Source organism: Nguyenibacter vanlangensis (assembly GCF_038719015.1).
Lineage (GTDB): Bacteria > Pseudomonadota > Alphaproteobacteria > Acetobacterales > Acetobacteraceae > Gluconacetobacter > Gluconacetobacter vanlangensis.
The window spans coordinates 714,693-944,048 of the sequence record NZ_CP152276.1; the positions used below are offsets into that span (position 1 = coordinate 714,693).

Below are 229,356 nucleotides of genomic sequence, written 5' to 3' on the forward strand. Positions count from 1 at the left end.
GTGACCTTCCAGGCCAGGGTCACGCGCTGCGACAATCCGACCGCCAGGCCGATCAGGGCGACGCCGATCAGCGACAGCAGGTAGTCCCCCGCCACGCCCACCAGATGGTGCAGCCCGCCGGCACGGGTCCAGGAGGCGGGATCGAGAATGGTCAGCGCGATCAGCAGCGCGCCGCAGATCGATACCGCGCCCGTGGCCACGACGACCGAGAAATCGGCCTCGCTTTCACGGATGACGTGGCTGGGCCGGGCGTCGCGGGGGCCGCGCAACGGCTCGCGCGGCGCGCCGGCGCCCGGCCGGTCCTTGCGCGCCAGGACGGCGTCGCCGCGCAGGAACAGTTCGTGCCCGGCGAACATCAGCCCGGCCAGGAAGAGCGGGATGATGTAGTAGAACAGCCTGAAGACCAGGATCGTGCTGACGATCTGCGACGGCGGCAGATAGGGGCTGAGCGCCAGCATCATCGCCCCGTCGAACACGCCCAGGCCGCCGGGCACGCTGGCGACCAGCCCGGCCGTGTACGAGGCGATATAGATCGCCAGGAACACGCCATATCCCAGCCCGATCCCGCCCGGCAGGAAAATATAGGCGATGCCCGCCGTGGCCGCGACCTCGGTCGCGGCGACCAGGGTCTGGGCCAGGGCCATGCCCGGACGCGGCAGCGCGACGGTGTACCGCCACAGCCTGAGCCTGGCCAGGCGCAGCCCCAGCAGGATGTAGCCCACCACCCCGATCCACATCGCGACGCCGACGGCGGACAGCACCACATGCGGGATGCGGGCGCCGAGGACCGGGATCGCCCCGGGTTCCAGCACCAGGACCGCGCCGACCAGCGTGCCGGCGCCCAGCAGATAGGTGGCCGAGCAGAACGCGATGATCTGCGCGATGTCGAATGTCCCGAGGCCCCAGTTGCCGTAGAGTCGAAAACGCACCGCCGCCCCGGAAATCGCGGCGAATCCCAGATTGTGCGACAGGACGTAGGAACAGAACGAGGCGAAGGCGGTACGCCGGAAGGACATGCGCCGCCCCACCTGGACCACCGCCAGGCAGTCATAGAAGGACAGGATGAAATAGGAGAGCAGGGTGCAGCCGACGCCCAGCACCAGGGTGGTGGTGGGTATCGTGCGCAGGGCGGCGAGGATGTCGTCCCAGTGCAGGTCGCGGACCTGGTGCTGGACGACGAGGATGGCGGCGATCATCAGCCCCAGCCCGAGCGCATGGGGCAGATGCCGCAGCAGCCGTTGCCAGCCGGGCGGAATACGGGGCGTGCCTGACGTGTTCTGCCGCTTCAGGAACATTGCGAGTCGGGGGGCAGGTCCGGGAGCGTCATGACGGCGATGCCGCTGCTTCAGCCGGCGGCGTCGTCGGATGCGTCGGCGACCGCATCCGCGGCGGGGGCGCGGATCAGGGCCGTTTCGATCAGCGCCACGGTTTCCGACACGCCGTACAATCCGGTGAAGATCCCGAAGCGCGGCCCCTCTTTCTGGCCCAGCAGGACCTCGTACAGGCAGCCGAACCAGTCGCGCAGGGCGGCGAAGCCGTGGCGCTTGCCGATTTCGAAGACCAGGTTCTGCAGCGTGTCCGGGTCGGTGGGCGCGTCTTCGAGCCCGCGCAGGCTTTCGGCCAGGTCGGCCAGGGCGGTGCGTTCGTGCGGCGCGGGCGCGCGGTAGGTCTTCGCGGGGCGCACGAAATCGGCGTAGTAGACGACGGCATGTTCCACCAGCCGCGCCAGCATGGGGCAGGTCTCGGGCGATGCCGCGGCGTCGTAGCGGCGGATGAATTTCCACAGCACGTCGGCGGTTTCGGCATTCGCGACGCTGGCCAGGTTCAACAGCATGCCGAAGCTCAGCGGGCTGCCGTCATCGGCGCCGATGGCGCCGCCATGGATGAACCAGGCCGGATTGGCCAGCAGGGCCGCGTCGTCGGCCGGCGTTTCCCCGGCACGGGCGACATTGGCCAGGTATTCGTCCGCCGCCTTGGGGATGACGTCGAAGAACAGGCGCTTCGCCCGCTGCGGGGCGTTGAACATGTACTGACCCAGGCTTTCCGGCGGGGCATAGCGCAGCCATTCCTCGACCGAGATGCCGTTGCCCTTGGATTTGGAGATCTTCTGTCCGTTTTCGTCGAGGAAGAGTTCGTAGGTCAGGCCGGCGGGCGGTTCGCCGCCCAGGATACGGCAGATCCTGCCCGAGAGCTTGACGCTGTCGATCAGGTCCTTGCCGGACATTTCGTAATCGACGCCCAGCGCGTACCAGCGCATCGCCCAGTCGGCCTTCCACTGCATCTTGGCATGGCCGCCGGTCACCGGGGTTTCGAAGGTCTCGCCCGCATCGTCGGTCCAGCGGACTGTCCCGGCGGCCGCGTCGATCGCATCCATGCGAACCTGCATGACATGGCCGGTGCGCGGATGGATCGGCAGCACCGGGGAATAGGTCGCCCTGCGGTCCGGACCCAGGGTCGGCGCGATGACGGCGACGATTTCGTCATGCACTTCGAGCACCCGGCGCAGGGCGGCGTCGAAGCGGCCGCCGGTATAATAGTCGGTGGACGAGGCGAATTCGTAGGCGAAGCCGAACCCGTCGAGGAACGCGCGCAGCCGCGCATTATTGTGGGCGGCAAAGGATTCATGCGTGCCGAACGGATCGGGGATGCGCGACAGCGGCTTGCCCAGATGTCCGCGCAGCATGTCGCCGTTGGGCACGTTGTCCGGCACCTTGCGCAGCGCGTCCATGTCGTCCGAAAAGGCCAGCAGCCGGGTCGGGCGGCCGGTCAGCCTGGTATAGGCCTGGCGCACCCACGAGGTGCGCGCGACCTCGCCGAACGTGCCGATATGCGGCAGGCCGGACGGCCCGTATCCGGTTTCCAGCAGGGCCGGCGCGTCGGCCGGGGCGCCCTTTTTCTCGACATGGGCCGCCAGCTTCCGGGCCTCGTCGAACGGCCAGGCCTTGGGCAGGGAATTGGGGACGTTGCGGTTCTGTTCGGGCATGATGGGGCGGAAGCTAGGAACTGGAGCGGCACGGGTCAATCCAAACCATACACCAGATCGGCCGGCACCGATTCGCCAAATGCGCGCCGGGAGGGCGACAGCCGGCCGGTTGTCCCCTATATGTTCCTGTCATGGCCGCCGCTTTCCCCCCACCGGACATGCCGCCCGCGCTTGTGGCGCGTCACGGATCGTGCTCGCTGCTGACGCCAGACGGCGAGGTGCTGACCCTGCCGGCCGAGGACGCGCTGCGCGCCTTGCGCGACTGGGCGCCGCCGCTGGTGGTGCATGCGCCGCTGACCGCGCGGCGCATGCGCCTGCAATCCCCGTCACATTTGCCGCCGTGGCTGGACCTGCTGGAACTGTTCCTGTTCGTGCTGCCGGGCCGGACGATTCCGCCGACCGTGCGCGGCCTGGCCCTGGCGCTGGGGCTGGACGAGGCGCGGATCGGCGCCGGCGAAGCCGACCTGCTGCCCGAGCTGGCCGATATCCTGCTGGACCACGCGACCGCCCTGCGCGCCACGCCGTCCGGCGAGGAAATGGCCGCCCTGGCGGTCAGGATGGCACGCGCGGGATGGGCGTGGGGGGCGCCGGTGCTGCAGGCCCTGGGGGCGGCGCATCCCCTGCCGCCCGAAAGGCTGCAGCCGGGCGACGCCATCCGCGTGTGGCGCCGGCTGCCGAAATGGGAGGAGACCGCCCCCCGCCCCTCCCCGTCCAACCATCCGGTATCCGCCGCCGATGCGCGGCGCCGGCTGGCCGAGATGCTGGGGCCCCAGGCGGAAAGCCGTGCGGGACAGGCCGATTTCGCCGGGGCGGCCAGCGCGGCCTTCGCGCCCAGGATGGTGCGGGGCGATCCGCACATGGTGCTGGCCGAGGCCGGGACCGGCACGGGCAAGACGCTGGGCTATGTCGCGCCGGCCAGCCTGTGGGCGGAACGCAATGGCGGGACGGTGTGGATCAGCACCTATACCCGCCACCTGCAGCGGCAGATCGAGGGCGAGCTGGCGCGCCTGTATCCCGATCCGGCGGTGCGGCGGCGGCACGTGGTGCTGCGCAAGGGGCGCGAGAATTATCTGTGCCTGCTGAACATGGAAGAGGCGGTGAATATCGCCGCCAGCCGCCCCGGCGCGTCGGGCGCCACCGTCGCGCTGTCGATGATCGCGCGCTGGGCCGGGGCGACGGCGGATGGCGATCTGACGGGCGGTGACCTGCCCGGATGGTTCGGCGACCTGTTCGGGCGCGGCATGCTGGCCGGAATCGCCGACCGGCGGGGCGAGTGCATCCATGGCGCCTGCCCGCATTACCAGCGCTGTTTCGTCGAACATTCGATTCGGCGCGCGCGGGAGGCCGACCTGGTGATCGCCAACCATGCGCTGGTGATGGCCCAGGCCGCCTGGCATGCGATGGACGGCGACGGCGCGACGGACGAGGACAATGTTCCCACCCGCTATGTGTTCGACGAGGGACATCATGTGCTGGATGCCGCCGACGGTGCGTTTTCAGTCGAGCTGTCGGGGCTGGAGGCGGCCGAACTGCGCCGCTGGCTGCTGGGGGCGGAGGGCGCGCGGTCGCGCGCGCGGGGGCTGAAGCGCCGGCTGGACGACCTGGTCGTCGGGCTGCCGCGGCTGGAGGCGCCGCTGGAGGCGGTGCTGCAGGCGGCGCACGCGCTGCCGCCGCCGGGATGGTCCGCCAGGCTGTCGGCGGTTCTGGCGGCGGTTCCGCCGGCCGCGCATTGCGAACCGGACACCCTGCCGCCGGATGCCGTCCTGCCGGGCGCCGCCTTGCCGATGGCGGTCAAGGCCGAATCCGAGGCCGCGCTGCCCAATCCATGCGAGAGGCTGCTGCATGTGCTGGCATGCCAGGCATTGGCCCGGTCGGCCGGGAGTTGGGGCGGGGGCGCCGACGCGGGCGGGCACCGGCCGGGCGGGGCGATGCCCGGCGCGATCGAGTGCGACCTGCGTCCGCTGTCGGACGAAGCCGGCCCCGCGGCGGCCGCCCTGGCGCGCGCGCTGGACCGGCTGGCCGTCGCGCTGCGCACGCTGGTGGAGCGCTTGCTGGAGCGGCTGGAGGACGATGCGGGCGAACTGGATGCCCCGACGCGCGAGCGGATCGAGGCCGCCATTCGTACCCTACGCCGCCGCGCCCTGTCGCGGGTGGACGGATGGGTCGCCATGCTGCGCGCGCTGGAACAGACGGACGGCGAGGCGTCCGGCGGCACGCCGCAGCATGTCGATTTCATCCGGCTGGACCGGCGCGACGGCCAGCGCCCCGGCGAGCAGGATGTCGGGCTGCATCGCCACTGGCTGGACCCCACCGTACCGTTCGCCGCCGTGCTGGCCGCGCCTGCCCACGGCATCGTGATGACGTCGGCGACGCTGCGCGACCAGAATGGGCATGGCGAGGCCGGCCGGGACGAGCCCGAGGCGGCCGAACGGGCGTGGGAGGCGGCGGAGGCGCGTACCGGCGCCAGCCACCTGCCGTCGCCCGCGTTGCGGGCCGCCCTGGCCAGCCCGTTCGATTATCGCCAGCAGAGCCGCGCCTTTATCGTGACCGACGTGGCGCATGACGATATCGGGTCGCTGGCCGGGGCCTATCGGACCCTGTTCCTGGCGGCCGGCGGCGGGGCGCTGGGGTTGTTCACGGCGATTTCGCGGCTGCGCGCGGTGCATCAGCGCCTGTCGCAACCACTGGAGGATGCGGGCCTGCCGCTCTATGCCCAGCATGTCGACGGCATGGACAACGCGACCCTGGTCGACATCTTCCGCTCGGAAGCCAATTCCTGCCTGCTGGGCACGGATGCGATGCGTGACGGGGTGGACGTGCCGGGCCGGTCGCTGCGGCTGGTCGTCTTCGAACGGGTGCCCTGGCCCCGGCCGGATATCCTGCATCGCGAGCGGCGTACCCATCTTTCCGGCGGGGCGCCGGGCGAATATGACGACCGGATCGCGCGGCTGCGCCTGCGGCAGGCTTTCGGGCGGCTGATCCGCGCCGGCGGCGATCGTGGCGTGTTCGTCCTGCTGGACCGGCGGGCGCCGTCGCGCCTGATGTCGGCCTTTCCGGACGGCGTCGCGGTGCGGCGCGCCGGCCTGCGGGACGTAGCGCAGGAAATCGAGGCCTTCGTGCGCCGGCGCGATGGAAACCCCGATGCGCCGGCATCCTGATACACCGGCATGAAGATAGGGAGGACGTCATCCGTCCCCCCTGCCGTCTGGTCGTCGGCCCCTGTCCCTCGGTCGAGGGAAAGGGTCAGAGCGGCTTGATGTCGGACGCCGCCGCCTTGCCGCGCTCGGTCACGACTTCGTAGCTGACGCGCTGGTTTTCAGCCAGGCCGCGCAGGCCCGCCGCCTGGACGGCGGTAATGTGCACGAACACGTCCTTGCCGCCATCCTCGGGCATGATGAATCCGTAGCCCTTGGTCGCGTTGAACCACTTTACTGTTCCGGTCGCCATAGTCACGTTATCCTTGGCTTTTTCGGCCCCTTGGCCGCGTCGATCAATGCCTGTCCATCGCGCACGTCAGCAGGCCGGAAAGTTCCGGCCCGCTGTCCGTTGCGATGCAGTCCAGTTTATGGGCGCACGGATGGTCCCCGTTTGTCAAACCATGACAACCGCTGGACCCACTTAAAAAATAAGTAAAAAGAAGGCCGCCCGCGAACGGACGGCCTTCCTGTCTCCGGTTGGTCCGGCACTGGTCCGGGGCGGAAACCCGCCGCCGGACCGGCGATCATGGATCTTAGAAATCCATGTCGCCCATGCCGCCCATGCCGCCGGCCGGCGCGGCCGGGGCCTTCTTTTCCGGCTTCTCGGCCACCATGGCTTCGGTGGTGATCAGCAGGCTGGCGACGGACGCGGCGTCCTGCAGCGCGGTACGGACGACCTTGGTCGGGTCGATGATACCGGCCGCGACCAGATCCTTGTACTCGCCGACCTGGGCGTCGAAGCCGTAGTTGTAGTCGTTGGTTTCCAGGACCTTGCCGGCGATCACAGCACCGTCTTCGCCCGCATTGTGGGCGATCTGGCGCAGCGGCGACTGCAGCGCCTTGCGGATGATCTCCGCACCGACGCGCTGGTCGTCATTGGCCAGGCCCAGGTCGCCCAGGGCGGCCGAGGCGCGCGCCAGCGCGGTGCCGCCACCCGGAACGATGCCTTCCTCGACGGCGGCGCGAGTCGCATGCAGCGCGTCGTCGACGCGGTCCTTGCGCTCCTTCACCTCGACCTCGGTCGAGCCGCCGACGCGGATGACGGCAACGCCGCCCGCCAGCTTCGCCAGACGCTCCTGCAGCTTCTCGCGGTCGTAGTCCGAGGTGGTTTCCTCGATCTGCGCGCGGATCTGGGCGCAGCGGCCCTTGATGTCGTCGGACGCGCCGGCACCCTCGACGATCGTGGTGTTTTCCTTCTCGATGCGGACCTTCTTGGCACGGCCCAGCATCGCGAGCGTCACCGTCTCGAGCTTGATGCCCAGATCTTCGCTGATGACCTGGCCGCCGGTCAGGATCGCGATGTCTTCCAGCATCGCCTTGCGACGATCACCGAAGCCCGGCGCCTTGACGGCGGCGATCTTCAGCCCGCCGCGCAGCTTGTTGACGACCAGGGTCGCCAGCGCCTCGCCATCGACGTCTTCGGCGATGATCAGCAGCGGACGGCCGGACTGCACCACGCTCTCGAGCAGCGGCAGCATCGGCTGCAGCGACGACAGCTTCTTCTCGTGGATCAGGATGTAGGGGCTGTCCAGATCGGCAACCATCTTCTCGGCATTCGTGATGAAATACGGAGAGATATAGCCGCGGTCGAACTGCATGCCCTCGACGACGTCCAGCTCGGTATGCAGGCCCTTGGCCTCTTCCACCGTGATGACGCCCTCGCTGCCGACCTTCTGCATGGCCTGCGAGATCATCTCGCCGATTTCGGTCTCGCCGTTGGCCGAGATCGTGCCGACCTGGGCCGTTTCGGCCGGGGTCGTGATCTTCTTGGTGTTCTTCTTCAGCTCTTCGACGACCGCGATCACGGCCTTGTCGATGCCGCGCTTGAGGTCCATCGGGTTCATGCCCGCCGCGACGGCCTTGGCACCCTCGCGGACGATCGCCTGGGCGAGAACGGTCGCGGTCGTGGTGCCGTCACCGGCGACGTCGTTGGTCTTCGACGCCACTTCGCGCACCATCTGGGCGCCCATGTTCTCGAACTTGTCGGCCAGTTCGATTTCCTTGGCGACGGACACGCCGTCCTTGGTGATGCGCGGCGCGCCGAAGCTCTTGTCGAGCACGACGTTACGGCCCTTGGGGCCCAGGGTCACCTTTACCGCATCGGCCAGAATGTCCACGCCCCGCAGCATGCGCTGGCGTGCGTCACCGCCGAACTTTACGTCCTTGGCTGCCATGTCAGAATTCTCCTGTGGGAAACATATCGATCAGAAAGAAACGGAACCGCGATCTCAGCCGATCACGCCCATGATGTCGCTTTCCTTCATGATCAGCAGCTCCTCGCCATTGATCTTCACTTCGGTGCCCGACCACTTGCCGAACAGCACCTTGTCGCCCGCCTTGACGTCCAGGGCGACGATCTGTCCCTGCTCGTTCCGCGCGCCGGGGCCGACCGAGATGATCTCGCCTTCCATCGGCTTTTCCTTGGCGGTGTCGGGGATGATGATGCCGCCGGCCGTCTTCTCCTCGCCGGTCAGGCGACGGACGACCACGCGGTCATGCAGGGGACGAAAGTTCGTCATTATGGATCGCTCCACATCAAAAAAGGTAACGCCCTTGAATAAGCAACGCCACCGGTTTGGCGCGCGCGCCAGGCCGCATCGCTTTGGCACTCTCCGCATGAGAGTGCCAACGAACAGTTAGGATCAGCCCCGTTTCGTGTCAAGCTTTGGCAGCACTTTCTTTCGGTGACTGCCAAGATTTTGAAGATAAAGAATTTTTGTTGAATATCTCGAGACGGGTCTGGCAGGCTGGGTCGACCCGGACGAAGGGGGACGGGTCGTGAGGATACAAGGAGGCGCCCATGACCCTGCGGCTTCAGCTTCGCGATTATCGCCTGACCACTGCCGAGATTCTCTATCGCCTGCCGGACCACCCCGCCCTGCTCCAGACCTATATCTGGCAGAACATGGACATGGCCCCGTCCTTTCCGGAACTGCGCCGCTTCCTGGATTTCTGGACGCGGTCGCTGGATGGGCGGCTGCATTCGGTGCGGGTCGCCCAGCAGGCGCGCCTGGCCGTGCCGTCGGTGCGCCATGCCGGCGCGTGGCTGACCATTCATTGACGTCCCGACGATGTCCCGGCCGACGGCTTCGGGACGGATCAGTCCTGCCCGGGTGCGTCCGGCGCATCGTCGCGGCGCGCGCCGTCCAGCGTGCGCGCCAGGTGTTCGGCCTGCTGCCGCTGCAGGTCGCGCGCGCCGCGCGTGCGCCCGTGCAGGGCACGGTTTTCGGCCGCGACAGCCGCTTTCTGCTGCCGGTCCCGGCGTTTGCGTTCGCGCCGGAGGTTGACGACATTGCTCATGCGACACCTGTAACGCCGGACATCCGCGCCGGACGAAGGGAGATCAGGCCCGGGACAGGATCCGGCCGGCCACCGCGTCCAGCCGGGCCAGCAGGGCGGGGTCGCGCTTGTCGGGCGCGGTAATCAGCGCATGTTCCAGGGCACGGTCGCATCCTGCCCGGCAGGGGCCGCGCGGCTTGCCCAGCGCCGGAATGACGGATTTGACCAAAGCGCGGGCCTTGTCGGCGTTGGAGAGCATGACCTTGACGACCGCGTCGACCGTGACGCTGTCATGGTCGGGGTGCCAGCAATCGTAATCGGTCACCATCGCCACGGTCGCGTAGCAGATCTCGGCCTCGCGGGCCAGCTTGGCCTCGGGCATGTTGGTCATGCCGACCACCGAACAGCCCCAGGAGCGGTAGAGGTTGCTTTCGGCGCGGGTCGAGAATTGCGGGCCCTCCATGACCAGGTAGGTGCCGCCGCGCGTCACGTCCAGGCCGAGCGCGCGGGCCGTGTCCTCGAGCGTATCGCCGATGCGCGGGCAGAGCGGATCGGCCATCGAGACATGGGCGACGCAGCCCGTGTCGAAGAAGCTCTTTTCCCGGGCGAAGGAGCGGTCGATGAACTGGTCGATGATGACGAACCGGCCAGGGGGAAGGTCTTCCTTCAACGAGCCCACGGCCGACAGCGACACGATGTCGGTCACGCCCGACATCTTCAGCGCCGCGATGTTGGCGCGATAGTTCAGGCGCGACGGCGGGATCGGGTGCCCCCGCCCGTGGCGCGGCAGGAAGACGCAGCGCACCCCGTCCAGACGGCCGAACAGCAACTGGTCGGACGGCATGCCCCAGGGCGTTTCCACCGTGCGCCATTCCTTGTCCTCGAGCCCGTCGACATCGTACAGGCCCGAACCGCCGATCAGGCCGATCACGGGTTCGATCGTTTCGGCCGGTACGGTGCCGGAGGCGGGATTAATGGACATTGGACCAGATTCTCCGTTTCAGAACGAATGTCAGGACGGCCAGGAACAGCAGGTAGAGCGTGACCTGCACCCCCAGGCGATGGCGTTCGGCCAGGTGGGGATATGCCGCCCAGGCGAGGAAATTGGTGACGTCACGGGCTTCCTGCGCCGTGGTTGCGGCCGTGCCGTCGGTAAAGGCGACCTGCCCGTCATGCAAGGGCGGCGGCATGGAGATTTCCGCATTGGCGGCATAGGGGTTGTAGAACGCGCCGGGATGGCTGGGCCGGTAGCCGGCGGGCGGCTGCGCGCCATAGCCGGTCAGCAGCGCGTAGATCCGGTCGGGGCCGCCCGGATAGACCAGGGCCAGGCGCGACTGGTCGGGGGGGACGGCGCCGCCATTGGCCGCCGCCGCGGCCTGGGGACTGGCGAAGGGTGCACGGAAATGATCGGCCGCGGTGGCCGGGCGGGTGACCGGCCGCCCCTGGTCGTCGGTGCCGCCGGGCACGCGTTGGCCGGCCGCGATCTGCCGCACCTGTTCGTCCGTCAGGCCGAGCGCCGCGAGGTCGCCATAGGTCAGCGCGTTCATGGCGTGGCAGGCCGAGCAGACCTGGGCATAGACCGCATAGCCGCGCTGGACCGACGCCATGTCGAAATGCCCGAGTGGCCCCTCGAATCCCCAATGGAGGTGCCGGGGCGCGGCATAGGGCGCTGACTGGGCATGGACGGCGGCAGGGGACGCCAGGAACAGCAGCGCGGCGAGCCGCGCCGTCGGCCGCATCGTCACAGGTCGCGGTCCAGCGCGGCGGCGATGCCGTCCGGCAGGACGATCCGCCGTTCGGTCCGCGCCGACAATGGCAGAAGTACCAGGAAATGCGCGAAATAATAGACCACCGCCAGGCGCCCCACGACCATCCAGCCGCCTTCGGCATGGTGGCGGCCGACCAGGCCCAGAAGCACGAAGCACAGCACCAGCAGCCCCATGCAGACCCGGTAGAACGGACGGAAGCGCGCCGAGCGGATGGGGGACGTGTCCAGCCAGGGCACCAGGAACAGGACCAGGATGGACCCCATCGCCGCCAGCAGGCCGCCGAATTTCGAGGGAACGGATTGCAGCATCCCGTAGAAAGGCAGGAAATACCATGCGGGTTCGATGTCGGCGGGCGTATGCAGCGGGTTGGCCGGGCGGAAATTCTCGGCCTCGAACACCAGGCCGGGCATGAAGAAGATCAGGGCGGCGAACAGCACGCCGAACAGGACCAGGCCCAGCGCATCCTTGCTGGTATAGTACGGATGGAAGGGGACCGTCTCGTCCGGCGTCCTGGGTTCGATGCCCAGCGGGTTGTTCGAACCGGTGAAATGCAGCGCCGCGACATGCACCACGACCACGCCCAGCACGCCGAAGGCCACGACCATGTGCAGGATGAAGAACCGGTGCAGCGAGACGTCGCCCGGCGCATCGCCGCCCTGCAGGACATGTTCCAGCCCGGGCCCGATGAACGGGATCGCGTCCACCGCCTTGCCCGCCACATCGGCGCCCCAATAGGACATCTGGCCCCACGGGAGCACGTAGCCGGCAAAGGCGGCGACCATGACCATGAGCAGCAGCACCAGCCCCGTCAGCCACAGGATTTCACGCGGGCGCTTGTACGAGCCGTAATAGAGGCCCCGGAAGAGATGCACGTAGAGCGCCGCCAGGAACAGGCTGGCGCCCCCGGCGTGAACGGCGCGCAGCAGCCAGCCGCTGGGCAACTGGCGCTCGATCGCCTCGACCGACGCGAAGGCACCGGCCGCGGTCGGCGTGTAGTTCACGGCCAGGAAGATTCCCGTCGCCAGCATGATCAGCAGCATGACGGTCAGGATCGCGCCGAAATTCCATAATCCGTTGAGATTGATGGGCATCCGGTATTCGACATATTCCTTGCGGAAGCCCGAGACGACCGGCAGGCGGGCATCGAGCCAGGCGAGCACGCCGCCCTTGTCCCGCGCGTTCGCGGCGTCGCCGGACCCTGCGTCGCTCATGACCCTATCCTTGTCCTTCCAGTTCGCCGCCCAGTTCACTGCCCAGTTCGCCGCGCGGCACCGGTTCTGCCTGCCTTCCATACCGGCGAGCGAGGGTTCCTTGCAATCATTGGCGCAAACAGGCACCCGTATTGCCGCGCCCGACACGGCCCGCGACCGAGATGAGAGGCATTGGCTATGAACGAACCCCGCGCGTCCATTCCCCGCGACATGCTGGCCCATGACGCGCTCAAGGACCCGGCCCGCGCATGGTTCGAGGCATTGCGCGACCGGATCTGCGACGCGTTCGAGCAGATCGAGCGCGCGGCGGAGGACGTGCAGACCCTGCCCGGACGGACCGCGCCCGGCAGTTTCACGCGCACGCCCTGGGACCGGACGAACGAGGACGGATCGCCCGGCGGCGGCGGGGTGATGAGCCTGATGCGCGGGCGGGTGTTCGAGAAGGTGGGGGTCAACGTCTCGACCGTAACGGGCGTGTTCAGCCCGGAATTCCGCGGCACCATCCCGGGGGCGGCCGAGGATCCGCGCTTCTTTGCCACGGGGATCAGCCTGGTGGCGCATATGAGCAACCCGCTGGTGCCGGCGGCGCATTTCAACACGCGGCTGATCGTCACGACCGAGGGCTGGTTCGGCGGCGGCGGCGACATCACCCCGATGTTCCCCGACAGCCCCGCAGCGCAGGCGGATGCCGCGCGGTTCCATGCCGGGTTCCGCGCGGCGTGCGACCGGCACGACCCGGCCTATTACCCGCGCTTCAAGCAATGGTGCGACGAATATTTCTTCCTGCCGCATCGCGGCGAGCCGCGCGGCCTGGGCGGGATTTTCTATGACCGGCTGGACAGCGGCGACGCCGACGCCGACTTCGCCTTCACCCGCGACGTGGGGCTGGCGTTCCTGGAGACCTATCCCGCCCTTGTCCGCGACCGGATGGCGGCACGCTGGACCGCGGCGCAACGCGAGGCGCAACTGGTGCGGCGGGGCCGCTATGTGGAGTTCAACCTGATCCACGACCGCGGCACATTGTTCGGGTTGAAGACCGGCGGAAACACCGAAGCGATCCTGATGAGTCTTCCCCCCGAGGCCCGCTGGCCGTAATGTCCCGTCTTCGCCGCCGGAGGGGCGCCCCCAGCACCTGCCCCGGCACCTGCCATAGACTCGCCCCATTTCGGTGCCAGATGGTTGCTGGAATGGCGCTGGTGTCCCGCCCCGCGGAATTCATATGATGAATTTCGAGATCAGCAGGACATACGGTCGTTGATTTAACTAGTGTCCGCCATGACCGTGAAATCCCCGGGATTTCAGGTTCGGGGCACTAGGCATGGAGATGCCGATCTTGCCCCCAATTCGGCCCGTTTTCATTCAGTTTTCCCGATCCGGGCGGGCGTAGAGACGATGCGCCGGCGCCAGTTCCTCGCCACGGCGGGCCTTGCGATGCTCGGGACCATGGGGGCGGCCCGCGCGGCCGGCACGCTGCGGAATATCGCCGAGATCGTGCCCGCCGGCGGGGTGATCGCCGATCCCAGCCTGCTGGTGGCGGGCGGAGCCGAGAGCGAAGCGGGCAAATGGGGCGGCGTGCTGTCCGACGCGCTGGCCCGGGGCCTGGGCCAGCCGGCGCCCCTGCCGCGGCACCTGACCAGCGGCCAGGACGGGGTGACGGGCGCCAACCTGTTCGATACCCAGACCGTACCCGACGGCACCACGGCCCTGCTGGTGCCGGGGGCGGCGCTGACGGCCGCGCTGGCCGGCGACCCGCGGGCGCATTTCGATTTCGGCCGCTGGGTACCGCTGATGATGAGCCTGCTGTCGCCCGTGGTGGTGGGGCGGGTGGAGCTGCATCGCACCCTGCGCGACCTGGTGCGCGATCGTCCGGTGCGGGTGGCGGTGTCGGCCGCCAATTCCGGAATCGCGCTGGCGACGCTGCTGGCGATGAATGTGTTCGGCCTGCGCCCGGTGCCGGTGCCGGGCTTCGGCAGCCGGAACGATGCGCTGGCGGCCCTGGCAGACGGACGGGTGGACGTGGTGCAACTGTCCGACCCGATGCCGCCGCGCGACCAGGCCGCCCTGTTCGATGCGCTGGCCGGCGGCGGCGCGGTGCCGTTGTTCACCCTGTCGGACGCGGTGCCGGTCGCGGCGGGCGGCCATGCGGTGCCGACCATGGCGGCACGCTTCGCCCAGGAGCGGGGCCGCGCGCCGAGCGGGCTGCTGTATGAGGCGTGGAAGGTCGTGGCCGCCGCCGCGTCGCTGGACGTGGCGCTGGTCCTGCCGATGCTGACCCCGCCCGCGCAGGTCGCCGGCTGGCGCCATGCCGTGTCGATGGCGCAGGAGAGCGGCGCCGTGGCGGCCCTGACGGCCGGCAATGGCCGCAAGCTGGTCGCCGGGCCGGATTGCGGGCCCCGCCTGCGCGACATGACCGGCGAGATTTCCGCCGTCCTGACGCTGCGCCGCTGGCTGGCCGTCCATACGCCGGAATGGCGCCTGGGCTGAAGACCCGGCTCGGCCGGCATTCCGCCCTTATTCCACTCCGTCCACCACCACGTGGGGCCGCCCGCGCGAGCAATGTTCGATGCGCGCACGCACGCCATAGACCTGCCGCAGCACCGGAGCGGTGACGACCTGAATCGGCGGGCCGGCGCCTTGGATTTTACCATCGGACAGCATGACCGCGTAATCGGCCTGCTGCAGCGCGATATTCAGGTCATGCAGCACCACGACGGTGACCATGCCGCGCGTGCGCGTTTCCTGGCGGACCATATCCATGACCGAGAACTGGTGATGCAGGTCCAGCGCGCTGAGCGGCTCGTCCAGCAGCAGCACGTCCGGACGGCGCACCAGCGCCTGGGCCAGCCCGACCAGTTGGCGCTGCCCGCCCGACAGCGCGTCCATGTAGCGGAGCGCCAACTGGTCCACGCCCAGGCGGGCCAGGATCTCCAGCGATTCGGTCACCTCGTCGTCCTGCCATCCGCCCGCATGGGGGCCGGCGCGGCGGGCGGCGATGACGGATTCCAGCACCTGCAGATGCACGGGCGGCGGCAGGGCCTGCGGCAGATAGACGCAATGGCGCGCCCGTGCGGCCGGGCGCAGGCGCGACAGGTCGGTCGCGCCCAGCCGGACCTGGGCATCGGTGCGTTCCAGCCCGGCCAGGGCGCGCAGCAGGGTGGACTTGCCGCTGCCGTTGGGGCCGAGCAGGGCCGAAACGCGCCCGGCGGGCAGCGGGCCGAGCGACAGGTCTTGCAGCACCGTCCGCCGGCCATAGCGGACCGTGACATTGCGGGCGCACAGGTCGCCGGCCCGGTCGGGGCCGGTCACGACGCCACCTGCCGCCGCAGCACGATGGCCAGAAAGAAGGGAATGCCCACCAGGGCGGTGACGATGCCCACCGGCACCACCACGCCCGGCAGCACGTTGCGCGCGGCGATCGACGAGAGCGACATGATCAGGCACCCGACCAGGACGCTGCCCGGCAGGTAGAAGCGATGGTCCTCGCCCAGCAGGCGGCGGGCGATATGCGGGGCGATCAGCCCGACGAAGCCGATCGTGCCGACGAAGGAGACGGCCAGGGCCGACAGGACGCTGATGCGCAGCAGGGCGGCGACGCGCAGCCGGCGGACATCGACGCCGAAGCTGGCGGCCCGTTCCTCGCCCATGCGCAGGGCGGTCAGCGCCCATGCCGCGCGGAAGGACAGCGGCAGGATGACCGCGCAGGCGCCCGCCAGGATCGCGAGCTTGCCCCAGTTGGCGCGGGTCAGGCTGCCCATGGTCCAGAAGACCAGGTCCTGCAGCGCGTCCTCGCTGGCCACGAACTGCACCAGCGAGACCAAAGCGTGGAAGGTGAAGACCAGCGCGATGCCGAACAGCACCACCGTGCTGGTCGAGGCATCGCGCAGGCGCGAGACGAGGTCGAGCAGGAAGGCCGAGCCGACGGCGAAGGCGAAGGCGTCGGCCGAGACCACCCAGTCGGCCGGGACGCCCGGGATGCGCCATTGCAGGACGATGGCCAGCGACGCCCCGAACGCGGCGGCGGCCGAGACGCCCAGCGTGAAGGGACTGGCCAGCGGGTTGTTCAGGATCGTCTGCATTTCCGCCCCCGACAGACCGAGCGCGGCGCCGACGCAGACCGCCATCAGCGCATAGGGCAGACGGATCTGCCAGACGATCACGCTCTGCCCCACCGGTCCGTCATGCGGATGCAGCAGGATATGCAGCAGGGTCGCGGGCGGCAGGCCCGCCGGCCCGAGCGCGAAATCCAGCAGCATGGACAGCAGGATCAACCCCGCCAGGACCAGCAGCACCAGCCCCCGCCGGCGCAGCAGCCGGCGATAGGATTGCCGGACCAGCCCCGCCTGCCGCGCGGAGGACATGGCGGCGCCCACGGCCCGGCCAGCGTCCGGGCCGGCGTCCGTATCGGCCAGGGTGGCGTGGTCGGTCATGCCGCGCTCATGGCTTCGCGGTGGCCTGGGGCGTTTCCATGCCTCCAGGCGTTGCCGAGACCCAGTAGGTGCCGCTGTCGGCGACGGGCAGGAAGCGCCGGTAGAGTTCGGCGCGGGTCGCATCCGGGTCCAGGTCGCGGAACAGATCGGGATGGAACCATTTGGCCATGATTTCGACCGCCAGGATGTTGTACGGCGAATCGTAGAACGAATGCCACAGCCCGTAGGCATGGCCGTCCCGGACCGCCGCCAGGGTCGCGATGCCCGGCCGCTGCAGCACCTGCCGGACCGAGGCGCGGGCCGTCGCCGGGTCGATTTCCGCGCCCATGCGCACGCCCGGGCCGCGATAATCGGGCCCCTTGGTGCCGTCCACGAGGTAGAAATCGGGGTTGGCGGCGATCACCTGTTCCAGGTCGATGTCGCCGATATAGCCGGGCAGCAGCGGGGCGGCGATATTGCGGCCGCCCGCCGCATCGATGAAGGCGCCCATATTGCCCTTGCCCGCGGTATGGCAGCAGGATTCGCGGGTGCCGGCCAGCATTTCCAGGAACACGCTGGGGCGCGCCGAATCAGGCAGGGTCGCGAGCCGGGCGCGGATATGGTCGAGATGCGACTGGTAGAAGGCGATGAAATCCTCGGCTTCCCGGCGGCGATCGAGCACCGCGCCCAGGATCCGCATCGATCGGACGGTGTCGCGCAGCGGATCGGCGCGGAAATCCACGAAGACCACCGGGACATGCGCGCTTTGCAGTTGCGCGACCAGCTCGCTGGCCGCGCCGGGGCCGTGGCCGCTGACGGCCAGGACCGCCAGGTCGGGGCGCAGGTCCAGCACCTTCTCGGGACTGACCGTGTCGGCCGTGGTCTTGCCGATCAGCGCGACCTTGGCCGCCGCCGGGAACAACGCCGCATATTTGTCGTAGCTCTGGACGTCGGCCTCGCGGAATTCGCCCTGCCAGCCGACGATGCGATCGAACAGATGGGATTTTTCCAGGGGGGCGAGCGCATAGACCAGCCTGCCCTCCCCCAGGACGATCCGATGCACGTGGGCGGGGATGTCGACCTGCCGGCCCGCCAGGTCGGTGATGGTCTCGGCCCGGGCGTGGCCGCCGATTCCGATCGCGACGCCCCACAGCATCAATGCGGAGGCGGCCAGGCGCCGGATCGTCCGGGGGCGTTGTCCTGTCAAACTGCTTCTCCTGCTAGAGCAGATCCCGTTCAAACGGACTCGTTTGAACGGGTGAAGATGCGCGATAAAATAACAACATAGAGCATTTCCGCTGAACCGGTGTTCAGTGGAAATGCTCTAGATGCGAATTGTTCTTAGCTGCATTGACGGGAGATGAGAAGCATTCGCGAGCGGAATTCGCGCGGGCGCATGGCAGCCATGCCGGCGCTCCCGGCGGTCACTCAGCTTTTCCTGTGTGCGGCGCGGCGCAGCAGGATGCGGACCGATCCCTGGTTGGCGGCATGCGGATGGGTGACGGCCAGGATCAGCGGCCGCAGGTCGGGCCGCCCCAGCCAGAAGGGCAGTTCGCGCCGCAGGACTCCGCCCCGCTGGCCGGAGCCGAGGCCGGTAATGACCTCGACGCAGCGGAGATTGTCCGCCCTGGCCTGGATCAGGAACGCATGCAGCCGGGAAAAGGCCGCCTGCACGTTCTGGCCGTGCAGGTCGAGCGTGCGGGCGGGACGCAGCTTGCCGCTGACCAGGGCACGCCAGCTCGTATCGTCCAGGCCGGGACGGCGGCGGCCGATTTCGATTTCGGCCTGGGTGCGGACCAGCGTGTGGCCGGGCACGCGGGGCCCCGGCATGGCGGCGGCGGGGGACGGAGTTGACGGCTGGGTCGATGATCGGGCCGATGGCCGATCGGGATCGGTTGTCGGAGCGGGCGCCGGAACGGGTGCCGTCCCTGCCCCGCCTTCGGATGGCGGCCGGGGAGATTTGCGCGCAAGCGGCGTGATGTCGCGGACGAAGCTGCTCCAGAGCGCCTGTTCGTCTTCTCTGAGGATCCGCCGGCGGCGCACGACCCTGTCCTCCGCCCGCGTGGGGCGGCCCCGCGCCGCCGCCTTCCTGCGGATCGGAGTGTCTTAGAACAGAAAGCGTCCGGGGAACAGAAAGCGTCCGGGCCGAAGGCCCGAACGCGGTACCGGCCCGTCTTACGGCGTGGCGTTGGCCAGGGTCTTGCCCTGATACGTGCCGGTCAGGGTCTTGAGGAAGGCGACGATGTCGGCGACGTCGTGATCCGACAGGTCGTGATACGGCGTCTGGTAGCGCGCCATGTCCCGCACCGCCTGGTCCAGGGTCTTGACGCTGCCGTCATGGAAATAGGGCGCGGTCAGCGCGATGTTGCGCAGGTTCGGCACCTTGAAGCGTTCCGCGTCGGCATTGGCGTGGGTGACCATGTAGCGGCCGCGATCGGCGTCGGTCAGCTTGCCGCCGCGATCGGTGAAATAGTCGCCCTCCAGGCCCATGGCCTCGTAGGCCTGGCCGCCCAGCGCGACGCCGCTGTGGCAGCCCGAGCAGCCGATGCTCTTGAACAGGGCGTAGCCGTTCTTTTCCTGCGCGCTCAGCGCCTGCTCGTCGCCCTTCAGGTAGCGGTCGAAGCGGCTGTCCGGGGTGATCAGGGTCTTTTCATACTCGGCGATCGCGTCGGTGATCCGCTGCTTGTCGATGCCGTCGGACCCGAACGCCGCCTGGAAGGCGGAGACATAGGTCGGGTCCTGCCGCAGCTTGTCCGCGACGCCGTTCCAGTCATGCGCGCCCATTTCCAGCGGGTTCATCACCGGGCCGGCGGCCTGGTCGGCCAGGGTGGCGGCGCGGCCGTTCCAGAACTGGCTCATGTTGAAGGCCGAATCATAGACCGTCGGCACGTTGATCGGGCCGTGCTGGTTGTTGATGCCCAGGGCGGTGACCCGGCCATCGACGCCGCCATGGTCCAGCGCGTGGCAGCTTGCGCAACTGACGGTGCCGTTGCCGGAAAGCTGCTTGTCGAAGAACAGGCGCTGGCCCAGCGCGACCTTGCCGGCATCGACCGGGATCGTTTCGGGGACCGGCTGCACCGGTTCGGCGGCGAAGCGCGCGGCGACGCCCGGGGTCGCGTAATGGGCACGCCGCTCGGCCGCGATCCAGGACAGCAGCGCGTCACGCTGCGCCTGCGACAGATGGGCGTGCCAGTGCATCAGCAGGTAGAGCGTAGGCGGCATGCGGTTCTGGCGGATCACTTCCTCGATCCGCGACAATTGCTCCTCGGACGGCACGGTGCCGTTCTGGAAGGCGGCCAGCACCGGCTCGATGCGGAAATGGCGCAGGCCCTGGTCCAGATCGCGCTGCATCAACTGGTTCGCCACCGGCACGTGGAAATAGAACGGCAGGTCCGTGCTGCGGGCGTGGCAGTAATCGCACCGGGCCTCGCGAATCGCGGCGAAGGCCGCCGCGGCCGTCGGGTCCTTCAGCGTGGGAGAACTGACCGACAGGGTCGGCGCCGTTTCATGGTCGAAATGAGTCAAGTAACCGATCACGCCGCCATAGGCGGCCACACCCAATGCTGCGACGGATAGTACGATCTTGCGGACCGACACGGCAATTCTCCCCTGATGCGTTGGGGACGGTGTGCCAATCCATCAATTAACTGTCAAAATAATCTTTTCTATCAAAACCATCGAGTGAATCGATGATATTGGGCCGAGCGGCGTCATTTCATCGTGTCGTTCATCATCCGGGCCAGTCGCTCACGCGCTATATTCACATAGTCCGTATCGAGATCGATGCCGATCGCGCGCGCGCCTTCGGCATGGGCGGCGACCAGAGTGGTGCCGGTGCCCATGAACGGGTCGAGCACCACGGCGCCCGGACGGCCGTGCAGGCGGATGCACATGCGCGGCAACTGCACGGGAAACGTGCCCGGATGGTGGAATTTCTGCGCCTTGTCCTGCACGGTTTCATAGGGGATGAACCAGGTGTCCCCCCGGCAGCGCCGGTCCTGTTCGTGCCCGCGGCGCGCGATGTTGGATTTGTCCTTGTAGGGCACGCCGATGTCCAGGCGCCGCAATTCCACCGTCCCGCTGCGGGTCAGGTGAAACAGATGCTCGTGATTGCGATGCAGGTAGCGCGGGCTGTTGACCGGCTTGAAATGGCCGAACGTGTCCTCGTCCACCGAGACGGATTTGATCCAACTGATATGGTTCTGCAGGTGGAAGGTCGCGCGCAGGCGGGTCGCCAGTTCGAAGGGAATCCAGGGTTGCGAGGACGACCCGGCGATATTGAGAAAAAACGACCCGTCGGGGCGCAGGACGCGGTGCAGTTCGGCCGCGATCGCCACCATCCAGTCCAGGTATTGGGTTTCGGTCATCCGGTCGCTGTAGGTCCGGTAGCCCAGCCCGATATTGTAGGGTGGCGACGTCACGACGACATCGACCGATTCGGGGGCCATCCTGCGCAGCACGCGCAGACAATCGCCCCGGTACAGCACATGCGGATCGAGCGCATAGCGCAGCGTGCGCGGCACGGCCGCCGCCTTGGCCTTGGCGCCTGCCTTGCGCGGGGACGTCATGGCTCGGGTTCCTTCAGGGCTGCCGGGTGACGACGGGACGGGGTACGAAGACGACCATCCGGCCATCCTGGCGCATCGCGCCGGCGACCTGCTCGGCCTGGTCGCCCCAGCCCAGGAACAGGTCCGCCCGCCCCGGTCCCTGGATGTCGGTGCCGGTATCCTGCGCGAAGACCAGGCGCCGCCAGCTTGCATTCGCGGGCGCGGGCAGTGTCGTTTCGACCCAGATGGGCGCGCCCAGCGGAATCGCCCGCTGGTCCACCGCCGCGGTCCGGCCGGGCGCCAGCGGCACGCCCATCGCCCCCGGCGCCCCCTGGTCGGGATGGAGATTGTCCAGCATGTCGAAAAACACGTAGTCCGGATTTTCCTCCATCACCGCGCGGGCCCGGTCGGGATGGGCACTGAGCCAGGCGCGAATCGACTGCATGCTGACCGCGTCCTCGTCCATTTCGCCCTGCCGGACCAGCACGCGGCCCAGCGGCACGTAGTCCCGGCCGTTCTTGCCGCCATAGCCCAGGCGGACGACCTGTCCGCTGGGCAGGCGGACACGGCCCGATCCCTGGATCTGCAGGAAGAACAGGTCGGCCGGGTCGGCGACCCACAGCAATTCCAGGTTGCGCCCGGCCAGCGCGCCCGCATCGATCTGCGCGCGCGTCCAGTAGGGCACGAATTTTCCGTTCTCCCAGCGCCCGGTCACCATCCGCCCGTCGGTGGCCCGGGTGCGCACCAGGTCATCGGGCACCCGATAGACCGGGGTCTGGAAGATGCCGCCGCGCGACAGCGCGCCGCGGATCTCGGGTTCATAATAACCGGTGAACAGCGCCGACGGGGCCATGAGCGTCGGCTGGAACCAGGTTTCGAAGAATTGCCGCGCCGCCGGGCCGTCACCCACGGGAAGCGACGCGGCGGCGCGGCAGGACGGCAGCCAGTCGCCGACATGCGTGCCCAACCTGCCGCCCGGGCCGCCACTGGGGGCGTCGCCGGAGCCCTGGTCGCCGGTGCTCAGGCTGGTCCCCGGGCTGCTGGTCCCCAGGCTCGCTTCGACCGGCAGGCGCCCCAGATGGCGGCATTCGGCCAGGAAAGTCGGCAGCGCGGCCGCGGCTTCGTCCGCGCCCCAGCCCTGGAGGTCGGCGAAGGGGACGGGCCGGCCGCCGCCCGGGATGGTGGCGGCGCAGGCGGACAGCAGGGCGATCGCCGCAACAGCGGCTCCCCGCAGGGTCTTGGTCATGAATGGATAGGGCAAGGAAACAGCCAGATTGGGATGATGTGGACTGGAAGGACCTGCCGGGAGACCCCGGACAACAGCCGCCGGACGAATCAGGCGCTGCGGCTGGCGGCCAAGCGCCAGGCCGCGCCGCCGATCGGCACGCCGAGCAGCCGCTCGAACGTCCACAGGTCGGAAAATTCGGTCACGGCATCGGTGCCGGCGACAGGATGGCCGTCCTTGTCCAGGGTCAGGCTGACCTGGTCCGAGACGATGCGCACATCGATCCGGGCATGGGCGGCGCCGTCGCGCGGCTGGATCTCCGCATCGACGATCGACAGGCCGGCGATGGCGCGAACTTCGGATTTCTGGGTCTCGCCCGCCTGCTGGCGCGCGCGGATGGCGGCGTCGAACGCGGCGAAGGCATTCGCGGTCAGGCGATCGCGCAGCATGGCGGTATCGCCGGCGGCGAAGGCCTGCACGATCTGGCGGAACGATGTCTCCACCCCGCGCAGGAACTGCGCCGGCACGAAATCACGTTCCTGCCGGGCGATGGCGGCCAGGACCTGGCCGACCCGGGTTTCCGGCGCGGGCACGTCGTACTCGGCCACCGGGGCGGGCGGTTCGGCGCGGGCGTCGATCACCGGGCCGGGGCGGGGCGCAGCACCAGGTGGGGGCGCGGGTTCGACGCCCACGCGGGTCCCCAGGATACTGCGCAGGCGCAGCGCCAGGAACGCGGCGATCAGGCCGAACAGCACCAGGTCGAACGGAAAATGACTGAACGAGAAATCCATCACCAAGCCCATCAAGAGGCGGTCCGGCCCGGCCGGTCCGCGCCATCCCCCCTTCATCTGCCCCTACACATAAGCAAGCCCCTCCGGCGGCACAATGCGCCAGAGCGGCCAAAGGCGCGCCCAAGGGCGGCCGCATGAATTTCCGGACGGCCGCCCCGGCACGGTTGGCGAACGCCGCGCGGCGTGCTACCGCCGAGGCTCGGTCATCGCCGCCTTTCCGCCCACCTGCCTACAAGAAAGACTTCGTTCATGTCCGACACGACTCAGCCCCCCGCCGACGGCGCCCAGAGCATTCCGCCGGCGCTGCCGCTGACCATTAATGTCCAATATATCAAGGACCTGTCCTTCGAGGTTCCTTCGGGTGCGGAAATCTTCGCGACCTTGCGCGCGAATCCCCAGATCGCCGTGAACATCGACGTGCAGGCGAGCCGCCTGCAGGCCGACCAGCCGATCTTCGAAGTCGTGCTGGCGATCAAGGCCGAGGCGTCGGAAGCGCCGGAGACCGAGGGCGCCGCCCCGGGCCGCACCGTCTTCGTCGCCGAACTGGCCTATGCCGCCGTCGCGACCCTGACCAACGCGCCGGACGAGCTGGTCGAGCCGATCCTGCTGGTGGAAGTGCCGCGCCTGATCTTCCCGTATGTGCGCAACATCATCAGCGAAGTGACCCGCGATGGCGGTTTCCCGCCCGTCGTGCTGCAGCCGATCGATTTCGTGGCGCTGTGGCAGGCCAAGCGGCAGGCCAACAATTTTCCACAGACCGCCGGCAACGCCTGAGCACCTGCCCAGGACCCGGTGCCGAGCCCCGTGCCCGGTTGGAAAGGCCCGCCTCGTGCGGGCCTTTTTGTTTCCGGGGCGGATGGCGGGGCATAAATATTGATATTTTTATATTTGTACAGACAAAACGTGCAATAGTCATCCATTCCGACAATACTTATAAAAATACAATAATAATTTTTCAATAAATTAATATAATCATGTTTATTTATCATGTATTAATATTAAAATATCCATGACTTGCCATGAAATTTTGACGTTTTTTGATATTTTCTCTTCAAACTTTCGTATGTTTTCCATAACATGTCCATGCACACCCCAACAAAGATGGAGAAAAGCAGGAAAGGTAGAGATTTTTGACGTATCGGACTGAGAATCCCTTCGGGATTGCTTTCGATTCGACTGATTTTCCATATATGTTTCGTCACATATGTGTTTTTTACGGGACTTATTATCGCACAGAGCGATTTCGACCAGAACGTCCCGGAAAGAGACTGACGCTTCAGCGCCGTTGGCGCGCATCCCTACATGATGATTCGAAATGCGACATGCCGCGCATGCGATTTCGAACGCAGCTTGCATCGATGCTTCGTAATGAGGCGAAGCCCCTCACCGTTATGTTGGCTGCCTGTTAAAGAGGAGCATCTCCCCTTGACGCAGACAGAAATTCTGCCGCCCCGACCATCGATCGCCGAGCGGATCGGCATCCCGCGCCCGTTGCTATGGGGCTTTGTCGGCCTGCTTCTGTTCATGATCGGCGATGGGGTCGAGGCCGGCTATCTGGCCCCCTATCTTGAAAATCACGGCGTTTCCGCGCGTGCCGTGGCCTTGCTGTTCACCGTCTATGGTGTCGCGGTTTCCATCTCGTCCTGGCTGTCCGGGCCGCTGTCCGACCTTTGGGGACCGAAGCGCGTGATGTGGATCGGCCTTGGGATCTGGGCCGTCTTCGAAGTGCTGTTCCTGCTGCTGGGCGTTTCGACCGGCAGCTATCCGGCCATGCTGGTCGCCTATACGGTGCGCGGCCTGGGCTATCCGCTGTTCGCCTACGGGTTTCTTGTCTGGATCGCGGCCGCCACGCCGCCACGGCAATTGGGCTCCGCGGCAGGCTGGTTCTGGTTCGCCTTCTCCGGCGGATTGCCGACCCTGGGTTCGCTGTTCGCCAGCGTCGCCATTCCGGTGGTCGGCGAAGTGACGACGTTCTGGCTGTCGCTGGGCCTGGTGATCGCGGGCGGGCTGGTCGCGCTGCTGCTGACGCGCGAGCCGCGCGGCGCGGCGCGTCTGGCGGCCCGCGACGTGTCGGTGCGCGGGATCTTCTTCGGATCGATCTCGATCCTGTGGCGCGAGCCCAAGACGTTCGTCGCCATGATCGTGCGCACCATCGACACCGCGTCGGAATATGCGTTTCTGGTGATCATGCCGGCCTTCTTCACCCGGGTCGTGGGCTTCAGCCTGCCCCAGTGGCTGCAATTGCTGTCGATCGTGTTCCTGAGCAATATCCTGTTCAACCTGGCGTCCGGCATGCTGGCCGACCGGCTGGGCCATCGGACGGTCGTATCGATCGCCGGCTGCCTGGGGTCCGCGATCTCGGTGCCCGTGTTCTATTACGTGCCCCTGGCGCATCACGGCAATTTCCTGCTGGCGGCGCTGGCGGGCATCTTCTACGGCGCGACGGTCGCGGCGTTCGTGCCTCTTTCCGGCCTGGTTCCGCAGATCTGCCCGAAGGAGAAGGCGGCCGCCCTGTCGGCGCTGGGCCTGGGCGCGGGCGCCAGCACCTGGGTGGGGCCGGCGATCGTCACCTGGTTCGAGTCCTGGCGTGGGATCGAGGGGATCATCTGGATCTTCTCGGGCCTCTATGCCTTCGCCGGGCTGCTGACGCTGTATCTTTCGATCCCGACGCACGCGCGCGAACATACCCGCCGGGCGCGCGCCCGGGGCGAGGATCTGTACGAAGGCACCGCCGCCTTCCATTGACGCGCCGGTGACGCGCTCCGGCCGGGATCGTCCGGCCGGGCCTTTTCATGGGCCGGGTGGACCGGCGTCGCGCCGAGACGGCGCGGCGACCGGCCCCAGCCGGTCCAGCATCGCCGCCTGGTCGGGCGTCGCGGCGCGTTCGATGGCGCGCCACGGAATGGCATCGAGGATCTGGGCCGTGCCGTCCGAGATCGCGATGGCGCGCACGTCGCGCAGCCCATCGCGCAGGTCCCGCGGCAGGCGGCGCAGGAACTGGCGTGCGGTTTCGGCCGAAAAGAACAGGGCGGCCGCGATCCCGCCATCCTGAAGCAGCGCGCGCAGGGCGGCGGGGGGCGGCATTGCCGGCCGGACGCGGTAGACACGGCGCCGGATGACCCGAAAACCGTTCCGCCGCAGGCGATCCGCAAGCGCGTGCCCGTAGCCCGCGGCGGTCGCCAGCAGCAGCGCGCCGTCGCCGGCATGCCGTGCCGACAGCACCAGGTCGGCCAGCGCGTCGGCCGTGCCGCCGGCCGCCGTGACCCGGGTGAAGCCGGCGTCGCGTGCGCGCCGGGCCGTGGCGGCGCCCACCACAAGCATCGGCAGATCCGGCGGCAGCCGGCCGGCCAGCGCCGCGACCGCCTGGCCGCTGGTGACGAGGACGGCCTGCGCGCCGCGCGCCGCAAGCGGCCCCTGCCCCACCGGTTCGGCCCGCAGGGCCGGCAGGGCCACGGCCCGCCAGCCCAGCGCCGAGACGGCGTCCATGGTTTCGGTCAGGCCCGGTTCGGGCCGGGTAATCAGGACCGCCGGGCGCTGGCCGCCCGGACGAAGGCCGGCGGACGGAGGGTCAGGGGGCAAAGATGTCCGCCGGGCTGTCGGCCCGCAGGCTACGCCCGAGTTCGCGGCCCATTCGTTCGGCGTCGGCGGGGGCGCCGGTCACCACGCGGCGCAGCAGGAACGACCCGTCCTCACGCGCGACCAGGCCGGTCAGGCGCAGGACGGGGTCGTCCCCGTCCTGCGCCGGGATCAGGCGCGCATAGCCGCCGATCGGCGTGCGGCACGAGCCGTCCAGTTCGGCCAGGAGCGCGCGCTCGGCGGTGGCCACGGCGCGGGCTTCGTAATCCTCGATGGCGGCGAGCAGTTCGCGCAGTTCGACGTCGCTTTCGCGGACGGTCACGCCGACGATCCCCTGGCCGGCGGCGGGAACCATGATGTCGGGGTCCAGGACGATGTCGGCGCGGTCTTCCATGCCCAGGCGGCGCAGGCCCGCCAGGGCCAGCAGGGTGGCGTCGCATTGCCGTGCCGCCAGCTTGTCCAGGCGGGTCTGGACATTGCCGCGCAGCAGGCCGAACCGCAGGTCGGGCCGCACATGCAGCATCTGCGCCTGGCGCCGCACCGACGCGCAGCCCACCAGCGCGCCCCGCGGCAGGGCGGCGAAGGGCGCGTCGCCGTCCCTGGTTTCGGCCGCCAGGCCGGGCCCGAGGATCAGCACGTCGCGCGCGTCCTCGCGCCGCAGGGTGCAGGCCAGCACCAGGCCGGGCGGCAGCGTGGTTTCCAGGTCCTTCAGGCTGTGCACCGCGAAATCGACCCGCCCGTCGGCCAGCGCGTCATGGATTTCCTTGGCGAACAGGCCCTTGCCGCCGATTTCGGCCAGGCGGCGATTCTGCACCTGGTCGCCCGTCGTGCTGATCTGGTGCTCCTGGAACGCGCCCATGTCGCGCAGCACCGGACAGAAGCGGGTCAGCACCGTCAGGAAGGCCCGCGTCTGCACCAGCGCCAGCGGCGAGCCCCGGGTGCCGACGCGCAGCGGCAATTGCCGCCGGGCATGGCCCTGCGTCCGGGCCACGCCCTGGCGCTGGCGCGCGGCCGCCTGGGCCGCGATGTCCTGCAACGTGGCGGAGGGCGCGACCGAGGGGGCCGCGGAAGGCGCCGCGGGGGGTTCGGGGGCCGGTTCCGGGGCGGGAGAGCGAGCGAAATCCATGCGACGTGTCTATTACCGCGACGGCGCGAAGGAAAGATGACATAACGCCCGCCCGAGCTGTATTTTACGTGCTGTATTTTACGCAATGACCCTATCGTCCTCCCCTGCCCCCATCCTGGCAATCGAATCGTCGTGCGACGACACGGCCTGCGCCATTCTGGACGCCGACGGCACGGTGCTGGCCGACACCGTGCTGTCGCAGGCCGGCCATGTGCCGTTCGGCGGCGTGGTGCCCGAAATCGCGGCGCGGGCCCATCTGGCGGCGCTGCCGGCCCTGGTGCGCCGCACCCTGGACGATGCCGGGATGCGTGCGACGGATATCGGCGCGGTGGCGGCCAGCACCGGGCCCGGCCTGATCGGCGGACTGATCGTGGGGGCCGGCCTGGCCAAGGGGCTGGCCGTGGCGCTGGACCGGCCCTTCGTCGCCGTGAACCATATCGAGGCGCATGCCCTGACCGCCCGCCTGCCCGGCCTGGTGCCGGGGGGGGCGGCGTTTCCCTATCTGCTGCTGCTGGTCTCGGGCGGGCATTGCCAGTGCATCGCCGTCGAAGGAGTCGGACGCTATCGCAGGCTGGGCGGCACGATCGACGACGCGGCGGGCGAGGCGTTCGACAAGGTGGCGAAGATGCTGGGCCTGGGCTGGCCCGGCGGGCCGGCGGTCGAGGCGCTGGCGCGCGAGGGCGATCCGGCGCCCTGGCCGCTGCCCCGTCCGCTGCTGGGCCGGCCGGGCTGCGATTTTTCGTTCTCGGGGCTGAAGACGGCGGTGGCGCAGAAGCTGGCGCCGTTCGCCGGCGACGCCCTGCCCCGTGCCGCGGCGGCCGGCATCGCCGCCAGTTTCCAGGACGCGGTGGCCGATATCGTCGCCGACCGGGTGGCGCATGCGCTGGAGATGATGCCGCAGGCGACCCTGCTGGTGGCGGCCGGCGGCGTCGCGGCGAACGGGGCGCTGCGCGCGCGGCTGACCGCGCTGGCGGATGCGCATGGCCTGCCCTTCGCCGCGCCGCCGCTGCGCCTGTGCACCGACAATGCCGTCATGGTGGGCTGGGCCGCGATCGAGACGATCCGCGCCTGCCGGGCGCTGGGCCTGCCGGCCGGACAGGATTTGGACCTGCTGCCCCGGCCGCGCTGGCCGCTGGAGCAGATGGCCGAGCGGTTCGCCCCTCTTCATGGGCGTGCCCCGTCTTCATCGATGTGCCCCTCTTCGATGTGCCCCGATTCGATGTGAATCACCGCGCATGAACTACCGTCACGCCTTTCATGCCGGCAATTTCGCCGATTGCATGAAGCATGTCCTGCTGGTGCTGATCCTGCAGGCGCTGGCGCGCAAGCCGGCCGCGTTTTCGGTGCTGGATACCCATGCGGGGATCGGCAGCTACGACCTGACCGGTGATCAGGCCGGGCGCACCGGGGAGTGGCGCGCGGGGATCGGCCGCCTGCTGGAATCGGCCGCGCCGGGCGTGCCCGACGCCTATCTGGACCTGGTGCGCCGGACCGGGGCGCCCGCCGCCTATCCCGGATCGCCGCTGATCGCCGCGATGATGCTGCGCCCGCAGGACAGGCTGGTCTGCTGCGAGCTGCATCCCGAGGACAGTCGCGCGCTGCGCGCCGTCTTTGCCGGCAATCCGCAGGTTTCGGTCCATGCCCGCGACGGCTACCAGGCGCTGGGCGCGCTGCTGCCGCCGCGCGAGGCGAAGCGCGGGCTGGTGCTGATCGACCCGCCGTTCGAGCAGCCGGACGAATTCGCCCGGCTGGCGGCCGGGATCGCAACGGCGCATCGGCGATTCGCCACCGGCATCATCGCGGCATGGTATCCGATCAAGAATCGCGCGCCGGTGCGTGCCTTCCGCGATTCGCTGCGCGATTCGGGGATTCGCGACATCGTGGCGCTGGAACTGACCCTGCGGCCGCCGCTGGATCCGGCGCGGCTGAACGGCAGCGGGCTGGTAGTGGTCAATCCGCCCTATGGCTTTGTCGAACAGGGACTTTCGGCGCTGCGGGCCCTTGCCCACCTGTCCCCGGATGGGACAGGAGAGGCCGGCGCGACGCGGATCGCCCGGGAATAGGCCGGGAAACGGGGTCCAGAAAACGGGGCCCAGAAAACGGGGCAAGGGAGCAGGGTCATGAACGCGACACGCATAGCCGTCATCGGGGCCGGGGCCTGGGGCATCGCGCTGGCCGTCCAGGCCGCGCGGGCCGGCGCGCGGGTCCATCTGTGGGCGCGGCACCCCGAAAGCCTGACGCCCGGGCGTGCCTTGCCGCGCCTGCCGCAGGTCGTGCTGCCCGAATCGATCACCGTGACCGGCGAGATGCCGCGGGAGGCCGACGCGGTGCTGCTGGCCGTGCCGATGCAGCATCTGCGCGCGGTGCTGGCGCACGTGCCGGCGGCGGGGCCGATGATCGCCTGCTGCAAGGGGGTGGAACGCGACACGCTGGCGCTGCCGCTGGAGGTGATCGCCGAACGGTTCCCCGGCCTGCCGCGCGCCGTGCTGTCCGGGCCGAATTTCGCGCACGAGGTGGCGCAGGGCCTGCCGACGGCGGCGGTGCTGGCCGGCGGCGAACTGGCGCCGGCGCGGGACCTGGCGGACCATCTGACGACGCCGGAATTCCGGCTTTACGCCAGTGACGACGCGATCGGCGTGCAGGTCGGCGGGGCGGCGAAGAACGTGATCGCCATCGCCGCCGGCGCGACGATCGGCGCCGGGCTGGGCGAGAATGCCCGGGCGTCGCTGATCACCCGCGGACTGGCCGAGTTGGGGCGGCTGTCGCAGGGCCTGGGGGGCCGGGCCGCGACCCTGTCCGGGCTGGCGGGGGTCGGGGACCTGATCCTGACCTGCACCGGGGCGTCGTCGCGCAATTTCAGCCTGGGCCTGGCGCTGGGACAGGGTGAGAGCCTGGAGACGATCCTGCGCCACCGCACGACGGTGGCCGAGGGGGTGAGCACCGCGCCCGCGATCCTGGCGCTGGCGCGCCGGCACGATATCGCCGTGCCGGTGATCGAGACGGTGTCGCTGCTGCTGGCCGGGGATATCGGCATGGCGGAGGCGCGGGACAGGCTGCTGAGCCGGCCGGTCGGCACGGAATAGGCCGGCACGGAACAGGTCGGCGGGGAACAGGGGGGCTACCCCACGAACATGCCGGCGATCGTGGCGCTGGCGAAGTTGGACAGCGAGCCGGCCAGGACCGCGCGCAGGCCGATCCGGGCGATTTCGGACCGGCGTTCCGGGGCGACGCTGCCGAAGGCGGCGATCAGGATGCCCACCGAGGAGAGGTTGGAAAAGCCGCACAGCGCGAAGGAGGCGATGGCCAGGGTGCGCCCGTCGAGCGTGGCCTGGTGAAACAGTGGCGACAGCGTGACGTAGGCCACGAATTCGTTGAAGATCAGCTTCTGGCCCATGATGGCGCCGACGATGCCGCAGGCATGCCAGGGCACGCCGACCAGCCAGGCCAGCGGGGCGAAGACCACGCCGAAAATACGTTCGAGCGACAGATCGGCCACCCCGAACCAGGTGCCCATTCCATGGGTCAGCCCGTTGGCCAGGGCGATCAGGCCGATGAAGGCGATCAGCATGCTGCCCACCGCCACCGCGACGGCCACGCCGCTGGACGCGCCCACGGCGATGGCCTCGAACATGTTGGCGGGACGTTCGTGGCCGAAATCCAGGTCCAGGCGGGTGATGCGGGTTTCCTCGTCCGAGGGCATGATGATCTTGGCGAAGAGCAGGCCGCCGGGGATCGCCATCACCGAGGCCGCCAGCAGATATTCCATCGGCACGCCCAGGCCGGCATAGCCCGCGAGCACCGAGCCGGCGACCGAGGCCGTGCCGCTGGACATCACCGCGAACAGTTCGCCCCTGGTCAGCAGCGGGACATAGGGCCGGATGGCGACCGGCATCTCGCTCTGTCCCAGGAAGATGGTGGTGACGGCGGAGAAGGATTCGATCGTCGTGGTGCCGAGCGCCGCGCGGACCAGGCCGCCCAGGATTCGGGCCGTGCGCTGCATGACGCCGTAATGGTACAGGATGGCGATCAGCGCCGAGATATAGACGATCTGCGGCAGGATGCGGAACGCGAAGATGAAGCCGTCGTCCGGGAACAGGGTGAGCATGCGCGGATCGACCAGGCCGCCGAACAAAAACCGGATGCCCTCCGCGCCGTAGCCGAGCACCAGGTTGACCCCGTCGGACACGGCATGGAGCGCCCGGCGCCCCGGCGGCACGAACAGGACCAGCCCGCCCAGCGCCACCTGCATCGCCACGGCGGCCAGGACGATCCGGGGCCGGATGTTCCGGCGGTCGGTCGAAAACAGGATTGCCAGGCCGATCAGGCAGGCCAGTCCCAGGATACCGCGCAGAACCGCCATGCCGCCCCACCAATTGCAGAATGGCAACGACACTGTCCGCGCGGGCGGGCGCTGTCCAGACGGGACGGGGCAGGAAAGCGCGCGAATGGCCCGCCGCCGTGATAAATTACGCTATTTTATTGTTATATCGGGTATCTTCGCGCGATTGGCTCTTCGACGCGGGGGCGATCTGCTCTACTGTTTCCGTTCGGATAGAGTGCAACGGACAGAATCGGTTCCATGACCAGCGTCTATGATTTCACCCTGCCCGCCCTGGAGGGCGGCTCCATCAATCTGGGGGCCTTGCGGGGCAAGCCGCTGCTGATCGTCAATACCGCGTCGAAATGCGGCTTTACCCCGCAATATGAGGGGCTGCAGGCCATCTGGTCGTTCTATCGCGGCAGCGATCTGACGGTCATCGGCGTGCCGTCGAACGATTTCGGCGACCAGGAGCCCGGCAGCGACGCGGAGATCGCGACCTTCTGCAGCCGCAATTACAGCGTGACCTTTCCGATGGCCGCCCGCAGCCACGTGCGCGGCGACCAGACGCTGCCGCTGTTCCGCTGGCTGACGCAGGAGGGCGGATTTCTGTCCCGGCCGCGCTGGAATTTCTATAAATACCTGGTCGGGCGCGACGGCAGGCTGGCAAACTGGTTCGTCAGCCTGACATCGCCCGAATCCCGCCGCATGCGCCTGGCCATAGAACGGGCGATCCTGGACCACTGATCCGGCGGATTCCCGATGCGGAGCAAAAGGAGGTCCGGCGCGTGCTGAAGGGTTTTCTGACCGTCGGAGGCTGGACGATGCTCAGCCGCGTGCTGGGGCTGGTGCGCGACCAGCTTCTGGCCGCGTTCCTGGGCGCCGGACCGGTGCAGGACGCCTATCAGGTCGCGTTCCGCCTGCCGAACATGTTTCGCCGCCTGTTCGGCGAGGGGGCATTGAACGCGGCCTTCGTCCCGCTGTTTTCCGCCACCCTGACGACCGACGGCGAGGAGCATGCCCGCCGCTTCGCCAGCGAGACATTGAGCGTGCTGCTGGCCTGGCTGACGGTGATCGCGCTGCTGGGCGAAATCTTCATGCCGGTGGTGCTGCGGATCATCGCCCCGGGCTTCAGCCATGCCGGCAGCCGCTATGGGCTGGCGGTGAATTTGAGCCGTATCACCTTCCCCTACCTGGTGCTGATCTGCGGCGCGGCGCTGGTGTCGGGGGTGCTGAACGGGCTGCATCGCTTCGGGGTGGCGGCGGCGGCCTACGTCACCTTCAACATCGTGGGCATCGCCGCGATCTTCGTCCTGACGCCGCTGACCGGCGACGTGGCGCGCGCCGCCGCCTGGGGCATCACCGCGTCGGGCGTGGTGCAACTGGCCCTGCTGCTGGAGGCCGCGCGGCGCGCGGGGTTTCGGCTGTACCTGCCCGTCCCGCATCTGACCGCGCGCATCCGCACCCTGATCGGCCGCATGGCCATCGGGTGCCTGGGCAGCGGGATCACCCAGATAAACCTGCTGGTCGACACCATGATCGGCACCCTGCTGCCCGAAGGCAGCGTGTCGCTGATGTATTTCGCCGACCGGGTGAACCAGTTGCCGCTGGGCGTGCTGGGGGCCGCTGCGGGCACGACCCTTCTGCCGGTGCTCAGCCGCCATGTCTCGGCCCAGGACAGCGACAATGCGCACCTGACGCAGAACCGGGCGATCGAATATGCGCTGATCCTGACCGTGCCGTCGGCGCTGGCGCTGATGGTGCTGGCCCGGCCGGTCATGGCCACCCTGTTCGGCCATGGGGCGTTCAGTCCGCGCGACGCCATGCTGTCAGCGCAGTCGCTGCGGGCCTATGCGCTGGGACTGCCGGCCTTCGTGCTGATCAAGGTCCTCTCGCCCGGGTTCTTCGCGCGCGGCGACACCGCCACGCCGGTGCGGATCGGCCTGGCGACGCTGCTGCTGAATTTCGTGCTGAACCTGGTGCTGATGCGGCCGCTGGCCCATGTCGGGCCGCCGCTGGCCAGCAGCCTGGCGGCGATGGTCAATGTCGCGCTGCTGGGCGGGGTGCTGCACCGGCGCGGGGCGCTGCGCCTGGGGGCGGGCACGCTGTCGCGGGTCGGACGCATGGTCCTGGCGGCGCTGGGCATGGTGGTGGTGCTGGTGATGCTGGACCTGACGGTGCTGGGCCCGCTGGCGGTGCGGCCCAATCCGCTGCGCGTTCCGGCGATGGGGGTGCTGGTTCTGGCCGGCATGCTGGCCTACGGCGCCGGGCTGCAGCTTCTGGGTGTCGCGGAATTGCGCACGGTCGGGGCGATGGTGCGCGCGCGTCTGGCGCGCCGGCGGGGCCGCCCGGCATGAGCGACCGGCGCCGATTCGCGGCTGGCGCATCGCAGCCCGCGCCTGTACACAGGCGGGCATGACGCTTCCTTCGCCAGACGGCGCCACGCCCGCGATGGCGCAGTGGTTTTCACTGAAGGCCGAACATCCCGAAGCCCTGCTGTTCTTTCGCATGGGCGATTTCTACGAACTGTTCTTCTCGGACGCCGAGTCGGCGGCCGGGGCGCTGGACATCGCGCTGACGGCGCGGGGCACGCATGGCGACATGCCGATCCCGATGTGCGGGGTGCCGGTGGGCGCGGCGCCGTCCTATCTGGCGCGGCTGATTCGGCGCGGCTTCCGCGTGGCGGTGGCCGAGCAGACCGAACCGCCGCGCAAGCCCGGCAAGGGCGGCCCGAAGGGGCCGCTGGCGCGCGCCGTGGTCCGGCTTGTGACCCCCGGCACCCTGACCGAGGACGAGTTGCTGGAGGCCGGGCGGCAGAACCTGCTGGTCGCCGTGGCCCCGCGCGCCGGGCGGGGCGCCGCGTCGCATGGTTGGGGCGTGGCGTGGATTGATATTTCCACCGGTACGTTCGAGACCGCCTCGATCGGCGGCGAGCGGCTGGTGGACCTGCTGGGGCGGCTGGACCCGGCCGAAATCCTGGCGGCGGGCGAGATCGAGCTGGGCGATTTCGCGTCCCGCAGGGCGCCCGCGACCGTTACCCCGCAGGCGGCGACAGCCCGCAAGCGGGTGGCCGAGACCTTCCAGGCCGCCAGCCTGGATGCGTTCGGCACGTTTTCCGACGAGGAAGCCGTCGCGGCCGCCATGGCGCTGGATTATATCCGGCGCAGCCAGGCCGGGCGGATGCCGCGCCTGTCGCGCCCGCATCCGCACGAGGATGGCGGCATATTGGGCCTGGACCCCGCGACCCGGGCCAGCCTGGACCTGCTGCGCACCCGCGAGGGCGGCAGCGAGCATACTTTGCTGGCCAGCGTCGGCCGCACGGTGACGGCACCGGGCAGCCGCTTGCTGGCCGAATGGATCGCCGCCCCCCTGACGCGGGGCGCAGCGATCGCCGCCCGGCAGGATGGCTGGTGCTGGCTGGTGCAGGAAGGCGGCGTGCGCGCGGCGCTGCGCCAGGCGCTGCGTGGCGCCCCGGACATCGCGCGCGCGCTGGGCCGGCTGTCGCTGGGCCGCGGCCTGCCGCGCGACGCGGCATCGGTGCGCGACGGGCTGGCCATCGCGCGGCGGATCGCCCGGGCGCTGGCCGACGGACGCACCGCACCGCCGACGCTGGTCGCGGATGCGGCGTCGCATCTGGGCGAAGCCACGGCGCTGGAAGCCCGGCTGAACCAGGCGCTGGCCGAGGATCTGCCCGCGCGGCTGGAGGATGGGGGCGTGATCGCCCCGGGCTTCGACGGCGAACTGGACGCCGAGCGCGCCCTGCGCGACGACAGCCGGCGGATCATCGCCGGGCTGCAGAACGATTATGCCCAGAAATTCGGACTGGCCAGCCTGAAGATCCGGCATCACGCGCAGTTGGGCTATGTCATCGAGATCCCGGCGGCGGCGGCCGGACGCCTGCGCGAACGCAGCGACCTGATCCTGCGCCAGGGCACGGCCAGCGCCGCGCGTTTTTCGACCGACGAACTGGTCGGCCTGGACCGCCGCATCGCCGAGGCCGCCGAGCGGGCCGCGGCGCGCGAACGGTTGATCTTCGCGGCCCTGGTGCGCGAGATCCTGGACGATCCAGGGCCGCCGGCGATCGCGGGCGCGCTGGCGCGGCTGGACGTGCTGCAATCCTGCGCCGACCTGGCGGCGGGCGGGCTGTGGTGCCGGCCCGAGGTCACGGACGACGATGCCTTTACCCTGACCGCCTGCCGCCATCCGGTGGTCGAGGCCGCCCTGCCGCGCAGCGAGCGTTTCACGCCCAACGATTGCGTGCTGGAACCGGCGCAGCGCGTCATGCTGCTGACCGGGCCGAACATGGCCGGCAAATCGACCTTCCTGCGCCAGACGGCGCTGGCGGTCATCCTGGCGCAGGCGGGGCTGCCGGTGCCGGCCAAGGCGGCGCGCATCGGGGTCGTCGACCGCCTGTTCTCGCGCGTCGGCGCGTCGGACGACCTGGCGCGCGGCCGCTCGACCTTCATGGTCGAGATGACCGAGACCGCCGCCATCCTGAACCAGGCGGGCCCGCGTTCGCTGGTCGTGGTGGACGAGATCGGGCGCGGCACGGCGACCCTGGACGGGCTGGCCATCGCCTGGTCGGTGCTGGAAGCCATGCATTCGACATTGCGCTGCCGCTCGATTTTCGCAACGCACTTCCATGAACTGGCCGAGCTGGCCGAGAGCCTGCCGCGCCTGTCGCCGCATACGATGAGCGTACGGGAATGGAAGGGCCAGGTCGTGTTCCAGCACGAGGTCGTGCCCGGCAGCGCGCGCCGTAGCTGGGGCGTGCATGTCGCAAGGCTGGCCGGCGTGCCGGAACCCGTGGTCCGCCGCGCGGCCCGCCTGCTGGCCGGGCTGGAGAAGGACCGCGCGGTGGGGGCGCGGCCGCTGCCGCTGTTCAGCGCCGGTGAAGCCAGGGCAAACGACGTCGGAGCGAAAGAGGCCGGGGCGAAAGACGTCGAGACAACCCAATCCGGGCCGGACGACGCCGGGCTGCCCGACGCGGTGCGGGACATGCTGGATCGCATGAACCCCGACGAGCTGACGCCGCGTACCGCGCTGGACATGGTCTATGCGCTCAAGAAACTGATGCTTGAAGAATCCTGACTTCTGGACCACGGATAGAGGAAAGCCGGATTATAATCCGACACCAGCCCCCTGCAGGAAATCGAACAAGCCGCGATGCCGACCCCGTCTTCTTTGTCCCCGTCCGCCGGGGATCTGACCCGAAGCCTCGCGGCGTCGCTCCGCTCGGTCACGACCGGCGCGCCCGTCCCGCGCGAGGAGGCGATCGGGCTGTTCCGCCGGCACCTGGCGCGCTTCCAGGCATCGGTGCGCGAGGAATTCGAGGCCCATCGCCTGCATGGCGCGTCGGCCGCCAAGCAGTTGGCGCTGCATACCGACGGGATGATCCGCACGCTGGTGGATTTCACGCTGGATTGCGCGCTGGCGGATGCGATCGGACCCGGCGCGCGGCATCTGGCGGTGGCGGCCACCGGCGGGTACGGGCGCGGCATGCTGGCCCCGTTCAGCGACATCGACCTGCTGTTCCTGACCCAGGAGGAGCCATCGGCCGATATCAGCCTGGTCGTCGAATATATCCTGTATTTCCTGTGGGACCTGGGGCTGAAGGTGGGGCATGCCACGCGGTCGATTCCGCAATGCATCGCCGAGGCCGAGGCCGACACGACGGTGCGCACCACCCTGCTGGATGCGCGCCTGCTGGCCGGTGACGACGCGCTGTTCGCGATGTTCGAGGCCCGCTACATCGTCGCGTGCGTCGAGGCCGGGGCCGCGCGCTTCATCACCGACAAGCGCAAGGAGCGCACGGCGCGCCATCACCGTTTCGGCGACAGCCCATACCTGGTCGAGCCCAATGTCAAGGAAGGGCGCGGCGGCCTGCGGGACCTGCAGACGCTGTACTGGATGTGCCGCTACACGTTCGGCACGCGCCACGTGGCCGACCTGCTGTCGCCGGGGTTCGGGGCGCTGGGCCTGCTGACCGAGCAGGAAGCCAAGCGGGCGCGGCGGTCATGGAATTTCCTGTGGAGCGTGCGGCTGCATCTCCATTACATCTCGGGCCGGGCGGAAGAGCGCCTGACCTTCGACGTGCAGCCTGTGGTGGGCGCGCGCATGGGCTATACGCGCCATGGGCGGCAGGTCGGGGTCGAGCGCTTCATGCGCCATTATTTCCTGACGGTGCGCGAGGTCATGCGCCTGACCCATGTGCTGGAACCCGCGGTGATGCGCCAGGCCCTGGGGGCCGCCGCCAACGCGCCGCAGGCCGACGGCACGATGCGCGACGCGGGCTTTACCGTGCTGGACGGGCAGATCCTGCCCGCGCGCGGCACCGCCTTCGACGACGAGCCGATCCAGATGATGCGGCTGCTGGAGTTGGCGCGCGCGCGCAAGCTGCCGATCCATCCGCTGGCGATGCACGAACTGATCCGCTGGGAACGGCGGGCGGCCAGCCTGCGGGGTGATCCCGAGGCATCGCGGATCTTCCTGGAACTGCTGTGCGGCAGCCCGCCGGACCGGGCAGGCCGGGCGGCGCGGGGCGAAACCAGGGAAGACGCCGGCGACGAGGCGCCGAGCTTCCACGCCACGGCGCAGGACCGGCGCCAGGGCAATGCCTATTGGCTGCACATCCTGAACGAGACCGGGATCATGGGCCGGCTGCTGCCCGACTGGTCGCGCATCGTCGGGCAGATGCAGTTCGACACCTATCATGTCTTCACGGTCGACGAGCATACGATCGAGGCCATCCGCATCCTGGGCCGGATCGAGCACGGGGCCATGGCGGACGAGATTCCGCTGGCCTATGACCTGGCGCGCAACCTGCAGTCGCGCCGCGCGCTGTATGTCGCCGTGCTGCTGCACGACATCGCCAAGGGACGTGGCGGCGACCATTCCGAGCTGGGGTCCGAGATCGCGCTGGGTGTCTGCCCCGAGATGGGCCTGTCCGGCGAGGAGACCGAGACGGTGTCGTGGCTGGTGCTGCATCACCTGCTGCTGAGCCAGACCGCCTTCCAGCGCGATATCGACGACCCCAAGACGATCCTGGACCTGGCGGACACGATCCAGTCGCCCGAGCGGCTGCGCCTGCTGCTGCTGCTGACGATCGTGGATATGCGCGCCGTCAGCCCGCGCGTGTGGAACGCCTGGAAGGCCACGCTGCTGCACGAACTGTATATGCGGGTGGCCGAGGTGCTGGAAGGCGGGCTGGCGACGACCGAGCGCGACATCCGTGTCTCGCGCGCCAAGGAAGCCGTCGCCGCCATCCTGGAGGAGGACGGCGCCAGCCGCGAGGAGACCGACCATTTCCTGGGGCTGGGCTATGGCAGCTATTGGCTGTCCTTCGACCAGGAGACCCATGCGCGCCATGCCCGGCTGATCCGCGAATCCGAGGCGCGGGACGCGCTGCTGACGGTGGAGACGCAGCCCCTGCCGGCGCGCGGCGTCACCGAGGTCACGATCTATGCCGCCGACCATCCGGGCCTGTTCTCGCACATCGCCGGGGCGCTGGCGATCGCGGGCGCGTCGATCGTCGATGCGCGGATCCATACGCTGATCAACGGCATGGCGCTGGATACGTTCTGGATCCAGGATGGCGGCGGCGAGGCGTTCGAGGAGCCGCAGCAGCTTGCGCGGCTGTCCGCGCTGATCGAGCAGACCCTGTCGGGCCGGCTGGATATCGGCAAGGAAATCGCCTGTGTCGGGCGCATGCGCTATGGGCGGCGGATGCGCGCGATCCACGTGCCGCCACGCGTGGTCATCGACAACCGCGCGTCGAACACCCATACGGTGATCGAGATCAACGGCCGCGACCGGCCGGGCCTGCTGCATGACGTCACCCGCGCCATCAGCGAGCATAAATTGCAGATCGCCTCGGCCCATATCACGACCTATGGCGTGCGGGCGGTCGACGTGTTCTATGTCAAGGACCTGTTCGGCCTGAAGATCATGGACGAGAAGCGGCTGACCGAAATCCGCGAGGCGCTGCTGCAGGGCCTGCGCGAGGCCGAGGAAGCGGCGTCGGGCGAGGCCGGGCCGCCGCTGGAGACGCTGATCGCCTGAAGGTCGCCCCATCCGGCTCCGCCAGCCCATGGCGGCGCGCCAAGGAAGATGCCATGCCCGACACTGCGCCCGACACTGCGCCCGACGACCCGTCCCTGACCGCCTATGGGCAGCTTGCGCAGCATTTCGCGCGCATCGGCCGCATCCGCAATGCGCTGGGCATCCTGGGCTGGGACAAGGACGTGATGATGCCCGCCGGCGCCGGCGACAGCCGGGCCGAGAGCATCGCGACGCTGAACGTGCTGTGCCACGAGATGCTGACCGACCCGGCGGTCGAGACCCTGCTGGAACAGGCGCACGCCCCCGCCGGGTCATGGGAAGCCGCGAACCTGGCCGAGATGCGCCGGGCCTATCTGCATGCGGCCTCGGTGCCGGCGGACCTGGTCGAGGCCACGTCGCGCGCGGCCTCGCGCTGCGAGATGGCGTGGCGCGAGGCGCGGCGCGACAGCGATTTCGCCATGCTGCTGCCCTATCTGTCCGAGGTGCTGGACCGCACCCGCGAGCTGGCCCAGGCGAAGGGCGCGGCGCTGGGCCTGGCGCCGTACGACGCGCTGCTGGACCAGTACGATCCCGGCACGCGGCGCACGGACATCGACCCGGTCTTCGCCGAACTGCGCCGGGACCTGCCGGCGCTGATCGCCGATGCGCGGGCGCACCAGGCCGCCCTGCCCGCCTCCGCACTGCCGGCCGGCCCCTTTCCCATGCATCGTCAGGAAGCGGTGGGACGGCAGGTCATGCAGGCGCTGGGTTTCGACATGGCGCGGGGGCGGCTGGATGTCAGCATCCATCCGTTCTGCGGCGGCGCCGAGGACGATGTGCGCATCACCACCCGCTATGACGAGAACGACGTGCTGAACGCCCTGATGGGCGTGGTGCATGAAACGGGCCACGCGCTGTACGAGCAGGGCCTGCCGCCCGCCTGGCATACGCAGCCGGTCGGCCAGGCGCGCGGCATGAGCCTGCATGAAAGCCAGTCGCTGCTGATGGAGATGCAGGTCGCGCGGTCGCGCCCCTTCATCGACTGGCTGGCGCCGCTGCTGCGCAATGCGTTCGGCGGCGACGATTCGGACCCGGCCTGGTCGGCCGAGTCGCTGTACCATGCCGTGACCCGGGTGCGGCCAGGCTTCATCCGCGTGGACGCGGACGAAGTGACCTATCCCGCCCATGTGCTGGTCCGCTACCAGTTGGAAACCGCGCTGATCGACGGCAGCCTGGCGCTGCGCGACCTGCCGGAAGCGTTCAATGCCGGCATTTTCAACCTGCTGGGCCTGACGGTACCGAACGATCGGCTGGGCTGCCTGCAGGACATCCACTGGCCGTCTGGCGCGTGGGGATATTTCCCGACCTATACGATGGGGGCGATCCTGGCCGCGCAACTGCGCCAGGCGGCGTTCGATGCCGATCCGGCGATCGGGGCCGGCATCGCCCGGGGCGATTTCGCCCCGCTGCTGGACTGGCTGCGCACCCATGTCCACAGCCAGGCCAGCCGGCTGTCCACGCCCGAGATCATCCGCGCGGCCACCGGGGCGGCGCCGTCGACCGCTTCCTATCGCGCGCATCTGCGCCGGCGCTATTGCGGCGCGGCCTGAAACGGGACGCGCTGCAAACAGGAAGGGCCGCCATACGAATCCGGGCGGTTGCCATCGGCGGCCGATCGTGGCGACATGCCGCCGATGGCACGTTTCCTTCCGATCCCGCGCCCGGCCGGCCCGCGCCTGGCCGCCGGCGCGCTGACCCTTCTTCTCTCCTGCGGGGCCCCGGCGGCCTGGGCCGCCAAGCCCGCGCCGCCGCTCGACCCGTCCGCGCCGCTGGTGCCGGTCGCTCAAAGCGACGGGCGGGTGTGGAACGCGGTGGTCGTGCTGCCGGATGGACGCATGGTCCTGGATTATCCCGCCTGGGCGGGCGGCACGGGCCCGTCGCTGACCGTGCGCGACGCGGACGGCACGCAGCGCCCCTACCCGGACGCCGGATGGCACGACGCAACGCGCGATCCGGCGCGACGCTTCATCTCGGTCGAGGGACTGCATCTGACCGGCGATGGGGCGCTGTGGGTGGTGGATAGCGGCATCGGCGCGGATGGGCGCGCCGTGCCGGGCGGCGCCAAGCTGGCGCGGATCGACACCACGGACGGCACGGTGACGCGCATCGTGCCGATCGACCCGGCCGTGCTGCGGCCAGGCAGCCATCCGGCGGGCGTGCGCATCGCCCGCGGCCATGGCTTCGTCGGCGATTCGGGCGTCGCCGGGCTGATCGTGATCGACCTTGGCGACGGGCCGGGCCATGGCGGGCAGCGCCGCCTGCTGGATCATCACCCGTCCTTGACGGCGCAGCGGCCGATCATGACCGGCGGACGCGTGCTGCGGGGGGCGAACGGCCATGTCGCGGCCGTGAACGTGAACCATCTGGAAGTCAGCCCCGACGGTCAGTGGCTGTATTACCAGCCTCTGTGCGGGCCGCTCTACCGGATCGGCACCGACCTGCTGACCGATACCAGCGTCACCGGGGTCGAACTGGATGACGGAGCGACGCTTTGGTACAACACGCCGCCACTGGGCGGGATGACGGTGGACCGCGATGGCACGCTGTATTTCGACGACGTGTCCACCGGCAGCATTTTCCGCTTCACCGCCGGGCGGATCTATCAGCGGATCGTCGTCGACCCGCGCCTGCGCTGGCCGGCCGAGCCTTATGTTACCCCGGGGGGCCAGCTTTATGTCCCCGTGGCCCAACTGGACCGCACGCCGCGATTCGATGGCGGGCGGGCCGAAGTACGATGGCCGCTGGACCTGTATCGCGTCGATGTCGGGGCGCTGCCGCCGCCGAAATACTGAACCGCGCGGTTCCACGCGGGGTGAATTCATATCCATGGGCAAAATGGCTGACCGTCCTGCGGTCTCGTTTTCGGGGCTTTGCCCCGAGCCCCACCAAAGGCGTTGCCTTTGGAAACCGATTATTTATCAAAGATATGGGGCAAGGAGGCTGCGCCCTCTCGTGGGTTGAAGGCAGCCAGGCGCCCCCATAAACGCGAATTCAAGCGACCTGCGAGCCCGACTCGTTGCGGTTTTGAGACATGTTAGTGAGTGGCTGGCCTCGGGGTTTCATCTTCCAGAGCGCCATCTCCGTTCCGCCTCCATTACGATTAAATCGACGCAGTTGCCTGTCGATGCCGATGTCGTATCCACAACCATGTCATACTCAATCCCTGCGTGAACGCTTTCCGCCTGTAGACGCGCCATCCCTTTTTGCCGGTCGCCCCGCGCAAGCTCGCGCTGTTCCGCAACATTTGGAAGGCACATCACCCCGACCCACAAGATGTCCGAGCCACAGAGGTTTTCTTTCCACCGTTGTTGGGCTGTCGGACCGCTGATGAATACGTCCTCCAGAATCAGGCCGACTTGGCGCTCAGCGACAGCTTGGAGGCCGCACATCCACGCCTGCTCGTATGCCCGGAAAGCCCCGCCGACATCGACTTTTCCTGAAGGAGAAATCGTCAGTCCATCGCCATCGTTAAGATCGCGGTATGGCATCGCCTGTATGAGGTCGTCGATCCCGAAAGATAGCCACCTACCCTTCAAGCGTTCTTTCAGCAGGCGAGCGATGGAAGACTTTCCCGAACTCGAGCCTCCATTTAAAACTATGGCCCTAGATTGTGCGCTCAACTTTCGTCTCCGTCGATTCAGTCGCTCAGCACGCAAAGCGGATTAGAGAGATCTTTAGTCAATCGAGCCCCATTTCCCACGTTCGTGGAAAGCCCCAAAATACCACCTGTAAACGGGACTCCGTCCGCGATGTCTTAAATGGCCATGAATGCTCCTCCAGTGCTGACGTAGTCTCGCCAGACGCACGGAGAGTTCCGCGCCCCTCAACTCGGGCCAGGTCCCGCGGCCGATCCGTTCGCAAGACCCGCCATCGCCCCGATGCGATAGCCGCGCGGGGGTAAACGCGCCCCCTTCGCGGCGGGTCGGCTTGGCGGTATGATCGCGTCATGCGTTACGTCTCTACCCGGGGTCAGGCCCCTGTCCGCGATTTTTCCGAGGTCCTGCTGGCCGGCCTTGCCGAGGATGGCGGGCTGTATCTGCCCGAGACCTGGCCTGTCCTGAGCGCCGATGACTGGCGCGCGCTGCGCGGCCTGTCCTATCCCGAACTGGCGGCGCGGATCATCGGGCCCTTCGCCGCCGGCAGCATCGCCCCCGAGACGTTGCGGCGCCTGTGCCATGAGGCCTATGCCGGGTTCGACCATGCGGCGATCGTGCCGCTGGTGCAGGTGGAAGACGGGCTGTTCGTCCAGGAACTGTTCCACGGGCCGACCCTGGCCTTCAAGGACATGGCGATGCAGTTGCTGGGCCGGCTGTTCGACCATGTGCTGGCCGAACGGGACGCGCACGTGACCATCGTGGGCGCGACCTCGGGCGATACCGGGTCGGCGGCGATCGAGGCGTGCCGGGGCCGTACCCGGGTCAAGACCGTCATCCTGCATCCCGAGGGCCGCACCTCGGACGTGCAGCGGCGGCAGATGACCACCGTGCTGGAACCCAACGTGACCAATCTGGCGGTGCAGGGTACGTTCGACGACTGCCAGGACCTGGTGAAGGGGATGTTCGCCGACGCCCCCTTCCGGCAGGAGATGCGCCTGTCGGCGGTCAATTCCATCAACTGGGCCCGCATCGCGGCGCAGGTCCCGTACTATGTTTATGCCGCGCTGGCCCTGGGCGCACCGGACCGCGCGGTCGCCTTTGCCGTGCCGACCGGCAATTTCGGCAACATCCTGGCCGCCTGGGCGGCGCGGCGCATGGGGCTGCCGGTGCGGGCGCTGTGCGTGGGGTCGAACCGCAACGACATCCTGACCCGCTTCCTGCGCGGCAACGACATGAGCGTGCAGGGCGTGGTCCCCAGCCTGTCGCCGTCGATGGACATCCAGGTTTCGTCGAATTTCGAGCGGCTGCTGTTCGAGCTGCTGGACCGGGACGCCGCGTCCTGCGCACGGATCATGACCGATTTCCGCCGCACCGGCCGCATGGCGGTGCCCGACGCGACCTGGCGGCGGGCCGCCGAGCTGTTCCATGCCCTGGCCCTTGACGACGAGGCCACGAAGACCGAAATCCGCAAGCTGTATGCGCAAAGCGGCTACCTGGCCGACCCGCACAGCGCCATCGGGATCGCCGCCGGGCGGATGTTCCGCGAACCGGGCATTCCGATGGTGGCGATGGCGACCGCCCACCCGGCCAAGTTTCCCGACGCGATGGAGGCCGCCATCGGGATTCGCCCCGCCCTGCCGCCGCGGCTGGCGGATCTATTCGACCGGCCCGAACGTTACGAGGTGGTGGCCGCCCGGCTGGACGCGGTCGAAGACCGGGTGCGGGCCGCGGTGCTGAAGAACGCCTGAGCGATTTTTTTTCCATGACCCGGACGTCCGGCCCCGCCGGCCGGACCGTCACGCAGGACCCTGATGACAGAGCAGATCAACGTCACCCGCCTCCCTTCCGGCCTGACGGTCGTTACCGAACATATGGAACGCGTGGAGACCGTATCCTTCGGCGCCTATGTGGCCGCCGGTACGTGCCATGAGCACGCCGCGGAGAACGGCGTCTCGCACTTCCTGGAGCATATGGCCTTCAAGGGGACGGACAGCCGCAGCGCCGCCGGGATCGCCGAGGAGATCGAGAATGTGGGCGGGCACATCAACGCCTATACCGCGCGCGAGCACACGGCCTATTACGTCAAGCTGCTGAAGGAAGACCTGAAGCTGGGGGTCGACATCATCGGCGATATCCTGACCCACAGCACCTTCGCCCCCGACGAGGTCGAGCGCGAGCGCGGGGTCATCCTGCAGGAGATCGGCCAGGCGAACGACACGCCCGACGACATCATCTTCGACCATTTCCAGGAAACCGCGTTTCCCGGCCAGCCGATGGGCCGCCCGACCCTGGGCACCGAGCCCCTGATCCGCGAGATGAGCCGCGAGACGCTGATGCGCTATATGCGCACCCATTACACCACCGCGAACACGGTGATCGCGGCAGCGGGCAACTTGGCGCATGACGACGTGGTGGCGCTGGTCCAGCGGCATTTCGCCGACCTGCCGGCGCAGGCGGGTTCGGCCTCGTTCGAATCCCGCTATCTGGGCGGGGAGTTCCGCAAGGAGAAGGACCTGGACCAGGCCCATGTGGTGCTGGGCTTTCCGTCCGTCGGCTATGGCGATCCGGATTATTATCCGGTCCTGCTGCTGTCGACCCTGCTGGGGGGTGGCATGTCGTCGCGCCTGTTCCAGGAGATCCGCGAGAAGCGGGGGCTGGTCTATTCGGTCTATTCGTTCAACGCGCCGTTCCGCGACGGCGGGCTGTTCGGGATCTATGCCGGCACAGGTGGCGACCAGATCGAGGAACTGGTCCCCGTGACCCTGGAGGAACTGCGCAAGGTGCAGACCCGCATCGGCCAGGATGAGCTGAACCGGGCGCGGGCGCAGTTGAAGTCCTCGCTGCTGATGTCGCTGGAAAGCACCGGCAGCCGCTGCGAGCAACTGGCCCGGCAATTGCAGATATTCGGCCGGCTGATCCCGACCGCCGAGACCGTGGCGCGGATCGACGCGGTGGGCATCGGCGACGTGCAGCGCGTGGCCGCGCGGCTGTTCCGTGGCCGACCGACCCTGGCGTCGCTGGGGCCGGTAAGCCAGATGCCGGACGTCGCCGCCATCGCCGAGGCGCTTGCGGCATGACCGGCGATCCGCTGGACCTGATCGGCGGCCTGCTGGCCATGGCCCGCGCGGCCGGGGCCGATGCGGCCGACGCGCTGTACCTGGCGCGCACGACCCAGGGCGTGCAGGTCCGCAACGGCCGGACCGAGGACCTGGAACGATCCGAGACCCAGGACCTGGGCCTGCGGGTGTTCGTCGGGCGCCGGTCGTCCATCGTGTCGGCCACGGGGCTGGACCCCGAGCGGTTCGCGCCCCTGGTCGAGCAGGCGCTGGCCATGGCCCGCGTGGTGCCCGAGGACCCGCATGCCGGGCTGTCGCCCCTGGCGGAGACGGGGTTCGTGGACGGCACGGGCCTGGATCTGCTGGACATGGCGCGTCCGGACACCGCATCGCTGCTTGCGCGCGCGCGCGCGGCCGAGGATGCCGCGCTGTCGGTGGCCGGGGTGACCAACAGCAATGGCGGGTCGGCCACCGCCAGCCTGTCGGACATCGTGCTGATGAGTTCGGCCGGGTTTTCCGGCCGCTATGCGCGCAGCGGCCATTCGGTGTCGGCCAGCGTACTGGCCGGGCACGGCACGGGCATGCAGCGCGACTATGATTATCACAGCACGGTGCATCTGGCCGACCTGGACGATCCCGCCGCGATCGGACGCAGCGCCGGCGAGCGCACGGTCGCGCGGCTGAATCCCGGCCGGCCGCGCACCGGCAGGATGGCGGTGGTGTACGATCCGCGCGTGTCGGCCAGCCTGCTGGGGCATCTGGCCGGCGCGGTCAACGGCAACGCGATCGCGAGGGGCACGTCCTTCCTGAAGGACCGGATGGGCCAGCGAATCATGCCGGCCGGCCTCGACGTCCTGGACGACCCCACGCGACCGCGCGGCCTGGCGGCGCACCCGTTCGACGGCGAAGGCGTGCGGAGCGGCGTGCTGGAGATCGTGCGCGACGGGGTGCTGACGAACTGGGCGCTGGATTCGCGCAGCGCGCGGCAGATCGGGACCACCGGCAACGGCCGGGCCAGCCGTGGACCGTCCGCGCCGCCCGTCCCGTCGCTGGGCAGCCTGTACGCGCGCCCCGGCACGCTGACGCCGGCCGCGCTGATGCAGGACATCGCCGAGGGGATCTATGTCACCGAACTGATGGGATCGGCCATCAACGGCCTGACCGGCGATTACAGCCGCGGGGCTGCGGGATTCATGATCCGGGGCGGCGTGCTGGCCGAACCGGTCGCCGAACTGACCATCGCCGGCAACCTGAACGACATGTTCGCCCGGATGGTACTGGCCGACGACCTGGAATTCCGCCGGGCGACCAACGCGCCGACGATCCGGATCGACGACATGATGATCGCCGGGGCCTGAATACGGCCCCCGTCAGACAGGCCCCCGTCAGACAGGCCCAGCATCAGACAGGACAGGAACAGACCGCATGACCATTCCGACCCGTACCGTCCGGCCTCGCCTGGCGCGCCGTGCGGCGTTCCTGCTGCTGGGCACGGCCCTCGCGATCGCGCAGGGCGGCCTGGCATACCAGGCGGATGCCCGGCCGGGCGGCGGGATGTCGCTGGGCAGCCGGGGATCGCGGACCTATAGCGCCCCTGCCCCGACCACGACGGCGCCTTATGGCGCGGCACCGATGCAGCGTTCGATCACGCCGCAATCGCCATCGCCCCTGGGCGGATATTCCGGCAATCCCTCCGCCTTCCCGCGTTCGCCGTACGGAGCGCCTTATGGCGCGCCCTATGCGCGGCCGCATCCCTTTGCCGGCGGGTTTCTGGGCGGGCTGCTGGGGGCCGGCCTGTTCGGTGTGCTGTTCGGGCACGGGATTGCCGGAGGGCTGCATGGCGGGGGCAGTTTCTTCGGCTTCCTGATCCAGTTGCTGCTGCTGGGGCTGCTGGTCGGCTGGCTGGTCCGGCGGTTTTCGGGCGGCGCCGCGCGACGGATGAGCATGCCGGCGGCGCCCGGGGCCTATGGCCAGGGCCCGGCGCCCGACCAGTTGACCGTCACCCCGGACGATTACCGCGCATTCCAGCGGCTGCTGGTCGATATCCAGGCGGCCTGGAGCCAGCAGAACCTGCCGGCGCTGCAGCATATGGCGACGCCGGAAATGGTTGGGTATTTCAACGCGCAGCTTTCGGACCTGGCCAGCCGTGGGGCCCGCAACGTGGTCTCGGACGTCCGCTTCGAGCGGGGCGACCTGGCCGAAGCCTGGTCGGAAAACGGCTTCGACTATGCCACCGTCGCCATGCGTTATTCGATGGTGGACATCACCACCGACATGGTCGGCCACGTGATCGACGGCAGTTCGACCGAGCGGGTGACCACGACAGAACTCTGGACCTTCGTCCGGCCGTCGCGCGGCGGGGCGTGGCTGTTGTCGGCGATCCAGCAGGCACGGTGACCGGCCCTACAGCCTGACCAGCGCCAGCCCGTAGATGATCGCGGCCAGCGCCAGCAGCGTCATCGCGGCGCCGATGACGCGGCCGCGATGCCGGCGGGCATATTCCGCCGCCTGCGCCGCGGTGAGGGAAATCGGCTGTTCCGTCGGCATCGTCCCTTATCCTCCGATCAGGACATGATCGGCCAGCAGCCCGCAGAACAGCAGGAAGAGATAGGCCAGCGAAAAACGGAAGGCGTGGCGGGCGGGCTTGTCGCCGGTCAGGCTTGTGCCGTCCGCGTCCTGCCGGTCGCCCAATACCCGCACCGCGCAGAAGACGAAGCCCGCATCGAGCAGGATCGTGGTCGCGGCATAGAGCCAACCCGCCAGATGCAGGGCCGGGGGCACCAGCGAGACCGCGGACAGCGCCAGCGTGTACCACAGGATCTGCCAGCGCGTATGCCGCGCACCGCGCACCACCGGCAGCATGGGAATGCCGGCCCGGCCGTAATCCTTGCAGGCGTAGAGCGACAGCGACCAGAAATGCGGCGGGGTCCAGAGGAAGATGATCGCGAACATGACGACGGGCATCACGCCCAGCGAACCGGTGGCGGCCGCCCAGCCGATCATCGGCGGAAACGCGCCGGCGGCGCCCCCGATGACGATGTTCTGCGGCGTCGAACGCTTGAGCCACATCGTATAGACCACGGCATAGAAGAAAATCGAGAACCCCAGCACACAGGCCGCCAGCAGGTTGGTGGCCAGCCACATCAGCAGCACCGAGGCCACGGACAGGCCGATGCCGAAGCCCAGCGCGGCATCGGCGCGGATGCGGCCGTCGGGGATCGGGCGGCGGGCGGTGCGGGTCATGACCGCGTCGATATCGCGGTCGTACCACATATTGATCGCCCCGGCCGCGCCCGAGGCCATGCAGATGCACAGGATGGCGATGCAGGCGATCAGCGGGTTGATCCGGCCCGGCGCCATGGCCAGCCCGGCGGCCCCGGTGAACACCACCAGCGAGATCACCCTGGGCTTGAGCAGCGCGACCCAGTCCCTGGCCTCGGTCCCGACCAGGGCGGCGTCGAAGCGGGTCGCGTCCTCGGAAAGGGAGAGGCTCATGCGCCGGCTCCGCGATACGGGAAATCGGCGAAGGCGTCGCGCGGCGCCGGCGTGGCCAGGGTCCATTCAAGCGTACGTGCGCCGGGGCCCCAGTAATTGGCCGCGCGCACCCGCGCGCCGCCGCGCAGCGCCAGGCCGGCGGTGATGACGAAGGCCAGCATCGACAGGCCCAGCAGGATCACCCCCGCCAGCACGCAGGCCGGCCGGTGCGGGGCCAGGCACAGCAGCGTGCCTGCCGTCGCCAGCGCGACATGCAGCCGGCCCCCGCTCTCGGGGCACTGGTGGCCGGTCATCTTGCCGATCCAGTAATAGAACCCGCCGAAGGTCGCGAACAGGGCGGCCGGCAGCGCCACGGCATGGCCGGCCGGAACGCCGCCCAGCCAGGCCAGGACCGGCCCCGCCAGCAGCAGGGCGGCAAAGGCGCAGGCCCACAGCATCGGCACGCGCAAGACCGGCCGCCCGGCCCGCACCGTCGCGCCCCAGACCGCCAGCAGCACCAGCATCGGCAGGCCGGTCGCCGCCTGCTCGATCACGGGGCGGGCCGCCGGCTGGGCCGCCAGGCCGCCGGAAAACAGGTCATGCACCCAGATCGTGGCCCCGCCGACCGACAGCACCGCCATCGCGCCCAGGGCGGCGGCCCGGCGGCGGAGCGCCACGCCGGAGAAGGTTTCGACCAGTTGGCAGACGATTCCGGCGGCCGGCAGCAGCAGCAGGCCGATTTCGGGACCGGAGAAGGCGCGCAGGGCCGGAACGGCCTGTCCCGCGCCGTGCGGCGCGCCCGCGAGCAGGCCGCGCGTCAGCGACGCCGCCAGGACCGGCAGGGTCACCACCATCATCAGCGCCGTCAGCGCCTGGGCCCAGGCGAAGAGCGGCATCGCGCGCAGGTCCATGCCCGGACGGCGCATGTTCAGCACGGTGGCGGCCATGTTGATGGACCAGCCCAGCATCGCCGCGCACCACAGCAGCATGCCCAGCCCGACCTGCACGCCGGAGAGGACCAGGAGGAAGCTGACGGCAAGGCCGATCCAGGCCAGCAGGGAAGCCCGGCGGGAGGCCATGTCGGGCGCGCCCAGCAGCATCGGCACGAACCAGGTGCCGAACCCGCCCGTCAGGGCCGGCAAGGCGCAGAACAGCACCATCAGCGCGCCATGGTCGATCGCGGCCCGGGCCAGTCCGCCGCCGGAAGCGGCGCCCTGCCCGGCCTGGGCCAGTTGCAGCGGCAGCGCCAGCGCGCCGCCGGCCAGCCCGGCCAGGACGGCAAGCGCCAGATACAGCGTGCCGACATGCCTGTGACTGAAGACGCGACCGCGTCGCGCCGGAAAGCTGCCGGTTCCGACCGCTGCTGGAACCTGGCCCTCTGTCGGCATGCGCCCAACCTCCTGCGACAAGGGGCCGGACGGGCGGCCCTGCTCAATTCGCCGCGACTTTACCGGAGCGTGCGGGGAAAAACGAGCCCCGCCGGGCCCGAAGGGACGCCCCGGGGGGTGCACCAGGGATGTCCTGGGGGAATATCAGGCCCGCGTTTCGGCCGACGGCGCGGCCGGATCGCGCGGCAGGACCACCAGGGTGAACAGCCCCGCGGGCGGCACGGGGTGGATGCTGGCCCGCGCCAGGTCGGCCGGCGGCAGCAGCGATTCGATCGCGAAATCCGGATGCCAGCCCAGCGAACGCGAGGCACGGGCCATGCTGCGTTCCACCGCCAGGCGTACGCCGCCGGTGGCCAGGAAATGATTGACGAACAGGATATGGCCGCCGGGCCGGACCACGCGCTTCAGTTCGGCCAGCAGGCGGCGCGGATTGGGCACCACCGAGGCGACGAACATCGCCACGGCGACGTCGAACGAGCCGTCGGCGAAGCGCGTCTCCTCGGCATCCATTTCCAGCAGCGCGTCGACATGGCGCAGATTCATGCGCGCCACGCGCTGGCGCGCGCGGTCCAGCATGTCGCCGGACAGGTCGATGCCTGTAATGCGCTTGTCCGACCGGTAATGCGGCAGCGCCAGGCCGGTGCCCACCCCGACTTCGAGCACTGCGGTGCCGGGCAGGCTGTTGACCGCGGCGACCGCGCGCTTGCGGCCGAATGCCGACACGCCGCCGAACAGCGCGTCATAGACCCCCGCCCAACGGCGATAGGCGGCTTTCACGGCCTCGGCATCCAGGGCGGAACGCGGGGCGGGCGTATAGCCCCCGACGGCGGTCGCCGCCCCACTGGCCTCGGGCGAGGCATCTTGAAGAACTTCGCTCATCAGGAATCCTCTCTGCCCTGCCGGGCGATTGTCTTCAAGTGGCCACGGGCGCGCGTCACGCCGTCAGGCCACAAATCCGCCCGCGCCGTCGCCTGCGCCCTCCAGCCGGCGCAGGATGCAATCCCAGATCAGGCCGGCGGAATTGATGCCGTCGAAGCGGGCCATTTCCTGCAGCCCGGTCGGCGAGGTCACGTTGATTTCGGTCAGCCAGTCGCCGATCACGTCGATCCCGACGAAGATCAGCCCCTTCTCGCGCAGCATCGGGCCGATCGCCGCGCAGATCTCGCGGTCGCGGGGGGTCAGCGCGACCTGCACCGCCTTGCCGCCGACATGCATGTTCGACCGCGCCTCGCCCTCGGCCGGGACACGGTTGATCGCGCCGATCGGCTGCCCGTCGGCCAGGATGATCCGCTTGTCGCCGCGCCGCACCGCCGGTTCATAACGCTGGATCATCAGCGGCTCACGCGAGCGGGCGAAATGCATTTCCAGCAGGGCGTTCAGGTTTTCGTCGTCCTCGCGGATGCGGAACACCCCGGCGCCGCCATTGCCGAACAGCGGCTTGACGATGATGTCGCGCCATTCGGCGCGGAAATCGCGGATGGCCTGCTGGTCCCACGTCACCAGGGTCGGCGGCATCAGGTCGGGATAATGGGTGACCAGCAGCTTCTCGGGCGCGTTGCGCACCGACGCCGGGTCGTTGACCACCAGGGCGCGGTCCGGGCCGATGCCGTGGACATGCTCCAGCATATGGGTGGCGGTGATGTAGGCCATGTCGAAGGGCGGGTCCTGCCGCATCAGGATGACGTCCATCTGCGACAGGTCCAGGATCCGTTCCTCGCCCAGGGTCGCATGGTCGCCCCTGACGCGCCGGACGGCGGCCGGGCGGGCGCGGGCGGTCAGGCGCTCGGCGCGGACGGCGCCGTGGCGGCCCTCACGCAGGCTGAGTCCCTGGACGTGGTAGACGAACAGCTCGTACCCCCGCGCCTGGGCCTCGAGCATCAGGGCGAAGGTCGAATCGCCGTTTATGTCGATCCCGGCCAGGGGATCCATCTGCACGGCAACCTTCAGCGGGCGGGACATGGACGCAACCTCCGGACGCGATTCGAACCCCGAACGACGTCAAGGGTCGTCCGCCCCCGCTTCTTAGTCGAGTTCGGGGTATCGAAAAACCTCATAACACGCTGGCGGAAGCGGATTGCCGCGCGCCGTCCGGTTCGGGATAGGCGATCCGCAGGATTTCGATGATCTCGGCCCCGGCCGGCGTCATCAGCCGGACCTCGTCCCCGACCCGCCCGCCAAGCACGGCGCGCGCGACGGGCGAGGCCAGGCTGACCTGGCCCGCGGCGAGATCGGCCTCGTCCACCCCCAGGATGGTGACCGTGCGTTCCTCATCCGTCTCGGTCGCATAGGTCACGGTGGCGCCGAAGAAGACGCGGTCGCGCCGGGTCTGGGCGGCGGGATCGACGACGATCGCCTTCTCGATCCGGCGGGTCAGGAAACGCACCCGGCGATCGATCTCGCGCAGGCGCTTCTTGCCGTAGAGATAGTCGCCGTTTTCCGAGCGATCGCCGTTTCCGGCCGCCCAGGAGACGATTTCGACGATTCGCGGCCGCTCGTCGCGCAGCAGGGCGTTCAGCTCGCCGCGCATCGCGGCCAGGCCGGCCGCCGTCATGTAGCGCGACACCCCATCCGGCGCGCGGGGGCGGTCGTCGTCGTCGTCGTCATCGGTCATGGAGGCCATTTTGCCCGAGCGTCCCGAATCTGAAACCCTTCGGGTGGAAAAATCGTGGCGGAGTCGCATGACGGCAAGAACCGGGCGGACTCAGCACCCCGTGAGGGCAAGACGGATATGGCCTTCCAGCTTGCGGCCGGGGGCGAGGATTCGCAGGCCCCCGTCGGCCACGCCCGGGTGGTTCAGGGCATCGTTCATGTGGGTCACCGGTTCGACGGCGATGAAGGGCCGGCCGGGCGGGGTATAGAGAACCAGGTGGCGGAACGGGTCGTCGGCCGCGATCGTCAGCGCCAGATTGTCCTGCGGCCAGCGCAGAAAGGCCGCGCCGCTCCATTCCGCATAGCAATGATCGATCGCCTGCGCGCCGATGGGACGCATCTGCTCGAACGACCACTCGCCCGTGGCGGGCACGCGCAGCGCCGGCAGGTGGCGGTCGTCGTTGGTCCAGACTGTGCCGGCGGAAAATCCCAGATGCAGGGCGCCGCGCCGGGGAAAATAGGGATGGAATCCCAGGCCCGCCGGCTGCGGATGCTGATCGGTATTTTCGATCAGCATGCCGATCGACAGCCCGTCCTGCCGCAGGTCGAATCGCAGTTGCGCGCGATAGGCGAAGGGCCATTGCGGATTCGGATGACGGGGATCCAGGTGCGGATTCCAGGACAGGCCCAGGGTGGCGCTGTCGTCGGACAGCAATTCCAGCCGCCAGGCATGTTCCCAGCCATTGCCGTGGATGACATGGGGCTCGCCGGCGAAGTTCGGCCGCATCCGGTATGGCACGCCGTCGAACTGAAAGCAGCCATCCGCCACCCGGTTGGAAAACGGCACCAGCGGATAGGCGGCGACCGCGCGGCCCCGCTGGGCCAGCAGGTTGGGGTCCGCGACGGCATGCAGGATATCGAGCCCGCCGCTCGTCCAGTAGGCGACGGCTCCGCCCAGGCCGGGCAGCAATCCCAGCCGCGCCGAGCCCGCCGCCAGTTCGATCATGCGCTGCTCCGGCATATGCTGCCCTGGCATAAGCTGCTCTGGCATAGGCCACCCTGCCCTCTTGCTTTCGGCGCATCTTCACGCGGCCGGGCGATTCGGCCCAATCACGATCCCCAATCACGATCCATGTCGGGCGGGCCGCCCTATCGCGCGCCGCGACGCCGGGGGCCGCGCCCCTTGGACGGGTCGTAGCCGCCGCCGCCCGGCCCCAGCGGTTCGGGCACCTTGGCCCCCTTGCGGCGGGGCGGCCGGCCGGACGTGGCCGGCGTGCCGCCGGTCGAGACCGGGGCCGGGGCCGGTTCCAGCCCCAGTTCCAGCGCCTCGAGCCGCTTGATCTCGTCGCGCAACCGGGCCGCCGTCTCGAATTCCAGGTCGGCGGCGGCGGCGCGCATGCGCTTTTCCAGTTCGGCGATCGTGCTGCCCAGGTCCTTGCCGACGAATTCGCCGACCGTCTCGCCCTTGAGCGGCGAGACGGTGACGTAATCCTGCTCGAACACCGAGGACAGGGCCTCGCCGATCTGCTTGCGGACCGATTGCGGGGTGATGCCGTGCGCCGCGTTCCATGCCGACTGTTTTTCGCGCCGGCGGGCGGTCTCCTCGACCGCGTAGCGCAGGCTGTCGGTCATGGTGTCGGCATAGAGCAGCACGCGCCCGTCGACATTGCGCGCGGCGCGGCCGATCGTCTGGATCAGCGAGGTGCGCGAGCGCAGGAATCCTTCCTTGTCCGCGTCCAGGATCGCGACCAGCGAACATTCGGGAATGTCCAGCCCTTCGCGCAGCAGATTGATGCCGATCAGCACGTCGAAGGCGCCCAGCCGCAGGTCGCGGATGATCTCGATCCGCTCCAGCGTATCGACGTCGGAATGCAGATAGCGGACGCGGATCCCGGATTCGTTCATGTAATCGGTCAGGTCTTCGGCCATGCGCTTGGTCAGGGTGGTGACCAGCACCCGGCCGCCGGCCGCGATCGTCAGGCGGCATTCGGCCAGCAGGTCGTCGACCTGCCGCTCGACCGGACGGATATCGGTGACGGGATCAATCAGGCCGGTCGGGCGGATGACCTGCTCGGCGAACACGCCGCCCACCCGCTCCATCTCCCACGGTCCGGGGGTGGCGCTGACGAACAGGGTCTGGGGCCGGAACTTGTCCCATTCGGCGAATTTCAGCGGCCGGTTGTCCAGGCAGGACGGCAGGCGGAAGCCGAATTCGGACAGGATGGATTTGCGCGCATAGTCGCCGCGTTCCATGCCGCCGATCTGCGGCACGGTGACGTGGCTCTCATCGACGATCAGCAGCGCGTCCTCGGGCAGATATTCGAACAGGGTCGGCGGCGGCTCGCCCGGCTTGCGGCCGGACAGGTAGCGGGAATAATTCTCGATTCCCTTGCACACGCCGGTGGTCTCGATCATTTCGAGATCGAAGGTCGTGCGCTGCTGCAGCCGTTCGACCTCCAGCAGCTTGCCCTCATCGGCCAGTTCGGCCAGGCGCTGGCGCAGCTCGTGCTTGATGCCCACCACCGCCTGGTTCAGCGTGGGGCGCGGCGTCACATAGTGACTGTTGGCATAGACGCTGATGTCCTGCAGGTCGCCCGTCTTGTCGCCGGTCAGCGGATCGAACTCGATGATCGAATCGATCTCGTCGCCGAACAGCGAGACCCGCCAGGCCCGGTCCTCGTTCTGCACCGGAAAGATATCGATGCTCTCGCCGCGCACCCGGAAAGTGCCGCGCTGGAAGGCCGCGTCGTTGCGGCGATATTGCAGTTCGACCAGTGCCTTGACCAGCCGCTCGCGATCGATCTCGCCCCCCGTTTCCAGCCGCACCACCATGCGTGAATAGGTTTCGACCGAGCCGATGCCATAGATGCACGACACCGAGGCCACGATGATGACATCGTTGCGTTCCAGCAGCGCCTGGGTGGCGGCGTGGCGCATCCGGTCGATCTGCTCGTTGATCTGACTGTCTTTTTCGATATAGGTGTCCGAGCGCGGGACATAGGCCTCGGGCTGGTAGTAATCGTAGTAGCTGACGAAATATTCCACCGCGTTGTCGGGGAAGAACTGCTTCATCTCGCCATAGAGCTGAGCGGCCAGGGTCTTGTTCGGCGCCAGCACCAGGGTCGGCTTCTGCGTGGCCTCGATGATCTTGGCCATGGTGAAGGTCTTGCCCGAGCCGGTGACGCCCAGCAGCACCTGGTCGCGTTCGCCCGCCGCGATCCCCGCGACCAGTTCGGCGATCGCCTGGGGCTGGTCGCCCGCCGGTTCGTAGGGCGCGCTGATGGTCAGGCGCCGCGTCTTTTCCTTCGGCGGCTGCCGTTCGGGCTGGAAGGTCACGATTTCGGCGGACGGATCGGGACGGCGGGCTTTGGCGCGGGCGGGTGCGGGCATGGGGTGGACTGTGGGGACGGCGCGGGCCGGACGCAAGGGCCGAGCGGCATGCCCCCGGGGGCCCGATGGCGCCGTGCCGATGACGATCGGGGCTTGGCACCGTCCGGCACGCGCCTAGATTGAAGGACATGGATGGATTCCAACCGCCGCGACGCCCGGGTGAGCCGGCCCCCTTCGTGCGCGTCATCGACCTGGAGACCAGCGGCCGGGATGCGTCGGACGGCGGCGTCGTCGAGATCGGCTGGCAGGACGTGGTGCTGTGCGCAGATGGCGGCTGGGCGCTGGACGGCCCGCCCCGGGCCAGGCTGACCGATCCCGGCCGGCCGATCACGCCGGGCACCACCGCCATCCATCACATCACCGACGCGGATGTGCGCGGCGCGCCCGATTTCGCCGCGATCGCGCCCGCGATCCTGCGTCCGGACCGCCCGCCCGTGGCGCTGGCCGCCCATCGCGCCGCCTTCGAGCAAGGCTGGATCCGCGGCCTGCTGCCGCCGTCGGTGACCGTGGGGCTGCGCTGGATCTGCACCTACAAGGGCGCGCTGCGGGTGTGGCCCGACGAGCCGGGCCATTCCAACCAGGGTCTGCGCTATTCCCGCCGCCCCGACGGGCTGGACCGCGCGCTGGGCACGCCCGCGCATCGGGCCGGGCCGGATGCCTATGTGACGGCGCATCATCTGCGCGACATGCTGGCCGCGACGTCGGTCGAATCGCTGCTGCGCTGGTCGCGCGAGCCCGCGCTGCTGGCGCGCGTGCCGCACGGCCCGCTGCGGGGCCGGCGGATCGACAGCCTGGAGAACGCCGAATTGGACCGGCTGCTGGCCACGGACCGGCATCGCGGCCCGGACCTGGCCTTTACCTTGCGGACCGAGCAGGCCCGCCGGGCCGGCCGGGACGAGGCGCGGCCCGCGCAGCACGCCCTGCCATTCTGAAACTCACCCCTCGATCGGGGCCGGGACGCGGGCGGCCTGCCGCGCGTTCCCCTGCCGGGCGGCCAACTGGGCCGCGTCGAAATCGGCGATCAGTTCCTGGAACAGCCGGTACCAGTTCAACTGCGCGCCCAGGCGCAGGAACACGCTGCCCAGCCCGATCGCCGAGCGGTCGACCAGCACGAATTCGCGCGGCGGCCGCACGCCGCCGGTCCGTTTCAGCCCGGCATAGACCCGCTCGGCGACCGCGCGGCCAAATTGCGGATCGCCGCTTTCCTGGATCGGACGAACGCGGTCCTGCATCAGCGGTTCGTAGATGAAGCGGGCCCATTCATTCAGCACCCGCATCGTTTCGCGCGACATGTCGGTGAAGCCCCAAGCCTGATAGGCGTGATAGGCCAGATCCTCGTCATCGCGCTCGAGCGCCCGATAGAGGTCGATGATCCCCTGCACGAACCTGGCGTGGAAGATGCGAATCGCCCCCAGGTCCAGCAGGTTCAGCCCGTAATCGTCGCGCACGGTGAAATTGCCCATATGCGGGTCGCCATGGATGACCCCGTAGCGATAGAGCGGCACGTACCAGGCCTGGAACAGCGCCAGCGCCATGGCGTTGCGCTGCTCCAGCGTCGGGTTGGCGTCCAGCACCGTCTGCACGCCGCGCCCGTCCAGCCAGTCCATGGTCAGCAGCCGGCGCGTGGACAGGTCCTCGACCGGCGCGGGGACGCTGACCTTGGGATAATCCGCCAGCATCAGGCGATAGAGCCGCAGATTGGCGGCCTCACGCGTGTAATCCAGTTCCTCCTGCAGGCGGGCGGTCAGTTCCACCAGCACGTCGTCCTGCTTGATCGTGCTGTCGATGCGGTAATACAGCCCGACCGCCATGCGGAATTGCCGCAGGTCGGAATCCACCGTCGCCTGCATGTCGGGATATTGCAGCTTGCAGGCCACGCGGCGCCCGTCCGGCAGGATGGCGCGATGGACCTGCCCCAGGCTGGCGGCGGCGGCGGCCTCGTGCTCGAACCGCGCGAAGCGGCGTTCCCAGTCGCGGCCCAGTTCGGTCGCCATGCGCCGGCGCACGAAGCTCCAGCCCATCGGCGGAGCGTTCGACTGCAACTGCGCCAGTTCGACGGCATATTCCTCGGGCAACGCGCCGGGAATGGTCGAGAGAAGCTGCGCACCCTTCATCAGCGGCCCTTTCAGGCCGCCCAGCACCGATTTCAGGTCCCCGGCATGGGTGGCGAGGTCGGTGCGCAGGCCCATCCTGTGCCCCGCGATGCGGGCCGCGATCCCGCCCATCGCGCCCGATGTCCGGACCATCCGGCGGATTTCGCCGAACAGCCCGGTATTGTCGAGGTCCCGTTCATCCGCCACGTCAGGCACGCTCCAGCTCGTCGATAAATCCGGCGATCACGTCCAGTCCCTTGCGCCAGAAGCCCGGATCGGCCGCGTCCAGCCCGAAGGGCGCCAGCAATTCGCGATGCCGCCTGGTCCCGCCGGCCCGCAGCATGTCCAGATATTTGTCCTGGAAGCCGGGATGTCCGGACTGGAACACGCCATAGAGCGCGTTCACCAGGCAATCCCCGAACGCATAGGCATAGACGTAGAACGGAGAATGGACGAAATGCGGGACATAGGTCCAGTACACGTCGTATTCCGGCGTGAAATTGAAGGCCGGCCCCAGGCTTTCGGCCTGGACCTGCCGCCAGAGGGCGCCGATGCGCTCGGGCAGCAATTCGCCGGTCCTGCGCTCGTCATGCAGCAGGGTCTCGAACCGGTAGAACGCGATCTGGCGCACCACCGTGTTCAGCATGTCCTCGACCTTGCCGGCCAGCATGATGCGGCGGCGGACCGGATCGGTCTCGGCATCCAGCAGGGCGCGGAAGGTCAGCATCTCGCCGAACACGCTGGCGGTTTCCGCCAGAGTCAGCGGCGTGCCCGACATCAGATAGCCCTGCGGGGCGGCCAGCACCTGGTGCACGCCGTGCCCCAGCTCGTGCGCCAGGGTCATCACGTCGCGGGTGCGGCCGTGATAATTCAGCAGCAGATAGGGATGCGCCGACGGCACGGTGGGATGGGCGAAGGCGCCGGACGCCTTGCCGGGGGACGGCATCGCGTCGATCCAGGCATTGTCGAAGAAGCGGCGCGCCACGGCGCCCATGCGCGGATCGAAGGATTCGTAGGCGCCCAGGACCTGCCGCGAGGCTTCGTCCCAGGGGATCACCCTGTCGTCGGCCGATGGCAGGGGGGCGTTGCGGTCCCAATGTTCCAGCTTATCCAGTCCCAGCCATTTCGCCTTCAGCGCGTAATAGCGGTGCGACAGGCGCGGATAATCCGACGTCACGGCCTGGACCAGCGCGTCGACGACCGCGTCCTCGACCATGTTGCTGCGATTGCGGTACGAGCCGGGGCGCGGATAATGGCGCAGGCCGTCCGAGATCGCCTTGTCCTTGGCGAGCGTATTGGTGATCAGCGCGAACAGCCGGATATTGTCGCCGAACACCGTGCCGATCGCCGCGGCCGCCCGCGCGCGCAGGGCGCGGTCGGGATCGGACAGCCGGTTCAGTGCCTCGCCCACCGTCAGGTCATGCCCGTCCAGCGGGATGCGCAGGGCGGACATCGTCTCGTCGAACAGGCGGCACCAGGCCGTGGCCCCGGTCACCGATTTCTCGTGCAGGACCTGTTCGACCTCGTCGGACAATTGATGGGGGCGGAACACCCGCAGGTCGCGCAGGAAGGGCGTCCAGGGGGCCAGGGCCGGATCGGCCAGGCGATCCTGCATCTCCTGCTCGCCGATGCGGTTGAGTTCCAGGGTGAAGAACAGCAGGTGGGTCGAGATATCCGTCAGCCGTTCATTGACCGACTGCGAGAAACGGCCGTTCGCCGGATCGGACGAATCGGCGGCGAACAGCAATTGCGCATAGGACGCGGCACGGCCCAGGATTTCGTCGATCCGCTGATACTCGGCGATCGCGCGCGCCAGCTCGGCGGCCGGAACGTCGGCCAGGCGGCCACGCCAGGTCCGGGCGAAGGCTTCGGCGTCGGATCCGGCCTGGGCCAGGTCCTGGCGCAGGCGCTCGGAATCGCGATCGTCATACAGGTCGGACAGGTCCCACCGCGGCAGGTCGCCCATGGTGGCTGCCGCCACCGCCGATCCCCCGGCCGCGCGTAAGCCCAGCCGGTCGGACCATGCGGAAAGAAGCATCTGTATAGCCATCTTCGTTGCCATCCCCATGCAGGCGTCCCGCGTGCGCGGTGACCGTTCTGCCCTAATATCTAGTGCGGAATGCGTGCGGGCGCGACCCCGGCGCGCCAGAAGGCAAACGACGAACGGCAAACGATGAACGGCGAACGGCCGGGGATCTCCCCCGGCCGTCCACGATGCCAGTCACCGATATCGATCGCGCCCGCCGATCGCGCGCTCAGGCGCTGCGCGCGGTTTCCACGGCCGGCGTGTAGCCGATCACCCGCGCATATTCGCGCGGCACGACATGCCAGAAACGCGGCAGGGCGCGGTCCCATTCATGCAGCAGCAATTCCGCATAGCGGCTGCGGGTCTCGTGCGCGTGGGCCTCGACCAGCTTGCGCAGCGTGGCTTCCCATTTCGGGTCGGCGACGCGGTTCCACAGCAGCGTGTCGGGATTGACCCGCTGCTCGAACGTGTCATGCGCGTCATAGACGAAGGCCATGCCGCCCGTGAAGCCGGCACCGAAATTGTCGCCGATCTCGCCCAGGATCACCACGGTGCCGCCGGTCATGTATTCGCAGCCGTTCGAGCCGCAGCCCTCGACGACGGCGACCGCGCCGGAATTACGCACCGCGAAGCGCTCGCCCGCCTGCCCTGCCGCATAGAGCGCGCCGGCCGTCGCGCCATACAGCACGGTGTTGCCGATGATCGCGTTTTCGTTCGACACCAGGTTCGAGGACGGCGATTGCCGCACCACGATGGTGGCGCCCGACAGGCCCTTGCCGACATAGTCGTTGGCGTCGCCCAGCACTTCGAGCTTCAGCCCCTGGACCGCGAACGCGCCCAGCGACTGGCCGGCCGAGCCGCGCAGCCGCACCGTCAGGTGCCCGGGCGCCAGGCGATCCATGCCGAACTGCCGCACGATCAGCGAGGAAATGCGCGTGCCGATGGCGCGATGCGTGTTCTGCACGTTGTAGTGAAGCTGCATCTTCTCGCCATGGTCGAACAGCGGCCGCGCGTCGGCGATCATCTGCGCGTCCAGCGTCTCGGGCACCTCGTTGCGGCCTTCCAGCGTGCAATAGCGCGCATGCGGGCCGGGGTCGGCCTGGGCCAGCAGCGAGTTCAGGTCCAGATCGTCCAGGTAGTCTGCGCCGCGCGAGACCTGCTTGAGCAGGTCGGTACGGCCGATCACCTCGTTCAGGCTGGAGAAGCCCAGCGAAGCCAGGATGTTGCGCACGTCCTCGGCGATGAACGAGAACAGGTTGATGACCTTCTCGGGCGTGCCCTCGAACTTCTCGCGCAGGGCGTCGTCCTGGGTGCACACGCCGACCGGGCAGGTGTTGGAGTGGCATTGCCGGACCATGATGCAGCCCATGGCCACCAGGCTGGCGGTGCCGATGCCGAACTCCTCGGCCCCCAGCATGGCGGCGATCACCACGTCGCGCCCGGTCTTGAGCCCGCCGTCGGTGCGCAGCTTCACCCGGTGGCGCAGGCGGTTGAGCATCAGCACCTGGTGCGCCTCGGCCAGGCCCAGTTCCCACGGCAGGCCGGCATATTTGACCGAGCTTTGCGGGCTGGCGCCGGTGCCGCCGCTATGGCCGGAAATCAGGATCGCGTCGGCCTTGGCCTTGGCCACGCCGGCGGCGATCGTACCGATTCCCGAGCGCGCGACCAGCTTCACCGTCACGGTGGCCTCGGGGTTGATCTGCTTCAGGTCGTAGATCAACTGCGCCAGGTCTTCGATCGAATAGATGTCGTGATGCGGCGGCGGGCTGATCAGCGTGACCCCCGGCGTCGCATGGCGCAGCTTGGCGATCATCCCGGTGACCTTGAAGCCGGGCAACTGCCCGCCCTCGCCGGGCTTGGCGCCCTGGGCCACCTTGATTTCGATCTCGCGGCAATCATTCAGGTACTGCGCGGTGACGCCGAAACGGCCCGAGGCGATCTGCTTGATGGCCGAGGACGCGTTGTCGCCGTTGGGGCGCGGCCTGGCGCGGGACGGATCCTCGCCGCCCTCGCCCGAATCGGACTTGGCGCCGATCCGGTTCATGGCGATCGACAGGGTCTCGTGCGCTTCGGGGCTGAGCGCGCCCAGCGAGATGCCCGGCGCGATCAGGCGCTTGCGAAGCTGGGTGATGCTTTCCACCGCCTCGACAGGAATCGGGGTGCGGCCGCCCTTGAAATCCAGCAGGTCGCGCAACGCCACCGGCGGCATGCGCCGCACCGCGTCGGCATAGCGGCGATAGATCGAGAAATCGTCCGTCGCCACCGCCGTCTGCAGCATGTGGATCAGATTGCCGTCGAAGGCATGGACCTCGCCGTTGCGGCGCAGCTTGTACTGGCCGCCGACCGGCAGCGGGGTCACGGCGCGGTTCCACGCGGCCTGGTGGAAACTGAGCACGTTGGTCGAGATGCCCGACAGGCCGATGCCCGAGATGCGCGAGGGCATGCCGGGGAAGAATTCCGCCGTCAGCGCCCGCGACAGGCCGATCGCCTCGAAATTATAGCCGCCGCGATAGGCCGAGACGATCGAGATGCCCATCTTGGACATCACTTTCAGCAGGCCCTTGTCCACGGCCTTGCGATAGCGCTCGACCGCCTCGCGCAGCGACATCTCGCCGAACAGGCCGCGCGCGACGCGATCGGCGATGCTTTCCTGCGCCAGGTACGGATTGACGGTGGTGGCCCCCACCCCGATCGTCACCGCGACGGCATGCACGTCCAGCGCCTCGGCCGAGCGCACGTTCAGCGAGGTGAAGGTGCGCAGCGACTGGCGCACCAGATGCGTATGCACCGCCGCCGTCGCCAGGATCATCGGGATATAGGCGCGCTCGCCCGACTGGTCCTGATCGGTCAGGAACAGGTGGGTACAGCCTTCGCGCACCCGATCCTCGGCTTCCTGGCGGATGCGGGCGATGGCGTCGCGCAGCCCGGCCTCGCCCTGCGCCGCCGGGAAGGTGCAGTCGATGACGAACGCGCTGTCGCCGCAGAAGGCCAGCAGCGATTCATATTCGCCGCTGGTCAGCACCGGGCTGGGAAGCTGCAGCAGGTCGCACTGGTTTTCCGATTCTTCCAGGATGTTGCCCAGATTGCCCAGCCGGGTCACCAGGCTCATGACCCGGGTTTCGCGCAGGCTGTCGATCGGCGGGTTGGTGACCTGGCTGAACGCCTGGCGGAAATAATGGGCCAGGCCGCGATAGCGCGACGACAGCACCGCCAGCGGCGCGTCGTCGCCCATCGAGCCGACGGCCTCGGCGGCGGTTTCGACCATCGGGTGCAGGATGGTCTCCAGTTCCTCCAGCGTCGTGCCGACCGCGAGCTGGCGGCGGCGCAGCTCATCCCGGCCGAACAGGACGGGTTCGTGCACGTCGGCGCGCACGACCGAGCCGACCTTCTGGATATGCTTGACCCAGGCGCCGAAGTCCTGGCGCGCGGCCAGCAGGTCCAGCAGGGCCTCGTTGCCGTACAGCCTGGGTTCCTGCAGGTCCAGGCCGATCATCTGTCCCGGGCCCAGCCGGCCGCGACGGACGATGTCCGCTTCGGGCACCTTCACCATGCCGGTTTCCGAACCCACGATCAGCAGGTTGTTCGCCGTCACGGTATAGCGCAGGGGGCGCAGGCCGCTGCGGTCCAGGCCGGCCACGACCCAGCGCCCGTCGGTGGCGCACAGCGCCGCCGGCCCGTCCCACGGCTCCATCACCGCGTTGCAGTACGCGTACATGTCCTTGTGCTGCTGCGGCATCGCCGAGTTGCCGCCCACGCTGGCCGGCACCATCAGCGCCTTGACCATCGGCGCGTCGCGCCCGGCGAAGGTCAGCAGCTCGAACACGTTGTCCAGGATCGCCGTATCCGAGCCGCTGGCCTGCACCACCGGCTTCAGGTCGTCCATGTACGGGTCCAGCAGCGGGTCGGCCAGGCGCGTCTCGTGGCTCTTCATCCAGTTGGCGTTGCCCGAGATCGTGTTGATCTCGCCGTTATGCGCCAGGCGGCGGAAGGGCTGCGCCAGCTTCCAGGTCGGGAAGGTGTTGGTCGAATAGCGCTGGTGATAGATCGCAAAACGGCTGACGAAGCGCGGATCCAGCAGGTCGGGATAGAAATCCGTCAGATGCTCGGCCAGGAACATGCCCTTGTAGACCACCGACCGGCAGGACAGCGAGCAGACATACAGGTCGACCTGGTTGGCGATCGCGCTCTTCTCGATCCGGCGGCGGATGACGTACAGGTCGCGCTCGAACGTTTCTTCGTCCGTGCCGCGGGGGTTGCGGATCAGGATCTGTTCGATCTCGGGCCGGGTGGCGTTCGCCTTCTCGCCGATGCAGGCGGTGTTGATGGGCACCTGGCGCCAGCCATAGATCCCGTAGCCGAAGGCCAGGATCTCGGCCTCGATGATCTGGCGGCAGCGTTCCTGCGCCGCCAGGTCGGTCTTGGGCAGGAAGATCATGCCGACGGCGATCTGGCTGTCCACGCAGCCCTCGCCGCCGCTATGGATGGCGGCGGCGAAGAAATCCTGCGGGATTTCGACATGGATGCCGGCACCGTCGCCGGTCTTGCCGTCAGCGTCGACGGCGCCGCGATGCCAGACGGCCTTCAGCGCCGAAATCCCGGCCTCGACCACGTCGCGCCGCCTGCGGCCGTCCAGCGCGGCCACCAGTCCGACGCCGCACGCATCATGTTCCTGCGACGGGTCGTACAGCCCGGCGATGGCGCGGGCATTGTCATGCCAGTCGGCGACGAAGCGCTGGCCCTGATCCAGGTCCTGATCCCGGCCTTGGGGAAACTGGTCCATCTTCGTCACTCCGCCGCCTGGGCGGTCACCGCCGCCCGTTCTTCCAGCCAGCGATGCATCTGCGCCGCGGCATCCCGTCCATCGCGAATCGCCCAGACCACCAGGCTGGCCCCGCGCACAATGTCGCCCGCCGCGAAAACGCCCGGCAGGCTGGTCATGAAGCTTTCATGGTCGACCCGCAGCGTGCCCCAGCGCGACACGGCCAGGTCGGACTGCCCCCACAGGGTCGGCAGCGCCTCGGGGTCGAAGCCCAGCGCCTTGACCACCAGGTCGGCCTCCAGCACGAACGCGCTGCCCTCGACCGGCTCGACCGACTGCCGGCCCGAGGCATCGGGCAGGCCCAGCTTCATCCGCGTGGCGCGCACGGCGCCGACCCGCGCGTCGCCCAGGAACGCCTCGGGCGCGGCCAGCCAGACGAAATCGACGCCTTCTTCCTCGGCGTTCTTCACCTCGCGGATCGAGCCGGGCATGTTGGCGCGGTCGCGGCGATAGAGGCATTTGACCGATTTCGCGCCCTGGCGGACGGCGGTGCGCACGCAATCCATCGCCGTGTCGCCGCCGCCGATCACCACCACGGACTTGCCGGCGGCATTCAGTTCACCGCTCTCGAACGCCACGACATTGTCGCCCAGCGACGTCTTGTTGGACGCGGTCAGGTAATCCAGCGCCTTGACGATGCCGCGCAGGCCGGCGCCGGGGCCGCCGATATCGCGGGATTTATAGACACCGGTCGCGATCAGCACCGCGTCATGCCGGGCGCGCAGCGTGGCGAACGCGATCCGCCCCTCGCCGTCGCGGTCGGCGACGTCCACGCCCAGATGGAAGCGTACGCCGGATTCCTCGAGGTACAGGTGCCGGCGGGCGACGATGTCCTTCTCCAGCTTGAAGCCGGGAATGCCGTAGACCATCAGGCCGCCGACACGGTCATACCGGTCATAGACATGGACCTGATAGCCCAGTTCGCGCAGTTGCATCGCCGCGGCCAGGCCGCCGGGGCCGGCGCCGACGATGCCGATCGAGGCCGCGCGCTCGACGGGCGGGCTGATCGGCGCGACCCAGCCATTGGCGAAGGCGGTATCGGTGATGAAGCGTTCGACGGCGCCGATGGTGACGCTCTCGAAGCCCTTCTCGATCACGCAATTGCCCTCGCACAGCCGGTCCTGGGGGCAGATCCGGCCGCAGATCTCGGGGAAATTGTTCGTGGCCGAGGACAGGGCATAGGCTTCCTCCAGCCGTCCTTCGGCCGTCATTTTCAGCCAGTCGGGGATATTGTTGCCCAGCGGGCAATGGATCGAACAGAACGGCACCCCGCATTGCGAGCAGCGGCTTGCCTGGCGTTCGGCCTGGTCGACGGCGAAGGCGCGATAGATCTCGTCGAAATCCGCGTTGCGTTCGGACACCGACCGCTTGTCGGGCTGGCTTTGCGCCACGGTGACGAATTTGAGCATGCGCTCGGCCATCGGCTTCCCCCTGCAGGATTCGGACCGGCCGATCGGCGGCCACCCGTTTCGGCGGAACACCTACGCCACGGCCGGCCGTCAATAAAGACAGTAAGACTGACCCATTATCCGAAAATATCCACACAGACATGCGCGGACGGTTGAAAACAGCCCGTCACAATGGTCCGATTCGGACATATTGGCCGCTTAATATATTGTTTTGACGCGTTAAGTAATTTTATATCGCGCCAGATAGGTCGGTGCAATCATTTCGACCGGCACGGGGTCGATCCCCAGCGTGCCCAGTCCGCGCATCCCGTCCTGCGCCACGTTATCGACCGACAGCATGGCCAACTGGTCGCGGGTCAGCAGATGCCCGGGCAGATTTTCCAGCAGCAGGGCCTGCCAATAGGCCAGGGCGCGGGGCATGGCGAAGACCAGCCGGCGGCGGCCGATGAACGCGACCACCCAGCGTATCAGAGCCTCCATGGTCCAGACGCGCGGGCCGGCCAGTTCATAGATCTCGCCCTGGTGCCCGTCCGACGCCAGGATGCGCCGGATGGCCTCGGCCACGTCCGCGACATGGACGGGCTGGACCCGCGTGGCGGCGCCGTAGACCGGGACGACCGGGCTGTAGCGCGCCATGGCCGCAAACAGGGTCAGGAAATGGTCCCCCGCGCCGAAGATCAGCGACGGCCGGACGATGGTCGCCCGGGGCTGGTCGCGCAGCACCGCATCCTCGCCCGCCGCCTTGCTGCGGCCATAGGCGGAGGGGCTGCGGGCCGAGGCGCCAATGGCCGAGACATGCACCATGCGCGCGACCCCGGCCGAGGCCGCCAGCCGCGCGACCCGTCCGGCGGCCTCGACATGGATGGCCGAAAAGTCCGCTTGCCTCCGTCCCTGGCCCCGTCCCCCTTGTCCCTGGGGGCTCAGGATGCCCACCAGGTTGACGACCAGGCTGGCGCCTTCCATCACCGGGACCAGCGCGGCTTCATCCAGGATCGACGCCCCCAGCGGCACGATCTGCCCGACATCGCCCAGCGGCCGCAGCGCCGCCGCGCGATCGGCGCGCCGGCCGACCACCCGCACCACGTACCCGTCCTCCGCCAGGCGCTGGACGACATGGCGCCCCAGGAATCCCGATCCGCCGATGACGGTCGCCACGCGTCGCATCGCCATGTGCCCCTCCTGCCGTGCAGGCCGGAAACGGCCGATCCTACAGGCGGTTGCCCTCTGAACGCCCCCGGCCCCAGCGACAAGGCCCCATGCAACAAACCGGCGCAACAAAAACGACATGAATCGGCAAAGCCATGTTGACCGGCCCGGGGCCAGGGAGTAAACGGCCCCTCACCACCCCGGAGACGGGGGCCTTCTGAGCCCAGATGGCGGAATTGGTAGACGCGCAGGTTTCAGGTACCTGTGGCCGCAAGGTCGTGGAAGTTCGAGTCTTCTTCTGGGCACCATTCTTATCCGATCCGAAAGGATCCATGCAGGCGACCGCGTCAGGCGGCCGCCTTTTTTGTCGTTTCCGGCCGGACGCCACGATGCGCCGCACCGGAAAAAAATGTGCAAACACACCCTGTTGACCGACCCGGCGTTCCGGAGTAAACGCCCCTCACCACCCCGGAGACGGGGGCCTTCTGAGCCCAGATGGCGGAATTGGTAGACGCGCAGGTTTCAGGTACCTGTGGCCGCAAGGTCGTGGAAGTTCGAGTCTTCTTCTGGGCACCATCACGCTTCATGGGTCGCGGCACGCCGGCATCGCCGGCGGCGCGCCCGTTTGCGATGTCCCCCTCGCACATTCTCGGCACCGCCATTATATGTGCGGCATGGCGCGATTGCCCCAAGGTCCTGCGCCCCAGGTCCTGCCCGCGAAACTCTTGCCAGAATTTCTCGGATCGGCAGGCCACTAAGTTGCTTCTAGCGTCGTCGTTTTTTGCGCCCTGGATGGATCCCCTCTATGACCACCACATCTCCCTCGATCCAGTTGCATCGCGGCGACCTGCCGGACGATGTCTCCTTCCACGGGACGATCGCGGTGGATACAGAGGCCATGGGGCTGAACCCGCATCGCGACCGGCTGTGCCTGGTGCAGATTTCCGCGGGCGACGGCAACGCGCACCTGGTGCAGATCCTGCCTGGCACGCCCAGCCCCAACCTGGCGCGGCTGATGGCGGACCGCACGGTCACCAAGCTGATGCATTTCGCACGGTTCGACGTGGCGATCCTGCAGCACGCACTGGGCGTGACCGTGGCGCCGGTGATCTGCACCAAGATCGCCTCTAAGCTGGTGCGCACCTTCACCGACCGGCACGGGCTGGCGCATCTGTGCCGCGAATTGCTGGGCGTGGACCTGAGCAAGCAGCAGCAGACCTCGGACTGGGGCGCGGCCGTGCTGACGCCCGAGCAGCAGGCCTATGCCGCGTCGGACGTGCTGCACCTGCACGCGCTGTGGGCGAAGCTGGAGGCGCTGCTGCACCGCGAGGGACGGCGCGCGCTGGCCCAGGCCTGCTATGATTTCCTGCCGGCGCGGGCGCGGCTGGACCTGCTGGGCTATGAGGAGCCGGACATCTTCGCCCACCGGGCATGAAAGGTGGCGGCGGTTCGCCCTTCGGCTCCGTTGACGAGCCCGGCCATCATGGCAATACACAGGCGGCATGACCCAATCCGCGTTGCATGACGATACCGGCGCCGGCCCGGCCCATGATCGGCTTCTGTCCGACATCGCGGTCGCGTGCCGGGTCCTGGCCAGCGAGAGCAACGGCCTGGCGCAGCTTTCGGCCGCGCTGCGCGTGGGCGGCGCCGATCCCGCGGCGGATTCCGGCGGGCTGACGCCGCTGGCCCGGTCCTTCGGCCGGGCGGTCGAGGCGTTCTCGACCCTGCCGGGACGCGTGGTGGTGACGGGGATCGGCAAGTCCGGCCATGTCGGGCGCAAGATCCAGGCCACGCTGGCCTCGACCGGCACGCCGTCCTTCTTCGTCCATCCGTCCGAGGCGTCGCACGGCGACCTGGGCATGATCCAGTCCGGCGACGCGGTGCTGGCGCTGTCCAATTCCGGCGAGACGCCGGAACTGGCCGATATCATCGCCCATGCGCGGCGGTTCGGCCTGATGCTGGCCGCCATGACCGGCCAGGCCGAATCGACCCTGGCCCGCGCCGCGGACATCGCGCTGGTCGTCCCCGATGCCGCCGAAGCCTGCCCGATGGGCCTGGCCCCCACGACATCGGCGACCATGCAGATGGCGCTGGGCGACGCGCTGGCCGTGGCGCTGCTGGAACGGCGCAATTTCACGGCCAGCGATTTCGGCGTGTTTCACCCGGGCGGGCGGCTGGGCATCCGGTTGCGGCGGGTCGGCGACCTGATGCATTGCGGCACGGCGATGCCGCTGGGCACGCCCGACATCTCGCTGCGGCAGGTCATCCTGGAAATGACCCGCAAGGCGTTCGGCTGCATCGGCGTCATCGGGACGGACGGCACCCTGTGCGGGCTGATCACCGATGGGGACCTGCGTCGCGCCCTGGACCGCGACCTGGAAACCACCCGGGCGGCCGATATCATGAACCCGACGCCGCTGACCACGCGCGCCGATATCCTGGCGGCCGAGGCGCTGCGGATCATGAATGCGCGGCCCCGGCCGATCACCAGCCTGTTCGTGCTGAACGACGGCGGCGTGCCGGTCGGGATCGTGCATGTCCACGACCTGTTGCGGGCAGGTGTGGCGTGACCGCTCCCTCCTCCCTGCCCCCTTCCCATCCTCCGTCTTCCCCTCGGGACGGCGACCCGGCCGTGCCGCGCCGCGAGGATTTCGCGCGCTCGGCGGCGGATGCGGCGCGGCAGCGCGGCATGCTGCACCAGCGTACGATCCGGCAGCGGCGCATCCCCCGCCCGCGCGACATCGCCCGTCGCCGCCAGATGGTGCGCTGGGCCAAATGGGCGCTGCCGGCCGCAGCGCTGGCCCTGCTGGGGTCGATCGCCGTATGGCCCGCGATCGACCGGATGATGAGCGCCCAGCGCAACGTCATGCACGAGATGGAAAACCTGCGCATCGCAAGCGGCAACATGCTGGGCGCCAGCTATCGCGGGCTGGACGATCACGGCCGGCCGTTCACGATCACGGCCGAGCAGGCGCAGCAGGTCGGCCCCGAACGGATCAACCTGTCCCGGCCCGCCGCCGACATGCTGACCCAGGGCGGCAACTGGCTGATGATCACGTCGCGGGACGGCGTCTATATGCAGCACGCGCAATTGCTGGACCTGACCGGCGACGTCGTGCTGTATCGCGACGACGGGATCATCCTGAACGGCGTCACGGCGGACATGAACCTGAAGCAGGGCATTGTCATGTCGGACGAATGGGTGCATGCCGAGGGGCCGTTCGGCGTGCTGGACGCCCAGGGTTTCATGCTGTCGCAGCATGATGGGGTCGGCCTGTTCCGCGGGCCGGGCCGGCTGGTGCTGAATGACGACGCCCACGCCCATCCGCCCGACGCCCGTCCCGCGACAACGCCAACCCCGGCAGCCCAAACCCCGGCAGCCCAGACGGAGCCCACCCGATGACCGCCTTTCTCAAGGCCGCGATCCCGCCCCGGCCTGGGCCCAAGCGTGGACTGGGGCTTGGACCTGAGCTTGGACTGGCGCTTGCGCTCGGCGGCGCGGTGGCCTGCCTGGTCCCGGTGGGAGACGCGCGGGCGCAGGCGATCGACCTGTCCCATGGCGGGCAGATCGTCGTGACGGCGGCGGGCGGCTTCGACTGGGACCAGAAGACGCAGACCGTGACCGCCTATGACCAGGCGCAGGCGGTGCGCGGCAACGTGACGGTGACGGGCGACCGGCTGATCGCCTTCTACCGCAAGAAGGCCTCCGCCCCCGGGGCGGCGCCGGCACCCGCAGCACCCGCGCCGGCGGCGACGCCGGGCGGACAGGGCGGCGCAGGCCAGGGCGGCGCGAACCAGGCGGCGGGCAACCCCGATACCGGATCGAACGAGGTCTATCGCCTGCAGGCGATCGGCCATGTCCATATCTTTACCGATACCGACCAGGCCTGGGGGGACAAGGCGGTCTATGACATCGACCAGGCGGTCATGGTCATGACCGGCAAGGCGATGAAGATGGTCACGCCCCAGGACGTGCTGACGGCGCGGGACACGATGGAATATTATTCGCAGACCCGGGTGTCGATCGGGCGCGGCGACGCCACCGTCACCACCAATGACGGGCGGCAGATCCGTGCCGACGTGCTGGTCGGATACAGTGCGCCGGCGGCCCAACCCGCCAAGGATGGGCCCGCCAAGGGGGCGCCCGCCAGCGGCACCCCCGCCAAGCCGGGATCGGATCCGTTGGCCAGTTCCGGCAAGCTGGAAAAAGTGAACGCGTTCGGCCATGTCTTCGTCCGCACCCAGACCGAGACGGTGACCGGGGACCGCGGCGTCTACGTGCCCGACACCGGCATTGCGCGGATCGTCGGCAACGTCCACATCACACGGGGCCAGAACCAGATCAACGGAGCCGCCGCGATCGTGAACATGCATACCGGAATTGCCACGATGACCGAACGGCCCGGCGCGCGCGTCAGCGGCCTGGTGGTTCCCAACGAATCCAATCCCGCCCCGGGAACCAATGCGGCCCACGGGTCCTCCGCGGCCACTCCGGGGAAGGCCGCGCGATGAACGACGTAGCCCATGACGTAGCCCGCGACCTGGCCGACGCCGTCCGGGACACGACGCCGCTTCAGGCATCCGCGGCGACCCACGGCCTGATCGCCAGCGGGATCGGCAAGACGTACAAGAAGCGACCGGTGGTCCGCAACGTGTCGATCCAGGTCCATCGGGGCGAAGCCGTGGGGCTGCTGGGACCGAACGGCGCGGGCAAGACCACCAGCTTCTACATGATCGTGGGGCTGGTGCAGCCCGATACCGGCTCGATCACGCTGGACGGCACGAACATCACCCAGTTGCCGATGTATCGCCGCGCGCGGCTGGGCATCGGCTATCTGCCGCAGGAAGCCAGCATCTTTCGCGGCCTGAATGTCGAGCAGAACATCATGGCGGCGCTGGAAGTGGTGGAATCGGACCCCGACCGGCGCGAGGCGATGCTGGACGGGCTGCTGGCCGAATTCGGCATCTCCCACCTGCGGCGCGCGCCCTCGCTGGCCCTGTCGGGGGGCGAGCGGCGGCGCCTGGAGATCGCCCGCGCCCTGGCCAGCCAGCCGCACTACATCCTGCTGGACGAGCCGCTGGCCGGTATCGACCCGATCGCGGTCGGCGAGATCCGCGACCTGGTGTCCCACCTGAAGGATCGAGGGATCGGCGTGCTGATCACCGACCACAATGTCCGCGAGACGCTGGAGGTCATCGACCGGGCCTATATCATGCATAGCGGCCAGGTGCTGATGGAAGGCCGCCCCGAGGAGATCGTCGCCAACGAGGATGTCCGGCGGGTCTATCTCGGCGAGAATTTCTCTCTCTGATCCGCCCGATGCCCCTTCCAGAAGGGGCCGTCGGGGCAAATCCTTGATTTTCGGTAACTCCATCCGAAGCATGCTGTACGGCGATGCAGTCACGGCATAGCTACACGCAGGAAGGCATGGACATCGGCCGCCAAACCGTGTCCAAATGCCCGGATGCACTGAAGACGCCGTGCTCGGTGCAGAAAAAAGGAAAGGCTGTCGAAGCCTGACGCCACGCCCGGCGGATTGTGGAGCTTGGGACCGCCGGCATGCTCCGTCCGGTTTCGGACGTGCCTCCTCGATGCAAGGAGTGATGTCACATGCAGATCAGTGTCGCTGGCAAGCAGATCGATCTCTCCGACGCCCTGAAATACCGGGTGACCGGCCATCTCGAACGGCTGGCCGACAAATATTTCGACCACGCCCTCGACGCCCAGGTGACGTTCAGCCGGGCCCGCTCCTTCTTCACGTGCGACATCAACCTTCACGCGGCGCGGGGCCTGACCCTGCGCGGCGAGGGTGAGGCCGCCGACGCCCACGGCGCCTTCGACGACGCGGCGGAACACATCGCCCGGCGCCTGCGCCGCTATCGCGGGCGGGTCCATGACCATCTGCGCACCCTGCCCCGTCGCCGGGCGCCGGAGGTCGGCCGCAGCTACATCCTGAAGCCGGCCGAAGGACAGGTCGTGGAGGGCGAAGTGAAGCAGGGCAGCGGCCCCTATGCCACCATCGTGGCCGAGCGGCTGGCCGAAATCGCGACATTGAGCGTCAGCGAGGCCGTCATGCGGCTGGACCTGGCGGCATCGACATTGCTGATGTTCCGCAACAGCACCAGCGACCAGATCAACGTCATCTATCGCCGCCAGGACGGCAATATCGGCTGGCTGGACCCCAGCCCCGCCTGACCGGCCGGCATGACGGTGCCCCCGCGCGAACCGACGCCCGGTCGCGCGGCGGGCACCACCCCGTGCTTCTTCTACGAGACCGGCCCGCCATAAAATCGGCCCACCATAAACCGGTCAGTGGACCAGGGCGGGCACCATCTCGTGTTGCAGGATGGCCTCGATCGCCGTGTCCTGATCCTCGGTCAGCGCCATCGGCGTGCCGTCCGCGGCATGGATGGCGAAGACGTCCTGGCCTTCGATCACCACGGCCTTGATATAGGCCAGGCGCGAGACGCCCAGCGACAGAAGCTGGTTTGCGGTCAGGTGCCGCACGTCGGCGGGCGCAGCCGGATCGGCTTGCAGAACCACCCGGCCGTTCTGGGTCGTAATTCTCATCTTACGGTCCTCCGGACGGGTGGCGTCCCTTTCTGCGGCGACGCACCGTCCCCTTGCGCCGCCCTGCGCCGATACGGATCACCCGGCCGGCAGGGCGGACATGTGGACAATCACGCGATCAAATATGGGCCAGATCACAAGCCAATCATGGCACCCATTCGCGGGCCGGTTCGTGAGGCCCGTACGGACCCCGCGGCCCGCTTATTCTTCTTCGATCACCCGGACCATGCGTTGGGCGCGCGCCTTGGGCAGGTCGATTTCCGTCGAGCCGTTGGCGTTGCGACCCTGGGTGATCTCGATACGCCGAACCCGGACCTCGGGTTTCGGACGCAGCAGATCGATATGCAACAGGCCGTTATCGAGCCACGCGCTGCCGACCTCGATTCCTTCGGCCAGCACGAACGCCTTCTGGAACTGCCGCGCGGCGATGCCGCGATGCAGGAACACCCGCCCCTGCGAATCATCGGTCTGGCGGCCGCGGATCACCAGTTGGTTGTCTTCCTGGGTGATCTGCAGATCATCCATGACGAACCCGGCGACGGCCAGGGTAATGCGCAGCGCCGTAGGGCTGACCTGCTCGATATTGTACGGAGGATAGCCGTCCGACGTTCCTTTTGACGCGCGTTCCAGCATCTGCTCCAGATGATCGAACCCCAGAAACATGGGGGATGCAAATAACCTACCCGACATTCAGGCCTCCTCAACCGAGCGAGACGATCACACGAGCCCGTTATCGGCGCCCGCATGCGTGATGATATGGGACGTCATGCGGGTTTCGCAAGAGACCGCGGTTTTTCCCGCGCCATGGCCGCCCCGAGACTGGCGCGGCGGGATTTGTATCGCTACATCGCGTGCATGACGACGCATGACGAAACCGCAGCCGCCGATCCGATGCCGATCCTGGTGGCGCCGCAGGCCATCCTGCGGCAGAAGGCCCGGCTGGTCCGGCCGGAAGACACCGCCATCCTGCGCGATGCCCTGCCCCGGATGTTCGCCGCCATGTACCAGGCGCCGGGGATCGGCCTGGCGGCGCCGCAGGTCGGCCTGGGGTTGCGCTTCGCCATCGTGGATCTGGGCGAGGAAGACCAGCGCCGGCCGCTGGTGCTGGTCAATCCGGAAATCACTGCCGAGTCGGAAACCCTGGCCGCGCGTGAGGAAGGGTGCCTGTCGCTGCCCAACCAATATGCCGAAGTGGTGCGGCCCGAGCAGGTCCGCGTGCGCTACCGGACCCTGGAGGGCGCGGAACAGGAACTGGATGCCGACGGATTGCTGGCCACCTGCATCCAGCATGAGATCGACCATCTGGACGGCATCCTGTTCGTCGATCACCTCTCGGCGCTGAAGCGCAACATGATCATGCGCCGCCTGGCGAAGGAACAACGGCAGAAACGCTAGTGTCCTGCCCGAGAAATTATTATCAGAATTTCTCGGACCAGCAGGCCACTAAGATATTGATTTTAGTGTCCTGCCCGGGAAATTCTTATGAGAATTTCCGGGATCAGCAGGCCGCCTGCGGCATCGCGGGGCATTGTCCGGTACGGAAAAGCCCCATAATCAATTCTCTGCAGGGCGTATTTCCCTCGGTTTCCGAGGATGCGCCCCTTCCGGAACGGATCGTCATGCGCCTGGCCTTCATGGGAACGCCCGATTTCGCGGTTCCTGCCCTGCATGCCCTTCACGCGGCGGGGCACGAGATCGCGGTCGTCTACAGCCAGCCGCCGCGTCCTGCGGGGCGCGGCCAGGCGGTGCGGGCGCAACCCGTGCACCGCGCGGCCGAGGTGCTGGGCATTCCGGTCCGCACGCCGACCCGGCTGCGCGCCGATCATGCCGAACACGCGTTCTTCCGCGACCTGCGCCTGGACGCGGCGGTGGTCGCGGCCTATGGGCTGATCCTGCCGAAAGCGATGCTGCGGGCGCCGCGCCTGGGATGCCTGAACATTCACGCCAGCCTGTTGCCGCGCTGGCGGGGCGCCGCGCCGATCCAGTCCGCGATCCTGGCCGGCGATGCCGAAAGCGGCGTGACCATCATGCAGATGGATGAGGGACTGGATACCGGCGCGATGCTGCTGTCGGACCGCATCGCGCTGACGGCGGAGACGACCGCCACCAGCCTGCATGACGGCCTGGCCGCGATGGGCGCCCGCCTGATCGTCGCCGCCTTGGACGATTCGGGCGACGATCCCGGGATCGTCGCCGTGCCGCAGCCGGCGGAAGGCGCCACCTATGCCGCGCGGCTGACGCGCGAGGACGGGCGGATCGACTGGACGCGCGATGCCGCCGCGATCGACCGGCAGGTACGGGCGCTGACGCCCTGGCCCGGCGCCTTCACCACCCTGGACGGCACGGTCCTGAAGATCGGCGCGACCGCCCCCGCCGAACGCCGCGCGGGCATCGCCCCCGGCTGCGCCCAGGACGACCGGCTGACGATCGCCTGCGGCACGGGGGCGCTGCGCATCCTGCGGCTGCAGCGGCCGGGCCGGGCCATGATGGACGCAGAGGCGTTCCTGCGCGGCCAGGCGATCACGGCCGGCACGCGGCTGGGATCATGAACGGCGCCGTGCAGCGCTGGGCGGTGCGGCTGGAATATGACGGGCGCGACTTCGTGGGCTGGCAGCGCCAGGCGACCGGCCTGTCCATCCAGCAGGTGCTGGAGGATGCGGCCGGCCGCCTGGCGGACGGAAGCATCGTGCCTAGCATCACCGCCGGGCGGACCGATGCCGGCGTGCACGCGACCGGCCAGGTGGCGCATCTGGATTTCCCGTCCACGCTGCGCCTGACGGCTTCGATCGTGCGTGATGCGCTGAATTTCCACATGAAGCCGCACCGGGTGGCGGTCCTGTCGGCCTGCGCGGTCGACCTGGCATGGAATGCGCGATTCTCGGCGGTCCGCCGTTTCTATCGCTATCGCATCCTCAACCGTCGCAGCCGCCCCGCACTGGATGAAGGCCGGGTCTGGCTGGTCAAGCGCGCGCTGGACGAGCGCGCGATGGCCGAGGCCGCGCGCCACCTGCTGGGCCGGCATGATTTCACCTCGTTCCGGGCCAGCGCCTGCCAGGCCAGGAGCCCGCTGCGGACCCTGGACCGGCTGGACGTCGCGCGGCATGGCGAGGACATCGTGATCGAGACGGACGCGCGGTCTTTCCTGCACCATCAGGTGCGCAACATGGTGGGCACGCTGAAGCTGGTCGGCGAAGGCAGTTGGCCGCCCGCGCGGGTGGCCGAGGCCCTGGCCGCCCGCGACCGACGTGCCGCGGGACCGACCGCGCCGCCCGACGGGCTGTACCTGACCGGGGTCGGCTACGACCCCGATCCGTTCCGGCCGGAGCGGGGCTGACGGACGAACGGCCAGCGGCGACACGTCGCGCGGCCGTCAGAACCCGGTCGAGAGCGTCACGAGCGCGGCGAAATTGCCGCCGGTGAGATAGACCGGAGAGCCGGCGGCGACGCTGCTGCCGAAGATGCCCTTCTGCGTCCTGGCCGTCGCGGCGTAGCTGCCCGGCGCCGACCGGTAGAGATTATTGCCGATATTGACCAGGTTGAGCTGCACCTTGGGACCTTTCAGGCGCCCGACGCGCGGAAAGCGATAGCCCAGCGTGATGTCCGACACGACATAGCCAGGGATGCTCTGGTCGTTCATGAAGGTCGAATATTGCGACCCGACATAACGCAAGTCGAAATTGCCGAAGAACTGCCGGTTGTCGTCATAGGCCAGCCCGACCGCCGCCGTGACCTTCGGCGCCCCGACGGTCGTCTTGCCCGCCGTCGGCAGATAGTCGATCACCGACTGCCCTGCCGCGTTCGTGGCAGACACCGGCACGTTGTTGTCCATCGTCGAATGCAGGTACTGCGCCGACACATAGGGGCTGACGTGATGCCAGGGCTTCAGGCCGATTTCGCCCTGCACGCCGCGCGACGTCTGGCCGCCGACATTGATCGGTTCGGAAATCAGCATGTTGGTGTTGGGGATATAGGCGCTGGACGTGATCTGATGGTTGGTCAGGTTGATGTTGAAGAACGACATCTGGAAATTGACCAGGCCGTCGGAATGACGATAGCCGATCTCCTCGGCGATCGTGTATTCCGACTTCAGGCTGCCCGGCTGTTCGACGGCGTGAGAGGCGTTCGGATCGAAGATCTGGCTGTAGGCTTCGACCGATTCCGGCGCGCGGAAGGCGGTCGTGCCGTTCAGGTAGATCTGGTCGTGCGGCGTGACCTGGTAGCTGGCGGCGAATTGCGGCAGGGGTTCGAAATAATTGCCGGTCGTCTTGTAGGGCGCCGCGCCCGGCACGTCGTTGGTCCCCTGTCGGTAGACCATCGCCGCGCGGAAACCGGCGCTGAGCACCAGCCGGTCGTTCAGCAGCCGCAGCGTGTCCGCCAGGTAGAGCGCGTTGACCTGCTGCATGAAATTGAGGTTGTAGCCACTGAGTATGCTGCCGTCCGCCAGGGTGATCGGATAGCGGCCATAGGCGTTCGCCGCCCTGCCGGACGGATCGACCACCGAGAAGGTCGAAAGCTCCTCATGCATGGTATAGGAGTACCAGTATCCGAACGACAGCGTATTGATGCCCGTCGTCCAGTCGATCGACGTGTTGATCGCGCCCGTCTTCTGGTTCCACGGATCCACCCCGGCCGTCGTCAGCATCCGCTGTCCGGACGCGTTGACGTAGGAATAGGGCTGGTTCAGGTCACCATATTGCATCGTGCCGTAATAACCGCCCGAGGCGGGAATATTCTCGCCGCCCACCGAGGGCCCGTTCTGGTGCACGAAATAGGGCGTCACGTTCAGCGTCAGGTCGTGCGCCAGCGTGAAATGCATGGGCACGATGACGTCGAGCGAGTTCAGATCGCCGAAATTCAGCTTATAATAGGTTGAATTTCCGGGATAATAGGTCGGCGTGTAGTTGAAACTGGTCCCGTATTGCCGCCACTGCGCCGCGGTCGGTTCGCGCCAACTGGTCTGCTCCTGCCGGTTGAAGCCGAAGATGGCGGTAATCGAATTGCCGTCGCCCCATTCCTTCACGAATTTCGAATCGACGTGATAGCGGGTCAGGCCGCCCGGCCCGCGCCAGTTATTGTTCGACAGATACGAGAAAGAGGCGAAGCCGCGAATGCCGGTATTGCCGATATCGCCCGTATCCAGGCGAAGGAATTCCTTGTTCGCGCTGTGCGTGCCGCCCATCAGGCTGAGAAAACCGCCATATTTGTGACTGGGATTCATCTCGGTGGCCGAAATCTGGCCGCCGACAGCGTTGAACAGCGGCGCATTCAGGTCCGGCGCCCCCTGCGAGACGGTGACCGAGCCGAGATTTTCCGTATCCACCAGCATCGAGGTGTAGGGTTCGTAATTGATCGGGTCGGCCAGCGGCGCGCCTTCGAACAGATAGCCGATCTGGCTCTCGTTCATGCCGCGCATCGTGATGTGGTCGCCTGCCGTCCCCAGCGGGCTCTGGCTGGCATAGACCACGCCGGGCAGGTTGGCGATCATCGACGAAATATTGCCCGTCTGCGGCTGCTTGGCGATCCAGTCGCGCGTCACGCCGCTCTGTGATCGCGGCGCGGTCTGCACCGGCATCAGGCCGCCGCCCGGCGTGGTGTTGGTGGTCCCGTCGGCATGGCGCCCGCCGGCCGAAACCGAGATTTCCTCGGTCTGCGGGACCGAGGGGCCGAGCACGCTGCCCGCCCGCCCGTTGAGGGCGTGCCGCACGGGCTGCGCGGGCACCGAGGACGCCGGGGCGCGGGTTCGCTTCGCGTGCGCCGGCGGCTCGCTTTGTGCAGAGGCTGATCGAACGATCGCGCTGCTTCCCGCAAGAACAGCGGCACAACAGAAGAGACGCCCACGCCGTGATATTCGCATCATCATGTCCCGTCCGACAAGGTTTAGACGCCAGCCGTTCGCTAAATATCTTTGTTTTTAAAGGATAGATCGCGTCACCCGCCCCCATGCGGGAACATACGGCCGCGCATGTCCGAACAGACCCTAAAGACGACGTTTCTCTATCGCAATAGTTTAATTAACGGAACAAAGTTATTTCCGCGGGAAAAAGATCGTCCTGTATCCGCCGGATCTTCCATTCCAGTTCGGATCGCTATTGATCATTATTTTCTGCCACTAAATTAAACGACGTCCTGAGGCGATCCGGTCACGGGCCGTTCCGGCAGGTCTCCAGGGCGTCCACCATCGCGCGGACCACCCCGGAATCCGCCGTGATCCGTTCGGCACCGAAGCCCAGCGAGACCACTGCGGCAGGGCTGGGCCGCGCCGGTCCCCGACAGGATCCGTGCACGGCGCCGACGCCGGTACGCCGCACCAGCGCCGCGACATTGGCCGGGTTGACGCCGCTGCCGGCCATGATTTCGATCCGGCCGGATGCGGCCGCGGCCACGCGGCGCAGGCCCTCCGCGCCTTCCATCGCCGTGGGGGCGCCGCCGGACGTCAGGATCCGCGCAAAGCCCAGTTCCACCGCGACCTCAAGGGCCTGCGCCGGATCGGGCACGAGGTCGAAGGCTCGATGCAACGTCCGCCCCATCGGGCCGCAGGCCGCCGACAGCCGGGCCAGCATCGCCGTATCCAGGGTGAAATCCGCCCTGCTGGCCCCCAGCACGACACCGGCCAGTCCGGCCGCGCGCGCGGCCGCGATGTCGGCCAGCATCATCGCTTCCTCGTCATCGTCGAACAGGAAGTCGCCGGCCCGGGGCCTGATCATCGCATAGGCCGGGACCGGCAGCGACGCGGCCAGCCGCATCAGGCCGCAATCCGGCGTCAGGCCGCCCAGCGCCAGGGCGGAACAGAGTTCGACCCGGGCCACGCCGGCCTGCTGGGCCGCCCGAAGACCGCGCGCGTCATCGACGCAGACTTCCAGACCGATCATGCCGATCCCCCCGCCGGACGATGCGCCGCCAGCAATTCCCGCGTGTCGTCATGGCGGGGCGCCGCGAACAGCGTGGCGGTTTCCGCGGCCTCGACCACCTCTCCCCGGCGCAGCACCAGCGCGCGGTCGCACAGCACGCGCACCACCGCCAGGTCATGGGTGATGAACAGGACCGCGAGACCCAGTTCGTCGCGCAGGTCCAGCAGCAGGTTCAGGATCTGCGCCTGCACCGAGATATCCAGCGCCGCCGTGGCCTCGTCGGCGATCAGCAGTTCCGGCTCCGCCGCCAGCGCCCGGGCGATGCCGATCCGCGCTCGTTGGCCGCCGGAGAACGCGCGCGGCAGGCGGTCGCAGGCCGCTTCGGACAATCCGACCCGCTCGAGCAGCGCGACGACGCGCGACCGCCGCGCGGCACGGGGTGCCAGACCGTGGATGGCCAGGATTTCCGCAAGCTGCGCGCCCACCGTCATGCGCGGGTCCAGGCTGGCGAACGGGTCCTGGAAGATCATCTGCGCCCGCCGCGGCGCCACCCCCCGTTCGCCGGCCAGCAGGATCTCTCCCCCGCTGACCGGCGCCAGCCCGACGATCGCGCGGGCGATCGTGCTCTTGCCCGACCCGGATTCGCCGATCAGCCCGACGATCTCGCCGCGTCCGACATCGAACGACACATCCCGCACCACCGGAACGGGGCGCCGCCGCCAGAACGGCCCTGCGCCATAGGCCACGCGCAGGGCGCGTACCTGCAGCAGGGGCGTCACGGCGCGACCAGCCAGTCCTGCGCCCGCGCGCAGGCGACGCGACGCGCATCGACGGACTGGGCATCGACGGACTGGGCATTCACGGATTGGGCATCCACGGATTGGGCATCCACGAACCGGACATCGACCCGGCCGGCCGTGCAGACATCCGCGCGCTGCGGGCAGCGCGGCGCGAAAACGCAGTGCTCGGGGCGCGCGCCCGGCGGCGGCACGGCGCCCGCCATCGTCCGCAACCGCCGCCGTCCCTGCCCGTCCAGGACCATGCCGTCCGGATCCGGCATCGCGGCCAGCAATCCACGCGTATAGGGATGGCGCGGCGCGTGCAGCACGGAACCAATCGGACCGTCCTCGAGAATCCGTCCGGCATACAGCACCGCCACCCGATCGGCGATCGCCGCCGCCGAGCCGAAATCATGGGTGATGAACAACGTGCTGGTGCCGCTTTCGGCCGCCAGGTCGCGGATCAGCGCCAGGATACGCCCCCGCGTGCCGGCATCCAGCGCCGTCGTCGGCTCGTCGGCGATCAGCAGCGCCGGCGTTCCCGCCAGCGCCATCGCGATCATCACCCGCTGGCGCATCCCGCCCGACAGATGATGCGGATAGGCGCCGAGACACCGGTCGGGATCGGCGATGCCGGTGCGGGCCAGCAGCCCCGCGGCCGCCTCCCGCCGCGTGCCGCCGCGCAGTTCGGGACGGTGCAGGGCCAGGCATTCGCCCAACTGGGCACCGATGCGCATCGCGGGGTTCAGCGCGCTCATCGGCTCCTGGAAGATCATGGCGATCCGCCGGCCGCGATAGGCGCGCAGCGCGCGTTCGGACATCGCGGCCAGGTCGACGACACCATCCGCGCCGCCGAACAATATGCGGCCGCCGCTGACCCGTCCGCCGCGCAGCATTCCCATCACCGCCAGCGCCGCGACGCTCTTGCCCGAACCGGATTCTCCGACCAGGGCCAGGGTTTCGCCCCGTCCGATGGTGAACGACACGCCGTCCAGCACAGCGACCCCGCCGAACGCGACACGCAATTCTTCCAGGGCCAGGACAGGCGCCGCCGTCACGCCCGGCGAGCCGCCTGCCCGCGCGGCATGGGCGTCCAGTCGAATTCCGTATCGAACGGGAAGGTCGGACGGTGCGTCCGCAGGCGCGTCAGGTGCGCGACGTCCTGGTTCACGACCCCATCCGACAGCGCCATCAGGGCCGGCCGGGCCAGCGGCGCCAGTTCCGGCGACAAATAGCCGGACTTGACGACCAGGATGCGGATCGTCGCCAGGTCCAGCCCCAGCCGGCGGAAATCGGCGATCATGTGATAGGGGCGCCGCCGGGCCGACACCACGATCGTCAGGCCGCGATGCCGCAGGACGGCCTCGCGCTCACGCGGATCGGCATGGTCCGCCAGCCTGACCACGGCGCAATCGAGCGTCACCCGCCCGCCGGCGGGATCGAGCGTCGCACCGATCGCAAAACGCGTCTCCGCCCCCGTGCCGATCGCGAAGGCCCGTTCGCAGGCCGCCGCGTCGGCGATGGCGGCGAAGACCACGCCGTCCGCGTCCGCGCGCGCCGCGAAGGCGGCCAGGATGTCGGCCCGGTCGCCCACCCCACCGCCGGTGGGATTGTCGCCGGAATCGGCGACGATGACCGGCGCCGTCCCAGCCGCCAGCGCCCGGTCCACGCATTGCGCGACGCTGCCGGTCTCCATGCCGAAGACGAAATCATGCCGCGCGTCCCAATAGGCCCGGGCGATCTCGGCCGCCGCCTGTTCCAGGGCCGCCGCGTCCGTGCCGGTGACCACGACCGCCGCCGTGGCCCGCGGTTCGTCGGCCCAGACATAGCCGACCATCAGCGCCGCGTCCCATATGCCGGGACGGGCATCGAAGGCCGGCAGGCGGGCATAGAGCGAATGCGCCGGTTCGTCCTCGGTGCTGGTGCGTTCGCCCGGCAGCAGCACCGGCACCGGCGCCCACACGATCCGGGGCCGGATGCCGGTCCGCAGGGCCTGGACCAGCATGTCGACCGCCCGGTGCATGGTCCGCGTCACGTCGATATGCGGCGCGGTGCGATAGGCGGAAAAAATGTCCAGCGCGTCGATGATCGGCTGGCTGACATTGCCGTGCAGGTCATAGCTGGCGGCCACCAGGCAGTCCGGACCGACCAGCGCGCGCGCCGCGCCGATCCAGTCGGCCTCGGCATCCCACATGCCTTCGACGAACATCGCGCCGTGCATCGCCAGATAAAGCCCGTCGAGCGGCAGGCTGTCGCGCAGGCGGTCGAGGAATTCCTGCTTCATCGCCTCGTAGGCCGCACGCGACACCGGGCCGCCGGGCACCGCCCGCGCGTGCAGCAGCGGCAGGAACGCGGCGTCGAAATCCCTCAGGAAGGCGAAATAGGGCGCATCCGGCATGTCGGCGCCGCGCAGGATGCGGAAATCCTCGATTCGGCTCCGCACGGGATTGTAGGTGCTGCATTCCGTATGGATTCCGCCGAATGCGATCCGGGGCCGTGTCGTCATGTCCAGTCGTTCCCGACAAAAGAATCTTCTGGCGCGGGGCCGGCCGCCCCGCGGGGAATGTCTTCCGGTTTTTATTTCGTTTGATAAACCAATCCCGTGCGAATAAAGTCAATGAAATAATGAAACGATTCAGGCAGCCTGCCGGCGGGGGCAGCGTGCGGCGATCCCTTGTCCTTCATGCCGCCGCCTTTCTTGTCACCCTGGCGGCCTGCCCGGTCTGTCCGAGCCGCTCCCTGGCGCGCGGGCTGACGGTCATGCTGGCCGAGCCGCCGCGCAGCATGGATCCGGCCGACCAGAACGCCACCGCGACGCGCTCGATCCTCGCCCCGTTCTACGAGAGCCTGGTGCGCCAGGATGCCGACGGGTCGATCCGTCCCTGGCTGGCCACCGCATGGTCGGTGTCGCCCGACGGCATGGCCTGGATTTTCGCCCTGCGGCCGGGAATCGTCTTCCATGACGGCACGCCCTGCGATGCCGACGCGGTCGTGGCCTCGTTGCGACGGCTGCTGGATCCCGGCGCGGCACTTGCCGGGGCCGGCGCGTTCCGTGCGACGATCGCCTCGGTCCGGCGGCAGGGCGCCTCGGTCGTTATTACCCTGATCCATCCCTATGCCGACCTGCTTTCCCTGCTGTCGATCACCCAGGCGGCCATCGTCTCGCCCCTGGCGGCGGCGCGCGGCACGCTGGGGCGCCATGCCGACGGGACGGGGCCGTTCATGTTCGTCGACTGGCAGGACGGCGCGCATGTCGGCGCCCGCGCCAATCCGCGCTACTGGGGTGCGCCACCGGCGCTGACGCGCATCGAATGGGTCTGGTCGTCCGAACCCTCGGTGACGAACATGGCGTTGCAGACGGGCGACGCCGACGCCGTCATGCCGCTGGCGCCGGTCTTCGCGGGGCTGTACGCCTCGGGACAACCCGCCGCCGCGCGGGCGGTCATCCATGGCGGACGCGGCGCGGCGCAGTTCTGGGCCGCGCTGAACACCACCCTGCCGCCGCTGGATGATGCGCGCGTGCGGCGCGCCCTGGGCCTGGCGATCGACAGGCAGGCCCTGGTCGCCGGCCTTCTGCACGGCTATGGGCGTCCCGCCTGCCATGCGCTGACACCCGACATCGCCGGGTCGGAACCCTGCGCGCCCGGACAGGACCGGGCCGATCCCGCGGCGGCGCGCGCCCTTCTGCAACAGGCCGGCCTGGCGCGGGGATTTTCCGTGACCGTCGTGGTCCAGGAACCCGAGGAGCCGATCGCCGAGGCGCTGCAGGCCATGTGGCGGCGCATCGGCGTCACACTGCGTATCCGCCGGCAGGAAGCGGGCGTGTGGGTCCAGTCGGCCTTCGCCGGGCCGGCGGACAAGGCCCGGCAGGACATCGGCATGGTGCTGACATCGTGGTCCGCGCCGTTCATTGCCGACCTGCAGTTGCGCCCGCTTTATGCCAGCGCCAGCGCGGCGCCCGCGGGCGCCAATCTGGGCTTCTACCGCAATCGGGAGATCGACGCCGCGATCGACCGCGCGGCGCGCACAGGCGACCCCGCCGCCCGGGCGCGGGACTATGCGGCGATCCAGGATCGGCTGGCCCGGGATGCGCCGATCCTGCCGCTCTATGTGCAGGACAATCTGTACGGTGTCCGCCAGGGCCTGGACGGGGTCCAGTCCCTGCCGGACGGCGAGATCGCCGTCACCTCCGCCCGATGGGCGGCGCCATGACCGCGCTGCTGCGGCGCACCGCCGCCCTGCCCTTCATCATGCTGGCGGTTTCGGCCATCATCTTCGCGGCGATCCACGCCCTGCCCGGCGATCCCGCGCGGCTGCTTGCGGGGCCGCAGGCGCCCGGCGGCGTCATCCGGGCGCTGCATGCCCGGCTCGGCCTCGACCTGCCCCTGCCGACGCAATATATGCGCTTCCTGGCGCATGCGTTGCGTGGCGACCTGGGCCTGTCCCTGCGCGACGGCACCCCGGTGCGGCACCTGCTGGCGACTCACCTGCCCTATACGCTCGCCCTGGGTGGCCTGGCCTACGGGCTGGCGCTGCTGGCCGGCGTGCCGGCGGGGGCACTGGCCGCCGCGCGGGCCGGGGCATGGCCGGACCGGCTGCTGATGGCGGCGACCCTGGTCGGGTCCTCGCTCGCCGGCTTCTGGGTCGCCCTTCTGGGGATGGAACTGTTCGCCGTCCGCCTGCACTGGCTGCCGCTGATGGGGGCGGGGGACTGGCGGCACTATGTCCTGCCCGCATCCGTCCTGGCGCTGTTGCCGACCGCGCTGATCCTGCGCATGACCCGCGCCGGCCTGTGCGAGATCCTGGACCAGGACTATATCCGCACCGCCCGCGCCAAGGGGCTGCCGCCCTGGCGGATCATGACGCGTCATGCCCTGCGCAACGCCATGGTCCCGGTGGTCACGGTGGCGGGGCTGAACCTGGGCGGCCTGATCAGCGGCGCCGTCGTGACCGAGACCGTGTTCGACTGGCCGGGGATCGGCCGCCTGCTGGTCGATGCCGTGCGTTATCGCGACTATCCGGTGATCCAGGGCGTAACCCTGCTTTCGGTCCTGGGGGTGCTCGTCATCAATCTGCTGGCCGAACTGGCGATCATGCGGCTCGATCCCCGCCAGCGTGGGCACTGACATGGGGGCGGCCAGGTGGATACGGTAGAAATGTACGCGCGGCGTGCCCGAAACATGACGGTCCCGCGCCTCAGCCCGGAACTGATCCTGGGCGCCCTGCTGTGCGGGGGCGGGCTGCTTGCCGCCCTGTTCGGGCCCATGCTGCTGGGCGGCGATCCGGCGGCGCAGGACCTCTATCACGTGCTGCAGGCGCCCTCGCTCGCCCACCCCTGCGGGACGGATGCGTTCGGCCGCGACATCCTGCTGCGCCTGGTCCACGGGCTGCGCCTGACGATCCTGGAGATCCTGGTCAGCCTGGCGGTGGCCGCCGGCATCGGCATCCCGCTGGGGCTGGCGGCGGGCATGGCGCCTGCCTGGCTGGACGGGGCGATCATGACGATCTCGGACGTCCTGTTCGCCTTTCCGGGCCTGATCCTGGCGCTGCTCGTCGTCAGCCTTCTCGGCCCGGGGCTGTTCCATGCGCTGTTGGCCATCGCGGCGTTTTCCGTGCCTGCCTATGTGCGCCTGGCGCGCAACCTGACGGCCAGCCTGCGCCACGCCACCTGGGTCGAGGCGCTGCGGGTCCTGGGGGCCAGCCGGACGCGGATCGTCCTCCGCCATATCCTGCCCAATGCCGCCGGGCCGCTGCTGGTGCAGGCGACACTCAGTTCCGGCACGGTCGTGCTGGCCGCCGCCAGCCTGTCCTTCCTTGGCCTGGGCGCGCAGCCGCCGATGCCCGAATGGGGCACGATGATGAGCGACGGGCGCAATGCGCTCGGCGCCGCCTTCTGGCCCTGTCTCTTTCCCGGCCTGGCGATCGCCCTGAGCGTCATCGGGCTCAACTGCCTGGGCGACGGGCTGTGGAACGGGCTGAGGGAGCGAAGCGGCCCGCCGTGAATGCCTTCCTGGCCACGCTGGAAAACATCGCGTCCGCCCTGCGGGGCTGGACGTGAACATCGCCCTGGGCGGGGGGCCGGGCTGGACAGCCGCGCGATCATCGGCGCGTGGCGCGACGGCGATCCGGTCGCGCAGCGCCCCCTTTCGCGCTACCGCGATTCGCTCTACCGCGATTCGGGCGGCGGCATCGCCAGGAAATCCTGCCATGGCGCGTAATGCGGCGGCAGCACGACCGACAATTCGCTCAGCGCCAGGAACACGGCGACGATGGCCAGCACCAGCAGCACGGCCCGCCAGGCGCCCAGGGCCAGCCCGACCCGGGCGACGAACCAGGTCAGCCACAGATTATAGACGATGACGACGCCGTTCAGGATCACTCCGGCGCCGATCGCCCCGATACCGCGCGGCAGGACCATGCCCAGGACGGTGCCCAGGATTGCGACGGTGCCCAGCATGATGAACAGCACCAGCCAGTCGCACCACAGGGCGGCGGTGATATAGCGCGGCCACAGGGCCTGCCGCCCCCATAGCTGGGCCAGTTGATGGGTGACCAGCGTGGGGGCCAGTACCAGGCACAGCGACAGCAGGACCTTGGTGCCGTTGATCGCGGTCGGCGCATGGGCGAGCGTCAGCAGGCTGCCGACCAGCCACAGCGCCACGCGCGGCGCCAGCGCGGTCAGGACCGAATCGGCGGTCGCGCCGAAGCAGTTCATGCCGTCGCGCCGCCCCCGTCCCAGCAGCACCATGCCGCGGAAAATCGCGCCGGGACTGCCGGGCAGCGGCCCCTGCTTCACCCCGCGTCCCTGCATCATCCCACCAACCTTTCCAGAAACGCGGCATAGATGTCCGTCAGCGCCAGCAGGTCGCTCACGGGCACATGCTCGTCCACCTTGTGCATGCTGGCCCCGACCAGGCCGAATTCCGCCACCGGGCAATAGCGGCTGATGAACCGGGCATCGGACGTGCCGCCACCCGTGTCCAGGCGCGGGGTTCGCCCCGTCGCGCCGCGGATCGCCGCCACCAGCACGTCCAGTTCGGGCGTCGGTTCCGTGCGGAAGGCCTCGCCGCTGATCCGCACGTGCAATTCGGCGGCCGGCGCGTGGGCCGTGACGATACCGGCGATCCAGTCCGCGAGGCCCTGGCCGGTATGCAGGTCGTTGAAGCGGATATTCAGCCGCGCCTCGGCCCGGCCTGGAATGACGTTGGTGGCGTCGTTGCCGACATCGACGCTGGTCACCTGCAGGCTGGACGGCTCGAACCAGTCCGTGCCCTCGTCCAGCGGCCGCGCCGTCAGCTCGGACAGGATCGCCAGCAACCGGTGTACCGGATTGTCGGCACGGTGCGGATAGGCGACGTGGCCCTGGATGCCCGGCACCACGATCCGCGCGTTCAGGCTGCCGCGCCGCCCGATCTTGATGACGTCACCCAGCCGTTCCGGATTGGTCGGCTCGCCCACCAGGCAGAAATCGGGGATCTGGCCGGAATCCTTCATCCACTCCAGCACCTTCACGGTGCCGAACGCGGCCGCCCCTTCCTCGTCGCCGGTGATCAGCAGGCTGACGGACCCCGAAAGGGGCCGGCCGGAGGCCAGAACCCGTTCCACGGCCCCCACGAACGCGGCGATCCCGCCCTTCATGTCGCAGGCCCCGCGGCCATAGAGCATGCCGCCGCGCAATTCCGCCGCGAACGGATCGCAGCTCCAGCCCGCCTGGCCGGGCGGCACGACGTCGGTATGTCCGGCGAAGCAGAGATGCGGCGCCCCCTGCCCCAGCCGGGCGAACAGGTTGGGGGTGCGCTGGGCGCCTTCGCCGAAGGGCAAATCCACGACCGTGAAGCCCAGGCCGCGCAGGCAGGCGGCCAGGACCCCGATCGCGCTGCCGTCGTCCGGCGTGACCGACGCCGCGCGGATCAGCGCCTGCGCCAGGTCCAGGGCGCCCTTGCCCCCCTCCCGCGGGCCGTCGCCCTGCATGGCCGCGCCGGTCAATCCCGCAGCAGCTCGTTGATCGAGGTCTTGGCGCGGGTGCGTTCGTCGACGCGCTTGACGATCACGGCACAGGCCAGCGACGGCAGGGGCCTGCCGTCCGCGCTGCTCGCCTCGCGCGGCGGCAGGGTGCCGGGCACGACGACCGAATAGGCCGGCACGCGGCCGACGAAGACCTCGCCCGTCGCCCGGTCGACGATCTTGGTCGACGCGCCCAGGAACACGCCCATCGACAGCACGCTGCCGCGCTCGACGATCACGCCTTCGGCCACTTCCGACCGCGCGCCGATAAAGCAATCATCCTCGATGATCACCGGGGCGGCCTGCAGCGGCTCCAGCACGCCGCCGATTCCGACGCCGCCGCTGATATGGCAGTTGCGGCCGATCTGCGCGCAGCTTCCGATCGTCACCCAGGTATCCACCATCGTGCCGCTTTCGACCCGCGCGCCGGCATTGACGAAGCTGGGCATCAGCACCACGCCCGGCGCCACATAGGCCGACCGGCGAACGATCGCGCCCGGCACGGCGCGGAAACCGCCCTGGCCGAAGGCGGCGTCGTCCCAGCCCGCGAATTTCAGCGGCACCTTGTCATAGAACGGCGCGGGGGCACCTGGCATCACCTGGCTGTCATTCAGCCGGAACGACAGCAGAACGGCCTTCTTCAGCCATTCATTGACCACCCAGCCCGCGTCGGTCGGGCCGGCGACCCGCAGCGTGCCGGCATCCAGCCCGGCCAGCGCCTGTTCGACCGCGTCGCGATCCGGGCCGGTCGTGGCGGAGGACAGCGTGTCGCGCCGATCCCATGCCGCCTCGATCTGGGTCCGTAGGGCGTGCTCGTCGTTCATAACTCTGCAATCCTGTGTCAGTGGCGGCGGCGCTGCCGGGCCGCCGCGCGGTCATCCTGTCGCGGGACCATGCGGAGGATGCCCCATGCTGTCAACGACTCTCGATCCTGGCCCGGCCGTGGGCCGCTCCGTGCCGCGGGGCCGTCACTCGCCGCGGATCAGCGTGCCCGGCCCGGCCTCGGTGAACAGTTCCAGCAGGCAGGCATGCGGGACGCGTCCATCCAGGATCACCGCCGCCTTGGCCCCGCTGCGCACGGCCTCGAGGCAGGTCTCGACCTTGGGGATCATGCCGCCGCTGATCATGCCGCTGGCAATGCCGCGCCTTGCCTCCTCGGCCGTCAGTTCGGGGATCAGCTCGCCGTTTTCATCCAGCACGCCGGGCACATCCGTCAGCATCAGCAGGCGCGTGGCATGCACCGCGCCGGCGATCGCGCCGGCGGCCGTGTCGGCGTTGATGTTGTAGGTCTCGCCATCCTCGCCCGCGCCGACCGGGGCGACGACCGGAATCAGGCCCGAGCCCGACAGCGCATAAAGTACGCGCGGGTCGATGCGCACCGGCTCGCCCACGAATCCCAGATCCAGCACCTTCTCGATCTGGCTGTCGGCGTCGCGTACCGTCCGCCGCAGCCGCCGCGCGGTGATCAGCCCGCCGTCGCGGCCGGAAATCCCGACCGCCAGGGCCCCGGCCTGGTTGATCAGGCCGGCGACCTGCTTGTTGACCTTGCCGGCCAGGACCATCTCGATCACGTCGACCATCGCGGCATCGGTGACGCGCAGCCCGTCCACGAAGGTCGAGGGGATCTGCAGCCGGTTCAGCATGGCGCTGATCTGCGGCCCGCCGCCATGCACGACGATCGGGTTCACGCCCACCAGCTTCAGCAGCGCGATATCGTGGCCGAACGCCTCGGAGAGCGAATCCTCCACCATCGCATGGCCGCCATATTTGACGACGATGGTGTCGCCGGCATAGCGGCGCAGGAACGGCAGCGCCTGCGCCAGGACGGCCGCGCGTTCCTGTGCGTCCTTCAGGTTCTGCACCTCGGTGCCGGCGATCGCGTTGCCCGTGTCACTCATCGCATGCTGCCTGTCGTCTTAATCGTCGTCCGGGTAGTCATAAAGGATCATTGCGCCTGCGACAGCGCCAGCGTGGCCAGCTCGGCACGCAGTTCGGGGATGCCCAGCCCGCTCTCGCTGCTGGTCGCCAGGATATCGGGGTATGCCGCCGGATGCTGGCGGGCCAGTTCGGCGGCCTGCGCGCGCTTGGCCGCCAGCGCGCCGGGGCGCGGCGCATCGCACTTGGTCAGCACGATCTGGAAGGTCACGGCGGCACGGTCCAGCAGGGTCATGACCGCCCGGTCCGATTCCTTGATCTCGATCCGGGAATCCAGCAGCAGGATCACCCGCTTCAGGGTCGGCCGGCCGCGCAGATAATCGAACATCAGCCCCTGCCAATCTTCCTTCACCGCCTTGGCGGCCTTGGCATAGCCATAGCCCGGCATGTCCACCAGGGTCAGCCGCCCGGCAAGATTGAAGAAATTAAGCTGCTTGGTCCGACCGGGCTCGGACGACGCGCGGGCCAGGGCCTTGCGCCCCGTCAACGCGTTGACCAGGCTGGACTTGCCGACATTCGACCGGCCCGCGAACGCGATTTCCGGCATGTCGGTGGGCGGCAACTGGTCCAGCCGCTGGGCGCCGAAGAAGAAATCGCACGATCCGGCGAACAGCAGCCGCCCGGCTTCGCGCAACTGCTCCTCTTCCTCCTCGGTACGGGGGGGGATGTGAAACTCCGACATCAGGCCCGCATTCTCACTTCCGCACGGCCGGAGCCGCAGGGGCGCCGGTCTTCTTCAACGCGCCGTCCAGGCGACGCTGGATCAGCATCTGCTGCGCCATCGTCAGCAGGTTGTTCCAGCAATAATAGATCACCAGGCCCGCGGGCTGGCGCGCCATGAAGAAGGTGAACAGCACCGGCATCATCTGGAAGACGCGCTGCTGCGCGGGGTCCATCGCCGCCGGGTTCAGCTTCTGCTGCAGGTACATCGTCAGGCCGAACAGGATCGGCCACACGCCCAGTTGCAGGAACGGCGACAAGACCGTCGGATCCCACGGGATCAGCCCGAACAGGTTGAACAGGTTGGTCAGGTCGGGCGCGGACAGGTCCTGGATCCAGCCGAAGAACGGCGCATGGCGCATTTCGATGGTGATGTACAGGTCCTTGTACAGGCTCCAGAACACCGGGATCTGCACCAGCGCCGGCATGCAGCCCGCGGCGGGGTTGACGCCCTCGTTCTTGTACAGCGCCATCATGTGCTGGTTCATCGCCATCTGGTCGCCCTTGTAGCGCTCGCGGATCTCCTGAACCTTGGGCTGGAGCTGCCGCATCTTGCCCATCGAGCGGAATTGCCGCGTCGCCAGCGGGAAGAACAGCCCCTTGACCAGCAGGGTGAAGGCCATCAGCGCCAGGCCGAAATTGCCCAGCAGCGTGTTCAGCCAGTCCAGCACGTAGAAGATCGGGCGCGTCAGGAAGGCGAACCAGCCGAAATCAACCGCCTTCCAGAAATCCGGAATGTGCAGGCTGGATTCGTAATGCTCCAGCAAATTCACTTCCTTGGCGCCGGCAAAGACGTGGCTGGTGGTCGCTGCCGTCATGCCCGGCGCCACGGTGGTCGGCGCCTGCGCGATGAAGCCGACCTGGTAGATCCCGGCCCCCTGGTTGGCCTGGTAGCCATAGCTGCCGGTGACCGCGGTGCCCTGCTGCGGAATGACGGCCGTCAGCCAGTATTTGTCGGTGATGCCGGCCCAGCCGTTCTGGCCCGCGCGGGTCCAGGATTGATTGGCCGGCGGGGTCGCGCCGGTGCGCAGGCTTTTGTACGAGCTTTCGTCCATCCGCCCGTCGATCACCGAAATCGGGCCCTCATGCACCAGGTAACCGCCAGTTTCCACCGGGGTATAGGCCCGGTCGACCCGCGCGAACGGATAGAGCGCGACCGGCTGGGCCGAATGGTTCACGATCCGCTGCTCGACCGCGAACATGTAATGGCTGTCGATCGACACGATGATCTGAAAGGTCACGCCCTGCCCGTTGTCCCACGACAGGGTCACCGGCTTCTCGCCCGTCAGCTTCGGGGCATCGGCGGTCCAGACGGTGTTGGCATCGGGCACGCGCACCTGCCCGCCCGGCAGGTTCATCCAGCCGATCTCGACATAGTTGGGCTGCGGATCGCGCGCCGGCTCCAGGATGCGGACCAGCGGGCTGCCCTTGCGGATCGTCTCGTGATAGTCGCGCAGCACCATATCGTCCAGGCGCGCGCCCAGCAGGTCGATCGACCCGCTGACCTTCGGCCCGTCGATCGGCAGACGGGTTTCGGCCTGCGGCGCCGGAATGGATTGCGGCTGCGAACTCGCCCCCGCGATCGGCGCGGCCGGTACCGGCCGGTTGGCCGGCGGGGTCTGGCTGGTGGCCTGCGCCGATTGCTGCGCGGCCTGCTGATGGGTCTGCTTCGGCATGAAATATTCGAAGCCGACCAGGACCATGGCGGACAGCAGGGTCGCCACGATAAAGCGCTTGGTATCCATCAGTAACCAGCCAGACTCACGTTATCTGTGGGAGGAACAGCAGGGACCGCGCGCAGGCCCCCGCTCGGGCACGGGATCGTATCCGCCGATATTCCACGGATTGCAACGCAAGATCCGCCACGCCGCCAAAATCGTGCCGCGAAACGGCCCGTGGCGGCGGATCGCCTCCAGTGCGTAATCGCTGCAGGACGGGACGAATCGGCAATTCATCCCCATCACGGGGCGGAAGATCCATTGATAGGCGCGAATCAGGCCGATCAACGGCCGGGAGAGGATCGCGCCCAGGCGCGCTTTCACGAATCCCCCCGCACGCCCGCCTTGCGCAGCGCGCGGCGCAGATCGCCCAGCAGCGCCGAAAAATCGCGCCCCCGCGTGCCGCCACGCCCGATCAGGACCAGATCGACGCCGCTGAGCGGCGCCTCATGCGCGACCTGCCGCATGGCTTCGCGCAGCCGGCGGCGCGTCCGGTTGCGGACGACGGCGTTCCCGACTTTCTTTGTCACGGTAAAGCCGATCCGCGCCGGATCGGAATCGCCCCGCTCCAGCGCCTGCAGCACCAGACCGGGTGAAGGAACCTTCCGTCCGCGAGACGCCACAAGCAGGAATTCTGCACGCTTCTTAAGACGGACGGACCGGTCGGCCACGCTCAGCAGCCTTTCGTATTCTCGCCCCGGCGCGATATCGCGGGGCAATGTCGCCCCGGGCCAAGGCCCGGAGACGACGGCCTGGCAATCAGGCGGACAGGCGCTTGCGGCCCTTGGCGCGGCGGTTCGCGATGACCTTGCGGCCACCGACGGTTTCCATACGGGCGCGGAAGCCGTGACGGCGCTTGCGGACCAGCTTGGACGGTTGATACGTGCGCTTCACGACGGCACTCCCAGATTGACAGCAACAAATATGCCGCGGCTAAATTCCACGGCGCGTTCGGGCGCAGTTCGCGGCACCCGATCCGAGGCGCGCCTTATACTGTCCGTTTTCCGGCACGTCAACGTGCCAAAGACCACGCGCGGAGAACAGAAGCATGAACGGCGCCCCCCCTCCGCAAGACGGCGCGTCATCCGCCGCCGAATCGTCATCCGTCGGCAAGATCCTGCATGACGTCCGGGGCCTGCTGGCGCCGGCGATGCTGACGGCCGATCGGCTGAGCCTGCATGCCGACCCCGGGATCCGCGAGGCCGCCGAGCAGATCATCCAGTCGATCGAACAGGCCGTGCATCGGCTGAAGGATCTGCGCGGCTAGATACGCTCAGGATATTCCCTTACGGGCGCTGGATCAGTTCGATCTTGTAGCCGTCCGGATCCTCGACGAAGGCAATGACCGTCGTGCCGAACTTCACCGGCCCCGCCTCGCGCGTCACCTTGCCGCCGCCGGCCCGCACGGCCTCGACCATCGCCGCGACATCGGGCACGCCCACTGCGAAATGGCCGAAACCGGTGCCGACCTCATAGCCGTCATCCTTGCCCCAATTATAGGTCAGCTCGATTTCCGCCTGGCCCGACGCATTGTCGCCATAGCCCAGGAAGACCAGGGTATACCGGCCCTCGGGCACTTCGCGCCGGCGCAGCTCGCGCATGCCGAGCAAGGTGTAGAATGCGATGCTGGCATCGAGGTCACGCACGCGCACCATCGTATGCAGATATGAACCCATGAACATTCTCCTGTCTGGAAGACCGGTCAGTTTTCGCCCTCGGCATCGATTCCGACCAGGAACAGGCCGGCCGCGTCGGCGGCCGCGATACACAAGTCCGGGTCGGTCAGCAGGGTAGCCCCGGCCTGGAACGCAATGCCGCGCAGGCCCACCTGGGCCGCGCGCCTGACGGTATCCGGCCCGATGGTCGGAAGATCCGCCCGCCGATCCTGCCCCGGTTTGAGCATCTTGACCAGAACCCCGCCCGGACGCCCCGGCTGGCGGCATTCGCCCGCGCGCAGCAGCATGCGGTCGGTGCCTTCCATCGCCTCGACCGCCAGGACCAGCCCGTCCTGCACCACACAGCCCTGCCCGATATCCAGCCGCCCGATCGCATCGACCACCGTCCGTCCGCGGTCGATATCCGCCTGAGCCCCGGCATCGGGCCGCACGCGGCCGAGTACACCGCGCCGTCCGACCGACGCCGAGAGAAATTCATGGGCGCCGTGGATGGCGAACCCTTCCTCGCCCAGCACGCGGACGATGGCCGCCAGCAATCCGTCATCGCCGGAAAACAGGGCCCGGCCGATCCGCGCCATGATCCGCGCGCCCGCGGCGTCGGGCCGCAGGTCGGAAAAGGAGGGGCGGCGCACCGGCCCGATCAGGACCAGGTCGCGGCAGCCCTCGGCACGCAGGCAGGACAGAATCTCGCCCGCCGCCGCCAGGCGGACATAGCGATGCGGCCAGGATCCGATTACAGCCGGTTCGGCGAAATCCTGGAAGCCGACGATGAACACGCGCCGTCCCAGCGCGGCGACCGCCTGGGCCACCTGGCCGGGCAACGGGCCGCCGCCCGCCAGGATTCCCACGCAATCGCCCGACAGGATCGGCCCCAGCTTGCCGTCAGGCGAGGTCACGCCGGCCACGGCCATGGACTCTGTTCAGACGCCGTCGGTTTCGATGGATGCCGTGCCGCCGCCCGCGACGCGCACCAGGCCGCGATGGCTGGGGGCCTCGATGAAGGCCAGGATCTCGGCCACCCGGGGCTCGTTGCCATATTCGGCGCGCACCGCGTCCAGCCTCTGGCTGAAGGCCGAGGTCTCGTCTTCCATCGCGCGGGGATAGAGCGCGCGGAAAGCGCGGCGCAGGCGATGGATCTCGTCCGGCTGCACGCCGTTGCGCTTCAGCCAGATCCAGTGCAGCCCGACCAGGCGCGCGCGATTGCCCAGGACGCTGCCATAGGGAATGACATCGGCCTCGACCCCGCAGACGCCGCCGACCAGGGCCGCGCGCCCGATGCGCACGAACTGGTGCAGGGCGGCCGAGCCCATGATGCGCGCATGATCGCTGATCGTCACATGCCCGCCCATGACGACATTATTGACGATGATGACCCCGTTCCCGATCGTGCAATCATGCGCGACGTGGGAATTGGCCATGATCAGGCAATCGTCGCCGACCTGGGTCACGCCGCTGCCGGTGGCGGTGCCACGATGGATCGTGACATTCTCGCGGATGACGGTGCGGGCCCCGATCACGCAGCGTGTCGCCTCGCCGCGATATTTGAGATCCTGCGGCGCCATGCCGATCGTGGTGAACGGATAGCAGGTGACGCCGGGGCCGATCTGCGTCTGCCCGTCGACGATCACGTTGGCGATCAACTGCGTGCCGTCGCCGATCCGGACGTCCGGGCCGATCATGCACCATGGGCCGATCCGCACGCCGCGCCCGATCCGCGCCCCCTCGGCAACGATCGACGAGGGATGAATCTCGGCGGCCTGAATTCCGGCATCCGGTCCAGCCAAATCGGTCAATATACTTTCTCCCGGCAGAATCAGGCTTCTGGTTTCAGGCTTCCGGACGATCCGCGTTCACGCATCCGGAGCAGGACACTAGAATCAATATTTTAGTGGCCTGCTGATCCGAGAAATTCTCATAAGAATTTCTCGGGCAGGACACTAGAGCATCATCCGCTCTAGCCCATGATCATCGCGCTGAAGCTGGCCTCGGCCACCGACACGCCGTCGACCCGTGCCACGCCCTTGAACTTCCACACATTCGCGCGGCTGCGTTCTTTCTCGACATGGATCTTCAACTGGTCGCCGGGCCCGACCGGGCGGCGGAATTTCGCCCCGTCGATCGTCATGAAATAGACCAGCTTGCCCTCGAAGGCCGGCCCCAGCGTCAGCACGACCAATGTGGCCGCGGTCTGGGCCATCGCTTCGATGATCAGCACGCCGGGCATGACCGGCCGCGCGGGGAAATGGCCCTGGAAATGCGGCTCGCTGGCCGTCACGTTCTTGATGCCGACCGCCGACTGGCCCAGCACGATATCGACCATCCGGTCGATCAGCAGGAACGGATAGCGATGCGGGATCGCCTCCATGATCCGCATGACATCGATGGCTTCGATACAGGTCGGGCCTTCGCCCGCCGAGGGAACCTCTACTTCTTTATCCACGTCGTCCGACCATCTTGCTCGGGATGGCGCGGCCCGTCGCCCAGCGACCCATTTGCCCGCCCGTCCCGGTTGACTTCCGGGGGCCCGCTGCCTCAGGCCGCACCGTCACCTTGTTTCGTTCCCTTCTTCGCCAGACGCCGCAGCACGGCGACATTCCGGAAAAATTCCCGAAACGGCATTGCCGGGCTGCCGATCACATCGGCGCCCGCCTCGACATCCGACATCACACCGCACTGGGCGCCGATGCGGGCCCTGGTTCCAATACGGATATGACCGATCAAACCGGCCTGGGCCGCAACGGTGACGAAATCGCCCAGTTCCGTGGAACCCGAGATTCCGGCCTGGGAGACGACGATGCAGCATCGGCCAAGGCGAACATTATGGCCAATCTGCACCAGGTTGTCGAGGCGCGAGCCCGCGCCGATCACCGTGTCCTGCGACGAGCCCCGATCGATCGTCGCATTCGCCCCGACCTCGACCCCGTCTTCCAGGATCACGCGCCCCAGTTGCGGCACGGTCTCGAATCCATCCGGCCCAACCGCGAAGCCGAAACCTTCCTGGCCGATCCGCGCCCCGGGCAGCAACGTTACCCGGTCGCCCAGCAGCGCGTGCGAGACGCTGCATTGGGCGCCGATGCGGCAGCCCGCGCCGATCCGCACTCCATCGCCAATGACGGCATGCGCATCCACCCGGCTGCCCGCGCCCACGCGCACCTGCGCGCCGATCGAAACAAAGGGGTCGATCTGCGCCGAAGGATCGATCTGCGCGCCCTCGCCGATCACCGCGCTGGGATGGATCCCCGGCACGATCGCCGGCACCGGATGAAACAGGGCCGCGATCCGCGCCCAGGCCAGATAGGGCGCGGAACAAACCAGTCCGACCGTCCCCGCGGGCAGCCTGTCGACGAAGGCCGGCGCCAGGATCACCACACCGGCGCGCGTCTGCTCCAGCAAGGGGGCATAGCGGCGGTTGTCCAGAAAACTGACCTCTTGCGGGCCAGCGGATTGCAGGGGGGCGATCCCGGTATACTGGCGCGGATCCGCGTCGTCCCGCGCGTTCTCGATCCGGGCCCCCGCGCATTCCGCCAGAGCCGCAAGGGTGAACGGCCCTTTCCGCGTGAAGAACCGCTCGTCACCCGGCCGTGCCGCGTCCTGCCCGTCCATGCCGCCGGCGCCCGCTTACCGGTGGGACGCCACCACCGGCGCGGCAGCGGCGGCCGGCGCGCGCTCGGCATCGGCGGTGGTCGGCATGGTGCCGGACTTGGCCAGTTGTTCCGGATCGACATTCGCCGCCGGGATGAACACGCTGGGCAGCACCTTGTTCAACTGGTCCGCCACCTGGCTGGTGATATCCAGCCCGTCCTGGCTCAGCGCCACCTGCTCGCGATGCAGCACCAGGTTCATTCCCCGGCTGGCCGCGACCTGGCGGATGATCTGCACCAGTTCGCGCTCGATCTGGTTCAGCGAAACCTGGGCGGCTTCCTGGATGATGCGGTTGCGATTGCGGAAATCGCGCTGGGCGGAGATCACCCGCTGCTGCAGGCGACGCTCGCGCTGCTGGATCTGGTCCGAGGCCAGGTTCTTGGCTTCGGCCTGCAGCTTCTGCTGCTCGTCGCGCCAGCCGGCCTGCTCCTTCTGCGCGTCGCGCGCCAGTTCGTCGCGGCGGGCTCCCAGGACTTTCTCGGCCTGTTGGGCGGCGCTGGACAGACGCATCACCTCGGGCACGCTGATCACCCCGATGACCGGCACCGGCGGGGTGACGCCGCGCGGAATGTCCGGCGAGGCCGGAACCGGCGGCATCGGCAGCACGGGCGGCGTCTGGGACTGCGCGTCCTCGTTGTCGGCGGCGGGCGGCAGGGGCACGGGCGCGGGACGCGCGGCGCGCGGAACCGCCGGGGCCGCCGCCGGCTGCGCGGTCTTGGGCACGAACCAGCCGGCATTCCCGCCCGAGGACGAGGCCCCCTGGGCAAGCGCGCCGGTCGAAGCCAGGCCGGCGCCGGTCATCACGACGACCGCGACCAGTGCGGAAACGCCACGGGTACGAAGCCCACGGGTAGAAAGCATTGTCACCTCAGAATTGCTGGCCAAAGCCAAAGCGGAGCAACTGCGTCCGGTCATGTCTCTGTTTCACGACCGGGATGCCGAGATCGATGTTGATCAGGCCGAACGGGCTTTTCCATGAAAAGCCGACACCCGTGCTGACGCGCGGCGACAGCGTGTCGCCATAGACCGGCGTATAGCGGGGCATATCCTGCGGATAGGCGGTATAGCGCCGCGGCACGCGCAGCCCGTCCAGCCCGCCGGCATCGACGAAGTAGCGGCCACGAATGCCCATGTCCGCCGCCAGCGGCATCGGGAAATTGACGGTGGCCGACGCGGTGTAGATGAAACGGCCGCCGATGAAATCTTCCTGCGAGTGCATCGGATACTGCACGCCCTGCCAGGTATAGGCCGGGATGCCCATGGTGCGCGGGCCCGCGCCGCCGTCCAGGAAGCCGCGCAGCGTGTTGCCGCCCAGATAGAAATTGTCGATGATGTCGCTGCGCCCATGGCCCCAGTTGGCGATATCGCCCGCGCCGCCGGTAAAGGCGACCGTCCAGTCATGGTTGCCCATCAGGTCGTCCAGCGGCAGGTAGTAGGCCGTATCCACCTTGCCGCGGACATATTTCTCGTCGCCGCCCAGGCCGGCGAAATCGCCGCCCAGCCGCACGACATAGCCGGAATGGGGCGACATGCGGTTGTCACGCGTGTCGTAGGTCAGCGTGGTGCTGAGCTGCGACAGCAGCGACCAGCCGGTCTGGTCCAGCACGTACCACGACGCGTCGCTATAGGCGTTGTTCACCTGGCGGTCCGTCAGGGTATAGCTCCAGGACTGCGACAGGTGGTTGTTGTAGGCATAGCCCATGCGCAGCGAGAAGCCGTACCGGCCTTCGGAATAGTTCTGATAGGTCTGGTAGTTGTTCTGGATGCCGAAGATGTCGATGCCGGCGACCAGGTTGCGGTTCAGGAAATACGGGTCGCTGACCGAAATGTCGGCCTGGCGCTGGTAATAGCCCAGGGTACCCGAAATGCCCGCATCCACGCCCGAGCCCAGCAGGTTGTGCTGCTTCAGCCCGATATTGCCCAGCACGCCGATATCGGTCGAATAGCCGCCGCCCAGCGAGAATTCGCCGGTCGGCTTTTCCACAACGTTGGCGGCCACGTCGACCCGGTCCGGCGCCGAGCCGGGGCTCTGGTCGATCGAGACCGAGCTGAAATACCCCAGATCCTGCAGGATGGCCTTGGAATATTTCTTGTCGGTCGGGGTGTACGGATCGCCTTCGGCCATCGGCAATTGCCGGCGGATCACCTGGTCCTGGGTGATCGTGTTGCCGTTGATGTCGATCCGTTCGACATAGACGCGCGGCCCTTCGCTGACGTCGAACAGCAGGTCGACGATGCGCTTCTCGGGGTTGCGGGCGATCTCGGGCCGGACCATGGCGAAGGGGTGGCCCTGGCCCTGCAGCCGCTCTTCCATATCGGTCGCATTATGCTGCACCGCGCTGCCGTCATACCATTGATGGGCGAACAGCTCGATATAGGGGCGCAGCGACGCCGCGCTGACATGGCGCAGCGACGAACGGATATTGACCCGCCCAAGCCGGTAGCGCGGCCCCTCCTCGATCGTGAAGGTGATGTAGAAGGATTTGCGGTCCGGCGACAATTCGCCGGTCTGGTTGCGCACCTGCGCGTCGACGAACCCATTGCGCAGATAGAAGCGGCGCAGCAATTCGGCATCATAGCGGATGCGTTCGGGATTATATTCGTCCGCCGAGGAGAAGAAGCGGTACCACGCCGTTTCCTTGGACGAGATCACCTGCGCCAGCCTGGCCTCGCTGAAGGCATGGTTGCCGACGAAGGAAATCTTGCGGACCAGGGTCTGCTCGGCCTCGTTGATCTGGAACACCACGTCGACCCGGTTATGCGACAGGCGGATGATCTGCGGCGTGACCGTGGCGGCGTAACGCGCCTTCTCGGCGTAGACGCCCAGGATCTTCTGCCGGTCCGAGGCCGTGATCTGGGTCGAGAAGACCGCGCGGGGACGCAGCGAGATCACCTTGCGCAAATCCTCGTCCTTCGCGGCGTGGTTGCCCTCGAAGACGATGCGGTTGACGATCGGGTTCTCGACCACGTGGACCTGCAGCACGTTGCCCGCGCGATGCAGCGTCACATCGCGGAACAGGCCGGTGGCGTACAGGGTCTTCAGCGAGCGGTCCAACTGGTCCTGATTGAACGGATCGCCCGGCTGCACCACCATATAGGACAGAACGGTGCTGGTTTCGATGCGGTCGTTGCCGCTGATCTGGATTGCTTCGATCACCCCGCCGGACGGCGCGCGGGCGACCGCCGCCCCGCGCGGCGCGGAATGAGGCTGTGCCTTGGCCGTGCCGGCGACGAACAGAGGGACGAGGCAAACCGACGCAAGAAGCGTAGAACGTTTAGTCGGCAAAATCGGCTTCCCCCAAACCAGCGGTCCGTAGGCGATAGGCGTCCGCGCGCGGATTCTCCGCACCGACGGTCGTTCGCGCCCGTACGGCGGAGGTATCCGAAATCCCCCCCGTCGCGCAAGCGCCTCCGTCATATCCGCGATGATGGCATCATCCGGCCAGAGATGCGACCCATCGGAACAGTCCGAAATGCGACAGATCGTTGAACGTCGAAAACAGGAACAGCCCGGCGATCACCGCGAAGCCGGCCTGGAAGCTGATGTCGCGCACCTGGCGCGGCACCGGCCGCCCCAGCAGGGCCTCCAGCCCGTAGAAGACCAGCCGGCCGCCATCCAGCACCGGGATCGGCAGCAGGTTGATCAGGCCAAGATTGATCGACAGCAGCGCCATGAACGACACCAGGCTGGCCACCCCGTACTGGGCCACCTGGCCCGACATCTGCGCGATCCGCAGCGGACCGCCCAGATCCTTGGCACTGTGCTGGCCGGTCAGCATCTGCCACAGCCCCGCCAGGGTCTGGACCGACAGGCGCCAGGTTTCCCCGAACGCGGCGGTCACGGCCGCCACCGGGCCCAGCCGCTGGCTGACCGCGGCGGTGAACATCACGCCCAATTGCCCGCGCCTCGCGCCCGATTCGCCCGCGACCGTGCCGATCGTCACGGGCAGGGTGACGTCATGGCCGCCGCGATGGACGGTAACGTCGGTCTTCACCCCCGGCTCGGCCGCCACCACCGCCTGGATGCCGGCCACGTCGGCCACCTTGTGCGCGCCGATGCGCACGATGACGTCCTGCGGCAGGATGCCGGCCGCGGCGGCGGCGCTGCCCGACACGACCTGACCCACGACATTGCGGATTTCCGGCCGGCCCACGGTGGCGAACAACCCGGCGAACAGCACGATCGCCAGCAGGAAATTGAACACCGGCCCCGCCGCGATCACGATGGTGCGGGACAACACCGGCTTGTCATGAAAGGTGCGCCCGGGTTGCCAGGCCGCCATCTGCTCGGGCGTCGCCTCGTCCGGCCCTTCGAAACCGTGAGGCTTGACGTAGCCGCCCAGCGGAATCGGGCAGAGCCGCCATTCCGTGCCGACCCTGTCGTGCCAGCGCAGCAGCGGACGCCCGAAACCGATCGAGAACACCTCGACATGCACGCCCCGCCAGCGCGCGGCCAGGTAGTGGCCGAGTTCGTGGATGAAGACCAACACTCCCAGCACCAGGGCGAAGGCGAGGACGGTCCGAAGCAGTTCGGGCATGATGAAGGGGGTACTCCTGGTAATGTTCGGGGCCGAAACCCGGATCAGGCCGCGCGCTGCGCCGTGCGCAGCCGCGCCGTCCGCCGGGCCTCCTGGTCCCAATGCAGCACGGCCTCGAGCGAATCGGCCGCCTGATGGCCGAGCGCCTGCATCGCGTCCTCGACCACCCGGGCAATGTCCAGAAAGCCGATCGCGCCGCCGAGGAACGCCTCGACCGCGATTTCATTGGCCGCCGACAGGATAGTGGGGACGGCGCCGCCCGCGCGCAAGGATTCGCGGGCCAGGCGCAGCGCGGGAAAGCGCGCCTCGTCGGGCTCCTCGAACTCCATGCGGCCCAGCGCCGCCAGGTCCAGGCGCGGCGACGTGGTGGCCATGCGGCAGGGCCAGGCCAGCGTATGGGCAATGGGGATGCGCATGTCGGCCGAACCCATCTGGGCCACGATGCTGCCGTCGGTATAATGCACCAGCCCGTGTACGACCGACTGGGGATGGACCACGACGCCGATCCTGTCCTCGGTCAGGGCGAACAGCCGCGCGGCCTCGATGACCTCCAGCCCCTTGTTGAACATCGTCGCCGAATCGATGGTGATCTTGGCGCCCATGGTCCAGGTCGGGTGCCGCAGCGCCGCCTCGGGGGTGGCCTTTTCCATGTCCGCCAGGCTGGCCCGGCGGAACGGCCCGCCCGAGGCGGTCAGCACGATCTTCTCGATCCCGTCCACCTGGCGGTCGGCCATCGACTGGAAGATCGCGTTATGTTCCGAATCCACCGGCAGCAGGGTCGCGCCGGCATCGGCGACCGCGCGCAGCATCACGTCGCCGGCGCAGACCAGGGCCTCCTTGTTCGCCAGGGCGATGGCGCCGCCGTTGCGGACCGACGCCAGGGTCGGTTCCAGCCCGATCGCCCCGGTGATCGCCGCCATCGTCCAGTCCACCGGCCGGGCCGCCGCCTCGATCACCGCCTGACGCCCGCCCGAGACCGCGATCCCGCTGCCGTCCAGCAGCTCGCGCAGCTCCGCCAGCCTCGCCGCGTCGGCGATGACGGCATGCCGCGCGCGCAGGGCCCTGGCCTGTTCGGCCAGGCGGACGGCGTTGCTGCCGCCGACCAGGGCGTCGACCGCGAACCGTTCAGGCGCCTGCAGCAGCAGGTCGACCGTGGAGCAGCCGATACTGCCGGTACTGCCAAGAACGGTGACTGATTTCATGCCTCTCTTCCCTGCCCCTCGGCGTCGCCGCGCCGTATTTTGGACCCGATCCGCCGCCTATGGCAGCCGGGCCCCCGTTTGATGCCGCAATTATTGCCCCGGCGGATACCCTGGCCACAGATACCCTGGCCGAAGTTCCGTCAGGGCCGCGATCAGGCCCGCCGGGGTCACATACCAGAACGCGGCCCCCGCCGCTCCGGCCGAAAGCAGCGCGGCCAGGGGGGCGGCGACCAGCAATCCGTCAAACCGGTCCAGCAGGCCGCCATGGCCGGGAATGATCGCCCCCGAATCCTTGACGCCGCGCGCGCGCTTCAGCGCGCTCTCGGCCAGGTCGCCGATCTGCGCGGCAACGGCCATCAACGCGCCGAAGGCGATTCCCCGCCCCCAATTGCCCGGCCCCGAGACCAGCACGCACACGCCCCCCCCGGCGATCATGGCGCACAGCAGGCCGCCCAGCGCGCCCGACCAGGTCTTGGCGGGCGAGATGGCGGGCGCCAGCCTGGGCCCGCCCAGCAGGCGGCCGATCAGGTAGGCGCCGCTGTCGCTGACCACCACGCAGGTCACGACGAACAGCACCACGCCGGCACCCGGCGCGGTCATCATGCGCAGCCACAACAGGGACAGTCCGGCGCAGCCGATCACGACCTGGCCCAGCCACAGGGCGGGCCCGAAGACGAACGCCCCGCCCATGACCAGCACCGCACCCCACCAATGGCCCGCCAGGGCCGCCGCCATGGTGGCCGCGATCCAGGCCAGGTACAGCGCGCCGCGCACCGACCGCGCGGCCAGGCCGAACAGACGCCCCCATTCCAGCGCCATGCCGGCCGTCGCCAGCAGGATCATCGCCGCATAGGGCGCGCCGCCCGTCCGGACGCAGAACAGCGCCACCGGCACCAGGACCGCCGCCGACAGCAAACGGGCCCGCAGGTCCTTCCAATTGCGGCCCCGAGGGGTGCGATCCCGAGTGGTGCGACCCTGGGGGGTACGACCTTGGGGGGCCTGCATGGGGCGCGGGCTGGGTTCAGGGGGCGGGACGGGCACCGAATCGCCTCTCACGACGGGCAAACATGTCCAGGGCCGCGTCGAAATGGCTTTCGTCGAAATCGGGCCAGAGCGTTTCGATAAAGACGAGTTCGGCATAGGCCGACTGCCAGAGCAGGAAATTGGACAGCCGGCATTCGCCGCTGGTCCGCACGATCAGGTCGGGATCGGGCACATCGGCGGTCTGCAGGAAACGGCTGAATTTCGCCTCGTCCAGCGCCGCCGGATCCATCGTCCCGGCCAGCGCGGCCTGGGCCACGCGCATCGCGGCCTGCACGATGTCGGCGCGCCCGCCATAGGACAGCGCGATGACCAGGGTCAGGCGGGTATTGGCGATCGTCAGTTCCTCGGCACGGCGGGCTTCGGCCTGCACGTCAGGATCGAACCGTTCCAGATCGCCGATGATCCGGATCCGCACGCCCTCGCGATTCAGCTCGGCAACCTTGTGCCGCAGGTAGTAGCGCAGCAGCGCGGTCAGGTCCGCGACCTCCTCGGGCGTGCGGCGCCAATTCTCCGACGAGAACGCATACAGCGTCAGGCACGACACCTTGCGCCGGATGGCCGCCTGGATGCAGCGGCGCACCGCCTCGGCCCCCGCGCGATGCCCCGCGGCGCGCGGCAGCCCCCGCGCCGCGGCCCAGCGGCCGTTGCCGTCCATGATCAGCCCGACATGCCGGGGGATCGACGCGGCGGCGACGGGCCGGTCGGGATCGGCCGCGACGCCGGCGTCCCCTGCCGCGCGCTTCATGGTGGTCCCGGCCAGCGGGCCGGGCACGGACCGAAGGGTCACGACGGGCTCAGACCTGCTTGATCTCGCGTTCCTTCTCCGCGAGCATCTCGTCGATCCGCTTCACATACTGGTCCGTCAGCTTCTGAACCGCGTCCGACCACACCTTGACATCGTCCTGGCCGATATCACCCTTCTTTTCATGGGCCTTGGCCTGGTCCATGCCGTCACGGCGGACGCCCCGCACCGCGATCTTGGCGTTTTCGGCGTATTTCCCGGCCGTCCGCGCCAGGTCGTTACGCCGTTCCTCGGTCAATTGCGGAATCGGCACGCGCACCGTCTGTCCGTCCGCCGCCGGGTTGAGGCCCAGCCCGCTGTCGCGAATCGCGCGCTCCACCGCCCCGACCAGCGAGCGGTCCCAGACCTGGACCGTCAGCATCCGCGCCTCGGGCACCGCGATCGAGCCGACCTGCGTCAGCGGCACCTCGCCGCCATACGCCTCGACACGCACCGGCTCGAGCAGCGCCGGACTGGCACGACCGGACCGCAAACCGGCGAAGTCGCGGCGCAGGCTTTCCAGCGCGCCGTCCATCCGACGGGTCAGGTCATCCAGCAGTGTCTTCTGATCAGCAGCCACAATGGCCCTCCATAGTCAAAACGGGCGGCGTATCGACGCGCCGCCCTGTCTCATCGTCCCGTGTCCGGCGCCGTCGCGCAAACGGCGCGGGACATTCAGCGCGCCTCGACGATTCGGGTGAACAGCCCTTCGCCCCGCATCACCCGCGAGAACGCGCCCGGGGCGTGGATGTTGAATACCACGATCGGCAGTCGGTTCTCGCGCGCCAGGCTGATCGCCGCGGCATCCATGACATGCAGATCCTTGGCCAGCACGTCCAGATAGGTCAACGTCTCGAAACGGGTCGCATTCCCGTCCTTGCGCGGGTCGGCGGAATAGACGCCGTCGACCTGCGTGCCCTTCAACAGGGCGTCGCAATCCATTTCCGCCGCCCGCAGCGCGGCGGCGGTATCGGTGGTGAAGAACGGGTTGCCGGTGCCGGCGGCGAAGATCACCACCCTGCCCTTTTCCATGTGCCGCACAGCGCGCCGGCGGATATAGGGCTCGGCCACCGACGACATGTGGATCGCCGACATGACCCGGGTCGGCACCCCGTGGCGTTCCAGCGCGTTCTGCACCATCAGCGCGTTGATCACCGTGGCCAGCATGCCGGCATAATCGCCCTGGGCGCGGTCCATGCCGCGCGCCGCCGCCGCGACGCCGCGGAAGATGTTGCCGCCGCCGATCACCAGGCAGACCTCGACCCCCGATTGCGCCACCGCCGCCACGTCGCCGGCGATCGTGTCGACCATCTGGGGGGCGATGCCGTAGCTGCCGTCCCCCATCAGGGCCTCGCCCGATATCTTCAGGAGCACACGCCGATAATCATGGCCGTTTTCTGATGCTTGCTCGGTCATATGCCCCGGATCCTCCAAATGTGAACGAACGCCGGGGATGCCCATGGCCGGACCTCACCCATGCAATTCCTCTTATCGCCGCTCGTGACCGCTCACAAGCCGACGGGCGCAGAATAGCACCCGCCCGCGAAACCGTTACGACGCGTCGTCCAGGCCGATGGCCCGCAGGCGGGCGCGTTCCTCGTCCCAGCCGGCGCGTTCCTTCACGTTCAGGAACAGATGGCAGGTCCGATCCAGCAGGCGCGACAGGTCCTTGCGCGCGCGTTCGCCGATCGCGCGGATCCGGCTGCCCTTCTCGCCGATCAGGATCGCCTTGTGGCCCGGACGCGCGACATAGATCGTGACCTCGATCCGCACCGAGCCGTCGGGCTGCTCACGAAAACTTTCGGTCTCGGCCGTCGCAGCATAGGGCACTTCCTCGTGCGTCTGCAAAAAGATCTGCTCGCGCACCAGCTCGGCCGCCAGCAGCCGGTCGGGCAGGTCGGTCAGGTCGTCCTCGGGATAAAGATAAGGCCCCTCGGGCAGCGACGCGGCCAGCGCATCCAGCAGGTCCTCGACCCCGTCGCCGCTGCGCGCGCTGACCATGAAGACCTGCCCGACATCCAGCAGCGACGACAATTCGGCGGTCAGGGGCAGCAGCGCCTGGCGGTCCACCAGGTCGGTCTTGTTCAGCACCAGCCACACCCGCCGGCGCGATGACGCCAACTGGGCCAACCGGGCCACGATCGCGCGCACGTCATCGGCCAGGCCGCGCCGCGCATCGACCAGCAGCAGCGTGATGTCGGCATCCTCGGACCCCGTCCAGGCCGCGGCCACCATCGCCCGGTCCAGCTTGCGCCGGGGCTTGAAGATGCCCGGCGTGTCCACCAGCAGGATCTGGCTCGCCCCCCGCATCAGGATGCCCAGAACGCGAAAGCGCGTCGTCTGCGCCTTGGGCGAGACGATCGACAATTTGGCGCCGGCCATGCGGTTCAGCAGCGTCGACTTGCCCGCATTCGGCGCCCCGACGATGGCGACGAAGCCGCAGCGCGTGGTCATGATTCCTTTTCCTTTCGACGCGGCATCAAACGATTTGCCGCAACAGGTCGGCGGCGGCGGCGCTCTCCGCCGCACGCTTGCTGCCCGCCACCCCTTCGGCCGACTGTCCGGCCGCGGTGACCGCTATGACGAAGCGCGGCGCATGAGACGGACCGTCCACCTGCACCGTGCGATAGGCCGGCAAAGGCAGGCCGCGCGCCAGCACCCATTCCTGCAGCGCGGTCTTGGGGTCCTTGGGCGGCTGCGCCTGGGCCACGATCGCCTCGTTCCACGCCGCGCGCACGAACGCGCGGGCGGGCTCCAGCCCGCCATCCAGATAGATCGCCCCCAGGATCGCCTCGACCGCGTCGGCCAGGACATTGGCCATCTGCCGGACGCCGGCACGGGCCTCATGCTCGGCCACGTTCAGCACCGGCGGCAGGTCCATCCCCTCGGCGACGCGGGCCAGCACCGGGCGCGACACCAGGTGGGCGTGGCGCGGGCCCAGCGCGCCTTCCTGCTCGTCCGGAAAACGTTCCAGCAGCCACTCGGCCATCACCAGCCCCAGGACCCGGTCGCCGATGAATTCCAGCCGCTCGTTCGACCCCGCGCCGCGCCGCGCCGCCGGCTGGCGTGCCCGGCGTGGCGCGGCATTGCGCAGATGCGCCGCCGAACGGTGGGTCAGGGCCTCGCGCAGCAGATCGGGACGGCGGAAATGATGGCCCAGCCGCGCTTCCAGCGACGCCATCCCGTCACCAGCCACCCCGTCGATCCCATCGGGGGGGCTATCGGGAGTCCCACCGGGCAGCACGGCCTCGCCGCTCATCGTACCCCCATGAACAACCGGTTCCAGCGGATCTCGATCGGCCACATCCAGAACTCCCAGACCGGATGGCGCGCATCGACCGACAGGAAGATCCATTTGGCCTGTCCGATCAGATTTTCCATGGGCACGAAGCCCAGATCCTCGGGATCGTCGCCCATGAACCGGCTGTCGGCGCTGTCATCGCGATTGTCGCCCATGGCGAAGAAATAGCCGTTCGGCACGACATAGACCGGGGTATCGTTCTGGAAGCCCTCATTGGTCAGCTTCAGGATGTCATGCGCCACCGGGCCGTGGCCGCCGCTGCCGGGCAGGGTCTCGTGATAACGCTGCCCCTCCATGCGGGTGCCGTGCTCGTCCACCGCGACGTAGTTGCCCTCGGCCGTGCGCGGGACCAGGACGTCGTTGATGTACAACTCGCCGCCCCGGACCTGGATCCGGTCGCCGGGCAGGCCGACGATGCGCTTGATATAGTCGATCGACGTGTCCTTGGTGAAGCGGAACACCGCCACGTCGCCACGATGCGGCATCCGGAAGAAGATGCGCCCGTCGAACAGGTCGGGCGAGCGCGGCAGCGAGAAATGCGAATAGCCGTAGCTGTATTTGGCGACCCACAGATAATCGCCGACCTGCAGGGTCGGGATCATCGAGCCCGAGGGAATGTTGAACGGCTCGAACAGCACCGTCCGCACCCCCACCGCCAGCAAGCCCGCGATCAGGATGGTGCGGAGCAGTTCCCACGCTCCATGCAGGGCCGAGGCCGCGCCGGCGGACGGCACAGAGGAAGAGCGGGTTTTGCGCGGGTCGTCCATGGGTCTGAATCTGTTTCCGGAACAAGGAGGAGGACGGGCCGGGCCGCTGGCCGGGCCGGACGAAAGCCCGCGGATGAAGCCGACGGCACCCCGGGCTGTCAAGCGCCGCGCGACATGCGCCGCGCGTTTCAGGCTGGACCGGTCGCCTGCGCGATCATCACCTGCGCGAAGGCATAGGGATATTCGTCCGTCATCGTCAGCAGGATGCGGGCCTCGCCTCCCGGCGGCAGAAGGGCCCGCAGCCGAACCCGCGCACCGCCGGTCAGCACCATCACCGGCTGCCCGCCCGGCAGGTTCTCCACCCCCAGGTCGCGATGGTACACGCCCTGGGCGAAGCCGGTGCCCAGCGCCTTGGCGCAGGCCTCCTTGGCGGCCCAGCGCTTGGCATAGGCGCCCAGCCGCGCCTGGCCGTTCCGCCGCTCGGCGCGCCTGCGCTCGGCCTGGGTGAAGACGCGGTCCAGGAAGCGCTCGCCATGCCGGGCGATCACCCGCTCGATCCGCCGGATGTCACAGAGGTCCGAACCGATCCCGATCAGGCTCATCCCTTGGACCGCTCGACCTGGACGACCCCGTTCGCCGCGCGCAGCGCCGCGATGACCGAGGACAGGTGACGCAGGTCGCGGACCTCGATGTCCGCCAGGATCTCCATGAAATCGAGCTGGCGGTTGACGATGCGCAGATTGACCACCGTGCCCTCATGCTTCGACGCCGTGTTGGTCAGGGTCGCCAGCACCGACGGCTCGTTGGCCGCGATCACGCTCAGCCGGCCGACATGCGGCTCGGAACTGCCGCGGCCGATCAGGTCGTAATCCCAATCCACATCCATGAAGCGCTCGGGCGTCGCGGCGAAGCTTTCCAGGGTCTGGCAGCCCGCCGTGTGGATGGTGATCCCCTTGCCCGTCGCGACGATACCCACGATCCTGTCGCCCGGCAGCGGATGGCAGCATCCGGCGAAATGCACCGCGATTCCCGGGCCGATCCCGGCCAGGGCCATGCCGCCGCCCGCCTTGGGCCGGGTCGCGCCGCGAGCCGGCGCGCGCATCGGGATGCCGGGCACCATGCGCGGGGCCCGGGGCGTCTGCCGCAAGGCCGGATAGGCGGCGTGCACCACGTCCCGCGGCCCGGTATTGCCGTTGCCGACTGCGACGTACAGGTCCTCGACCGATGCGAATTTCAGGCCGGACAGGATGGTGTCCAGCACCTTTTCCGACCCGTCGACACCTTCCTGCCGAAAGGCCTTGGCCAGCGCCGCGCGGCCATTGTCGATATGGGCCTCGCGCTGCTGGGTCGCGACATGGCGGCGGATGCGGGCACGCGCCTTGCCGGTGACCACGAACCGTTCCCACGCCGGCGACGGCGTGCCGCCCCGGGCGGTCATGATTTCCACCTGGTCGCCGTTCTGCAACTCGTGGCGCAGCGGCATCAGCCGCCCGTTGATCCGCGCGCCGACGCAACTGTCGCCGACCTGGCTGTGCACGGCATAGGCGAAATCGACCGGGGTGGCGCCGCGCGGCAGCGAAATCAACTGCCCCTTGGGCGTGAAGCAGAAGACCTGGTCCTGATAGAGTTCGAGCTTGGTGTTTTCCAGGAACTCGTCGGGGGCCGCCGAATCCTCCAGGATATCCAGCAGGTCCTGCACCCATCGCAGTCCGGTGACGACGCGCGCCGAATCGTCGGCCGCTCCCGCCCCTGTCCCTCCCCCGGGCAACTGCTTGTACAGCCAGTGCGACGCGACGCCGTTTTCGGCGATGTCGTGCATCTCTGCGGTGCGGATCTGGACTTCGATCTTCTGGTTGCGCGGATGGCGCAGGGTCACGCCGGTATGCAGGCTTTGATAGCCGTTGGCCTTGGGGGTCGAGATATAGTCCTTGAACCGCCCGACGATCACCGGATAGGCGGCATGGACGGCGCCCAGCGCCACATAGCAGGCCTCGCGCGTCGGCACGATGATGCGGAACGCCATGATATCCGAAAGCTGCTCGAACGCCACGTTGCGCTTCTGCATCTTCTCCCAGATCGAGAAGGGCGATTTCTCGCGTCCCGTCACCTCGACATCGCCCAGCCCGGCCTTGCGGCAAAGCTGGATCAACTCGCGGCGCACCTCCTCGATCACGTCGGCGCCCTGGCCGCGCAGATAATTCAGGCGGGCGCGGATGGTGGTGTTGGCCTCGGGTTCCAGTTCGGCGAAGGACAGGTTCTGGAGTTCGGTCTTGACCTTGTCCATGCCGATGCGCCCGGCCAGCGGCGCATAGATCTCCATCGTCTCGCGCGCGATGCGCTGCCGCCGGTCCAGCCGCTGCACGTAATGCAGCGTGCGCATGTTGTGCAGCCGGTCCGCCAGCTTGACGATCAGGACACGGATGTCCTTGGACATCGCCAGCACCAGCTTGCGGAAATTTTCCGCCTGCTTGGTCCGGTCCGATTGCAGTTCCAGCCTGGTCAGCTTGGTGACGCCGTCCACCAGGTCGGCGATCGTCGCCCCGAATTCGGCGCGCAGCCGCTCCTGCGTGACGCCGGTATCCTCGATCGTGTCGTGCAGCAGGGCCGTCGCGATCGACGACGCGTCGAGATGGAAGCCCGCCAGGATGCTGGCGACCGCCAGGGGATGGGTAATATAGGGGTCGCCATTGTCGCGGGCCTGACCCGCATGCGCCTGCTGCGCGACCTGGAAGGCCCGCCGGATCAGGTCGAGATCGGCTCCCGGATCATAGGCGCGGACCCGGCGCAGCAATCCTTCGCAGGACACGATCCGGGCCGGCACGGGCGCCGCCTCTTCGACGGGCCCATCTTCGCCGGACCCAACTTCGACCGGGACGGCGCCATCGGTCACGCCGGACACCGGCGCCTCCAGGCCCGAGGCGGAATGATGCAGCGCATCAACGGGACCTGCCGCCTCGTGCCCCATGGGCTCAGCGCCGCGCGCGGCCGCCCAGTTCGGCCTCGATCGCGGCCTCGAGTTCCTCGGCGGACATGCCGGCCGTGCCGTGCGCCGCCTCTTCCTCGGCCGTGACGTCCTGCAGGCCGAAGATGTTCTGCTCGGTCGGGATCAGGTCCATGACCTCCTCGTCCGCCGGCTCGGGCTCGGGCGCGCGGGCCAGCGAACGCACCAGGTCGCCGCGCACCTGCTCCAGCCCGATCGTCTGGTCGGCGATTTCGCGCAGCGCCACGACGGGGTTCTTGTCATTGTCCCGATCGACCGTCAGTTCCTCTCCCCTGGACAGGTTCCGCGCCCGCTGGGCAGCATAAAGAACCAGTTCGAATCGGTTGGGAACCCGTTCAACGCAGTCTTCGACGGTGACGCGAGCCATGAGGCAGGCCTCCGGATAAAAATGTCTGTTGCAAAGAACCATACCTAGTGGTGGGATGCCTTGAATGCAAGCACGCGGCCAGAATTCGGCCGATCAGACTTCGGCCGATCAAGCTTCGGCCAGAACACGGATCGCCTGGTCCGGCAACGCGGCGATCAGATCCTCCACCGTGCGGCCCGAACTCGGATCGACCCATCCCGGCGCCACATCCCGCAACGGCAGCAGCACGAACGCCCGGCCGCCCATGCGCGGATGCGGCAGAATCGGGTCGGGCGCCGCACGGACCACGTCCCCCACCGCGACGATATCCAGGTCCAGGGGCCGGGCGGCATTGGCCACGCCGCGCACCCGGCCGGCCCGAGCCTCGATCGCCTGCAACGCGCGCAGCAGCGACTCGGGCGTGACCGCCTCCCCGTCCGGCGTCCCGGCGGCCACCTCCGCGGCGACAACGCCGTTGACATAGGGCGGTTGCCCGGATGGCGGAATCGGCGCGCTTTCGTACCAGCGCGACCGCGCGACGACGCGCAATCCGGGAATCGCCGCGACCTGCGCCACCGCCCAGCGGCAGGTTTCCAGCGGCGTCGCGCCATCCGCATGCGGCAGGTTCGCCCCGATCGCGATCAGAATCACCGGTATCCGTTGCCTTTTCCAAGATGCCTTGCAACCATAGCGTGCACGAAACCAGACATTAACCCGGCATGCTGGCGGCAGACCGGAACGCGGCGGCTACAATCCGGTTTTTTTTACGGAAAATGCCTTTTCCAGTCATTTCCGTTATATCATTTATATCGCGCTCAATTTATCTTGCCTATACGGACGGGACGTCAAGCCGGCGAATGCGCACTCTTTGGACTTCGCGCTTTCCGACGCCTCATGCACCAGGACGCGACAGGAATCATTCGGCATGTTTTTTCAACCCAATGAGCGCGTATGTCTCTTCATCGATGGAGCCAGCCTCTATTCCGCGTCGCGTCATCTGGGCTTCGACGTGGATTACCGCAATCTGCTGGCCTTCTTCCGGGCGAAGACGCACGTGGTGCGGGCCTACTACTACTCCGCCATCCTCGAGAACGAGGAATATTCCCCGCTGAAGCCTCTGACCGACTGGCTGGTCTATAACGGCTATTTCCTGGTCACTAAGACGGCGCGCGAATTCATCGACCAGAACGGCCGCCGGCGGGTGAAGGGGAACATGGATATCGAACTGGCCGTCGACATGATGGAGATGGCGTCGAAGATCGACCATGCCGTACTGTTCAGCGGCGACGCCGATTTCCGCCGCCTGCTCGAATCCGTGCAGCGGCAGGGGGTGCGCACCTCGGTCGTGTCGTCGATCCGGACCTCGCCGCCGCTGATCGGCGACGATCTGCGCCGCCAGGCGGACCAGTTCATCGACCTGGCCGACATCGCGCCGCAATTCACGCGCCGCCAGTCCGAGGCACGCCCGGCCCGCCAGCAGAATGCGCCCATCCGGCACCCGGCCGACCAGTTGAGCGAACTCGACCACGACGCCTGACCCCTCCGGCCCTGATCCCGGCCGGCCCGATTCCGCCGGACCCGATTCCAGCGGTCCGGCCATGTCCGGGCCCGGCGCGCCGGAATTGCCGCCGCGCGACTGCCCGGCCTGCCCCCGGCTGGTCGCCTATCGGCGGGCCAACCGGCAGGCCCATCCGGATTGGTGGAATGATCCGGTCCCCCCCTGGGGCAGCCCCCGGGCGCGCCTCCTGGTCGTCGGGCTGGCCCCGGGCCTGCGGGGCGCCAACCGGACCGGCCGCCCCTTTACCGGCGATTATGCCGGCACCCTGCTCTATGAGACGCTGATACGGCACGGCTTCGCCGCCGGGCGGTATGGCGGCGACCCGTCGGACGGACTACGCCTGCAGGATTGCCGCATCGTCAATGCCGTGCGCTGCGCGCCCCCCGCCAATCGGCCGATCGCGCGGGAAATCCGCACCTGCAACCGCTTCCTGCAATCGGAACTGGCCTGCATGCCCGGCCTGCGCGCCGTCCTGGCGCTGGGCGCGGTGGCCCATCACGCGGTCGTCGCCGCCTGCGACCTGCGGCCGCGCCCCGGCTTCGCCCACGGCGCACGCACCACGCTGCCGAACGGGGCCATCCTGTGCGACAGCTACCACGTGTCGCGCCTCAACACGAATACCGGCCGGCTGACGGCCGGAATGTTCGACGACATCGTCACCGGGCTGCGCCGTCTGGTCGATGCGGCAGGGGATGCCGGGGTGGCCGGCTGACCGATCAGCCTTCCAGTTCCAGCACGCGCATCGTCCAGTCCCGCACATGGGCGCACAGGGCGGCATCCTCCGCCACCTTCGCCCCGAAGGACGGGATCATCGTCTTCAGGCGCGGGGTCCAACGCGCCATCTCGACGGGGAAGCATCTGGCGATGATCGTCAGCATGATCGGCACGGCGGTGGACGCGCCGGGCGAGGCCCCCAGCAGGGCCGCCACGCTGCCCTGGGCGCCGGTCACGATTTCCGTGCCGAACTGCAGCACCCCGCCCCGCTTCGCATCCGACTTGATGACCTGCACGCGCTGGCCGGCCACGATCAGGTCCCAATCCTCGGCGCGGGCGGTGGGGACGAAGTCACGCAGCGCCGCCAGGCGCGCCGTGTTCGATTGCAGGATCTGGCCGATCAGATAGCGGGTCAGCGGCATATTGTCGCGCGCCACCGCCAGCATCGCCCCCAGATTATCCATGCGGATCGATTTCGGCAGGTCCCACAGCGAGCCCTGCTTGAGAAATTTGGTCGAAAACCCGGCATAGGGCCCGAACAGCAGGCCGGTCCTGCCCTCGATCACCCGCGTGTCCAGATGCGGCACCGACATCGGCGGCGCGCCGACCGACGCCTTGCCATAGACTTTCGCATGGTGCCGGGCGGCCAGTTCCGGGTTGGTGCAGCGCAGGAACTGGCCGCTGACCGGAAAGCCCGCAATGCCTTTCGCTTCGGGAATCCCGGTTTTCTGCAACAGCGGCAGCGCGCCGCCGCCCGCGCCGATGAAGACGAACCGCGCCGCGACCGACAGGTCGCGCCCGCCGGCCAGGTCCCGCACCGCGACGCGCCACAGGCCGGATGCGTCGCGGCGCAGATCCTCGACCGCGTGCGCCAGCTTGAGGTCGAATCCCGCCTGCCGCGACAGGAAACCGATCAGCAGATGGGTCAGCGCGCCGAAATTGACGTCGGTGCCGGCGGCGCTCCAGGTCGCGGCGAGCGGCGTGCCCGCGCCGCGCCCCTCCATCACCAGCGGCATCCATTGCCGCAATTGCGCGGGATCGGTCGAAAACCGCATGCCGGCGAACAGCGGATGATCCTTCAGCGCGTCATGGCGGCGGCGCAGAAAATCGCAATTATCGGCGCCCCAGACGAAGCTCATGTGCGGAATGGGATTCAGGAAGTCACGCGGCGATGTGATCACCCCCGATTCGACCAGATGAGCCCAGAACTGGCGCGAGACCTGAAAAGCCTCGTTCACATCGATGGCCTTGGAAATATCGATGCTGCCGTCGGCGCGCTCGGGCGTGTAGTTCAGCTCGCACAGAGCGGCATGCCCGGTGCCGGCATTGTTCCACGCGTTCGAGCTTTCGGTCGCCACATCGTCCAGGCGGCCGAACAGCCCGATCGACCAGTCCGGCTGCAGCAATTTCAGCAGCGCGCCCATTGTCGCGCTCATGACCCCGCCACCGATCAGGACGACGTCATAGGCGGAATCGGTTCGGGTCGCAGTCGACGTCATGAGATTCTCCGAAACGACGCGTGCGGGACGATGTCACCGGCCGCGACCGGCGCCGCCGGGGCGGCAGCATGCGGCCCCGCGCGTCGGCAATGGGGGACGAAACGAAATACGCTGAAAAGCACCGGCAGTAAAACAAATGGAGTCGAAACGACGCCGTCATGCCGCCCGCCGGGCCCAGTCATCCGTGCCCTGTCATCCGCGCGGAACCACATGATCCCCCTTGCTGTTTTTCCCTGGAGCAATATTCGGAACAATATTCGCCCGATAGCAGGTGCCCGGTGGCAGGTGCCCAGCGGCAGGTGCATGACGCTGGTCTTTTCGTTTCTAGCCATCCCCGGCAGGTTCCGGCGCATCATCTCTGCGCGAGGGGGCACGCCGCCCCGCCCCGTCCCATCAACCCGCTGCAACGCGGGACGGCGCGCGGGACGCCGGCCGGATTTCGAATACGCCTGTATGGAACAGCTTCCGTTCAAACGCGCGATCGTCCCGGAACGGAAACGGGATATACCGGCTCCGCATGGCTGGCAGACAAAGAGCGCATCATCGCGAAAGCGCGGCCCTGCGCCGCATGCCGGCGGGCAGGACGCGCCACGCCAGCAGCAGGGCGACGGCCAGCGCATAGGCCAGCGTCTCCGGCCGCAGGACCTTGAAGGACAGGATGAAATGAATCGCGGCACAGCACGCCGCCGGATAGACCCAGCGATGCAGCGCGCGCCAGCGCGGCCCCAGCCGCCGGATCGACCAGCGGTTGGACGTGGCCGCCAGGCCGGCCAGGACCAGAAACGCGACCATGCCCAGAATGACGAAGGGCCGTTTTTCGACATCGGCCAGCAGCACCGGAAAATCGAACCCCTGGTCCAGCCCGACATAGGCCGTCAGGTGGAACAGCGCGTACCAGAAGGCCAGCAGCCCCAGCGCACGGCGATAGCGCAGCAGGTTGATGCCCGCGATCTCGCGCAATGGCGTGACGCACAGCGACAGGATCAGAAAGCGCAGCGCCCAGAGACCCAGCATGCGCAGAAAGGCATTGACCGGATCGGCACCCAGCCGCCCGGTCGCCCCCATCGCGAATGCGACCGACGCGGGCATCAGCCCCGCGACATACAGGGCGGCCCGTATCAGGCCGGGCGAGAGGCGGCGCGCCACCGTCAGAAATTGCGCCGCAGGTCCATGCCGGCATACAGGCCGGCCACCTGCTCGGCATAGCCGTTAAACGGCAGGGTCGGCTGCCGCGCCGCACCGAAGAACCCGCCCCTGGCCCCGATCGGGCGCTCGGTCGCCTGGCTCCAGCGCGGGTGATCGACTGCGGGATTGACGTTGGCATAGAACCCGTACTCGTCCGGCGCGCGATCGTTCCACGCGGTGCGGGGCCGCGTTTCGGTCAGGCGGATGCGCACGATCGACTTGATGCCCTTGAACCCGTATTTCCACGGCACCACCAGGCGGACCGGCGCGCCGTTCTGGTTGGGCAGGGTCCGGCCGTACAGCCCCACCGCCAGGATCGTCAGCGGATGCATCGCCTCGTCCAGCCGCAGCCCCTCGGCATAGGGCCAGTCCAGCACATGCAGCATGCTGTCCTGGCCGGGCATTTCTGCGGGACGCAGCACCGATTCGAAGGCGACATATTTCGCGCTGCCCAGCGGCTCGACCTCCTTCAGCAGGTCGGCCAGGGCAAAGCCGATCCAGGGGATGACCATCGACCACGCCTCGACACAGCGCATGCGATAGAGGCGCTCCTCCAGCGGGCGGGCCAGCAGCGCGTCGATGTCGTAGGTGCGCGGCCTGGCCACCAGCCCCTCGACCCGGACCGTCCACGGGCGGGGATGGAAATCGCCCGACCGTTCCGCCGGGTCGGTCTTTTCAAGCCCGAATTCGTAGAAATTATTGTAATGCGTGGCGTCCTGGAACGGCGTGGGCGTCAGCCCGGTGCCCGACAGCGCGCCCGGCGCGGCGCGCAGGGGATCGGCCCACGCGCCGCGCGGCGCGCCCGCAAGCCAGGCGGCTCCGCCGGCCAGCCCCGCCGCCAGCGTGGCGCGACGCGACAGATAAGCCCCCTCGGGCGTGATGTCGGAGGCAGCGGGACGCGGATAGTCAAAGAGGCGCATGGGTCGGGCTCCGGCAACGATGATCCGTCCATGGCTGCCCCATGGCGTGACTTCATCCATCCTGTCCGGCACTCTGTGCCCGACGGAACGAAAAAAGGAAGGACCGAAATCATGTCCGACGACAATGACGGAAAGGGAACGGTCGAAAAGGGAACGGTCGGCTTCATCGGCTTCGGCGCGATGGCCAGCCGCATGGGCCGGCATGTGCGCGAGGCCGGCTATCGGATCGTGGCCTATACGCCCTCCGGCAAGGGCGGAGACGGCACGACCCCGTTCCTGCCCACGGCCCGCGCCGTGGCCGAGGCCGCCGGCACCGTGATCGCCTGCGTGCCCGACGACGAGGCGCTGGAGGCGTCGATGTACGGCGAATCGGGTGCCCTGGCCGGCATGGGGGCCGGGACGCTGCTGATCAATGCCAGCTCGGTGTCGCCCGAAGCGGCGCTGGCACTGGCCGATGCCGGGGCGCGCCGGGACGTGGCGGTGCTGGACGCGCCGGTTTCGGGCAGCACGCCCGAGGCCGATGCCGGCGCGCTGGTGATCATGGTCGGCGGTACGGCGGCGGATGTCGCCCGAGCCCAGCCTATCTTCGACGCGATCGGCAAGGCGACGATCCATGCCGGCCCGTCGGGCAGCGGCGCGAAGCTGAAGCTGGTGGTCAACGGGATCATGGGCGCGACCCTGGCCGCGGTGGCCGAGGGCGTGGCCTATGGCCTGGCCGCGGGGCTGGATCGCGACATGCTGTTCGACACACTCGATTCCGTGGCCGTGATCTCGCCCCATCACAAGCGCAAGCTGAAGGCCGCCCGCGCCGGCGACTTCACGCCGCAATTCCCGACCCGGCTGATGCAGAAGGACATGCGCCTGCTGCTCACCGACGCGGCGCGGCTGGCGGCGCCGGCGGTCACGGTGGCGGCGGCGACGCAATTGCTGTCCCTGACCCGGCGCGCCGATGCCGACGCCGATTATTCGGCGCTGTTCGCGGTCCTGGAGCAGATCGTCACGTCACCCTGACGGTCAGATCCGGCCGCTGAGCATGGCCGCCATGACGGCCAGCCGGTCGCCCAGGCCGCGTCCGGCCGCCCGCCTTCCATCGGGACGCGCCAGGTCGCGGCGCGCCAGCACCCCCGGCAGGGCGGCGGCGCGGCTGTCGCGTCTCAGCCGAACCGGCAGCGCCTGCGCCAGGAAGGCCCGCCCCTCCTCGCGCAGGCGCACCCGCAGCGGGTCCAGAAGCCCCGGCGGCGCGCCGTTGCGCAGCGCCTCGCGCGACAGGCCGATCGCCTGCAGGGCGGTATCGGGCAAGGGGCAGCGGCCCGCCGCCAGCACGATGTCGAGATGGCGCAGCAGGCCGCCCGCGCCATAGGCGGCGCCCAAGGCCTCGATCCGCTGCAGCGCCACCGGGTCGCCCAGGCCGGCACGCTGGGCGATGGCGACCTGCACCCCTCCTGCCCCGCCGCGCATCGCGGCCCGCCAGGACGGCCAGTCGGTCAGCCCCTCGGCTTCGGCCTCGCGGGCATCGAGAATCCGCAGCAGCGTCCGGCGCAGGGCGGGCGCCCGGGCCAGGGCGGCGCGCAGGCCGGGCGCGACCTCATGCGGGTGGGCGGCGCCCTCGATGATTTCACGCCACCATTGCAGCCGGATCAGCCCGGCCATCGGGCCGGCGACCGACCAGGACTGCATGCCCGTCAGCGCGCGGACGGATTCGTGATTGAACGCGATCACGCTGAACGCATCCTCGCGCACCGGCTCGGGCAGGAACAGGGCGCAGAAAAACCGGTCCGGGTCCGATCGCCGCGCGATCGCGCCGCAAAGCGACAGCCCGTGCGACAGCCCGTCGCCACCCGCCCCCGCGTCCCGCTCCGCGCGTATCGCCGTATCCACCGCCGCTATGTCCATCATCCGGGCCATGATGCATGCAGATGCCGCGCGCCGCGCGGAAGCACAAGCACCGCATGGACGGGCGGCCCGGTCATATGTCCGTCATATGTCCGTCACTTGACGCATCCCGCCGGCCCTCATAGCTCTGATGGGCGGCGATTTTCCGCTTCTGCCCCAGGCGGACCGGACAGGGATCGCCTCGCGACGGATCGACGGACCCGCGCCGGATTGTTAGGTTGGCGCGCATCGTCGCGCGAGTCCGGCCTCCGACATTCGCACGCTGATTTCGGAGATCGGCAGGCCGCTCGGTTATTGACTGCTACAGGAGAACGTCCATGGCTTTCGAACTCCCCTCTCTTCCGTTCCAGACCAACGCGCTGGCGGCGCGCGGCATGTGCCAGGAAACGCTGGAACTGCATCACGGCAAGCACCATCAGGCCTATGTCACGGCCCTGAACGGGTTCGTGGAAGCGAAGCCCGAACTGCAGGGCAAGTCGCTGGAGGAGATCATCCTGGCGGTCAAGGGCGATCCCGCCGTGGCCCCGGTGTTCAACAATGCCGGCCAGCACTGGAACCATATCCTGTTCTGGCAGAACCTGTCGCCGGCCGGCGGGACGATCCCCGGCGCGCTGGAGGCCAAGATCGTCGAGGATTTCGGCAGCGTCGACGCCTTCAAGACCGCTTTCAAGACCGCGGCCACCACGCAGTTCGGCTCGGGCTGGGCGTGGCTGGTGCTGGGCGCGGACGGCAAGCTGGCGGTGACCAAGACGGCCAACGGCTCCAACCCGCTGGCCGAAGGCCAGGGCAAGGCGCTGCTGGGCCTGGATGTGTGGGAACATTCCTACTATCTCGATTTCCGCAATCGCCGCCCGGACTACATCACCAATTACCTGGACAAGCTGGCGAACTACGAATTCGCCGAGGCGCAGCTCAAGGCCGCCTGATCGGCCGGCCTGGCGCAAGCGACGAAAAACCCGGCCGGACGGCCGGGTTTTTTTATGAAGCCGCCCGATGATCGGGCGCCGGGCCGGCCGCGCCGCGCCCGATCATCCGCAGCCGTACGCCGGACATCAGGTTGCGCTCGATCCCCTCCAGGGTCAGGCCTTTCGTCTCGGGCACGAACAGGATGACCAGGATGACGAACAGCGCGTTCAGCGCGGCATACATCCAGAATGTCCCCGCCCGCCCCAGATGGTCCAACAGGCTGAGGAACGACGCCCCGACGATCATGTTGGCGATCCAGTTCGTGACGGTGGAGCAGGCGATGCCGAAATCGCGGCTTCGCAAGGGCTGGATTTCCGAACACAGCACCCAGACCAGCGGCCCCGCCGAGAAGGCGAATCCCGCCACGAAGCTCAGCAGCACCCCGACCGCGGCCACCTGGCGCACCCCGTACTGTGCGCCGCCGCCGAGAATGCCGCCCAGCACCGTCAACGACAGGCTCATGACCACCAGGCCGCAGATCAGGATCGGCCGCCGCCCCCAGCGATCGACCAGCCAGATCGCCAGGAAGGTCGCCAGCACGTTGACCGCGCCGGCGCTCGCGGTACCCCACAGCCCGGCATGTTCGGGAAAGCCCGCCAGGCCGAAAATGCGCGGTGCGTAATACATCACCACGTTCACGCCGCTGAATTGCTGGATGCATTGCAGCATGACGCCCAGAAAGACCGCGCGGCGGACATTGCGGTCGGCCCGGAACAGCGCGAAGCCGTTGCCGCCGCCGCGGCACTGGGCGTCGATCTCGTTCAGTTCGTCGGCCACGCCGCGCACCGGACCGCGCAGTTCCAGCAGCGCGCGCCGCGCCGCGTCGCGCTTGCCGCGCAGCACCAGCCAGCGCGGGCTGTGCGGCAGGAACAGCACGCCGATCAGAAAGACCACCGCCGGAAACGCGACCACGCCCAGCATCCAGCGCCACGCATCGAAATAGGAAAACAGCGCGTTCGAAACGAAGGCCGCCAGGATGCCGATCGTGACCATCAACTGATAGACCGAGATCATGGCACCGCGATGCGCGGGATCCGAGACCTCGGCAATATAAAGCGGCGCGGTAAAGGTCGAGACCCCGACCGCCAGGCCCAGCACGATCCGCGCGACGATCAGCACGCCGACCGAACCGGCCAGCGCGCAGGACATCGAACCGCAGATGAACAGGCTGGCGCCGATGATCAGCGTGCGCTTGCGTCCCCAGACGAAGGACAGCCGGCTGGCGACGGGCACGCCCAGGGCGGCGCCCAGCATCATCGCCGCGACGATCCATTCCTCCTGGACCTGCGTGGTGCTGAATTCCTGGGCGATCAGGCCCAGCGCGCCGGAAATGACGCCGATATCCAGCCCGAACATCAGCCCCGCGACAGCGGCCAATCCGGCAACCAGGCCGGCGCGGCCGGCAACCGATTGCTTCAGATGCCCGGTCCCTGACGACGCGGCAGATCCGTACACATGCATCTTGCCCCCTCTGCACCCGATCTTAACGAGATATAGCGGGTCCGGTTCATCCCGGCCAAGCCGGCTTGGGGCACGGCCGGCACGTCAGACCCATCCCCCGTCGACGATGAAGTCCTGCCCGGTGCACATGCGGCTGTCGTCGGCGGCCAGGAACAGCGCCATGCGCGCGATGTCCCCGGGCCGCACCCGGCCCGGCAGGCACTGGGCGCGGTCTATCTCCTTCTCGCCCTCCGGCGTCACCCACAGGCGCAACTGGCGTTCGGTCATGACCCAGCCGGGCACCAGCGCATTCACCCGGATCCGGAACGGACCCAGTTCCCGCGCCAGGCTGTTCACCAGCCCTTTGACCGCCGCCTTGGCGGTCGCATAGACCGGATAGCCGGCATTTTTCTGCATCCATCCGGTCGAACCCAGGCAGATGATCGAACCGCGCCCCATCTGGCGCATGCCGGGCGCCACCGCCTGGGCCGCGAAGAACTGGGCGCGGATATTCACCGCCGACAGGCTCTCCCACAGCGCCTCGTCGACCTCGTCCAGCGTGTGGCGCTGGTCATATCCGGCGTTGTTCAGCAGGATCTCGACCGGCCCGTTCGCCCGTGCCGCATCCGCGACGGCCCGGCGCAGAGCCGCGACGTCGGCCAGGTCGCAGGACAGGAACAGCACGTCCCGGCCGTTCGCACGCAGCGCCTCGGCCAGACGCGCGCCAGCCGCCCCATCGCGGTCGAGGAACGCGACCCGCGCGCCCTGGCCGGCAAAGGCCCGGACCAGCGCCTCGCCGATGCCGCTGGCCCCGCCGGTGACCAGCACCGAACGGCCGACAAGGCTGGGATAATGCGCGAAGGCGCCGGCATCGGCGCCCGCATCCGCATCCTGGTGCGCGGCCCCGGACATCGCCAAGCCTGACATCGCCAAGCCTACCATTCCGCGAACGACCCGTCGCGATGGCGCCAGATCGGATTGCGCCAGCGATGGCCCTCGGCCGCGCGGGCGCGGACATAATCCTCGTTGATCTCGATCCCCAGGCCCGGACCGGCCGGGATGTCCACATGCCCGTCCCGATAGGCGAAGACCGCCGGGTCGGTCAGGTAATCCAGCAGGTCGTTGCTCTGGTTGTAATGGATGCCCAGGCTCTGCTCCTGGATGAAGGCGTTGTAGCACAGCGCGTCAAGCTGCAGGTTGGCCGCCAGCGCGATGGGGCCCAGCGGACAATGCAGCGCCACCGCGACGTCATAGGCTTCGGCCATCGCCGCGATCTTGCGGGTTTCGGTGATGCCGCCGGAATGGGACGGGTCGGGCTGGATGATGTCCACGCAGCCCTGCTCCAGCACCCGCTTGAAATCCCAGCGGGAAAACAGGCGCTCGCCCAGCGCGATCGGGATCGACGTGTGTTTGGTGATTTCGGGCAGGTCCTCCAGATGCTCGCTCAGGACCGGCTCCTCGATGAACATCAGGTCGAACGGTTCCAGCTCCTTGGCCAGCACCTTGGCCATCGGCTTGTGGACCCGGCCGTGGAAATCGACGCCGATCCCAAGATAGGGCCCGGCCTCCGCGCGGATCGCGGCGACGCGGGCGATCACCGCGTCCACCTTGCCGTGGCTGTCGACATATTGCAGTTCTTCGGTCGCGTTCATCTTGATCGCGGTAAAGCCGCGATCGACGACGGCGCGCACCGCTTCGGCCGTATCCGCCGGCCGGTCGCCGCCGATCCAGGAATAGACGCGGATGCGATCGCGCACGCGGCCGCCCAGCAATTCATGCACCGGCACGCCGAAGGCGCGCCCCTTGATGTCCCACAAGGCCTGGTCGATGCCGGCGACAGCGCTCATATGCACCGCGCCGCCGCGATAGAAGCCGCCGCGATAGAGCACCGTCCAGTGATCCTCGATCCGGAACGGGTCCTTGCCGATCAGGTAATCCGCCAGCTCGGCCACCGCGGCGGCCACCGTGTCGGCGCGCCCCTCGACCACCGGCTCGCCCCAGCCGCTGATCCCCTCGTCGGTCTCGATCTTCAGAAACAGCCAGCGCGGCGGCACCTGGAACGTGGTCAGCTTCGTGATCTTCATGTCCGTTTCCGATCTTCCCGATCTTCGAGTCTTCGCGTCTCGATTTTTCGTTTTTCAGGACGTCTCCGGCCTCAGGCGCCGGGCATGCCGGCCAGCGCGCCGACGAACCGCCGCGCCGCTTGCGCCACCTCGGCGGCCGGCTGCCCCGCCCGGTACAGCGCCGAACCCAGCCCGAACCCGGCGGCACCCGCCGCCCGGTACGGCGCCATCGTCTCGGGCGTGATGCCGCCCACGGGCAGGAAACGCGTCCCGGCGGGGAACACGCTGCGCCATGCCTTCAGCGCCGCCGTGCCCAACTGCTCGGCCGGGAACAGTTTCAGCGCCGTCGCACCGGCCGCGAGTGCTGCGAACCCCTCGGTCGGGGTGGCGACGCCGGGCGTGCAGTCCAGGCCCGCCGCGCGCGCGGCGCGGATGACCGCGACGTCCCCATGGGGCATGACGATCAGGCGCCCGCCCGCGTCGGCGACCTGCGCCACCGCCGCCTCGGACAGCACGGTCCCGGCGCCGATCAGCGCCTTCCGGCCGAAACGGTCCTGCAGCAGGCGGATGCTGCGCAGGGGCTCGGGCGAATTCATCGGCACCTCGATGATGGTGAATCCCGCATCGACCAGGGCCGCGCCGATCTCCAGCACCTCGTCCGGACGGACGCCGCGCAGGATGGCGATCAGCGGGCAGGCGCGCAGCGCGTCGTCGAATGTCGGCACCGTTCTCTCCTCAGCCGGACTGGGTGGGCGGATCGGTCCGGAAGTACCCGGCCGTCATGGCGATGTGGTACAGGCCCGCCGGCGCGGTATTGCCGATGGTCCGCGGCACCGGCGCGCCCAGCATCTCGAAGGCCGTGGCATAGAGCCCGCACAGCCGCTCCTCGCCGATCAGGACCGTGGGCAGCATGTCCGGCCGCTCGGCCAGGCCGGCACGGATCTCGTCGCCCACCAGCAGGCCGGACAGATAATCGCGCGTCTCGGCGGCACCGACCGCCCCGCTCAGGAACAGGCTGCGCGCCGAGAACAGCAGCGGCCCCACCCCCTGGCGCGACTGCGCGGCCGCCCGCACCCCCTGGCGGAAGGCAAGCCGGGCGGCATCCTCGGTCGCGGGGGGCACGCCCTCGCCGGGACGGCCCAGGATGCTGTGGCGCGACAGCACGGCGAAGAGTTCACCGGTCATCGCGGTGTGGAACCCGACGATCCGCCCGGCCCGCACCGTGGCCCATTTGGAATGGGTGCCGGGCAGGATCAGGGTCGCGGCGTCGGCCAGTTCGGGATACAGCGCCAACGCGCCGACGATCTGCGTCTCCTCGCCGCGCATGACGTCGGGAACCGGGTGAATCTGCCGCACTCCAGGCACGATGCCCGGCATCGCGCGCCCGGCCGGCCGCACCAGCGCACGGGCCAGCGCCGCCGCGTCGGCCGGACAATCGACATAGGCGACCTCGTGCCAGCCGCTCGCGCTGCCGACCATGCCGCAGGCGATCAGCTTCAGCCCGGCATCGCCGTTCAGGTCGGCCAGCAGCCTGGCCAGCGCGGCCGGGAATCCGCCATCGGGCAGGTTGAGAATGCCCCAGGGCGCCTGCGCCTCGGCCAACACCGCGCCGGTGGCCGACATGCGCCATGCGCGAAGCGACGAGGTGCCCCAATCGATCCCGATCAGCGCCCCCGCCGCCGGATCGCCCCTCATGTCGGGCGGCATGTCGGGCGGCGCGTCATGACGCTGCGACATCGGACCGCCATCCCAGCCTGGCCGACACGTCTCGCGCAGCGCGGCGCACGACCGGGGCCAGGGCATCCATCCGCTCGCGCGACAGATAGGGCGTGGCGCTGGCGACGCTCAGCGCCGCGACGATCGCCCCCTGCCCATCGCGCACCGGGGCGGCGACGCAGCGGATTCCGACCTCGTTGTCCTCCAGGTCGAACACGCAGCCGCTCGCCCGATAGGCGCGCATGCGCTCCAGCCACGACGCCCAGTCCCGCGGAGACCGTTCGCCGGCGCCGCCGGATGCCTGACCGGACGATGTCTGATCAGACGGGGCCGGATCGGAAAGGCCGGACTCATACAGCGCCCGCCATTCCTCTTCGGACAGGTCCAGCATCAGGGCGCGCCCCACCCCGGTCAGGGCCAGTTTCATGCGCTGCCCGACCCGCGAGCGCATTTCCAGCCCGCGCTGCCCGGGAATCTTGTCCAGGTACAGGACTTCAGCACCCGCGCGGACGCCCAGATGCACCGTATCCTGCGTTTCGGCCCCCAGCCGCTCGGCAACGGGACGCGCCAGCGTCGCCAGCGCGGATTCGGCGCCGGCCCGCTGGCCCAGGGCCGCCAGCCGCAGCCCGAGCGTATAGGTCCCCCCCGCCTCCTGCTGCAGCCAGCCCAGCCGCGCCAGCGCGCTCACGATCCGCTGGGTGGTACTGCGGGTGCAGCCCGTCGCGGCGGCGATGGCGGCCAGGGTCCGGCGCCCGGCGGCCACGGCGTCGATCACCGCGATCCCGCGTTCCAGCGCCTGCGTGCCGGTTGCCGCGACACTCCTGGTATCGACGACGCCGGCATCGGCAATTCTGGCATTCCCATCGGCCATCGCATCCTCCCTGCCCCATCGGATTAGGCCCGACACGGCGACAATTCAATATATGAGACATTTAACCACATTATGGGAAACCTCGGCGCAAACCAAACGAAACGGCGGTTTCCCGGGGCCGAAACGCAAAGACCCCCGGCAGCCGGGTCAGGTGACCGGCCGCCGGGGGTCTTCAACTTCTCGGGAAATGGCGCGTGCGGTCAGCCCGCCTTGGCGCCGGTATCATTGGCCGGCTTGGACGCGCTGCTGACCACCGAGCTGATGGTCTCGCGCAGGACGGTCACCCGCACGTTCGGGGCGATCTCGACCTCGATCTCGTTCGAATCCTCGCGCACCTTCTGCACCACGGCGATGATTCCCCCGGCCGTCAGCACCCGGTCGCCACGGCGCAGCGCGGCGAGCTGGCTGCGCAACTGCTTCTGCTTCTGCTGCTGGGGACGGATCAGGATAAAATAAAATATAACGAACATCGCGACATAGGGCAGGATGCTCATCAATCCGCCCGCGCTGAGGAATCCGCCCTCGCCGCCGGCCGTCTGGGCATGGGCCGGCGTGATCAGAAAGTCGGAGAGAAGGGTCATGTCGTGTGATTCCGGCCGTCATTATTGGGTTGCGGGCTGCGGCACTGGACCATAGTTTTCGCCCGTCTCCCGTCAAGGCGTCGGTTCGCCGCCCGTGCGAAGCGGGGCCGCCGATCGTCCGATCATATGGAAGTCAGCCTCGATGGACCCTGCCCTGCTTTCGCTTCTGGACCGGATCGCCTCGGCGCTGGAACGGCTCTCTCCCGCGCCGGCGACCCTGGCGGGCCTGGATAGCGCCGACGCCTTCGTCTGGCACCCCGAGCGGGGCTGCCTGGCCCCGGTCGCGCAGGTGGCGCACGTCGCCATCGACCTGCTGCAGGGGGTCGAGGCGCAACGCAGGCTGATCCTGGACAATACGCTGCATTTCGCGCGCGGCCTGCCGGCGAACAACGCCATACTGTGGGGCGCGCGCGGCATGGGCAAGTCGTCGCTGGTCAAGGCGGCCCATGCGCAGGCCAACCTGGTCGACGGCCAGCCCCCCCGGGCCGGACAGGCGCGGCTGGCGCTGATCGAGATCCAGCGCGAGGACCTGTCGACCCTGCCCGACCTGCTGGCCCTGCTGCGCGGCGCGGCGCGGCGCTTCATCGTCTTCTGCGACGACCTGTCCTTCGAAAGCGAGGACGCGGACTACAAGGCGCTGAAATCAGTGCTGGATGGCGGCATTTCCGGCCGGCCCGAGAATGTCCTGTTCTATGCCACCTCGAACCGCCGCCACCTGATGCCGCGCGACATGATCGAGAACGAGCGTTCGACCGCCATCAACCCGTCCGAGGCGGTCGAGGAAAAGGTCTCGCTCTCCGACCGGTTCGGGCTGTGGATCGGCTTTCATCATTGCGCACAGGACGTATTTGCCGACATGGTCCGCGCCTATGCGCGGGCCCGCGCGCTGCCGATCGCGGATGACGACCTGCAGCGCCGCGCCAATGCCTGGTCGGTCGGTCGCGGCGGGCGCTCCGGCCGCGTGGCCTACCAGTTCATCGAGGACCTGACGGCCGAACTGGCGCCGCCGGCGGCGACTTGACGCAATCGCATACCTGCCCTTGACTTTGGGGATGGGCCACCCCAGGCGCCTGCCTCGAACGCAAGAGAGACGATGAACCAGATTTTTTCGACGGACGGCATTTCCCAGCCCGATCGCACCCACGTGGGCGATCTGCGGCGGGTACGCGCCAATCCCGGTTTCTGGTACCCCGTCGCCTGGTCGCGCGAGCTGAAGCCCGGCAAGACCATCGGCGTCCGCTATGCCGGCCAGCCCATCGCGCTGGTCCGCCCGCACGAAGGCGCGGTCTTCGCGCTGGAGGATCGCTGCGCTCACCGCCAGGTGCCGCTCAGCAAGGGGCAGGTCAAGGGCCAGTCGGTCCAGTGCTGCTATCATGGCTGGGCCTATGGCCGCTCGGGACGGTGCATCGATGTCCCCTACCTGGGCAAGGGCAAGCTGCCGAACGGGGTGCGGACCTATCCGTGCCGCGAGCAGGACGGGCTGATCTTCGTCTTTCCCGGCGATCCGGCACGGGCCGGGGACATGCCCCTGCCGCCCCTGGCGCAGGCCGCGAACCCGCACTACAAGACCCGCCGCTTCGGCCGGCACGTCAAATGCCATTACAGTTTCATGCATGAAAACCTGATGGATATGAACCATCAATTCATGCACATGAAACAGATGGGCCAGATGAAGCCCCGCTTCCTGGGGCAGGATCGCGGCCCGGGCATGGTCGAGGCGCGCTACAGCTTCGCCCGCACCGGCGGCAGGCAGCCGCTCGGCGAAGCCCTGGTGTTCGGCCAGAAGCGCGACAACAGCGCCCGCTTCGCCCATCGCGACGTCATGACGATCCGCACCGAGTACCCGTACCAGACGCTCAGGATCCAGACCGGGGACGAGCCGCCGGTGATGGATCTGTGGATCGTCTATGTGCCGCAGGACGACGCCCAGATGACCAACCGGGTCTTCGGCCTGCTGTCGATCAAGCGGCCCAAAATCCCCGGCCTGCTGGACGCCGCATGGCCGTTCCTGGTGGCCTTCACCGAGCGGATCTTCCGCGAGGACCGCGAGATCGTCGAACTGGAACAGGCGGCATGGGACGCGCAGGGCGGCGACCACAACCAGGAAGTCTTTCCGGTCATCTGCGCCCTGCGCGCGCTTCTGGCCGAATGCGGCATCCCGGCGGATGCTTGACGCCATGGACCGGGCCGTCCGCCGGACCGCGCACAGGCCGCCGGCATGACGATCGATCTCGGCGAATCCCGTCTCGGTGCGGCGCTGCAGGCCGGCCCGTATCGCCTGCGGCCGCTGCATGCGTCCGACGCCGGCACCATGCACCGCCTGGTAAATGACTGGAGCGTGATCCGCATGCTCAGCCGGGTGCCGTTCCCCTATCCGCGCGAACTGACGGATGAATGGATCGCCGCGACCCATGACCTGTCGCGGCGGGGAACGGCCTATCATTTCGCCATCACCCACCCCGAATCGGACAGCCCCGATTCGCTGATCGGCTGCATCGGGGTGCGCCTCGACAAGGCGACGCGGTCGGCCAGCGTGGGCTACTGGATCGGCCGCCCCTACTGGAATCGCAAGGTCGCATCCACCACCGTCGGCCGCATCGCCCGCTGGGCGCTGGCCGGCCTGCCGATCGAACGGATCGCGGCCGCGGTCGCGCACGACAACCCGGCCTCGATCGCCGTGCTGCGGCGGGTCGGATTTCGCGAAACCGGATCGGGGCGGCAGGATTTCGTCTCGCGCGGCGGGGACCATCCCGTCCTGCTGTTCGAGGCGACACGCACCGATCTGGAACTGGACATGCCGGACATGGATGACGCCGCCGAAACCGGGATCGATCCCGCCTCCACCCAGGGCCGGGCGCAAAAGCGGATGGTGCTGGTCGCCGCCGTGGCATTGGTCGACACCGACGGCCGCGTGCTGCTGGCCCGCCGGCCCGAAGGCAAGGCGATGGCCGGCCTGTGGGAATTTCCCGGCGGCAAGGTCGAAGCCGGCGAAACCCCCGAATCCGCGCTGGTCCGCGAACTGGACGAGGAGCTGGGCCTGGACGTCACCCGCTCGTGCCTCGCGCCCTATACGTTCGTGTCGCATGATTACGGGCATTTCCATCTGCTGATGCCCGTCTATCTGTGCCGGCGCTGGAAGAACACGCCCCGCCCCCGTGAAGGACAGACCCTGGCCTGGGTCCGGGGGCAGGACCTGTCCCTCTACCCGATGCCCGAGGCCGATCTGCCGCTGATCCCGCTGCTGCGCGATCTTCTGTAAAGGCTATCTGCAAAGGCCAAAGGCTACAGCACGATCGAGCGCGCCAGCGTGAACGCCGCCTGCCTCTGGCCGGGAATGCTGGTGCCGAACGCGAACAGCCCGCCGGTCAGCGGTTCCTGGTCCAGTTGCGCGGGCGACAGACCCTTGCGCGCGGTGGTGACGAAGACGGTGCGGTAATCCGGACCGCCGAACGCGACCTTGGTGACGTTGCGCGCCGGCAGCGGAATCGGGTCCACCCGCGTTCCGTCGGGCGCCAGCCGCTCGATGCGCCCCCCCTGCCAGACCCCGACCCACAGGAAGCCCGCGCTGTCGACCGCGATCCCGTCGGGATACCCATCCGCCAGCGTCGCGAAGACCCGGCGATTCGACAGCCCGCCCGCATCGTCGACGTCGAAGGCGAAGATCGTCTGCGCCGGGGAGTGATTATGGTACAGCGTGCGCCCGTCCGGCGACAAAGCGGGGCCGTTGCTGACGATATAGCCCTCGTCCTGCCGATGGATGCGCAAACGGCCGGCCTCCTGGGTCACGGCGTACAGCGACCCGGTAGGGCTGGTCTCGGCATCGTGCATGGTGCCGAACCACAGGCGGCCCAGGCGATCGACATGTCCGTCATTGATCCGGTTGTCCGGCAGTTCGGCCTCGACCAGCAGATCGAGGTTGAAGCGGCCGGTAGCCGGATCGAAGCGGTGCAGCCCGTCCTTCAGCCCGCAGAGAAACGTACCGTCGGACAGCGGCACCAGGAAGCCCGGCCTGTTCGGCGCCTCCCATGACGTGGTCTCGCCACTTTCCGGACGGTAGCGATGGATCGCCCGGCCGACGATATCGACGAAATAGAGCGCCTGCTCGCCCTCGGCCCAGACGGGCCCCTCGCCCAGCGTGGCACGCAGATCCCAGACGCATCGCGGCGCACCGCAGACTGGTCCCTTCATCATCGCACTCATCCCCTCTGGCCCCGATCACCTCTGGCCCCCATCGCCTCTGGCCTTGCCCGGTCACGGCGATCATAATGCAAACCCGTCCACTGTTCTGCCACCGGAAATGGGGGCCACGCACATGAACCCGACCGCCTGCATCCTGGTCATCGGCAACGAGATATTGTCGGGCCGTACCCAGGACGTGAACGTGCAATATATCGCGCGGCGCCTGGCGGAACTGGGCATCACCCTGGCCGAGGTACGGATCATCCCCGACCGGCGGCCGGTGATCGTGGACACGATCGTCGCCGCCCGCGCGGCGTTCGATCATGTCTTCACCACCGGCGGCATCGGCCCGACCCATGACGACATCACCGCGCCCTGCGTGGCCGAGGCGTTCGGCTTGCCCTGGGTCATCCATCCCGAGACGTTCCGCCTGCTGGAGGCCCATTTCCCCCAGGGCGAATTCAACGCGGCGCGCCAGCGCATGGCAACCCTGCCCCAGGGCGCCGTGCCCATTCCCAACCCGGTGTCCTCCGCCCCCGGCTTCAGCATCGGCAACGTCCATGTCCTGGCCGGCGTGCCGCGCATCATGCGCGCGATGTTCGAGGAACTGGCCCCGTCCCTGCGTCACGGCACCCCGGTCGCATCGCAGAGCTGGCATGCGCTGGGACTGTACGAAGGCGCCCTGGCCGCGGGCCTGACGGACATCCAGGAGCGTTTTCCCGGCCTCGATATCGGGTCCTACCCGTTCCGTCGTCCGGACGGGCGGGGCGGGGTGACGCTGGTCAGCAAGGGCCTCGATCCCGCCCAGGTGCGGGCGGCGGCGGACGCGGTGCAGGCCCTGATCGCGCAACTGGGCTGCACCCCGATCGAGGGCGAGCCCCCACCCTGACGCCATGGCCGAAGCGGGGGCCTGAAACAGGGCCCCAAAGGCGGCCCCGGGGCGATCAGCTCAGGCCGTCGCGTCCCATCGCCATGAATTTCTCGCGCCGCTGCGCGATGCGTGCCTGCGGGTCCAGCGCCGCCAGGGGCGGCAGTTCGGCGGCGATCGCATCGCCCACCGCGCGGATCGTCGCCTCGGGATCGCGCTGGGCGCCGCCCAGCGGCTCGGGGATGATGCGGTCGATCAGGCCCAGTTGCAGCAGGTCCTGCGCCGTCAGCTTCAACGCGTCGGCGGCGCTGGTGGCCTGCTTCGGATCGCGCCAGAGGATCGAGGCGCAGGCCTCGGGCGAGATCACGGAATAGATCGCGTGCTCCAGCATCATCACCCGGTCGCCCGCGCCCAGCGCCACGGCGCCGCCCGAACCGCCCTCGCCGATCACGGTGGCGATCACCGGCACCGGCGCGGCCAGGCAGAGATCGATCGACCGCGCGATCGCTTCGGCCTGGCCCCGGGCCTCGGCATCGATTCCTGGCCAGGCGCCCGCCGTATCGATAAAGGTCAGGATCGGCATGTCGAACCGCCCCGCCAGGTCCATCAGGCGCTGCGCCTTGCGATAGCCCTCGGGCCGCGCCATGCCGAAATTATGCTCCAGCCTGGTATCCAGGTCCGCGCCGCGCTCGGTGCCGATCACCACGACCGGACGGCCCTGGAAACGCCCGAGCCCGCCGACCACCGCCTTGTCCTCGGCGAACAGCCGGTCGCCGGCCAGCGGGGTGAAGTCCTCGATCAGCGTGCCGATGTAATCGACCGCGTGCGGACGCTGCGCATGCCGGGCCACCTGCACCTTCTGCCACGGGGTCAGCTTGGCATAGGCCGCGCGCAACTGCTTATCCGCCTTGTCCGTCAGGCGGGCGATCTCTTCGGCGAGGTTGATACCGTCGGGACCGGACATCTTGCGAAGCTCGTCGATCTTGTCCTCAAGCTCGGCGACGGGTTTTTCGAAATCTAGAAACTGGCGCATGCCGTGCGGATAGCACAGCCACGAATCCTGCCAAGCTTATTCCGGCGGAAAACCGCGTCCGATCCCCTTTTCCCCCCTTCCCGCCGCCCGGGCCAGGGGATGGGATTCGACCGCCTGGCGCAGGCGCTCGGCCAGCACGTGGGTATAGATCTGCGTGGTCGCGATGTCCGCATGGCCCAGCAGGACCTGCAACGCCCGCAGATCCGCCCCGCGCGCCAGCATATGGGTCGCGAAGGAATGGCGCAGCACGTGCGGCGACACGCGCGCCGGGTCCAGGCCGGCACGCAGCGCGGTCTCGCGCAGAATCCCGTCGAATCCCTGGCGGGTCAGGGGCGTCCCGGGCGTACGGCCCGGAAACAGATAGGGACTGCGCAGCTCCCGGTCATGCGCGATCAGCGCGTCCGCGGCCCGGCGCGCGCCGGCCGACAGCGGCACCAGGCGCTCGCGCCCGCCCTTGCCGCTGACCAGCAGCATGCGGGCATCGCCCGCCAGGCCGCGGACGCGCAGCGCCAGCAATTCCGAAATACGCAGGCCGGACGCATAGAGGATTTCCAGCGCCGCCCGCGCCACCAGCCGCCGCCGTGCCGCCCGCCGCGCGTCCCTGGACACTTTCTCAGGGGACACTCCCCCGGACGGCTCCGGGATTGCATCATCTCCGGCGCAGGCCGCCAGCAGCGCGTCGATCTCGGCTTCGCCGAGAAAGCGCGGCAGCGGGGCCGACAGGCGCGGCGCGTCCAGCAGCAGGGCGGGATTGTCCGGCCGGATGCCTTCACGCGCCAGGAACAGATAGAATTGCTTCAAGCAGGACAGCCGCCTGGCCTGGGTGCGGGCCGACAGGCCGGCCGCCACCAGGGTCGCCATATATTCCCGCAGCAGCCCGGAATCGGCATCCGCCGGCGTCCGGCCCGCCCGCGCCGCGTGCTCCGACAGGTCCCGCAGGTCGCGGGCATAGGCCTGCAGCGTATTGACCGCCGCCCCGCGTTCGGCGGCCAGCATTTCCAGGAACGCCTCGACCCGCGCGTCCTGCGGCCCGTCCGCGGCCGGATCCTCCGCCGCTGCGCGCGGCATGGCCGCCTCCGTCACGGCCGGGCGAAATGATCCGCCGACAGGTCCTTGTGCACCGGCTGCGTGGGCGCGGCCGGCGGAAAGGCCCCCAGCGACAGGAATCCGCCCCCGGCGGCCAGGAGCACAAGAACCGCAAAAGCCAACAGAATGCGCTGCATAGCCGAACCTCGACGCCGGAACGTGGCCATCCGGACGGTCGGCCCGCGCGACTCGTCCGGATGGCTTGGTGCCTTTGCTCTATGTTAGGTTGCGAATCATGTCACGCCCGATTGATTCCGCCGCATCCGATCCCGCCACCGACCCGCCCGCCGCCGACGAGCGGGAAACCCCGTTCCTGTCTCTCGACCTGCTCTCCGGGGCACAGGCGGCGTCCGCGGCGCCGGACCCCGGCGCGCGCAGCATCGTGCTGGTCGGCCTGATGGGCGCCGGCAAGACGACGATCGGCCGGCGCCTGGCCGCCCGGCTGGGCATGCCGTTCGTCGATGCCGATGTCGAGATCGAGCGCGCGGCGGGCTGTTCCATCGCCGACCTGTTCCGCCGGTATGGCGAGGCCGAGTTCCGCAAGGGCGAGCATCGCGTCATCCGGCGGATCCTCGATGGCGGGCCGCTGATCCTGGCGACCGGGGGCGGCGCGTTCATGGATCCGGCGACGCGCGCCGTCATCCGGGATCGCGGGGTTTCGGTCTGGCTGCGCTGCCCGCTGCCGGTCCTGGTGCGGCGCGTCCAGGGCCGCACCCATCGCCCGTTGCTGAACGGGGGCAACCCGCGCGATATCCTGGCGGCCCTGATCGACATCCGGCATCCAATCTATGCCGAGGCCGACATCACCGTGGATTGTGGAGAAGAAAGCGTGGAGCAGAGCGCCGCCGCCGTCATTACCGCCCTGACGCCGGGCAAGCCGCCGCACATCGTGCCCGTGCGGCTGGATCGCTGGCAGTACGACGTGACGATCGGCACGGACCTGCTGCGCCATGCCGGCAGGCTGCTGGCCCCGGTCCTGCCGCAGAGGCGGGTGGTGATCGTGACCGACGAAACCGTCGCCGCCCTGCACCTGCCGCGCCTGCTGGAAGGTCTTACGGGGGGTCTTACGGGAGATTTGGCCGGCGACCCGGCCGAGAGCCCCATCCGCACCGACGTAATCGTGATCGGCGCCGGCGAAGCGTCCAAAACCCTGGCCGAATATGAACGCGTGACCAACCGGCTGCTGGAGCTGGGGGTCGAACGCGGCACCACGGTGATCGCGCTGGGCGGCGGCGTGGTCGGCGACCTGGCCGGCTTCGCCGCCGCGACCACGCTGCGCGGCCTGCCCTTCGTGCAGATCCCGACCACCCTGCTGTCGCAGGTCGATTCCTCGGTCGGCGGCAAGACCGGCATCAACACGCCGTTCGGCAAGAACCTGCTGGGGGCGTTCCATCAGCCGATCGCCGTGCTGGCCGATACCGCGACCCTGTCCAGCCTGCCGGTCCGCGAACTGCGCGCCGGCTATGCCGAAATCGTCAAGGCCGGGCTTATCGGCGACGCCGCCCTGTTCGAATGGTGCGAGGCCAACGGCCAGGCCGTCCTGGCCGGCGACGCCGGCGCCCAGGCCGAGGCGATCCGCCTGGCCTGCCTGTTCAAGGCCCGCGTCGTCGGCGACGACGAGCGCGAGGAAAAGAAATCCAACGGGCGCGCCCTGCTCAATCTGGGCCACACGTTCGGCCATGCGCTGGAGGCCGAACTGGGCTATGACGGCCGCCTGCTGCATGGCGAGGCCGTGTCGATCGGCCTGGGGCTGGCCTTCATGACGTCGGTGCGCATGGGATTCTGCCACCAGACGGACCTGGACCGCCTGATGGCGCATCTGCAACGGCTGGGCATGCCCACGCGCATCGCCGACCTGAATGCCTCATTCTCGGCGGACCGGCTGATCGCCCACATGCAGCACGACAAGAAAATGCGCGACGGACGCCTGTCCTTTGTCCTGGCGCGCGGAATCGGGCAGGCCTTTACCTGCCGCGACGTGTCGCGCGACACTATTCACGACATTCTGCTTATGGAAGGCTGCGGGGACTGATACGTCCCGCCCTGTGGCGCCGGAGCAACGTCCGCCGCCACACTTTCCCGATCCAAACAGGATCTTTGCAAATTCCAGACCCCGCTTCCAAACCCTGGGCGCCGCCCGGCGCAGCCGGGCACCTTTCGGAACCCGTAATCTGTCCGAAATAAACTGTTGCCGTTTCAACACGCTGCGCGACAGTAATGCCTGCTCTGCCGATCAGATGGGTTCCTAAGCCGGAACCGAAGCATCTATAGGGGGTTGAGCATCACGCTGAGGCTGACCGCCCATGGTGCGGCGGTTACTCGAACGGATGATTATATTGAGGACGAAAATAATGCGTCTCCGCACGGCATTACTGGCCACCACGCTGATGGCGGCTGCACCGGTTGCTGCGAATGCGACCATCATCACCGGTCCCTATGTCGACCTGGGCGGCGGCTACAACCTGGTTCAGAACCAGCATGGTCATTTCGCCAACGACCCGATTCCCGGCCAGATCAGCTCATCCCAGTACCGCCACAAGGACGGCTTCACCGGCTTCGGTGCGTTCGGCTGGGGCTTCGGTAACGGCCTGCGCGTCGAACTCGAGGGCGTCTACAACTATTCCGAGATCAGCCACCGCGCCTACACCGCCGTGCCGGGCTCGACCTCGGGCAACGACCAGTCCTATGGCGGCCTGGTGAACGTCCTGTATGATATCGACCTGAAGCAGTTCGGCATCGATGTGCCCATCACCCCGTTCGTCGGCGTCGGCGTGGGCTATCTGTGGCAGCATTACAGCCCGACGACCACCGCCTACATGAACGGCGACGTCAGCCGCCTGGGCGGCACGAACGGCGGCTTCGCCTACCAGGGCATCGTGGGCGCGGCCTATGACATCCCGGGCGTTCCGGGCCTGCAGGTGACGGCGCAGTATCGCATGCTCGGCCAGACCTTCAGCTCGGGTTCGTACACGCTGACGACCTGGGACCAGATGGGCAAGCACTCGGGCAACGCGAACTTCGACGACCGCTTCAACCACCAGTTCATCCTGGGCCTGCGCTATGCGTTCGAGACGGCTCCGCCGCCGCCGCCGCCGGCTCCGGTCGTCGTGCCGCCCGCTCCGACCCCGGCGCGCACCTACCTGGTGTTCTTCGACTGGGATCGCTCGGACCTGACCGCCCGCGCGCGTGAGATCGTGGCCGAGGCCGCCCAGGCTTCGACCCACGTCCAGACGACCCGCATCGAGGTCAACGGCTACACCGACAACTCGGCCGCCCATCCGGGCCCGCGTGGTCAGAAATACAACATGGGCCTGTCCGTCCGTCGCGCGCAGAGCGTGAAGGCTGAACTGATCCGTGACGGCGTGCCGGCCAACGCGATCGACATCCATGGCTATGGCGAGTCGCATCCGCTGGTTCCGACGGGCCCGAACACCCGCGAGCCGCAGAACCGTCGCGTCGAGATCATCCTGCACTGATCTTGCCGCCTGCGGCGCCAGAAAAAGGGGGATGCCTTCGGGCATCCCCTTTTTTTGTCCACAAATCCCCGGATGATACAGCCCGTCCCACCCCGCCGCCCCTTCATCCCGCAATGACCGAGGCCATGCCCGCCACCATCGAGCCCCCCTCCGAAACCGGCGCCCCGCCGCCCGGCCCGACCGGGATCGCCGCCTGGCGCGCCAGGCTGGTTCCGTTCGTGAAGTTCGGAATGGTCGGGACGCTGGGCCTGGGCTGGGATACCGCCAGCGTCTACGGGCTGCGCCCGCTGATCGGCCTGACCGGGGCGACGATCGCGGCCTATTTCATCGCCGCGACGTTCAACTGGCTGCTGAACCGCCACTGGACATTCCGCCACGTCGCGCACGCCGATCCCGTCCTGGTGCAGTGGGCGCGGTTCCTGCTGGCCAATGCGCTGGGCTTCGTCCTGAATCGCGGCATGGTCTTCACCTTGTTCATGACCATGCCCATATGCCGGACCATTCCGGCCCTCGCCCTGGCGGCCGGGTCGCTGGCCGGGCTGTTCGCCAACTTCAATCTCAGCCGGCGCGTGGTGTTCCGGCACCGGCCGGACGCCCCGGCCGGACAGGGCCAGCCGGGCTGAACGTCAGGGGAGGCGCATCCCCGCCCGGCCGGGCGATTCGCATCGCCGATGCGGCTGCGCTCTTCCTGCCGGGCACGGCGTGCGCTAGGTGAAGGAACGTCAGAACATTCCGGCCTTCGTCATTTCAGGATCGTCAGTCTTCCGCCATGCCCACAACCAACGATATCCGCGCGGCCTTTCTCGATTACTTTGCGGCGAACGGCCACCAGATCGTGCCGTCCTCCTCGCTGGTGCCGCGCAACGACCCGACCCTGCTGTTCACCAATGCCGGAATGGTGCAGTTCAAGAACGTCTTCACCGGCCAGGAGACGCGTCCCTATTCCCGCGCCACCACGGCGCAGAAGGTCGTGCGCGCCGGCGGCAAGCATAACGACCTGGACAATGTCGGCTATACCGCGCGCCATCACACATTCTTCGAAATGATGGGCAATTTCTCGTTCGGCGACTATTTCAAGGCCGAGGCGATCGAATTCGCCTGGACGCTGATCACCCGCGATTTCGGTCTGAAGCCCGAGCGGCTGCTGGCCACCGTCTATGCCGAGGACGAGGAAGCCGCCGGCCTGTGGCGCAAGATCACCGGCCTGTCCGACGACCGGATCATCCGCATCGCCACGGCCGACAATTTCTGGCGGATGGGCGATACCGGCCCGTGCGGCCCGTGCTCTGAAATCTTCTACGACCACGGGCCCGACGTTCCGGGCGGCCCGCCGGGCTCGCCGGACGAGGATGGCGACCGGTTCGTCGAGATCTGGAACCTGGTCTTCATGCAGTTCTTCGAGGACCCGCCGGGCGTGCGCGCGCCGCTGCCGCGTCCGTCGATCGACACCGGCATGGGGCTGGAGCGGTTCGCCGCCATCCTGCAGGGCAAGCGCGACAATTACGACACGGACACGATGCGCGCGCTGATCCTGGCCTCGGCCGACGCGACGGGCCAGGATCCGGACGGGCCGTTCCGCGCCAGCCACCGCGTGGTGGCCGACCATCTGCGCTCGACCTCGTTCCTGATCGCGGACGGGGTGCTGCCGTCCAAGGACGGCCGCGGCTATGTCCTGCGCCGCATCATGCGCCGCGCCATGCGGCACCTGCACATGATGGGCACCAAGGAAACGGTGTTCCACAAGCTGGTGCCGACCCTGGTCCGCCAGATGGGCGCCGCCTATCCCGAACTGGTCCAAGCGGAAGGGCTGATCCGCGAGACGATGCGCGGCGAGGAAGAGCGGTTCAAGGCCATGCTGGAACGCGGCCTGGCCCTGCTGGAGGACGAAACCGGGCGGCTGGGCGACGGCCAGCCCCTGCCGGGCGACGTCGCCTTCAAGCTGTACGACACGTTCGGCTTTCCGTTGGACCTGACGCAGGACGCGCTGCGCGGCACCAGCCACGCCGTGGACGTCGAAGGCTTCGACCGCGCGATGCAGATGCAGCGCGCACGCGCGCGCGCCGCCTGGGCGGGGTCGGGCGACACCGCGACCGAAACCGTGTGGTTCGAAGCGCGCGACACGTTCGGCGCGACCGAATTCCTGGGCTACACCACCGAGCAGACCGAGGCCGAGATCCAGGCGATCGTCCATGACGGCAGGCCGGTGACCGAAGCCGGCGCCGGCGCGCAGGTCGAACTCCTGCTGAACCAGACCCCCTTCTACGGTGAAAGCGGCGGCCAGGTCGGCGATACCGGCCTGATCACCGCGCCGGGGCTCCGAATCGCCGTCACCGACACGCAGAAGCGCCTGGGCGACCTGCTGGTGCATTCCGGCACGATCATCGAAGGCACGGCGCAGGTCGGCCAGGCCGTGGTGGCCGGCGTCGATCACGAACGCCGCGGCGCCATCCGCGCCCATCACTCGGCCACGCACCTGCTGCACGAGGCCCTGCGGCGGCAGCTCGGCCCCCATGTCACGCAGAAGGGCAGCCTGAACGCCCCCGACCGCCTGCGCTTCGACATCAGCCAGCCCCGGCCGCTGACGCCCGAGGAGATCGCGGCGGTCGAGGCCGAGGTGAACGCGCGCATCCGCGAGAACAGCCCGGTGACCACGCGCCCGATGTCGCAGGACGAGGCGATCAACCTGGGCGCCATGGCGCTGTTCGGCGAAAAATACGGCGACGAGGTGCGGGTCGTCTTCATGGGCGCGCCCGAACCCGGCCGCGCCGCCTGGTCGATCGAACTGTGCGGCGGCACGCATGTGAACCGCACGGGCGATATCGGGCTGTTCCGCATCACCTCGGAAAGCGGGGTCTCGGCCGGCGTGCGCCGCATCGAGGCCGTGACCGGCAGGACGGCCGAACAGGCCGCGGTCGCCGCCGACCAGCGCCTGCAGCAGATCGCCGCGATGCTGCGTGTATCGGCCGCCGAGGCTCCCGAGCGCCTGGCCGCCATCCTCGAGGAACGCCGCGTGATGGAGCGGCAGATTTCCGACCTGCAGCGCAAGCTGGCCGGCGGCGGCGAGGGCGGGGTCGCGGCCGAGCAGGTCAATGGCGTGGGGCTCATCGCCCGCAATGTCGGCGACCTGCCGGCGCGCGAACTCAAGCCGCTGGCGGACTCGCTGCGCCAGCAGATCGGCTCGGGCGTCGTCGTGCTGGTCTCGACCGCCGAGGACAAGGCCAGCGTGGTCGCCGCCGTGACCAGCGACCTGACCGACCGGCTGGACGCGGTGCAGATGGTGCGCGCGGCCAGCGCCGCGATGGGCGGCAAGGGCGGCGGCGGCCGGCGGGACATGGCCCAGGCCGGCGGCCCCGATGCCGCCAGGGCGGACGCGGCGCTGGAGGCGGTGCGCGGCCTGCTGGCGGCCCCCACGGCCGCCTGACCGCCCCTCCCACCGTTCGCCGCGCCATCATGTCCGACCGCTGACATAGTGTTGCCGGCGGCGGATTCCGCCGGACGCGCCCTTTGTGCCGGGCCGGCCCATGCTATGCTGGCACGTGGAAACATCGGGGCCGCGGGCCGTTACCTCCTGGCGCCGTGGTCCCGCGCGCCAGGCCGCCCAGGTGTCGCCTGGCCCCAGGTGTGTCGCCCAGGTGTGTCACACGGACATAGGGATTTTCGATGACCGATACGGATGCAAGGACCACCCTGATCTCGCTGCTGCATGGCGTCGAGAAATTCAACCGGGAGGTCTTCCCCCAGAATCGCGAACTGTTCGCCGAACTGGCCGGCCAGCAATCGCCCAGCACGCTGTTCATCGCCTGCGCCGACAGCCGGGTGAACCCCAGCATGATCACCCAGACGCAGCCCGGCGACCTGTTCGTGCTGCGCAATATCGGCAACATCGTCCCGGCCTATGGCGAGATGCTGGGCGGCGTGTCCTCGGCGATCGAATATGCGGTGCTGGCGCTGGGCGTGTCGCACATCATCGTGTGCGGCCATTCCGATTGCGGCGCGATGAAGGCGCTGCTGGACCCCGACCCGACCAAGCTGGCCAAGATGCCGACCGTCGCGTCGTGGCTGCGCAATGCCGAGGCCGCGCGCGCGGTGGCCGGCGCGCTGCAGGCCACCGATGCCGGTCCCCAGTCGGTGCGCAGCCTGGCCGAGCAGAACGTGCTGCTGCAGATCGCGCACCTGCGCACCCATCCCGCCGTCGCCGCCGCGCTGGCGCGGAACGAACTGATCCTGCAGGGCTGGTTCTACGACATCGCCAGCGGCGAGGTCGTGGTGCTGGACGAGGCCACGCGCAGTTCGATCCATGTCGACGAGGCCATCGCCCGCCTGCTCGGGGCTGGCCAAGCCGCCGCCCCTGCGACCGCCTGACGCCGCCCGCCGGCACGCGCCGGCCGGGGTCGCCGCCTTCGCCTGCGTGGTCCTGGCCGCGGCCCTGACGGCAGCGTCCTTGGCCGCGTCCTTGGCAGCGCCCCCGGCGGCGGCCGGCACGATCAAGATCTCGACCTGGAACCTGGAATGGCTGACGGCGCGCCCGGCGGGCGACGCCGCCCTGCCGCCCGATCTCGTGCCGCGCGGCACGGCCGATCTGCGCCTGCTGGCATCCTATGCCGCCCGGCTGGACGCCGACGTGATCGGATTGCAGGAGGTCGACGGCCCGGCCATGGCGGCCCGGCTGTTTCCCGCCGACCGCTACCGGATCGTCATGACCGGCGACGCCGTCGTGCAGCGCACCGGCCTGGCCGTCCGGCTGGGGCTGGCGGTCACGCGCCACCCCGACCTGGCGGCGCTGGACGTCGCCCCGCCCGGCGCGCCGCACAGGCTGCGGTCGGGGCTGGACGTCACGATCGGCGACGGCACGGCGGAACTGCGCATCCTGGTGGTGCATCTCAAGGCCGGCTGCCGCGACGCGCCCCCCGCCGACCCGCGCCCCGCATGCCGCACCCTGCGCCGGCAGATGGCGGTGCTGGACGACTGGATCGCCCAGCGGCAGGACGAGGGCGTGCCCTTCGTGCTGATGGGCGATTTCAACCGCGACCTGACGCCGCGCGATCCCTATTTCCGCGCCTGGCAGGGGGACGGCCCGCTGACCCTGGCCACCGCCTTGCATGCCAGCCCCTGCTGGGGCGGGGCCTATTTCATCGACCATGTGCTGCTGGGCAATCGCGGCCGCGACTGGCTGGTCGCCGACAGCCTGCGGGTGCTGACCTACGACCAGCAGGACCCGGCCTGGGCGGCCCGGCTGTCCGATCATTGCCCGGTATCCGTCCGCCTGCGGATGCCGTAGCATTCACGGGCTAATTGGCTGCGAAAGGGCAGGTGCGATGGAACAACGCTCTCTCGGCCGCTCGGGCCTGCGCGTCTCCGCCGTCGGGCTGGGCTGCAACAATCTGGGCGGACGGATTGGGCTGGAGGAATCCCGCGCCGTCGTCCACCAGGCGCTGGACAGCGGGATCACGCTGTTCGACGTCGCCGACATCTATGGCCGGCGCGAGGCCCATTACGGCGCGTCCGAGGAAACGCTGGGGGCGCTTCTGGGCGCGCGGCGCGACGACATCGTGCTAGCGACCAAGTTCGGCATGCCGATGGACGCCGAGGGCCGCAGCCAGGGGGCCTCGCGCCGCTATATCCGCACCGCCGTCGAGGCCAGCCTGCGGCGCCTGCGCACCGACCGCATCGATCTGTACCAGATCCACACCCCCGACCCCGCCACCCCGATCGAGGAAACGCTGCGGGCGCTGGACGACCTGATCCGCGACGGCAAGGTGCTGTATGCGGGCTGCTCCAACTTCCCGGCATGGCAGGTGGCCGATGCGCATCACGTGGCGCGCGCCGCCGGGCTGAACGGCCTGGTCTCGTGCCAGGACGAATTGTCGCTGCTGGCCCGCGGCGCGGAACGCGACCTGATCCCGGCCATGCGCCGCTACGGCCTGGGGCTGCTGCCCTATTTCCCGCTGGCCAGCGGCGTGCTGACGGGAAAATACCGCCGCGACACGCCCATGCCGGCGGGCAGCCGCCTGGCGGCATGGACACATCTGCGCGACCGCTACCTGACCGACGCCAACTGGGCCCTGCTGGACCGGCTGGAGGCCGTGGCGCGCGATTTCGGCCGCACGCTGACCGAACTGGCCTTCGGCTGGCTGCTGGCACAGGACGTGGTGGCCTCGGTCATCGCCGGCGCGACCCGGCCCGAGCAGGTCGCCGCCAATGTCGCGGCGGCGGCACGGAAGCTGACCGGCGCAGAGCGGGACGCCATCGCCGCCGCCCTGTCCGCCTGACGCCGCCCGGCGCAAGCCCGGTCAGCCCAGCCGGCCACCCGAAACCCAAACGCCCGAAACATGGGCCGCGTGCCAGCCCAGCGTCAGCAGGGCCAGCACGAACAGGATGGCGCCCATCAACTGAATGACGTCGCGCAGCGGCGCCCAGGAGCGATCATGCGGGGGACGATCATGCGGGGGGCGATCATCCTGGATATCCGCCATCGATGTCCCCCCATCCCGTTTTCATGAGCCTGTTTCAGATCCGGGACGATCTTAACCGTCTTTTCAGCACGGGCCCCCATAAATCGCTTTTCACTGTTCGCCGTCCCGCCCGGCCGGACATAATGCCGGGCGCCTTGCCGTTCGCCGCCACCCGAGACCGGAGACGACGGAGATGACCCTGTCCCGACGCGCCTTCCAATCGTTTCTCGCCGCGATGGGCCTTTCCCTGACCGGCCGCGCCGCGCATGCCGCGGACCCTTCGGCGCGCGACATCGATTCCTTCATGCTGCCGCGCAATGACTGGGTGCCCAACAACGACCATCTGCCGGTCCTCTATTACCGCAATGCCGTGGCATTGCGCGGGAACGACCCGGCATCGGGGTTCGAGGAGTTGTTCACCGCCACGGGCTGGCCCCCGCAATGGCGCTGGAGCGTCTATACGTTCCATCATTTCCACTCCACGGCGCACGAGGTGCTGGGGGTGGCGTCCGGCAGCGCGCGGCTGATGCTGGGCGGCCCGGGCGGCCGGATCGTGGATGTCCGCGCGGGCGACGTCGTGCTGCTGCCGGCCGGCACCGGACACCGCAATCTGGGCTCCGACGACGATTTCCTGGTGGTCGGCGCCTATCCGCCCGACCAGCATTGGGACATTCGCCGCAGCGCGCTCGACAGCGCGGAACTGGCACGGATGAACCACGTGCCCTTCCCCGCCAGCGACCCGGTCGGCGGCGCGAACGGCCCGCTTCCCGCCCTTTGGCATCAATCGTGATCGAGGCATGACCCGCAGACCATGACCCGCAGATTTTTCCCCATGCATCGCCGCAGCCTGCTGGCGGCCCTGCCCGCCCTGCTCCTTCCCTCCGTCCCGCGCGCCGCCGCGCCGCTGCGCATCGGCGCGATCGGCGCCGGCCATGTCGGCAGCACCCTGGGCGGGCTGTGGCTGAAGGCCGGGCATCCGGTGATGTTCTCGGCCCGCGACCTGTCTTCGGCCCAGGCGGTGGCGTCCGATCTCGGCCCGCTCGCCCGCGCCGGCACGCCGGAACAGGCCGCCGGCTTCGGCGACGTCGTGCTGCTGGCGGTGCCGTACGGCGCGCTGCCGGCGCTGGGCCCGGCGCTGCGCGGCATTCTGCAGGGCAAGGTGGTGATCGACGCCTGCAACCCCTATCCCTGGCGCGACGGCGACATCGCCCGCACCGCACAGCAGCAGGGCGCCGGCGCGGTGACGCAATCCCTCTTTCCGGGCGCCCATGTGGTGCGGGCCTTCAATTCCGAGGATATGAGCACGATCGACGCCGAGGCCCACCGGCTGCCGCCGCGCCTGGGCATCCCCTATGCCGGGGACGACGCACAGGCGAAGCAGGTCGTGCGGGGCCTGATCGTCGATGCCGGCTTCGACCCGGTGGATGCCGGGCCGCTTTCGGCCGCCCGGGCCTTCCAGCCCGGCGGCCCGGGCTTCGAGGCCGACCTGAACGCCACGCAATTGCGCGGCCGGCTGGGCCTGTAATCCGTAACGGACGGCTAATCCGTAACGGGCGACGCCCGGCCGGGCGCGTTCAGGCCAGGGTCCGCAGCGCGAGGCCGAACTGGATCCACCCGATCCCCGCCGCGATCAGTTCCACGGCGATGAAGGTCCCGATCAGCCACAGCCCGGACCAGGGCAGCGTCAGATACAGGCACACCCCCACCAGCAGGCTGATCAGCCCGCCGCCCAGGACGATCCACCAGCCGTTCAGGTCGCGATGGCGGACGGCGATCACCATGCGCATGGTGCCCGAGATGATCAGGCAGGCCGCGATGAAGACGGTCAGGATGATCGAGCCGCTGACCGGTTCCTCCATCAGCAGGAATCCGCCCACTATATAAAGCACGCCCCCAAGCATCGAGAGCACGAACCCGCCCCAGTCGCGCACCGCGAAGGCATGGAACAATTGCACCGCGCCCGCCACCACCAGCAGGATGCCGATGACGATCGTGCTGGCCAGGGTGACGGAAATGGCGTCGATCCAGGCAAAGATGCCCAGCGCGATCGAAACGGCGCCCAGCAGGACGAACAGTCCCCAGCGTTGCGTGAACGGGGTGGCCATGTTTCCTCCTCGATCTTCATCGATGATATGTTTGACGATACGGGCGTGACTATACGGGCGGGCATTGACGATTGACAGGGGACGATTGACAGGGGCCGATTGACAGGGCGGCTTCGTTGCGCCTATAGGCCACCCCCATTGCCGGGAACGTGGACGGACCGGCCGGTGCCAGAACGGGTGTTGCTCCCCGGCGCCGGTAATGCGGAACGCGCCCGCCCTGTTCATGCGGAACAGGGCCTACCGGTGCAATAGAAGGCGGCATGGCGCTCCCTCCGGGGCCGGCCGCCCGTCGAGTATGGAAGACAGCGCGCAATGAGCAAGCGCCTTGAGAGCAAGTTCAAGATCAATCGCCGCCTGGGCGTGAATCTGTGGGGCCGTGCGAAGTCGCCGGTCAACAAGCGGGAATACGGCCCGGGCCAGCACGGCCAGCGCCGCAAGCAGAAGCCGTCGGACTTCTCGGTCCAGTTGATGGCGAAGCAGAAGCTGAAGGGCTATTACGGCAACATCAGCGAGAAGCAGTTCCGCAAATATTATGACGAGGCCGTGCGCCGCAAGGGCGACACCTCCGAGAACCTGATCGACCTGCTGGAGCGCCGCCTGGACGCGGTGGTCTATCGCCTGAAATTCGCGATGACGCCGTTCGCCGCCCGCCAGTTCGTCAGCCATGGCCATGTCACGGTCAATGGCCGCAAGGTGAACATCCCCTCCTACCTGGTGCGCGACGACGACGTGATCGAGGTGCGCGAGAAGTCCAAGCAGCTCGCCATCGTGCTGGACGCCGCGCAGAGCGGCGAGCGCGACGTGCCGGAATATATGGAAGTCGACCACCGCCAGATGAAGGGCCGCTTCGTGCGCGGCCCGAAGCTGTCGGACGTGCCCTATCCGGTGCAGATGGAACCGAACCTGGTCATCGAATTCTATTCGCGCTGACCCGGTTTTTTCCAGCATATCGCACGATCACGGCGCCGGGCGCGGGGGCTTTCCCCCTCGCCCGGCGTCCGTGTTTTCGGACCGTGCCCACTTGCACGGTCCGGCCGCCATCGCAGAACGGCCATCGCAGAACGGCCATCGCAGAACGCCCATCGCAGAACGAAGGAATCCGCCCGTGAACGCCGAGCCCGCCTCCGTCCTGGCCGCCACCATCGCCCGGGAAATCAGCCGGCGGCGGACCTTCGCCATCATCTCGCACCCCGACGCGGGCAAGACCACGCTGACCGAGCGCATCCTGCGCGCGGGCGGCGCGATCCAGATGGCGGGCAATGTCCGTGCCAAGGGCGAGCGGCGGCGCACCCGCTCGGACTGGATGGGAATCGAACGCGATCGCGGCATTTCGGTCGTCACGTCGGTGATGACGTTCGAATATGGCGGCTGCATCTTCAACCTGCTGGACACGCCGGGGCACGAGGATTTCTCGGAAGATACCTATCGCACCCTCACTGCGGTCGATTCCGCGGTGATGGTGATCGACGCGGCCAAGGGGATCGAGGACCGGACCCGCAAGCTGTTCGAGATCTGCCGCCTGCGCGACATCCCGATCGTCACCTTCATCAACAAGATGGACCGCGAATCGCAGGACCCGTTCACCCTGCTGGACGAAATCTCCTCCGCTCTGGCGCTGGACACCGCGCCGGCGACCTGGCCGGTCGGGCGCGCGGCGCAGTTCGCCGGCACCTACGACCTGCGCACCCGCAGCCTGCACGTGGCCGCCCCGCTGGAACAGTCCGACCCGCGCATGGTGCAGTTGGGCGAGGAACTGGAACTGGCCGAGGCCGCCCTGCCCACCTTCGATCGCGACAGTTTCAATGCCGGACACCTGACGCCCGTCTTCTTCGGCAGCGCGATGAAAGAGATCGGGGTGACCGACCTGCTGGATGCGCTGGTGGCCTTCGGCCCCCCGCCGCGCGACCAGGAGACCGAAAGCCGCACGGTGCGCGCCGATGAAACCGGGCTGACGGCGCTGGTCTTCAAGATCCAGGCCAACATGGACCCGAACCACCGCGACCGCATGGCCTTCGCGCGGATCTGCTCGGGCCGGCTGGAACGCGGCATGCGGCTGAAGCATGTGCGCGTCGGCAAGCAGTTCGCGCTGCATACGCCGCAATTCTTCTTCGCCCGCGACCGGCAGCTTGCCGAGGAAGCCTTCGCCGGCGACGTGGTCGGCATCCCCAACCACGGCACGCTGCGGATCGGCGACACGCTGACCGAGGGCGAGGAACTGCGCTTTACCGGCGTGCCGCATTTCGCGCCGGAAATCCTGCGCCGGGTGCGGCTCGACGATGCGATGAAGGCCAAGAAGCTGCGCCAGGCCCTGACCGAACTGGCCGAGGAAGGCGTCGTGCAGCTCTTCCGCCCGCAGGACGGCGCATCGCCGATCGTCGGCGTGGTGGGCACGCTGCAGCTTGACGTGCTGCAGGCCCGGCTGGCGGGGGAATACGGGGTGGCGATCGGCTTCGAATCGACGCCCTACAACCTCGCGCGCTGGGTGACCGGCGACCGGGCGAAGCTGGACCTGTTCGCCGCCGCCAACCGTTCGGCCATGGCGGACGATATCGACGGCGACCCGGTCTTCCTGGCCAGTTCAGCCTTCATGATGCGGCGGACCACCGAGATGAACCCCGACCTCGCCTTCCACGACATCAAGCAGATCGGCATCGAGACACGCTGACCGCTGCCGTTCCGTAACGGAATGTAACCGAACGGCAATATAACGTATATCCGCGCGGATTGCGGATGACCGCGTGCCGGCCAGGTCCTAAGCCGATAGTCATGACGGAACGATACGGCGCGATGGCGGCCTCGGCGCAGGATACGCCCCGGGCGGAAAGGCAGGCGTCCGGCCAGGATGCGTCGCAAGACCCCGCATCCCTCGCGCTGGGCGAACGCCTGGTCCGGCTGGCGGGGCTGCGGCTGGTCGGCGACCTGCATGAACGCGCGGCCGACTGGGGCGTGGCGCTGCCGCCCGGCGCCAAGCGGCGCCGCCGGCTGGATTTGATCCGCGCGCGCGGCGTGCTGTTCATCCACGTGCCGAAGAACGCCGGCACGTCGGTGTCGGTCGCGCTCTATGGCCGCGAATTGCGGCACGAGACGATACGCGCCTACCTGAATGCCGCGCCGGACCTGGCGGCCACGCTACCCAGCTTCGCCATCCTGCGCGATCCCGTGGACCGCTTCGTCTCGGCGTACGAGTTCGCGCGGCGCGGCGGCGCGCACCGGCAGGTCGCGGCGCCGTTCCGTGCGCGCTATATGGGGTTCCGCACGCTGGACGACGCGCTGGACCATGTCGAACGGGCGCGCAGCCCCTATGGGGTGGATCATGTTTTCCGCCCGCAATCCTGGTACGTCACCGACCGGTCGGGACGGGTGGCGGTCGATCACCTGATCCCGCTGCCGGCCCTGGCCCATGCCGGCCGGATCGTTCCGGCGCTGAAAGACGTGCGCTTTCCCCATCTGAACGGGGGCGCGGCAACCCGCCTGGTCCCCAGCGCCGCGCAACGCGCCCGGATCCATGCGCTCTATCGCGCCGATTTCGACCTCATGGCCCATGGGACGATATCGGGGGGGACGATATCGGGGGGGACGATATCGGGGGCGACATCGGTCGGGGCATCGGCGCCGTAGCCGCCGCGTCCCCGCGCCGTTCGCCCAGCGACCACGCCGCGCGACAGCCCAGCATGACGGCCACCGACACCAGCGCCAGGACCACCCCGCCCCACAACCCGACCACACCCAGCCCGCAGCGGAATGCCAGGAACCATCCGGCGGGGAATCCCACGCCCCAATAGCCCAGGATCGCCAGGACCATCGGCACCAGCGCATCGCCCCGTCCGCGCAGCACGCCGCCCAGCACCGCCTGCGCCCCGTCCGCGACCTGCATGATCGCGGCCAGGACCAGCGCCCCCATGGCGACGCGCACGCTGTCCGCGTTCGCCGCCGCCGCGGGGTCCAGGTAGAAGGCCACGATCCGCGCTCGCGACAGCCAGATCAGGCCGCCGAAGGCGCCCATGCCCAGGATGGCGGTGCCCACCGCCACCCGCGCGGCATGCCGGGCCCGCGCCGGCTGCGCGGCCCCCGTCCAGAATGCCACCCGCACATTGGCGGCCTGCCCCAGCGCCATCGCGACCATATAGGTGATCGACCCCAGGCTCAGCACGATCTGGTGCGCCGCCAGGGCGTGGGTGCCCAGCGACGCGGCCTCCAGGCTGACCACCTCGAACAGCATGATCTCGGCCCCGGCCCCGGCCATGATCGGCAGGCCCAGCCGCAGCAGCAGTCCCATGTCCGCCCGGCGCAGCCGCGCCGGCCACAACAGCCCGCGCAGATGCGGCCGCCCATGGACCATCAGCAGCAGGGTGGCGGCGGTGCCCCACATGGTGATGGCGGTGGCCAGCGCCGACCCCGCCAGCCCCAGGCGCGGCAGGCCGAACAGCCCATGGATCAGCGCGGCGTTCAGGACGCCGTTGACCAGCGCGACCACCGGCATCACCCGCAGCAGCAGCGCCTGCGCATCCAGCGCCGGCAGCACGACATCGACCACCCCGGTGCCGATCAGCGCGGGCGGCGCCCCCCACAGCAATATATGCACGAAACCGCTGACCGGCCCGGCGAAGGCGGCCGGCTGGTGCATCAGGCGCAGCAGCGGCCCGACCTGCGACAGCAGCAGCAGGCAGGGCGCGCACAGCAACAGCGCCAGGACCAGCAGCATGGCATGGATGGGCGCGATCCTGGCCGGCTCACCCCGGCCGCGCGCCTGGGCGATCAGCACGCCCCCCGCCCCCAGCATGGATTGCAGCACCGCCATCACGGTGAAGAACAGGGTGGTGGACAGGCCGCCGATCGCCAGCGCGTCGGCCCCCAGCCCGCCCAGCAGGATGCTGTCGGTGACGCCCATCACCATCTGGGAAATCTGCGCCAGGGCGATCGGGCCGGCGATGCGCAGCAAGGGCGGCAATTCGGGCGCCGGCGCGCCGGAAGATATGGGAACGGGTCGCGACATGCCCCATCCAGAGCAGATCATCCCCCGAAAGGCCAGACGTCGCCGCAGGGCGGCGGCGCCCGCGTGGACAGGGCGCGCACAAGGGTGTTGCGTCCGCACCGCGCCTGTCGCATCTAGGCCCCATCATGTCTGATTCCATGCCGCAACTGTCCCTGCACGACAGCCGAAGCCGCAAGACGGTGCCCTTCGCGCCCCTCGATCCGGGGAACGTGCGGATCTATTATTGCGGCCCGACGGTCTACGACCTGGCGCATATCGGCAATCTGCGCGCCATGGTGACGGCCGACCTCCTGGTGCGGCTGCTGCGGGTGCTGTATCCGCGCGTGACCTATGTGCGCAACATCACCGACGTCGAGGACAAGATCAACGCCCGCGCGCGTGAGAACGGCGAGACGATCGACAGCCTGACCGCCCGTACGATCCGCGATTTCCATCAGGACCTGGCGGCGGTCGCCGTCCTGCCGCCGGATATCGAGCCGCGCGCGACCCGCCATATCGGCGAGATGGTGACGATGATCGGCCGACTGATCGAAAGCGGCCACGCCTATGCAGCCCAGGGCCATGTGCTGTTCTCCGTCGCCAGCGATCCGGCCTATGGCACGCTATCCGGCCGCTCGCCCGAGGACCTGCAGGCCGGCGCCCGCGTCGAGATCGCACCCTACAAGCGCGACCCGGGCGATTTCGTGCTGTGGAAACCCTCCGAACCCGACCTGCCGGGCTGGGAAAGCCCGTGGGGCCGGGGGCGGCCGGGCTGGCACATCGAATGCTCGGCCATGTCGCACCGCTATCTGGGCGAAAGCTTCGACATCCATGGCGGCGGCAGCGACCTGCTGTTCCCGCATCACGAGAACGAACTGGCGCAGAGCCGGTGCTGCTTCCCCCACGGGCGCTTCGCCAACCACTGGGTGCATAATGCGATGCTGCTGGTGGATGGCGAGAAAATGTCCAAATCCCTGGGCAATTTCCTGACCGTCCGCGACGTGCTGGCCCACAGCCCGGCCGAGGCGCTGCGGCTGCTGCTGCTGCATGCCCAGTACCGCTCGGTGCTGAACTTCACCCAAGGCGGGCTCGACGACGCGAAACAGACCCTGAACCGGTTCTATCGCGCCATCGGCGACCTGCCGCCCGAAGATGACGACGCCCCGCCCCCGGCCGCCGTCCTGGCCGCGCTGTGCGACGACCTGAACACGCCCCGCGCACTGGCCGAAATGCATGCGCTGGCCGACCGCGCCCTGGCGGGCGACCAGTCGGCCGCCAGGGGCCTGCGCGCCGCGGGGCGGCTGCTGGGCCTGCTGGGCCAGACGCCGCAGGCATGGTTTCGCGCCGGCGCCGACATCGATCCGGCCGAGATCGAGACCCTGATCCAACACCGGCTGGACGCCCGCCGGGCCCGCGATTTCGCCCGGGCCGACGCCATCCGCGCCGACCTGGCCGGACGCGGCATCGTGCTCGAGGACGGTCCAGCCGGCACCACCTGGAGGCGCGCGTGACCGGCCGCGACGGCGGGGCCGATATCGGCCCGATCGGCAACAGCCCGGTGGTGATCCTGGTCCGGCCGCAGATGGCCGAGAATATCGGTACCACCGCGCGGGCCATGGCAAACGGCGGATTGTTCCATCTGCGGCTGGTCGCCCCGCGCGACGGCTGGCCGCTGGAACGGGCCTGGCGCGCGGCCTCCGGCGCCGACCGGATTCTGGAAGAAGCGACGGTCCATGACAGCGTCGACGACGCGATCGCCGACCTGCACCATGTCTTCGCCACCTGCCCGCGCCCGCGCCATATCGTCAAGACGGTGCTGACCGCGCGCGGCGGCGCCGCCGAATTGCGGCAGATGAGCCTGCGCGGCCTGCGCACCGGCCTGATGTTCGGCCCCGAACGCGCCGGCCTGGACAACGAGGACATGGCCCGCGCCGACGCGCTGATCCGCTATCCGCTGAATCCGGCCTTCATGTCGCTGAACCTGGCGCAGGCGGTCATGATCATGGCCTATGAATGGTGGATGGCCGAAGACACGACCCCGCCGCGCGCCCTGATGACGAACGAAACCCACGTCGCCACCAAGGGCGAACTGGAAAATTTCATGCGTCATCTGATCGACGACCTGGATGAATGCGGCTTCCTGCGCAACGCGCAGAAACGCCCGGGCATGGTGCGCAACCTGCGCCATTTCTTCACCCGGGGCGAAGTCACCGAACAGGAACTGCGCACCCTGCACGGCGTGGTGACCGAATTGTCGCGCGGCCGCAAGGCGCGGCAATCCGCCGACTGACGGACGCCTCGTCCCTGCTCACGGCCAAACGGGTACGCCGTCCAGCCCTGCGGTTTCCGGCAGGCCGCAGATCAGGTTCGCATTCTGCACCGCCTGACCGGCCGCTCCCTTGCCCAGATTGTCGACCACGCCCATCGCGATCACCAGGTTGCGCTCCGGATCGGCGGCATAACTGACGAATGCGAGGTTCGAGCCGGTAGCCCATTTGGTCTGCGGCGGCTTGTCGGTCACGCGGACGAACGCCCGCCCGGCATAGAAGCGCCGGGCCGCATCCAGGCATTGGTCCGTGGTGGCGCGGCCGCGGCAGTACATGGTGGCGAGTACGCCGCGGGTCATCGGCACCAGGTGCGGCGTGAATACCAGCCCGGCCGCGCTGCCGCCGCTCAGCCGCTCGATCGTCTCGGCAATCTCAGGCATGTGGACGTGCTTGAGCAGCCCATAGGGCAGCAGGTTCTCGTTGCTCTCGGCATAGCCGAACCTGCTGTCGGCGCCGCCCCGGCCGGCACCGGAGATGCCGGTCTTGACGTCGATCACGATGTTGCCGGGCTCGATCAGCTTGTTGACCAGCAGCGGCGCCAGCGCGTTCAGCGTCGCCGCGGGAAAGCAGCCGGGATTGGCAACGCGGACCTGACCCGCGATCCGGCCTGGCCACACGTCGGCCAGGCCATAGGCCCATCCCTCGACATAGCGGTGGTCGCCGCCGATATCGACGATCTTCACGTCCTTGGGGACGCGCGCCAGCGCCTCGGCCGACGCGCCCGTGGGCAGCGACGCGAACAGCACGTCGAGCTTCGGCAGGGTCTCAGGGTCCCATTTCTCGATCACCAGCTCGGCCAGCTTGGCCGGCACACCCGGGAAACGGTCCGCCAGCCGGCTGCCGGCGCTCCCCTCGCCCGCGGCGTAGACCAGCTCGAAAGACGGATGGCCCGCGACCAGGCGCATCGCCTCGCCGCCGCCAAAGCCGCTGATCCCGACAATGCCGACGCGCATGCTCATGGTGACGGGGGGACCGGCGCCGGCGCACCGGGGACCAGATTGCCTTTCGCATACATGCACTGCGAATAGGCGATGTCATACAGTCCCTGGATATTCCCCTGCATGCGCGAACTGGACCCGGCCCCGATCCCCGAGCCCAGAACCGCGCCGCTGCCTGCGCCGATCCCGGCACCGTAACCACCACCGACCGCAGCCCCCAGCCCGGCGCCCAGCACCGTGGTCAACGCCGCCATCCCCAGGGCACGATTATTGGCATGCTCGGCCTGCCCCGCCACCTGACCCGCCGCGAAATTGCGGCAGATCGCGTCATCGGACCTGAAGGCCTCGAACGGTTTTCCCGGCGGCGGCATGACCGGAACAGTCGGTCCGATCGGAGTTTCGGCGCACCCTGCAAGGGTGGCCAGAATGCCGGCGACAACAAGAATGCGTCGGGTCACGTCATGCCTCCGTCCTGCAAACTGCATGGCCGGCGCTACGATAGCCCGGATCCCGGTTCGGTCAAACCGCCGGATCCTACCTTGCCGGGTCACGGTTCAACCCCGGCACGGCGCGCGACGTATCGCAGCGCGAACTCTGTCGGATGACCGTGCCGCCGCTCACCGTGCGGCGATCCGCAGGCGCTCGGCCACGCGCTCATGCCCCATCAGCGGCAGCAGGTCGCGCATTTCCGGCCCCTTCTCCTCGCCCGTCAGCGCCACGCGCAACGGGTGGAACAGCGATTTGCCGCTGCGTCCGCTGGCGGCGCGAACGGCGCCGGTCCAGTCCTTCCAGGTCTCGCCGTCCCAGGGTTCGGCCGGCAGAAGGGACAGCGCCTGCAACAGGAACGCGCCCTGGTCGTCCTGCACGGGCGGTACGATCACGCCCGCCACCACGTCCCACCAGTGGCGCAGTTCCGACACCATGTCGACATTGCCGCGCACCGCCAGCCAGAACGATTCGGTCGCTCCCTCGGGCAGGCGGTCACGGATCGCGGCGAAGGGCATCTGGTGCAGGACGCGGCGATTCAGCGCCAGCAACTGCCGCATGTCGAACCGTGCCGCCGAGCGCGAGACCCGGCGCACGTCGTACGAACCGGCCAGTTCGTCGAAGGACAGCGGCGCCGGATCGTCGGCGCTGCCCAGCCGCGCCAGGTACGACACGATGGCCCCCGGATCGACCCCGTCCTGGCGCAGGGCGCGGATGGACAGGCCATCGAACCGCTTGGACAATTTGCCGCCCGCCTCGTCCAGCAGCAACGGCAGATGCGCGAAGGCGAACCGGCCGGGACGGGCGCCCAGCGCCTCGGCGATGTCGATCTGCACGCCGGTATTGGTCAGGTGGTCCTCGCCGCGCAGGATATGGGTGATGCCGGTTTCCAGGTCATCGACCACCGAGGCCAGCGTATACAGCACCGTGCCGTCGGCCCGCACCAGCACCGGGTCCGAAATCGACGGCAGCTTGACCTGCGATTTACCCATGACCATATCGTCCCAGGTCACCGTCCGGTCCGACAGGCGGAAGCGCCAATAGGGCACCTTGCCGTTCGCCTCGGCCTGGGCGCGCTGCTCCGGCGTCATGCGCAGCATGGCACGGTCATAGACCGGCGGCTTGCGCATGCGGATCCGCGCCTCGCGCTTGGCCGCCAGTTCCTGCTCGCTCTCGAAACAGGGATACAGCCGCCCCGATTCCTTCAGCCGCGCGATGGCGGCATCATAATGGGCCAGCCGGTCGCACTGGTGGAAGGTCTCGTCCCAGCCCAGACCCAGCCAGGCCAGGTCGGTGCGCAATGCCTCGACATACTCGTCGCGCGAGCGCTCGCGGTCGGTATCGTCGATGCGAAGCTGGAACTTTCCGCCATGGCGGCGGGCATACAGGGCGTTGGCGATGGCCTGGCGGGCATTGCCGACATGAATCAGGCCCGTCGGGCTGGGCGCGAAGCGGAGTTTCATGCCGCCTTATATGCGTCGGCCGCGCGCGAAAGGCCAGCGGCGACGCACCGTCGCGCAGCCGGGCGACGAAACCGCTTATTCGTCCCCGCCACCCTCTTCGTCCCGGCCCTCTTCGCCTGCGTCGTCCTCGACCAGGCGCCTGGGGTCCAGGGCGCGCCAATCACGCTCCATCGGCGTCGCGGCATGGGCCGAAAAATCGTCCAGCTCGTTCGCCGAACGCCAGCCCTCGTCCCCGGCGTCAACGATCTCGGCATCCTCGCCGAAGGACATCCATGCCTGCAGCACCTCGCGCGGGCCCGCGCCCGCAACGCGGCAGCGCTCCATGCTGTCGCGCACATAGGCCCGGGCGAAGGCATTGGCATGGGCCAGGTCGAGGAAACCCGAAACCTCCTCGACGATGCCTTCTTCCGCCCCGCCGGACAGGTCGAGAATGCGGACCCGCCAACCCGCATCGGCTGCCATGTCTGCCCCCGGGTCTGCCTGATCGGAAGGGGAAGGAGTATCGTGTGGATCGCTCAAGGGAAAATATCCGGTCAAAGAAAGGCTGGGAAAATGCGGTTACGACGCTGACGGCACCGCGCGGTCGCGCGCTTTGCGCAGCAGGAATTCGCGCCCCACCTTCACCAGCGGCTGGCCGTCATAGGACACGATGTCGGCGGTGGCATAGGTCTCCGACCACCGGTCGGGGATGAAGGAACCGGTGCCGACGACGTCGATCGGGGCATGGGCATCGGCCATGACCATGCATTTCTCGACGCTGAAGCCCGACGAGACGATGATCCGCACCTTGGCGAATCCCGCTTCGTTCAGCGCCTCGCGCATGCGCCAGACGGCAGCGGCCGAAACCCCGGTGCCGACCAGGTGGCGCAGTTCGGTGTCCGAGCGATAGCGGCGGATGGTGCCCGGCGTGTTGCGCTCCAGCGCGGCATAGGACGATTGCGGGTCCAGCCCCTCCAGGAAGCGGCCGCCATGCGTGTCCAGCCGCACCGCGACGCGGCCGGCCGCCGCCAGGTCGGGAAAGGCGCGGCAGACCTCCAGCGCATCGGTGATCTCGCGCCCGAAATAATCGACCAGCACGACCAGGTCGGAATCGGGATAGGTCTCGTGGAACATCTCCGCCGCACGCAGGGTCGACCCCGCATAGCCCACCAGCGCGTGGGGCATGGTACCCAGGCCCGGCAGGTCACCGAAGAATCCGGCCGTCGCGTCGTTCGCCCCGCCGACGAAGCCCAGCGCGCCCTCGCGCTGCGCCGCCCGGCTGCCGACCGACGCGGCATAGGCCATCTGCTCCTGCATCTCGAACCCCGCGCAATGCCGGGCTTCCATGGCCAGGAAACGCACGCCGGGCAGCGCCAGCGCCATCTGATAGGCATTGTGCGCGGCGACGCAGGGCGGTCCCAGCTTCTGCAGCAGCAGAGTCTCCAGCGGCGCCAGCGCCGCGAACGAACCGGTGACGTAGACCAGCGGCTCACCCGCGCCGACCCAGGCGCCTTCGGGGCACATGACCTCGTGCGTGATCGCGATGCCGCGCGCCCGCGCCACGTTTTCCAGCCACGCGGTCATCAGCCTCGGGGCCGAGATGACCGGCCGGCGGATGAACATGGCATAGGTCACCTGCCGGTCGCCGAAGCGGGTCACGATCTCCCGCGTCCGGTTGAAATAGGCGTCTGTCCGCGCGGCGATCGTCCCGTCATCCAGGGCCTGAGACGGTCCGAAAGCCTCGTTTTCGTGTGCTGCGGACATTCTTCCTCCGTATTCTTTATTCTTTCGCCGCGACGTTGCCGGTCGCGGCGTTCATCGCGTGCTTATGCGGCCTCCGATCCCTTCGCCGAATCCCGCACCGGCGTCCCGCGCAGGCGGGTCGTCAGTTCCTCGGCCAGCAGGAAGGCCATTTCCAGCGACTGCTCGGCATTCAGCCGCGGATCGCAGAACGTCTCATAGCGTTCACCAAGATCGGCCTCCGTCAAGCGGTGGGCCCCCCCCACGCATTCGGTGACGTCCTGGCCGGTCATCTCGACATGCACCCCGCCGGGATGGGCGCCCTCGGCCTGGAACACGTCGAAAAAGCCGCGAATCTCGGCCAGGATGGCCTCGAACGACCGGGTCTTGATCTTGTTGACGGTCGAAATCGTGTTGCCGTGCATCGGATCGCACAACCACGTGACCGTGCGGCCCGACGCCATGACCTTGCGCAGCAGCGGCGGCAGGTGCCTGCCCACGCCCTCGGCCCCCATGCGTGAGATCAGCGAGATCCGCCCGGCCTCGTCCTGCGGGTTCAGGATGTCCAGCAGCCGCTCCAGGTCGTCGATCGTCGTGCTGGGCCCGACCTTGATGCCGATCGGATTGCGCACGCCGCGCAGGAACTCGACATGCGCGCCGTCCGGCTGGCGGGTGCGGTCGCCGATCCAGACGAAATGCGCCGAACAATCGTACCATTCGCCCGAGGTCGAATCGATTCGCGTCAGCGCCTGCTCGTACGGCAGCAGCAGCGCCTCGTGCGAGGTATAGAACTCGGTCTCGTCCATCTGGCGCGCGCCCGTCATGCCGCAGGCCGCCATGAAGGCCAGGGTCTCGTCGATGCGCTCGGCCAGCACGCCATAGCGCTGGGCCAGCGGCGAGCGCTCGACGAAGCCGAGATTCCAGCGATGGACCTCATGCAGGTTGGCATAGCCGCCGCCGGCGAAGGCCCGCAGCAGGTTCATCACCCCCGCCGACTGGAAATAGCCGGTCTCCATGCGCACCGGATCGGGAATGCGGGCCGCGGGCGTGAAATCCGGCCCGTTGATGATGTCGCCGCGATAGGACGGCAGGCTGGTCCCGCCGATCGTCTCGGTCTCGGACGACCGGGGCTTGGCATACTGCCCGGCCATGCGGCCGATCTTGATCACCGGCACCTTGGCGCCGAAGGTCAGCACCACCGCCATCTGCAGCAGCACGCGGAACGTGTCACGGACGATATCGGCGGTGAACTCGCCGAAGCTCTCGGCGCAGGCGCCGCCCTGCAGCACGAACGCCTTGCCGCGCGACGCCTCGGCCAGGCTGGCCTTCAGCCGCCGCGCCTCGCCCGCGAAGACCAGCGGCGGATAGCGGCGCAGCCGCTCCTCGACCGCGCGCAGCGCGTCCTGGTCGGGATAGGCCGGCACCTGGCGCACGGGAAACGACCGCCAGCTCTCCGGCGTCCAGGCCTGCCGGGAAGAACTGTTCTGTGTGTGCATCGCACTCATGGTCGGATCCTAAATTCCTCTGCTCGTCCGGCGGGACGCGACCGGATCGCCTTCCTCCCCGCCTTCCCCCCTGCCCCGATGGCCGGCCGTGCCGCTGGGGGCAGTCTTTATGTAGAAAATCCCGCGCCAACGCAAAGAGGATCGTCGCGTGCGGCCTGCAATACGCGTAAGGGAAGCGCGGGGCGGATCTTTTGGGCGTGCATCGCACCGGGGCGATCGGCTAGACCCGGCCCCAGGCCGACATGCGTGGCATGTGCCCGGCACGCGCCGGAATTTGCCGCGCCGCCGGACGCATGACATGCTGGCCGAAACCCGGAACTTCGGAGGGATGATCGATGGTGGCCACGCTTCGCACGGCCCTGTATTCGCGCCTGGCAGCGTCAGCTTTGGCCGCAGCCGCTCTTCTCGCAACGCCCGCGCTTGTCACGCCGGCGCTCGTCACGCCGGCCCTGGCCGCCCCGGACCAGCCCGGCACGAGCGGCACGAGCGGTGCCCAATCCACCGCGCAGGGCATCGAATCCCCCGGTGGCGAACATCTGACGGTCAAGGGCCGGCACTCCCTGCCGCCCGGCTACCAGGACGCGCCGTCGATGGACCTGACCCATGGGCCGGACCCCGACCATGACGCCAACGTGCATCGCGACGCGGTCACCGGCAGCGACCTGTCACGCTTCGGCAGCGCCTATCAGGGCAGCGGCCCCTACGGCCAGGGCCAGCTCGGGGATTCCACAGGGAACGGCTGGGTCACCCCCCGCTGAACTTTGCCTGTAAACGCGTGCTGGCGGCGATCCGACGCGGCTTTGCTGCGCTCCGATGCTCACGGCCCACAAGGCCGCTCCGCTTCGGTGCTCACAAAACCACGCCGGGCGCTCCACTACGTTCCGCTCTCGCGCGCCAGCCCACGTTTCCAGGCAAAGTTCGGGTGCCCAGATAACGTCATCGGACAACCAGCGATCCCACGCGGCTTTGCTGCGCTCCGATGCTCACCGGCCCACAAGGCCGCTCCGCTTCGGTGCTCACAAAACCACGCCGGGCGCTCCAGCCCACGTTTCCAGGCAAAGTTCGGGCGCCCAGATAACGTCATCGGACAACCGGCGATCCGACGCGGCTTTGCTGCGCTCTGATGCGCGCGGCCGGCCACGCCGGCCGGACTTCAATCGTCCTGGCGCTCGGTCACCCGGGTGCGGGTGCGCATGGTGACGAATTCCTCGGCCGAGGTCGGATGGATGCCCACCGTGCGGTCGAAATCCGCCTTGGTCAGGCCGGCGGTCACCGCGATCGCCAGGCCCTGCATCATTTCCGGCGCGTCATCGCCGATCATGTGCGCCCCCACCACGCGCTGCGTTCCCTGGTCCACCACCAGCTTCATCACCGTCTTGCGCGACCGGCCGCTCAGCGTGTGGCGCATGGGGGTGAAACGGGCCAGATAAATGTCCACCGCGCCTTCCACGGCCGCTTCCGCCTCCGTCTGGCCCACGCTGGCCAGCGGCGGCGAGAAGAAGACGGCCTTGGGCGTCGTCTCCAGCGACCAGTGGCGCGGGCTGCCGGTGCCGAACAGGCGGTCGGCCAGGTTATGGCCCTCGGCGATCGCCACCGGCGTCAGGTTCTGGCGGTTGGTCACGTCACCGATGGCATAGATGCCCGACGCGCTCGTCTCGCCGGCCTGATCGACCACGATGCGGCCATGGGCGGTGGTTTCCACCCCGGCACGGCGTAACTCCAGCGAACGGACATTGGGCCGGCGGCCAGTGGCGAAGAACACGCAATCCGCGGCAATGCGCGACCCGTCATCCAGCAGCACCGCATATCCGCCTGCCCCGTCCCCGGCGTCCAGCGGCCGGATGGCGACGGGCGAGCGGTTCGGATGCTGGCGGATGCCGCGCGCCGCGATGGCGTCGCGCATCGCCGCGCGCATGTCCTGGTCGAACCCGCGCAGCGGCAGGTCCTGGCGGTAGACCAGATCGACCGACGAGCCCAGCCCCTGGAAGATACCGGCGAATTCGATGCCGATATAGCCGCCGCCGACCATGCAGACGCGCTGCGGCCGCGACGGGAGGTGGAATGCCTGGTCCGAGGAAATCGCATGGCCGATCCCCTCGATCTCCGGCAAATCGGGGCTGGAGCCGGTGGCGATCACGATCCGCTCGGCCGTCACCCGCCGCTCAGGAGCGCCCTGGTCCGGAGCATGGGGGGCCGGAGCATGAGGGTCCAGGGCGCCGGGACCGATGATGACGGTATGCGCGTCCTCGAACCGGGCGGTACCGGTGAACAGCGTCACGCCCGACTTTTCCAGCAGCGAGACATAGATGCCGTTCAGCCGCGCGATCTCACGGTCCTTGGCCGCGATCAGCGCGGCCCAGTCATGGGTACCCGGCGCGACGTCCCAGCCGAAGCCCAGGCTGTCGGCCGCCAGGTCGGCATATTCGCTGGCCTGGACCATCAGCTTCTTGGGCACGCAGCCCAGATTGACGCAGGTTCCGCCCCAGTGCCGGTTCTCGGCCACCGCTACGCGGGCGCCATGGCTGGCGGCGATGCGCGCGCAGCGCACGCCGCCCGAGCCCCCGCCGATGACGAACAGGTCGAAATCATACGTCATGCAGATATCCCGATCACACGCTCGATTACTCGATCCCCTGGCACGCCCCCTGCTGGCACGCGACGTCGCGAACCCGGCCTTCAGCGCTCGGCGAAGGCCTTCTCGACGACATAGGCGCCGGGGTTGGAATTATTGCCCTCGTCGAAGCCCCTGGCCACCAGCATGGCCTCGGTGTCGGCCAGCATCTCCGGCGACCCGCAGATCATCACGCGGTCATGCTCCGGGTCCAGCGGCGGAATCTCCAGGTCGGCGAAGATCTTGCCGCTTTCGATCAGCTTGGTGATCCGGTCGGTGACGGCGAACGGCTCGCGCGTCACGGCGGGGTAGTACAACAGCTTGCCCGCCACATCCTCGCCCAGGAATTCGTGCTGCGGCAGCTCGTGCCGGATATGGTTGGCATAGGCCAGCTCGCCCGAGACGCGCACGGTATGGCTCAGGATCACCCGGTCGAACCGCTCATAGACCGTGGGGTCCTTGATCAGGCTCATGAACGGGGCCAGGCCGGTGCCGGTGGCCAGGAAATACAGGTTCCGCCCCGGGCGCAGATTGTCCAGCAGCAGGGTGCCGGTGGGCTTGCGGCCGATCAGCACCCTGTCGCCCGGCTTGACGTGCCGCAGGCGCGAGGTCAGCGCTCCGTCGGGCACCGCGATCGACAGGAACTCCATCTGGTCTTCGTAATTGGCGCTGGCGATGGAATAGGCGCGCAGCAGCGGCTTGCCCTCGACCTCGATCCCGATCATCGCGAACTGCCCGTTCTCGAAGCGCAGCGCGGCGTCGCGGGTGGTGGTGAAGCTGAACAGCCGGTCCGTCCAATGATGGACGCTCAGCACCGTTTCGGCATTCAGATGGCCATAGGTCTTGGTCGGCTCGGCCAGATGATACACGCCCGCCTCGCCCGCGACGGGCTCCAGACCGGTGGGAACGGTCCCGGTGGCTTGCGTCATCAACATATCGGACATGGTGTCAAACTCTCCCGTTCAGGGCTGGGATTCGCATCGATCACGACCCGCGGCGGAGGCCCCGTTCGTGCAAGAGGGTGAGATGTTTAAGCGCGCCGCGCCCCCGATACCAGCACAAATCCGTTATCCGACGATCGCGCGGCGGACAAGCGGGCCGCCCACAGGCATGTTGTTCCCGCGCGCGGGATGGCGCACAAACCGGACATGACATCCGAATCCCCCGCCCGCCGCGCCGTCGAGGCCGCGCTCGCCGAAACCGGCCTGGCCGTCGAAACCCGCGAACTGCCGAAGCTGGAACGCACCGTCGCCCGCGCCCTGACCCCGGGCGAAGACCGCGTGGACGCCGCCACCTTCCGCCGGGCCCTCTGCGCCGTGCGGCGCAAGCCGTGGAGTTCGCGCCTGATGGACCTGACCCGCCGATCGGGCGAGGTCTGGATCACCCGGGCGGACGCCGAGGCCGCCGTCGCCGGCATCGACGACCCCGAGCCCGGCGACGCACGCCTGCTGGCCGCCCTTGCGGATGTGGTGCGGGCCCGGCTGCGCGCAACCGCCGAAACGCCCGCGGCGGCGCTGGAGACCATCCGCGCCGACCTGTTCGACGGTACCGGCCGCGTGCTCTCGCCCGCCGAAGTGGACATCCTGTCGCAGGCGATCGCGGGCGCCTTCGACCTGCCGCCCGATGCCGATTTCGTCGAGGACGTGCGCCGCACCGAGCAGGCCCGGCACCAGGAGCATGAGGCGATCGAACAGGCCGCCCGCGCCCGCCGGCGCGAGGAAGTGCGCCGCCTGCGCGCCTGGGAAGACAGCCTGGTGCCGTTCGCCGAGGTGCCGCGCCTGCTGCATTGCAGCCAGCGCGAGGCCCTGCGCTGGATCGCCGAGAACCGGCTGCCGGTGGCCCGCCGCGTGCCGCAGCCCGACGGCACCGAACGCTGGGAATTCGACCCCGAGGAACTGGTCGCGCTGCGCGCCCGCCTGCCGGAATGGCGGCGCGAATCCTACGAGGCGGACATCCGCGGACGCGGGGCCCCGATCCCCGACCAGGGCACGCGCAAGGTCGGCAACGCGGTCATCGCCCGCGTGGCGGCGCTGGACCGCTACGCCGCGCATTTCAAGACCGCGCGGGCGCTCAAGCGGCGCATCACGCTGGTGATCGGACCGACCAACAGCGGCAAGTCCCACACGGCGCTGGAAGCCCTGGCCGGGGCCGAAAGCGGCATGGCCCTGGCGCCGCTGCGCCTGCTGGCCCACGAGTTCCGCGAGGCCCTGACGGCGCGCGGCGTGCCGACGTCGCTGGCGACGGGCGAGGAACGGATCGACGTCCCCGGCAGCCGGCATCTGGCCGCCACCGTCGAGATGTGCCCGCTCCACAACCCGGTGGACGTCGCGATCGTCGACGAGGCGCAGATGCTGGCCGACCCCGACCGGGGCGCGGCCTGGACCGCGGCGATCATGGGCGCGCCCGCCCGGCACCTGTTCGTGCTGGGCGCGCCCGACTGCGTGCCGATGGTGCGGCGGATCGCCGAATTGTGCGGCGACCCGCTGGACGAGATCCGGCTGGAACGCAAAAGCCCGCTGGTGGTCGCCGGCCAGCCGGTGCGCATCCAGGACCTGCGCCCGCATGACGCGCTGATCGCCTTCTCGCGGCGCGAGGTGCTGGATTGGCGCGCCATGCTGCTGGCGCGGGGCCACCGGGTGGCCGTGGTCTACGGCGCGCTCAGCCCCGAGGTCCGCCGGGCCGAGGCGCAACGCTTCAATGACGGGCGGGCCGACATCCTGATCGCCACCGACGCGATCGGCATGGGGCTGAACCTGACCATCCGCCGGGTGATCTTCACCGCGCTGCGCAAGTTCGACGGCACCCAGACGCGCGACCTGACGTCGCAGGAAGTCAAGCAGATCGCCGGCCGCGCCGGACGATACGGCAAGCACGAGGAAGGAATCGTCTCGGTGATGGCCGATGCCGGCAGCCTGTCCTTCATCCGGACCATGCTGGCGGCCCCGCCCGACGACCTGCCCGATCTTCGCCCCCAGGTGCAGCCCGACGCCGACATCATCCAGGCCGTGGCGGCGGAAATCGGCTCGGACAGCCTGTTCGGCGTGCTGGCGCGCATCCGGCGCGCCGTGCTGCGGCGCGACGACCCGAACTACCGGCTGGCGAACATGGAACAGGCCTTCGCCATCGCCACCGCGCTGGAAGGCGTCACCGGCCTGACCCTGGCCCAGCGCTGGGTCTATGCCATGTGCCCGGTCGACGACCGCGACAACGGCATCCAGCGCCTGGTCCACTGGGCGGCGGACCATGCCGCGGACCGCCCGGTCATCCCGCCCGGAACCGGCCGCCTGCCCCCGGCCGACCGTGCCGACCGGATGGAACTGGAACGCGCGGAAAAACGCCACAAGCGGCTGGTGGCCTGGCGTTGGCTGTCGATGCGCTTCCCCGACGCCTATCGCGCGCGCACCGAGGCCGAGGAGGCGACGGCCCGCCTGAATGACTGGATCGAGGACGTGCTGCGCCAGCAGAGCAGCCGCGACCATGCCGCCGCCCACGACGCCCCGCGCACGCCGCAGCCGCAGAAACACGGCCGCCCGGACGGACGGCACGGCCACCGCAAGGGCGGCGCCAAGGCCGCGGACGGCCGGAACGGCGGCGACGGGATCGATCGGGGCGGCCGGCCCGGCGCGGGCCGCCCGGGGCGGAGACCGGCCGGGCGCGCGCCTATCGGGCGCTGACGACCGCCAGCCCGTTCATATAGGAGCGCAGGGCCTGCGGCACGGTGATGCTGCCGTCGGCGTTCTGGTAATTTTCCATCACGGCGATCAGCGTCCGCCCCACCGCCAGGCCCGAACCGTTCAGCGTATGCACGAATTCCGGCGCCGCGTCCGTGCCGGGGCGATAGCGGGCATTCATCCGCCGCGCCTGGAAGTCCCGCGTGGTCGAGCACGAGGAAATCTCCCGCCAGGCCTGCTGCCCGGGCAGCCACGCCTCCAGGTCATAGGTGCGCGCCGCGCCGAATCCCGTATCGCCGGCGCAGAGCAGCATGCGGCGATAGGGAATACCCAGCCGCTCCAGCACAGTCTCGGCACAGCGCGTCATGCGCTCATGCTCGGCATCGCTGTCCTCGGCGCCGGTGATCGACACCATCTCGACCTTCTGGAACTGGTGCTGGCGCAGCATGCCGCGCGTGTCGCGCCCCGCCGCCCCGGCCTCGGAACGGAAGCACGCCGACAGGGCCACCAGGCGGCGCGGCAGGGCGGATGCCGGCAGGATCTCTCCGGCCACGCTGGCGGTCAGCGGCACCTCGGCGGTCGGGATCAGCCAGCGCCCGTCCTCGGTCCGAAAGGACTGGTCGGCGAATTTCGGCAGCTTGTCGGTGCCGAACATCGCGGCCTCGTTCACCAGCACGGGCACCGCCGTTTCGGTATAGCCATGCTCCTGCACATGCAGGTCCAGCATGAACTGCCCCAGCGCGCGCTCCATCCGCGCCAGCGCCCCGCGCAGCACCACGAAGCGGGTCCCCGACAATTTGGCGGCGGTCTCGAAATCCATCAGGCCCAGCGCCTCGCCCAGCGCGTAATGCTCGCGCGGCGCAAAGGCGAAATTCCGCCGCTCGCCCACCTCGCGCACCACGACATTGGCCGTCTCGTCGGCGCCGTCGGGTACCCCGCCATCCAGCCGGTTGGGCAGGGTGACCAGCGCATCGCGGATCTCGGCATCCAGTTCGCGGACCAGGATCTCCAGCCCCTCGATCTCCGCGCGCAGGCGGCCCCCCTCGGCTTCCAGCCCGGCGCTGTCGGCGCCGGTGCGGCGCAGCGCCCCGATCTCCTTCGACAGGGATTTGCGGCGGGCCTGCTTCTCCTGCAGCGTGGTCACGGCGGCGCGCCGATCCTCGTCCAGCCGGACGATCGTCGCGGCGACCGGGGCCTCGCCCCGGCGGGCCAGCGCCGCGTCGAAGGCGGCGGGGTCGGCGCGCAGGGCGCGAAGGTCATGCATCTGGTTTCTCCTGCTCGACATCCTCCAGGCGCCGTGGCTGGACGAGACGCGCACAGAAGATGGAAATTTCGTACAGACCGATCAACGGCACCGCCAGGCCGGTCTGGGTGATGATGTCGGGGGGCGTCAGGATCGCGGCGACGATAAAGGCCGCGACATAGGCATAGCGCCGGAACCGCGCCAGCATCTCGGCGGTGACGATGCCCACCCGCGCCAGCAGGGTCAGCACCACCGGCAGTTCGAACGCCACGCCGAAGGCCATGATCAGCTTCATGACCAGGGCCAGATATTCCGACACCTTGGCCTGAAGCTGGATCTGCAGGCCGTCCTGCCCGTCCGCCGTCTGGAAGGACAGGAAGAATTTCCATGCGAAGGGAAAGACGAAATAATAGGCTAGCGCCGCCCCCAGCACGAACATGACCGGCGTGGCCACCAGAAACGGCAGAAAGGCCCGCTTCTCGCTGCGATACAGGCCGGGGGCGATGAACATCCAGGCCTGCACCGCGATCATCGGAAAGGACAGGAACGCCGCGCCGAAGAACGCCACCTTGATATAGGTGAAGAACGCCTCGTACAGCGCGGTATAGATCAGGTGCGGCTGCTCGCCCTGCGCGCGCATCACCGTGCCCAGCGGCTGCGCCAGGAAGAGATAGATCCGCGACGAGAAATGATAGCACAGCAGGAAACACAGGCCGAAGGTTACCGCCGACCAGATCAGGCGCCGCCGCAGCTCGACCAGATGGTCCAGCAGCGGCATCGGCTTGTCGTCGATCGTGTCGCCCTCCAGGCGCGTGCCTTCCGGGTTGGCATTATCCATAAATGACGTTCCTAGAGCAGATCCCGTTCAGACGAAATCGTTTGAGCCCCGCCCTTCGACGAATTGCGTATCCGCGGCGCCGACGGCAACCCGCCGCGCCCCGTGCATCACCCGCACCGGCGGCAGGAAGGCCGGCGGACGCAGCCGCGCCCGGTCGGCGGCCAGCCGCCGGGCGACCGACGGCGGCAGCAGGGCCGGCGGCGGGCCCTCATCCTCGACCGGCGGATAGGCTGTCTCGGCATAGGACGCGACCGGCGTGGCATAGCCGTATTCATGCAGCCCGCCGGGGTCGAAACCCGCCAGGGTTCCGGACGGGGCCGCCATGTCCGCCGGGCGCGAGTGTTGGGGCGCCTCCGCCAGCGGCGATTCGTCCAGCGTGCGCCGGATCGAGCCGTCGCCGTCGATGGCCTGCATGATCTGGTTGCGCACGTTGAAGCGCCGCATGCGGTTGAATTCGTCCCGCGCGGCAGTCAGGTCGGCGTCGCGCACCATCTCATCGACATGGGACTGGAATTCCGCCGCCATCTTGCGGGCCTTCTTGATCAGGCCCGTGATGGTCCGGATCGCCACCGGCATGTCCTTGGGCCCGATCAGCAGCAGGGCGACCACCCCGATCAGCGCCATCTCGGACCAGGCGAAATTAAACATCGTCGGCCCCCTCGGCCAATATCGTCACTCCGGATTCCTCCCTGGACGCACCTGCCTCCGCCGTCCCGGCCCCCTGCGGCACGGCGGACCCGGCATGGGCGCGCAGCGCGGGATTGTCCGGCACGTCGACCAGCAATTCCTCGCGCCGCGGCAGGTCGCGCAGGTCGCGCAGGCCGAAATGGCGCAGGAAATCGGCCGACGTCCCCCACAGGATCGGCCGGCCCGGCACCTCCTTGCGGCCGCGCGGCACGATCAGCGACGCCTCCAGCAGTGTGTCCAGCACCTGCTGGCTCAGCGAAACGCCGCGAATCTCCTCGATTTCGGCGCGGGTACAGGGCTGGTGATAGGCGACGATGGCCAGCGTCTCCATGGTGGCGCGCGCCAGCCGCCGCGGCCGGTGCAACACGCGGGTCAGGCGCGGCGCCAGGTCGGGCGCGGTGCGGAACTGCCAGCCGCCGGCCACCTGCACCGGCGCGACGCCGCGCCCGTCATACCGCGCGACCACCGCGTCGATCACGCCGCGGACATAGGTGCTCAGATCCTCGATATCCGCCGGGACCTGGCCCTGGGCCTCCAGCAATTCGGCGACCACCCGCTCGGACACCGGATCGGCGCTGGCGAAGACCAGGGCCTCGACCAGCCGCACCGCCAGTTCGGGCGGCGCCGGCAACCCAGCAGGGGGGGCAGCAGGTGGGGCGGCAGGTGGGGCCGCGTCGGCAGCCATGTCGGTAGCCATATCGGGGGTCGTCTCGTCGGTCATTCCGCCGCGTCCATCCTCTCGGGAGCCGCTTCGCCCGCTGCCTGTTCGTCCGCCTGATCACTGGCAGCCTGATCATTGGCGGCAGCCTGGCCCGCCGGATCGCAGGCCCGCAGCATGATGCGGCCGAAAATTTCCTCCTGCCGCAATTCGATCGCGCCGTTCCGCGCCAGCTCCAGCCCGGCGATCAGGGTGCCGGCCATGGCGGCCCGGCGCAGCCGGGTGCGCTCCAGGTCATCCTCGGCATCCAGCCCCGGACCGGATTCGGGCAGAAAGGAATCCAGCGCGCACCAGCCGGCGCCGGCACCGGTCCCGGGGATGGCCGCCTCGGTGCCCAGCAGCCGGTGCAGGCGGGCCAGCGCATCCTGCACCGTCCAGAATTGCAGGCGCCGCGGCTGATAGACCCGCTTGCGCGCCCCCCGGCGCATCGCCGCCATATAGGCGCCCATCAATTGCGGCAGATCCAGCGCCAGGCCCGAACGGTCGATTTCGGTCAGGTCCTCGCGCTCGCCCCGGGCAAAGACGTCGCGGCCCAGTTGCGGCCGGGCCGCCAGCCATTCCGCGGCCTGGCCGATCCGCGCCAGTTCCAGCAGGCGCGCCTGCAGCAATTCGGCCGCGTCCTCGGCATCCTCGCCGCCCCCCTCCTCGGCCGGCAGCAGCAGCCGCGATTTCAGCCAGGCCAGCCAGGCGGCCATGACCAGCCAGTCCGCCGCCAGTTCCAGCCGGATGCGCCGCGCCGATTCCACGATGGCCAGGTATTGCTCGACCAGTTGCAGGATCGAGATGCGCGCCAGATCGACCTTCTGCGCGCGCGCCAGCTCCAGCAGCAGATCCAGCGGCCCCTCGAACCCGTCCAGGCGCAGCATGGGCGCGGTCAGCCCCTCGGCCAGTCCATCGGCCAATCCGCCGGCCAACCCATCGACGGGCTCGCCCGACAGGTCGCGATCGTGGGACGGGGCCGCCTGCCGCACCGGATGTGCCCTAGAAACCGGCCAGGGCGCAGGCCAGGCCGTTCAGCCGCACATGCTCGCAGAACGAGGTCGCCTGCGCGATGCTGGCAAAACCACGGGTCCGCAGCCGAAAAAAGACCGCGCCATTGCGCTCGGTCCGTTCGATGATCGGCTCGTGCCCGGCGAACAGGTCGGGATAATGCTGGACCAGGCGCGCCCATTCCTTCTGCGCCGCCACCTCGGAATCGAGGGCGGCAAGCTGCACCCCGTACCGCCCGCCCGCCGGCGTGACGGATGGGGCGCCAGGCGGCGCGGGAAACGGCGCGACGGGCGCAGAAGACGGCGCCGCGACCGGGGGCGCAACAGGCGCGGGGCCGGCAACGGGCGCCTGAACGGGCGCCGCAACAGCCGCCGCCGTCGTGGCGGGCCCCGCGGCAGGCTTCATGACAGGCTCCGCGGCAGGCGAATTGACTGGCGAATTAACGGGCGCGGACGGCGCCGCGGCGGGCGGCGCGCCATATTGCCGGGCCAACTGGTCGGGACGCGGCTGTTCCGGCAGCGGGGCCAGATGCGCGGCCGACCCGTCATCGGCGGTCGGGGCCTCGGCGCCCAGGACCTGCATGCCGCCCGGATCGAGCGGCCGCACCCGCACCGGTCCCGGCGGCGGCCCCAGCACCGGAATGCCCGACGGCTGGTGGCCGACCAGCGCCCAGCCGCCGATGCCCAGCACCAGCAGGCCACCCAGCCCCGCCGCGCCATAGGCCAGGCGCCGCGTCAGGGGATCGGACCCCAGCAGCCCTTCGAGCACGCCGCGACGCGGACGGGCGCGGCGGGGCGGCGCGTCGTCGTAATCGGCGCTCATGCGCTCGCGGGCGCGGCTCAGCCGCTCCGCATGGGGATCGCGATCCAGGGGATCGGTATCGTTCATCGCATTTCCTCGACCGGCTCGACCCCCAGCACCGCCAGGCCGGACCGGATGACCGTGGCCGTGGCCTCGACCAGCGCCAGCTTCGCCCGGGTCGCCGCCGGATCGTCCTCTTGCAGGAACCGCAATGTCGCATCATCGCGGCCGCGATTCCACAACGTATGAAAATCGCCCGCCAACTCACCGAGATAAAAGGCGATTCGATGCGGCTCATGCGCCAGCGCCGCGCCTTCGACCGTGCGCGGCCATTGCGCGATCCGCCGCAGCAGCGCCAGTTCGGCATCCGAATCCAGGCCGTCCAGGTCCGCCTCGGCCAGCGCGGCGGGGGTCACCTGCTGCGCGCCCAGCATCTCCTGCGCCGCCCGCAGCACCGAACGGCAGCGCGCATGGGCGTACTGAACGTAGAAGACCGGGTTGTCGCGCGTCTGGGCGACGACCTGGTCCAGGTCGAACTCCATCTGGGCGTCGGCCTTGCGCGTCAGCATGGTAAAGCGCACCGCATCGCGCCCCACCTCGTCGATCAGGTCGCGCAGCGTGACGAAGGTCCCCGCGCGCTTGGACATCCGCACCGGCTGCCCCTCGCGGACGATCCGCACGATCTGGCACAGCAGCACGTCGAAATCGGGCGCGCGCGCGCCATCCGACAGGGCCTTCACCGCCGCCTTCATGCGGGTGACATAGCCGCCATGGTCGGCGCCCCAGACATCGATCAGCACGTCCGCGCCCCGGCGGACCTTGTCGTCGTGATAGCCGATATCATTGGCGAAATAGGTATTCGACCCGTCCGACTTGCGCAGCGGCCGGTCCACGTCGTCGCCGAATTCTGTCGCCCGGAACAGGGTCTGGGGCCGCGCCTCCCAATCCTCGGGCAGCTTGCCCTTCGGCGGCTCCAGAACGCCTTCATACAGCAGGCCCTGCGCGTCCAGCCGGGCGATGGCCCGGTCGGTCACCCCGTCGGCCAGGATCCGCGCCTCGCTGGTGAACACGTCGTGATGCACGCCCAGCGCGTCCAGATCCTCGCGGATCAGGCGCATCATCTCGGCCACCACGAAGGATTTGACCGTGGGCAGCCAATGTTCCGGCGCGGCGGGCTGCCCGTCGGGCTCGGCCAGCCCCGTGCCGTGATGCTGCGCCAGCGCCGCGCCGACCGGCACCAGGTAATCGCCGCCATACTGAATGCCGCCGGGCACCAGGGCGGCGAATTCCTCCTGCGTCATGGTGGTGCCGATGGCCTGCAGGTACCGCCAATAGGCCGCCCAGGCCAGCGCGATCACCTGCGCCCCGGCATCGTTGATGTAATATTCCTTGGTCACCGCATAGCCGGCCTTGGCCAGCAGGTTGGCCAGCGCGTCGCCGACCACCGCGCCCCGGCAATGGCCGACATGCATCGGCCCGGTCGGGTTGGCCGAGACATATTCGACATTGACCCGCACCCCCTGCCCCAGCACCGCGTCGCCATAGGATTCGCCGGCCCGCAGCACGTCCCGCGCCACCGCGCGCAGCACGGCTTCATCCAGCGTCACATTGACGAATCCCGGCCCGGCCGGTTCGGCGTGGGCAATCCCCGGCACCGACGCCAGCGCCGCCGCCAGTTCCGCCGCGATCTCGGCCGGCCGGCGGCGGGCGATCCTGGCGACCAGCAGGGCGGCGTTGGTCGCCATGTCGCCATGGGCCGGATCGCGCGCGGGCGTCAGCTCGACCCGCGCCGCCACCTCGTCCGGCAGGTCCGGAACGATCCGTCGCAGGGCATCGCGCACGTGCGAGAGATAGCGGACGAACAGGCTGTCGGACATGCGATACGGTTCCACTCTGGACTGGTACTGATGACTGGCTGCTGATGATGGACGATCGGGCGTTTCAGCCCGGCACGGACAGATCCGTCAACCGCCGATGTTCCTCCATCGCGAATCGGTCCGTCATACCGGCTATATAATCCGCCACGACGCGGTGCGCACCGGTCCGATCGGTCCCCTGCGCCTGCTGCCGCCACCCGTCCGGCAGCAGCGACAGGTCCGCGGCCAGGATCGAGAAGATCGATTCGACCGCCATGCGGGCCTTGCGCGTCATGCGATTGACCCGCCAGTGGCGATAGAGCCGCGCATAGAGAAAACCGCGAATCGCTCCGTTGTCGCGCGCCATGGCCGGGCTGTAGGCCACGACCGGGGCGGCGGCGCGCCGGACATCCTCGGCCGAGGCCGGGGCCAGTTCCTCGAGATTCCGCCGCGTCTGCCCGGTCAGGTCGACCGCCAGCGCATTGATCACCCGGCGGATGGTCTCATGCCGGATCCGGTCGTCGACCTGCAGTTCCGCCCGCATGTCCGCGCTCATATCCCTCCCGCCCCGGGGCGGTTCCGCCTCGCCGGCCAGCCGCCGCACCTGCGCCAGCGCGTCGCCGACGACCGGCAGGCCCGCCAGGTCCGACAGGCACAGCAGGCCGGCGCGCAGCCCGTCATCCAGATCGTGGGCGTGATAGGCGATATCGTCCGCCATGGCGGCGATCTGCGCCTCGACCGGCGCGTAGCATCCCAGGTCCAGCCCCAGCATCCCGGCATAGCGGGCGACATAGCCGGTGGGATGATCGACCGGCCCGTTATGCTTGATCAGCCCCTCCAGCGTCTCCCAGGTCAGGTTCAGCCCGTCGAAGCCGAAATAGCGGCGCTCCAGCTTGGTCACCTGGCGCAGGGTCTGGGTATTGTGGTCGAAGCCACCCCACTCGCCCATCGCGGCGGCCAGCGCGTCCTCGCCGGCATGGCCGAACGGGGTGTGGCCCAGATCGTGCGCCAGCGCCAGGGTTTCGGTCAGGTCCTCGTCCACGCGCAGATTGCGGGCGATGGAGCGGGCGATCTGCGCGACCTCCAGCGAATGGGTCAGGCGCGTGCGGAAGAAATCCCCCTGATGGTTGACGAAGACCTGGGTCTTGTATTGCAGCGTGCGGAACCCGGCCGAATGCAGGATGCGGTCGCGGTCGCGCTGCCACGGGGTGCGGCTGGGCGATTCGGCTTCGGGATGGAGCCTGCCGCGCGCGGTGGCGGTCTGGACAGCATAGGGGGCGATGCTCATATTGGTCTCAATCCCGCATGGGCGGCGTGCCCGACCGCCGGACGGGCCGGTCGCGCCTCCTGTGTCGATACCCTGCCCCGCGCCGCAAGACCAGTGCGCCCGGCTGGTGCCCGGCTAGTGCTACGACCCTGGCGCGCCACCTTGGCGCGCCACACGATGATGGTGAACCCGATGGACATGACGCACCCCGACTCCCGGCCGGACGCCGGCTTCCGCGTTTCCCCCCAGGCCGTCGCCCGGCTCGAGGAAATCGTGGCCGCACAGCCGGCGGCAGGCGCGGTGGAGCAGGGCACAGGCACCCCCGGCTTGCGCGTCAGCGTGCTGGCCGGGGGCTGCAACGGATTTCAGTACCAGTTCGCGCTCGATGACGCGGCGCGCGCCGACGATACGGTCATTCCGGCCGGACGGACGCGCGTCCTGGTCGATTCCGCCAGCCTGGACCTGCTGGCGGGGGCCGAGCTGCATTTCACCGACGCGCTGATGGGCGCGCATTTCACGGTCCGCAATCCCAACGCCACCTCGTCCTGCGGCTGCGGCACCAGCTTCTCCATCGACTGATCCGCCGATCCCCTCATGAAAATCGCAAGCTGGAACGTCAATTCCGTTCGCCAGCGCCAAAGCCATGTCCTGGACTGGCTGGCGCTGGAAAAGCCCGACCTGCTGGGATTGCAGGAAATCAAGTGCGAGGACGGCGCCTTCCCCGCCGACGCATTCCGCGACGCGGGATACGAATCGGTGGTGGTGGGGCAGAAAAGCTATAACGGGGTCGCCATCCTGTCCCGGGTGCCGTTTTCCGTCACCGCCCGCGCCCTGCCCTTCCTGGCGGACGACATGCCGCAGGCCCGCTATGTCGAAATCGAGGCCGAGGGCCTGACCTTCGGCAATCTGTATCTTCCGAACGGCAATTCGGGCGGCAGCGCGGGGTACGAGGCCAAGCTGGCCTTCATGGAGGCCCTGGCCCTGCACGCCCAGTCCCTGCTGGGCGCGGGCCGCGATGTCATCCTGGCCGGCGATTACAATGTCTGCCCCACCGACGAGGACTGCGCCCCCCACGCCCTGCCGCCCACCGACGCGCTGCTGCGCCCGGAAACCCGCGCGGCCTTCCGCCGGCTGGTCTGGCTGGGCCTGACCGACGCGGTGCGGGCGCTGCATCCGCACGGGCGCTATTACACGTTCTGGGACTATCAGGCCGGGGCCTGGCCGCGCGATTGCGGGCTCAGGATCGACCACGCGCTGCTGTCGCCCCGCATCGCCGAACGGCTGCTCAGCGCCCAGCCCGACCGGGACGAGCGCGGGCGCGCCCAGCCCTCGGATCACGTGCCGCTGGTGGTTACCCTGGCCGCCCCCTGAAGGGCCGCCCCACACAAAAACGCGCAAAAAAGCGGGGCCGGGCTCCCCCGGCCCCAATCCCTCGATCCCAATCCCCTTGACCCGGCCCCTTGACCCGGTCCCTTGACCGAACCCTGGAACCGTCAGCGCCAGCCGGGACGCACCCAGACCCAGCGCGGACCACGCCGCATCCAGTGGCCCCCTCCCCAGGCGCCGCGCGCGCCATAGCGCACATAGCGGCCCGGCACCCAGACATAGCGGCCATTGATCCAGTCCCAGCCTCCGCGGCGCCAGATCCACTCCGGACCACGGGGCGGCGGTATGATTTCGGCGCGCGGCGGCGGCAGCGGCGACGGGGCCCAGCCCGGGGCGACCGGGCCATAGACCTGCGCCTGGGCCGAGGTCGCGTCATAGGTCACGAACGCACTGCCCGCCATCACACCCAGCGCCAGGACGGCGCGGCGGAGACTCTGCCTGCTCATTCCAAATCTTCTCCTGCATCCGGACGGGCCGGTGCCCGCTCCGTCGCCGTCACTCTGGCCCGGCCATCATGGCGCGTGAATGGCAAAATGTGCCCGCTTGTAACACGCTTCATTCCGGCGCCGCCCGGTCGTCCGTCCCGCGCGCCCGGCGCGGCACGATCATCCCCAGCGCCAGGATCAGAACCAGCGTGACGCTTCCCAGCTCGATCTGCACCCGTGTATCGGGCGTCAGCATCATCGTCGCCATCACCAGCAGGATGGCGCCCACCGTCAGCCAGGACAGATAGGGATAGAGCAGCATCGGAAAGGCCGGCCTCCGCCCCGCGCGGCGCATCCGCCCGCGCAGCGCGATCTGCGCGAACACGACCATCAGGTAATCGAACAGGATGATCGCGCCCGAGGCATTCAGCAGGAAACCGAACACCTCGCCCGGAAAGGTCGCGGCGATCACCGTCAGGACCGCGCCCACCGCCGCGCCGAAGGAAATCGCCCGGCGCGGCGCGCCGCTGGGCCCGACATGCACCAGCCGGCCGGGCGCGTCGCCATGCGCCGCCATCTCGAAGAGAATGCGCGACGTCACGTAGAGCGTGGAATTGAGGCAGGACGCGATCGCCACCAGCACCACCAGCGTCATCGCGCCCTCGGCGCCCGGAATGCCGATCCGGTGCAGCACGTCCAGAAAGGGCGAGTGCCCCGGCCGCACCTGGTTCCAGGGAATCAGGCACAGGATGACGCCCAGCGAGCCCATATAGAACAGCATGACGCGGATCACGACGGTGCGGATCGCCTGGACGATGTTGCGCGCCGGGTCGCTGGTCTCCGCCGCCGCCACCGTGGCGATCTCGGCCCCGGCGAAGGTGAACAGGATCGCCGGCAGCAGCGCCAGCGACGCGCTGAACCCATGCGGCATGAAACCGCCCTGGTCCCACAGATGCGCGATTCCGCCATGCAGAGGCGGACCGATCACCCCGAACAGCGCCAGCCCCGCCACGATGGTGAACAGGCCGATCGCGCTGATCTTCAGCAGCGAGAACCAGAATTCGAACTCGCCATAGCCTCGGACCGAGAACATGTTCACGCCCGTCATCAGCCCGATCAGCCCCAGCGCCACCGGCAATTGGGCCACGCCCAGCATCGGCGCGACGATCAGCGCGGCGGCCTTGGCCTCGACCGACGTCACGACCACCCAGAACAGCCAGTACGACCATCCGGTGACGAAGGCCGCGCGCCCGCCCAGCCCGCGGCGGACATGGCCGACGAACGACCCGGCATCGGGGCAGTCGATCGCCATCTCGCCCAGCATGCGCATGACCATGAACACGATCAGCCCGGCCAGCAGATAGGACAGCAGCACCAGCGGCCCCGCCCCCCGGATCATCACCGACGTGTTGACGAACAGCCCGGCGCCGATCATGCCGCCGATCGCGATCATCGAAACATGGCGGCTGCGCAACGAATGGGCCAGGCCGCCGCCGCTGGACACCGCCGCGCCCGTGGGCTCGGCCCCTGGGGGCTCAGCGCCTGGGGGCCCGGCATCCCCCGCCTGTTCCACCCGATTCAGCACCGGTGCCTGTCCCCGCCCGGCGGAACGCTGCCGAGCGAGAAGCTGCGCAAGGTTCCGCGCATGGTGAAATCCCCGAAATCCATGTCCAACTGGTCCGATACGCCATTCGCGAAATAGCGCATGCCGATCGCATAATCCGGGCGCATATCGTGCGAGGACGGGGTGTAGAACGCCACATGCACCCGGCCCGACGGCAGGTGCGCCAGCGCCGGAAAGCCGCTGGACGACGGCGGTCCCCCCCAGCCCAGCAGCATCACATAGGTGTATTGCGCCCCGTCATCGCCGGTGCCGTCGAACAGCATGGGGCTGATGGACGGCGCGCCGCTCCCGGCCGCGCGGATAATCGCGGCGGTATGCGCCATCGGGAACAGCGTGCCGGCCGGCAGCGTCACGCTGTGCGGCACGGGCTGGGTATAATGGATTTCCCCGCCCGACGGCCCCGTCGTCGCCTCGCCCATCACGCGGGTGACAGGCCGCCCGTCCGAGGTCTGGACGGTCCGGAAGACCAGGTGCCGCCCGTCCTTCGATTCCAAGGTCGCGTAGTCCGACACCAGGCTGGTCACGCCGCCCGAGCGCGACACGGTCTGCAACCGCAATTCCTGCTGGGTCGACCATGCGGTGCAGGCATCGGTGACGGCATAGGTCATGGTGCCGCTGGCCGAGACCGTGTCCCCGCCCTTGATCGTCGCCAATGTCAGGTCATAGGCCGCGCGATGCGGGGCCAGACGGATATCGGGCGCCGCCCGCGCCGCCATGATCGTGCCGGACATGACCGTACCGGACAAGATCGCCGCCAGCAGCACCCCCCCCGGAAAAGGCGCCGTCCAGGCACGCCCGAGATCCGTCCAATCGCCGCTTCGCCCCGTCATTCCGCCAGCAGACCCGATTGCGGCGCGGCATGCAACAGCGCAATGCCCCCCACCCCCGCGCCGGACATCACGCAGCGCGCCTATTCGCCCGCCTTCCCGCCACTCGCCTTCACGGGGCTCGCCTTCACGGGGCTCACCTGCGCATCGCTCCCCTGGCCACCCTTGGACGCGGCCGGCTTGGGGCGCGGCAGGTCCAGCGCCAGCGACAATTCCTTCAGCCGCTCGGGCGGCACCGGCGCCGGCGCGCCCATCATCAGGTCCTCGCCCTGCTGGTTCAACGGAAAGAGAATGACCTCGCGGATATTCGGCTCGTCCGCCAGCAGCATGACGATCCGGTCCACGCCCGGCGCCGACCCGCCATGCGGCGGCGCACCATAGCGGAAGGCATTCAGCATGCCGCCGAACCGGGCCTCGACCTCGCTGGCGGGATAGCCGGCGATCTCGAAGGCGCGGATCATCACATCCGGACGATGGTTGCGGATCGCGCCCGAGGACAGTTCGACGCCGTTGCACACGATGTCGTACTGATAGGCGGTGATCGTCAGCGGATCCTGGCCGTTCAGCGCCTCCAGCCCCCCCTGCGGCATCGAGAACGGGTTGTGCGAGAAATCGATCTGGCCGGTTTCCTCGTTGCGCTCGTACATCGGGAAATCGGTGATCCAGCAGAAGCGGAACGCATCCGTCTCGATCAGGTCCAGCTCGGTGGCGATTCGGGTCCGCACCTGGCCCGAGAATTTCACCACCTCGTCGCCCTTGCCGGCGGCGAAGAACACCGCGTCGCCGTCCGCCAGCCCCGTCGCCTCGCGAATCGCCGCGACGCGCTCGGGCTCCAGGTTCTTGGCGATCGGCCCCTTGCCGCCCTCCGCGTCGAAGATGATGTAGCCCAGGCCGCCCGCCCCGGCCTCGCGCGCCCAGGCATTCAGCTTGTCATAGAAGGCGCGCGGACGATCGCCGGCCCCCGGGGCGGGGATCGCCCGCACCGCGCCGCCGTCGCCGACGATGCGCGCGAACAGGCCGAAACCGGACTCGGCGAACGCCTCGGTGACGTCCGAGATCAGCAGCGGGTTGCGCAGGTCGGGCTTGTCACTGCCATAAAGCTTCATCGCCGTGGCATAGGGAATCCGCTCGAACGGCGCCGCGCTGACGGTGCGCCCGCCGCCGAACTCGCGGAACACGCCCTCCATCACCGGCTCCAGCGTCGCGAACACGTCTTCCTGCGTCGCGAACGCCATTTCGAAATCAAGCTGGTAGAACTCGCCCGGCGACCGGTCGGCGCGCGCCGCCTCGTCGCGGAAACAGGGCGCGATCTGAAAATACCGGTCGAAGCCCGCGACCATCGCAAGCTGCTTGAATTGCTGCGGCGCCTGCGGCAGCGCATAGAACTTGCCCGGATGCATGCGCGCCGGCACCAGGAAGTCGCGCGCCCCCTCGGGCGAGGACGCGGTCAGGATCGGCGTCTGGAACTCGACGAAGCCCTGCTCGGTCATGCGGCGGCGCAGGCTGGCGATCACCTGGGCCCGCAGCATCATGTTGCGATGCACCTTCTCGCGCCGCAGGTCGAGATAGCGATAGGTCAGGCGCAGATCCTCGGGATAATGCTCATGTCCCGCGACCTGAAAGGGCAGTACTTCGGCCGCCGACTGGATCTCGACCGCGCGCGCGCGCAGCTCGATCTCGCCGGTCGGCAGGTTGGGGTTCCGGGTCGCCGCATCGCGCAGCACGACCTCGCCCGTGATCGTCAGCACGCTCTCGACGCGCGCCCGCTCCACGACGTCCAGCACCGGCGATCCGGCGGGAATCACGATCTGGGTGATGCCGAAATGATCGCGCAGGTCGATGAACAGCAGGCCGCCATGATCGCGCTTGCTGTGCACCCAGCCCGAGAGGCGGGCGGTCTGCCCGGCATCGCTGGCCCGAAGGGCGGCGCAGCTATGGGTACGGTACGCGTGCATGGTCTTATCCTGTGTCACCTGATCAAAGACGGGGCGCACCGCACCCCGTCCGGACGAAGGCGGAGGAAGCCGGGCCCGGCGCCCCCTGTCAAGGCCGGACCGGCTTCCGTCCCGCCATGCCTGCCCGTTATGCCGGCCTCGTTACGCCTGTTCCGGAAACAGGCCGGCCAGCCCGTCCTGCGAGGCATCGCAGCAGCCCCGCTCGGTGATCAGCCCGGTCACCAGCCGCGCCGGGGTCACGTCGAACGCCGGATTGGCCGCCCCGCTGCCCGGGGGCGTCAATTGCACGGTCTCGATCCGTCCGTCCGCCGTCCGCCCGGTAATCGTCGTCACCTCCGCGCCGCCGCGTTCCTCGATCGGAATCTCGGCCAACCCATCTTGCACCCGCCAGTCGATCGTCGTCGACGGCAGCGCCACCCAGAAGGGCACGTCATTGTCATGCGCGGCCAGCGCCTTCAGATAGGTGCCGATCTTGTTCGCCACGTCGCCGCTGCGGGTCACGCGGTCGGTGCCGACGATCACCATGTCGACCATGCCATGCTGCATCAGGTGCCCGCCGGCATTGTCCGCGACCACCGTATGGGGCACGCCGTGGCTGCCCAGTTCCCACGCCGTCAGCGACGCACCCTGGTTGCGCGGACGCGTCTCGTCGACCCAGACATGCACCTTCAGCCCGGCATCGTGCGCCATATAGATCGGCGCCAGCGCGGTGCCCCAATCGACGGTGGCGATCCAGCCGGCATTGCAATGGGTCAGGATGTTGACCACCCCGTCCGCCCCCCGGCGCGCCGCAATCTCCTGGATCAGGCGCAGCCCGTGGCGGCCGATGGCCTCGTTCTGCGCAGCATCCTCGTCGCAGATCCACCCTGCCTCGTCATAGGCAGCGGCGACGCGTTCGGCGGCGGGCAGCGGGCGCAGCCGCGCCAGCATGCGCTCGATCGCCCAGCGCAGGTTGATCGCCGTCGGGCGCGTCCCGGCCAGCAGCGCCGCGTCACGCTCCATGGCCGCGTCGCCGGCATCGGCGCGCAGCGCCAGCGCCAGGCCATAGGCCGCGACCGCGCCGATCAGCGGCGCGCCGCGTACCTGCATCGTCACGATGGCGCGGGCCACCTGGTCCCGTTCGGTCAGGCGCAGGATGTCCAGCTCCCACGGCAGGCGGGTCTGGTCGAAAATATGGACCGACCAGCCATCCTGCTGATCCACCCACACGCTGCGATAGGGTACGTTGCCGATCTTCATGCCGCCGAGTTCCGTTGATCTGGAAAGCCGCGCAGGGAAGCACCGGCGCCCTCGGTTTTCAACCCCGCACTAAGCAAGGCGAGACGGCCGCAAGGCTCCGTCCGCCTGTGCCGGGCGTACCATCGCCGAAAACCATACCCCAACGGACGGCACGCTGCCAGGAAAAACCCCGGATGCGCCGCGGCAAAACCCGTGCCGGCAGGCAGATATCGTCAGCCGGCACCGGCGCTAGAGCAGATCCCGTTCAAACGGAATCGTTTGAACGGGTGAAGATGCTCGATAAAATAACAACATAGAGCATTTCCGTTGAACCGGTGTTCAGCGGAAATGCTCTAGAACTGGGCGGAAACCGTTCCGAAATATTGTCTCGGCGCCCCGATGAACAGCGTCGGATAATCGCCGGAAACGGGGAAACCGGAAATGCCCAATCCACCGACATAGGCGGAATTGAACAGGTTGGTGACGCCAAAACTGACCTGGACATGCCGGGCGAAGCCGATACGCCCGAAACCATAGGTACCGGAAAGACCCGCCACCCAGTAGGACGGCACATAAACATCATTGACATAGGAAAGCGGGCGTCTGCCGGTATACGTCGCATTGAAATTCACCTGAAACGTCCCGTAGGTGTACGACGCATTGGCTTTATAAATAAACCGAGGATACGCGACCTGATTTTTACCCTTCAAACTGACATTCGCGCCCTCATAATTGATATCACCCCGGTACTCGGCGTCCGTGTAACTGGCCGTATTGAGGATTTCCAGACCGGGAACGGGGCGGGTCGTAACCGAGGCATCTCCGCCATTGACTTCCTCACGTCCCGCATTGACGAATGTGCTGATCGGCTGAAGAGGCGAGCCCGCTTCGGTATTCAAGAGACGATTATAATAATCGACATGATAGATATCGGCCGTGACGTCCACAGCCCTGCTTCCATAGCGGTAGCCGATGACATAGTTCCAGGTTCTCTCCGGTTTGATATCATTCCTGTTTTCCAGAAACTGCTGTTGATTCCCCACGGACCAGGCGCCGCCATTGCCAAGAAACCACGGGTTGTACGTATACGCGCGCATGTTTTCGGCAATGTCCAGGTAAAGCTCGTTATGTGGATTGATCCGGTAATTGATGGAAAAATGCGGAAGAAACGCATTGGACGCCGTAAGGGACCCATCCGGCAGCGCATCCTGCCCGGTCAGGTCGGGATCGTTCTGCTTGGCGCCACCATATGTCGTCTGGAGAACAGAGCGAAATCCCGCGGCAATGTGCAGGTTCCGAAATATCTCATAGGTATCCTGCAAATAGTACTGAAACGTGTTGGAATTGAACCGGTCATCCAGTTCCTCGGCGAACGGGTCATGGAACGGGCCGAGCGGATTGCGCGGCGGCCCCTCTCCAAGCAAGGGCTGCTGATAGAGATAGTTGGGAAAGGAAAAAGAATTATTCTCGTACCAGATGCCGGTTTTCGCGACATTTCTCCCGATCTCATAAGTCAGGGCTTCGGTAAATCCGATTCGCCGCATGTCGGGCTTGCCATCCACCTGCGCGAACGGCGCGCCGTTCGGGGACGCAAAGGGCTGGGTCGCTTCATAGTCGCCATTTGACAATTGACTATAGAGAATAGTCTTCGAACTGAGACGCGACGTCAGGTGAAAATCGCCGATAAGACCCATGATGTCGTTTTCCTGGGTCTGCGCGCCGTCCAGATAGGTCGCATTCGCTTCATCGGACGCATTCCCAAGAGCCTGATAGGCGGCCGGATAGATCCCCAGGGCCGCATTATAGGCAACCGCATAGTTGGGGTAGAGGTAATCCAGACTCGTCCCGAACGTCCGGAACATATTCATATCGATATTAAGATAATTAAACTGACGGAACGATGACCAGTTGAAAAGGGCAGTAATTGTCCCGATATCGCCTACGGGCTGTTCCAGTTTTGCGTTGACCTGCTCCTCCAACTGGCTGCCATACCCTTTCCATTTGTCATTGTCCGTCCGGGCCATGGACACGAAAAACTTGGTACCGCTCGCGTTGAGCTTTCCACTGTCGAGGCGCACGAAGGTCCGGACGGCATTATTGCTTCCGAACATCTGCGTGGCGCGTCCCCCCATCCGGTCATCCGGATCGGCCGTATGGAACTGGATAGCCCCGCCCAGATTCTGCAACGACGGCACATCGACCGCGCCGCCGCCCTGCGACACGCTCATGGCCACGATATTGTCCTGAATCGCGGCCTGGTCCACGCTCAATCCGTTATACTGAAGAAATCCCTGGTCACCCATGGGAATTCCATCAAGCGTTCCCGCAATCTGGCTTTGGTCGAAGCCGCGAATATAAAGCGTATTGGCGGCGGTATCGAGGCCGAAAGCGTCGTCCGAGGCAAACGTCACCCCCGGGGTCGTGGCCGCGAGGATCTTCAGCGGACTGGTTCCCGACACGAACTGGTCCATGACGCGCCGCGTGACCATCGCCTCCGCGCCATGCGACCGGAAACGGGACGCACTGACCTGGATCGTCTCATCCTTGGGCGATATGCTCTCCGCCGCGGGCGAGGAGACGGCGCGCCGGACAGGATGGGCACGCGCCTGGCTATGGGCCCGCTTCTGATACGGTCTCACGACATCATGATCGGCGGCAAAGGCCGACAGGCTGACGGATGCCGTAAGCAGAAACGCAAGGCCGAGCGGCGCTGGCCGGCCGAGCTCCCTGTTTCGGGCAAGGCCGCGACCAGGGCGCGCGACAATTCCGTGTTCGTCCATTCGCGCAGATCGGCCGGACGTCACACAAGAGGTAAGAAAAAACGACTTCTTCATCATTGTTTTCCTGAATACGTAATCCGATTCAAGCGTGATGCCTGCACGATCGCCCATGCCGTCAGTCCGTAACGGGCAACGCTGCCGGTCTGCGGACTGATGGCGTCCTACGGCCAGGGATAGGCGGGAAGCGTGACGCCGCGCCGCTTCAGCAGCGCCGCCAATTTTCGCCTGTATTCCACCAGGTTTCCGATATCTTCTTTCCGAAGCGCGGAAACTTCCTGCGGAGAGAACGATCTGTAATCCCGCCCCAGCGATGCACCCGCGAAACTCTTCATGATATAATTCATGACCTCCGCGATTTCCCTGTCATCCAGGCTCGACCCGATCACGCCCGGAACATGCATCAGATAGGCTCGCCCCTCCGGAAGATCCGCGAATACGCCGACCTGCCCGACGAAATTCGGAATTCCACCGGATATTTCTCCCGATCCGTCGGGAAGATGGCAGCCGGAACATTTCAGCAGATAGCGCGTGCGCGCCGACGGTTCCGCCAGCGCGTTGCCCGAAAAAAGCAGGATCGCGGCCAGAAGGACGGATTGGCGTCTCATTTGACCGCGGCCGCACGCATTGCCCTGATCTCCGAATGGGACAGCGGCTTCCGACGAAGGGCTGCAAGCAGATCGGCCGCCACATGCGCGTCCGCGCCATTCAGGCCGTCAAGGACATAGGTCGCGACGGATGCCAATTGCCCGTCGCTCAACTGCGATTGCGGCGGCATGGCGAGACCCTCATATCGATTGCCCTGCGCGTCGATCGTTCCGTTCAGGCCGCTCAGCATGACCGCGGCGATATAGCGCGCCTTCGCATCGCCCAGCCCGCCCCATAATGCGCGATCGGACAGCGGCGGCGCGAGACCCGGCTGCCCCTGTCCCGACGCCTGGTGGCAACCCGAACACGTCTCGAGATAGAGCGCCTTCCCCTCATCGCCGGCGAAGGCCGGCGATGACGACGCGATCGCGATCATCGCGGAGAGAAAGCGCGTTCTCATTCCGCCAGCCCGACGACGATGGCGACCGTGCAATGGACCCCCTGCTGACCGTTGGCGACACACCAGCTCGATTCACTGGCCAGGCCCATGCGATAGCCCGGACGGTCGCGCTCCTGCCGCGTGCAGCTATCCCCGCATTGGCCCGCCTTCCCGCAACAATCATTGTATGAAACAAGATAATCCTTGTTGTCCCTGGGGTTGCGGCACGTGCCGACCCAGGCCACCTTCGACGGCGTGGTTCCCGGCGGACACTGGGTCACGCTGCCGCCGCATTTGCTGCAAAGCCCGCCATGCAGCGAGCAATAGCGCCAATACTGGCAATCGTCGGGAATCGTGCCGCCCGCCTGCGGTTCCGCGGCATGGGACACGCCGTTTGAATTGTCATAGGGCAGCATCGGCAGGATCGCGCCGCCGACGAAGATTGTCCCCGCCTTGTGGAGCAGACTGCGGCGCCCGGACATGCTGGCGATACGGCGCATGCCGGCCTCGGCCAGGCCATCCATCCATTCAACCCAATTATCGACCCGCTTGGCCATCCGGTGGAACTCCTTTCATGTTTCAGATCATGGACTGTGACAGGGGATACGGTTCTGAAAATTCTTGTTTCTATGCCGCCGGTTGCGCGTCGAGATAGGACTGGATAGAGCCGAATTTCATCTCGAATGCGTTGAACAGGCTGTCGAACTGTTCACGGCTGTTGATCAGCCCCTTGGCACGAATGATGCCGTCCCGGTCGAGCAGGACCGCGTACGGAAGACGCGCGACCCGATAGGCGATCCCAAGCTCGGCCGAGACCACATAAGGGTAGCTCTCCAGGCCGGCTTTCTCGATGAACCGCGCGTGCTGCGCGCGCTCTCCGTCGCTGGCCAGCACCACGTCCAGCCAATTGCCTTCGGCCTTGCGGATCGACTGGATGATAGGAAGCAACTTCTTGCAGACGGGACAGGTCGGAGACAGAAAGAACACCAGCGTCGCGCGCGTTGTTCCACGCCCGATGGCGGCCGTGCCGCCCGTCAGGCTGGCAAGGGTGAAAGGGGGTGACTGCTGGCCGACGGCAGGACCCGAATCGTTCACCAGCGCGCCCATGGGCGCAATGCGTTCGAACAGAATACCCACCTGCCGACCCAGCGCGAGCAGGCAGAGCGCGAGCGCCACCAGAAGAAGGACGATGACCGCCAGGATGAAAATGATAAGCGTCATATCAGGTTCTCACGAATCCGCCGTCTTGCCGCGTAAGACGGGCCAATGATGAATTGGCAAGAATCTGCTCTGCGAGCAGGAACACGATCCAGAACGAGACTCCGCTGAGAACGGCGATTCCGGAACTGAAAGCGTCAAATCCATGCGATGGATACGCCATCGCGACGCCGATGATTGCCATAAGAAGACAATTTCGAATGACCAACGACCAGGACAGACGCTGGACCGCGCCGCCACATCCGCATTCGATATCGGTATGTCCACGAACGATATTGACCGCCATGCCGAAGGCGTAGGCCGTCAGCAATCCGCCGCCCAGAGCCAGTCCGAAAATCCGGCCGCCAGGGACGACCTGAAGCAGAACCACCAGCAGTTCAGCCACTACGAGCACGCCGCAGGCGACAGACAGAAACCGTTCTGGAATGATCCGGTAATCCGCGACATAACCGGTGAATACGGCAAAGTCGAAGAGCTTGTGCCCACCCGCCCGCAGGAAGACGAGCAGAATGAAGACAACGAGAGAGAGCGACAGGTCCGATGGGGCGCCGGCATGCATTACAGATCGCCCATGATCATCGTGGCGAAACCGAAATCCGTATGCTCGGCCGTCTTGCTGAGGGAGAAACCGTGATTTTTATCGACGGCATATTCCCCTATGAGGTTCTTTTCCATATTCAGGCCGTAGAGAACCGGCTTTTCTCCCGAGCTGACGGCGATCGTTGAAATATCGTCCACCGGAGAGCGCGAAAGCAGCGTCCTGCGCGTCAGGTCATAGGCCCAGATCTGCTTGCCGCCACGATGATGCGTACCCTCATGATGATTGGGATACATCGGGACGAACAGAACATTGTCGGCTGCGTTGTAGCCGAGGACACCATAGCCCGAAGTGCCCCAGTTGCCGGGAATCCCCCGCGTCAGGCTGGTAACGCTGACGGTCCTGATCACGCCGCTCTGGTCCGACAGCCGATATATGTTGGCGTTGTAGGAAATGAACAGCAGGTCCCCGCCCGCCCGCGCCGACGCCAGATAAATCGGGTCACTATCGACGTCGAAGATCTTTTCGCTTCTCCGTGACGTAAAGGTCGAACCGTCCGCCCCCAGGGTGAACGTCATGAAGCTGCCATCGGTGCAGATGGTGGAAAAACCATGCCCCTGAAGGGCAGGATAGATGCCATAGCAGCCCGGCTGCGGTATTTCCTGCAGAACCTTGTCGTTTACCAGATCGACGACGGTAACGGACGTCGCCGGGGTCGCGTTCTGGACATAGATGAACTTTTCATCCGCGCTCAGGCGCAGTTGCGCGGCATCGGGAGTGTATTGCGTGATCTTGAATGGAAGGCGGATTTCCTTCTTTACCGTATTGGTGGGTACGTCGAAGATCTGAAGGACGTCTTCTCCGGTTCCATAGGTAATACGGCTGAAGAAGCTGGACGCCATATAGGCGGTATTCCCGTCGCGCGAGAGCGTGGACAGTCCCCACCCACCCCCGCTGACACTCCCTTTCAGGGTCAGGTCCCGCGCCGAATAGATGTACAGCGTGCTGCTCGCCATCCCCATCTGGTTGACGACGACATTGGGGCCCGGCGATATCCTCGTCTTGACCGAGACGGTTTCGGGTACGAACGATGCGTCATCGGCATGAACGGCAACGGGAAACAGGGTCAGGAACATCAGCCACGAACCGGCGGTGATCATTTTACCCATCAAAATCTCTCTCCGCGACAGCATTTTTTTGTGGGTAGCAGGTCGGGTGAGAGGGCAATATCCAGCTTCGTAAATTTAATTGCACAATTATTGTGCATTCGATACGTTGCTCATATGAAATGGTGAAGGGCGCGAAAATGTCACAGAGTTTCAGGATGCAAAGGTTCGCCGATGCGTCCGAACAGGAGACGGCCCTGCCAGGCTGGGAACAGCGCTACATGCAACTGGGGAGAGGTGCGTTCGAGGGCGCGGTCAAGATCGCGTCGTTCGGGCATATCTCGATCATCGAGGAGACGATGAAAGTCTCCATCGGTCAGACCACCAGTCCCCCACCGGACAGCATCGCCATCGTGCTGCCGCTCCACGCCAGCGGCGGCGGGTTGATCAACGGCCAGCAACGCCACGACAAGGCATTCCTCCATGTCGGGGGGCATGAAATCACCGCGGTCGGCAAGGAAGATTGTCACGCCTATTATATTCTGATCGAGCGGGTGGCGCTGCCGGAATTCGACCCCCGACGATTCAGTGGCGTCATGCCGGTATCCGCCTATCCGGAAACGCCCTACATGGCGGGCTGGCTCGCGGCGCTGATGTCGGCCGCGTCGGATACCGCCCAGCGTGCTCCGGGACAGCTCGACACCATTATCCCCGGTCTCGTGACCGACCGCGTTTCAGAGATGGTGTCATATGCCGGTCGCGGCGCGGATCCCGCCCCCCTGCGCGGGACGTTCGCATATAGCGTTTTCTCCCGGGCTCGCCACGTCATCGACGAATCCGACGAAACGTTCCTCTCCGTCGCCGCCATTGCGCAGCAGATCGGTATCCCGGCCTATATTCTCCGATCCGCCTTCCAACAGGTGACGGGCATGACACCGCGCGCGTGGCTGCGCCAGCGGGCCCTGGACCGCGCCAGACGCGCCATGCTGGCACCCGATCTGGCGCGGCGGGGCGTATCCCATATCGCGATGGAATGCGGCTTCTTTCATCTCGGGCGCTTTTCGGCCTATTACGCCGAAACATTCGGCGAGCCGCCGGCCAGGACGATCCGGAGAGTCATGGAAGGGCGCGCGGCCTAAAACCGCGCCGCCCCCCGAAAAGCCATCGAATCAGACGCCGGCCCGGGCCAGGGTCGCGGTCAGGCGGCTGGCGAAGCCCGCCGGGTCCTTGGGGCTCTCGCCGTCCTGGATGCGCGCCACATCCAGCAGGATCAGCGCGACGTCATCGATCGCCTCGCCCCGCGCCACCCGCGCCGCCAGGTCGCGGATCAGCGGATGGGCGGCATTGATCTCCAGCACCGGCGCCAGGTCAGGCACCGCCTGGCCGCTGCGGCGCAGCAGGCGCTGCAACTGCAGGTCCGGCCCCTGCGCCGACGCCGACAGCACGACCGCGCTGCCTACCAGCCGGTTGGTACCCCGCACCTCGGACACCGCCTCGCCCAGCGCGGCCTTCAGTGCCGGCAGCAACGCGTCGAGGTCCGCGCGGGGCGCGTCGTCCTGCGGCGCCTCGAACTTGTCCAGGTCGGCATGGGCCTGGCTGATGCCGCGCAGTTCCTTGCCCTCGAACGTGCCCAGCCGGTCGGGCCAGAAGGAATCGACCGGATCGGACAGCAGCAGCACCTCGATCCCGCGCGCGCGGAACCCCTCCAACTGCGGCGAGGCCGGCAGCGTGCCGGCATTGTCGCCGGTCAGGTAATAGATCGCCTCCTGCCCGTCCTTCATCCGCGCGACATAGTCGGCCAGCGTGGTCAGCCCCTCCTGCGTGCTGGACCGGAAGCGGGCCAGCCCGGCCAGGTCGGTGCGGTATTCGGCATCGTCCCAGATTCCTTCCTTCAGGACCGGGCCGAAATTCTCCCAGAACCCGGCATAGGATTCGGCGTCCTTCGCCCGGCTGCGCAACTCGTTCAGCACCCGGTTGGTCACCGCCTTGCGGATGCGGGCCAGCACCGGGGTCGCCTGCAGCATCTCGCGCGATACGTTCAGCGGCAGGTCCTCGGTGTCCACCACCCCCTGGACGAAGCGCAGCCAGGACGGCAGCAGCCCGGCCTCGTCGGTAATGAACATGCGCCGGACATGCAGCCGCACCCGGCTGTCGCGCACCTGCTCGCCGAATTCGAACGGGCGGCTGCCGGGGATGAACAGCAGGGCGGTGAATTCCAGCGTGCCCTCGGCATGCCAGTGCAGGGTCGCCCACGGTGTGTCGAAATTATGGCTGACATGCCGGTAGAAATCGTTCAGTTGCTCTTCGGTCAGCTCGGCGCGCGGCTTGCGCCACAGGGCGGTGCCGGCATTGGCCGTCTTGTCCTCGCCGTCGCGGCGGATGGTGATCGGCCAGGCGATATGGTCGGCCCATTTGCGCACGATCGCTTCTAGGCGCCAGGCATCCAGGAACTCGTCGGCATCCTCCTTGATGTGCAGGACGATATCCGTGCCGGGCCGCTCGCGCGTCGCGGGGCTCAGCGTAAAGCTGCCCTTGCCGTCGGACGACCAGCGCCACGCCTCGTCGCTGCCGGCGCGGCGCGACACGACGTCGACATGGTCCGCCACCATGAAGGCGGCATAGAAACCGACGCCGAACTGGCCGATCAGGCTCGGCCGTTCCTCGGGCTTGTGCTTGGCCAGCTCCTGGCCGAAGGCACGGGTGCCCGACCGCGCGATGGTGCCCAGGTTGCGCGCCAGTTCCTCCTTGCTCATGCCCGCGCCATCATCGCTGATGGTCAGGCGGCGCGCATCCTTTTCCGGATCGATGCGGACCTTGGCATCCTCCGGCAGGGTGCGGGCGGCATCGGTCAGGGCCTCGAACCGGCGGCGGTCGGTGGCGTCCGCGGCATTGGCGACCAGTTCGCGCAGGAAGATCTCGCGTTCCGAATAAAGCGCATGGACCACCAGGTCGAGCAGCCGCCCGACCTCGGCACTGAATTCATGCTGCTCGCCCCCTGTCGTCGCCTGTTCGACCATCTCATCCTCTTTCCGCTGGATCATCATGCTTCCGGACGGAATCGCCCGAAGGCACGATGATGATTGCCAAAACAAATACTTAAGGTGGGATGATTTCAGCTCCCTGAAATCATCCCGCTCCAAACACAAAACCGCCGCAGCATATGTGCCATGAAAGGCACGATTTCAATCTCCTGCGGCCCGAACGTCCGCGCCGCGGCGCCTATTCGAAATCCGTCGGCAGCGCCGGATCGTGGTAATGGGCGAACATGCGCGCGACCTGCCGCGGCAGCACGCGCCCCAGCGACAGGTCGGCCGGAACGGCATCCCGGGCGAACCAGCCGACGCCCGAGGTCTCGATGCTGGTCGCCGGCGCGCCCCCGGCCAGGTCGCATACATAGAACAGCTTGGCGCAGGAAAACGGGGTGGCGGGATGCCCCTGGCGCGTGCGGTCCCACAGCGCGGCCAGCTTGCGCACCCGCGCGACATAGCCGCTTTCCTCCCGCACCTCCTTCACCGCGCTCTCGGCCGGGGTGACGTTCACGTCCGCCCAGCCGCCCGGCAGGGTCCAGCGTCCCCCATCCAGCGTCTCGCGCACCATCAGCAGACGCCCGGCCCCGTCGAACACGGCGGCCCGCACATCGACCTTGGGCGTGGCATAGCCCTCCTGCGCGGCGAACAGATCCTCGATCCGCCGGACCGGGGCACCGGTATGGGCCGCCATGACGCGCGCGGCCAGCGCCCGCAGCATCTCGTAGCGCTCGCGATCATAGGGATCGCGGGTGAAGGCCAGGCCGGTCTGCGCGATCGCCTGGATCTCGCGCCCCCAGACCAGCCAGTCCGGCTCGACGTCCCCGTTCGACATGTCCGCGTTCCTCCTTATACCCCCCCTTATGCCCCCCTTATACCCCCGGCGCGCTCAGCGCGGCGGCGGAAAATCCAGCATGGCGGCGGTATAGGTTTCGACCACCTGGCTGAACGGCATCCCGTCCTGGCGATACAACAACGCGCGATGGCGCAGGATCGTGGCGGGGATGACGATCCGGCCCTGTTCCGCCGGCGGCAGCCTGTGCATTTCCCAACCGTCCGGCAGCGGCGCGAACAGCCTCGTGCTGTCCAGGGTGCGGCGGGTGAAATGCAGGTCGGCCACCGCATGGCCGAACGCGGTGTCGGTCCGTTCCAGCAGCGCGTTCATCGCCGGGGTCAGCCGCGCGGGCACGTACCAGTTATCGGCCACCGACAGCACACGCGACCCGCAGGCCAGTTCCACCCGGCGATAGGCGACCGGCTCGTCGGGCCCGACCGCCAGTTCCTGCCGCTGGGCGGCGCTGGCGGAACGAAAGACGCCCGGCACCCGCCGCGCCACGACGCGGGGCACGGCGGCCAGCCCGTGCTCGCGGCACCAGCCCTCCAGCGTCAGGGTCGCGCTGGGATGCGACAGCAGCCGCGCGTCCAGCCCCTCCACCAGGGCCTGCAGCGCCAGGCGAGACTGCGCCGTGTCGGGCCAATCCCGGTCCCCGGCCCGCGCCGGCCCCGCCGCCCCGACCCCGATCGCGACCCCAATCGCGACCATGACCCCGACCGCGAAACCGGTCCCCGGCCTGCCCGCCGCGCGCGCCATCACGAATGCCCCCCCATGCCGCTGGCCAGCACCAGATAGACGACGAACACCGCATCCAGCGCCAGCAGGATCGGCGTCACCTCCGACCAGCGGCGCGCGGCCACCGCCAGCGCGGTATACAGCAGCAGGCCCAGCGCCAGGCTGACCATGAAATTGCCGGTCATCACGGTCACCAGCACCATCAGCAGCGGCGCCAGCACGCCGCCCGGTTCGCCGTCATCGGCCTTGCCCATGTCGGACAGCATGCCCAGCCCCACCAGGACCAGTACCGGCGCCGTCGCCAGCGCGGGCACCGCGGTGATGATCGGCCACAGCACCGACGCGGCCAGGAACAGCACGGCGGCGGTCACCCCGACCAGCCCGGTCCGGCCGCCGGCCTCGACCCCCACCAGCGATTCCAGATAGGCCGTGACCGTCGAGGTCCCCAGCACCGCCCCGGCCACGCTGGCCGCGCCGTCGGCGGCGAAGGCCGCGCGCCCCAGCACGGGCTGGCCGTCCTCGACCGTCAGCCCGGCCCGTCGGGTCACGGCCATCATCGTGCCCGTCGCATCGAAGAAATCGCCCAGAAAGAAATAGAGCGTCACCGGCAGAACCAGCCCGATATGGGTCAGGAACCCGTGGAAATCGAACGAGAACAGCAGATGGGCCGGATAATGCGGCCATTCGATCCAGCGATCCGGCAGATGCGTCACCACGGTACCGTCCGGATGGTGGACGAAGCAGCCCGCCACCGTCAGCACGACGATGGACAGCAGCATCCCCGCCGGCACGCGCAGCATCCGCAGCGCCCCGGCCAGGAACAGGCCCGCCGTCGCCAGCAGTACGGCGGGGTCGCGCAGCGCGCCGAAGGAAAATCCCTGCGCCCCCGCCACCGCCAGGCCGCCGCTGACCATGCCGATATGCGCGATGAAGGCGCCGATCGCGCAATGGATGCCGTTGCGCACCGGCACGGGGAAGCCCATGACGATCTTCTGCCGCCACCGGCTCAGCGACAGAAGCACGAAGGCCACGCCACCGATCAGCACCATGGTGAAGGCGACCGGCGGCGCGATGCCCATCTGGGCCACGACGACCTGGGCGAAGATCAGGTTGCTGCTCATCGCCGGGGCCAGGGCGATCGGCAGGTTGGCCATCACCGCCATCAGCAGCGACCCGCAGACCGAGGCGGCGATGGTGGTCATGATCATGTCATGCCGGTCCAGCCCGGCCAGCGCCATGATCGCGGGGTTGACGATCATGATATACGCCATCGCCCCGAACGTGGTCAGCCCGGCAACCAGTTCCCGCACCACGGTCGACCCCCGACGCGTGATGTGAAAGGTCCGATCGATCCAGCCATGAACCCCCGCGCCGTCCTGCTTCACCCGTCCCTGCCCCCTCTGCGACTGTCTTCCGGCCCGCGGGCCGTGTGCGGCGCGACTGTCCTACCGCTTCCGTTACGATGCAAGAGCGCCGCGCGCGGACCGGCGAACCTTCGCTCCATGACCGCCCGATCGCCGGACCGGCCCCTGGCTGGCATCCCGCCCCCGAAATTCATATGATGGGTTGCGGAAATCAGTATCCATCTAAGCATTTGATTTAATTTGAAGACTGCCAGGACGACAGAGTGCCCGATTTGACGATTCAATATGTTTTCCGAAATATTTTCCCCACACCGGCCATGCCGGCCGGGCGGAATCAGGCATGAAGGGCGAATCGGCTTCGACCGCCGACGCCGCGCTGCAGCACGTCTTCGCCGCGACGTCGCCCGCCGCGCGCCAGGCGGTTCACGACCTGGTCCGGGACCACACCCCGGCGCTGGTCGCCGCGTTCTATGCGCATTTCACCGAACATGCCGAGGCAGGCGGCTTTCTGGCCGACGCCGCCACGACCGACCGGCTGCATGCCTCGCTGGCGCGCTGGCTGGGCGAATTATTCCCCGCCACGCCGCCCGCTCCGACCCGCCTGGTCGAGGCCCAGCGCCATATCGGGCGCTTCCACGCCCGGGCCGGGATTTCCGTCGCCCTGGTGTCCGAAGGCGTATCGCTGATCCAGCGCGCCCTGATCCAGGCCCTGGGCACGCGGACGCTGGACCATGACCTGTTCACCGACGCGGTCATCTACATCGTCGGCACCCTCTCCGGAGCGATGGGGCTGATTTCCTTCACCTATTGGCGGCACCGCGAGCGCACGGCGGCGGCCGACACCGCCTATCGCCTCTTCGCGCTGAACCAGGACCTGTCGCGTGAGGGCGAGACCCAGAAGGCGGCGCTGATGGCCTGGAGCTACGACGTGCTGCGGACGATCTGCGCCGCCCGGACATCCGACACGCCGCGGCCCGCCGGGCTGGCCCGCTCCGAATTCGGCCTGTGGGTGACCCACAAGGTCGGATTGCTGTTCGACGGCACCGCGATCGTCCCCCATCTGACCGGGCTGATCGCCCGGATCGACCAGGACAGGCTGCCGGCGATCATGCGCGCCGTCACGGCGGGCGACGACATGTCCGCCCCTCTGGCAGCGCTGCATGCCGACGTAACCGAGATCATGAACAGCCTGGACATGCTGTTCCGCAGCAGCCGCAATGGCGGCGACGCCGCCGACCCGCTGACCCGGGTGCTGAACCGGCGCTTCCTGCCGTCGATCATGTCGTACGAATTGCGGGTGGCCAACCAGACCGGCCGGCCGCTCGCCGTGCTGTTCCTGGACGTGGACCATTTCAAGCACGTCAACGACACCCACGGCCATGCCGGCGGCGACGCCGTGCTGCGCGCCGTCGCCCGGGTCGTGGAAGAATCCTGCCGGCCCAGCGACATGGTCTTCCGCTATGGCGGCGAGGAATTCCTGATCGTGCTGGGCGACACGGACGGCACCCGGATGGCCCAGGCCGCCGAGCGCCTGCGCCGTCAGGTCGAAGCGACCGCCGTGACCATGCCCGACGGCACGACCTGCCGCATGACCGTGTCGATCGGCGCGGCGCTCTATTCCGGCCATCCGGATTACGAATACCTGCTGCGCCGGGCCGACGCGGCCCTGTACCGGGCCAAGAAGAAGGGCCGCAACCGGACCGAGATCGCCGAGGCCGAACCGCTCGTGGTGGCGTAGCTCCCGGCCCCGTCAGGCCGCCGCCCGGTCGCCCGGCGGCCGGGCCGGGCCGACGGGCGGGCGGTTGTTCACGCCATGGGTCAGCATCACCTCGCCGATCGTATCCGCGGTAATCAGCCCCATCAGCCGGTCATCCGGGCCGACCACGGCGACCGCGGGCGGGTTGGGCGGTTCCTGCAGCAGGCGCAGCGCCTCGGACAGCGGCTGATAGGGATGGATGGCGGGAATCGCAGGCACCATCGCATCCGCCACCGCCCCGTCGGGACCGTCGACATGCAGCCGTGCGACCAGGGCGGATTGGGTCAGCACGCCCCGCAGCCGCTCCTGCCCGTCCATGACCGGAAAGACCGGCTGGGCCGTCCGCACCAGGGCATCCGCCGCATCGCCCAGCGTGGCCGACAGCGGCAAGGCCTGATAGCGCGTCATCATGGATTCACCCGCGATCAGCCCCTGCGCGACCTGGCGCAACTGCACCATGTGGGATTCGGCCGCGGCGCCCAGATAGACGAACAGCGCGATGAACAGCAGGATCGGATTGCCCAGCAGTCCCAGAAATCCCAGCCCGATCGCCACCCCCTGCCCGATCGAGGCCGCAACCTGCGTCGCGTGGACGAAGCTCATGCGATAGCCCAGCAGCGCGCGCAGCACCCGCCCGCCATCCATCGGAAAGGCCGGCAGCAGGTTGAACAGCAGCAGGAACAGATTGACCGTCGCCAGCCGCGCCACCAGGTTCCCGGTCCCGAACGCCCCCGCCGCCGCGGCCAGGCTGGGCCGGGTGCCGGTCGCCGCGAACAGCACCAGCGCGATCACCAGGTTGACCGCCGGTCCGGCCAGGGCCACCAGCAATTCCTGGGTCGGGTTCTCGGGCATCCGCGCCAGACGCGCGACGCCGCCGATCGGCAGCAGCGTGATGTCGGACGTGCTCACCCCGAAATGTCGCGCCATCAGGATATGGCCGAATTCGTGCAGGACCACGCAGACGAAGACCAGCAGGATGAAGACCACCCCCTGCCAGGCCGCATCGGGACCGCCCTGCGCGCCGGCAACCATCGCCACCCAGAGCAGAAGCAGAAAGAACGTCACATGCACCCGAATGGCGGTGCCGGCGACGCGACCCAGTGGGATCGACCATGTCATGACGGCGCTCCGAAGGGCTGGGCCCCATGCGTGGGGCCTGTGCCCGCAACGCGCCGCAAGGTCGCCGGTTCGTGCCGCCGGACTATTCACTGCCGCCGGACCAGCAGCCGGCCACCCGTCACACCACGCGGGCTATATCCAGCGCCACAGGCACCACGCGAGATAGCCGATCACGCCCCAGATGATTCCGGAAATAACAAGCCATATGACGAGTGCCCGGTAAAATCCGCCCGACGGCATGATTTTTTTCTGGATCAGGCGACCGAAACCCGCATCCCAGCGAATATTCTGGCTGAAACTCGACATGGCAATTCCTGCATCCACGAAGCGTCGATTAAATGAATTTCCTGATTACGCACTAATTTCAGCCAATTTGAGCAGGCGATAGGGCATGGGCGGGGTTCTGACGGCGGCGTATCCGAGGCGAGGGATCATGGAGGCGAGGTCGAAGCGGCGATTGAAGCGATAAACGAACTCGGCGAGATAGCGCGGCGCATGCTTGTCACGGATAGCACGGTAAGTACCGGTCATGGCATTCTTGATGTTGGCGAGAGCGGTATTGACCCATTTGAAAGCAGGGTTGCGGCCTGCCTTTGGTCCCGAACCGGTCAGGATGGGATGATGGACGCACCCTGCTTCGGTGACGGCGGCGAAACAGCGTAGACCGTCACTGACCACGCTGCTGGCGGGGTCGAAGCTGTTTTTTGCCATCTTTGCGATCTCGGCCCTACTGAACCCGGCCACCCGGCGGAGTTTCAGGCGGATTGGCTTGCCTTGCGGTGTGGTTTCAACAGCGGCCACGATCGGCGTCTTGCCCGCTGATCCTCGCCCGCGCTTGCCGCCGCCGCGTTCTCCGCCGAGATAGGCGTCGTCCAGTTCGATCCGTCCCTTCAGTCGCTTGCCGGCCTCGCGCTCCATCATTACCTGCGCGAGTTTATGCTTGATCTTCCAGGCCGTGGTCTGCGTCACGCCGAGCCTGCGCCCCAGTTCGATGCTGGAGATGCCGCCTTTGCTCTGGGTCAGATGGTACAGGGCACGAAACCAGGTCCGTAACGGCACCTTGGTTGCCGCGAAGATCGTTCCGGCGATCAGCGACGTCTGCTTCCGACAGGCGCTGCATTGATACTGCCCACGGCTCTGAATGACGCTGTGCTCACGCCCGCCGCAGGCCGGGCATTCAAAACCAGATGGCCAACGCCAGCCAAAGATCACCGCTCGGCACTTCTCTTCGCTTCCGTAAAGTTCGTCAAATTGGGCTTCGCTTAGCCCTTTCTGAAACTGGACCTTGTTGCGAGCCATCGATCAAGCCTCTCGAAAACAACAAATGTTCTCGCTTTGTACCATAAATCCCTGGCTGAAAATAGTGCGTAATCAGGATGAATTTTGAAAATTCTTGTAGCAATCTCGGAATGCGCAATCAGGCTCCGCTGCCTGAAAAGTCCACGGCCACAATATCGCCGCATTGTTTGGAATTTGCAAGCAAATGGGAAAAAACCGATTTTGCACCGTTCAGACCGGCGCATATGCGCCGGCAAGGCCCCATTTTCAATGGCCATGAACCTTCCCGCCGCATTAAAGCGGCGTTCCGCCCTCCCGCCCCGCGACGCCGCTACCGGGCCTCAGGCCCGGCGGGCACCATGGTCCCCGGCACCAAATTCCAACGTCAGAAGATCGTCCGCGGTTTCCTGATCCGGCTGCCAGATGATGCCATAGCCGGGCTGGGCATCCGGCTGGCGACCGATCCAGGTCTCATAAAGTCCGGCCAGGCAGGACGCCAGCCAATACCCCGCCGGCGCGCCGGCCGACCCGATACGCGGCAGGCCGGCATGGCGAATACGCAGTTTTTTCCGGGCCGTATCCACCGCCAGCGTCGCCCGCCCCCACCCGAGCAGCGCCAGATGCGCATTGATTTCCAGTTCCAGCGCCTCGACCGTTTCGCATGGCGGCAGCGTCAGGCGCCCCGCCATGCTCGCGCCGACCTGGCGCAGGAAACGATCCCGCGCCTCGGACCCGACCTGCGCGTCGAAACCGGCCGCGAATTCGCGCAGGAAGAAAATCATGTCGGAAGACATCAGCGGCCATCCTCGAAGGAATAATGAATGGACAGCCCGGCCGTCGTTTCGTTCCATGGGCCGGCTTTCTGATAGAGCAGATCGCCGGCGACACGCAGCACCGGGGTCACCTGATAGGACAGATGCGCGTTCGCCCCCCCGACCAGGCCCGATGACGACCGGCCGGGCGACAGGGCTCCGGCCGGATCGCTGCCGTCCAGCACGGCCTGCAGGACGGGGCTGGTCGGATAGAACAGGGCGGAACGGGAATGATAGGATTGGAAGCCGAGCGACACGCCGGCATTCCACGTCCATTGGCCGCTCTGCCCCGCATATCGTACCGGCACAAGCAACGAGACAAAGGATTGCGGCGAGAAATAACCGCCATTACCATAAGTAAAAAGATACTGGTTATTGTTGTAACGGAACCAGGTGAGATCCACGCCCAGCCGCACGGCATTGACCGTGTCTTTGTACAGGGACACGCCGCCCCCGCCGCCGGCCTCGTACTCGATATTGTCCGGCGTGCCGTGGCCCTGCAGATAGGCGAAGCCGCCACGAAGATAGAAATTCATCAGCGGGTCGCCATATTCGAGTTGACTGTTCAGCCGGTTCCGCACCACCCCGCCCCAACTCCCGCCGACCGCGCTGTCATGCAGGCCGGCATAGGACAGAATGCTGTCCGTGGCCGCCCGTCGCTCGGCCGTCACCCGCAGGCGCATCGTGCTGGTCAGTTGCGGGCTGAACGACAGGCCGCCGAGGATGTTGGTTTCGCTGAACCCCAGGGGCGACGTGCCCAGATCCAGCGTCAGCCACCGCCACGCATAGGCGACGTTCAGCCCGGCGCCGACCGCGTCGCGGCGGCGCATCGCGGCGGCGTAGTCGCCGGTCAGGGCCGTGACCCCGACTTCGCGCAGGCCCTCGATGTAATCCATGCTGCCGGTGCCGGTCGAAAGGACCGCCGGGGTAACCGATGCCGTCAGGCGCCCCGGGCCGACCGGGAACGCGGCGGACATCGCCAGGTCGCCTTCGGTCAACTGGTTCAGGCCGGTCCCCGACCGGGTGCGATAGACCGGGCCGATATCGACGAACGGCGCGTAATCCCGGGTCGTGCTGGCGGCCTCGCTGTCGATGGCGCGCAGGACCGGGTCCTGGCTCTCCGCACCACCGGATTCCGCGCGCCGCGCCACCGTGCGGAACGGGTTGTCCAACGGAATGCCGTCCCGCGTACCGGCACCATGGCCGACCTGCTGCAACCGCAGGTCCCGCGCCCGCGCAAGATCCCCCAGGCTGGCCGTCCAGTTGCCCCCCGCCCGGTGAATGACCGCCGACGCCAGCCAGGTCCGCGGGTCCGAGGGCGCCTGCTCGGTCATCTCGCGCAGTTGGGCCTCGGCTTCGTCGAGGTCATCCGCCTGCAGCGCGAGACGCACGACGCTCAGCCTGGCATCCAGGTCCGAAGGATCCCGCGCGGTCACGGCACGCGCGATGGACAGCGCCATCGCCGGCTGATTGCTGGATTGATAAAGCCGCGCGAGCGCCAGCCGGGCGGCCGCGCTGGGCTGGGTTTCGGTCAGCGCCGGCTGCAGCGCGTCGAACGCGTCGGCCTGCCGCCCCTGATCGTTCAATTGATCCGATGCCAGGATCGCCAGGCCCGTCCGCAGGCTGCGCAGGGCCGCCAGGTCATCGGCCCCCAGAGAGGACTCACCATGGCCGGCCATGGCGAGTCCTTCCAGCATCTGACGGGCATGCCGCGAATCCTGCATGCGCATGTAAACCCCGGCATAGGCCAGGCGCTGGCGCGGCGTCGGGGGATAGGACGCTTCCAGGAACGCCTCCAGAATGCTGCGCGCGCCGGCGGCATCCCCGCGCGCCAGCAGCGCGTCGGCGACCAATCGTCCCCGCGCGCCGTCGGGATCCCGGCCACGATGCGCCATCTGCAGGAAATAAAGTCTCGCTTCCGGCAGGTCGGGCGGCGCATCGGCGACCAGTTGCTGGTCTTCGGCCCTGGCCGCGATGCGCTGAATGTCGGGCGGGCGCGCCCCACGCGGCAGGCGCTGCAGAAGCTGCCTGACCGTCGTGAAGTCGTCGGTCTGGTTGGCGAAATAGATCGCGGCCTGCAACGCCGCGACGCCGACGCGCCCATCGGGCGACGACAGCGGCGCCATCACCTCCGCCGCTTCTGCGCGGTCGCCCGCTTCCGTCAGCGCCTGGGCCAGGCGCAGACGGATCCACGGGTCCTGCGGCTGGTCCGCGACGCCCTGGCGCAGCAGGCCGATGCGATCATCCAGGGTCGGCGCCTGCCCGGCCCGGGCCAGCAGATCGGACTGCGCCATCTGCCGCACGAAGGCCGGCGACAGACGCCGCAGCCGCTCCGTCAATGCCGCGGCCTGCGCCTGGCGGCCGGAGGATTGCAGGATCTGATAAAGCCCCTGCAAGGCATCCAGATTGTCGGGCTGCGCCTGCAGGACATGACGATAGAGCGTCTCGGCCCGGCCGATATCGCCACGCCGGCGGGCAATGTCGCCCTGAAGGGCGACCAGCCCGATCTGCGTCGGATCCGCGGCAAGCGTGCTGTCGATCAGGGATTGCGCATCGGCATAGTGCCCCAGCGCCATCAGGCGATGCACCTGGCCGTACGCGCCCGAGACCGTGGCGCCGTTCAACGCGTCACGCCATTTGGCGGCCTCCACCGGACCGGCCTGGCTGGCGCGCGACAGCAGGTCGCGGGCTTCGTCCGCCCGGCCCTGGCGCATCCGCGTCACGCCCAGGCCGCCCAGCGCGTCGGGATCGTTGGGGCTGCCGGTCAGGGCGTGCATGAAATGCGCGGCGGCGGCATCGAGGCGGCCGGCATTCAGATCCTCGAAACCCTGCGTCCGGTCCTGCGCCACGCCCTGGGGCTGCGCGGCCCGCGCCTTGCCCCGCACGGTGCCGATTTCGGTATCGCCGGGATCGAGCCGCAGCCACGCATCGTAGTACGGCACGGTTTCGGGCGCCTCGGGCAGCCAGAGCAGAGCCGTGCGCCAGGCCCTGCGGATGGCCGCGCGATCAGGTGCGGACAAGCCCGGCAGCCCGTCCAGGCGCTGCAGGCGGGCCAGCCCGCCGAGACGGGTGGCATCACGCCAGGTCAAGACCTGGGCATAGGCGATCTGCGCCGCGACGTCGTCCGGATCGGCGGCGACAAGGTTGCGCAATCCCGTCAAACCCTGGTCGCGATAGCCCACCGCGCCGGCCAGGGTATGGTAATATTCCAAGGCATATTGCGGCGGCGGACCATCGGGGAACAGGCGCCGGTATCCGGCCACCGCCGCACTGATCTGGCCGCTGCGGGCCGCCGCGCGGATTGCTTCAAGCGCGTCGCCCGCGCCCCCCTGCAGGCGCAGGGCCTGGTCCAGTTGCCGCGTCTCCTGCGCGGCGGGCGCCACATCGTGCAGCAGCGCCGCCATCCGGCGGGCCAGATCGGGATCGCCCATACGCAATGCCAACTGGCCCGACAGCGCGATCGCGCGCGGGTCGCGCGGCGCGACCTGCCGCGCCTGACCCAGCGCCTGCTGCACCTGGTCGTACCGTCCCTTGTCGAGCCAGTATTGCGCCCGCTGGATCAGGATCGTCACCAGCGCGCTTTCCTGTCCCGCCTCGGCCTGCCCCATCCCAGCCTGCCCCGCCGCAGCAGCATTTGCGTCCTGGGCCCCTCTGTCCTGGGGCCCCCTATCCTGGGCCTCGGCACAAGGCGCGAGGACCGATCCGCCGCCCCATAATCCGCCGCCCAACAGCAGGATGCGCAGGCCCGCCCGGGTGCGGCGGCCCCGGAAACTGCGGCACGGCCTCATCGTCCGCCTGCCCCGCTGGCGTCGAGATAGGCCTGCCGCCGTGCCGCGCGCAGGGACAACCCCTTGTTCAAGGCCAGGCCCGTCACCAGCGCGCCGAGAACCGACAGCAATATCACGCGGATCGGGTGTTCGCGCAGGACCCAGTCCGACCACAGCCACCAGGGCAGAGACCCGACCGTATAGGTCGCACCATTGCGCGACGCGATGATCTTGTCGCCGTCGACCACCGTCAGGTCGCCCTGCACGCCCTTCTGCAGGCTGGGATCCTGCAGCACATGGACCAGGTCGTCGACGCCTTGCGGCGTACCGCCCAGCATCAGGACCACCGATCGCCCCGTCGCATAGGGGGATTCGGTGCCGATCAACGCGCCCCCGCCATTCAGCGGCAGCGACCCTTCCAGGGCGACCGTGCGTCCCTCATGCGACCGGCTTTCCGGAAAAGCATAGCGGATTCCATCCAGGATCGAACGCTGCGCCATCCGCAACCGGCCGTTTTCCAGCCCATAGGGGGTGCCTGCCAGCAGGGACGCGACCAGATCATTGCCCGGCAGCGTATCCAGGACGATCAGGTCGTCATCGCGGACCGTCCCGACCTGCCCCGGGCCGACCACCGCGACGCGTTCCGCCGGATACCAGCTATAAGAGCCCAGCATTCCCATCAGATCCAGATAGGCCGTCAGGATCGCCGGGCCCGGCCGGGGCGGCAGGACCACCGCGGTCTGCGACAGATCCGCCATGCGGGTGAACGGAAAGCCGCTATTGGCGAAATAGGCCAGATTGGGCAGCGTGGCGAAATGATAGGCGCGCCGGAAATCCAGGGTGGAATCCGGGTCGATGCCGACCGAGATGTCCTGCGGCATCGCGCTGCAATCCCGGCGCATCGCCGGACGGCCGTCGAAATAGAATTTCAGCTCGTTCTGGCCATAGACGCCCCAGATCGGCAGCCTTGCCCGATCCTGAAGCACAGGCGACGTATCCGGAAAGAACCGGCTCAGCAGGCGCGGCAGGCGTTCGGGCGCGCGCCAGGAATAGCTGGCCAGATAGACGTCGTTCAGCGCCACGTCGACGCGGGACTGCCGCAGGTCGACGTCGCTTTCCAGCGGCGTCCGGATACGGAAATCGGCCTCGAACGGACGGTCGCGCCACGTATACAGGTCCGGCGAGATACGGAACGGCACCGCCAGCGTGCCGGGCACGTAGCCATGGCCTTGCAGCGCGCTCGAACTGACCAGTTCCCCGAAACGCACCACGCGATCGGTCGGCAGGAAAGCCGGCGCGTCATAAGGCCGGCGCGGTCCGACGGTCACCGGCGGGACGATCTGGCTGGAACCGGCGCCCAGCGATTCCGACATGAAGGCCAGCCCCCGCGCGGCGGCGGCCAGTTCCGCGTCGCTGCGCCCCGTCACCACCAGGATCGTCCCGAACGGGTCCGTGGGATTGCCGATTTCCGCGAGGGTCGGCCCGGCGACGGAAACCGACCGGGCGATCGCCGGCGGCAGGTCGGCCGCCACGCCGATGGCGACGGCATTTCCTGCCGACGGCACGTCGGTCGAGACCGGAAAGCTGACATGATGAAAATCGGCGATCTTGCCGAACCAGGACGCGACATCCGCCGCCGCCTTCAGGACCGCGACCGTGCGCGGCGACGCCATTTCCATCCGGTTCGGCAGCACGAACGGCACGACCGCCCGCTCATTCACCGCCGTATCGACGAAAGGCGCCGGCAACGCGGACAGCATGCGGCGCGCGGGCAGCGGCACGGTCGTCACGCTGATCGCCGACTGCCCGGACATGTCGGCCCACAGCACGTCGCTGACCTGGTTGCCGCAGGTTTCGGTATATTGGCCGGCGAACGTGAAATTGAGCGTGTTCCGCGCCATGAAGAAGGCGGGATTGACCGGGAAGGTCAACGGACCGAATTCCGGATGATCGCGATTGACTGGGATGGTTCCGACATACTGGTCGTTCAGCCGGATCGTGACGCTGCTGCTCTGCGCCAGCAGCGACGGGGACAGCGCGCCCGTCAGCGTCAGATGCGCCGACGTCACGAGCTGGCTGGACGGGATGCCGAAATCCAGTCCCTGAATCGCGGCATAGGGCGTCATGTGCATCGCGGCCGGCGCGCCAAGCTGCCGCAGCGTCCAGGTGCGGGTCGACGCACCGGGCAAGGCGCCGGGCAAGGTCCCTGATAAGGGGCCGGGCGGAGTCCCGAGCCGAGCATCATCCTGCGCCGCCGACGCATCACCGTTGGCGCCGCGCAGTTTCGGCAGCGGCAAATCGTCCCCCGCATCCGCCGCCCCCACATCCGCCCCCACCTCCGCCGGCACGGACGACGCGCCGGCCGGCGGCATGGTGTTCGCCGCCTGGGCCATGGCGGTCGAAGCCAGACCAAGCGCACCCAGCGCACCCAGCGCAACCATCATCGAATTCGTTTTGCGCGGCATCAACGTCACGACCTCCCGGCGCGTATCGCCGATCGATTGGCGCGCCCGCGCCCGCGCGGCGATCGCGCCTGGATGATGACGCGCACTGGCGGGCTTGTCGGCCGGCATGCCGATATTGCGGATGCTGCTGATCGCCATCCACAGGCTGCGCAGCGGCCGGTCGGGACTGTATTCATTCCAGTTGGTCCAGGCATCGGCGCGCCCGAAGACGAAACGGATGATCCGCGCCTCGTCGCGAATCGTCATAGGCTGCCATTCAAAGTTCATCACGCCGTTATGCACGCTCAGCACCCGCGCACGGACGGGGGCTTCGTACGGGTCGGGAAACACGTCGATTTCGGCCGCCGCGTCGAACATCGCCGCATCCGCGGCATCCAGATGCAGCCGGCAGCCGCCGCGCGACACGTCGCTGGTCGTGCCACGGCAAAGCCGCCTATCCGCGCCCCGTACGGTCACGGGCAACGCGGCGGGAATACGCGCATTGCGCCGCAACTGCCGGGTTTCATGCCCCACGGTGATCGCGGCCAGGACGATGATCAGGCTGACCGAGATCCACACTTCGTTCATCCACAGCGCATTGCGCGTGATCGCATCGTTCTGCATCGCGGCCAGGCGCCAGGCCCCCCACGCCATTCCCACCAGCAGAAGGCCGCCAAGGACGATGTTGGGATAGATCGCGCGCCAGTCCGTATAGGATTCCTCCAGGACGCCGCCCTTCTCGGTCACGTTGAACTTGCCATGCTTGGGGAACAGCATGGTCACGATCGTGACGCGGACGAGAAAGAGCGCCAGCGCGGTCTCATAGATCTCGCTCCAGAACGAATAGCGCCAGTTCTTCTGCACCCGGGCCGACGTCGCGATGGAATGAAAGAAATGCGGCAGGACATATGCGAATATCGCCTCGGGCGACGCGGCGATCAGGGTCTGGCTGAACAGAAGATAGGCAAGCGGCGAGGTCAGGAAGATCAGCCTGGGAATAGCGAAGAGAAATCCGGCCATCGCGGAAAAATAGCAGAGCCGCTGCGCCACCGTCAGGCCGGGACCGAAAAGCGGATTATCCACCCGAAGGATCTGCAGCATGCCCCGCGCCCAGCGCATGCGCTGCCCGACATGCAGGATCAGCCGTTCGGTCGACAGGCCGGCCGCAAGCGGCAGGCGCAGATACGCCGTCGACCAGCCCTTGCGCTGCAGCTTCAGCGCCGTGTGGCAATCCTCGGTCACCGTTTCGACGGCGATCCCGCCGATCTGCCGCAGCGCGGCGCGGCGCAGGACGGCACAGGACCCGCAGAAGAAGGTGGCGTTCCAGAAATCATTGCCGTCCTGCAACAGGCCATAGAACATGTTGCCTTCGGGCGGGACGCTGTGCCCCTTGGCCAGATTGCGCTGGAACGGATCGGGCGAATAGAAATGATGCGGCGTCTGCATCATCGCCAGTTCGGGATCGACCAGGAACCAGCCGACGGTCGCCTGCAGGAACGCCCGGACGGGCACGTGGTCGCAGTCGAAGATGACGATGTATTCGCCTTCCGTCTGCCGCATCGCGTAATTGAGGTTGCCCGCCTTGGCGTGGGCATTGTCGGGACGCGTGATGTAACCGACCCCGACGAGACGGGCGAATTCCAGGAATTCCTGCCGGCGGCCGTCGTCGAGGATGTAGACGTTCAGCCGGTCGGCGGGCCAGTCCATCGCCATGCAGGCCAGCACGGTCATGCGGACGATGCTCAGGTCCTCGTTATAGGTCGGGATATAGACGTCGATACTGGGCCAGAGCGACAGATCCGCCGGCATCGGCACCGGCTTGCGCCCCAGCGGATGGATCGTCTGGAAATAGCTGAGCAGCAGCATCATCAGCGCATAGATTTCCGCCAGCCCCAGCGTGATGGCCAGCGCGACCTGCACGGCGGAGCTGAAATCCAGCGTCTCGGTCACCCGCCAGGCCAGGTAGCGAAACGATACGACCAGCGAGAGGACCTGCAGAAACAGCGTGGCCCTGGCGCTGCGATGGCGATTGACGAAAAAGAACAGCAGGATGCCGATGGCCGCCACGATCAGTTGCGCATCGTCGGACAGCAGGGCCATGCTGGCCATCATCGCGGTCACGACGCCGAACAGGACGCAGCCGCCGAGAACGGCACGCCCGTACCGCCCCTCCGCCAGGCGGGCGAACGCGGCGCCCAGGAACGCGGCGCCCGGGGCAGCCAGTCGCGCCGCCGCGGCGCGGGGAAAGATGACGCGACGCATCAGCCGCCCACCATGGCCGTCGGCCGACGTGCAATCACGGCCAGGTCGTGATGCGCCTGCGATCGCGGCGCATAGCTGGCGATCGGCTTCTGCGCCGCAAGAGCTTCACCGACATGTTCGTCACGATGCACGACACCCAGCAATCGCCGCCCCATCCATTCCCCCAAACTGCGCGCGATCGCCGACCCCGGACGGGTCATCGGATCGAATTGATTAATGACGAAGACCTGGCGGGGGATGTCCGCGAACAGCGCGACGGACGTCGCGTCGTCTATCAAGGACATGAGACGATTCTCGAACTGAAGGGTCCCGCCATGGCCGACCGATGACCTGCCGGACGATCAGCGAAACATGCCGCGCAGCGTGCGCTCGGACCGATCGAGGACCGCCTCCCCGCGCAGGACGGCAAACATGTCCGACAGCCGCATGCGCCGGTTTCCCCCCCCGCCCCCTGCCGTGACGGATCCGGCCGCCACGTCGTCCACCCGCCTCCGGTGCGCCGGATCGGGCGGAAACGCGGCCGCCATCGGCGCAGCCGGACGGGACGGCATATCCAGCGGCACGGCGCCCTCGGCCGGCGCCCCGGAGGGCGCGAACGCTCCCGGCGGCGGCATCTCCGCGCCCGCCGCCGCCTCGGACCCGGCCGAGGCGAAGGACGGCGCAAGCGGGGCCAATTCGTCGTGCGGCAAGGCGGCTTCGATCGCCTCGGCCGGTATCTGATCCAGATTGCCGAAGGTCCGATAGGACAGATCGGGCTCGTTCACCGCCCGACGGAGGGCCGACACGTCCGCCCCCTCATCCGCCCCGGACAAAGCCGCGTTGTTCAACGGAAATTCCGAACCGAGCATCGCCCCACCATCACCCCAAGGCTCGGCGCGCTGCACGCCGCGAACGGAAGACAGCGCCCACGACCCGACCCACTCATTTTCGCATCTCTAACATGTGATGACGTTAGCGAAAAGATAACCGTGGAAACGGTAAAAAAAACGGTCAGAACATGCCGCCGTCGCGCTGCACGATGTCCGACGCCAGGCCATCCATCACCAGCGAGGCCAGCAGGGTCAGCGAGGCGGAGTAATAATCCGGGCTTTGCGCCATGGACGGAAAAGCCATGCTCCTGGTTCCGGGCATGTCCAGCAGCCCCGCCCCGATCCCGACCGCATAGAAACCCGGCGGTGCGTCATAGGGCGACCGTTCCCCGGTCTGCAGGTTCACCCAGGCCGGCATCGTCCCGCCCCAGCCGTTCCAGTAACGCTGGAAATCCGCCCGCAGGCCCGGGTCCAGCAACCCAGCCCATTGCAGATAAAGCGGCACCCTGACCGCATCATAGGAAAACCGCGCCGGCCGCCCCCGGGCGATCGCCGGCATGTCGATGCCCGGCGAGACCTGCATCCAGTCCGGGGGCAGGTTCCACCGCCCGAACCGCCCACGCCGGATCAGGTCCATCCCGTCGCGGATGACGTTTTGCCATACGCTGCGATCGTCCAGTTCCGCGGCCGCCATCAGGGAAGGCATGATGTAATAGGACGCGTTCACCAGGGCATGGTCGGGCCAGGCAAAACCATCGAGTCCCGGCAGCAGGACCGCACGCCTGCCGACCGTCACGACGACCCGCTTCCGCAGGGCCGCGTAAATGTCGCGGGCCGACGCCTCCAGTTCCGGGCGCCCCCACCGCCGCCCGGCCAGAACCAGGGCCAGCGCGATCAGCAGGTCGCCGTCGGTCGCGTTGTTCGTATCCGGCACATGGGGCGTCACGTTGGGCAGATAATGCCAGGCATGCAGTGCATCGCCCTGACGTTTCAGCGTTCGCTCGGTCCATGCGAACATGCGGTCGAACACGTCCTGGTCGTCGAAGGCCTGGGCGAACAGCATGCCATAGCCCTGCCCTTCGGAATGGGACTGCATGCCGTTTCCGCTATCGACGACGCGGCCGTCGGACGACACGTACCGCAGCTTGTAGAGTGACCAGTCGGAAGGCGCGGCCGCCTTCCCTTCCTTGCCCGGCACGCCGAGGCAGAGACCGCCCGCAGCGGCCTGGAGCAGACGACGCCTGGCCAGAAATGGAAACATGATGTCGAAGCCGCTCTGATCGGTTGCTCAAATAAGAGTGATGAAGCGGCATGCTACACGCCGATCCGCCGGTCGCCTACCTCCGTCGCGGCAAAGAGGCGGCAAAGTGCCCGAATCAGGCCGTACCGACGCCGACAGAGGGGCAATCCCGGCAGAAGCCGACGACTGGAAATCGCACTGAAATTGACATTGAAGATCCCTGGCGTCCCGTACGGGAATCGAACCCGTGTTACCGCCGTGAAAGGGCGGTGTCCTAGGCCGCTAGACGAACGGGACGCTGGACGAGGCAGCTTCTATGCCATCGCGGACCGGGACGCAACCCACCTTGAACAGAAATATTCACCGGATGGTCATTTTCCCAAGATCGCCAAGATCCATTGAATCCAGTCCATTACGCGGCGGCCTTCACCTCACGGCGTCAGAACCAGCCGTGCTGCGACACGGGCATGGGCCAGATCCCACAGGATGACGCGGTCGGGCCCACCCCCCGACAGCGAAACCGCCAGCAGCCCGTCGCCCTGGCGGGTCATGCCGGTAATGTGGGTGCCCGGCGGTTCGTTCAGCGTCAGTTGGCCATGGGGTCCTTCGAACGGCCACGCGGCGGCGAGGCCGGCGGCGGCATGATCGGCTTCCGGCAGGCCGGGCGCCGGATGAGGGTGGGAAATCCGGTGGACCAGCACCCCCACCAGCACCAGCGAACCCACCACCAGCAACACGCCCATCCCGATGACCGCCGCAAGCAGCGCCCGCGATCCGGGGCCTTTCGACAATTGTACGTCCATGATCCTGTTCCGTGTCCCCCGCCGTCATTTTCCCGGCGGCCAATTTCCGTTAAGAGCCGCGCATGACCGACGACACCCCCCACCTGCCGCCCCTCCCGCCCGGCCGCATCGCTGCCGGCGCCGGGGATGCCGGCCGGCGCACCGACCGTTTCCTGGCCGACAGGCTGGGCACGCTGTCGCGGTCCCGCGTCAAGGCGCTGATGGAAGCGGGGCACGTGCTGCGCGACGGCGCGGTCCTGCGCGATCCGGCCGATCCGGTCCGGGCCGGCCTGTGTTATGAAATAAGGGTGCCGCCCGCAATGCCCGCAACGCCGCAGGCACAGGCGATTCCCTTTACCGTGCTGTACGAGGATTCCGACCTGATCGTGCTGGACAAGCCGGCCGGCCTGGTGGTCCACCCCGCGCCGGGGAACGAGGACGGCACGCTGGTCAACGCGCTGCTGGCCCATTGCGGCGACAGCCTGACCGGCATCGGCGGCGAACGGCGGCCGGGCATCGTCCACCGGCTGGATAAGGACACGTCGGGCGTGATGGTGGTGGCCAAGACCGAAGCCGCGCACGCGGCGTTGTCCGAGGCATTCGCCGCCCGGGATATCGACCGCATCTATCTGGCGCTGGCCTGGGGCATGATGGCGCCGTCCAGCGGATCGTTCGAAGGCGCGATCGGCCGGGACAAGCGCGATCGCAAGCGCATGGCCTTGGTCGCCCATGGCGGCAAGCAGGCGCTGACCCATTACCGCACCCGGCAGAGCTTCCACGGCGCCGTCAGCCTGGCGGAATGCAGGCTGGCCACCGGCCGCACCCACCAGATCCGGGTGCATTTCGCCGCCCACGGCCATCCCCTGCTGGGCGACCCGGTCTATCTGCGACGGATTCCCGCCGCCGCGCGCGGCCTGCCCGAGCCCGCGCGGCGCGCCGCCCTGGACTTCCCGCGCCAGGCGCTGCACGCGGCGCGGCTGGGCTTCACCCACCCGGCGACCGGCCGGCCCCTGCTGTTCGAGACCGCGCCTCCGGACGATTTTCAGACACTTATCGCGAAGATTGCATAGTTTTAAGGCAATCGACAGGGAGGATTCCTTGACGCTCGGCCCGTCCCGACAGTAGGCTTCAAACTTCTCCGGCGGGTGACGCGACCGCCGGAATGGACGTCCCGTGTCGGCGCGGCCCATCGCGGGGGTGCCACACGGGGACGTAATGTCCAATCCACGCGTCATGCGGGACAAGTCAGGGAACCCTTTCACGGATGTGCCGTAGGACATCCAGGGCGCACCAGACCTCCCGGACAAAGGAGTCCGATCCATGGCCTCTTCCGTTCTGAATGTTGGTCCTGAATCCAACCTGTCAAGGTATCTTCAGGACATCCGCAAATTTCCCATGCTCTCGCCCGAGGAAGAACAGCGCCTGTCGCGACGCTGGAAGGACAAGGGCGATTCCGAAGCCGCGCACGCGCTCGTCACGTCGCATCTGCGCCTGGTCGCCAAGATCGCCATGGGCTATCGCGGCTACGGCCTGCCGCTGGGCGAACTGATCAGCGAAGGCAATATCGGCATGATGCAGGCGGTGCGCCGCTTCGATCCCGACCGGGGCTTCCGCCTGGCGACCTATGCCATGTGGTGGATCCGCGCCGCGATCCAGGAATATATCCTGCATAGCTGGTCGCTGGTGAAGATGGGCACCACGGCCGCGCAGAAGAAGCTGTTCTTCAACCTGCGGCGGCTGAAGGGCCAGATGCAGGCCATCGACGACGGCGACCTGAAGCCCGAGCAGGTCAACCAGATCGCCGCCTCGCTGGGCGTGCCCGAACAGGACGTCATCAACATGAACCGCCGCCTGTCGGCGCCGGACCACAGCCTGAACGCCCCGCTGCGCGCCGACAGCGAAGGCGAATGGCAGGACTGGCTGGTCGACGAGCACGACAACCAGGAACAGACCCTGGCGGAAAGCGAGGAATTCAGCGGCCGCAAGGCCCTGCTGGACAATGCGCTGAAGACGCTGAACGTGCGCGAGCGGCATATCCTGACCGAGCGCCGCCTGAAGGACGAACCCGCGACGCTCGAGGAATTGTCCCACACCTACAATATCTCGCGTGAGCGGGTGCGCCAGATCGAGGTCCGGGCCTTCGAGAAGGTGCAGGCGGCGATGAAGGCCGAAGTCGACGCCCATCGCGAGGCGCTGCAGGCAGGCTGAAGCCGGAGGGAGGGGCTCCCCCTCCCGCCTGCCGCTCCGTCAGTTCTCGAACGGGTCGCGCACCAGGATCGTGTCGTCGCGTTCAGGACTGGTGGACAGCAGCGTGACCGGCGCTTCGACCAGCTCCTCGATCCGGCGGACATATTTGATCGCCTGAGCCGGCAGGTCGACCCACGACCGCGCGCCATAGGTCGTCTCGGTCCAGCCTTCCATCGTCTCATAGACCGGCTTGACCCGCGCCTGGGCCGACGGCGCGGACGGGAAGCTGCGGATGGTCCGGCCGTCCAGCTCATACCCCACGCAGATGCGGATCTCCGGCAGCCCGTCCAGCACGTCCAGCTTGGTCAGCGCCAGGCCGTTGACCCCGCCGACCCGCACCGCGCGCCGCACCAGCATCGCATCGAACCAGCCGCAGCGGCGCGGCCGTCCGGTGACGGTGCCGAACTCGTGGCCGCGCTCGCCCAGGGTTCGGCCCGTCTCGTCATGCAGTTCGCTGGGGAACGGCCCCTCGCCCACCCGGGTCGCATAGGCCTTGGCGATCCCCAGCACGAATCCCACGCTGCCCGGGCCGACACCGCTGCCGGTGGCCGCGTTGGCGGCGATCGTGTTGGAACTGGTGACGAACGGATAGGTCCCGTGGTCGACATCCAGCATCACCGCCTGCGCGCCCTCGAACAGCACGCGGCGGCCGGCCCGGCGCGCATCGTCCAGCAGGTCCCACACCGCCTCCATATAGGGCAGGATGCGCGGCGCCAGCCCGTTCAGGTGCGCCAGCAGCGCCTCCTTGGTAAAGGTCGCGGCGCCCAGCCCGGCCAGCAGCGTGTTGTGATGCAGCAGCAGTTCGTCCAGCTTCCAGTCCAGCGTCTCGGGCTCGGCCAGGTCGCACAGCCGGATCGCCCGGCGGGCCACCTTGTCCTCATAGGCCGGGCCGATGCCCCGGCCGGTGGTGCCGATCTTGCGCGCCCCGCGGGCTTCCTCGCGCGCCCGGTCGATCGCGGCATGCACCGGCAGGATCAGCGGCACATTCTCGGCAATCCGCAGGGTCCGGGGCGACACGTCGAGCCCCTGGGCGGTCACGCGGTCGATCTCGGACAGCAGCGCCTCGGGGTCCACCACCACGCCGTTGCCGATCACCCCCATCTTGCCCCGCACCAGGCCCGAAGGCAGCAGCGACAGCTTATAGGTCTGGTTGCCGACCACCAGCGTATGGCCGGCATTGTGCCCGCCCTGGAAGCGGACGACGATATCGGCCCGGCTGGCCAGCCAGTCGACGATCTTTCCCTTACCCTCGTCACCCCACTGGGCGCCGATCACGGTGACGTTGGACATAAGGTGCTCCTTGTTCAAAGGCAGTGGGCTCAAGGCCAGTAGGATAGAGGTGGTGGACAACGGGCGGCCGGCCGCAACGGCCGCGAAAGGGCGATCGGCGAGGCGTGTCAGTCCAGCGCCGCGACACCCCCGCCCGAGGCGATCAGCGCGCAATCCAGGCGCCGCCCCTCGGCGTCCGGATCGGCCACCTGGGCCAGGGCATCGACCGTCACATACCCCTCGGCCCGCAGCCGGGCCGCGAAGGCCGGGTCGGTGCCGGCGGGCAGAAACACCCGCACCCGCCCCGCGCGCGGCGGCGCGGCGCGCAGCAGGGCCTCGGGCCGCAGGGTCAGGCCGCAGGCCGGCTCGTCATTATTCGAGATATAGCGCCCGCCACGCCCCAGCTCGGCATGCTGGCCATGGGCATAGACGGTCATGCAGACGCCGGTATGGTAGCGCCAACCCCGGAATTCGACCGGATCGACGGTCAGGCGGATCCCCGGCACCCGGGCCTCGATCGCCGCGACCGTCGCGGCCAGCCGGTCGCCCAGCGCGCGCACCGCCGGCGGCAGGCTCAGCGCGCCCAGCACCTCCAGCGCCCGCGCGGCCGGGCCGGCCGCGTGCAGCATGTCGGTCAGCACCGGCGCCAGCCCGCCGGCCAGCCGCGCCACCGCCGCCGAATCCTTGCGGTCCAGGGCGCGCATCAGCGCCTGCCGGTCGGCGGGGCCATAGCCGCCCTCGCCGATCAGCGCCGGCACCAGCGACGGCATCGTCAGGTCGAACGACACGCCCGGCACACCCAGCACCGCCAGCCCTTCGGCGCCCAGGGCCACGATCTCGGCATCAGCCTGGGGCGAATCCGGACCGATCAGCTCGATCCCCGCCTGGGAAATCTGCCGGTCGCTTTCCCGCGCGCCGCCGCCGGCCAGCACGCACGGACCGGCATAGGACAGGCGCAGCGGACGCGGCGCATCGGCCATCCGCGTCGCGGCGATGCGCGCGATCTGCGGCGTGATGTCCGGACGCAGCGCCATCATCCGCCTTGTGTCGGGGTCCATCAGGCGAAAGGCCTGCTCGGCCACCGCCGCCCCCGACCCGCTCAGCAGCGTCTCCTCGAACTCCAGCAGCGGCGGCCTGACGCGGCTATAGCCGTGGCTGGCGAAGACCCGCATCAGATCTTCCATGCCGGCGGCCTCGGCTTCGGCATCCGTCGGAAGCAGGTCGACAAAGCCTGCCGGCAGCAGGGCGGGATTGAAGGGCGGATCGTCCGTCATGCGCGCGCCTATATCATTGTCGCCGCCATTCGTCATGCCCGCAAAACGGGCAGGACGCCGATCAGGCGAATTCGGACCGCACCAGGGCCTCGGCCCAGTCCAGCCAGGGCATCAGCGCGCGCAGGTCGCCGGCCTCGACCGTGGCCCCGCCCCACAGGCGCAGGCCGGGCGGCGCATCGCGATAGCTGCCGATATCCAGCGCGACGCCCTCATCCTCCAGCACCGCCGCCAGCCGCCTGGCCGCCTTGGCCTGGGCCGCCGCGTCCAGCGCGCGAAACCAGGGCGCCACGATGGTCAGGCAGATCGACGTGCTGGACCGCTCGGCCGGATTTTCGGCCAGAAACGCCGCCCAGCCGGATCGCGCGACCCACTCCGACACGACATCCAGGTTGGCCCGGCTGCGCGCGACCAGCGCCGGCAGGCCGCCGATGGACTCCGCCCAGCGCAGCCCGTCCAGCGCGTCCTCGACGCACAGCATCGACGGCGTGTTGATCGTGTCGCCGCGGAAGATCCCCTCGATCAGCCTGCCCTTCTCGGTCAGGCGGAAGATCTTGGGCAGGGGCCGCGGGGGCGGCGTCTCCTCCAGCCGCCGCACGGCGCGCGGCGACAGGGCCAGCATGCCGTGCGCGGCTTCGCCGCCCAGGACCTTCTGCCAGGACCAGGTGACGACATCCAGCTTCTCCCACGGCAGGTCCATCGCGAACGCCGCCGAGGTCGCGTCGCAGATCACCAGCCCCTCGCGTTCGTCGGGGATGAAGGACCCGTCGGGAATGCGCACCCCCGACGTCGTGCCGTTCCATGCCAGCACCACGTCATGCGACCAGTCGATCCGCGCCAGGTCCGGCAGCCTGCCGTACTCGGCCTGCAGCACCCGCGCCCCGGGCGCCTGCAACTGCGCCACGATGTCGTTGGCCCAGGTGGCCGAAAAACTCTCGAAGGACAGGACATCCACCGGGCGCCGGCCGACCAGCGACCACAGCACCATCTCGACCGCCCCGGTATCCGAGGCCGGCACGATCCCCAGCTTCCAGTCCGCCGGCATGCCCAGCAGGGCGTGCGAACGGGTGATGACCTCGTTCAGCCGCGCCCGCCCCTCGGCCGCCCGATGCGACCGGCCCAGCAGCGCGCCGGACAGCGCGTCCAGCGACCAGCCCGGCCGCTTGGCGCACGGCCCCGAGGAAAAACAGGGATTACCGGGCCGCCGGCCCGGCCTGACGACGGAATTGCCCGGGACGAGATCATCGGGGGAAAGATCATCCGGGGCGAGATTGGCAGGGAGAGAAGACATCATCCTGTCCGGAAACGGTGGTACGAGAGAGGGGACTCGAACCCCTATGCCTTGCGGCGGTCGATTTTGAGCCGACTACGTCTACCATTCCGTCACTCTCGCCTGCGGCGTTGCTTACCAGCAAATGGGCGAGCGTGGCAAATGGCGAACGGGCGATTCACCGGGCCCCGTGGCCCCGTGGCAAAGTGCGGGTAGCGTGGAAGCGCCACCGTGCTAGTCTGGGCGCCCCCTCTGTCGGGTGGCCTGCTCAATATAACACCCGGACTATGTCCAACGATGAACGGGGAAACCTGTCCATCGTCGTGGAAATAGGCAGGACGTGATTTTAGCCCTGTTGAAACACGTTACGACCCGCCCGACGCCAGGCGGGTTGGGGAAAGGTCCGACCGCGTCAGGCGGCGCGCGGCGCGGGCGACGCCAGGCCCAGCATCAGGGCGATATTCTGGATCGCCGCCCCCGACGCCCCCTTGCCCAGATTATCGAGTCGCGCGGTCAGCACCGCCTGGCGGCGCGATTCGTTGCAATGGACCCGCAACTCCATCAGGTCCGTGCCGGCCAGTGTATCGGCCGACAGCGTATCCTGGGCATCGGCCACGGCGATCCGGTCCGAACCGGAGAAATGATCCGTCAGCACCGCCCGCAGGTCCTCGCCCGTGACCCGGCCCGCCAGCATGTCGAGATGCAGCGGAATCGACACGATCATCCCCTGGGGGAAATGCCCCACCGAGGGCACGAACAGCGGCGTGCGCGTCAGGCCGGCATAGCGGGTCATTTCCGGCAGGTGCTTGTGGGCCAGGCCCAGCCCGTACAGCTCGAATGCCGGGCCGTCATCATGCTCGTGCGCCTCGATCACCGCCCGGCCGCCGCCGCTATAGCCGCTGACCGCGTTGATGGTGACGGGAAAATCGGGCGCCATGATCCCCGCCCGCACCAGCGGGCGCAACAGCGCGATCGCCCCGGTCGGATAACATCCGGGGTTCGCGACATGCGACGACGCGGCGATCGCGGCCGCCTGGCCCGGGTCCATCTCCGGAAAGCCGTACGTCCAGCCCGGATCGACGCGAAAGGCCGTGCTGGCATCCAGCAGGCGCGGCGCGGCACGCCCCTCCGCCCGGATCGCCTCGACCATGCCGGCCGCCTCACGCGACGCCGCGTCGGGCAGGCACAGCACCACCAGGTCGACCGCGCACATCATGTCATAGCGCGCGCCGGCATCCTTGCGCAGCACGGGATCGATCGAACGCACCGTCACCGGCAGGGCGGCCAGGCGCTGGCGAATGCCCAGCCCCGTCGTGCCCGCCTCGCCGTCGATGAAGAGTGTCGCCTGCTCGCCCATGATCCGTCCGTTCCCGCTGCCCCGCCGTCCGGGGAGCGCGACTATAGTCCCGCCCTGCCCGCCCAGCCAGCCCGTCCGCTTCCCGCGGAAACTATGCCATTCTGTCCCAGGCCCGTAAGAATGCGCCAGGAACGCGCCGCCCGAATCTTCCGAAGGAACCCGCCCGATGCCCGACCCCGCCCACGCGATCGCCCGCCTGATCGAGATCATGGCCCGCCTGCGCGACCCGAAGGACGGATGCCCCTGGGACCGCGAACAGGATTTCGCCTCGATCGCCCCCTATGCGATCGAGGAAGCGTACGAGGTCGAGGACACGATCGCCCGCCAGGACTGGGCCGCCCTGCCCGACGAGCTGGGCGACCTGCTGCTGCAGGTGGTCTATCACGCGCGCATGGCCGAAGAAGCCGGATGGTTCGATTTCGCGACCGTGGCGACGATGATCGGCGACAAGATGATCCGCCGGCATCCCCACGTGTTCGGCGACGCGCCGGCCAGGCCCGGCCAATGGGAGGACGGAAAGGCGCAGGAAAGGCTGGCCCGGCGGGAGTCCGGCACGCTGGACGGGATTCCGGCCGCCCTGCCCGCTTTGCTGCGGGCGCGCAAGCTCTCCGCCCGCGCCGCGCGGGTCGGCTTCGACTGGTCCACGGCGGACGAGGTCGCGCACAAGGTCGATGAGGAAATCGCGGAACTGAAGGCCGAACTGCCGGGCGGCGACCGCGCGCGCCTCGCCGACGAACTGGGCGACGTGCTGTTCACCCTGGCCAGCCTGGCACGCAAGCTGGACCTGGACCCCGAGGCCTGCCTGCGGCACGCCAACGCCAAATTCACCCGCCGCTTCACCGCCATGGAGCAGGACCTCGCCCGCCAGGGCCTGGCCCCGGGCGACAGCAGCCTGGATCAGATGGAGGCCGGCTGGCAGGAGGTCAAGCGCCGCGAGCGGACCGCCCGGTCCGAGTGACCACCCCCGGACGGCCGGGTCTGCCCGGCCGTCCCGCCCGACCTCGGTCCGCCTGCCCGCTCCGCCTGTCCGGTCCGCCTGCCCGCTCCGCTCAGGCGGCGTCCAGCAGCAGCGCCCGCAATTCCAGCCAGCTCTCGCGATCCGGGGCATAGAGCAACCCGCCATCCAGGTCGGTGGGCCGATAGGGCGTGCCGTCGAAATGGGCGCAATACCCCCCGGCCTCGCGATGGATCAGCCAGCCCGCCAGGTGGTCCCACGGCAGCGTCCGGTTGAAGAGCAGGAAATCGCACTTGCCGTCGCCCAGCATCAGATATTCGTGCGCGGCGCAGCGGAAATCCCACGATCCCATCAGGCGGGGCAGGTTGCGCGCGACCGCGTCGCGCATCGGCTGCGGCAGATAGCGCCAGGACGCGTTCCCGCACATCTCCCGCGCCGGGAGGGGCGCCGCGCACGACATGGTCCGCTCCACGCCGTCGGCACCGGCCAGCCACGCGCCCTGTCCGCGCACCGCCAGGGCGGCGACGTCGCAGACCGGGTCCAGAATGGCCGCGCCCACGACCTCGCCCCGCGCCACGACCGCGACCATGACGCCGAACAGCGGCACCCCGGCGGCATAGTTCGCCGTCCCGTCGATCGGATCGACCACATAGGCCAGCGCGGCATCGCCCAGCGTGTCCAGCAGGTCGGGCCGGGCGCAGGCCGCCTCCTCGCCGATCACCACCGCCCCCGGCGACAGGCGCAGCAATGCGCCGGTCATCTCGTGCTCGGCCGCTTCGTCGGCGGCCGTCACCACATCCAGCTTGGTGGATTTGCTGCGGATGCTGGCCGCGTCCAACTGGCGAAAACGCGGCATGATCTGCCGGGCCGCCGCCTTGCGCATGATCGCGATCACGGCACGCATATGCCCAACCGAAATGGGGCCCGTCATGTCATTCTCTCTGGCCAGAACCAATATCTAGCGGCCCGCTGGTCCGGGAGATTCTCATAAGGATCTCTCGGGCGGGACACCGGTCACCCGGCGGATTCGCGCGCCGGAGGGTCGCGTTCGCCGCTCTGCGTCTCGAACCGGGCGCGGTCGGCGGGCAGCAGGCGGACCGTGACCACGATATCCTGCTCGCCGTCCCGGCGCGACGTCACTTCCCCATGAGCATACAGCCAGGCCAGCGTCGCGCCGTCGCGCACCGGAATCGTATAGCGCACGGTCTCCATCGCCTCGGTCAGGCGCGAATCGATGGCCGCCAGCAGGTCGGGCAGCCCGTCACCGGTCATGGCCGAGATCACGACGCCGCCCTCGCGCGGCGGCACGGCGGCAGGCCCGCCGATCAGGTCGGCCTTGTTCTGCACCTCGATCACCCGGCGGCGCCAATCCTCCTCGATCGTGCCGCCCTTGGCCATGCCCTCCAGCACGTCCTCCACGTCGGCGCGCTGGGCCGCGCTGTCGGGGTGCGAGATATCGCGGACATGCAGGATGATGTCCGCCTCGGCCACCTCCTCCAGCGTTGCGCGGAAGGCCGCGATCAGTTCGGTGGGCAGGTCGCTGATGAACCCCACCGTGTCGGACAGGATGATCCGCCGCCCCGACGGCAGGCGCAGCCCGCGCATCGTCGGGTCCAGCGTGGCGAACAACTGGTCCTGCGCATAGACCGCGGCGCCGGTCAGGGCATTGAACAGCGTCGATTTCCCGGCATTGGTATAGCCGACCAGGGCCACGACCGGAAACGGCACGCGCCGCCGCGCCGCCCGGTGCAGGCCGCGCGTGCGGCGCACCTGCTCCAGCTCGCGCTTCAGGCGCACGATCCGGTCGCCGATCATGCGGCGGTCGGCCTCGATCTGGGTCTCGCCCGGCCCGCCCAGAAAGCCGAAGCCGCCGCGCTGGCGTTCCAGGTGGGTCCAGGTGCGGACCAGCCGGCTGCGCTGATATTCCAGGTGCGCCAGTTCGACCTGCAGCGCGCCTTCCTTGGTCGCCGCGCGTTCACCGAAAATATCCAGGATCAGCGCGGTACGGTCGATGACCTTGCAGCCCAGGGCGCGCTCCAGGTTGCGCTGCTGCACGGGCGTCAGCCGCGAATCGACCACCACCACGGCCACCCGGTCCTCCTGGACCGCCGCGCGCAGCGATTCGACCTGCCCGCTGCCCAGCAGGGTGGCGGGACGGCGCGCGCGCAGCAGCAGCACCGCCTTGCGCACGATGACAAGGCCGATCGACGCGGCCAGCCCCACCGCCTCTTCCAGCCGCGCCTCGGCGGCGCGGACTTCTTCCTGACGATCCGGCCGCTCCCAGGGCAGGATGACGGCGGCCCGCGTCGCGGACTGGCTCACGGGACCGTCAGAGGAGATCGGCATCCCCCGCCAGGTCTTTGTCCGCCAGCTCCGTCGCCGCCCCCTCGCTGCGCGAGGGCTCGAACAGCACGACCGGGGTCGCCGGCATCACCGTGCTGATCGCATGCTTGTAGACCAGTTGCGTATGCCCGTCGCGCCGCAGCAGCACCGAGAAATTGTCGAACCAGGTAATGATGCCCTGCAGCTTCACGCCGTTGACCAGGAACACCGTCACCGGCGTCTTGGAGCGTCGGACATGGTTGAGAAAAACGTCCTGAACGTTCTGTGTTGCTTCTTTTGCCACGGTTGGGCCTTACTTTTTCTGTGGGCAGGGACGAGGGCCGCATCAGGCCGCCGCATCCGCCGGAAATATATGAATGCTCTTTTCTAGCAGGCCCTTACCCGCGGGGCAAAACCTCATCCGCCCCCACGGTCGTCCGAGGTCACCCCCAACTGCTTCAGCTTGCGATGCAGCGCGCTGCGCTCCATGCCCACAAAGCCCGCCGTACGGCTGATATTGCCGCCGAATCGCAGCAATTGCGCCTGAAGATACTGGGTTTCGAACAGGTCCCGCGCCTCGCGCAGCGGCAGGCCCATCACATCGGCGGCCGGATCAAATTTCAGCAAGGCCGGCGCCCCCTGCCCCACCGACGGCGGCAGCATTTCGGCGCGGATCGGATCGGTGCCGTTCCCCGGCATCATGATCAGCAGCCTTTCCATCAGGTTGCGCAGTTCGCGCGCATTGCCCGGCCAGTCATAGCTCTGCAGCGCCGCGATCGCGTCGCCCGACAGCTCGCGCAGCGGCAGGCCGGCATTTTCCGCCGCGCGGCGCAGGAACATCCTGGCCAGGGCCGGGATGTCCTCCCGCCGCTCCCGCAGGCTGGGCACGCGCAGCGGCACGACCGCCAGGCGGTAATACAGGTCCTCGCGGAACCGGCCGGCGGCGATTGCCTCCTGCAGGTCGCGATTGGTCGCCGCCAGCACGCGCACATCGACCTTGACGCGCGACGCCCCGCCCACGCGCTCGAAACTCTGGTCCTGCAGGGCCCGGACGATCTTGCCCTGGGTCTCGATCGGCATGTCCGACACTTCGTCCAGCAGCAGCGTGCCGCCATGGGCGCGTTCCAGCACGCCGGTGCGCCGGCCGCTGCCGTCGGGCATGCCCTCGATGCCGAACAGTTCCTCCTCGAACCGGTTGGGCGCCAGGGTGGCGCAGTTCAGGGCGACGAACGGCCCATCCGCCCGGCGCGAGCGCGCATGGATCATCCGCGCCGCCACCTCCTTGCCCGAGCCCGCGGCGCCCGAAATCAGCACGCGCGACCCGCTCGGCGCCACCCGCTCGATCTGGTTGCGCACCCCCGCGATCACCGAGCTGTCGCCGGACAGCGTCGTCTCCGGCCCGGCGCGCAGCCGCAGTTCCGCATTCTCGCGCGCCAGGCGCGACGCCTCCAGCGCGCGGCGGATGACCAGCAGCAGCCGGTCGGACTGGAACGGCTTCTCGATGAAGTCATAGGCGCCGTGCTGCAGCGCCGCGACCGCGGTTTCGATCGTGCCGTGGCCCGAGATCATGATCGTGGGCACGGCCGGCTCCTCGCCCTGGATCGCCTTCAGGATGCCCAGCCCGTCCAGCCGCGAACCCTGCAGCCACACATCCAGGATCACCAGGGATGGCCTGCGGGCCCGAAACGCGCTGATCGCCGAATCCGAATCCCCCGCCAGCCTCGTCTCATAGCCTTCGTCGCGCAGGATACCGTCGACAAGCAGCCGGATGTCGGGCTCATCATCGACGATCAGGATCTCATGCCCCATGGTCGTCCTTTACAGGCAATATCAAAATCGAAACCGCTCCCCTCGCGTCCGGCCGGTCCTCCAGACGGATGCTCCCGCCGTGATCTTCCATGATTTTCTTGACGATCGCCAACCCCAGGCCGGTCCCTTTCGGCTTATGGGTCACATAGGGCTCGGTCAGGCGCTGCCGGTCTTCCTCCGGCAGGCCGATGCCGTCATCGGCCACCGAAAGCTGCGCCGCCGCCCTCTCGATCCGCAAGACAATCCGGACAGTCCCGGCAGGACCGGCCGGGTCCTGCGCAGCATCCCCGTCTTTTGGCACCATTGCAATGGCGTCCGTCGCATTCTGCAACAAATTGGTCAGGGCCTGCCCCAGCAGGCGCCGGTCGCACGCCACCACCGGCCCGTGGTCGGGCAGGTCCGTCTCGTAGCGGATCTCGGGATGCGCGGTCCGCTGCAGGACCAGCGCCTCGCGCACGATGCGCGACAGGTCCTCGGGCCGGATGATCGGCTGCGGCATCCGCGCGAAGGCCGAGAATTCATCGACCATGCGCCCGATATCGCCGACATGCCGCACGATCGTGTCCGCGCACTGGCTGAACGTCTCGGGGTCCGAGGTGATCTCGCGCAGGAAGCGGCGCTTCAGCCGTTCCGCCGCAAGCTGGATCGGGGTCAGCGGGTTCTTGATCTCATGCGCGATGCGGCGCGCCACGTCGGCCCAGGCCGCCTTGCGCTGCGCGGCCTGCAGCTCGGTGATGTCGTCGAACGTGACCACATAGCCCGATGCGGTCCCCCGCGCCTCGGCGCCGATCCGCACCAGCAGGGTGCAGGCCCGCGCCCCGGCACCCACCTGGACCTCGCCGGTCCAGACGCGGTCGGGCGCGCGCGCCGCCTCGTCCAGCATCGGGGCGAATTCCGGCACCACCTCGACCAGCCGCCGCCCGACCGCCGCCTCCAGGTCCTGGTGCAGCAGCATGCCGGCCGCGCGGTTCGGCAGTTCGATGACCTGCTGCGCGTCCAGCCCGATCACCCCGGCCGACACGCCCGACAGCACCGCCTCGGTAAAGCGGCGGCGCTCGTTGATCTGGCTGTTGGCGATCATCAGTTCCGAACGCTGGCTGGCAAGCTGGTCGGTCATGCGGTTGAAGGCGCGCGACAGGCTGGACAGTTCGTCGTCGCGCCGCCCCTCGGGCACGCGCACCTTCAGGTCGCCGTCGCTGATCCGCTCCGACGCCAGGATCAGCAGCCCCAGCGGGCGGACGATCTGGTTGGCCAGCACCAGCCCGACCAGCACCGCCGCCGACAGGACCAGCAGCCCGACCAGCGCGAAGATCATCACGAAGGTGAACTGGATCTTGGACCGGTTGCGGTTCAGCCGCTGATAATCGGCCACCACGCGCTCGGTCCGGTGCATATGGTCCAAAATGACCGGATCGACCGGACGGGTGATCACCAGCATCAGCGGCGGCGTATCGCCCAGCGAGATCACCGCGCGCACCGTCTTCTCGTCGGGCGAATCGAGG

At 68.4% G+C, this 229,356-nt stretch carries 203 protein-coding genes and 4 tRNA genes (2 of these 207 running past the window's edge); 66 read left to right on the plus strand and 141 right to left on the minus strand.

The annotated features are described in order from the left end of the window. Positions 1-1,295, minus strand: the 5' portion of a protein-coding gene (locus tag AAC691_RS03345; protein ID WP_342628946.1) for a lysylphosphatidylglycerol synthase domain-containing protein. 781 nt of this gene lie to the left of the window's left edge; 1,295 of the gene's 2,076 nt are visible here — the first part of the coding sequence; its start codon is at positions 1,293-1,295; its stop codon lies off the left edge, out of view. Between the two features lie 50 nt (positions 1,296-1,345). Beyond that, entirely contained in the window at positions 1,346-2,983 is a 1,638-nt protein-coding gene (locus AAC691_RS03350) for a lysine--tRNA ligase (RefSeq protein WP_342628947.1), read from the minus strand. A gap of 131 nt (positions 2,984-3,114) precedes the next feature. Between AAC691_RS03350 and AAC691_RS03355 the strand changes: the two genes are divergently transcribed. After that, entirely contained in the window at positions 3,115-6,141 is a 3,027-nt protein-coding gene (locus tag AAC691_RS03355) for an ATP-dependent DNA helicase (RefSeq protein WP_342628948.1), read from the plus strand. Positions 6,142-6,226: 85 nt separating this feature from the next. On the opposite strand, the gene AAC691_RS03360 is transcribed toward AAC691_RS03355, so the two are convergent. From AAC691_RS03360 to groES, 3 genes are all read right to left on the minus strand, one after another. Continuing rightward, positions 6,227-6,430, minus strand: a complete 204-nt coding sequence (locus AAC691_RS03360; protein WP_176640679.1) for a cold-shock protein — start codon at positions 6,428-6,430, stop codon at positions 6,227-6,229. Between the two features lie 283 nt (positions 6,431-6,713). Beyond that, positions 6,714-8,354, minus strand: a complete 1,641-nt coding sequence (gene groL, locus AAC691_RS03365) for a chaperonin GroEL (protein WP_176640677.1) — start codon at positions 8,352-8,354, stop codon at positions 6,714-6,716. 54 nt (positions 8,355-8,408) lie between these two features. Continuing rightward, a complete protein-coding gene (gene groES / locus AAC691_RS03370; protein WP_176640676.1) occupies positions 8,409-8,699 on the minus strand; it encodes a co-chaperone GroES in 291 nt (96 codons plus the stop codon). Between the two features lie 281 nt (positions 8,700-8,980). Between groES and AAC691_RS03375 the strand changes: the two genes are divergently transcribed. Next, positions 8,981-9,241 carry an usg protein gene (locus tag AAC691_RS03375; protein ID WP_176640675.1) on the plus strand — a complete coding sequence of 87 codons (261 nt, stop codon included), beginning with the start codon at positions 8,981-8,983 and terminating at the stop codon, positions 9,239-9,241. Positions 9,242-9,279: 38 nt separating this feature from the next. On the opposite strand, the gene AAC691_RS03380 is transcribed toward AAC691_RS03375, so the two are convergent. The 4 genes from AAC691_RS03380 to AAC691_RS03395 are packed head-to-tail and all read right to left on the minus strand — an operon-like array spanning position 9,280 to position 12,439. After that, positions 9,280-9,480: a DUF4169 family protein gene (locus AAC691_RS03380; RefSeq protein ID WP_323991190.1), complete on the minus strand. Its 201-nt coding sequence runs from the start codon at positions 9,478-9,480 to the stop codon at positions 9,280-9,282. Between the two features lie 43 nt (positions 9,481-9,523). Then, on the minus strand, positions 9,524-10,441 hold the full coding sequence (locus AAC691_RS03385; protein WP_323991191.1) for an S-methyl-5'-thioadenosine phosphorylase: 918 nt from the start codon (positions 10,439-10,441) through the stop codon (positions 9,524-9,526). Further along, on the minus strand, positions 10,431-11,198 hold the full coding sequence (locus AAC691_RS03390; RefSeq protein ID WP_323993730.1) for a cytochrome c1: 768 nt from the start codon (positions 11,196-11,198) through the stop codon (positions 10,431-10,433). Before AAC691_RS03390 ends, AAC691_RS03385 begins: the two co-directional genes overlap by 11 nt. A 2-nt stretch (positions 11,199-11,200) precedes the next feature. After that, complete coding sequence (locus AAC691_RS03395; RefSeq protein ID WP_176640882.1) at positions 11,201-12,439, minus strand: cytochrome b N-terminal domain-containing protein; 1,239 nt, start codon at positions 12,437-12,439, stop codon at positions 11,201-11,203. Between the two features lie 177 nt (positions 12,440-12,616). Here AAC691_RS03395 and hemF point away from each other — a divergent pair, with 177 nt between their 5' ends. Both hemF and AAC691_RS03405 read left to right on the plus strand, forming a co-directional pair. Continuing rightward, a complete protein-coding gene (hemF, locus tag AAC691_RS03400) occupies positions 12,617-13,534 on the plus strand; it encodes an oxygen-dependent coproporphyrinogen oxidase (RefSeq protein ID WP_342628949.1) in 918 nt (305 codons plus the stop codon). Between the two features lie 297 nt (positions 13,535-13,831). Then, the gene (locus AAC691_RS03405; protein WP_342628950.1) at positions 13,832-14,923 is read left to right on the plus strand and encodes a hypothetical protein; all 1,092 of its coding nucleotides are present in this window, start codon (positions 13,832-13,834) and stop codon (positions 14,921-14,923) included. A gap of 27 nt (positions 14,924-14,950) precedes the next feature. On the opposite strand, the gene AAC691_RS03410 is transcribed toward AAC691_RS03405, so the two are convergent. From AAC691_RS03410 to AAC691_RS03445, 8 genes are all read right to left on the minus strand, one after another. Beyond that, the gene (locus AAC691_RS03410) at positions 14,951-15,745 is read right to left on the minus strand and encodes an ABC transporter ATP-binding protein (protein ID WP_342628951.1); all 795 of its coding nucleotides are present in this window, start codon (positions 15,743-15,745) and stop codon (positions 14,951-14,953) included. After that, entirely contained in the window at positions 15,742-16,797 is a 1,056-nt protein-coding gene (locus AAC691_RS03415; protein WP_342630129.1) for an iron ABC transporter permease, read from the minus strand. Before AAC691_RS03415 ends, AAC691_RS03410 begins: the two co-directional genes overlap by 4 nt. 76 nt (positions 16,798-16,873) lie before the next feature. Continuing rightward, positions 16,874-18,001, minus strand: a complete 1,128-nt coding sequence (locus AAC691_RS03420; protein ID WP_342630130.1) for an ABC transporter substrate-binding protein — start codon at positions 17,999-18,001, stop codon at positions 16,874-16,876. 272 nt (positions 18,002-18,273) lie between these two features. Beyond that, the gene (locus tag AAC691_RS03425) at positions 18,274-18,888 is read right to left on the minus strand and encodes a Smr/MutS family protein (RefSeq protein WP_342628952.1); all 615 of its coding nucleotides are present in this window, start codon (positions 18,886-18,888) and stop codon (positions 18,274-18,276) included. Positions 18,889-19,020: 132 nt separating this feature from the next. Continuing rightward, positions 19,021-20,442 carry a cytochrome-c peroxidase gene (locus AAC691_RS03430; protein ID WP_342628953.1) on the minus strand — a complete coding sequence of 474 codons (1,422 nt, stop codon included), beginning with the start codon at positions 20,440-20,442 and terminating at the stop codon, positions 19,021-19,023. Between the two features lie 113 nt (positions 20,443-20,555). Beyond that, complete coding sequence (locus AAC691_RS03435) at positions 20,556-21,413, minus strand: site-specific DNA-methyltransferase (protein WP_342628954.1); 858 nt, start codon at positions 21,411-21,413, stop codon at positions 20,556-20,558. A 13-nt stretch (positions 21,414-21,426) separates the two neighbouring features. Further along, entirely contained in the window at positions 21,427-22,638 is a 1,212-nt protein-coding gene (locus tag AAC691_RS03440; protein WP_342628955.1) for an MltA domain-containing protein, read from the minus strand. A gap of 89 nt (positions 22,639-22,727) precedes the next feature. Beyond that, positions 22,728-23,408, minus strand: a complete 681-nt coding sequence (locus AAC691_RS03445) for a Tim44/TimA family putative adaptor protein (RefSeq protein ID WP_342630131.1) — start codon at positions 23,406-23,408, stop codon at positions 22,728-22,730. Positions 23,409-23,657: 249 nt separating this feature from the next. Here AAC691_RS03445 and secB point away from each other — a divergent pair, with 249 nt between their 5' ends. Both secB and AAC691_RS03455 read left to right on the plus strand, forming a co-directional pair. Beyond that, a complete protein-coding gene (gene secB, locus AAC691_RS03450; RefSeq protein WP_176641097.1) occupies positions 23,658-24,182 on the plus strand; it encodes a protein-export chaperone SecB in 525 nt (174 codons plus the stop codon). Positions 24,183-24,833: 651 nt separating this feature from the next. Next, entirely contained in the window at positions 24,834-26,153 is a 1,320-nt protein-coding gene (locus AAC691_RS03455; RefSeq protein ID WP_342628956.1) for an MFS transporter, read from the plus strand. Positions 26,154-26,198: 45 nt separating this feature from the next. Here the strand turns inward: AAC691_RS03455 and AAC691_RS03460 are convergent, their stop codons facing one another. Both AAC691_RS03460 and hemC read right to left on the minus strand, forming a co-directional pair. After that, on the minus strand, positions 26,199-26,987 hold the full coding sequence (locus AAC691_RS03460) for a uroporphyrinogen-III synthase (protein WP_342628957.1): 789 nt from the start codon (positions 26,985-26,987) through the stop codon (positions 26,199-26,201). Next, complete coding sequence (hemC, locus tag AAC691_RS03465) at positions 26,977-28,110, minus strand: hydroxymethylbilane synthase (protein ID WP_342628958.1); 1,134 nt, start codon at positions 28,108-28,110, stop codon at positions 26,977-26,979. The genes AAC691_RS03460 and hemC overlap by 11 nt, the downstream gene beginning before the upstream one ends. An 85-nt stretch (positions 28,111-28,195) precedes the next feature. Between hemC and tsaD the strand changes: the two genes are divergently transcribed. The 3 genes from tsaD to AAC691_RS03480 are packed head-to-tail and all read left to right on the plus strand — an operon-like array spanning position 28,196 to position 31,193. Beyond that, positions 28,196-29,335 (plus strand): tRNA (adenosine(37)-N6)-threonylcarbamoyltransferase complex transferase subunit TsaD, encoded by a 1,140-nt coding sequence (tsaD, locus tag AAC691_RS03470; RefSeq protein ID WP_342628959.1) that lies wholly within the window; start codon positions 28,196-28,198, stop codon positions 29,333-29,335. A 10-nt stretch (positions 29,336-29,345) separates the two neighbouring features. Beyond that, on the plus strand, positions 29,346-30,173 hold the full coding sequence (locus AAC691_RS03475) for a 23S rRNA (adenine(2030)-N(6))-methyltransferase RlmJ (protein ID WP_342628960.1): 828 nt from the start codon (positions 29,346-29,348) through the stop codon (positions 30,171-30,173). A gap of 57 nt (positions 30,174-30,230) precedes the next feature. After that, on the plus strand, positions 30,231-31,193 hold the full coding sequence (locus AAC691_RS03480; RefSeq protein WP_323991204.1) for an NAD(P)H-dependent glycerol-3-phosphate dehydrogenase: 963 nt from the start codon (positions 30,231-30,233) through the stop codon (positions 31,191-31,193). A gap of 35 nt (positions 31,194-31,228) precedes the next feature. Here AAC691_RS03480 and AAC691_RS03485 read toward each other — a convergent pair whose 3' ends face one another. Continuing rightward, the gene (locus tag AAC691_RS03485) at positions 31,229-32,470 is read right to left on the minus strand and encodes a NupC/NupG family nucleoside CNT transporter (protein ID WP_342628961.1); all 1,242 of its coding nucleotides are present in this window, start codon (positions 32,468-32,470) and stop codon (positions 31,229-31,231) included. Positions 32,471-32,689: 219 nt separating this feature from the next. Here AAC691_RS03485 and AAC691_RS03490 point away from each other — a divergent pair, with 219 nt between their 5' ends. From AAC691_RS03490 to AAC691_RS03515, 6 genes are all read left to right on the plus strand, one after another. After that, a complete protein-coding gene (locus tag AAC691_RS03490; protein WP_176640489.1) occupies positions 32,690-33,175 on the plus strand; it encodes a glutathione peroxidase in 486 nt (161 codons plus the stop codon). 41 nt (positions 33,176-33,216) lie between these two features. Next, positions 33,217-34,785 carry a murein biosynthesis integral membrane protein MurJ gene (gene murJ / locus AAC691_RS03495; RefSeq protein ID WP_323991205.1) on the plus strand — a complete coding sequence of 523 codons (1,569 nt, stop codon included), beginning with the start codon at positions 33,217-33,219 and terminating at the stop codon, positions 34,783-34,785. Positions 34,786-34,843: 58 nt separating this feature from the next. Next, positions 34,844-37,519 carry a DNA mismatch repair protein MutS gene (gene mutS / locus AAC691_RS03500; RefSeq protein WP_342628962.1) on the plus strand — a complete coding sequence of 892 codons (2,676 nt, stop codon included), beginning with the start codon at positions 34,844-34,846 and terminating at the stop codon, positions 37,517-37,519. 75 nt (positions 37,520-37,594) lie between these two features. After that, positions 37,595-40,489, plus strand: a complete 2,895-nt coding sequence (locus AAC691_RS03505) for a [protein-PII] uridylyltransferase (RefSeq protein ID WP_323991207.1) — start codon at positions 37,595-37,597, stop codon at positions 40,487-40,489. Positions 40,490-40,542: 53 nt separating this feature from the next. Next, the gene (locus tag AAC691_RS03510; protein ID WP_342628963.1) at positions 40,543-42,078 is read left to right on the plus strand and encodes a carboxypeptidase M32; all 1,536 of its coding nucleotides are present in this window, start codon (positions 40,543-40,545) and stop codon (positions 42,076-42,078) included. Positions 42,079-42,162: 84 nt separating this feature from the next. Beyond that, a complete protein-coding gene (locus AAC691_RS03515) occupies positions 42,163-43,320 on the plus strand; it encodes an L-dopachrome tautomerase-related protein (RefSeq protein ID WP_342628964.1) in 1,158 nt (385 codons plus the stop codon). 267 nt (positions 43,321-43,587) lie between these two features. On the opposite strand, the gene AAC691_RS03520 is transcribed toward AAC691_RS03515, so the two are convergent. Next, positions 43,588-44,148 (minus strand): phosphotransferase-like protein, encoded by a 561-nt coding sequence (locus tag AAC691_RS03520; RefSeq protein WP_342628965.1) that lies wholly within the window; start codon positions 44,146-44,148, stop codon positions 43,588-43,590. Positions 44,149-44,474: 326 nt separating this feature from the next. Here AAC691_RS03520 and thrC point away from each other — a divergent pair, with 326 nt between their 5' ends. From thrC to AAC691_RS03540, 4 genes are all read left to right on the plus strand, one after another. Continuing rightward, positions 44,475-45,872 carry a threonine synthase gene (thrC, locus tag AAC691_RS03525; protein WP_342628966.1) on the plus strand — a complete coding sequence of 466 codons (1,398 nt, stop codon included), beginning with the start codon at positions 44,475-44,477 and terminating at the stop codon, positions 45,870-45,872. Between the two features lie 63 nt (positions 45,873-45,935). Continuing rightward, complete coding sequence (locus tag AAC691_RS03530; protein ID WP_323991211.1) at positions 45,936-47,201, plus strand: pitrilysin family protein; 1,266 nt, start codon at positions 45,936-45,938, stop codon at positions 47,199-47,201. Then, the gene (locus AAC691_RS03535; protein WP_342628967.1) at positions 47,198-48,538 is read left to right on the plus strand and encodes a TldD/PmbA family protein; all 1,341 of its coding nucleotides are present in this window, start codon (positions 47,198-47,200) and stop codon (positions 48,536-48,538) included. The genes AAC691_RS03530 and AAC691_RS03535 overlap by 4 nt, the downstream gene beginning before the upstream one ends. Before the next feature lie 67 nt (positions 48,539-48,605). Continuing rightward, positions 48,606-49,577 (plus strand): TIM44-like domain-containing protein, encoded by a 972-nt coding sequence (locus tag AAC691_RS03540; protein ID WP_342628968.1) that lies wholly within the window; start codon positions 48,606-48,608, stop codon positions 49,575-49,577. A gap of 6 nt (positions 49,578-49,583) precedes the next feature. Here the strand turns inward: AAC691_RS03540 and AAC691_RS03545 are convergent, their stop codons facing one another. From AAC691_RS03545 to uvrB, 8 genes are all read right to left on the minus strand, one after another. Further along, complete coding sequence (locus AAC691_RS03545) at positions 49,584-49,727, minus strand: hypothetical protein (protein ID WP_176641150.1); 144 nt, start codon at positions 49,725-49,727, stop codon at positions 49,584-49,586. Between the two features lie 6 nt (positions 49,728-49,733). Next, complete coding sequence (locus AAC691_RS03550; protein ID WP_342628969.1) at positions 49,734-50,675, minus strand: heme o synthase; 942 nt, start codon at positions 50,673-50,675, stop codon at positions 49,734-49,736. After that, the gene (locus AAC691_RS03555; protein ID WP_342628970.1) at positions 50,672-52,042 is read right to left on the minus strand and encodes a cbb3-type cytochrome c oxidase subunit I; all 1,371 of its coding nucleotides are present in this window, start codon (positions 52,040-52,042) and stop codon (positions 50,672-50,674) included. The genes AAC691_RS03550 and AAC691_RS03555 overlap by 4 nt, the downstream gene beginning before the upstream one ends. 144 nt (positions 52,043-52,186) lie before the next feature. Beyond that, positions 52,187-52,921 (minus strand): class I SAM-dependent methyltransferase, encoded by a 735-nt coding sequence (locus AAC691_RS03560; protein ID WP_176641258.1) that lies wholly within the window; start codon positions 52,919-52,921, stop codon positions 52,187-52,189. Positions 52,922-52,984: 63 nt separating this feature from the next. Then, on the minus strand, positions 52,985-54,001 hold the full coding sequence (gshB, locus tag AAC691_RS03565; RefSeq protein ID WP_342628971.1) for a glutathione synthase: 1,017 nt from the start codon (positions 53,999-54,001) through the stop codon (positions 52,985-52,987). Positions 54,002-54,092: 91 nt separating this feature from the next. Continuing rightward, entirely contained in the window at positions 54,093-54,653 is a 561-nt protein-coding gene (greB, locus tag AAC691_RS03570; protein WP_342628972.1) for a transcription elongation factor GreB, read from the minus strand. 90 nt (positions 54,654-54,743) lie between these two features. After that, positions 54,744-55,667 carry an aldose 1-epimerase gene (locus tag AAC691_RS03575; RefSeq protein WP_342628973.1) on the minus strand — a complete coding sequence of 308 codons (924 nt, stop codon included), beginning with the start codon at positions 55,665-55,667 and terminating at the stop codon, positions 54,744-54,746. A gap of 113 nt (positions 55,668-55,780) precedes the next feature. Next, positions 55,781-58,021: an excinuclease ABC subunit UvrB gene (gene uvrB / locus AAC691_RS03580; RefSeq protein ID WP_342628974.1), complete on the minus strand. Its 2,241-nt coding sequence runs from the start codon at positions 58,019-58,021 to the stop codon at positions 55,781-55,783. Between the two features lie 128 nt (positions 58,022-58,149). On the opposite strand from uvrB, the gene AAC691_RS03585 reads away from it, so the two are divergent. Then, complete coding sequence (locus tag AAC691_RS03585; protein ID WP_342628975.1) at positions 58,150-58,953, plus strand: DNA polymerase III subunit epsilon; 804 nt, start codon at positions 58,150-58,152, stop codon at positions 58,951-58,953. A 3-nt stretch (positions 58,954-58,956) separates the two neighbouring features. Here AAC691_RS03585 and AAC691_RS03590 read toward each other — a convergent pair whose 3' ends face one another. The 5 genes from AAC691_RS03590 to AAC691_RS03610 all read right to left on the minus strand — a co-directional run bounded on the left by AAC691_RS03590 (position 58,957) and on the right by AAC691_RS03610 (position 69,538). Next, positions 58,957-60,321, minus strand: a complete 1,365-nt coding sequence (locus AAC691_RS03590; RefSeq protein WP_342628976.1) for an AarF/ABC1/UbiB kinase family protein — start codon at positions 60,319-60,321, stop codon at positions 58,957-58,959. 1 nt (position 60,322) lies between these two features. Next, the gene (locus tag AAC691_RS03595; protein ID WP_342628977.1) at positions 60,323-62,152 is read right to left on the minus strand and encodes a M3 family oligoendopeptidase; all 1,830 of its coding nucleotides are present in this window, start codon (positions 62,150-62,152) and stop codon (positions 60,323-60,325) included. A gap of 217 nt (positions 62,153-62,369) precedes the next feature. Continuing rightward, positions 62,370-66,920, minus strand: a complete 4,551-nt coding sequence (gene gltB, locus AAC691_RS03600) for a glutamate synthase large subunit (protein ID WP_342628978.1) — start codon at positions 66,918-66,920, stop codon at positions 62,370-62,372. 5 nt (positions 66,921-66,925) lie between these two features. Next, entirely contained in the window at positions 66,926-68,380 is a 1,455-nt protein-coding gene (locus AAC691_RS03605; protein WP_342628979.1) for an NAD(P)-dependent oxidoreductase, read from the minus strand. 207 nt (positions 68,381-68,587) lie between these two features. After that, entirely contained in the window at positions 68,588-69,538 is a 951-nt protein-coding gene (locus AAC691_RS03610) for a complex I NDUFA9 subunit family protein (protein WP_342628980.1), read from the minus strand. Between the two features lie 197 nt (positions 69,539-69,735). Between AAC691_RS03610 and AAC691_RS03615 the strand changes: the two genes are divergently transcribed. The 8 genes from AAC691_RS03615 (at position 69,736) to hpf (ending at position 75,710) form a co-directional block, all read left to right on the plus strand. Continuing rightward, a tRNA-Leu gene (locus AAC691_RS03615) sits at positions 69,736-69,822 on the plus strand. 181 nt (positions 69,823-70,003) lie between these two features. Then, positions 70,004-70,090, plus strand: a tRNA-Leu gene (locus AAC691_RS03620). A gap of 229 nt (positions 70,091-70,319) precedes the next feature. Beyond that, entirely contained in the window at positions 70,320-70,949 is a 630-nt protein-coding gene (locus AAC691_RS03625; RefSeq protein ID WP_342628981.1) for a ribonuclease D, read from the plus strand. A 67-nt stretch (positions 70,950-71,016) separates the two neighbouring features. Next, positions 71,017-72,084 (plus strand): KpsF/GutQ family sugar-phosphate isomerase, encoded by a 1,068-nt coding sequence (locus tag AAC691_RS03630; protein WP_342628982.1) that lies wholly within the window; start codon positions 71,017-71,019, stop codon positions 72,082-72,084. 14 nt (positions 72,085-72,098) lie between these two features. Beyond that, on the plus strand, positions 72,099-72,917 hold the full coding sequence (gene lptC / locus AAC691_RS03635) for an LPS export ABC transporter periplasmic protein LptC (RefSeq protein WP_342630132.1): 819 nt from the start codon (positions 72,099-72,101) through the stop codon (positions 72,915-72,917). Then, positions 72,914-74,026, plus strand: a complete 1,113-nt coding sequence (locus tag AAC691_RS03640; RefSeq protein WP_342628983.1) for an LptA/OstA family protein — start codon at positions 72,914-72,916, stop codon at positions 74,024-74,026. The genes lptC and AAC691_RS03640 overlap by 4 nt, the downstream gene beginning before the upstream one ends. Beyond that, positions 74,023-74,826, plus strand: a complete 804-nt coding sequence (gene lptB / locus AAC691_RS03645) for an LPS export ABC transporter ATP-binding protein (RefSeq protein WP_342628984.1) — start codon at positions 74,023-74,025, stop codon at positions 74,824-74,826. Before AAC691_RS03640 ends, lptB begins: the two co-directional genes overlap by 4 nt. 299 nt (positions 74,827-75,125) lie before the next feature. Then, complete coding sequence (gene hpf / locus AAC691_RS03650; protein ID WP_176640371.1) at positions 75,126-75,710, plus strand: ribosome hibernation-promoting factor, HPF/YfiA family; 585 nt, start codon at positions 75,126-75,128, stop codon at positions 75,708-75,710. Positions 75,711-75,824: 114 nt separating this feature from the next. On the opposite strand, the gene AAC691_RS03655 is transcribed toward hpf, so the two are convergent. Both AAC691_RS03655 and AAC691_RS03660 read right to left on the minus strand, forming a co-directional pair. Next, positions 75,825-76,085, minus strand: coding sequence for a DUF1150 family protein (locus tag AAC691_RS03655; RefSeq protein WP_176640372.1), 261 nt, complete (start codon positions 76,083-76,085; stop codon positions 75,825-75,827). A gap of 201 nt (positions 76,086-76,286) precedes the next feature. Then, entirely contained in the window at positions 76,287-76,775 is a 489-nt protein-coding gene (locus tag AAC691_RS03660; RefSeq protein WP_176640373.1) for an Hsp20 family protein, read from the minus strand. Positions 76,776-76,940: 165 nt separating this feature from the next. Here AAC691_RS03660 and def point away from each other — a divergent pair, with 165 nt between their 5' ends. The 3 genes from def (at position 76,941) to truA (ending at position 79,419) form a co-directional block, all read left to right on the plus strand. Continuing rightward, complete coding sequence (gene def, locus AAC691_RS03665; RefSeq protein ID WP_176640374.1) at positions 76,941-77,480, plus strand: peptide deformylase; 540 nt, start codon at positions 76,941-76,943, stop codon at positions 77,478-77,480. Between the two features lie 224 nt (positions 77,481-77,704). Continuing rightward, complete coding sequence (gene fmt, locus AAC691_RS03670) at positions 77,705-78,634, plus strand: methionyl-tRNA formyltransferase (RefSeq protein WP_342628985.1); 930 nt, start codon at positions 77,705-77,707, stop codon at positions 78,632-78,634. A gap of 8 nt (positions 78,635-78,642) precedes the next feature. Continuing rightward, on the plus strand, positions 78,643-79,419 hold the full coding sequence (truA, locus tag AAC691_RS03675) for a tRNA pseudouridine(38-40) synthase TruA (RefSeq protein ID WP_342630133.1): 777 nt from the start codon (positions 78,643-78,645) through the stop codon (positions 79,417-79,419). A gap of 36 nt (positions 79,420-79,455) precedes the next feature. Here truA and AAC691_RS03680 read toward each other — a convergent pair whose 3' ends face one another. The 5 genes from AAC691_RS03680 to AAC691_RS03700 all read right to left on the minus strand — a co-directional run bounded on the left by AAC691_RS03680 (position 79,456) and on the right by AAC691_RS03700 (position 86,218). Beyond that, the gene (locus tag AAC691_RS03680) at positions 79,456-81,804 is read right to left on the minus strand and encodes a TonB-dependent receptor domain-containing protein (RefSeq protein WP_342628986.1); all 2,349 of its coding nucleotides are present in this window, start codon (positions 81,802-81,804) and stop codon (positions 79,456-79,458) included. A gap of 421 nt (positions 81,805-82,225) precedes the next feature. Further along, positions 82,226-82,954, minus strand: a complete 729-nt coding sequence (locus tag AAC691_RS03685) for a copper homeostasis protein CutC (protein WP_342628987.1) — start codon at positions 82,952-82,954, stop codon at positions 82,226-82,228. After that, positions 82,951-83,712, minus strand: coding sequence for an ATP-binding cassette domain-containing protein (locus tag AAC691_RS03690; RefSeq protein WP_342628988.1), 762 nt, complete (start codon positions 83,710-83,712; stop codon positions 82,951-82,953). The genes AAC691_RS03685 and AAC691_RS03690 overlap by 4 nt, the downstream gene beginning before the upstream one ends. Beyond that, positions 83,709-84,770: an ABC transporter ATP-binding protein gene (locus tag AAC691_RS03695; protein ID WP_342628989.1), complete on the minus strand. Its 1,062-nt coding sequence runs from the start codon at positions 84,768-84,770 to the stop codon at positions 83,709-83,711. The genes AAC691_RS03690 and AAC691_RS03695 overlap by 4 nt, the downstream gene beginning before the upstream one ends. Continuing rightward, positions 84,767-86,218, minus strand: a complete 1,452-nt coding sequence (locus AAC691_RS03700; protein WP_342628990.1) for a M81 family metallopeptidase — start codon at positions 86,216-86,218, stop codon at positions 84,767-84,769. The genes AAC691_RS03695 and AAC691_RS03700 overlap by 4 nt, the downstream gene beginning before the upstream one ends. 119 nt (positions 86,219-86,337) lie before the next feature. On the opposite strand from AAC691_RS03700, the gene AAC691_RS03705 reads away from it, so the two are divergent. Genes AAC691_RS03705 through AAC691_RS03715 form a run of 3 tightly spaced genes read left to right on the plus strand, consistent with a single transcriptional unit; the run spans position 86,338 to position 89,714 of the window. Beyond that, positions 86,338-87,924, plus strand: coding sequence for an ABC transporter substrate-binding protein (locus AAC691_RS03705; protein ID WP_342628991.1), 1,587 nt, complete (start codon positions 86,338-86,340; stop codon positions 87,922-87,924). Beyond that, the gene (locus AAC691_RS03710) at positions 87,921-88,838 is read left to right on the plus strand and encodes an ABC transporter permease (protein WP_342628992.1); all 918 of its coding nucleotides are present in this window, start codon (positions 87,921-87,923) and stop codon (positions 88,836-88,838) included. The genes AAC691_RS03705 and AAC691_RS03710 overlap by 4 nt, the downstream gene beginning before the upstream one ends. Positions 88,839-88,892: 54 nt before the next feature. Further along, positions 88,893-89,714: an ABC transporter permease gene (locus AAC691_RS03715; protein WP_342628993.1), complete on the plus strand. Its 822-nt coding sequence runs from the start codon at positions 88,893-88,895 to the stop codon at positions 89,712-89,714. 164 nt (positions 89,715-89,878) lie between these two features. On the opposite strand, the gene AAC691_RS03720 is transcribed toward AAC691_RS03715, so the two are convergent. The 9 genes from AAC691_RS03720 to rpmH form a co-directional block, all read right to left on the minus strand. Continuing rightward, on the minus strand, positions 89,879-90,526 hold the full coding sequence (locus AAC691_RS03720; RefSeq protein WP_323991242.1) for a hypothetical protein: 648 nt from the start codon (positions 90,524-90,526) through the stop codon (positions 89,879-89,881). Beyond that, complete coding sequence (gene dapE / locus AAC691_RS03725; RefSeq protein WP_342630134.1) at positions 90,523-91,683, minus strand: succinyl-diaminopimelate desuccinylase; 1,161 nt, start codon at positions 91,681-91,683, stop codon at positions 90,523-90,525. Before dapE ends, AAC691_RS03720 begins: the two co-directional genes overlap by 4 nt. 11 nt (positions 91,684-91,694) lie before the next feature. After that, complete coding sequence (gene dapD / locus AAC691_RS03730; protein WP_323991243.1) at positions 91,695-92,540, minus strand: 2,3,4,5-tetrahydropyridine-2,6-dicarboxylate N-succinyltransferase; 846 nt, start codon at positions 92,538-92,540, stop codon at positions 91,695-91,697. A gap of 144 nt (positions 92,541-92,684) precedes the next feature. Beyond that, positions 92,685-93,614, minus strand: coding sequence for an acetylglutamate kinase (argB, locus tag AAC691_RS03735; RefSeq protein ID WP_176639460.1), 930 nt, complete (start codon positions 93,612-93,614; stop codon positions 92,685-92,687). 47 nt (positions 93,615-93,661) lie between these two features. Next, positions 93,662-94,333, minus strand: coding sequence for a ribosome biogenesis GTP-binding protein YihA/YsxC (yihA, locus tag AAC691_RS03740; protein WP_176639461.1), 672 nt, complete (start codon positions 94,331-94,333; stop codon positions 93,662-93,664). Between the two features lie 13 nt (positions 94,334-94,346). Continuing rightward, positions 94,347-96,116: a membrane protein insertase YidC gene (gene yidC, locus AAC691_RS03745; protein WP_323991245.1), complete on the minus strand. Its 1,770-nt coding sequence runs from the start codon at positions 96,114-96,116 to the stop codon at positions 94,347-94,349. 21 nt (positions 96,117-96,137) lie between these two features. Next, a complete protein-coding gene (yidD, locus tag AAC691_RS03750; RefSeq protein ID WP_408904674.1) occupies positions 96,138-96,392 on the minus strand; it encodes a membrane protein insertion efficiency factor YidD in 255 nt (84 codons plus the stop codon). A gap of 17 nt (positions 96,393-96,409) precedes the next feature. Continuing rightward, complete coding sequence (rnpA, locus tag AAC691_RS03755; RefSeq protein ID WP_176639464.1) at positions 96,410-96,760, minus strand: ribonuclease P protein component; 351 nt, start codon at positions 96,758-96,760, stop codon at positions 96,410-96,412. Positions 96,761-96,848: 88 nt separating this feature from the next. Beyond that, positions 96,849-96,983, minus strand: a complete 135-nt coding sequence (rpmH, locus tag AAC691_RS03760; protein WP_012553083.1) for a 50S ribosomal protein L34 — start codon at positions 96,981-96,983, stop codon at positions 96,849-96,851. A gap of 154 nt (positions 96,984-97,137) precedes the next feature. Between rpmH and AAC691_RS03765 the strand changes: the two genes are divergently transcribed. Beyond that, on the plus strand, positions 97,138-97,356 hold the full coding sequence (locus tag AAC691_RS03765; RefSeq protein WP_176639458.1) for a hypothetical protein: 219 nt from the start codon (positions 97,138-97,140) through the stop codon (positions 97,354-97,356). Positions 97,357-97,375: 19 nt separating this feature from the next. On the opposite strand, the gene gloA is transcribed toward AAC691_RS03765, so the two are convergent. The 20 genes from gloA to folK all read right to left on the minus strand — a co-directional run bounded on the left by gloA (position 97,376) and on the right by folK (position 116,978). Further along, entirely contained in the window at positions 97,376-97,765 is a 390-nt protein-coding gene (gloA, locus tag AAC691_RS03770) for a lactoylglutathione lyase (protein WP_342628994.1), read from the minus strand. Positions 97,766-97,791: 26 nt separating this feature from the next. Further along, a complete protein-coding gene (locus tag AAC691_RS03775) occupies positions 97,792-98,676 on the minus strand; it encodes a UDP-2,3-diacylglucosamine diphosphatase LpxI domain-containing protein (RefSeq protein ID WP_342628995.1) in 885 nt (294 codons plus the stop codon). 9 nt (positions 98,677-98,685) lie between these two features. After that, complete coding sequence (lpxA, locus tag AAC691_RS03780) at positions 98,686-99,528, minus strand: acyl-ACP--UDP-N-acetylglucosamine O-acyltransferase (RefSeq protein ID WP_408906091.1); 843 nt, start codon at positions 99,526-99,528, stop codon at positions 98,686-98,688. A 191-nt stretch (positions 99,529-99,719) separates the two neighbouring features. After that, the gene (gene fabZ / locus AAC691_RS03785) at positions 99,720-100,205 is read right to left on the minus strand and encodes a 3-hydroxyacyl-ACP dehydratase FabZ (RefSeq protein WP_176639467.1); all 486 of its coding nucleotides are present in this window, start codon (positions 100,203-100,205) and stop codon (positions 99,720-99,722) included. Positions 100,206-100,297: 92 nt separating this feature from the next. Further along, positions 100,298-101,368, minus strand: coding sequence for a UDP-3-O-(3-hydroxymyristoyl)glucosamine N-acyltransferase (gene lpxD, locus AAC691_RS03790; protein WP_342628996.1), 1,071 nt, complete (start codon positions 101,366-101,368; stop codon positions 100,298-100,300). A 15-nt stretch (positions 101,369-101,383) separates the two neighbouring features. Further along, complete coding sequence (locus AAC691_RS03795; protein WP_408906052.1) at positions 101,384-102,268, minus strand: OmpH family outer membrane protein; 885 nt, start codon at positions 102,266-102,268, stop codon at positions 101,384-101,386. Between the two features lie 7 nt (positions 102,269-102,275). Beyond that, entirely contained in the window at positions 102,276-104,693 is a 2,418-nt protein-coding gene (gene bamA, locus AAC691_RS03800; RefSeq protein ID WP_342628997.1) for an outer membrane protein assembly factor BamA, read from the minus strand. A gap of 148 nt (positions 104,694-104,841) precedes the next feature. Beyond that, on the minus strand, positions 104,842-105,945 hold the full coding sequence (rseP, locus tag AAC691_RS03805; protein ID WP_176640255.1) for an RIP metalloprotease RseP: 1,104 nt from the start codon (positions 105,943-105,945) through the stop codon (positions 104,842-104,844). A 44-nt stretch (positions 105,946-105,989) separates the two neighbouring features. Further along, complete coding sequence (gene dxr, locus AAC691_RS03810) at positions 105,990-107,147, minus strand: 1-deoxy-D-xylulose-5-phosphate reductoisomerase (protein ID WP_342628998.1); 1,158 nt, start codon at positions 107,145-107,147, stop codon at positions 105,990-105,992. 90 nt (positions 107,148-107,237) lie between these two features. Beyond that, entirely contained in the window at positions 107,238-108,152 is a 915-nt protein-coding gene (locus AAC691_RS03815; RefSeq protein ID WP_342628999.1) for a phosphatidate cytidylyltransferase, read from the minus strand. A 16-nt stretch (positions 108,153-108,168) separates the two neighbouring features. Then, positions 108,169-108,846 carry a polyprenyl diphosphate synthase gene (gene uppS / locus AAC691_RS03820; protein WP_323993759.1) on the minus strand — a complete coding sequence of 226 codons (678 nt, stop codon included), beginning with the start codon at positions 108,844-108,846 and terminating at the stop codon, positions 108,169-108,171. 139 nt (positions 108,847-108,985) lie between these two features. Then, a complete protein-coding gene (gene frr / locus AAC691_RS03825; RefSeq protein ID WP_176640818.1) occupies positions 108,986-109,552 on the minus strand; it encodes a ribosome recycling factor in 567 nt (188 codons plus the stop codon). Between the two features lie 95 nt (positions 109,553-109,647). Continuing rightward, positions 109,648-110,388, minus strand: a complete 741-nt coding sequence (pyrH, locus tag AAC691_RS03830; protein WP_323991252.1) for a UMP kinase — start codon at positions 110,386-110,388, stop codon at positions 109,648-109,650. A gap of 135 nt (positions 110,389-110,523) precedes the next feature. Further along, entirely contained in the window at positions 110,524-111,426 is a 903-nt protein-coding gene (era, locus tag AAC691_RS03835) for a GTPase Era (RefSeq protein ID WP_342629000.1), read from the minus strand. 25 nt (positions 111,427-111,451) lie between these two features. Next, entirely contained in the window at positions 111,452-112,153 is a 702-nt protein-coding gene (gene rnc / locus AAC691_RS03840; RefSeq protein ID WP_342630138.1) for a ribonuclease III, read from the minus strand. A 74-nt stretch (positions 112,154-112,227) separates the two neighbouring features. Next, positions 112,228-113,040, minus strand: coding sequence for a signal peptidase I (gene lepB, locus AAC691_RS03845; RefSeq protein ID WP_342629001.1), 813 nt, complete (start codon positions 113,038-113,040; stop codon positions 112,228-112,230). Between the two features lie 128 nt (positions 113,041-113,168). Then, positions 113,169-113,582: a holo-ACP synthase gene (gene acpS / locus AAC691_RS03850; protein WP_342629002.1), complete on the minus strand. Its 414-nt coding sequence runs from the start codon at positions 113,580-113,582 to the stop codon at positions 113,169-113,171. After that, a complete protein-coding gene (locus tag AAC691_RS03855) occupies positions 113,579-115,945 on the minus strand; it encodes a RelA/SpoT family protein (protein ID WP_408906053.1) in 2,367 nt (788 codons plus the stop codon). Before AAC691_RS03855 ends, acpS begins: the two co-directional genes overlap by 4 nt. Before the next feature lie 4 nt (positions 115,946-115,949). Further along, the gene (gene rpoZ / locus AAC691_RS03860; RefSeq protein WP_176640933.1) at positions 115,950-116,348 is read right to left on the minus strand and encodes a DNA-directed RNA polymerase subunit omega; all 399 of its coding nucleotides are present in this window, start codon (positions 116,346-116,348) and stop codon (positions 115,950-115,952) included. A 108-nt stretch (positions 116,349-116,456) separates the two neighbouring features. Further along, positions 116,457-116,978: a 2-amino-4-hydroxy-6-hydroxymethyldihydropteridine diphosphokinase gene (folK, locus tag AAC691_RS03865; protein ID WP_342629003.1), complete on the minus strand. Its 522-nt coding sequence runs from the start codon at positions 116,976-116,978 to the stop codon at positions 116,457-116,459. A 274-nt stretch (positions 116,979-117,252) separates the two neighbouring features. Here folK and AAC691_RS03870 point away from each other — a divergent pair, with 274 nt between their 5' ends. Both AAC691_RS03870 and AAC691_RS03875 read left to right on the plus strand, forming a co-directional pair. Next, positions 117,253-117,864 (plus strand): NYN domain-containing protein, encoded by a 612-nt coding sequence (locus AAC691_RS03870; RefSeq protein WP_176640950.1) that lies wholly within the window; start codon positions 117,253-117,255, stop codon positions 117,862-117,864. A 61-nt stretch (positions 117,865-117,925) separates the two neighbouring features. Next, positions 117,926-118,597 carry a uracil-DNA glycosylase gene (locus AAC691_RS03875; protein ID WP_342629004.1) on the plus strand — a complete coding sequence of 224 codons (672 nt, stop codon included), beginning with the start codon at positions 117,926-117,928 and terminating at the stop codon, positions 118,595-118,597. Positions 118,598-118,601: 4 nt separating this feature from the next. Here AAC691_RS03875 and AAC691_RS03880 read toward each other — a convergent pair whose 3' ends face one another. The 3 genes from AAC691_RS03880 to msrP form a co-directional block, all read right to left on the minus strand. After that, on the minus strand, positions 118,602-120,098 hold the full coding sequence (locus AAC691_RS03880; protein WP_342629005.1) for a malate:quinone oxidoreductase: 1,497 nt from the start codon (positions 120,096-120,098) through the stop codon (positions 118,602-118,604). A gap of 540 nt (positions 120,099-120,638) precedes the next feature. Then, complete coding sequence (gene msrQ / locus AAC691_RS03885; RefSeq protein WP_342629006.1) at positions 120,639-121,244, minus strand: protein-methionine-sulfoxide reductase heme-binding subunit MsrQ; 606 nt, start codon at positions 121,242-121,244, stop codon at positions 120,639-120,641. Between the two features lie 2 nt (positions 121,245-121,246). Beyond that, the gene (gene msrP / locus AAC691_RS03890; RefSeq protein WP_342629007.1) at positions 121,247-122,203 is read right to left on the minus strand and encodes a protein-methionine-sulfoxide reductase catalytic subunit MsrP; all 957 of its coding nucleotides are present in this window, start codon (positions 122,201-122,203) and stop codon (positions 121,247-121,249) included. 111 nt (positions 122,204-122,314) lie between these two features. On the opposite strand from msrP, the gene AAC691_RS03895 reads away from it, so the two are divergent. Continuing rightward, a complete protein-coding gene (locus AAC691_RS03895; protein WP_342629008.1) occupies positions 122,315-123,214 on the plus strand; it encodes an NAD(P)-dependent oxidoreductase in 900 nt (299 codons plus the stop codon). 3 nt (positions 123,215-123,217) lie between these two features. Here the strand turns inward: AAC691_RS03895 and AAC691_RS03900 are convergent, their stop codons facing one another. Further along, entirely contained in the window at positions 123,218-124,099 is an 882-nt protein-coding gene (locus AAC691_RS03900) for a squalene/phytoene synthase family protein (protein WP_342629009.1), read from the minus strand. Between the two features lie 314 nt (positions 124,100-124,413). Here AAC691_RS03900 and AAC691_RS03905 point away from each other — a divergent pair, with 314 nt between their 5' ends. Next, positions 124,414-125,022 carry a superoxide dismutase gene (locus tag AAC691_RS03905; protein ID WP_176640631.1) on the plus strand — a complete coding sequence of 203 codons (609 nt, stop codon included), beginning with the start codon at positions 124,414-124,416 and terminating at the stop codon, positions 125,020-125,022. Positions 125,023-125,074: 52 nt separating this feature from the next. Here the strand turns inward: AAC691_RS03905 and AAC691_RS03910 are convergent, their stop codons facing one another. From AAC691_RS03910 to yajC, 7 genes are all read right to left on the minus strand, one after another. Beyond that, positions 125,075-126,523 carry a sugar porter family MFS transporter gene (locus AAC691_RS03910; protein ID WP_342629010.1) on the minus strand — a complete coding sequence of 483 codons (1,449 nt, stop codon included), beginning with the start codon at positions 126,521-126,523 and terminating at the stop codon, positions 125,075-125,077. A gap of 84 nt (positions 126,524-126,607) precedes the next feature. Beyond that, positions 126,608-127,414, minus strand: a complete 807-nt coding sequence (locus tag AAC691_RS03915; protein ID WP_342629011.1) for an SDR family oxidoreductase — start codon at positions 127,412-127,414, stop codon at positions 126,608-126,610. A 23-nt stretch (positions 127,415-127,437) separates the two neighbouring features. Continuing rightward, positions 127,438-128,586 carry a galactonate dehydratase gene (gene dgoD, locus AAC691_RS03920; protein ID WP_176641500.1) on the minus strand — a complete coding sequence of 383 codons (1,149 nt, stop codon included), beginning with the start codon at positions 128,584-128,586 and terminating at the stop codon, positions 127,438-127,440. A 71-nt stretch (positions 128,587-128,657) separates the two neighbouring features. Then, a complete protein-coding gene (locus tag AAC691_RS03925; RefSeq protein ID WP_342629012.1) occupies positions 128,658-129,290 on the minus strand; it encodes a 2-dehydro-3-deoxy-6-phosphogalactonate aldolase in 633 nt (210 codons plus the stop codon). A gap of 10 nt (positions 129,291-129,300) precedes the next feature. Continuing rightward, positions 129,301-130,302 (minus strand): 2-dehydro-3-deoxygalactonokinase, encoded by a 1,002-nt coding sequence (locus AAC691_RS03930; RefSeq protein ID WP_342629013.1) that lies wholly within the window; start codon positions 130,300-130,302, stop codon positions 129,301-129,303. After that, positions 130,286-131,152 carry an IclR family transcriptional regulator gene (locus AAC691_RS03935; protein WP_342629014.1) on the minus strand — a complete coding sequence of 289 codons (867 nt, stop codon included), beginning with the start codon at positions 131,150-131,152 and terminating at the stop codon, positions 130,286-130,288. The genes AAC691_RS03930 and AAC691_RS03935 overlap by 17 nt, the downstream gene beginning before the upstream one ends. A 200-nt stretch (positions 131,153-131,352) precedes the next feature. Continuing rightward, a complete protein-coding gene (yajC, locus tag AAC691_RS03940; protein WP_323991269.1) occupies positions 131,353-131,733 on the minus strand; it encodes a preprotein translocase subunit YajC in 381 nt (126 codons plus the stop codon). Between the two features lie 142 nt (positions 131,734-131,875). Here yajC and AAC691_RS03945 point away from each other — a divergent pair, with 142 nt between their 5' ends. The 3 genes from AAC691_RS03945 to mutT all read left to right on the plus strand — a co-directional run bounded on the left by AAC691_RS03945 (position 131,876) and on the right by mutT (position 134,992). Next, positions 131,876-132,754, plus strand: coding sequence for an ATP-binding protein (locus AAC691_RS03945; protein ID WP_342629015.1), 879 nt, complete (start codon positions 131,876-131,878; stop codon positions 132,752-132,754). A gap of 72 nt (positions 132,755-132,826) precedes the next feature. Next, positions 132,827-133,906, plus strand: a complete 1,080-nt coding sequence (locus AAC691_RS03950; protein ID WP_342629016.1) for an aromatic ring-hydroxylating dioxygenase subunit alpha — start codon at positions 132,827-132,829, stop codon at positions 133,904-133,906. 45 nt (positions 133,907-133,951) lie between these two features. Continuing rightward, complete coding sequence (gene mutT / locus AAC691_RS03955) at positions 133,952-134,992, plus strand: 8-oxo-dGTP diphosphatase MutT (protein WP_342629017.1); 1,041 nt, start codon at positions 133,952-133,954, stop codon at positions 134,990-134,992. Positions 134,993-135,015: 23 nt separating this feature from the next. Here mutT and AAC691_RS03960 read toward each other — a convergent pair whose 3' ends face one another. Then, on the minus strand, positions 135,016-135,924 hold the full coding sequence (locus AAC691_RS03960; protein ID WP_246285606.1) for an SMP-30/gluconolactonase/LRE family protein: 909 nt from the start codon (positions 135,922-135,924) through the stop codon (positions 135,016-135,018). A 121-nt stretch (positions 135,925-136,045) separates the two neighbouring features. Here AAC691_RS03960 and AAC691_RS03965 point away from each other — a divergent pair, with 121 nt between their 5' ends. Then, the gene (locus tag AAC691_RS03965) at positions 136,046-136,801 is read left to right on the plus strand and encodes a molybdopterin-binding protein (protein ID WP_342629018.1); all 756 of its coding nucleotides are present in this window, start codon (positions 136,046-136,048) and stop codon (positions 136,799-136,801) included. A gap of 55 nt (positions 136,802-136,856) precedes the next feature. Here the strand turns inward: AAC691_RS03965 and AAC691_RS03970 are convergent, their stop codons facing one another. From AAC691_RS03970 to AAC691_RS03980, 3 genes are read right to left on the minus strand one after another with little or no spacing between them, the layout of a single operon-like run. Further along, positions 136,857-137,813 (minus strand): acetyl-CoA carboxylase carboxyltransferase subunit alpha, encoded by a 957-nt coding sequence (locus tag AAC691_RS03970; RefSeq protein ID WP_323991275.1) that lies wholly within the window; start codon positions 137,811-137,813, stop codon positions 136,857-136,859. 36 nt (positions 137,814-137,849) lie between these two features. Then, a complete protein-coding gene (locus AAC691_RS03975) occupies positions 137,850-138,881 on the minus strand; it encodes a tyrosine recombinase (protein WP_342629019.1) in 1,032 nt (343 codons plus the stop codon). Between the two features lie 11 nt (positions 138,882-138,892). Beyond that, positions 138,893-139,036, minus strand: a complete 144-nt coding sequence (locus AAC691_RS03980; RefSeq protein ID WP_176639911.1) for a hypothetical protein — start codon at positions 139,034-139,036, stop codon at positions 138,893-138,895. A 98-nt stretch (positions 139,037-139,134) separates the two neighbouring features. On the opposite strand from AAC691_RS03980, the gene aroB reads away from it, so the two are divergent. The 7 genes from aroB to AAC691_RS04015 all read left to right on the plus strand — a co-directional run bounded on the left by aroB (position 139,135) and on the right by AAC691_RS04015 (position 148,644). Next, positions 139,135-140,931 (plus strand): 3-dehydroquinate synthase, encoded by a 1,797-nt coding sequence (aroB, locus tag AAC691_RS03985; protein ID WP_342629020.1) that lies wholly within the window; start codon positions 139,135-139,137, stop codon positions 140,929-140,931. A 319-nt stretch (positions 140,932-141,250) separates the two neighbouring features. Beyond that, positions 141,251-142,375 carry an OmpA family protein gene (locus tag AAC691_RS03990; RefSeq protein WP_342629021.1) on the plus strand — a complete coding sequence of 375 codons (1,125 nt, stop codon included), beginning with the start codon at positions 141,251-141,253 and terminating at the stop codon, positions 142,373-142,375. 125 nt (positions 142,376-142,500) lie between these two features. Continuing rightward, on the plus strand, positions 142,501-142,998 hold the full coding sequence (locus AAC691_RS03995; RefSeq protein WP_342629022.1) for a GtrA family protein: 498 nt from the start codon (positions 142,501-142,503) through the stop codon (positions 142,996-142,998). 146 nt (positions 142,999-143,144) lie between these two features. Beyond that, positions 143,145-145,796, plus strand: a complete 2,652-nt coding sequence (alaS, locus tag AAC691_RS04000) for an alanine--tRNA ligase (RefSeq protein WP_342629023.1) — start codon at positions 143,145-143,147, stop codon at positions 145,794-145,796. Between the two features lie 239 nt (positions 145,797-146,035). Continuing rightward, positions 146,036-146,737, plus strand: a complete 702-nt coding sequence (locus AAC691_RS04005; protein WP_323991282.1) for a carbonic anhydrase — start codon at positions 146,036-146,038, stop codon at positions 146,735-146,737. A 79-nt stretch (positions 146,738-146,816) separates the two neighbouring features. Continuing rightward, a complete protein-coding gene (locus AAC691_RS04010) occupies positions 146,817-147,653 on the plus strand; it encodes an endonuclease/exonuclease/phosphatase family protein (protein ID WP_408906092.1) in 837 nt (278 codons plus the stop codon). 37 nt (positions 147,654-147,690) lie between these two features. Beyond that, positions 147,691-148,644, plus strand: coding sequence for an aldo/keto reductase (locus AAC691_RS04015; RefSeq protein ID WP_342629025.1), 954 nt, complete (start codon positions 147,691-147,693; stop codon positions 148,642-148,644). 21 nt (positions 148,645-148,665) lie between these two features. Here AAC691_RS04015 and AAC691_RS04020 read toward each other — a convergent pair whose 3' ends face one another. Further along, on the minus strand, positions 148,666-148,848 hold the full coding sequence (locus AAC691_RS04020; RefSeq protein WP_176641889.1) for a hypothetical protein: 183 nt from the start codon (positions 148,846-148,848) through the stop codon (positions 148,666-148,668). A gap of 172 nt (positions 148,849-149,020) precedes the next feature. Here AAC691_RS04020 and AAC691_RS04025 point away from each other — a divergent pair, with 172 nt between their 5' ends. Further along, on the plus strand, positions 149,021-149,617 hold the full coding sequence (locus tag AAC691_RS04025; RefSeq protein ID WP_342629026.1) for a cupin: 597 nt from the start codon (positions 149,021-149,023) through the stop codon (positions 149,615-149,617). Positions 149,618-149,638: 21 nt separating this feature from the next. Next, positions 149,639-150,352 (plus strand): NADPH-dependent F420 reductase, encoded by a 714-nt coding sequence (locus AAC691_RS04030; protein WP_342629027.1) that lies wholly within the window; start codon positions 149,639-149,641, stop codon positions 150,350-150,352. A 49-nt stretch (positions 150,353-150,401) separates the two neighbouring features. On the opposite strand, the gene AAC691_RS04035 is transcribed toward AAC691_RS04030, so the two are convergent. Continuing rightward, positions 150,402-150,932, minus strand: a complete 531-nt coding sequence (locus AAC691_RS04035; RefSeq protein WP_342629028.1) for an HdeD family acid-resistance protein — start codon at positions 150,930-150,932, stop codon at positions 150,402-150,404. Positions 150,933-151,244: 312 nt separating this feature from the next. Here AAC691_RS04035 and rpsD point away from each other — a divergent pair, with 312 nt between their 5' ends. The 3 genes from rpsD (at position 151,245) to AAC691_RS04050 (ending at position 154,550) form a co-directional block, all read left to right on the plus strand. Further along, a complete protein-coding gene (gene rpsD / locus AAC691_RS04040; RefSeq protein ID WP_176640504.1) occupies positions 151,245-151,862 on the plus strand; it encodes a 30S ribosomal protein S4 in 618 nt (205 codons plus the stop codon). Positions 151,863-152,037: 175 nt separating this feature from the next. Beyond that, positions 152,038-153,597, plus strand: a complete 1,560-nt coding sequence (prfC, locus tag AAC691_RS04045; protein WP_342629029.1) for a peptide chain release factor 3 — start codon at positions 152,038-152,040, stop codon at positions 153,595-153,597. 101 nt (positions 153,598-153,698) lie between these two features. Then, on the plus strand, positions 153,699-154,550 hold the full coding sequence (locus AAC691_RS04050; RefSeq protein WP_342629030.1) for a sulfotransferase family 2 domain-containing protein: 852 nt from the start codon (positions 153,699-153,701) through the stop codon (positions 154,548-154,550). Here the strand turns inward: AAC691_RS04050 and AAC691_RS04055 are convergent. Then, positions 154,465-155,925, minus strand: a complete 1,461-nt coding sequence (locus AAC691_RS04055; protein WP_342629031.1) for an MATE family efflux transporter — start codon at positions 155,923-155,925, stop codon at positions 154,465-154,467. The two genes, AAC691_RS04050 and AAC691_RS04055, sit on opposite strands and share 86 nt — an antisense overlap. A 125-nt stretch (positions 155,926-156,050) precedes the next feature. On the opposite strand from AAC691_RS04055, the gene cysS reads away from it, so the two are divergent. Next, positions 156,051-157,415, plus strand: a complete 1,365-nt coding sequence (cysS, locus tag AAC691_RS04060; protein WP_342629032.1) for a cysteine--tRNA ligase — start codon at positions 156,051-156,053, stop codon at positions 157,413-157,415. Continuing rightward, positions 157,412-158,194, plus strand: a complete 783-nt coding sequence (locus AAC691_RS04065; RefSeq protein WP_323991292.1) for an RNA methyltransferase — start codon at positions 157,412-157,414, stop codon at positions 158,192-158,194. Before cysS ends, AAC691_RS04065 begins: the two co-directional genes overlap by 4 nt. Positions 158,195-158,212: 18 nt before the next feature. On the opposite strand, the gene argC (AAC691_RS04070) is transcribed toward AAC691_RS04065, so the two are convergent. The 6 genes from argC (AAC691_RS04070) to AAC691_RS04095 form a co-directional block, all read right to left on the minus strand. Next, the gene (gene argC, locus AAC691_RS04070) at positions 158,213-159,190 is read right to left on the minus strand and encodes an N-acetyl-gamma-glutamyl-phosphate reductase (RefSeq protein WP_342629033.1); all 978 of its coding nucleotides are present in this window, start codon (positions 159,188-159,190) and stop codon (positions 158,213-158,215) included. Continuing rightward, a complete protein-coding gene (locus AAC691_RS04075; protein WP_342629034.1) occupies positions 159,187-159,627 on the minus strand; it encodes a glycine zipper family protein in 441 nt (146 codons plus the stop codon). The genes argC (AAC691_RS04070) and AAC691_RS04075 overlap by 4 nt, the downstream gene beginning before the upstream one ends. A 159-nt stretch (positions 159,628-159,786) precedes the next feature. Next, positions 159,787-161,118, minus strand: a complete 1,332-nt coding sequence (gene gltX / locus AAC691_RS04080) for a glutamate--tRNA ligase (protein ID WP_176639562.1) — start codon at positions 161,116-161,118, stop codon at positions 159,787-159,789. 75 nt (positions 161,119-161,193) lie between these two features. Beyond that, on the minus strand, positions 161,194-161,580 hold the full coding sequence (locus tag AAC691_RS04085; RefSeq protein WP_342629035.1) for a hypothetical protein: 387 nt from the start codon (positions 161,578-161,580) through the stop codon (positions 161,194-161,196). Between the two features lie 96 nt (positions 161,581-161,676). Continuing rightward, complete coding sequence (locus AAC691_RS04090; RefSeq protein ID WP_176639561.1) at positions 161,677-162,861, minus strand: nicotinate phosphoribosyltransferase; 1,185 nt, start codon at positions 162,859-162,861, stop codon at positions 161,677-161,679. Positions 162,862-162,923: 62 nt separating this feature from the next. Next, positions 162,924-164,342, minus strand: coding sequence for a class II 3-deoxy-7-phosphoheptulonate synthase (locus tag AAC691_RS04095; RefSeq protein WP_176639560.1), 1,419 nt, complete (start codon positions 164,340-164,342; stop codon positions 162,924-162,926). Between the two features lie 335 nt (positions 164,343-164,677). Here AAC691_RS04095 and AAC691_RS04100 point away from each other — a divergent pair, with 335 nt between their 5' ends. Continuing rightward, complete coding sequence (locus tag AAC691_RS04100) at positions 164,678-165,100, plus strand: hypothetical protein (RefSeq protein ID WP_342629036.1); 423 nt, start codon at positions 164,678-164,680, stop codon at positions 165,098-165,100. Positions 165,101-165,495: 395 nt separating this feature from the next. Here the strand turns inward: AAC691_RS04100 and gorA are convergent, their stop codons facing one another. Further along, complete coding sequence (gorA, locus tag AAC691_RS04105; protein WP_342629037.1) at positions 165,496-166,938, minus strand: glutathione-disulfide reductase; 1,443 nt, start codon at positions 166,936-166,938, stop codon at positions 165,496-165,498. Positions 166,939-167,018: 80 nt separating this feature from the next. Then, complete coding sequence (locus AAC691_RS04110) at positions 167,019-167,897, minus strand: ferredoxin--NADP reductase (RefSeq protein ID WP_342629038.1); 879 nt, start codon at positions 167,895-167,897, stop codon at positions 167,019-167,021. Positions 167,898-168,101: 204 nt separating this feature from the next. On the opposite strand from AAC691_RS04110, the gene AAC691_RS04115 reads away from it, so the two are divergent. Further along, positions 168,102-170,627 carry a helicase-related protein gene (locus tag AAC691_RS04115; RefSeq protein WP_342629039.1) on the plus strand — a complete coding sequence of 842 codons (2,526 nt, stop codon included), beginning with the start codon at positions 168,102-168,104 and terminating at the stop codon, positions 170,625-170,627. Here AAC691_RS04115 and serS read toward each other — a convergent pair. The 8 genes from serS to AAC691_RS04155 form a co-directional block, all read right to left on the minus strand. Continuing rightward, positions 170,614-171,888: a serine--tRNA ligase gene (gene serS / locus AAC691_RS04120; RefSeq protein ID WP_342629040.1), complete on the minus strand. Its 1,275-nt coding sequence runs from the start codon at positions 171,886-171,888 to the stop codon at positions 170,614-170,616. The genes AAC691_RS04115 and serS overlap by 14 nt on opposite strands. Beyond that, on the minus strand, positions 171,881-172,705 hold the full coding sequence (tatC, locus tag AAC691_RS04125; RefSeq protein ID WP_176641737.1) for a twin-arginine translocase subunit TatC: 825 nt from the start codon (positions 172,703-172,705) through the stop codon (positions 171,881-171,883). The genes serS and tatC overlap by 8 nt, the downstream gene beginning before the upstream one ends. Before the next feature lie 27 nt (positions 172,706-172,732). Beyond that, positions 172,733-173,353, minus strand: coding sequence for a Sec-independent protein translocase protein TatB (gene tatB / locus AAC691_RS04130; RefSeq protein WP_342629041.1), 621 nt, complete (start codon positions 173,351-173,353; stop codon positions 172,733-172,735). Then, complete coding sequence (scpB, locus tag AAC691_RS04135) at positions 173,346-174,089, minus strand: SMC-Scp complex subunit ScpB (protein ID WP_342630140.1); 744 nt, start codon at positions 174,087-174,089, stop codon at positions 173,346-173,348. Before scpB ends, tatB begins: the two co-directional genes overlap by 8 nt. A gap of 20 nt (positions 174,090-174,109) precedes the next feature. Further along, positions 174,110-174,976 (minus strand): ScpA family protein, encoded by an 867-nt coding sequence (locus AAC691_RS04140; protein ID WP_342630141.1) that lies wholly within the window; start codon positions 174,974-174,976, stop codon positions 174,110-174,112. Positions 174,977-175,091: 115 nt separating this feature from the next. Next, entirely contained in the window at positions 175,092-175,988 is an 897-nt protein-coding gene (locus tag AAC691_RS04145) for an SPOR domain-containing protein (RefSeq protein WP_342629042.1), read from the minus strand. Further along, positions 175,985-177,778, minus strand: a complete 1,794-nt coding sequence (gene argS, locus AAC691_RS04150) for an arginine--tRNA ligase (protein WP_342629043.1) — start codon at positions 177,776-177,778, stop codon at positions 175,985-175,987. The genes AAC691_RS04145 and argS overlap by 4 nt, the downstream gene beginning before the upstream one ends. A gap of 64 nt (positions 177,779-177,842) precedes the next feature. Then, complete coding sequence (locus tag AAC691_RS04155) at positions 177,843-179,045, minus strand: deoxyguanosinetriphosphate triphosphohydrolase (RefSeq protein ID WP_342629044.1); 1,203 nt, start codon at positions 179,043-179,045, stop codon at positions 177,843-177,845. A gap of 177 nt (positions 179,046-179,222) precedes the next feature. Between AAC691_RS04155 and AAC691_RS04160 the strand changes: the two genes are divergently transcribed. Further along, positions 179,223-179,603 carry a HesB/IscA family protein gene (locus AAC691_RS04160; protein ID WP_408906054.1) on the plus strand — a complete coding sequence of 127 codons (381 nt, stop codon included), beginning with the start codon at positions 179,223-179,225 and terminating at the stop codon, positions 179,601-179,603. Positions 179,604-179,618: 15 nt separating this feature from the next. Beyond that, positions 179,619-180,395 carry an exodeoxyribonuclease III gene (locus AAC691_RS04165; RefSeq protein ID WP_342629045.1) on the plus strand — a complete coding sequence of 259 codons (777 nt, stop codon included), beginning with the start codon at positions 179,619-179,621 and terminating at the stop codon, positions 180,393-180,395. 122 nt (positions 180,396-180,517) lie between these two features. Here the strand turns inward: AAC691_RS04165 and AAC691_RS04170 are convergent, their stop codons facing one another. From AAC691_RS04170 to AAC691_RS04225, 12 genes are all read right to left on the minus strand, one after another. Then, a complete protein-coding gene (locus tag AAC691_RS04170) occupies positions 180,518-180,856 on the minus strand; it encodes a hypothetical protein (RefSeq protein WP_342629046.1) in 339 nt (112 codons plus the stop codon). Between the two features lie 109 nt (positions 180,857-180,965). Next, positions 180,966-182,420, minus strand: coding sequence for an amino acid permease (locus tag AAC691_RS04175; RefSeq protein WP_342629047.1), 1,455 nt, complete (start codon positions 182,418-182,420; stop codon positions 180,966-180,968). Further along, positions 182,414-183,289, minus strand: a complete 876-nt coding sequence (locus AAC691_RS04180) for a cell envelope integrity EipB family protein (RefSeq protein WP_342629048.1) — start codon at positions 183,287-183,289, stop codon at positions 182,414-182,416. The genes AAC691_RS04175 and AAC691_RS04180 overlap by 7 nt, the downstream gene beginning before the upstream one ends. A gap of 80 nt (positions 183,290-183,369) precedes the next feature. Then, positions 183,370-185,241, minus strand: coding sequence for an aspartate--tRNA ligase (gene aspS, locus AAC691_RS04185; protein ID WP_342629049.1), 1,872 nt, complete (start codon positions 185,239-185,241; stop codon positions 183,370-183,372). A 141-nt stretch (positions 185,242-185,382) separates the two neighbouring features. Beyond that, entirely contained in the window at positions 185,383-186,480 is a 1,098-nt protein-coding gene (mtnA, locus tag AAC691_RS04190; RefSeq protein ID WP_342629050.1) for an S-methyl-5-thioribose-1-phosphate isomerase, read from the minus strand. Between the two features lie 332 nt (positions 186,481-186,812). Next, a complete protein-coding gene (locus AAC691_RS04195; protein WP_342629051.1) occupies positions 186,813-189,350 on the minus strand; it encodes a TonB-dependent receptor domain-containing protein in 2,538 nt (845 codons plus the stop codon). 50 nt (positions 189,351-189,400) lie between these two features. Next, the gene (locus AAC691_RS04200; RefSeq protein ID WP_342629052.1) at positions 189,401-189,844 is read right to left on the minus strand and encodes a hypothetical protein; all 444 of its coding nucleotides are present in this window, start codon (positions 189,842-189,844) and stop codon (positions 189,401-189,403) included. Beyond that, a complete protein-coding gene (locus tag AAC691_RS04205) occupies positions 189,841-190,284 on the minus strand; it encodes a cytochrome c (RefSeq protein WP_323991314.1) in 444 nt (147 codons plus the stop codon). Before AAC691_RS04205 ends, AAC691_RS04200 begins: the two co-directional genes overlap by 4 nt. Further along, on the minus strand, positions 190,281-190,820 hold the full coding sequence (locus AAC691_RS04210) for a methylamine dehydrogenase light chain (RefSeq protein WP_176639647.1): 540 nt from the start codon (positions 190,818-190,820) through the stop codon (positions 190,281-190,283). Before AAC691_RS04210 ends, AAC691_RS04205 begins: the two co-directional genes overlap by 4 nt. A 70-nt stretch (positions 190,821-190,890) precedes the next feature. Next, on the minus strand, positions 190,891-191,484 hold the full coding sequence (gene mauD / locus AAC691_RS04215) for a methylamine dehydrogenase accessory protein MauD (RefSeq protein WP_342629053.1): 594 nt from the start codon (positions 191,482-191,484) through the stop codon (positions 190,891-190,893). A 1-nt stretch (position 191,485) separates the two neighbouring features. Next, on the minus strand, positions 191,486-192,040 hold the full coding sequence (locus AAC691_RS04220) for a MauE/DoxX family redox-associated membrane protein (RefSeq protein WP_342629054.1): 555 nt from the start codon (positions 192,038-192,040) through the stop codon (positions 191,486-191,488). Further along, the gene (locus AAC691_RS04225) at positions 192,040-193,179 is read right to left on the minus strand and encodes an amine dehydrogenase large subunit (protein ID WP_342629055.1); all 1,140 of its coding nucleotides are present in this window, start codon (positions 193,177-193,179) and stop codon (positions 192,040-192,042) included. The genes AAC691_RS04220 and AAC691_RS04225 overlap by 1 nt, the downstream gene beginning before the upstream one ends. Positions 193,180-193,343: 164 nt before the next feature. Here AAC691_RS04225 and AAC691_RS04230 point away from each other — a divergent pair, with 164 nt between their 5' ends. Further along, positions 193,344-194,264, plus strand: a complete 921-nt coding sequence (locus tag AAC691_RS04230) for a helix-turn-helix transcriptional regulator (protein WP_342629056.1) — start codon at positions 193,344-193,346, stop codon at positions 194,262-194,264. Positions 194,265-194,294: 30 nt separating this feature from the next. Here the strand turns inward: AAC691_RS04230 and htpG are convergent, their stop codons facing one another. From htpG to AAC691_RS04250, 4 genes are all read right to left on the minus strand, one after another. Further along, positions 194,295-196,142: a molecular chaperone HtpG gene (htpG, locus tag AAC691_RS04235; protein ID WP_408904678.1), complete on the minus strand. Its 1,848-nt coding sequence runs from the start codon at positions 196,140-196,142 to the stop codon at positions 194,295-194,297. A 202-nt stretch (positions 196,143-196,344) separates the two neighbouring features. Next, a complete protein-coding gene (locus AAC691_RS04240) occupies positions 196,345-196,986 on the minus strand; it encodes an NUDIX hydrolase (RefSeq protein WP_176640827.1) in 642 nt (213 codons plus the stop codon). A gap of 54 nt (positions 196,987-197,040) precedes the next feature. Further along, complete coding sequence (locus AAC691_RS04245; RefSeq protein WP_342630143.1) at positions 197,041-197,742, minus strand: hypothetical protein; 702 nt, start codon at positions 197,740-197,742, stop codon at positions 197,041-197,043. Next, on the minus strand, positions 197,742-199,106 hold the full coding sequence (locus AAC691_RS04250) for an NCS2 family permease (RefSeq protein ID WP_342629057.1): 1,365 nt from the start codon (positions 199,104-199,106) through the stop codon (positions 197,742-197,744). Before AAC691_RS04250 ends, AAC691_RS04245 begins: the two co-directional genes overlap by 1 nt. A 319-nt stretch (positions 199,107-199,425) precedes the next feature. Here AAC691_RS04250 and AAC691_RS04255 point away from each other — a divergent pair, with 319 nt between their 5' ends. Continuing rightward, positions 199,426-200,823 carry a GGDEF domain-containing protein gene (locus tag AAC691_RS04255; protein ID WP_342629058.1) on the plus strand — a complete coding sequence of 466 codons (1,398 nt, stop codon included), beginning with the start codon at positions 199,426-199,428 and terminating at the stop codon, positions 200,821-200,823. Between the two features lie 12 nt (positions 200,824-200,835). Here the strand turns inward: AAC691_RS04255 and AAC691_RS04260 are convergent, their stop codons facing one another. The 11 genes from AAC691_RS04260 to AAC691_RS04310 form a co-directional block, all read right to left on the minus strand. Next, the gene (locus tag AAC691_RS04260; RefSeq protein ID WP_342629059.1) at positions 200,836-201,960 is read right to left on the minus strand and encodes a site-2 protease family protein; all 1,125 of its coding nucleotides are present in this window, start codon (positions 201,958-201,960) and stop codon (positions 200,836-200,838) included. A gap of 132 nt (positions 201,961-202,092) precedes the next feature. Then, positions 202,093-202,266, minus strand: coding sequence for a hypothetical protein (locus AAC691_RS04265; RefSeq protein ID WP_176639388.1), 174 nt, complete (start codon positions 202,264-202,266; stop codon positions 202,093-202,095). 45 nt (positions 202,267-202,311) lie between these two features. Beyond that, the gene (locus tag AAC691_RS04270) at positions 202,312-203,259 is read right to left on the minus strand and encodes an IS1595 family transposase (protein WP_342627419.1); all 948 of its coding nucleotides are present in this window, start codon (positions 203,257-203,259) and stop codon (positions 202,312-202,314) included. A 320-nt stretch (positions 203,260-203,579) separates the two neighbouring features. Continuing rightward, a complete protein-coding gene (gene bcsD, locus AAC691_RS04275) occupies positions 203,580-204,032 on the minus strand; it encodes a cellulose biosynthesis protein BcsD (protein ID WP_342629060.1) in 453 nt (150 codons plus the stop codon). Continuing rightward, positions 204,032-207,838 carry a cellulose synthase subunit BcsC-related outer membrane protein gene (locus AAC691_RS04280; RefSeq protein ID WP_342629061.1) on the minus strand — a complete coding sequence of 1,269 codons (3,807 nt, stop codon included), beginning with the start codon at positions 207,836-207,838 and terminating at the stop codon, positions 204,032-204,034. The genes bcsD and AAC691_RS04280 overlap by 1 nt, the downstream gene beginning before the upstream one ends. Next, positions 207,835-212,523 (minus strand): UDP-forming cellulose synthase catalytic subunit, encoded by a 4,689-nt coding sequence (gene bcsA, locus AAC691_RS04285; protein WP_342629062.1) that lies wholly within the window; start codon positions 212,521-212,523, stop codon positions 207,835-207,837. Before bcsA ends, AAC691_RS04280 begins: the two co-directional genes overlap by 4 nt. Continuing rightward, on the minus strand, positions 212,523-212,807 hold the full coding sequence (locus tag AAC691_RS04290; RefSeq protein WP_342629063.1) for a cellulose synthase operon protein YhjQ/BcsQ: 285 nt from the start codon (positions 212,805-212,807) through the stop codon (positions 212,523-212,525). Before AAC691_RS04290 ends, bcsA begins: the two co-directional genes overlap by 1 nt. Before the next feature lie 57 nt (positions 212,808-212,864). Further along, a complete protein-coding gene (locus AAC691_RS04295) occupies positions 212,865-213,308 on the minus strand; it encodes a hypothetical protein (RefSeq protein ID WP_342629064.1) in 444 nt (147 codons plus the stop codon). A 205-nt stretch (positions 213,309-213,513) separates the two neighbouring features. Continuing rightward, a complete protein-coding gene (locus AAC691_RS04300) occupies positions 213,514-214,593 on the minus strand; it encodes a glycosyl hydrolase family 8 (RefSeq protein ID WP_342629065.1) in 1,080 nt (359 codons plus the stop codon). 200 nt (positions 214,594-214,793) lie between these two features. Next, a tRNA-Glu gene (locus AAC691_RS04305) sits at positions 214,794-214,869 on the minus strand. 134 nt (positions 214,870-215,003) lie between these two features. Then, positions 215,004-215,375 carry a hypothetical protein gene (locus AAC691_RS04310; protein WP_323991330.1) on the minus strand — a complete coding sequence of 124 codons (372 nt, stop codon included), beginning with the start codon at positions 215,373-215,375 and terminating at the stop codon, positions 215,004-215,006. Positions 215,376-215,437: 62 nt separating this feature from the next. Between AAC691_RS04310 and AAC691_RS04315 the strand changes: the two genes are divergently transcribed. Then, on the plus strand, positions 215,438-216,424 hold the full coding sequence (locus AAC691_RS04315) for an RluA family pseudouridine synthase (protein WP_342629066.1): 987 nt from the start codon (positions 215,438-215,440) through the stop codon (positions 216,422-216,424). A gap of 250 nt (positions 216,425-216,674) precedes the next feature. Next, positions 216,675-217,562 (plus strand): RNA polymerase sigma factor RpoH, encoded by an 888-nt coding sequence (gene rpoH / locus AAC691_RS04320; protein WP_176640868.1) that lies wholly within the window; start codon positions 216,675-216,677, stop codon positions 217,560-217,562. Positions 217,563-217,601: 39 nt separating this feature from the next. Here the strand turns inward: rpoH and AAC691_RS04325 are convergent, their stop codons facing one another. From AAC691_RS04325 to argC (AAC691_RS04345), 5 genes are all read right to left on the minus strand, one after another. Further along, a complete protein-coding gene (locus AAC691_RS04325; protein WP_176640869.1) occupies positions 217,602-218,891 on the minus strand; it encodes an adenylosuccinate synthase in 1,290 nt (429 codons plus the stop codon). A gap of 107 nt (positions 218,892-218,998) precedes the next feature. Next, positions 218,999-220,144, minus strand: a complete 1,146-nt coding sequence (locus AAC691_RS04330) for an ATP phosphoribosyltransferase regulatory subunit (protein WP_342629067.1) — start codon at positions 220,142-220,144, stop codon at positions 218,999-219,001. A gap of 61 nt (positions 220,145-220,205) precedes the next feature. Then, entirely contained in the window at positions 220,206-221,435 is a 1,230-nt protein-coding gene (locus tag AAC691_RS04335) for a phosphoserine transaminase (RefSeq protein ID WP_342629068.1), read from the minus strand. A gap of 15 nt (positions 221,436-221,450) precedes the next feature. Further along, a tRNA-Leu gene (locus AAC691_RS04340) sits at positions 221,451-221,534 on the minus strand. Between the two features lie 289 nt (positions 221,535-221,823). Further along, complete coding sequence (gene argC / locus AAC691_RS04345; RefSeq protein WP_342629069.1) at positions 221,824-222,768, minus strand: N-acetyl-gamma-glutamyl-phosphate reductase; 945 nt, start codon at positions 222,766-222,768, stop codon at positions 221,824-221,826. A gap of 166 nt (positions 222,769-222,934) precedes the next feature. On the opposite strand from argC (AAC691_RS04345), the gene mazG reads away from it, so the two are divergent. After that, positions 222,935-223,726 (plus strand): nucleoside triphosphate pyrophosphohydrolase, encoded by a 792-nt coding sequence (gene mazG, locus AAC691_RS04350; RefSeq protein WP_342629070.1) that lies wholly within the window; start codon positions 222,935-222,937, stop codon positions 223,724-223,726. Positions 223,727-223,817: 91 nt separating this feature from the next. Here the strand turns inward: mazG and AAC691_RS04355 are convergent, their stop codons facing one another. From AAC691_RS04355 to AAC691_RS04375, 5 genes are all read right to left on the minus strand, one after another. After that, entirely contained in the window at positions 223,818-224,654 is an 837-nt protein-coding gene (locus AAC691_RS04355; protein WP_323991337.1) for an inositol monophosphatase family protein, read from the minus strand. Positions 224,655-224,737: 83 nt separating this feature from the next. Further along, complete coding sequence (gene hflX / locus AAC691_RS04360; protein WP_342629071.1) at positions 224,738-226,069, minus strand: GTPase HflX; 1,332 nt, start codon at positions 226,067-226,069, stop codon at positions 224,738-224,740. Next, positions 226,053-226,349, minus strand: coding sequence for an RNA chaperone Hfq (hfq, locus tag AAC691_RS04365; protein ID WP_176641315.1), 297 nt, complete (start codon positions 226,347-226,349; stop codon positions 226,053-226,055). The genes hflX and hfq overlap by 17 nt, the downstream gene beginning before the upstream one ends. Before the next feature lie 113 nt (positions 226,350-226,462). Beyond that, a complete protein-coding gene (locus tag AAC691_RS04370) occupies positions 226,463-227,854 on the minus strand; it encodes a sigma-54 dependent transcriptional regulator (RefSeq protein WP_323991339.1) in 1,392 nt (463 codons plus the stop codon). Beyond that, positions 227,844-229,356, minus strand: the 3' portion of a protein-coding gene (locus AAC691_RS04375; RefSeq protein ID WP_342630144.1) for a PAS domain-containing sensor histidine kinase. It continues 701 nt past the right edge of the window; 1,513 of the gene's 2,214 nt are visible here — the last part of the coding sequence; its start codon lies off the right edge, out of view; its stop codon occupies positions 227,844-227,846. Before AAC691_RS04375 ends, AAC691_RS04370 begins: the two co-directional genes overlap by 11 nt.

What these genes read in the sequence shown, in the direction of transcription:
- mutT (WP_342629017.1), top strand. Translation starts at nt 133,952, where the DNA reads ATGACGATCGATCTCGGCGAATCCCGTCTCGGTGCGGCGCTGCAGGCC.
- AAC691_RS03660 (WP_176640373.1), bottom strand. Translation starts at nt 76,775, where the DNA reads ATGTCGGGTAGGTTATTTGCATCCCCCATGTTTCTGGGGTTCGATCAT.
- AAC691_RS04100 (WP_342629036.1), top strand. Translation starts at nt 164,678, where the DNA reads ATGGTGGCCACGCTTCGCACGGCCCTGTATTCGCGCCTGGCAGCGTCA.
- AAC691_RS03930 (WP_342629013.1), bottom strand. Translation starts at nt 130,302, where the DNA reads ATGTCGCAGCGTCATGACGCGCCGCCCGACATGCCGCCCGACATGAGG.
- AAC691_RS04290 (WP_342629063.1), bottom strand. Translation starts at nt 212,807, where the DNA reads ATGTCCTTGATAGACGACGCGACGTCCGTCGCGCTGTTCGCGGACATC.
- rnc (WP_342630138.1), bottom strand. Translation starts at nt 112,153, where the DNA reads ATGGCGTCGCTGGAAGCGCGGCTGGGCCATCATTTCCGCCGTCCCGAT.
- greB (WP_342628972.1), bottom strand. Translation starts at nt 54,653, where the DNA reads ATGACCGATGACGACGACGACGACGACCGCCCCCGCGCGCCGGATGGG.
- AAC691_RS03435 (WP_342628954.1), bottom strand. Translation starts at nt 21,413, where the DNA reads ATGACGTCCCCGCGCAAGGCAGGCGCCAAGGCCAAGGCGGCGGCCGTG.
- AAC691_RS03380 (WP_323991190.1), bottom strand. Translation starts at nt 9,480, where the DNA reads ATGAGCAATGTCGTCAACCTCCGGCGCGAACGCAAACGCCGGGACCGG.
- AAC691_RS03505 (WP_323991207.1), top strand. Translation starts at nt 37,595, where the DNA reads ATGCCGACCCCGTCTTCTTTGTCCCCGTCCGCCGGGGATCTGACCCGA.
- dapD (WP_323991243.1), bottom strand. Translation starts at nt 92,540, where the DNA reads ATGAACGACGAGCACGCCCTACGGACCCAGATCGAGGCGGCATGGGAT.
- hpf (WP_176640371.1), top strand. Translation starts at nt 75,126, where the DNA reads ATGCAGATCAGTGTCGCTGGCAAGCAGATCGATCTCTCCGACGCCCTG.
- AAC691_RS04020 (WP_176641889.1), bottom strand. Translation starts at nt 148,848, where the DNA reads ATGGCGGATATCCAGGATGATCGCCCCCCGCATGATCGTCCCCCGCAT.
- groL (WP_176640677.1), bottom strand. Translation starts at nt 8,354, where the DNA reads ATGGCAGCCAAGGACGTAAAGTTCGGCGGTGACGCACGCCAGCGCATG.
- era (WP_342629000.1), bottom strand. Translation starts at nt 111,426, where the DNA reads ATGACCACGCGCTGCGGCTTCGTCGCCATCGTCGGGGCGCCGAATGCG.
- AAC691_RS04085 (WP_342629035.1), bottom strand. Translation starts at nt 161,580, where the DNA reads ATGGCAGCCGATGCGGGTTGGCGGGTCCGCATTCTCGACCTGTCCGGC.
- AAC691_RS04260 (WP_342629059.1), bottom strand. Translation starts at nt 201,960, where the DNA reads ATGACATGGTCGATCCCACTGGGTCGCGTCGCCGGCACCGCCATTCGG.
- yajC (WP_323991269.1), bottom strand. Translation starts at nt 131,733, where the DNA reads ATGACCCTTCTCTCCGACTTTCTGATCACGCCGGCCCATGCCCAGACG.
- AAC691_RS04330 (WP_342629067.1), bottom strand. Translation starts at nt 220,144, where the DNA reads ATGACGGACGATCCGCCCTTCAATCCCGCCCTGCTGCCGGCAGGCTTT.
- AAC691_RS03945 (WP_342629015.1), top strand. Translation starts at nt 131,876, where the DNA reads ATGGACCCTGCCCTGCTTTCGCTTCTGGACCGGATCGCCTCGGCGCTG.
- AAC691_RS03610 (WP_342628980.1), bottom strand. Translation starts at nt 69,538, where the DNA reads ATGGCGATGCGACGCGTGGCGACCGTCATCGGCGGATCGGGATTCCTG.
- AAC691_RS04355 (WP_323991337.1), bottom strand. Translation starts at nt 224,654, where the DNA reads ATGACGGGCCCCATTTCGGTTGGGCATATGCGTGCCGTGATCGCGATC.
- AAC691_RS03535 (WP_342628967.1), top strand. Translation starts at nt 47,198, where the DNA reads ATGACCGGCGATCCGCTGGACCTGATCGGCGGCCTGCTGGCCATGGCC.
- rseP (WP_176640255.1), bottom strand. Translation starts at nt 105,945, where the DNA reads ATGCCCGAACTGCTTCGGACCGTCCTCGCCTTCGCCCTGGTGCTGGGA.
- AAC691_RS03980 (WP_176639911.1), bottom strand. Translation starts at nt 139,036, where the DNA reads ATGCAGCGCATTCTGTTGGCTTTTGCGGTTCTTGTGCTCCTGGCCGCC.
- mauD (WP_342629053.1), bottom strand. Translation starts at nt 191,484, where the DNA reads ATGACGCTTATCATTTTCATCCTGGCGGTCATCGTCCTTCTTCTGGTG.
- AAC691_RS04115 (WP_342629039.1), top strand. Translation starts at nt 168,102, where the DNA reads ATGACATCCGAATCCCCCGCCCGCCGCGCCGTCGAGGCCGCGCTCGCC.
- AAC691_RS03595 (WP_342628977.1), bottom strand. Translation starts at nt 62,152, where the DNA reads ATGCTTCTTTCCGCATGGTCCGACCGGCTGGGCTTACGCGCGGCCGGG.
- AAC691_RS03960 (WP_246285606.1), bottom strand. Translation starts at nt 135,924, where the DNA reads ATGATGAAGGGACCAGTCTGCGGTGCGCCGCGATGCGTCTGGGATCTG.
- serS (WP_342629040.1), bottom strand. Translation starts at nt 171,888, where the DNA reads ATGCATGACCTTCGCGCCCTGCGCGCCGACCCCGCCGCCTTCGACGCG.
- AAC691_RS03900 (WP_342629009.1), bottom strand. Translation starts at nt 124,099, where the DNA reads ATGATGGACATAGCGGCGGTGGATACGGCGATACGCGCGGAGCGGGAC.
- bcsA (WP_342629062.1), bottom strand. Translation starts at nt 212,523, where the DNA reads ATGCGTCGCGTCATCTTTCCCCGCGCCGCGGCGGCGCGACTGGCTGCC.
- tatC (WP_176641737.1), bottom strand. Translation starts at nt 172,705, where the DNA reads ATGGATAATGCCAACCCGGAAGGCACGCGCCTGGAGGGCGACACGATC.
- scpB (WP_342630140.1), bottom strand. Translation starts at nt 174,089, where the DNA reads ATGGCTACCGACATGGCTGCCGACGCGGCCCCACCTGCCGCCCCACCT.
- AAC691_RS04180 (WP_342629048.1), bottom strand. Translation starts at nt 183,289, where the DNA reads ATGACGGGGCGAAGCGGCGATTGGACGGATCTCGGGCGTGCCTGGACG.
- AAC691_RS03515 (WP_342628964.1), top strand. Translation starts at nt 42,163, where the DNA reads ATGGCACGTTTCCTTCCGATCCCGCGCCCGGCCGGCCCGCGCCTGGCC.
- dgoD (WP_176641500.1), bottom strand. Translation starts at nt 128,586, where the DNA reads ATGAAGATCACGAAGCTGACCACGTTCCAGGTGCCGCCGCGCTGGCTG.
- AAC691_RS03990 (WP_342629021.1), top strand. Translation starts at nt 141,251, where the DNA reads ATGCGTCTCCGCACGGCATTACTGGCCACCACGCTGATGGCGGCTGCA.
- AAC691_RS03360 (WP_176640679.1), bottom strand. Translation starts at nt 6,430, where the DNA reads ATGGCGACCGGAACAGTAAAGTGGTTCAACGCGACCAAGGGCTACGGA.
- AAC691_RS04160 (WP_408906054.1), top strand. Translation starts at nt 179,223, where the DNA reads ATGACGCACCCCGACTCCCGGCCGGACGCCGGCTTCCGCGTTTCCCCC.
- AAC691_RS03475 (WP_342628960.1), top strand. Translation starts at nt 29,346, where the DNA reads ATGAACTACCGTCACGCCTTTCATGCCGGCAATTTCGCCGATTGCATG.
- AAC691_RS03975 (WP_342629019.1), bottom strand. Translation starts at nt 138,881, where the DNA reads ATGCCGCGCGCAGCGGCGGAGGATCCGGCCGCGGACGGGCCGCAGGAC.
- AAC691_RS03490 (WP_176640489.1), top strand. Translation starts at nt 32,690, where the DNA reads ATGACCAGCGTCTATGATTTCACCCTGCCCGCCCTGGAGGGCGGCTCC.
- AAC691_RS04095 (WP_176639560.1), bottom strand. Translation starts at nt 164,342, where the DNA reads ATGAGTGCGATGCACACACAGAACAGTTCTTCCCGGCAGGCCTGGACG.
- AAC691_RS04140 (WP_342630141.1), bottom strand. Translation starts at nt 174,976, where the DNA reads ATGCTGCGCCTGGACGGGTTCGAGGGGCCGCTGGATCTGCTGCTGGAG.
- AAC691_RS03970 (WP_323991275.1), bottom strand. Translation starts at nt 137,813, where the DNA reads ATGCGCCAGTTTCTAGATTTCGAAAAACCCGTCGCCGAGCTTGAGGAC.
- AAC691_RS03540 (WP_342628968.1), top strand. Translation starts at nt 48,606, where the DNA reads ATGACCATTCCGACCCGTACCGTCCGGCCTCGCCTGGCGCGCCGTGCG.
- AAC691_RS04225 (WP_342629055.1), bottom strand. Translation starts at nt 193,179, where the DNA reads ATGATCACCGCCGGTTCGTGGCTGATGTTCCTGACCCTGTTTCCCGTT.
- AAC691_RS04035 (WP_342629028.1), bottom strand. Translation starts at nt 150,932, where the DNA reads ATGGCCACCCCGTTCACGCAACGCTGGGGACTGTTCGTCCTGCTGGGC.
- AAC691_RS04370 (WP_323991339.1), bottom strand. Translation starts at nt 227,854, where the DNA reads ATGGGGCATGAGATCCTGATCGTCGATGATGAGCCCGACATCCGGCTG.
- bcsD (WP_342629060.1), bottom strand. Translation starts at nt 204,032, where the DNA reads ATGTCTTCCGACATGATTTTCTTCCTGCGCGAATTCGCGGCCGGTTTC.
- AAC691_RS03880 (WP_342629005.1), bottom strand. Translation starts at nt 120,098, where the DNA reads ATGACGTCGACTGCGACCCGAACCGATTCCGCCTATGACGTCGTCCTG.
- groES (WP_176640676.1), bottom strand. Translation starts at nt 8,699, where the DNA reads ATGACGAACTTTCGTCCCCTGCATGACCGCGTGGTCGTCCGTCGCCTG.
- AAC691_RS04170 (WP_342629046.1), bottom strand. Translation starts at nt 180,856, where the DNA reads ATGAGCAGGCAGAGTCTCCGCCGCGCCGTCCTGGCGCTGGGTGTGATG.
- AAC691_RS03415 (WP_342630129.1), bottom strand. Translation starts at nt 16,797, where the DNA reads ATGTCCTCCGCGCGGCAGGCGGGGCTGGTCCGGCAATCCTATCGCCGG.
- rpsD (WP_176640504.1), top strand. Translation starts at nt 151,245, where the DNA reads ATGAGCAAGCGCCTTGAGAGCAAGTTCAAGATCAATCGCCGCCTGGGC.
- AAC691_RS03995 (WP_342629022.1), top strand. Translation starts at nt 142,501, where the DNA reads ATGCCCGCCACCATCGAGCCCCCCTCCGAAACCGGCGCCCCGCCGCCC.
- lpxD (WP_342628996.1), bottom strand. Translation starts at nt 101,368, where the DNA reads ATGGACGGGCAGGACGCGGCACGGCCGGGTGACGAGCGGTTCTTCACG.
- AAC691_RS03950 (WP_342629016.1), top strand. Translation starts at nt 132,827, where the DNA reads ATGAACCAGATTTTTTCGACGGACGGCATTTCCCAGCCCGATCGCACC.
- lepB (WP_342629001.1), bottom strand. Translation starts at nt 113,040, where the DNA reads ATGGACGACCCGCGCAAAACCCGCTCTTCCTCTGTGCCGTCCGCCGGC.
- pyrH (WP_323991252.1), bottom strand. Translation starts at nt 110,388, where the DNA reads ATGACCGAGCAAGCATCAGAAAACGGCCATGATTATCGGCGTGTGCTC.
- AAC691_RS03910 (WP_342629010.1), bottom strand. Translation starts at nt 126,523, where the DNA reads ATGCATGTGTACGGATCTGCCGCGTCGTCAGGGACCGGGCATCTGAAG.
- gloA (WP_342628994.1), bottom strand. Translation starts at nt 97,765, where the DNA reads ATGGGTTCATATCTGCATACGATGGTGCGCGTGCGTGACCTCGATGCC.
- AAC691_RS03855 (WP_408906053.1), bottom strand. Translation starts at nt 115,945, where the DNA reads ATGGGGCACGAGGCGGCAGGTCCCGTTGATGCGCTGCATCATTCCGCC.
- AAC691_RS03350 (WP_342628947.1), bottom strand. Translation starts at nt 2,983, where the DNA reads ATGCCCGAACAGAACCGCAACGTCCCCAATTCCCTGCCCAAGGCCTGG.
- gltX (WP_176639562.1), bottom strand. Translation starts at nt 161,118, where the DNA reads ATGAAACTCCGCTTCGCGCCCAGCCCGACGGGCCTGATTCATGTCGGC.
- AAC691_RS03395 (WP_176640882.1), bottom strand. Translation starts at nt 12,439, where the DNA reads ATGAGCGACGCAGGGTCCGGCGACGCCGCGAACGCGCGGGACAAGGGC.
- tatB (WP_342629041.1), bottom strand. Translation starts at nt 173,353, where the DNA reads ATGTTTAATTTCGCCTGGTCCGAGATGGCGCTGATCGGGGTGGTCGCC.
- AAC691_RS03560 (WP_176641258.1), bottom strand. Translation starts at nt 52,921, where the DNA reads ATGAGCGAAGTTCTTCAAGATGCCTCGCCCGAGGCCAGTGGGGCGGCG.
- AAC691_RS04005 (WP_323991282.1), top strand. Translation starts at nt 146,036, where the DNA reads ATGACCGATACGGATGCAAGGACCACCCTGATCTCGCTGCTGCATGGC.
- AAC691_RS03385 (WP_323991191.1), bottom strand. Translation starts at nt 10,441, where the DNA reads ATGTCCATTAATCCCGCCTCCGGCACCGTACCGGCCGAAACGATCGAA.
- AAC691_RS04195 (WP_342629051.1), bottom strand. Translation starts at nt 189,350, where the DNA reads ATGGGCGATCGTGCAGGCATCACGCTTGAATCGGATTACGTATTCAGG.
- AAC691_RS03870 (WP_176640950.1), top strand. Translation starts at nt 117,253, where the DNA reads ATGTTTTTTCAACCCAATGAGCGCGTATGTCTCTTCATCGATGGAGCC.
- argC (WP_342629069.1), bottom strand. Translation starts at nt 222,768, where the DNA reads ATGGGCGAGCAGGCGACACTCTTCATCGACGGCGAGGCGGGCACGACG.
- AAC691_RS04230 (WP_342629056.1), top strand. Translation starts at nt 193,344, where the DNA reads ATGCAAAGGTTCGCCGATGCGTCCGAACAGGAGACGGCCCTGCCAGGC.
- AAC691_RS03390 (WP_323993730.1), bottom strand. Translation starts at nt 11,198, where the DNA reads ATGCGGCCGACGGCGCGGCTCGCCGCGCTGCTGTTCCTGGCGTCCCCT.
- gltB (WP_342628978.1), bottom strand. Translation starts at nt 66,920, where the DNA reads ATGGACCAGTTTCCCCAAGGCCGGGATCAGGACCTGGATCAGGGCCAG.
- AAC691_RS03720 (WP_323991242.1), bottom strand. Translation starts at nt 90,526, where the DNA reads ATGATGCAGGGACGCGGGGTGAAGCAGGGGCCGCTGCCCGGCAGTCCC.
- AAC691_RS03965 (WP_342629018.1), top strand. Translation starts at nt 136,046, where the DNA reads ATGAACCCGACCGCCTGCATCCTGGTCATCGGCAACGAGATATTGTCG.
- AAC691_RS04265 (WP_176639388.1), bottom strand. Translation starts at nt 202,266, where the DNA reads ATGTCGAGTTTCAGCCAGAATATTCGCTGGGATGCGGGTTTCGGTCGC.
- hemC (WP_342628958.1), bottom strand. Translation starts at nt 28,110, where the DNA reads ATGGATTTCGCTCGCTCTCCCGCCCCGGAACCGGCCCCCGAACCCCCC.
- AAC691_RS03655 (WP_176640372.1), bottom strand. Translation starts at nt 76,085, where the DNA reads ATGAGAATTACGACCCAGAACGGCCGGGTGGTTCTGCAAGCCGATCCG.
- AAC691_RS03875 (WP_342629004.1), top strand. Translation starts at nt 117,926, where the DNA reads ATGTCCGGGCCCGGCGCGCCGGAATTGCCGCCGCGCGACTGCCCGGCC.
- AAC691_RS04145 (WP_342629042.1), bottom strand. Translation starts at nt 175,988, where the DNA reads ATGAACGATACCGATCCCCTGGATCGCGATCCCCATGCGGAGCGGCTG.
- AAC691_RS03510 (WP_342628963.1), top strand. Translation starts at nt 40,543, where the DNA reads ATGCCCGACACTGCGCCCGACACTGCGCCCGACGACCCGTCCCTGACC.
- AAC691_RS04090 (WP_176639561.1), bottom strand. Translation starts at nt 162,861, where the DNA reads ATGTCCGCAGCACACGAAAACGAGGCTTTCGGACCGTCTCAGGCCCTG.
- rpoH (WP_176640868.1), top strand. Translation starts at nt 216,675, where the DNA reads ATGGCCTCTTCCGTTCTGAATGTTGGTCCTGAATCCAACCTGTCAAGG.
- argS (WP_342629043.1), bottom strand. Translation starts at nt 177,778, where the DNA reads ATGTCCGACAGCCTGTTCGTCCGCTATCTCTCGCACGTGCGCGATGCC.
- AAC691_RS03705 (WP_342628991.1), top strand. Translation starts at nt 86,338, where the DNA reads ATGAAACGATTCAGGCAGCCTGCCGGCGGGGGCAGCGTGCGGCGATCC.
- AAC691_RS03715 (WP_342628993.1), top strand. Translation starts at nt 88,893, where the DNA reads ATGACGGTCCCGCGCCTCAGCCCGGAACTGATCCTGGGCGCCCTGCTG.
- dapE (WP_342630134.1), bottom strand. Translation starts at nt 91,683, where the DNA reads ATGCAGGGCGACGGCCCGCGGGAGGGGGGCAAGGGCGCCCTGGACCTG.
- AAC691_RS03550 (WP_342628969.1), bottom strand. Translation starts at nt 50,675, where the DNA reads ATGAGCCTCTCCCTTTCCGAGGACGCGACCCGCTTCGACGCCGCCCTG.
- cysS (WP_342629032.1), top strand. Translation starts at nt 156,051, where the DNA reads ATGTCTGATTCCATGCCGCAACTGTCCCTGCACGACAGCCGAAGCCGC.
- AAC691_RS03480 (WP_323991204.1), top strand. Translation starts at nt 30,231, where the DNA reads ATGAACGCGACACGCATAGCCGTCATCGGGGCCGGGGCCTGGGGCATC.
- AAC691_RS04050 (WP_342629030.1), top strand. Translation starts at nt 153,699, where the DNA reads ATGACGGAACGATACGGCGCGATGGCGGCCTCGGCGCAGGATACGCCC.
- AAC691_RS03640 (WP_342628983.1), top strand. Translation starts at nt 72,914, where the DNA reads ATGACCGCCTTTCTCAAGGCCGCGATCCCGCCCCGGCCTGGGCCCAAG.
- argC (WP_342629033.1), bottom strand. Translation starts at nt 159,190, where the DNA reads ATGAGCATGCGCGTCGGCATTGTCGGGATCAGCGGCTTTGGCGGCGGC.
- AAC691_RS04025 (WP_342629026.1), top strand. Translation starts at nt 149,021, where the DNA reads ATGACCCTGTCCCGACGCGCCTTCCAATCGTTTCTCGCCGCGATGGGC.
- dxr (WP_342628998.1), bottom strand. Translation starts at nt 107,147, where the DNA reads ATGAAATCAGTCACCGTTCTTGGCAGTACCGGCAGTATCGGCTGCTCC.
- AAC691_RS03895 (WP_342629008.1), top strand. Translation starts at nt 122,315, where the DNA reads ATGTCCGACGACAATGACGGAAAGGGAACGGTCGAAAAGGGAACGGTC.
- hemF (WP_342628949.1), top strand. Translation starts at nt 12,617, where the DNA reads ATGAACGAACCCCGCGCGTCCATTCCCCGCGACATGCTGGCCCATGAC.
- fmt (WP_342628985.1), top strand. Translation starts at nt 77,705, where the DNA reads ATGCGCCTGGCCTTCATGGGAACGCCCGATTTCGCGGTTCCTGCCCTG.
- AAC691_RS03710 (WP_342628992.1), top strand. Translation starts at nt 87,921, where the DNA reads ATGACCGCGCTGCTGCGGCGCACCGCCGCCCTGCCCTTCATCATGCTG.
- aroB (WP_342629020.1), top strand. Translation starts at nt 139,135, where the DNA reads ATGTCACGCCCGATTGATTCCGCCGCATCCGATCCCGCCACCGACCCG.
- AAC691_RS03445 (WP_342630131.1), bottom strand. Translation starts at nt 23,408, where the DNA reads ATGGATTTCTCGTTCAGTCATTTTCCGTTCGACCTGGTGCTGTTCGGC.
- mtnA (WP_342629050.1), bottom strand. Translation starts at nt 186,480, where the DNA reads ATGAAGATCGGCAACGTACCCTATCGCAGCGTGTGGGTGGATCAGCAG.
- AAC691_RS03485 (WP_342628961.1), bottom strand. Translation starts at nt 32,470, where the DNA reads ATGGCGGTTCTGCGCGGTATCCTGGGACTGGCCTGCCTGATCGGCCTG.
- AAC691_RS04030 (WP_342629027.1), top strand. Translation starts at nt 149,639, where the DNA reads ATGACCCGCAGATTTTTCCCCATGCATCGCCGCAGCCTGCTGGCGGCC.
- argB (WP_176639460.1), bottom strand. Translation starts at nt 93,614, where the DNA reads ATGAGTGACACGGGCAACGCGATCGCCGGCACCGAGGTGCAGAACCTG.
- AAC691_RS03765 (WP_176639458.1), top strand. Translation starts at nt 97,138, where the DNA reads ATGAACGGCGCCCCCCCTCCGCAAGACGGCGCGTCATCCGCCGCCGAA.
- mutS (WP_342628962.1), top strand. Translation starts at nt 34,844, where the DNA reads ATGACGCTTCCTTCGCCAGACGGCGCCACGCCCGCGATGGCGCAGTGG.
- msrP (WP_342629007.1), bottom strand. Translation starts at nt 122,203, where the DNA reads ATGCGCCTCTTTGACTATCCGCGTCCCGCTGCCTCCGACATCACGCCC.
- AAC691_RS04110 (WP_342629038.1), bottom strand. Translation starts at nt 167,897, where the DNA reads ATGTCCGATATGTTGATGACGCAAGCCACCGGGACCGTTCCCACCGGT.
- AAC691_RS03630 (WP_342628982.1), top strand. Translation starts at nt 71,017, where the DNA reads ATGACCCAATCCGCGTTGCATGACGATACCGGCGCCGGCCCGGCCCAT.
- thrC (WP_342628966.1), top strand. Translation starts at nt 44,475, where the DNA reads ATGCGTTACGTCTCTACCCGGGGTCAGGCCCCTGTCCGCGATTTTTCC.
- secB (WP_176641097.1), top strand. Translation starts at nt 23,658, where the DNA reads ATGTCCGACACGACTCAGCCCCCCGCCGACGGCGCCCAGAGCATTCCG.
- AAC691_RS04210 (WP_176639647.1), bottom strand. Translation starts at nt 190,820, where the DNA reads ATGGCCAAGCGGGTCGATAATTGGGTTGAATGGATGGATGGCCTGGCC.
- tsaD (WP_342628959.1), top strand. Translation starts at nt 28,196, where the DNA reads ATGACCCTATCGTCCTCCCCTGCCCCCATCCTGGCAATCGAATCGTCG.
- AAC691_RS03375 (WP_176640675.1), top strand. Translation starts at nt 8,981, where the DNA reads ATGACCCTGCGGCTTCAGCTTCGCGATTATCGCCTGACCACTGCCGAG.
- gorA (WP_342629037.1), bottom strand. Translation starts at nt 166,938, where the DNA reads ATGACGTATGATTTCGACCTGTTCGTCATCGGCGGGGGCTCGGGCGGC.
- AAC691_RS03935 (WP_342629014.1), bottom strand. Translation starts at nt 131,152, where the DNA reads ATGGCCGATGGGAATGCCAGAATTGCCGATGCCGGCGTCGTCGATACC.
- AAC691_RS04280 (WP_342629061.1), bottom strand. Translation starts at nt 207,838, where the DNA reads ATGAGGCCGTGCCGCAGTTTCCGGGGCCGCCGCACCCGGGCGGGCCTG.
- AAC691_RS04325 (WP_176640869.1), bottom strand. Translation starts at nt 218,891, where the DNA reads ATGTCCAACGTCACCGTGATCGGCGCCCAGTGGGGTGACGAGGGTAAG.
- AAC691_RS04015 (WP_342629025.1), top strand. Translation starts at nt 147,691, where the DNA reads ATGGAACAACGCTCTCTCGGCCGCTCGGGCCTGCGCGTCTCCGCCGTC.
- AAC691_RS04165 (WP_342629045.1), top strand. Translation starts at nt 179,619, where the DNA reads ATGAAAATCGCAAGCTGGAACGTCAATTCCGTTCGCCAGCGCCAAAGC.
- AAC691_RS03420 (WP_342630130.1), bottom strand. Translation starts at nt 18,001, where the DNA reads ATGCTGTGGGGCGTCGCGATCGGAATCGGCGGCCACGCCCGGGCCGAG.
- hflX (WP_342629071.1), bottom strand. Translation starts at nt 226,069, where the DNA reads ATGCCGATCTCCTCTGACGGTCCCGTGAGCCAGTCCGCGACGCGGGCC.
- AAC691_RS03585 (WP_342628975.1), top strand. Translation starts at nt 58,150, where the DNA reads ATGGATGGATTCCAACCGCCGCGACGCCCGGGTGAGCCGGCCCCCTTC.
- AAC691_RS03625 (WP_342628981.1), top strand. Translation starts at nt 70,320, where the DNA reads ATGACCACCACATCTCCCTCGATCCAGTTGCATCGCGGCGACCTGCCG.
- yihA (WP_176639461.1), bottom strand. Translation starts at nt 94,333, where the DNA reads ATGTCGGAGTTTCACATCCCCCCCCGTACCGAGGAGGAAGAGGAGCAG.
- AAC691_RS03555 (WP_342628970.1), bottom strand. Translation starts at nt 52,042, where the DNA reads ATGCCGACAGAGGGCCAGGTTCCAGCAGCGGTCGGAACCGGCAGCTTT.
- aspS (WP_342629049.1), bottom strand. Translation starts at nt 185,241, where the DNA reads ATGCACGCGTACCGTACCCATAGCTGCGCCGCCCTTCGGGCCAGCGAT.
- AAC691_RS03905 (WP_176640631.1), top strand. Translation starts at nt 124,414, where the DNA reads ATGGCTTTCGAACTCCCCTCTCTTCCGTTCCAGACCAACGCGCTGGCG.
- AAC691_RS04255 (WP_342629058.1), top strand. Translation starts at nt 199,426, where the DNA reads ATGAAGGGCGAATCGGCTTCGACCGCCGACGCCGCGCTGCAGCACGTC.
- AAC691_RS04335 (WP_342629068.1), bottom strand. Translation starts at nt 221,435, where the DNA reads ATGATGTCTTCTCTCCCTGCCAATCTCGCCCCGGATGATCTTTCCCCC.
- AAC691_RS03355 (WP_342628948.1), top strand. Translation starts at nt 3,115, where the DNA reads ATGGCCGCCGCTTTCCCCCCACCGGACATGCCGCCCGCGCTTGTGGCG.
- AAC691_RS04310 (WP_323991330.1), bottom strand. Translation starts at nt 215,375, where the DNA reads ATGGACGTACAATTGTCGAAAGGCCCCGGATCGCGGGCGCTGCTTGCG.
- uppS (WP_323993759.1), bottom strand. Translation starts at nt 108,846, where the DNA reads ATGGACGGCAACGGCCGCTGGGCCGCGGCGCGGGGGCTGCCGCGCGCC.
- AAC691_RS03530 (WP_323991211.1), top strand. Translation starts at nt 45,936, where the DNA reads ATGACAGAGCAGATCAACGTCACCCGCCTCCCTTCCGGCCTGACGGTC.
- AAC691_RS04205 (WP_323991314.1), bottom strand. Translation starts at nt 190,284, where the DNA reads ATGAGAACGCGCTTTCTCTCCGCGATGATCGCGATCGCGTCGTCATCG.
- AAC691_RS04220 (WP_342629054.1), bottom strand. Translation starts at nt 192,040, where the DNA reads ATGCATGCCGGCGCCCCATCGGACCTGTCGCTCTCTCTCGTTGTCTTC.
- AAC691_RS04245 (WP_342630143.1), bottom strand. Translation starts at nt 197,742, where the DNA reads ATGGCGCGCGCGGCGGGCAGGCCGGGGACCGGTTTCGCGGTCGGGGTC.
- def (WP_176640374.1), top strand. Translation starts at nt 76,941, where the DNA reads ATGACGACGCATGACGAAACCGCAGCCGCCGATCCGATGCCGATCCTG.
- AAC691_RS03440 (WP_342628955.1), bottom strand. Translation starts at nt 22,638, where the DNA reads ATGACCAAGACCCTGCGGGGAGCCGCTGTTGCGGCGATCGCCCTGCTG.
- AAC691_RS03795 (WP_408906052.1), bottom strand. Translation starts at nt 102,268, where the DNA reads ATGCTTTCTACCCGTGGGCTTCGTACCCGTGGCGTTTCCGCACTGGTC.
- AAC691_RS04240 (WP_176640827.1), bottom strand. Translation starts at nt 196,986, where the DNA reads ATGTCGAACGGGGACGTCGAGCCGGACTGGCTGGTCTGGGGGCGCGAG.
- AAC691_RS03605 (WP_342628979.1), bottom strand. Translation starts at nt 68,380, where the DNA reads ATGGCCGAGCGCATGCTCAAATTCGTCACCGTGGCGCAAAGCCAGCCC.
- AAC691_RS03915 (WP_342629011.1), bottom strand. Translation starts at nt 127,414, where the DNA reads ATGTCCGGGGCCGCGCACCAGGATGCGGATGCGGGCGCCGATGCCGGC.
- uvrB (WP_342628974.1), bottom strand. Translation starts at nt 58,021, where the DNA reads ATGCCCGCACCCGCCCGCGCCAAAGCCCGCCGTCCCGATCCGTCCGCC.
- gshB (WP_342628971.1), bottom strand. Translation starts at nt 54,001, where the DNA reads ATGTCCCGCCCGCTGAAGGTTGCCGTGCAGATGGATCCCCTGGCCGGG.
- htpG (WP_408904678.1), bottom strand. Translation starts at nt 196,142, where the DNA reads ATGGTCGAACAGGCGACGACAGGGGGCGAGCAGCATGAATTCAGTGCC.
- AAC691_RS04270 (WP_342627419.1), bottom strand. Translation starts at nt 203,259, where the DNA reads ATGGCTCGCAACAAGGTCCAGTTTCAGAAAGGGCTAAGCGAAGCCCAA.
- mazG (WP_342629070.1), top strand. Translation starts at nt 222,935, where the DNA reads ATGCCCGACCCCGCCCACGCGATCGCCCGCCTGATCGAGATCATGGCC.
- lptB (WP_342628984.1), top strand. Translation starts at nt 74,023, where the DNA reads ATGAACGACGTAGCCCATGACGTAGCCCGCGACCTGGCCGACGCCGTC.
- AAC691_RS03815 (WP_342628999.1), bottom strand. Translation starts at nt 108,152, where the DNA reads ATGCAGGCCCCCCAAGGTCGTACCCCCCAGGGTCGCACCACTCGGGAT.
- AAC691_RS04315 (WP_342629066.1), top strand. Translation starts at nt 215,438, where the DNA reads ATGACCGACGACACCCCCCACCTGCCGCCCCTCCCGCCCGGCCGCATC.
- rpoZ (WP_176640933.1), bottom strand. Translation starts at nt 116,348, where the DNA reads ATGGCTCGCGTCACCGTCGAAGACTGCGTTGAACGGGTTCCCAACCGA.
- AAC691_RS04200 (WP_342629052.1), bottom strand. Translation starts at nt 189,844, where the DNA reads ATGAGACGCCAATCCGTCCTTCTGGCCGCGATCCTGCTTTTTTCGGGC.
- AAC691_RS03775 (WP_342628995.1), bottom strand. Translation starts at nt 98,676, where the DNA reads ATGGCCGTGGCCGGCGTGACCTCGCCTGACGGCAAGCTGGGGCCGATC.
- yidC (WP_323991245.1), bottom strand. Translation starts at nt 96,116, where the DNA reads ATGGATACCAAGCGCTTTATCGTGGCGACCCTGCTGTCCGCCATGGTC.
- AAC691_RS03685 (WP_342628987.1), bottom strand. Translation starts at nt 82,954, where the DNA reads ATGATCGGTCTGGAAGTCTGCGTCGATGACGCGCGCGGTCTTCGGGCG.
- AAC691_RS03575 (WP_342628973.1), bottom strand. Translation starts at nt 55,667, where the DNA reads ATGCCAGGGCAGCATATGCCGGAGCAGCGCATGATCGAACTGGCGGCG.
- AAC691_RS04300 (WP_342629065.1), bottom strand. Translation starts at nt 214,593, where the DNA reads ATGTTTCCATTTCTGGCCAGGCGTCGTCTGCTCCAGGCCGCTGCGGGC.
- acpS (WP_342629002.1), bottom strand. Translation starts at nt 113,582, where the DNA reads ATGAGCCTGATCGGGATCGGTTCGGACCTCTGTGACATCCGGCGGATC.
- alaS (WP_342629023.1), top strand. Translation starts at nt 143,145, where the DNA reads ATGCCCACAACCAACGATATCCGCGCGGCCTTTCTCGATTACTTTGCG.
- AAC691_RS04155 (WP_342629044.1), bottom strand. Translation starts at nt 179,045, where the DNA reads ATGAGCATCGCCCCCTATGCTGTCCAGACCGCCACCGCGCGCGGCAGG.
- AAC691_RS03700 (WP_342628990.1), bottom strand. Translation starts at nt 86,218, where the DNA reads ATGACGACACGGCCCCGGATCGCATTCGGCGGAATCCATACGGAATGC.
- AAC691_RS04055 (WP_342629031.1), bottom strand. Translation starts at nt 155,925, where the DNA reads ATGTCGCGACCCGTTCCCATATCTTCCGGCGCGCCGGCGCCCGAATTG.
- AAC691_RS03545 (WP_176641150.1), bottom strand. Translation starts at nt 49,727, where the DNA reads ATGCCGACGGAACAGCCGATTTCCCTCACCGCGGCGCAGGCGGCGGAA.
- AAC691_RS03405 (WP_342628950.1), top strand. Translation starts at nt 13,832, where the DNA reads ATGCGCCGGCGCCAGTTCCTCGCCACGGCGGGCCTTGCGATGCTCGGG.